Source organism: Pseudomonas sp. H1_F01 (assembly GCF_054681425.1).
Genome location: NZ_CP162823.1, coordinates 5,046,024 through 5,274,029, shown reverse-complemented (window position 1 = coordinate 5,274,029; position 228,006 = coordinate 5,046,024). Strand labels below are relative to the sequence as shown.

General features: G+C 60.9%; 211 protein-coding genes, 2 tRNA genes, 5 pseudogenes and 1 riboswitch (2 of these 219 running past the window's edge). Of the genes and pseudogenes, 129 read left to right on the top strand and 89 right to left on the bottom strand.

From position 1 onward, the window contains the following. Both AB4O09_RS23810 and olsB read right to left on the bottom strand, forming a co-directional pair. A protein-coding gene (locus AB4O09_RS23810; protein ID WP_003198676.1) for a lysophospholipid acyltransferase family protein crosses the window boundary here: on the bottom strand, nt 1–708 show its 5' portion. It extends 87 nt beyond the left edge of the window; 708 of the gene's 795 nt are visible here — the first part of the coding sequence; it begins with the start codon at nt 706–708; the stop codon falls past the left edge of the window. Then, the gene (gene olsB, locus AB4O09_RS23805) at nt 708–1,463 is read right to left on the bottom strand and encodes an L-ornithine N(alpha)-acyltransferase (RefSeq protein WP_460107565.1); all 756 of its coding nucleotides are present in this window, start codon (nt 1,461–1,463) and stop codon (nt 708–710) included. Before olsB ends, AB4O09_RS23810 begins: the two co-directional genes overlap by 1 nt. Nucleotides 1,464–1,606: 143 nt before the next feature. Here olsB and AB4O09_RS23800 point away from each other — a divergent pair, with 143 nt between their 5' ends. The 5 genes from AB4O09_RS23800 (at nt 1,607) to AB4O09_RS23780 (ending at nt 5,962) form a co-directional block, all read left to right on the top strand. Next, nucleotides 1,607–2,479: an acyl-CoA dehydrogenase family protein gene (locus AB4O09_RS23800; protein WP_100264217.1), complete on the top strand. Its 873-nt coding sequence runs from the start codon at nt 1,607–1,609 to the stop codon at nt 2,477–2,479. A 183-nt stretch (nt 2,480–2,662) separates the two neighbouring features. Next, nucleotides 2,663–3,757 carry a serine hydrolase domain-containing protein gene (locus AB4O09_RS23795; protein ID WP_460107563.1) on the top strand — a complete coding sequence of 365 codons (1,095 nt, stop codon included), beginning with the start codon at nt 2,663–2,665 and terminating at the stop codon, nt 3,755–3,757. Next, a complete protein-coding gene (locus AB4O09_RS23790; RefSeq protein ID WP_003198684.1) occupies nt 3,754–4,065 on the top strand; it encodes a hypothetical protein in 312 nt (103 codons plus the stop codon). The genes AB4O09_RS23795 and AB4O09_RS23790 overlap by 4 nt, the downstream gene beginning before the upstream one ends. Before the next feature lie 147 nt (nt 4,066–4,212). Next, on the top strand, nt 4,213–4,803 hold the full coding sequence (locus AB4O09_RS23785) for a YceI family protein (RefSeq protein WP_003198685.1): 591 nt from the start codon (nt 4,213–4,215) through the stop codon (nt 4,801–4,803). Between the two features lies 1 nt (nt 4,804). Then, nucleotides 4,805–5,962, top strand: coding sequence for a phospholipase D-like domain-containing protein (locus tag AB4O09_RS23780; protein WP_003198687.1), 1,158 nt, complete (start codon nt 4,805–4,807; stop codon nt 5,960–5,962). A gap of 132 nt (nt 5,963–6,094) precedes the next feature. On the opposite strand, the gene bglX is transcribed toward AB4O09_RS23780, so the two are convergent. Then, a complete protein-coding gene (bglX, locus tag AB4O09_RS23775) occupies nt 6,095–8,386 on the bottom strand; it encodes a beta-glucosidase BglX (protein ID WP_053161993.1) in 2,292 nt (763 codons plus the stop codon). 251 nt (nt 8,387–8,637) lie between these two features. Here bglX and AB4O09_RS23770 point away from each other — a divergent pair, with 251 nt between their 5' ends. From AB4O09_RS23770 to AB4O09_RS23745, 6 genes are all read left to right on the top strand, one after another. Continuing rightward, nucleotides 8,638–9,246, top strand: a complete 609-nt coding sequence (locus AB4O09_RS23770; RefSeq protein WP_003198691.1) for a LemA family protein — start codon at nt 8,638–8,640, stop codon at nt 9,244–9,246. Nucleotides 9,247–9,382: 136 nt separating this feature from the next. Beyond that, nucleotides 9,383–10,132 (top strand): TPM domain-containing protein, encoded by a 750-nt coding sequence (locus tag AB4O09_RS23765; protein WP_003198694.1) that lies wholly within the window; start codon nt 9,383–9,385, stop codon nt 10,130–10,132. Between the two features lie 27 nt (nt 10,133–10,159). Then, nucleotides 10,160–10,777, top strand: a complete 618-nt coding sequence (locus AB4O09_RS23760; protein ID WP_003198695.1) for a TPM domain-containing protein — start codon at nt 10,160–10,162, stop codon at nt 10,775–10,777. 213 nt (nt 10,778–10,990) lie between these two features. Continuing rightward, nucleotides 10,991–12,208 (top strand): class I SAM-dependent methyltransferase, encoded by a 1,218-nt coding sequence (locus AB4O09_RS23755; RefSeq protein WP_028236967.1) that lies wholly within the window; start codon nt 10,991–10,993, stop codon nt 12,206–12,208. A 235-nt stretch (nt 12,209–12,443) separates the two neighbouring features. Then, complete coding sequence (locus AB4O09_RS23750) at nt 12,444–13,025, top strand: DJ-1/PfpI family protein (protein ID WP_003198700.1); 582 nt, start codon at nt 12,444–12,446, stop codon at nt 13,023–13,025. 81 nt (nt 13,026–13,106) lie between these two features. Beyond that, nucleotides 13,107–13,451 carry a YegP family protein gene (locus tag AB4O09_RS23745; RefSeq protein ID WP_053161995.1) on the top strand — a complete coding sequence of 115 codons (345 nt, stop codon included), beginning with the start codon at nt 13,107–13,109 and terminating at the stop codon, nt 13,449–13,451. A gap of 159 nt (nt 13,452–13,610) precedes the next feature. Here AB4O09_RS23745 and AB4O09_RS23740 read toward each other — a convergent pair whose 3' ends face one another. Next, nucleotides 13,611–14,630 carry a DUF4917 family protein gene (locus AB4O09_RS23740; protein WP_053161997.1) on the bottom strand — a complete coding sequence of 340 codons (1,020 nt, stop codon included), beginning with the start codon at nt 14,628–14,630 and terminating at the stop codon, nt 13,611–13,613. 140 nt (nt 14,631–14,770) lie between these two features. On the opposite strand from AB4O09_RS23740, the gene yiaY reads away from it, so the two are divergent. After that, nucleotides 14,771–15,919 (top strand): L-threonine dehydrogenase, encoded by a 1,149-nt coding sequence (gene yiaY / locus AB4O09_RS23735; protein ID WP_003198706.1) that lies wholly within the window; start codon nt 14,771–14,773, stop codon nt 15,917–15,919. Here the strand turns inward: yiaY and AB4O09_RS23730 are convergent. Further along, the gene (locus tag AB4O09_RS23730; RefSeq protein ID WP_003198708.1) at nt 15,916–17,079 is read right to left on the bottom strand and encodes an MFS transporter; all 1,164 of its coding nucleotides are present in this window, start codon (nt 17,077–17,079) and stop codon (nt 15,916–15,918) included. The two genes, yiaY and AB4O09_RS23730, sit on opposite strands and share 4 nt — an antisense overlap. A gap of 13 nt (nt 17,080–17,092) precedes the next feature. Beyond that, the gene (locus AB4O09_RS23725) at nt 17,093–18,328 is read right to left on the bottom strand and encodes an aminotransferase class I/II-fold pyridoxal phosphate-dependent enzyme (protein ID WP_003198711.1); all 1,236 of its coding nucleotides are present in this window, start codon (nt 18,326–18,328) and stop codon (nt 17,093–17,095) included. 257 nt (nt 18,329–18,585) lie between these two features. Between AB4O09_RS23725 and fos the strand changes: the two genes are divergently transcribed. From fos to AB4O09_RS23710, 3 genes are all read left to right on the top strand, one after another. Next, a complete protein-coding gene (gene fos, locus AB4O09_RS23720) occupies nt 18,586–18,999 on the top strand; it encodes a fosfomycin resistance glutathione transferase (protein WP_003198713.1) in 414 nt (137 codons plus the stop codon). A 180-nt stretch (nt 19,000–19,179) separates the two neighbouring features. After that, nucleotides 19,180–20,529, top strand: a complete 1,350-nt coding sequence (locus tag AB4O09_RS23715; protein WP_003198716.1) for a sensor domain-containing protein — start codon at nt 19,180–19,182, stop codon at nt 20,527–20,529. Between the two features lie 314 nt (nt 20,530–20,843). After that, nucleotides 20,844–21,347 carry a DUF4142 domain-containing protein gene (locus AB4O09_RS23710; protein ID WP_027911683.1) on the top strand — a complete coding sequence of 168 codons (504 nt, stop codon included), beginning with the start codon at nt 20,844–20,846 and terminating at the stop codon, nt 21,345–21,347. Nucleotides 21,348–21,436: 89 nt separating this feature from the next. On the opposite strand, the gene AB4O09_RS23705 is transcribed toward AB4O09_RS23710, so the two are convergent. Next, complete coding sequence (locus AB4O09_RS23705) at nt 21,437–21,841, bottom strand: low affinity iron permease family protein (protein ID WP_013692463.1); 405 nt, start codon at nt 21,839–21,841, stop codon at nt 21,437–21,439. 176 nt (nt 21,842–22,017) lie between these two features. On the opposite strand from AB4O09_RS23705, the gene AB4O09_RS23700 reads away from it, so the two are divergent. Continuing rightward, nucleotides 22,018–22,164 carry a hypothetical protein gene (locus AB4O09_RS23700; RefSeq protein WP_003198724.1) on the top strand — a complete coding sequence of 49 codons (147 nt, stop codon included), beginning with the start codon at nt 22,018–22,020 and terminating at the stop codon, nt 22,162–22,164. A 151-nt stretch (nt 22,165–22,315) separates the two neighbouring features. Here the strand turns inward: AB4O09_RS23700 and AB4O09_RS23695 are convergent, their stop codons facing one another. The 3 genes and pseudogenes from AB4O09_RS23695 to AB4O09_RS23685 all read right to left on the bottom strand — a co-directional run bounded on the left by AB4O09_RS23695 (nt 22,316) and on the right by AB4O09_RS23685 (nt 23,854). Next, a complete protein-coding gene (locus AB4O09_RS23695) occupies nt 22,316–22,726 on the bottom strand; it encodes a type II toxin-antitoxin system HicB family antitoxin (protein WP_027911682.1) in 411 nt (136 codons plus the stop codon). A gap of 40 nt (nt 22,727–22,766) precedes the next feature. Next, a pseudogene (locus AB4O09_RS23690) lies at nt 22,767–22,943 on the bottom strand (type II toxin-antitoxin system HicA family toxin); the annotation flags it as partial. A gap of 281 nt (nt 22,944–23,224) precedes the next feature. Beyond that, nucleotides 23,225–23,854 carry a LysE family translocator gene (locus AB4O09_RS23685; protein WP_003198730.1) on the bottom strand — a complete coding sequence of 210 codons (630 nt, stop codon included), beginning with the start codon at nt 23,852–23,854 and terminating at the stop codon, nt 23,225–23,227. A 144-nt stretch (nt 23,855–23,998) separates the two neighbouring features. Here AB4O09_RS23685 and AB4O09_RS23680 point away from each other — a divergent pair, with 144 nt between their 5' ends. Further along, nucleotides 23,999–24,478 carry an Lrp/AsnC family transcriptional regulator gene (locus tag AB4O09_RS23680; RefSeq protein ID WP_003198732.1) on the top strand — a complete coding sequence of 160 codons (480 nt, stop codon included), beginning with the start codon at nt 23,999–24,001 and terminating at the stop codon, nt 24,476–24,478. Between the two features lie 16 nt (nt 24,479–24,494). Here the strand turns inward: AB4O09_RS23680 and AB4O09_RS23675 are convergent, their stop codons facing one another. From AB4O09_RS23675 to AB4O09_RS23595, 17 genes and pseudogenes are all read right to left on the bottom strand, one after another. Further along, nucleotides 24,495–24,662, bottom strand: coding sequence for a ribbon-helix-helix domain-containing protein (locus AB4O09_RS23675; protein ID WP_114731082.1), 168 nt, complete (start codon nt 24,660–24,662; stop codon nt 24,495–24,497). Between the two features lie 115 nt (nt 24,663–24,777). Further along, on the bottom strand, nt 24,778–25,077 hold the full coding sequence (locus AB4O09_RS23670; protein WP_028236970.1) for a DUF3077 domain-containing protein: 300 nt from the start codon (nt 25,075–25,077) through the stop codon (nt 24,778–24,780). Nucleotides 25,078–25,651: 574 nt separating this feature from the next. After that, the gene (locus tag AB4O09_RS23665) at nt 25,652–25,819 is read right to left on the bottom strand and encodes a hypothetical protein (RefSeq protein ID WP_003198738.1); all 168 of its coding nucleotides are present in this window, start codon (nt 25,817–25,819) and stop codon (nt 25,652–25,654) included. Continuing rightward, a pseudogene (locus AB4O09_RS23660) lies at nt 25,807–26,539 on the bottom strand (zeta toxin family protein). Before AB4O09_RS23660 ends, AB4O09_RS23665 begins: the two are co-directional and overlap by 13 nt. Nucleotides 26,540–26,854: 315 nt before the next feature. Next, nucleotides 26,855–27,415: a hypothetical protein gene (locus AB4O09_RS23655; RefSeq protein ID WP_038859642.1), complete on the bottom strand. Its 561-nt coding sequence runs from the start codon at nt 27,413–27,415 to the stop codon at nt 26,855–26,857. A 127-nt stretch (nt 27,416–27,542) separates the two neighbouring features. Further along, nucleotides 27,543–27,616 (bottom strand) — tRNA-Gly (locus AB4O09_RS23650). 162 nt (nt 27,617–27,778) lie between these two features. Next, the gene (locus AB4O09_RS23645; protein WP_003198742.1) at nt 27,779–28,663 is read right to left on the bottom strand and encodes an alpha/beta fold hydrolase; all 885 of its coding nucleotides are present in this window, start codon (nt 28,661–28,663) and stop codon (nt 27,779–27,781) included. Nucleotides 28,664–28,974: 311 nt separating this feature from the next. Next, the gene (locus tag AB4O09_RS23640) at nt 28,975–29,667 is read right to left on the bottom strand and encodes a pseudouridine synthase (protein ID WP_003198744.1); all 693 of its coding nucleotides are present in this window, start codon (nt 29,665–29,667) and stop codon (nt 28,975–28,977) included. 35 nt (nt 29,668–29,702) lie between these two features. Next, a complete protein-coding gene (locus AB4O09_RS23635; RefSeq protein WP_028236973.1) occupies nt 29,703–29,921 on the bottom strand; it encodes a cysteine-rich CWC family protein in 219 nt (72 codons plus the stop codon). After that, nucleotides 29,914–30,531 (bottom strand): annotated as a pseudogene (locus tag AB4O09_RS23630) (GGDEF domain-containing protein); the annotation flags it as partial. The gene AB4O09_RS23635 and the pseudogene AB4O09_RS23630, both read right to left, overlap by 8 nt. Nucleotides 30,532–30,782: 251 nt before the next feature. Next, a complete protein-coding gene (gene atzF, locus AB4O09_RS23625; protein WP_003198749.1) occupies nt 30,783–32,561 on the bottom strand; it encodes an allophanate hydrolase in 1,779 nt (592 codons plus the stop codon). A gap of 22 nt (nt 32,562–32,583) precedes the next feature. Continuing rightward, nucleotides 32,584–36,225, bottom strand: coding sequence for an urea carboxylase (gene uca / locus AB4O09_RS23620; protein ID WP_123423083.1), 3,642 nt, complete (start codon nt 36,223–36,225; stop codon nt 32,584–32,586). A 283-nt stretch (nt 36,226–36,508) separates the two neighbouring features. Then, nucleotides 36,509–37,150 carry an urea amidolyase associated protein UAAP2 gene (locus AB4O09_RS23615; protein WP_003198754.1) on the bottom strand — a complete coding sequence of 214 codons (642 nt, stop codon included), beginning with the start codon at nt 37,148–37,150 and terminating at the stop codon, nt 36,509–36,511. Between the two features lie 11 nt (nt 37,151–37,161). Then, entirely contained in the window at nt 37,162–37,887 is a 726-nt protein-coding gene (locus AB4O09_RS23610) for an urea amidolyase associated protein UAAP1 (RefSeq protein ID WP_003198756.1), read from the bottom strand. 14 nt (nt 37,888–37,901) lie between these two features. Next, nucleotides 37,902–38,690: an ABC transporter ATP-binding protein gene (locus AB4O09_RS23605; RefSeq protein WP_003198758.1), complete on the bottom strand. Its 789-nt coding sequence runs from the start codon at nt 38,688–38,690 to the stop codon at nt 37,902–37,904. Then, a complete protein-coding gene (locus tag AB4O09_RS23600; RefSeq protein ID WP_003198760.1) occupies nt 38,687–39,502 on the bottom strand; it encodes an ABC transporter permease in 816 nt (271 codons plus the stop codon). Before AB4O09_RS23600 ends, AB4O09_RS23605 begins: the two co-directional genes overlap by 4 nt. Nucleotides 39,503–39,517: 15 nt before the next feature. Then, on the bottom strand, nt 39,518–40,585 hold the full coding sequence (locus AB4O09_RS23595) for a putative urea ABC transporter substrate-binding protein (RefSeq protein WP_003198763.1): 1,068 nt from the start codon (nt 40,583–40,585) through the stop codon (nt 39,518–39,520). Between the two features lie 60 nt (nt 40,586–40,645). Continuing rightward, nucleotides 40,646–40,747: riboswitch (guanidine-I (ykkC/yxkD leader) on the bottom strand. Between the two features lie 304 nt (nt 40,748–41,051). Here AB4O09_RS23595 and AB4O09_RS23590 point away from each other — a divergent pair. Continuing rightward, entirely contained in the window at nt 41,052–41,462 is a 411-nt protein-coding gene (locus AB4O09_RS23590; RefSeq protein WP_003198764.1) for a hypothetical protein, read from the top strand. A 227-nt stretch (nt 41,463–41,689) separates the two neighbouring features. Here AB4O09_RS23590 and AB4O09_RS23585 read toward each other — a convergent pair whose 3' ends face one another. Continuing rightward, complete coding sequence (locus AB4O09_RS23585; RefSeq protein WP_003198766.1) at nt 41,690–42,802, bottom strand: enoyl-CoA hydratase/isomerase family protein; 1,113 nt, start codon at nt 42,800–42,802, stop codon at nt 41,690–41,692. Nucleotides 42,803–42,933: 131 nt separating this feature from the next. Here AB4O09_RS23585 and ung point away from each other — a divergent pair, with 131 nt between their 5' ends. Continuing rightward, nucleotides 42,934–43,626, top strand: a complete 693-nt coding sequence (ung, locus tag AB4O09_RS23580; RefSeq protein WP_027911675.1) for a uracil-DNA glycosylase — start codon at nt 42,934–42,936, stop codon at nt 43,624–43,626. Nucleotides 43,627–43,733: 107 nt separating this feature from the next. Here ung and AB4O09_RS23575 read toward each other — a convergent pair whose 3' ends face one another. Genes AB4O09_RS23575 through AB4O09_RS23560 form a run of 4 tightly spaced genes read right to left on the bottom strand, consistent with a single transcriptional unit; the run spans nt 43,734 to nt 47,792 of the window. Next, nucleotides 43,734–44,774 (bottom strand): AbrB family transcriptional regulator, encoded by a 1,041-nt coding sequence (locus AB4O09_RS23575; protein ID WP_027911674.1) that lies wholly within the window; start codon nt 44,772–44,774, stop codon nt 43,734–43,736. Further along, a complete protein-coding gene (locus tag AB4O09_RS23570) occupies nt 44,767–46,281 on the bottom strand; it encodes a tripartite tricarboxylate transporter permease (RefSeq protein WP_003198773.1) in 1,515 nt (504 codons plus the stop codon). Before AB4O09_RS23570 ends, AB4O09_RS23575 begins: the two co-directional genes overlap by 8 nt. Before the next feature lies 1 nt (nt 46,282). After that, nucleotides 46,283–46,744, bottom strand: coding sequence for a tripartite tricarboxylate transporter TctB family protein (locus tag AB4O09_RS23565; protein WP_003198775.1), 462 nt, complete (start codon nt 46,742–46,744; stop codon nt 46,283–46,285). Between the two features lie 55 nt (nt 46,745–46,799). Then, nucleotides 46,800–47,792 (bottom strand): Bug family tripartite tricarboxylate transporter substrate binding protein, encoded by a 993-nt coding sequence (locus AB4O09_RS23560; RefSeq protein WP_003198777.1) that lies wholly within the window; start codon nt 47,790–47,792, stop codon nt 46,800–46,802. A 427-nt stretch (nt 47,793–48,219) separates the two neighbouring features. On the opposite strand from AB4O09_RS23560, the gene AB4O09_RS23555 reads away from it, so the two are divergent. Together AB4O09_RS23555 and AB4O09_RS23550 are read left to right on the top strand one after the other, a co-directional pair. After that, a complete protein-coding gene (locus tag AB4O09_RS23555) occupies nt 48,220–48,891 on the top strand; it encodes a response regulator (protein WP_003198779.1) in 672 nt (223 codons plus the stop codon). Continuing rightward, a complete protein-coding gene (locus tag AB4O09_RS23550) occupies nt 48,884–50,275 on the top strand; it encodes a sensor histidine kinase (protein WP_013692481.1) in 1,392 nt (463 codons plus the stop codon). Before AB4O09_RS23555 ends, AB4O09_RS23550 begins: the two co-directional genes overlap by 8 nt. 153 nt (nt 50,276–50,428) lie before the next feature. Here AB4O09_RS23550 and AB4O09_RS23545 read toward each other — a convergent pair whose 3' ends face one another. Continuing rightward, complete coding sequence (locus AB4O09_RS23545; protein WP_460107560.1) at nt 50,429–51,250, bottom strand: HDOD domain-containing protein; 822 nt, start codon at nt 51,248–51,250, stop codon at nt 50,429–50,431. A gap of 35 nt (nt 51,251–51,285) precedes the next feature. Next, nucleotides 51,286–52,227, bottom strand: a complete 942-nt coding sequence (gene ygfZ / locus AB4O09_RS23540) for a CAF17-like 4Fe-4S cluster assembly/insertion protein YgfZ (protein ID WP_003198787.1) — start codon at nt 52,225–52,227, stop codon at nt 51,286–51,288. A 149-nt stretch (nt 52,228–52,376) separates the two neighbouring features. On the opposite strand from ygfZ, the gene AB4O09_RS23535 reads away from it, so the two are divergent. Both AB4O09_RS23535 and AB4O09_RS23530 read left to right on the top strand, forming a co-directional pair. Continuing rightward, a complete protein-coding gene (locus tag AB4O09_RS23535) occupies nt 52,377–52,631 on the top strand; it encodes an FAD assembly factor SdhE (protein WP_003184348.1) in 255 nt (84 codons plus the stop codon). Beyond that, nucleotides 52,615–53,067, top strand: a complete 453-nt coding sequence (locus AB4O09_RS23530) for a protein YgfX (protein WP_003198789.1) — start codon at nt 52,615–52,617, stop codon at nt 53,065–53,067. The genes AB4O09_RS23535 and AB4O09_RS23530 overlap by 17 nt, the downstream gene beginning before the upstream one ends. On the opposite strand, the gene nadB is transcribed toward AB4O09_RS23530, so the two are convergent. Further along, nucleotides 53,036–54,652, bottom strand: coding sequence for an L-aspartate oxidase (gene nadB / locus AB4O09_RS23525; RefSeq protein WP_003198791.1), 1,617 nt, complete (start codon nt 54,650–54,652; stop codon nt 53,036–53,038). The two genes, AB4O09_RS23530 and nadB, sit on opposite strands and share 32 nt — an antisense overlap. A gap of 559 nt (nt 54,653–55,211) precedes the next feature. On the opposite strand from nadB, the gene rpoE reads away from it, so the two are divergent. The 4 genes from rpoE (at nt 55,212) to AB4O09_RS23505 (ending at nt 59,038) form a co-directional block, all read left to right on the top strand. Continuing rightward, complete coding sequence (gene rpoE / locus AB4O09_RS23520; RefSeq protein WP_003172477.1) at nt 55,212–55,793, top strand: RNA polymerase sigma factor RpoE; 582 nt, start codon at nt 55,212–55,214, stop codon at nt 55,791–55,793. A 31-nt stretch (nt 55,794–55,824) separates the two neighbouring features. Next, nucleotides 55,825–56,412: a sigma-E factor negative regulatory protein gene (locus AB4O09_RS23515; protein WP_003198793.1), complete on the top strand. Its 588-nt coding sequence runs from the start codon at nt 55,825–55,827 to the stop codon at nt 56,410–56,412. A gap of 13 nt (nt 56,413–56,425) precedes the next feature. Then, nucleotides 56,426–57,373: a MucB/RseB C-terminal domain-containing protein gene (locus tag AB4O09_RS23510; protein ID WP_013692483.1), complete on the top strand. Its 948-nt coding sequence runs from the start codon at nt 56,426–56,428 to the stop codon at nt 57,371–57,373. Between the two features lie 234 nt (nt 57,374–57,607). Beyond that, nucleotides 57,608–59,038, top strand: coding sequence for a DegQ family serine endoprotease (locus tag AB4O09_RS23505; RefSeq protein WP_003198797.1), 1,431 nt, complete (start codon nt 57,608–57,610; stop codon nt 59,036–59,038). Nucleotides 59,039–59,097: 59 nt separating this feature from the next. Here the strand turns inward: AB4O09_RS23505 and AB4O09_RS23500 are convergent, their stop codons facing one another. Continuing rightward, nucleotides 59,098–60,531: a M48 family metalloprotease gene (locus AB4O09_RS23500; RefSeq protein WP_003198799.1), complete on the bottom strand. Its 1,434-nt coding sequence runs from the start codon at nt 60,529–60,531 to the stop codon at nt 59,098–59,100. Between the two features lie 98 nt (nt 60,532–60,629). Here AB4O09_RS23500 and AB4O09_RS23495 point away from each other — a divergent pair, with 98 nt between their 5' ends. Both AB4O09_RS23495 and AB4O09_RS23490 read left to right on the top strand, forming a co-directional pair. Next, nucleotides 60,630–60,869 carry a sulfurtransferase TusA family protein gene (locus AB4O09_RS23495; protein WP_003198801.1) on the top strand — a complete coding sequence of 80 codons (240 nt, stop codon included), beginning with the start codon at nt 60,630–60,632 and terminating at the stop codon, nt 60,867–60,869. A 29-nt stretch (nt 60,870–60,898) separates the two neighbouring features. Next, nucleotides 60,899–61,969, top strand: coding sequence for an AI-2E family transporter (locus AB4O09_RS23490; protein WP_014337033.1), 1,071 nt, complete (start codon nt 60,899–60,901; stop codon nt 61,967–61,969). A 143-nt stretch (nt 61,970–62,112) separates the two neighbouring features. Here the strand turns inward: AB4O09_RS23490 and AB4O09_RS23485 are convergent, their stop codons facing one another. Together AB4O09_RS23485 and AB4O09_RS23480 are read right to left on the bottom strand one after the other, a co-directional pair. Next, nucleotides 62,113–62,586, bottom strand: coding sequence for a peroxiredoxin (locus AB4O09_RS23485; protein WP_039010804.1), 474 nt, complete (start codon nt 62,584–62,586; stop codon nt 62,113–62,115). Between the two features lie 10 nt (nt 62,587–62,596). Beyond that, nucleotides 62,597–63,157 carry a glycine cleavage system transcriptional repressor gene (locus AB4O09_RS23480; protein ID WP_003184325.1) on the bottom strand — a complete coding sequence of 187 codons (561 nt, stop codon included), beginning with the start codon at nt 63,155–63,157 and terminating at the stop codon, nt 62,597–62,599. A 315-nt stretch (nt 63,158–63,472) separates the two neighbouring features. On the opposite strand from AB4O09_RS23480, the gene dapA reads away from it, so the two are divergent. From dapA to AB4O09_RS23455, 5 genes are all read left to right on the top strand, one after another. Then, on the top strand, nt 63,473–64,351 hold the full coding sequence (gene dapA / locus AB4O09_RS23475; RefSeq protein ID WP_003198806.1) for a 4-hydroxy-tetrahydrodipicolinate synthase: 879 nt from the start codon (nt 63,473–63,475) through the stop codon (nt 64,349–64,351). A gap of 17 nt (nt 64,352–64,368) precedes the next feature. Further along, complete coding sequence (gene bamC / locus AB4O09_RS23470; RefSeq protein ID WP_003198809.1) at nt 64,369–65,484, top strand: outer membrane protein assembly factor BamC; 1,116 nt, start codon at nt 64,369–64,371, stop codon at nt 65,482–65,484. A 4-nt stretch (nt 65,485–65,488) separates the two neighbouring features. Continuing rightward, nucleotides 65,489–66,247, top strand: coding sequence for an MBL fold metallo-hydrolase (locus AB4O09_RS23465; protein ID WP_460107557.1), 759 nt, complete (start codon nt 65,489–65,491; stop codon nt 66,245–66,247). A gap of 27 nt (nt 66,248–66,274) precedes the next feature. After that, a complete protein-coding gene (purC, locus tag AB4O09_RS23460) occupies nt 66,275–66,988 on the top strand; it encodes a phosphoribosylaminoimidazolesuccinocarboxamide synthase (RefSeq protein WP_003198813.1) in 714 nt (237 codons plus the stop codon). 83 nt (nt 66,989–67,071) lie between these two features. After that, nucleotides 67,072–67,161: transfer RNA gene (locus AB4O09_RS23455), tRNA-Ser, on the top strand. Nucleotides 67,162–67,368: 207 nt separating this feature from the next. On the opposite strand, the gene AB4O09_RS23450 is transcribed toward AB4O09_RS23455, so the two are convergent. Beyond that, complete coding sequence (locus AB4O09_RS23450; protein WP_050516665.1) at nt 67,369–67,566, bottom strand: hypothetical protein; 198 nt, start codon at nt 67,564–67,566, stop codon at nt 67,369–67,371. A gap of 1,009 nt (nt 67,567–68,575) precedes the next feature. Between AB4O09_RS23450 and AB4O09_RS23445 the strand changes: the two genes are divergently transcribed. Beyond that, on the top strand, nt 68,576–68,908 hold the full coding sequence (locus tag AB4O09_RS23445) for a hypothetical protein (RefSeq protein ID WP_028236980.1): 333 nt from the start codon (nt 68,576–68,578) through the stop codon (nt 68,906–68,908). Nucleotides 68,909–69,172: 264 nt separating this feature from the next. On the opposite strand, the gene AB4O09_RS23440 is transcribed toward AB4O09_RS23445, so the two are convergent. From AB4O09_RS23440 to AB4O09_RS23430, 3 genes are all read right to left on the bottom strand, one after another. After that, a complete protein-coding gene (locus AB4O09_RS23440) occupies nt 69,173–69,412 on the bottom strand; it encodes a hypothetical protein (protein WP_003198817.1) in 240 nt (79 codons plus the stop codon). 156 nt (nt 69,413–69,568) lie between these two features. Next, nucleotides 69,569–70,339 (bottom strand): hypothetical protein, encoded by a 771-nt coding sequence (locus AB4O09_RS23435; RefSeq protein WP_003198819.1) that lies wholly within the window; start codon nt 70,337–70,339, stop codon nt 69,569–69,571. A gap of 861 nt (nt 70,340–71,200) precedes the next feature. Next, entirely contained in the window at nt 71,201–71,467 is a 267-nt protein-coding gene (locus AB4O09_RS23430) for a hypothetical protein (protein ID WP_047227960.1), read from the bottom strand. A 343-nt stretch (nt 71,468–71,810) separates the two neighbouring features. Between AB4O09_RS23430 and AB4O09_RS23425 the strand changes: the two are divergent. The 3 genes and pseudogenes from AB4O09_RS23425 to AB4O09_RS23415 all read left to right on the top strand — a co-directional run. After that, nucleotides 71,811–72,587 (top strand): annotated as a pseudogene (locus AB4O09_RS23425) (MCP four helix bundle domain-containing protein); the annotation flags it as partial. Between the two features lie 69 nt (nt 72,588–72,656). Beyond that, nucleotides 72,657–73,445: a methyl-accepting chemotaxis protein gene (locus tag AB4O09_RS23420; RefSeq protein ID WP_373557672.1), complete on the top strand. Its 789-nt coding sequence runs from the start codon at nt 72,657–72,659 to the stop codon at nt 73,443–73,445. 13 nt (nt 73,446–73,458) lie between these two features. Next, the gene (locus AB4O09_RS23415; RefSeq protein ID WP_415239266.1) at nt 73,459–74,205 is read left to right on the top strand and encodes a phytanoyl-CoA dioxygenase family protein; all 747 of its coding nucleotides are present in this window, start codon (nt 73,459–73,461) and stop codon (nt 74,203–74,205) included. A gap of 11 nt (nt 74,206–74,216) precedes the next feature. Here the strand turns inward: AB4O09_RS23415 and AB4O09_RS23410 are convergent, their stop codons facing one another. The 3 genes from AB4O09_RS23410 to AB4O09_RS23400 form a co-directional block, all read right to left on the bottom strand. Next, the gene (locus tag AB4O09_RS23410) at nt 74,217–74,585 is read right to left on the bottom strand and encodes a cupin domain-containing protein (protein ID WP_003198826.1); all 369 of its coding nucleotides are present in this window, start codon (nt 74,583–74,585) and stop codon (nt 74,217–74,219) included. 102 nt (nt 74,586–74,687) lie between these two features. Next, nucleotides 74,688–75,494 (bottom strand): AraC family transcriptional regulator, encoded by an 807-nt coding sequence (locus AB4O09_RS23405; RefSeq protein WP_003198828.1) that lies wholly within the window; start codon nt 75,492–75,494, stop codon nt 74,688–74,690. A gap of 176 nt (nt 75,495–75,670) precedes the next feature. Continuing rightward, nucleotides 75,671–75,862: a YegP family protein gene (locus AB4O09_RS23400; protein WP_003198830.1), complete on the bottom strand. Its 192-nt coding sequence runs from the start codon at nt 75,860–75,862 to the stop codon at nt 75,671–75,673. A gap of 301 nt (nt 75,863–76,163) precedes the next feature. Between AB4O09_RS23400 and AB4O09_RS23395 the strand changes: the two genes are divergently transcribed. From AB4O09_RS23395 to AB4O09_RS23370, 6 genes are all read left to right on the top strand, one after another. Then, nucleotides 76,164–77,132: a glycosyltransferase family 2 protein gene (locus AB4O09_RS23395; protein ID WP_013692486.1), complete on the top strand. Its 969-nt coding sequence runs from the start codon at nt 76,164–76,166 to the stop codon at nt 77,130–77,132. Between the two features lie 2 nt (nt 77,133–77,134). Next, nucleotides 77,135–77,845, top strand: coding sequence for a class I SAM-dependent methyltransferase (locus AB4O09_RS23390; RefSeq protein ID WP_003198834.1), 711 nt, complete (start codon nt 77,135–77,137; stop codon nt 77,843–77,845). A gap of 44 nt (nt 77,846–77,889) precedes the next feature. Then, the gene (locus AB4O09_RS23385; protein WP_043042647.1) at nt 77,890–78,225 is read left to right on the top strand and encodes a GtrA family protein; all 336 of its coding nucleotides are present in this window, start codon (nt 77,890–77,892) and stop codon (nt 78,223–78,225) included. Further along, nucleotides 78,222–80,306, top strand: coding sequence for a DUF6311 domain-containing protein (locus tag AB4O09_RS23380; protein ID WP_460107554.1), 2,085 nt, complete (start codon nt 78,222–78,224; stop codon nt 80,304–80,306). The genes AB4O09_RS23385 and AB4O09_RS23380 overlap by 4 nt, the downstream gene beginning before the upstream one ends. A gap of 146 nt (nt 80,307–80,452) precedes the next feature. Further along, entirely contained in the window at nt 80,453–81,376 is a 924-nt protein-coding gene (locus AB4O09_RS23375) for a LysR family transcriptional regulator (RefSeq protein ID WP_003198839.1), read from the top strand. A gap of 102 nt (nt 81,377–81,478) precedes the next feature. After that, nucleotides 81,479–81,844: a 5-carboxymethyl-2-hydroxymuconate Delta-isomerase gene (locus tag AB4O09_RS23370; protein ID WP_027911667.1), complete on the top strand. Its 366-nt coding sequence runs from the start codon at nt 81,479–81,481 to the stop codon at nt 81,842–81,844. Between the two features lie 3 nt (nt 81,845–81,847). Here the strand turns inward: AB4O09_RS23370 and AB4O09_RS23365 are convergent, their stop codons facing one another. Continuing rightward, the gene (locus AB4O09_RS23365) at nt 81,848–82,780 is read right to left on the bottom strand and encodes a LysR family transcriptional regulator (RefSeq protein WP_003198843.1); all 933 of its coding nucleotides are present in this window, start codon (nt 82,778–82,780) and stop codon (nt 81,848–81,850) included. Between the two features lie 535 nt (nt 82,781–83,315). Here AB4O09_RS23365 and AB4O09_RS23360 point away from each other — a divergent pair. The 6 genes from AB4O09_RS23360 to AB4O09_RS23335 all read left to right on the top strand — a co-directional run bounded on the left by AB4O09_RS23360 (nt 83,316) and on the right by AB4O09_RS23335 (nt 89,812). Then, entirely contained in the window at nt 83,316–84,683 is a 1,368-nt protein-coding gene (locus tag AB4O09_RS23360) for a glutamine synthetase family protein (RefSeq protein ID WP_161796643.1), read from the top strand. Nucleotides 84,684–84,848: 165 nt separating this feature from the next. Then, nucleotides 84,849–86,498, top strand: a complete 1,650-nt coding sequence (locus tag AB4O09_RS23355; protein ID WP_003198847.1) for a phosphoethanolamine transferase — start codon at nt 84,849–84,851, stop codon at nt 86,496–86,498. A gap of 68 nt (nt 86,499–86,566) precedes the next feature. Continuing rightward, complete coding sequence (locus AB4O09_RS23350; RefSeq protein ID WP_003198849.1) at nt 86,567–87,208, top strand: class I SAM-dependent methyltransferase; 642 nt, start codon at nt 86,567–86,569, stop codon at nt 87,206–87,208. Between the two features lie 121 nt (nt 87,209–87,329). Continuing rightward, entirely contained in the window at nt 87,330–88,463 is a 1,134-nt protein-coding gene (gene rnd / locus AB4O09_RS23345) for a ribonuclease D (protein WP_003198851.1), read from the top strand. Continuing rightward, entirely contained in the window at nt 88,460–88,753 is a 294-nt protein-coding gene (locus AB4O09_RS23340) for a YcgL domain-containing protein (protein ID WP_003198853.1), read from the top strand. The genes rnd and AB4O09_RS23340 overlap by 4 nt, the downstream gene beginning before the upstream one ends. Before the next feature lie 126 nt (nt 88,754–88,879). Then, the gene (locus AB4O09_RS23335) at nt 88,880–89,812 is read left to right on the top strand and encodes a D-2-hydroxyacid dehydrogenase (protein ID WP_003198855.1); all 933 of its coding nucleotides are present in this window, start codon (nt 88,880–88,882) and stop codon (nt 89,810–89,812) included. 137 nt (nt 89,813–89,949) lie between these two features. Here AB4O09_RS23335 and AB4O09_RS23330 read toward each other — a convergent pair whose 3' ends face one another. Next, nucleotides 89,950–90,543, bottom strand: a complete 594-nt coding sequence (locus AB4O09_RS23330) for a nitroreductase family protein (protein WP_003198856.1) — start codon at nt 90,541–90,543, stop codon at nt 89,950–89,952. A gap of 160 nt (nt 90,544–90,703) precedes the next feature. Here AB4O09_RS23330 and AB4O09_RS23325 point away from each other — a divergent pair, with 160 nt between their 5' ends. Together AB4O09_RS23325 and AB4O09_RS23320 are read left to right on the top strand one after the other, a co-directional pair. Next, nucleotides 90,704–91,153 (top strand): YcgN family cysteine cluster protein, encoded by a 450-nt coding sequence (locus tag AB4O09_RS23325; protein WP_003198858.1) that lies wholly within the window; start codon nt 90,704–90,706, stop codon nt 91,151–91,153. A 31-nt stretch (nt 91,154–91,184) separates the two neighbouring features. Further along, nucleotides 91,185–92,414 carry a hypothetical protein gene (locus AB4O09_RS23320; protein ID WP_003198859.1) on the top strand — a complete coding sequence of 410 codons (1,230 nt, stop codon included), beginning with the start codon at nt 91,185–91,187 and terminating at the stop codon, nt 92,412–92,414. A 124-nt stretch (nt 92,415–92,538) separates the two neighbouring features. On the opposite strand, the gene AB4O09_RS23315 is transcribed toward AB4O09_RS23320, so the two are convergent. Beyond that, a complete protein-coding gene (locus AB4O09_RS23315) occupies nt 92,539–92,916 on the bottom strand; it encodes a YgaP family membrane protein (RefSeq protein ID WP_003198860.1) in 378 nt (125 codons plus the stop codon). A gap of 77 nt (nt 92,917–92,993) precedes the next feature. Further along, nucleotides 92,994–93,464, bottom strand: a complete 471-nt coding sequence (locus AB4O09_RS23310; protein WP_003198862.1) for an RNA methyltransferase — start codon at nt 93,462–93,464, stop codon at nt 92,994–92,996. A gap of 185 nt (nt 93,465–93,649) precedes the next feature. Here AB4O09_RS23310 and AB4O09_RS23305 point away from each other — a divergent pair, with 185 nt between their 5' ends. Continuing rightward, nucleotides 93,650–93,982: a DUF2790 domain-containing protein gene (locus AB4O09_RS23305; RefSeq protein ID WP_003198864.1), complete on the top strand. Its 333-nt coding sequence runs from the start codon at nt 93,650–93,652 to the stop codon at nt 93,980–93,982. Between the two features lie 72 nt (nt 93,983–94,054). On the opposite strand, the gene AB4O09_RS23300 is transcribed toward AB4O09_RS23305, so the two are convergent. The 4 genes from AB4O09_RS23300 to AB4O09_RS23285 all read right to left on the bottom strand — a co-directional run bounded on the left by AB4O09_RS23300 (nt 94,055) and on the right by AB4O09_RS23285 (nt 97,872). Beyond that, entirely contained in the window at nt 94,055–96,214 is a 2,160-nt protein-coding gene (locus AB4O09_RS23300) for a copper-transporting P-type ATPase (protein ID WP_080684691.1), read from the bottom strand. 2 nt (nt 96,215–96,216) lie between these two features. After that, the gene (locus tag AB4O09_RS23295) at nt 96,217–96,471 is read right to left on the bottom strand and encodes a DUF2933 domain-containing protein (protein WP_028236984.1); all 255 of its coding nucleotides are present in this window, start codon (nt 96,469–96,471) and stop codon (nt 96,217–96,219) included. 291 nt (nt 96,472–96,762) lie between these two features. Continuing rightward, nucleotides 96,763–97,137, bottom strand: coding sequence for a YajD family HNH nuclease (locus AB4O09_RS23290; protein ID WP_003184246.1), 375 nt, complete (start codon nt 97,135–97,137; stop codon nt 96,763–96,765). 48 nt (nt 97,138–97,185) lie between these two features. Continuing rightward, nucleotides 97,186–97,872: a spermidine synthase gene (locus AB4O09_RS23285; RefSeq protein ID WP_003184244.1), complete on the bottom strand. Its 687-nt coding sequence runs from the start codon at nt 97,870–97,872 to the stop codon at nt 97,186–97,188. Between the two features lie 72 nt (nt 97,873–97,944). Between AB4O09_RS23285 and AB4O09_RS23280 the strand changes: the two genes are divergently transcribed. Continuing rightward, nucleotides 97,945–98,232 carry a hypothetical protein gene (locus tag AB4O09_RS23280; protein WP_003198868.1) on the top strand — a complete coding sequence of 96 codons (288 nt, stop codon included), beginning with the start codon at nt 97,945–97,947 and terminating at the stop codon, nt 98,230–98,232. A gap of 181 nt (nt 98,233–98,413) precedes the next feature. Here the strand turns inward: AB4O09_RS23280 and AB4O09_RS23275 are convergent, their stop codons facing one another. Further along, nucleotides 98,414–98,887, bottom strand: a complete 474-nt coding sequence (locus tag AB4O09_RS23275; protein ID WP_003198869.1) for a cyclic nucleotide-binding domain-containing protein — start codon at nt 98,885–98,887, stop codon at nt 98,414–98,416. A gap of 246 nt (nt 98,888–99,133) precedes the next feature. Next, nucleotides 99,134–101,188: a S9 family peptidase gene (locus AB4O09_RS23270; RefSeq protein ID WP_460107552.1), complete on the bottom strand. Its 2,055-nt coding sequence runs from the start codon at nt 101,186–101,188 to the stop codon at nt 99,134–99,136. A 1,187-nt stretch (nt 101,189–102,375) separates the two neighbouring features. Between AB4O09_RS23270 and ltrA the strand changes: the two genes are divergently transcribed. The 8 genes from ltrA (at nt 102,376) to AB4O09_RS23230 (ending at nt 109,991) form a co-directional block, all read left to right on the top strand. Beyond that, a complete protein-coding gene (gene ltrA, locus AB4O09_RS23265) occupies nt 102,376–104,073 on the top strand; it encodes a group II intron reverse transcriptase/maturase (RefSeq protein WP_028236985.1) in 1,698 nt (565 codons plus the stop codon). Between the two features lie 95 nt (nt 104,074–104,168). Further along, on the top strand, nt 104,169–104,666 hold the full coding sequence (locus AB4O09_RS23260) for a hypothetical protein (protein WP_003198873.1): 498 nt from the start codon (nt 104,169–104,171) through the stop codon (nt 104,664–104,666). 32 nt (nt 104,667–104,698) lie between these two features. Further along, a complete protein-coding gene (locus AB4O09_RS23255) occupies nt 104,699–105,475 on the top strand; it encodes a class II glutamine amidotransferase (protein ID WP_003198875.1) in 777 nt (258 codons plus the stop codon). A 12-nt stretch (nt 105,476–105,487) separates the two neighbouring features. Next, a complete protein-coding gene (locus AB4O09_RS23250) occupies nt 105,488–106,030 on the top strand; it encodes a DUF2937 family protein (protein WP_003198877.1) in 543 nt (180 codons plus the stop codon). Between the two features lie 229 nt (nt 106,031–106,259). Beyond that, a complete protein-coding gene (locus AB4O09_RS23245; protein WP_003198880.1) occupies nt 106,260–107,546 on the top strand; it encodes an MFS transporter in 1,287 nt (428 codons plus the stop codon). A 74-nt stretch (nt 107,547–107,620) separates the two neighbouring features. Beyond that, the gene (locus tag AB4O09_RS23240; protein ID WP_028236987.1) at nt 107,621–108,373 is read left to right on the top strand and encodes a 5-oxoprolinase subunit PxpA; all 753 of its coding nucleotides are present in this window, start codon (nt 107,621–107,623) and stop codon (nt 108,371–108,373) included. Next, entirely contained in the window at nt 108,370–109,074 is a 705-nt protein-coding gene (pxpB, locus tag AB4O09_RS23235; protein ID WP_003198883.1) for a 5-oxoprolinase subunit PxpB, read from the top strand. Before AB4O09_RS23240 ends, pxpB begins: the two co-directional genes overlap by 4 nt. Next, nucleotides 109,071–109,991: a 5-oxoprolinase subunit C family protein gene (locus AB4O09_RS23230; protein WP_053162039.1), complete on the top strand. Its 921-nt coding sequence runs from the start codon at nt 109,071–109,073 to the stop codon at nt 109,989–109,991. Before pxpB ends, AB4O09_RS23230 begins: the two co-directional genes overlap by 4 nt. A 102-nt stretch (nt 109,992–110,093) precedes the next feature. On the opposite strand, the gene AB4O09_RS23225 is transcribed toward AB4O09_RS23230, so the two are convergent. Next, nucleotides 110,094–111,272 carry a vWA domain-containing protein gene (locus tag AB4O09_RS23225; protein WP_003198888.1) on the bottom strand — a complete coding sequence of 393 codons (1,179 nt, stop codon included), beginning with the start codon at nt 111,270–111,272 and terminating at the stop codon, nt 110,094–110,096. 34 nt (nt 111,273–111,306) lie between these two features. Beyond that, nucleotides 111,307–112,152: an AAA family ATPase gene (locus tag AB4O09_RS23220; protein WP_003184225.1), complete on the bottom strand. Its 846-nt coding sequence runs from the start codon at nt 112,150–112,152 to the stop codon at nt 111,307–111,309. Nucleotides 112,153–112,480: 328 nt separating this feature from the next. Here AB4O09_RS23220 and AB4O09_RS23215 point away from each other — a divergent pair. Both AB4O09_RS23215 and AB4O09_RS23210 read left to right on the top strand, forming a co-directional pair. Then, nucleotides 112,481–112,594, top strand: a pseudogene (locus tag AB4O09_RS23215) (DUF4160 domain-containing protein); the annotation flags it as partial. Then, the gene (locus AB4O09_RS23210; protein WP_003198890.1) at nt 112,582–113,082 is read left to right on the top strand and encodes a DUF2442 domain-containing protein; all 501 of its coding nucleotides are present in this window, start codon (nt 112,582–112,584) and stop codon (nt 113,080–113,082) included. The pseudogene AB4O09_RS23215 and the gene AB4O09_RS23210, both read left to right, overlap by 13 nt. Here the strand turns inward: AB4O09_RS23210 and AB4O09_RS23205 are convergent. After that, nucleotides 113,079–114,155 carry a DUF748 domain-containing protein gene (locus AB4O09_RS23205; protein ID WP_003198892.1) on the bottom strand — a complete coding sequence of 359 codons (1,077 nt, stop codon included), beginning with the start codon at nt 114,153–114,155 and terminating at the stop codon, nt 113,079–113,081. The two genes, AB4O09_RS23210 and AB4O09_RS23205, sit on opposite strands and share 4 nt — an antisense overlap. A gap of 147 nt (nt 114,156–114,302) precedes the next feature. On the opposite strand from AB4O09_RS23205, the gene cysK reads away from it, so the two are divergent. From cysK to AB4O09_RS23190, 3 genes are all read left to right on the top strand, one after another. Beyond that, complete coding sequence (gene cysK / locus AB4O09_RS23200; protein ID WP_003198893.1) at nt 114,303–115,277, top strand: cysteine synthase A; 975 nt, start codon at nt 114,303–114,305, stop codon at nt 115,275–115,277. 225 nt (nt 115,278–115,502) lie between these two features. After that, nucleotides 115,503–116,441, top strand: coding sequence for an aspartyl/asparaginyl beta-hydroxylase domain-containing protein (locus AB4O09_RS23195; RefSeq protein WP_003198894.1), 939 nt, complete (start codon nt 115,503–115,505; stop codon nt 116,439–116,441). A gap of 341 nt (nt 116,442–116,782) precedes the next feature. Beyond that, on the top strand, nt 116,783–117,646 hold the full coding sequence (locus AB4O09_RS23190) for a DMT family transporter (RefSeq protein WP_013692498.1): 864 nt from the start codon (nt 116,783–116,785) through the stop codon (nt 117,644–117,646). A gap of 121 nt (nt 117,647–117,767) precedes the next feature. Here AB4O09_RS23190 and AB4O09_RS23185 read toward each other — a convergent pair whose 3' ends face one another. Then, a complete protein-coding gene (locus AB4O09_RS23185; RefSeq protein WP_003198898.1) occupies nt 117,768–118,676 on the bottom strand; it encodes a DMT family transporter in 909 nt (302 codons plus the stop codon). A 130-nt stretch (nt 118,677–118,806) separates the two neighbouring features. Between AB4O09_RS23185 and aceK the strand changes: the two genes are divergently transcribed. From aceK to AB4O09_RS23150, 7 genes are all read left to right on the top strand, one after another. Further along, nucleotides 118,807–120,528 (top strand): bifunctional isocitrate dehydrogenase kinase/phosphatase, encoded by a 1,722-nt coding sequence (gene aceK / locus AB4O09_RS23180; protein WP_003198900.1) that lies wholly within the window; start codon nt 118,807–118,809, stop codon nt 120,526–120,528. Between the two features lie 233 nt (nt 120,529–120,761). Then, nucleotides 120,762–124,673 (top strand): ATP-dependent RNA helicase HrpA, encoded by a 3,912-nt coding sequence (hrpA, locus tag AB4O09_RS23175; protein WP_460107550.1) that lies wholly within the window; start codon nt 120,762–120,764, stop codon nt 124,671–124,673. Nucleotides 124,674–125,011: 338 nt separating this feature from the next. Continuing rightward, entirely contained in the window at nt 125,012–126,133 is a 1,122-nt protein-coding gene (locus tag AB4O09_RS23170) for a beta-ketoacyl-ACP synthase III (protein WP_003198905.1), read from the top strand. A gap of 210 nt (nt 126,134–126,343) precedes the next feature. Further along, nucleotides 126,344–126,955 carry an RNA polymerase sigma factor gene (locus AB4O09_RS23165; protein WP_003198907.1) on the top strand — a complete coding sequence of 204 codons (612 nt, stop codon included), beginning with the start codon at nt 126,344–126,346 and terminating at the stop codon, nt 126,953–126,955. Then, nucleotides 126,949–127,185 (top strand): anti-sigma factor family protein, encoded by a 237-nt coding sequence (locus AB4O09_RS23160; RefSeq protein WP_003198910.1) that lies wholly within the window; start codon nt 126,949–126,951, stop codon nt 127,183–127,185. Before AB4O09_RS23165 ends, AB4O09_RS23160 begins: the two co-directional genes overlap by 7 nt. A gap of 227 nt (nt 127,186–127,412) precedes the next feature. Then, nucleotides 127,413–128,723 (top strand): OprO/OprP family phosphate-selective porin, encoded by a 1,311-nt coding sequence (locus AB4O09_RS23155; RefSeq protein WP_003198912.1) that lies wholly within the window; start codon nt 127,413–127,415, stop codon nt 128,721–128,723. A 142-nt stretch (nt 128,724–128,865) separates the two neighbouring features. Next, a complete protein-coding gene (locus AB4O09_RS23150; RefSeq protein WP_460107547.1) occupies nt 128,866–129,990 on the top strand; it encodes a GNAT family N-acetyltransferase in 1,125 nt (374 codons plus the stop codon). A 16-nt stretch (nt 129,991–130,006) separates the two neighbouring features. On the opposite strand, the gene aqpZ is transcribed toward AB4O09_RS23150, so the two are convergent. The 5 genes from aqpZ to AB4O09_RS23125 all read right to left on the bottom strand — a co-directional run bounded on the left by aqpZ (nt 130,007) and on the right by AB4O09_RS23125 (nt 135,278). Then, complete coding sequence (aqpZ, locus tag AB4O09_RS23145) at nt 130,007–130,696, bottom strand: aquaporin Z (RefSeq protein WP_053162063.1); 690 nt, start codon at nt 130,694–130,696, stop codon at nt 130,007–130,009. A 356-nt stretch (nt 130,697–131,052) separates the two neighbouring features. After that, the gene (locus tag AB4O09_RS23140) at nt 131,053–132,885 is read right to left on the bottom strand and encodes an ABC transporter ATP-binding protein (protein ID WP_003198918.1); all 1,833 of its coding nucleotides are present in this window, start codon (nt 132,883–132,885) and stop codon (nt 131,053–131,055) included. Nucleotides 132,886–132,968: 83 nt separating this feature from the next. Continuing rightward, nucleotides 132,969–133,532, bottom strand: a complete 564-nt coding sequence (locus tag AB4O09_RS23135; RefSeq protein WP_460107544.1) for a peptidylprolyl isomerase — start codon at nt 133,530–133,532, stop codon at nt 132,969–132,971. Between the two features lie 4 nt (nt 133,533–133,536). Further along, nucleotides 133,537–134,340: an alpha/beta fold hydrolase gene (locus AB4O09_RS23130; RefSeq protein ID WP_003198922.1), complete on the bottom strand. Its 804-nt coding sequence runs from the start codon at nt 134,338–134,340 to the stop codon at nt 133,537–133,539. A 14-nt stretch (nt 134,341–134,354) separates the two neighbouring features. Further along, nucleotides 134,355–135,278, bottom strand: a complete 924-nt coding sequence (locus AB4O09_RS23125) for a LysR family transcriptional regulator (RefSeq protein WP_003198924.1) — start codon at nt 135,276–135,278, stop codon at nt 134,355–134,357. A gap of 50 nt (nt 135,279–135,328) precedes the next feature. Here AB4O09_RS23125 and AB4O09_RS23120 point away from each other — a divergent pair, with 50 nt between their 5' ends. The 4 genes from AB4O09_RS23120 to AB4O09_RS23105 all read left to right on the top strand — a co-directional run bounded on the left by AB4O09_RS23120 (nt 135,329) and on the right by AB4O09_RS23105 (nt 139,570). Then, nucleotides 135,329–135,643, top strand: coding sequence for a hypothetical protein (locus AB4O09_RS23120; protein ID WP_003198925.1), 315 nt, complete (start codon nt 135,329–135,331; stop codon nt 135,641–135,643). Between the two features lie 150 nt (nt 135,644–135,793). Next, complete coding sequence (locus AB4O09_RS23115; RefSeq protein ID WP_003198927.1) at nt 135,794–136,393, top strand: FMN-dependent NADH-azoreductase; 600 nt, start codon at nt 135,794–135,796, stop codon at nt 136,391–136,393. Nucleotides 136,394–136,692: 299 nt separating this feature from the next. After that, nucleotides 136,693–138,561: an ATP-binding protein gene (locus AB4O09_RS23110; RefSeq protein ID WP_013692503.1), complete on the top strand. Its 1,869-nt coding sequence runs from the start codon at nt 136,693–136,695 to the stop codon at nt 138,559–138,561. Nucleotides 138,562–138,703: 142 nt separating this feature from the next. Next, the gene (locus AB4O09_RS23105) at nt 138,704–139,570 is read left to right on the top strand and encodes a carboxylate/amino acid/amine transporter (protein ID WP_027911660.1); all 867 of its coding nucleotides are present in this window, start codon (nt 138,704–138,706) and stop codon (nt 139,568–139,570) included. A 111-nt stretch (nt 139,571–139,681) separates the two neighbouring features. Here the strand turns inward: AB4O09_RS23105 and AB4O09_RS23100 are convergent, their stop codons facing one another. Beyond that, nucleotides 139,682–140,980, bottom strand: a complete 1,299-nt coding sequence (locus AB4O09_RS23100; RefSeq protein WP_415239257.1) for a mechanosensitive ion channel family protein — start codon at nt 140,978–140,980, stop codon at nt 139,682–139,684. A gap of 193 nt (nt 140,981–141,173) precedes the next feature. Here AB4O09_RS23100 and AB4O09_RS23095 point away from each other — a divergent pair, with 193 nt between their 5' ends. Beyond that, a complete protein-coding gene (locus AB4O09_RS23095; RefSeq protein WP_003198936.1) occupies nt 141,174–142,520 on the top strand; it encodes a DEAD/DEAH box helicase in 1,347 nt (448 codons plus the stop codon). A gap of 229 nt (nt 142,521–142,749) precedes the next feature. Here AB4O09_RS23095 and AB4O09_RS23090 read toward each other — a convergent pair whose 3' ends face one another. Further along, nucleotides 142,750–143,025, bottom strand: coding sequence for a hypothetical protein (locus AB4O09_RS23090; RefSeq protein WP_038856041.1), 276 nt, complete (start codon nt 143,023–143,025; stop codon nt 142,750–142,752). A gap of 443 nt (nt 143,026–143,468) precedes the next feature. Here AB4O09_RS23090 and AB4O09_RS23085 point away from each other — a divergent pair, with 443 nt between their 5' ends. Next, complete coding sequence (locus AB4O09_RS23085; protein ID WP_027911620.1) at nt 143,469–143,756, top strand: HigA family addiction module antitoxin; 288 nt, start codon at nt 143,469–143,471, stop codon at nt 143,754–143,756. A gap of 286 nt (nt 143,757–144,042) precedes the next feature. Here the strand turns inward: AB4O09_RS23085 and AB4O09_RS23080 are convergent, their stop codons facing one another. Further along, the gene (locus AB4O09_RS23080) at nt 144,043–144,774 is read right to left on the bottom strand and encodes a DUF899 domain-containing protein (protein WP_460094624.1); all 732 of its coding nucleotides are present in this window, start codon (nt 144,772–144,774) and stop codon (nt 144,043–144,045) included. A 184-nt stretch (nt 144,775–144,958) separates the two neighbouring features. Between AB4O09_RS23080 and AB4O09_RS23075 the strand changes: the two genes are divergently transcribed. Further along, the gene (locus AB4O09_RS23075; protein WP_013692510.1) at nt 144,959–145,351 is read left to right on the top strand and encodes a hypothetical protein; all 393 of its coding nucleotides are present in this window, start codon (nt 144,959–144,961) and stop codon (nt 145,349–145,351) included. Between the two features lie 156 nt (nt 145,352–145,507). On the opposite strand, the gene AB4O09_RS23070 is transcribed toward AB4O09_RS23075, so the two are convergent. From AB4O09_RS23070 to AB4O09_RS23060, 3 genes are all read right to left on the bottom strand, one after another. After that, complete coding sequence (locus AB4O09_RS23070) at nt 145,508–146,374, bottom strand: DUF6279 family lipoprotein (RefSeq protein ID WP_013692511.1); 867 nt, start codon at nt 146,372–146,374, stop codon at nt 145,508–145,510. An 81-nt stretch (nt 146,375–146,455) separates the two neighbouring features. Further along, nucleotides 146,456–147,172 carry a TorF family putative porin gene (locus tag AB4O09_RS23065; protein ID WP_003198961.1) on the bottom strand — a complete coding sequence of 239 codons (717 nt, stop codon included), beginning with the start codon at nt 147,170–147,172 and terminating at the stop codon, nt 146,456–146,458. Nucleotides 147,173–147,367: 195 nt separating this feature from the next. After that, nucleotides 147,368–147,556 (bottom strand): hypothetical protein, encoded by a 189-nt coding sequence (locus AB4O09_RS23060; protein WP_018607615.1) that lies wholly within the window; start codon nt 147,554–147,556, stop codon nt 147,368–147,370. A gap of 339 nt (nt 147,557–147,895) precedes the next feature. On the opposite strand from AB4O09_RS23060, the gene AB4O09_RS23055 reads away from it, so the two are divergent. Both AB4O09_RS23055 and AB4O09_RS23050 read left to right on the top strand, forming a co-directional pair. Further along, nucleotides 147,896–148,732, top strand: coding sequence for a CvfB family protein (locus AB4O09_RS23055; protein WP_013692512.1), 837 nt, complete (start codon nt 147,896–147,898; stop codon nt 148,730–148,732). Between the two features lie 397 nt (nt 148,733–149,129). After that, complete coding sequence (locus tag AB4O09_RS23050; protein WP_013692513.1) at nt 149,130–150,584, top strand: NCS1 family nucleobase:cation symporter-1; 1,455 nt, start codon at nt 149,130–149,132, stop codon at nt 150,582–150,584. On the opposite strand, the gene AB4O09_RS23045 is transcribed toward AB4O09_RS23050, so the two are convergent. Next, on the bottom strand, nt 150,585–151,757 hold the full coding sequence (locus tag AB4O09_RS23045; protein ID WP_460094621.1) for an MFS transporter: 1,173 nt from the start codon (nt 151,755–151,757) through the stop codon (nt 150,585–150,587). A 103-nt stretch (nt 151,758–151,860) separates the two neighbouring features. Between AB4O09_RS23045 and ptrR the strand changes: the two genes are divergently transcribed. Both ptrR and AB4O09_RS23035 read left to right on the top strand, forming a co-directional pair. Further along, complete coding sequence (gene ptrR, locus AB4O09_RS23040; protein ID WP_003198970.1) at nt 151,861–152,754, top strand: putrescine utilization regulator PtrR; 894 nt, start codon at nt 151,861–151,863, stop codon at nt 152,752–152,754. A gap of 139 nt (nt 152,755–152,893) precedes the next feature. Further along, entirely contained in the window at nt 152,894–153,022 is a 129-nt protein-coding gene (locus tag AB4O09_RS23035; protein WP_003198971.1) for a PA1414 family protein, read from the top strand. 207 nt (nt 153,023–153,229) lie between these two features. On the opposite strand, the gene AB4O09_RS23030 is transcribed toward AB4O09_RS23035, so the two are convergent. From AB4O09_RS23030 to speB, 4 genes are all read right to left on the bottom strand, one after another. Next, a complete protein-coding gene (locus AB4O09_RS23030; RefSeq protein ID WP_027911617.1) occupies nt 153,230–154,618 on the bottom strand; it encodes a sodium:solute symporter family protein in 1,389 nt (462 codons plus the stop codon). A gap of 186 nt (nt 154,619–154,804) precedes the next feature. Then, nucleotides 154,805–156,319, bottom strand: a complete 1,515-nt coding sequence (locus AB4O09_RS23025) for a purine-cytosine permease family protein (RefSeq protein WP_460108442.1) — start codon at nt 156,317–156,319, stop codon at nt 154,805–154,807. Between the two features lie 49 nt (nt 156,320–156,368). After that, complete coding sequence (locus tag AB4O09_RS23020; protein ID WP_043042754.1) at nt 156,369–156,776, bottom strand: YybH family protein; 408 nt, start codon at nt 156,774–156,776, stop codon at nt 156,369–156,371. Nucleotides 156,777–156,785: 9 nt separating this feature from the next. Beyond that, the gene (gene speB, locus AB4O09_RS23015) at nt 156,786–157,736 is read right to left on the bottom strand and encodes an agmatinase (protein WP_003198979.1); all 951 of its coding nucleotides are present in this window, start codon (nt 157,734–157,736) and stop codon (nt 156,786–156,788) included. A 298-nt stretch (nt 157,737–158,034) separates the two neighbouring features. On the opposite strand from speB, the gene AB4O09_RS23010 reads away from it, so the two are divergent. Together AB4O09_RS23010 and AB4O09_RS23005 are read left to right on the top strand one after the other, a co-directional pair. Next, complete coding sequence (locus AB4O09_RS23010; protein WP_003184133.1) at nt 158,035–158,928, top strand: LysR family transcriptional regulator; 894 nt, start codon at nt 158,035–158,037, stop codon at nt 158,926–158,928. 2 nt (nt 158,929–158,930) lie between these two features. After that, the gene (locus AB4O09_RS23005) at nt 158,931–159,527 is read left to right on the top strand and encodes a tRNA-uridine aminocarboxypropyltransferase (RefSeq protein ID WP_003198983.1); all 597 of its coding nucleotides are present in this window, start codon (nt 158,931–158,933) and stop codon (nt 159,525–159,527) included. A gap of 149 nt (nt 159,528–159,676) precedes the next feature. On the opposite strand, the gene AB4O09_RS23000 is transcribed toward AB4O09_RS23005, so the two are convergent. The 3 genes from AB4O09_RS23000 to AB4O09_RS22990 form a co-directional block, all read right to left on the bottom strand. Then, on the bottom strand, nt 159,677–161,041 hold the full coding sequence (locus tag AB4O09_RS23000) for an HlyD family type I secretion periplasmic adaptor subunit (protein WP_003198985.1): 1,365 nt from the start codon (nt 161,039–161,041) through the stop codon (nt 159,677–159,679). 218 nt (nt 161,042–161,259) lie between these two features. Beyond that, nucleotides 161,260–163,419 carry a type I secretion system permease/ATPase gene (locus AB4O09_RS22995; protein WP_028237341.1) on the bottom strand — a complete coding sequence of 720 codons (2,160 nt, stop codon included), beginning with the start codon at nt 163,417–163,419 and terminating at the stop codon, nt 161,260–161,262. A 30-nt stretch (nt 163,420–163,449) separates the two neighbouring features. Then, nucleotides 163,450–164,808: a TolC family outer membrane protein gene (locus tag AB4O09_RS22990; protein ID WP_003198989.1), complete on the bottom strand. Its 1,359-nt coding sequence runs from the start codon at nt 164,806–164,808 to the stop codon at nt 163,450–163,452. A gap of 455 nt (nt 164,809–165,263) precedes the next feature. On the opposite strand from AB4O09_RS22990, the gene AB4O09_RS22985 reads away from it, so the two are divergent. Further along, a complete protein-coding gene (locus AB4O09_RS22985) occupies nt 165,264–174,569 on the top strand; it encodes a retention module-containing protein (protein ID WP_460107539.1) in 9,306 nt (3,101 codons plus the stop codon). Nucleotides 174,570–174,636: 67 nt separating this feature from the next. Here AB4O09_RS22985 and AB4O09_RS22980 read toward each other — a convergent pair whose 3' ends face one another. Continuing rightward, the gene (locus AB4O09_RS22980; RefSeq protein WP_003198995.1) at nt 174,637–175,032 is read right to left on the bottom strand and encodes a YbaN family protein; all 396 of its coding nucleotides are present in this window, start codon (nt 175,030–175,032) and stop codon (nt 174,637–174,639) included. Between the two features lie 8 nt (nt 175,033–175,040). Further along, a complete protein-coding gene (locus AB4O09_RS22975) occupies nt 175,041–175,628 on the bottom strand; it encodes a UPF0149 family protein (protein ID WP_003198997.1) in 588 nt (195 codons plus the stop codon). Between the two features lie 432 nt (nt 175,629–176,060). On the opposite strand from AB4O09_RS22975, the gene recQ reads away from it, so the two are divergent. The 3 genes from recQ to AB4O09_RS22960 all read left to right on the top strand — a co-directional run bounded on the left by recQ (nt 176,061) and on the right by AB4O09_RS22960 (nt 180,818). Next, complete coding sequence (gene recQ / locus AB4O09_RS22970) at nt 176,061–178,187, top strand: DNA helicase RecQ (RefSeq protein ID WP_013692519.1); 2,127 nt, start codon at nt 176,061–176,063, stop codon at nt 178,185–178,187. A gap of 118 nt (nt 178,188–178,305) precedes the next feature. Then, a complete protein-coding gene (locus AB4O09_RS22965) occupies nt 178,306–178,740 on the top strand; it encodes a MarR family transcriptional regulator (protein WP_003199001.1) in 435 nt (144 codons plus the stop codon). Nucleotides 178,741–178,853: 113 nt separating this feature from the next. Continuing rightward, a complete protein-coding gene (locus tag AB4O09_RS22960) occupies nt 178,854–180,818 on the top strand; it encodes a FimV/HubP family polar landmark protein (RefSeq protein WP_028237333.1) in 1,965 nt (654 codons plus the stop codon). A 172-nt stretch (nt 180,819–180,990) separates the two neighbouring features. Here AB4O09_RS22960 and AB4O09_RS22955 read toward each other — a convergent pair whose 3' ends face one another. Continuing rightward, nucleotides 180,991–183,192, bottom strand: a complete 2,202-nt coding sequence (locus AB4O09_RS22955) for a patatin-like phospholipase family protein (RefSeq protein WP_028237334.1) — start codon at nt 183,190–183,192, stop codon at nt 180,991–180,993. A 71-nt stretch (nt 183,193–183,263) separates the two neighbouring features. Between AB4O09_RS22955 and AB4O09_RS22950 the strand changes: the two genes are divergently transcribed. Next, nucleotides 183,264–183,551: an Rdx family protein gene (locus tag AB4O09_RS22950; protein ID WP_003199006.1), complete on the top strand. Its 288-nt coding sequence runs from the start codon at nt 183,264–183,266 to the stop codon at nt 183,549–183,551. Here the strand turns inward: AB4O09_RS22950 and AB4O09_RS22945 are convergent. Together AB4O09_RS22945 and AB4O09_RS22940 are read right to left on the bottom strand one after the other, a co-directional pair. Then, nucleotides 183,545–184,435 (bottom strand): DMT family transporter, encoded by an 891-nt coding sequence (locus AB4O09_RS22945; protein ID WP_028237335.1) that lies wholly within the window; start codon nt 184,433–184,435, stop codon nt 183,545–183,547. The two genes, AB4O09_RS22950 and AB4O09_RS22945, sit on opposite strands and share 7 nt — an antisense overlap. Nucleotides 184,436–184,643: 208 nt before the next feature. After that, a complete protein-coding gene (locus AB4O09_RS22940; RefSeq protein WP_028237336.1) occupies nt 184,644–185,393 on the bottom strand; it encodes a helix-turn-helix transcriptional regulator in 750 nt (249 codons plus the stop codon). Nucleotides 185,394–185,528: 135 nt separating this feature from the next. Here AB4O09_RS22940 and AB4O09_RS22935 point away from each other — a divergent pair, with 135 nt between their 5' ends. Continuing rightward, nucleotides 185,529–186,347 (top strand): UDP-2,3-diacylglucosamine diphosphatase, encoded by an 819-nt coding sequence (locus AB4O09_RS22935; RefSeq protein ID WP_003199013.1) that lies wholly within the window; start codon nt 185,529–185,531, stop codon nt 186,345–186,347. 460 nt (nt 186,348–186,807) lie between these two features. On the opposite strand, the gene AB4O09_RS22930 is transcribed toward AB4O09_RS22935, so the two are convergent. Both AB4O09_RS22930 and AB4O09_RS22925 read right to left on the bottom strand, forming a co-directional pair. Then, the gene (locus AB4O09_RS22930) at nt 186,808–187,398 is read right to left on the bottom strand and encodes an HD domain-containing protein (protein ID WP_027912760.1); all 591 of its coding nucleotides are present in this window, start codon (nt 187,396–187,398) and stop codon (nt 186,808–186,810) included. Between the two features lie 14 nt (nt 187,399–187,412). Then, entirely contained in the window at nt 187,413–187,724 is a 312-nt protein-coding gene (locus AB4O09_RS22925) for an Mpo1-like protein (protein ID WP_027912759.1), read from the bottom strand. A gap of 160 nt (nt 187,725–187,884) precedes the next feature. Between AB4O09_RS22925 and AB4O09_RS22920 the strand changes: the two genes are divergently transcribed. Then, the gene (locus AB4O09_RS22920; protein WP_003199018.1) at nt 187,885–188,946 is read left to right on the top strand and encodes an AraC family transcriptional regulator; all 1,062 of its coding nucleotides are present in this window, start codon (nt 187,885–187,887) and stop codon (nt 188,944–188,946) included. Here AB4O09_RS22920 and AB4O09_RS22915 read toward each other — a convergent pair. Beyond that, nucleotides 188,903–190,357 carry a TrkH family potassium uptake protein gene (locus tag AB4O09_RS22915; protein WP_003199020.1) on the bottom strand — a complete coding sequence of 485 codons (1,455 nt, stop codon included), beginning with the start codon at nt 190,355–190,357 and terminating at the stop codon, nt 188,903–188,905. The genes AB4O09_RS22920 and AB4O09_RS22915 overlap by 44 nt on opposite strands. A 162-nt stretch (nt 190,358–190,519) precedes the next feature. Between AB4O09_RS22915 and AB4O09_RS22910 the strand changes: the two genes are divergently transcribed. Beyond that, complete coding sequence (locus tag AB4O09_RS22910) at nt 190,520–191,083, top strand: NAD(P)H nitroreductase (protein WP_038858985.1); 564 nt, start codon at nt 190,520–190,522, stop codon at nt 191,081–191,083. Nucleotides 191,084–191,236: 153 nt separating this feature from the next. Here the strand turns inward: AB4O09_RS22910 and AB4O09_RS22905 are convergent, their stop codons facing one another. The 3 genes from AB4O09_RS22905 to phhA all read right to left on the bottom strand — a co-directional run bounded on the left by AB4O09_RS22905 (nt 191,237) and on the right by phhA (nt 193,670). Then, nucleotides 191,237–192,430, bottom strand: coding sequence for an amino acid aminotransferase (locus AB4O09_RS22905; protein WP_053162103.1), 1,194 nt, complete (start codon nt 192,428–192,430; stop codon nt 191,237–191,239). Next, nucleotides 192,430–192,786, bottom strand: coding sequence for a 4a-hydroxytetrahydrobiopterin dehydratase (locus AB4O09_RS22900; RefSeq protein ID WP_013692526.1), 357 nt, complete (start codon nt 192,784–192,786; stop codon nt 192,430–192,432). The genes AB4O09_RS22905 and AB4O09_RS22900 overlap by 1 nt, the downstream gene beginning before the upstream one ends. Before the next feature lie 98 nt (nt 192,787–192,884). Then, complete coding sequence (gene phhA, locus AB4O09_RS22895) at nt 192,885–193,670, bottom strand: phenylalanine 4-monooxygenase (protein ID WP_013692527.1); 786 nt, start codon at nt 193,668–193,670, stop codon at nt 192,885–192,887. Between the two features lie 290 nt (nt 193,671–193,960). On the opposite strand from phhA, the gene AB4O09_RS22890 reads away from it, so the two are divergent. The 34 genes from AB4O09_RS22890 to fliR all read left to right on the top strand — a co-directional run. Next, a complete protein-coding gene (locus tag AB4O09_RS22890) occupies nt 193,961–195,523 on the top strand; it encodes a sigma-54-dependent phenylalanine hydroxylase transcriptional regulator PhhR (RefSeq protein ID WP_038859607.1) in 1,563 nt (520 codons plus the stop codon). Between the two features lie 319 nt (nt 195,524–195,842). Next, nucleotides 195,843–196,580, top strand: coding sequence for a flagellar basal body rod protein FlgF (locus AB4O09_RS22885; RefSeq protein ID WP_003199043.1), 738 nt, complete (start codon nt 195,843–195,845; stop codon nt 196,578–196,580). 49 nt (nt 196,581–196,629) lie between these two features. Next, nucleotides 196,630–197,415, top strand: coding sequence for a flagellar basal-body rod protein FlgG (gene flgG, locus AB4O09_RS22880; protein WP_003199045.1), 786 nt, complete (start codon nt 196,630–196,632; stop codon nt 197,413–197,415). 72 nt (nt 197,416–197,487) lie between these two features. Next, a complete protein-coding gene (gene flgH / locus AB4O09_RS22875; RefSeq protein ID WP_003199049.1) occupies nt 197,488–198,183 on the top strand; it encodes a flagellar basal body L-ring protein FlgH in 696 nt (231 codons plus the stop codon). Nucleotides 198,184–198,228: 45 nt separating this feature from the next. After that, nucleotides 198,229–199,299, top strand: coding sequence for a flagellar basal body P-ring protein FlgI (locus AB4O09_RS22870; RefSeq protein WP_161796644.1), 1,071 nt, complete (start codon nt 198,229–198,231; stop codon nt 199,297–199,299). 10 nt (nt 199,300–199,309) lie between these two features. Next, entirely contained in the window at nt 199,310–200,614 is a 1,305-nt protein-coding gene (flgJ, locus tag AB4O09_RS22865) for a flagellar assembly peptidoglycan hydrolase FlgJ (RefSeq protein ID WP_003199053.1), read from the top strand. A gap of 10 nt (nt 200,615–200,624) precedes the next feature. After that, nucleotides 200,625–202,640, top strand: coding sequence for a flagellar hook-associated protein FlgK (flgK, locus tag AB4O09_RS22860; RefSeq protein WP_038857880.1), 2,016 nt, complete (start codon nt 200,625–200,627; stop codon nt 202,638–202,640). Between the two features lie 13 nt (nt 202,641–202,653). Next, nucleotides 202,654–204,240: a flagellar hook-associated protein 3 gene (locus AB4O09_RS22855; protein WP_038857882.1), complete on the top strand. Its 1,587-nt coding sequence runs from the start codon at nt 202,654–202,656 to the stop codon at nt 204,238–204,240. A 301-nt stretch (nt 204,241–204,541) separates the two neighbouring features. Then, a complete protein-coding gene (locus AB4O09_RS22850) occupies nt 204,542–205,471 on the top strand; it encodes a ketoacyl-ACP synthase III (protein WP_038857883.1) in 930 nt (309 codons plus the stop codon). Between the two features lie 251 nt (nt 205,472–205,722). Continuing rightward, the gene (locus AB4O09_RS22845) at nt 205,723–207,168 is read left to right on the top strand and encodes a flagellin N-terminal helical domain-containing protein (protein WP_053162106.1); all 1,446 of its coding nucleotides are present in this window, start codon (nt 205,723–205,725) and stop codon (nt 207,166–207,168) included. Between the two features lie 74 nt (nt 207,169–207,242). After that, nucleotides 207,243–207,593 carry a flagellar protein FlaG gene (locus tag AB4O09_RS22840; RefSeq protein WP_038858647.1) on the top strand — a complete coding sequence of 117 codons (351 nt, stop codon included), beginning with the start codon at nt 207,243–207,245 and terminating at the stop codon, nt 207,591–207,593. A gap of 80 nt (nt 207,594–207,673) precedes the next feature. Continuing rightward, nucleotides 207,674–209,059 carry a flagellar filament capping protein FliD gene (fliD, locus tag AB4O09_RS22835; RefSeq protein ID WP_038858645.1) on the top strand — a complete coding sequence of 462 codons (1,386 nt, stop codon included), beginning with the start codon at nt 207,674–207,676 and terminating at the stop codon, nt 209,057–209,059. Nucleotides 209,060–209,211: 152 nt separating this feature from the next. Then, complete coding sequence (gene fliS / locus AB4O09_RS22830) at nt 209,212–209,616, top strand: flagellar export chaperone FliS (RefSeq protein ID WP_038858644.1); 405 nt, start codon at nt 209,212–209,214, stop codon at nt 209,614–209,616. A gap of 24 nt (nt 209,617–209,640) precedes the next feature. After that, entirely contained in the window at nt 209,641–209,937 is a 297-nt protein-coding gene (locus AB4O09_RS22825) for a hypothetical protein (RefSeq protein WP_038858642.1), read from the top strand. 168 nt (nt 209,938–210,105) lie between these two features. Next, a complete protein-coding gene (locus AB4O09_RS22820; RefSeq protein ID WP_003199076.1) occupies nt 210,106–211,581 on the top strand; it encodes a sigma-54 dependent transcriptional regulator in 1,476 nt (491 codons plus the stop codon). A 110-nt stretch (nt 211,582–211,691) separates the two neighbouring features. Further along, the gene (locus tag AB4O09_RS22815; RefSeq protein ID WP_003199078.1) at nt 211,692–212,900 is read left to right on the top strand and encodes a sensor histidine kinase; all 1,209 of its coding nucleotides are present in this window, start codon (nt 211,692–211,694) and stop codon (nt 212,898–212,900) included. A 5-nt stretch (nt 212,901–212,905) separates the two neighbouring features. After that, nucleotides 212,906–214,300, top strand: coding sequence for a sigma-54-dependent response regulator transcription factor FleR (fleR, locus tag AB4O09_RS22810; RefSeq protein ID WP_028236946.1), 1,395 nt, complete (start codon nt 212,906–212,908; stop codon nt 214,298–214,300). Nucleotides 214,301–214,523: 223 nt separating this feature from the next. Further along, the gene (gene fliE / locus AB4O09_RS22805; protein ID WP_003199082.1) at nt 214,524–214,850 is read left to right on the top strand and encodes a flagellar hook-basal body complex protein FliE; all 327 of its coding nucleotides are present in this window, start codon (nt 214,524–214,526) and stop codon (nt 214,848–214,850) included. Between the two features lie 15 nt (nt 214,851–214,865). Further along, on the top strand, nt 214,866–216,650 hold the full coding sequence (gene fliF, locus AB4O09_RS22800) for a flagellar basal-body MS-ring/collar protein FliF (RefSeq protein ID WP_003199084.1): 1,785 nt from the start codon (nt 214,866–214,868) through the stop codon (nt 216,648–216,650). Continuing rightward, nucleotides 216,643–217,662, top strand: coding sequence for a flagellar motor switch protein FliG (gene fliG, locus AB4O09_RS22795; protein ID WP_003199086.1), 1,020 nt, complete (start codon nt 216,643–216,645; stop codon nt 217,660–217,662). The genes fliF and fliG overlap by 8 nt, the downstream gene beginning before the upstream one ends. Nucleotides 217,663–217,669: 7 nt before the next feature. Continuing rightward, the gene (fliH, locus tag AB4O09_RS22790) at nt 217,670–218,515 is read left to right on the top strand and encodes a flagellar assembly protein FliH (RefSeq protein ID WP_003199088.1); all 846 of its coding nucleotides are present in this window, start codon (nt 217,670–217,672) and stop codon (nt 218,513–218,515) included. Further along, nucleotides 218,505–219,863 (top strand): flagellar protein export ATPase FliI, encoded by a 1,359-nt coding sequence (gene fliI / locus AB4O09_RS22785; protein WP_003199089.1) that lies wholly within the window; start codon nt 218,505–218,507, stop codon nt 219,861–219,863. Before fliH ends, fliI begins: the two co-directional genes overlap by 11 nt. Before the next feature lie 6 nt (nt 219,864–219,869). Then, entirely contained in the window at nt 219,870–220,319 is a 450-nt protein-coding gene (gene fliJ / locus AB4O09_RS22780; RefSeq protein ID WP_003199091.1) for a flagellar export protein FliJ, read from the top strand. A gap of 102 nt (nt 220,320–220,421) precedes the next feature. After that, nucleotides 220,422–220,727: an STAS domain-containing protein gene (locus tag AB4O09_RS22775; protein ID WP_003199093.1), complete on the top strand. Its 306-nt coding sequence runs from the start codon at nt 220,422–220,424 to the stop codon at nt 220,725–220,727. Between the two features lie 5 nt (nt 220,728–220,732). Then, nucleotides 220,733–222,439, top strand: coding sequence for an ATP-binding SpoIIE family protein phosphatase (locus AB4O09_RS22770; protein WP_038857535.1), 1,707 nt, complete (start codon nt 220,733–220,735; stop codon nt 222,437–222,439). Nucleotides 222,440–222,470: 31 nt separating this feature from the next. Next, complete coding sequence (locus AB4O09_RS22765; protein WP_003199096.1) at nt 222,471–222,815, top strand: Hpt domain-containing protein; 345 nt, start codon at nt 222,471–222,473, stop codon at nt 222,813–222,815. An 88-nt stretch (nt 222,816–222,903) separates the two neighbouring features. Further along, nucleotides 222,904–224,277, top strand: coding sequence for a flagellar hook-length control protein FliK (locus AB4O09_RS22760; RefSeq protein WP_038857534.1), 1,374 nt, complete (start codon nt 222,904–222,906; stop codon nt 224,275–224,277). 229 nt (nt 224,278–224,506) lie between these two features. Continuing rightward, complete coding sequence (gene fliL / locus AB4O09_RS22755) at nt 224,507–225,010, top strand: flagellar basal body-associated protein FliL (protein WP_038858955.1); 504 nt, start codon at nt 224,507–224,509, stop codon at nt 225,008–225,010. Between the two features lie 9 nt (nt 225,011–225,019). Next, nucleotides 225,020–225,988: a flagellar motor switch protein FliM gene (fliM, locus tag AB4O09_RS22750; RefSeq protein ID WP_003199105.1), complete on the top strand. Its 969-nt coding sequence runs from the start codon at nt 225,020–225,022 to the stop codon at nt 225,986–225,988. A 71-nt stretch (nt 225,989–226,059) separates the two neighbouring features. Then, complete coding sequence (fliN, locus tag AB4O09_RS22745; RefSeq protein WP_003199107.1) at nt 226,060–226,518, top strand: flagellar motor switch protein FliN; 459 nt, start codon at nt 226,060–226,062, stop codon at nt 226,516–226,518. Continuing rightward, entirely contained in the window at nt 226,519–226,956 is a 438-nt protein-coding gene (gene fliO, locus AB4O09_RS22740; RefSeq protein WP_038858956.1) for a flagellar biosynthetic protein FliO, read from the top strand. Further along, nucleotides 226,956–227,705 carry a flagellar type III secretion system pore protein FliP gene (gene fliP / locus AB4O09_RS22735; RefSeq protein ID WP_003199111.1) on the top strand — a complete coding sequence of 250 codons (750 nt, stop codon included), beginning with the start codon at nt 226,956–226,958 and terminating at the stop codon, nt 227,703–227,705. Before fliO ends, fliP begins: the two co-directional genes overlap by 1 nt. Before the next feature lie 23 nt (nt 227,706–227,728). After that, on the top strand, nt 227,729–227,998 hold the full coding sequence (gene fliQ, locus AB4O09_RS22730; protein ID WP_038858957.1) for a flagellar biosynthesis protein FliQ: 270 nt from the start codon (nt 227,729–227,731) through the stop codon (nt 227,996–227,998). 4 nt (nt 227,999–228,002) lie between these two features. After that, on the top strand, nt 228,003–228,006 hold the 5' end (the start) of the coding sequence (gene fliR / locus AB4O09_RS22725) for a flagellar biosynthetic protein FliR (protein ID WP_038858958.1). Its footprint extends 779 nt past the window's final position; 4 of the gene's 783 nt are visible here — the first part of the coding sequence; the start codon lies at nt 228,003–228,005; its stop codon lies off the right edge, out of view.

The following is a 228,006-nucleotide window of genomic DNA, read 5'->3' as shown; positions in this document are numbered from 1 at the left end:
CTGGAATGCCAGTGCCGCGCGTTCCTGGCCGTGGCAGGCAATCGGTTCCAGCAGATGGATTTCCACCTCACCCCGATCATTGGCAAACAAGCGCATCAGGTGCGACAGCAAATCATCATCGCCAATGAACGGCGCCAGCGAATCCGGCTCGCCGTTGCGCAGGTAACGGATCGCCACCGGCTGCAACGCGACATCGGCATCGATGGCCGCCGACAACAAGCGGCCGTGGAAGGTGCGCAGGGTGCGGCCATCGGTGGTGGTGCCTTCCGGGAACATCAACAGCGGATGGGCTTGTTCCAGGTGGCGGCTCATTTGCTTGCGAATCAATTGGCTGTCACCCGAACCGCGCCGGATAAACAGGCTGCCGGCCTTGGCTGCCAGCCATCCGGCGACCGGCCAGGTGCGCACTTCGGCCTTGGACAGGAACGACAGCGGCGTGAGCATCCCCAGCAACGGGATGTCGGTCCAGGAAACATGGTTGCTGACCCACAGCATCGGCCGTTGCGGCAGTTGACCGTGGACGGTGACTGAAAAGGGCAGGGCACGGCTCAGCCGTGCCATGAAGAACCGTGACCAGCGCTGGCGACGGACCATCGAGTTGGCGATTCCTGCACGTTCGAACAGGCCGAACACGCTGGCCATGCTCAGGCCCAGCGCCACCACCAGCAATACTCGCGCGATTCGCGCGTACACCCGCAGCCGGCTCATCAGACCGCCGCCTTGAAGTGGCGGGCGTAGCGCGGGCAGAGCTCGTCGCGCTTGAGCAGGATGAACACGTCGGCCACCTGGAAATCCTCGTCCCAGCACGGTTCGCCGCAAATCTTCGCGCCCAGGCGCATGTAGGCCTTGAGCAGCGGTGGCATCTCGGCGATGACGTTGGACGGCAAGTCCAGGGTCGGCAAGGGTTTTTTCGGCACGGCTTGCAGGTGTTCGGTGCACAGGTAGCGTTCGCGCAGGCGCTGCATGATCGCCTGGGCCTGGATACCGCCGTCCTGCATCGGAATGCTCGCGCAGCCCATCAGGTAGCTGTAGCCGCCTTCGTTCAGGACTTCGGCCAGTTCGCCCCAGAGCACCGCGATGGTGCCGCCGTTGCGGTAGGCCGGGTCGACGCAGGTACGACCGATTTCCAGGATTGGGCCCTTGAGATGGACCAGGCCGTGGAGGCTGAATTCTTCTTCGCTGTAGAACCGGCCCAGGCTGCTGGCGGCCTGGTGGTCGAGCAGGCGAGTGGTCGCCACGAGGCGGCCGGTGTTCAGGTCGCGTACGCCGATGTGGGCGCAGTGAACATCATAGTCATCCATGTCCAGACCCATTTCCGCGCCCTTGAGCTTGGCGTTGAATTCGCCGCTGAAGACGTTGAAACGCAGGGCCTGTGCTTCTTGCAAGGCTTGGGCGCCGATCAGGCGTTCGGCTTGCAGGCGGCGTTCATTGCCGGTGTCGCTGATGCGGGCGATCTGGGTCATAGCGAATCTCCGTGCGGGCTGTTCAGTTGCAGCCTGTCGACTTTCTTTATGCAGCCATGTTGTGCAAAGTCAGGCTATGTAGCCCCGGTGTCATCCCCATGAAGCTTTGGTGATGCTTATATGACAGCCCTCGAGGAGCCCCCATGCCCTGGCACACCCTGATTGAACGCGGCGAACGCCTGCCCGCCCATCCGGACCTGGCCGAAGGATATTCAGCGTTGTTGCAACGCTTGGGGCCGGTGACGCCGTTCGAACTGGCCGTAACCGGGGCGCGGTTGATGGCGACACCGGGGCTGGCCTTCCTGGTGGGGTATCAGGCGGCGCTGCGGGTGCTTTGGCCCAGCGCGCCCCAGAGCCTCGGCGCCTTGTGTGCCACCGAACAGCGCAGCCTGCGCCCGGCGGACATGCAAACCCGCCTCGACGACTTGCGCCTGAGCGGACGCAAGGATTTCGTCACCGCCGGCGATGCCGCCGAGTGGCTGCTGATTGCCGCTCGCTGCGAAGCACCCGGTGAAACGCCACGGCTTAACCTGGCAGTGGCCTATGCGGGTGAGCCCGGCGTAACCCTGGAAAAACTGCCCGCCATTGCCCTGATGCCGGACATCAGCCATGGCCGCGTCCTGCTCGACGGCGCGCTGTGCGAGTTGCTGGCAGGCGACGGTTGGGATGCCTACGTCAAACCGTTCCGCACCCTGGAAGACCTTTATGTGCTCAGTGCGATGACTGCCTGGTTGTATGGCGTCGGGCAGGAATCTGCCTGGCCCCAGGCGTTGCAATTGCGCCTGCTGGCGTTGCTCGCCGGTTGCGCGGAGGTGAGTCGGCATAACCCGTCCAGTGCGGTCGGGCATGTGCTGCTGGGCGGGTTGTTCGCCCAGTTCCAGGGGCTCGACGGCGAACTCAACGCTGCCCTGGCCGCCGGGCCTGCGACGTGGCGCGAGATGTGGACGCGGGATAAAGGCGTGATGGAGATTGGGGCGGGGGCGCGGGCCAAGCGCTTGGCCAAGGCGTTGGGTTAGTCCTTCAAGCGACTGACCCCTGTGGGAGCGAGCTTGCTCGCGATAGCGGAGTGTCAGCTAAGCATATGGCGACTGACAAACAGCTATCGCGAGCAAGCTCGCTCCCACAGGGGGTCACACAAGCCTCGAAACTGTCATCAAGTCTGAATAGGCTCTGAAGGTTCAATCCTGCGAGCCCCAAGCATGTCCAAAGGCTGGTTCCTGATCCCGCTGCTGTTGCTCAACCTGAGCGCCCACGCCGAAGACTGGCCCGGCGAGCAATGGCCAATTGGCTCGACCCCGAGCGGGCCAGCCATCGAAACCCTGGAGCAATACGCCTTCCCACCCCGGGACGATGCGAGCCGCGAGGGCATCCGCACCGACGCGCTGCTGGTGATCCAGGACGGTCGGCTGGTCTACGAACGCTACGCCGGGCCGACCAGCGCCCAGACCCCGCACCTGACCTGGTCCATCAGCAAAAGCCTGCTGGCGACGGTGTTTGGCGTGGCCTACGGTGAAAAACTGTTTGGCCTGCAAGACCCGGCCGCCAAGTACTACCCGCCACTGAGCCGGCACCCGGGCCTGACCCTGGCCGATCTTTTCCACTGGGCCTCAGGCCTGGACTGGCAGGAAGACTACGAATACGCGCCGCTCAACTCTTCAGTGGTGGCGATGCTTTATACCCGTGGGCGTCATGACATGGCGGCGTTCACTGCGCAGCATGAAAGCGCCAGTCCGCCGGGGCAGGCGTTCCGTTATTCCAGCGGTGACAGCAACTTGCTGGCGGTGGCCTTGAAAACCATCGTCGGCCCGGTGCGCTACCCCGACTACCCCTGGACGGCCTTGTTCGAGCCCCTCGGCATCCGCCACGCCACTTGGGAAACCGACGCCAGCGGCACGTTCGTGGGATCGTCCTATGCCTACCTCACCGCACGGGACCTGGCGCGTGTCGGGTTGTTGATGCAGCGGGACGGCCGCTGGGGCGAACGGCAACTGGTACCCATGGCGTGGGTCGCGTTCAATCGCCAGCCTTTTGCCCACTTCCAGGCCGGCCAGGACGAAGCCGTGCCCGGCGGGCATTGGTGGCTCAACCGCGCCGCCGATCCGGCAATCCACCCCTGGCCCGATGCGCCGCCGGATACCTTTGCCGCGCTGGGCCATTGGGGCCAGGCGCTGTATGTCATCCCCAGCGCCAAACTGGTGATTGTGCGCTACGGCGACGACCGCGACGGCAGCTATCGCCATAACGAACTGCTCAAGCGCGCCATGGCGGCGTTCGCCGGGACGGTGCAACCATGAAGCGCAAAGTGTTGCTCACCCTGTTGTCGGTGCTGCTCATCGCCCTGTTCAGTTGGGTCTGGCTGGAGCGGGTGGCATTGCGGGCCTTCCCCGACATCATCAGTGCCTACACCGCCAAGGAATACTGCTCGTGCCGCTACGTGATGGAGCAATCGGCGGACTACTGCCGTGGCTATGTGAAGCAGTCGGTGCCCATCAGCGACTTTCTCGAGACCGCTGAAGCGAAACGCATCACCGTCAGCGGGTTGGGGCGTAGCAACAGCGCGCGGTGGATGGGGGAGCGGCAGGGGTGTCGGTTGGAGCCCTGAACCAACCTTTGGCAAGCCCTGCTCCCATAGATAAACCCCTTCACCCCAGGTTCTCTGTATTCCTGGGCAGTTGTTGAAACAGACAGTTTGCAAGCGCCCTCGGCCCGGTTAAGGTTCGCCACAGGTTTATGTGCCCTGCGAGTGTGTATGTTCAAGCGGTTTTTCCCTCACGCTGCCGCCAGCTTGCTGCTGGCCTGCGCCGCGTTGCCAGCCCAGGCCGACTGGTACCTGGACGGCGAGTCGTCGCGGCTGTCGTTTATCAGCAGCAAAAACGGCAATGTTTCCGAGGTCCAGCGTTTCCTGGTGCTGCACGGTCAAGTCCAGCCCGAGGGCTTGGCGCGCCTGGAAGTGGAGCTGGAATCCATCAACAGCGGCATTCCTCTGCGCGATGAGCGCATGCGGGCCGAGCTGTTCGAGATCAAACAATTTGCCGAAGCCACCGTCACCGCCAAGATCGACCTGGCGCCGATCCAGGACCTGGCCAGCGGCGCGCAGTTGGAATTGCGCCTGCCGCTGACGGTGAACCTGCACGGCAAGCAGCACGAATACAACGTCGAACTGCTGGCGACGCGCCTGGACGAACGCCGCTTCCAAGTGGTGACCCTGGAACCGGTGGTGCTCAACGCGGCGGATTTCGATCTGGCGCCGGGGCTGGAAAAGCTGCGAAACCTGGCCGGGTTGTCGGCCATCAGCCTCTCGGTGCCGGTGAATGCGGTGCTGATTTTTACGGCGCGCTGACATGAGCGGCGCGGTTTTTCCCTGGCGAGAAGGCAATCGCTTCGAGCTGTTGATCGATGGCCCGCAGTTCTTCCCGCGCATGCTGGTGGAAATCGCCCGTGCCCAGGAACAGGTCGAGCTGGAACTCTATCTGGTGGAGGCGGGTACTTGCGCCGAGGCGATGGTCCAGGCGCTGGTGCAGGCCGCCGAGCGTGGCGTTCGCGTGCGGTGCCTGTTCGATGACTACGGCAGCCTGGCGTTTACCCTGGCCCTGCGCAAGCGTCTGACCGAGGCTGGGGTGGAGTTGCGTTTCTACAATCGCCTGAGCTGGCGCCGCTGGGTGCGCAACCTTTACCGGGATCACCGCAAGCTGTTGTTGGTGGACCAACGCTTGGCGGTGGTTGGCGGCACCGGGGTGACCGATGAATTCTGGAACCCCCTCGACGACCGCAGTGAGTGGCACGAGGTGATGGTGGAAATAGTCGGCCCGCTGGTGCTCGACTGGCAGTTGCTGTTCGACCGCCAGTGGCTCGCCAACCGCCATCGGCGAGCCTGGAAACCGGCGTCCAACTTCGGCTTGCCGCGTCTGCCGCGCGTACCACCGGTGGGTGAGGGCATGGGCCGGGTGGCGTATGCCGACGCCCGCCAGCATCGCGACATCCTGCAATCGCTGTCGCGGGCATTGAACAGCGGCCAGAAACGCATCTGGATGGCGACGCCGTATTTTTTGCCGACCTGGAACGTGCGCCGTTCCTTGCGCAAGGCCGCCGCCCGCGGCATCGACGTGCGCCTGCTGCTGACCGGCCCGCGCACCGATCACCCGTCCGTGCGCTACGCCGGGCACCGTTACTACCCGCGATTGCTCAAGGCTGGCGTGAAAATCTTCGAATACCAGCCGTGTTTCCTGCACCTGAAGATGGTGCTGGTGGACGACTGGGTCAGTATCGGCTCCTGCAATTTCGATCACTGGAACCTGCGCTTCAACCTGGAAGCCAACCTCGAAGCCCTGGATTCCAGGCTCAGCAGTGCAGTGGCGGCCAGTTTCGAGCGGGACTTCACCCAGAGCCTGCAAGTCAGCCTCGACGCCTGGCAGCGCCGGCCATTGTGGAAGCGCTTCAAGCAGCGGGTGTGGGGGTTGGTGGATCGGGTGGTGGTGAACTTGCTGGATCGACGCGGCTAGCCCGAACACCCAGATACAACTGTGGGAGCGAGCTTGCTCGCGATGGCGGTCTGATATTCAACATCTGAGTTGAATGTTAAGCCGCTATCGCGAGCAAGCTCGCTCCCACATGGTTCTTGTGTTGCCTGGGGATCAGAGCAACTCAAAACTCTGCTGCTTCACGTCCTGGGAATCCAGGCCGATCTGCACGTTGAACTTGCCCGGTTCCGCCGCGTACTTGAGTTGGGCATTGAAGAACTTCAGGTCGTCCTCGGCGATGGTGAAGTGGATGACTTTCTTCTCGCCGGCCTTGAGCATCACCTTGCGGAAGTTCTTCAGTTCCTTCACCGGGCGAATGATCGAGCCGGTCACATCCTGGATGTACAGCTGCACCACGGTTTCGCCGTCACGCTTGCCGGTGTTTTCCAATGTCACGCTGGCATCGAGCTTGCCGGTCTTGTTCAGCGTGGTCGACGACAGGGCCATGTCCGACAGGCTGAACTCGGTGTAGCTCAAGCCGTAACCGAACGGATAGAGCGGGCCGGTGGTGTCATCGAAATACTGCGAGGTGTAGTTGCCCGGCTTGCCCGGCGTGAATGGCCGGCCGATGCTCAGGTGGTTGTAGTAGGTCGGAATCTGCCCCACCGAGCGTGGGAAGGTGATCGGCAGTTTGCCCGATGGGTTGTAGTCGCCGAACAGCACGTCGGCGATGGCGTTGCCGCCTTCGGTGCCGCTGAACCAGGTTTCCAGGATCGCATCGGCCTGCTGCTTCTCGTCCAGCAACGCCAGCGGACGGCCATTCATCAGCACCAGCACCAGAGGCTTGCCGGTAGCCTTCAAGGCCTTGATCAGCTCGCGTTGGCTGGCCGGGATGTTCAGGTCGGTACGGCTCGACGATTCATGAGACATGCCACGGGACTCGCCTACGGCGGCCACCACCACATCGGCATCCTTGGCGGCTTTTACCGCTTCGTCGATCAGCACCTGGGCCGGACGCGGGTCGTCTACCACTTCCGGGGCATCGAAGTTGAGGAAGTTCAGGTAGTCGAGCACCTTCTTGTCGCCGGTGATGTTGGCGCCACGGGCGTAGATCAGCTTCGAGTCAGCGCCCAGGGCGCGGGTCATGCCGTCGAACAGGGTGACCGACTGCGCCGGCCGCCCGGCCGCAGCCCAACTGCCCATCATGTCGATCGGTGCCTTGGCCAACGGGCCGACCAGGGCGATTTTCGCCGTCTTCTTCAGGGGCAGGGTCTGGTTGCGGTTTTCCAGCAGGACCAGGCTGCGGCGCGCCACGTCACGGGCGTCGGAGCGGTGCAGGCGGCTTTCGGCGTAGGTGTCGGCCGGGTCGTCCTCGGCCTTGCCGATGCGCAGGTACGGGTCCTTGAACAGGCCCATGTCGTATTTGGCCGCGAGCACTTCGCGCACGGCGTTGTCGATGTCGCTCTGCTCGATTTCACCGGCCTTGAGCAAGCCTGGCAGTTCCTTGCCATAGAGCGAGTCGTTCATGCTCATGTCGATGCCGGCCTTGATCGCCAGTTTCGCCGCTTCGCGACCGTCCTTGGCGACGCCGTGCTTGATCAGTTCGAAGATGGCGCCGTGGTCACTGACCGCCAGGCCCTTGAAGCCCCATTCCTTGCGCAGCAGGTCGTTCATCAGCCAGGTGTTGGCCGTGGCCGGCACGCCGTTGATGGAGTTCAGCGCGACCATCACCCCACCGGCACCCGCGTCGATGGCGGCGCGGTAGGGGGGCAGGTAGTCCTGGTACATTTTCAGCGGACTCATGTCCACGGTGTTGTAGTCCCGGCCGCCTTCCACCGCGCCGTACAGGGCGAAGTGCTTGACGCTGGCCATGATGCTGTCGGCCGCGTTGGCGCCGTTGCCCTGGAACGCCTTGACCATCACCCCGGCGATGCGCGACACCAGGTAGGTGTCCTCGCCGAAACCTTCGGAGGTGCGGCCCCAGCGCGGGTCGCGGGAAATATCGACCATCGGCGCGAAGGTGATGTCCAGGCTGTCGGCGGCCGCTTCCTTGGCCGCGATGCGGCCGGAGTGGTAGATCGCGTCCATGTCCCAGCTCGAGGCCAGGGCCAGGGGAATCGGGAAAATCGTGCGGTGGCCGTGGATCACGTCATAGGCGAAGAACATCGGGATCTTCAACCGGCTGCGCATGGCCGCGTCCTGCATCGGACGGTTTTCATCGCGGGTGATGGAGTTGAACGTGCCACCGATGTTGCCGGCGGTGATTTCCTTGCGAATCATCTCCCGGGGCATTTCCGGGCCGATGCTGATCAGGCGCAATTGGCCGATCTTCTCTTCGAGGGTCATCTGCTTCATCAGGTTGCTGATGAAGGCGTCCTTGTTCTCTATGGGGGCTGGCAGGTTGTCGGCAAATACGGGGTGACTGGCCAGACTGACAAACAGGCCCAGCAAACACAGCTTCTTCATGAATAATTTTCTCGCAAGCCTAAAGGGCGGTGATCAGGACACGCCGGTCAGCCAAAATGTGAGGAGCGGCTATTGTTGTTCAGTTAAATGCAGCACACTTTCGAACCCATTGGGCTGAACTTAGTTTCGCACTGCGCATCTTTTAGCCCATCGACCCGTTTCAATCCAGTGCGGCGGCAGATTATGCCCCAGGCGCCGGTGAGATAGGTGGCCGTGTTTTTCCAATGTCATGCAACGGAGAGCTCCACCCGATGAATCCACGACTGAACCACCTTCGCAGCTTGCCGATGCTGGCCCTGATGCTGCTCACTACGTTGCTGGCCGGTTGCGGCATCAATAACATCCCGACCCTGGACGAACAGGCCAAGGCCGCCTGGGGCCAGGTGCAGAACCAGTACCAGCGCCGCGCCGACCTGATTCCCAACCTGGTGGAAACCGTCAAGGGCTACGCCCAGCACGAGCAGGAAACCCTGACCGCAGTGATTGAAGCGCGGGCCAAGGCGACGTCGATCCAGGTCGACGCCAGCACCCTGGACAACCCGGAAAAACTCAAGCAGTTCCAGCAGGCCCAGGACCAGCTGACCGGCGCGTTGAGCCGGCTGATGGTGGTGTCCGAGCGTTACCCGGACCTCAAGGCCAACCAGAACTTCCTGGCGTTGCAATCGCAGCTTGAAGGCACCGAGAACCGCATCGCCGTGGCCCGCCGCGACTTCATCCTGGCTGTGCAGAAGTACAACACCGAGATCCGCACGTTCCCGGGGCGCCTGTGGCACAGCGTGATGTACAGCGACCTGCCGATCCGCGAAACCTTCGAGGCCACCAGCCCCAATGCCGAAAAAGCCCCTGAAGTGAAGTTCTGAAAAAACTGTGGGAGCGAGCCTGTGGGAACAAAGCTTGCTCGCGATGAACGATAACGCGGTCATTGGAAAGACCGAGGTGCCTTCATCGCGAGCAAGCTCAGCTCCCACACCAGCTCGCTCCCACACAGGAGTTCCAATGCGCGTGTTGAAATTTGGCCTGGTGCTGTTGCTCTGGGTGTTTGCCATCACGGCCCAGGCCGAGCTGAAGTTTCCGGCATTGACCGGGCGGGTGGTGGACGCCGCCCAGATGCTCGAACCGTCGGTGCGCGCACAACTGGAAGCGCAGCTAAAGGCCCATGAACAGGCCACCGGCGAACAGGTGGTGGTGGTCACGCTGGCGGACCTGCAAGGCAGCAGCATCGAAGACTTCGGCTATCAATTGGGGCGCCATTGGGGCATCGGGCAGAAGGATAAAAACAACGGCGCGCTGCTGATCATCGCCCGGGATGACCGTAAACTGCGCATCGAGGTGGGCTACGGCCTGGAGGATCGCCTGACCGACGCGCAGAGTTCGGTGATCATCAACCAGGTGATCACCCCGGCCTTCAAGACCGGCAACTTCAACAAAGGCATCAGCGATGGTGTCGCGGCGATGCTGGTGGTGCTGGGCGGCAGCCCGTTGGACGAGCCGGCGCCGGCATACAGTACGGACGGGCAGCAAGAGCCGAGTGATTTCGTCGAGCGCCATCCCGGGCTGTTCGTCTTCCTGGTGATACTGTTTATTTTGACGATATTGGTCTGCCAGATGCTCGGTATCTTGCCGACCGGAGGCGGTGGCTCCAGCCGTTCGGGCGGTTCCGGTGGAGGCTTCGGCGGCGGAGGCGGCGGGGGCTTCAGCGGTGGCGGTGGCAGTTTCGGGGGCGGCGGTTCGTCGGGCGGCTGGTGACAATAATAATGAGCAGGCACTTTTAACATGGCATTACTGACTGAACACGAACAACGCAAGGTCGCCGAGGCCATCGCCCGGGTCGAGCGGCATACCGACGCCGAGCTGGTCACGGTGCTGGCCGCCCGCGCCGACGACTACGCCTATATCCCGCTGCTGTGGGCCAGCCTGCTGGCCCTGGTGGTGCCCGGCGTGGTCCATTACCTCTCCGGCTGGCTGACGATGCACAGCCTGTTGCTGGTGCAGTGGGTCAGTTTCATTGTGCTGTGCCTGGTGTTTCGCATCCCCAGGATCACCACGCACCTGATCCCCCGTTCCGTGCGTCACTGGCGGGCCTCCAACCTGGCGCGCCGGCAATTCCTCGAACAGAACCTGCACCACACGGTGGGCAGCACGGGGATGCTGATCTTTGTCTGCGAGGCTGAGCGGTACGTGGAAATCCTGGTGGACGAAGGCATTTCCAAGCGCCTGGACAACAAATGCTGGGATGCCATCGTCGCAGCGTTCACCCAGCAGGTTCGCCAGGGACAGACCCTGCAGGGTTTCGTGACCTGCATCGAAGCTTGCGGCGAATTGCTCAAGGAGCACGTGCCGGTGACCCAGGAACGCAATGAACTGCCGAATCGGCTGGTGGTGCTGGGCTGAAAATTTCCTGCCAGCACAAGCCTGTGGGAGCAAAGCTTGCTCGCGATGAACGATAGCTCGGTTTAGCCTGCTGGATCGCGGTGTATTTATCGCGGGCAAGCCTTGCTCCCACCGAGGCTACTGCTCGCCACACGAACTTTTCCGTGCCCTCGCTGCCCATCCCCCCTAAAATACCGCCATTCCCGATTCGCCCCGCCCCGAGGCCGCTTGTCCATGTCTGCCACCGCAACGCCCGTCCGTCCCGCGCCGGATCACCACGCCCAGTTCATCGAGCTGTTGCGCACCAGCCTTGAACAAAACGCTTTCATCAAACTGGTGCTGGCCAAGTACGTGGGTGAAGAAGCGGACCTCCAGCGGCTGATCATCAAGCAGCTGACGGTCAAGGACCAGCCGTGCCTGTCCTTCGTCTACCGCTACAAGACCCGCGACATCACCAAGAATTTCCCGCTGGCCGAAGGGGTGCAAACCATTGCTGCGCTGTTGCCGGCATCGTTCAAGAACGCGCATTTGCTGGCGGTCACCGACGAGGCCCAGCTGGAGTACAGCAAGAAGGGCAAGAGTTCGCTGTTCAAGAGCAAGCCCCAGCAACTGCGGGAAGTGCCATCTGCCGAGCACAACCGTGAGAAAAATCGCTTCCTCGACCTGAGCCGGCCATTTCTGGCCGACCTGGGCGTGACCAACCACAAGCACGAGCTGATTCCGGCGATGTCGCGCAAGTGGAAGCAGATCAACAAGTTCATCGAGGTCTTCAGCCATGCGCTGACGTCTTCGCCGCTGGCCCTGGACAAACCGGTGCGGGTTTCGGATTTCGGTTCGGGCAAAGGCTACCTGACGTTCGCCATCCACGATTACCTGCGTAACACCTTGCAGGCTGAAGGCGTGGTGACCGGAGTCGAGCTGCGCGAAGACATGGTCAAGCTGTGCAACGAAGCCGCTGCGCGCCTGGAACACCCGGGCCTGAGCTTCCAGCACGGTGACGTGCGCAGTGTGGCGCCGAGCGCGGTGGATGTGATGATCGCCTTGCACGCCTGCGACATCGCTACCGACTACGCGATCCACATGGGCATTCGCTCGGGCGCCTCGATCATCATGTGCTCGCCGTGCTGCCACAAGCAGATCCGCTTGCAGATCCAGAGCCCGGCCTTGCTCAAGCCGATGCTGCAATACGGCCTGCACCTGGGCCAGCAGGCGGAAATGGTCACCGACAGCTTGCGAGCGCTGTTCCTGGAAGCTTGCGGCTACGAGACCAAGGTCTTCGAGTTCATCTCCCTGGACCACACCAACAAAAACAAGATGATCCTGGCCGTCAAACGCGCCGAACCTGCGGACCCCACCGAGCTGCTGGCCAAGATCCAGGAACTCAAGACCTTCTACCACGTTACCGAGCATTGCCTCGAAACGCTGCTGCGGGCGGATGGTTACCTCGCCTGAAGCAGCTATACCGAACCCTGTGGGAGCAAAGCTTGCTCGCGATGAGGACGACACGGTTTAACTGCTAGAACCGCGCCATCGTTCATCGCGAGCAAGCTTTGCTCCCACAGGACTCGCTCCCACAAGGGGCTGAGGTGCAGCCCGTCAGGTAATGAGCGGTTATCGCTCGCCTGCCAACACTCCGGACTACCTTTAATGCGTTAACCACCCACGCATTCCCAAAGGAGCCCTTCCCATGCCCGCCAAGAAAATCCTCATGCTGGTCGGCGATTACGTCGAAGATTATGAAGTCATGGTGCCGTTCCAGGCCCTGCAGATGGTCGGCCATACCGTGCACGCCGTGTGCCCGGACAAAACCGCCGGACAGACGGTGCGCACGGCGATCCACGATTTCGAAGGCGACCAGACCTACAGTGAAAAACCGGGGCACTTGTTTGCCCTCAACCATGACTTCGCCAACGTCCAGGCCGCCGACTACGACGCGCTGCTGGTGCCGGGTGGGCGAGCGCCGGAGTACCTGCGCTTGAATGAAACCGTCCTGCAACTGGTGCGCGATTTCGATCTGGCGGGCAAGCCGATTGCCGCGGTGTGCCACGGTGCGCAATTGCTGGCGGCGGCAGGCATCCTCGAAGGGCGCGAATGCAGCGCCTACCCGGCGTGTGCCCCGGAAGTCCGACTGGCTGGCGGGACCTATATCGACATTCCCGTGACCCAGGGCCATGTCCAGGGCAACCTCGCAACCGCACCGGCCTGGCCTGCGCACCCGAGCTGGCTGGCGGGTTTCCTGACGCTGCTGGGCACGGCCATTACCTTGTAATGACGCTGCACAGCGGACTGGCGGGGCAAGCGCGGCGGGTCTTTACTCTCGGGGCATGTCTTCATTGCCAGGAGAAAAATCATGTCCGGATGGTACGAAATCAGCAAAAGCAGCAGTGGCCAGTTTCGGTTTGTGCTCAAGGCGGCCAACGCCGAGACAATCTTGACCAGTGAGCTGTACACCACCCGCAGCGGTGTCGACGGTGGCATTGCTTCGGTGCAGAAAAACAGTCCGTTGACCGACCGCTATGAACTCAAGAACACCAAGGATGGCCATCCGTACTTCAACCTCAAGGCTGCCAACCATGAAGTGATTGGCAGCAGTGAAGCTTATTCATCGGACGCCGCCCGGGACAAGGGCATCGCCAGCGTAAAGGCCAACGGACCGACGACTGTCATCAAGGACAAGACCGTGGCTGCGCTCTGACGGGACGGCAACAAGGGCGCCTAGCCTGTGGCGGGGGAATTATGTGTGGGGGCAAAGCTTGCTCGCGATGCAGGCGCTGCGGTTGTGCAGGCTAACCGAGTCATCGTTCATCGCGAGCAAGCTTTGCTCCCACACATGGATCCCCTCTCCACACGTGTTTTAAACCTCCACCGGCACCGACAGTTTCGGATCGCCCAGCGGATGGCTCTTGGCATCGAAGAAGCGCAATTGCACTTCCAGTCCCTGGAACACCTTGGCGTAATGCCGCTTCTGATGCTGGATGAACGCCTGGCTACGGGGATAGATTGAAATCGCCACGGTTTTCGGTGCGGCCAGGCGCAAGGCTTGCACAATGTGGTTGTCCTGCTCGCCCAGGGCATGGCCGAACAGGCACAGGTTGTCGCCGTGCTGCAGCAACTGGTCGTAGCAGAACGACAGGTAATCGCTGCTGCGGATGGTCTTGAGCTTGTCCTGGCTTGGGCCTTCATTGACGAACAACGGTACGTCGTCGAGGGTCTTGATCGTGTTGTTGATGGCGAAACTGCCCAGCAGGGTGCCTTCGCTGGACGTGAGCTTGCGCGCCGTGCCGTCCTGGTTGCGCACCATGTGCAGGCCGCCGTGCAGGTACAGCAGGCGCGGTTTGTCCGTGGTCGCCCGGCTCAGGTCGAAACTGTGGTCTTCGCCGAAGAACAGGTCGCTGATGCTCTCGGGTGCCTGCTGGATCGCCCAGTAGTTGAGCAGGTCGTAGTTGCTGGTGAACACCGTGCGGTAGCGGCTCAGCTCCTGGTTGAGCGTCGCCAGGGTCGACGGTTGCACCAGGCGCCATGGGATGTGCACCGCATGCACGGTGTTGATCAGCGCTTCCTTGATCGCGTAATAGCGGTTACGCGGGGCGGCGGAGCTGACGGCCAGGGCCTTGTTGACCCGACTGGTGGTTTTCAGCGCAGCGAGCACCTGTTCGAAGCTGCGCGTCTGCATCGCATCGAACACGCTCAGTTCCGACGGGCTCAGGGGTTTCTCCTCGACGGTGCGGGCATTTTCGAACAGCGAGTCATAGCCGAAATCATCCCACACTGCGCGGCTGGCCCCATTGCCCACCAACAGGCCGCTGAAGGCGGTGTCGGCGCGCAAGGCCTCCCAGTCTTCGAGCCGGGTGTCGTATTCCTGGAAATCGGTCATCGCAAGGATCATCTCAAAACGTGGCAAAGGCAGGGCGCGACTTTATCACGACCCAGTCTTGAGCCAGATCAAGATGCGTCATGACTACTCGGTCATTCTGTAGGCCCTGCCGATCCGGCCTCAACCAGGAGCGTGACCCCATGAGCAGCACTTTTTTCATTCCCGCCGTGAACATCATGGGGCTCGGCTGCCTCGATGAAGCGATGACCGCTATTCGCAACTACGGCTTTCGCAAAGCTTTGATCGTCACCGACGCGGGGCTGGCCAAGGCCGGCGTCGCCACCAAGGTGGCCGAGTTGTTGGCGATACAGGACATCGACTCGGTGATTTTCGACGGCGCCAAGCCCAACCCAAGCATCGCCAATGTCGAGCTCGGGCTGGGGCTGCTGAAGGAGAGCCAGTGTGATTTCGTCGTGTCGCTGGGTGGCGGTTCGCCCCACGATTGCGCCAAGGGCATCGCCCTGTGCGCCACCAACGGCGGGCAGATTCGTGATTATGAAGGCGTCGACCGTTCGAGCAAGCCGCAGTTGCCGCTGATCGCCATCAACACCACGGCGGGCACCGCCAGCGAAATGACCCGTTTTTGCATCATCACCGACGAGACACGCCACGTGAAAATGGCGATTGTCGATCGCAACGTCACCCCATTGATGTCGGTGAACGACCCGGCGCTGATGGTGGCGATGCCCAAGGGCCTGACAGCCGCCACCGGCATGGATGCACTGACCCACGCGATCGAGGCTTATGTCTCCACTGCGGCCAACCCCATCACCGATGCCTGCGCCCTGAAGGCCATCACCCTGATCAGCAACAACCTGCGCCTGGCCGTGCGTGACGGCAATGACCTGGTCGCGCGGGAGAACATGGCCTACGCGCAGTTTCTCGCGGGGATGGCGTTCAACAATGCATCGTTGGGTTTCGTGCACGCGATGGCGCATCAGCTGGGTGGCTTCTACGACCTGCCTCATGGTGTCTGCAACGCAGTGCTGTTGCCTCATGTGCAAAGCTTCAACGCTTCGGTGTGCGCCGTTCGCCTGACCGACGTGGCCCATGCCATGGGCGCCGATACGCGCGGCTTCAGCCCGGAAGAGGGCGCCCGCGACGCCATTGCGGCGATCCGTAAACTGGCCCTTGACGTGGATATTCCGGCCGGTTTGCGTGATTTGGGCGTACGCCTCAATGACGTACCGGTGCTGGCCGCCAACGCCTTGAAAGACGCCTGCGGCCTGACCAACCCACGGGCGGCGGACCAGCGGCAGATCGAAGAGATTTTCCGCAGCGCGTTCTAAGCGACCCGGGGCGGCACAAACTTCACACAGAGCATCGCCGCCGCCCCCAACAGTGCGCACAACGCCGCCAGCGGCCAGGCCTGTTGGCTCAACAACAGGCTGGCCATGGCACCGATCACCGAGGCCATCAGTTGGTGCAGGAATCCGCTCAACGCCATGGCATACGCGCCGGCCACCGGTGAGCCTTCGTTGGCCAGGGACAGGCTGATGGGGTAGATCAACGACTGGCCAAACACCGCGAAGCAATACGGCAGCCAGAAGAGCAGCGCGATGCTGCTCAGGGTGAGGCTGCCTGCCAGCATGGTCATGCTCCCGCCCAGCACCAGGGCGATGCCCCAACCCATCATTCGCCGTTGACCGGTACGCAGTACAAAAGCGTTCACCACCAGCGCCCCAAGCAAGTACGCGGCACTGACCGGCCAGCCCAGCAGGCCGTATTCAATGGGCGACCAGTGGAAGCTCTCCTGCAGGATCAATGGCGCGGCGGTATTGAAGGCGACGATCACGCCGTAACCCAGCCCACCCGCCAAGGCCGGCAGCAGGAACGCGCGTCGACGCAGGATCTGCCCGTAGATGCTCCACGCCGATTGCCCGTTGCCGGCTTGCACCAGCACCGGGAACCTGGCCCGGGACACCGCCGCTGCCATCGCCAGGCTGACGGCGCCCAAGCCCTGGAAAATCGCCTCCCAGCCGAAAGCGGCCTGGATCAGCGAGCCCAGATACTGGCCGATACCGAGGGCAATCACAAAGGCGATCGATATCCAGGACAGCGCCTTGGCCAACAGATCGCCGCTGAAACTGTCCCGAATCAAGACCCGCGCCATCACCGAGATACCGCTGGCGCCGATGCCCTGGATCAACCTGAGCGTCAGGAACGCCTCCACGGTTGTGCCCAGCGGCAGGGCCAGGTTGCCCAAACCGTACAACCCCAAGGCCGCCAGCAAGACCGGCTTGCGCCCCAACCGCTGGCCCAGGCTGCCCCACAGCAACATCGGCAGCGCCATGCCGATCAGGTACACCGACAAGCCCCAGGAAACCCGGGACGCATCGGCGCCCAGGTCCCGGGCGATATCGGGCAGGGCCGGCAAGTAGATGCTCATGCCCAGTTGGGCCAGGAAAACGGTGGTGCAGGTGACGATCAGGGTTGTACGGTTCTTCATCGAGCGTCCTGTCTCAAGGGCGGATGTCACGCCCGTGGGTCAGCAGCAGTTCGGTGATCTTTTCGCAAAACGAGCGAATCACGTTCGGCTCCATATCGGCGCGCAGGGTAATGCGAATGGCGGCCTTGCCTTGCGGCACCACGGGGAAAAAGACCGCTGAAGTGAAGTACCCCAGTTCGGCCAGTTCGACGGCCAGGCTGTTGGCCAGGGCCGCTTCACCGCAGGGCACCATGCGGATTGCCATGGGATTGCCGCGCTGTTCAGTGCGCACGAGGCTGTCGAAGAAGCGGATATTAGCTTGCAAACGCTCCTGCAGGGCGCTGAATTCTCGACTGCGGTGCAGGCGGATCGACGCCATGCCGGCGCCGATGGCCGCTGCGTTCAGGCTCTGGGACCAATTGCTCGGGCCACCGTAACGCTGCACCAGCGCCTTGTGCCGTTCACTGCCAAACATGACCAGCCCGCCACTGGCGCCGAATGACTTGGCCAATGAAGCAACGATCAGGGTGCGTTCATCCACGGCAGGGACGCGCGAACGGACCAGGCCTGCGCCGGACTCCCCGACCGCAGACAGCGCGTGGGAGTCGTCCAGATAGAGAAACAGGCCATAGCGCTGCTTGAGATACATCAGGCTGTCCAGGTCCGCCAATCCGCCCATGCTATAGGCGCTGTCGGCCACGTACGCCACGCAGCGCTGGCGTTTGCACAGGTCTTCGATGAAATCCATGTCGTTGTGCGGGCAGGTGACGACCTGGGTTTCATCGGCGCAGGCGGCCTTGCTGTGGTTCATCGAGTAATGGGCGTGTTTGTCGAACACCATGACCGGCGAACACTGGTTGGTGAACGCGCCGCTGGCCAGCAGCGGCAAGATACCGGCGCTTGCCGCACTGCACGACAGGGCACTGAGGCAACTGGCGCCAAACAGCTCCGACAATTGGGTTTCGTACTGGTCCAGGATCGCCAGCTTGCAGCGATTCCTTGAGTTGGCGACCCGCAGGGTTCCGGTTTCCCACAGGGCAGTCATGGCGCCGTCCAGCAACGCGGGGTGATAGTCCAGGCCCAGGTAGGACGTGGTACAGAAGTGATGGAAGGTGCGACCGTATTGGTCGACCAGCACATTGGGTGTCTTGACCTCGACATTCAGCCCTGAGATTTTTCCGGCTTCGGTGCCCTGCCAGTTCTGGTCTGCGAGGGAAATCACCTTGCGGTAGTGAGTGAAGTGATGGGGCGCTTGAGCAGTCTGGTTCATGGTGCGATTACATTCCTTGATGAGTGGTGCTGTCCGTGGGGTGTTTCGATAGCGGTGTGTTTCCAGACTTTACAGATTGTTGTGCAGGGCTTTGAATCGGCTGTTTCCGGCGTGCTTGAGTGTCACTGGAGAGTTCTGCGTAGGACTTTGCCTAGGGCCTTGGACGGGGAATCCGTCGGCGATGTCGGAGCTTGGAAGTACCCTGGGTTCGCCCCAAGCCCGCTGGGTTATCACTCTTTTCTGAAGGTTGCTTGCTGATGCTCTCAGGCCTCAATCATCTGACCCTTGCCGTCACCGACCTGGATCGCAGTGTGGTTTTTTATGGCGAGCTATTGCAGCTGCGTCTCGAAGCCAAGTGGGACCATGGGGCCTATTTGTCGCTGCCGGGTTTGTGGTTGTGCCTGGCTTTCGACCCGTTGCGCAGGCCTGAGCCGGTGGCGGACTACACCCATTACGCTTTCAGCATCGATGCCGAGAGTTTCCCAGTGCTGGTGGCGCGGCTGAACGCGGCCCAGGTGTCATCGTGGCGCGACAATCGCAGCGAGGGTGATTCGTTCTACTTTCTCGACCCGGACGGGCACAAGCTCGAAGTCCATGTGGGCGACCTGGCGTCCCGGTTGAAGGCCTGCCGGCAGGCACCGTATGCCGGTATGGCGTTTTTTACGGAGTGAAGGGGCTGCGTTGAAGCGAGTGGCTGCATCTCCCGGGCGTTTCGCTCCCTACAGTCGATCCCCTGCGCTATCCTCATCGGTATTGGTGGGGCGCGTCGGTCTCGCTCGTTGTATCGGCGTCACGAACTGACGATCACCCGCTTCGCTCACCGTTGCATTATCCGGATGACCTCCAGCCCCATGGACACTCGAAGTTCCGCGCCGCTGGCCAGCTACATCGACCTTCTGCTGGACGCCGTGTGTGCCGTCGACGGCCAAGGGCGTTTCGTGTTTGTCAGTGCTGCCTGCGAACAGATTTTTGGCTACACCCCGCAGGAGCTGATCGGCCAGCCGATGATCGACCTGGTGCACCCCGCCGACCGTCAGCGGACCCTTGAGGCGGCGCGGGAGATCATGGACGGCGAGCCCAAGCTCAATTTCGAGAACCGTTACCTGCGCAAGGACGGTCGGGTGGTGCACATCCTGTGGTCGGCGCGCTGGTCGCCGGTGGACCAACTGCGCATTGCCGTGGCCCGGGACATCACCGAACGCAAGCAGGCCGAGTCCCGGCAGGCGGCGTTGTATGCGATTTCCGAGGCGGCCCATGCCGCGGCAGACCTGCTGGCGCTGTTCAAGCGCATACACCTGATTATTGGCGAGTGGCTGCCGGCGCTGAATTTTTCGGTGGCGCTGTATGACGAACAATGTTCGCAACTTAACTTCCCCTATCACGTCGACGACCGGGAAGGGCAGCCGGAATTGCCGGGCACGGTCACCGGGCGTTTGTGCGCCGAAGTGATTCGCAGCGGCCAGCCAATCCTGCTGACGCCTGGTTGCAACGACTTGCCGCCGGGGTTCGACGACCTTGTAGCGCGGCCAGATGCGCCGTGTTGGCTGGGCGTGCCGCTGAACTCGCAGAGCGGCACGATTGGCGCGCTGATCGTCAAGAGTGCGCCGCACAACGAGCGCTACACCGAGCAGGACAAGGAACTGCTGCAATACGTCTGCGCACAGATCACCGTCGCCATCGAGCGCAAGCAATTGCACGCCCGGTTGCAGCACATGGCTCAGTACGATCAATTGACCCAGGTGCCCAACCGCGAATTGCTCCGGGAGCGGTTCAAGTGCGCACTGGCAAGCGCGCGCGCGGCGTCCGGGCGCATGGCCTTGCTGTACATCGACCTGGACCGTTTCAAGCAGATCAACGACACCTATGGCCACGGGGTTGGCGACATGCTGTTACAAGCGGTGGCCAATCGTCTCAAGGGCTGTATCCGCGACACCGACACCGTGGCACGTATTGGCGGGGACGAGTTCGTGGTGCTGCTGCACAGCATCCAGGCCTTGGAGGATGCCCAACGCGTGCAGGAAAAAATCCGCCATGCACTGGCCCAGCCGCTGCGTCTGGACGGGCACTGCCTGAGCATCGAACCGAGCATCGGCGTGGCCTGTTTCCCCGACCATGGCACTGAAGATGTTGCCCTGTTCCGCCACGCCGACGAGGCGATGTATGCGGCCAAACGCCAGAATCACAGGGTGTTCGGTATCTGATAGCGTGCCACCGTTCGTCGTGGCACAAGCACCTTTCTCAAACCTTCAGCCCATATCCAATTCGAATACAAGAAGGGCTCTGCGTGCCCTGCATTCGAGAATAGGGAGGGTTGGATCATTCCCGGCCCAAGCGGTATTTATCTGGCAAACATTGCTCATGATCGAACGAAGGTGTCCGAAGCGGGTCGCAGAAGTGGGAGAACCACCATCACGACCGTCGAAAGCCGAGTCGGACATCTCGCTGAGTATTCATGGCTGGTTCTGATTCAACGGTGGATAACCCACCAGAACTTTCATCAGAGGAGGGCGCGACCATGAGCCGTATGGCCAGCTTTTTTCGCACCACCAGTGTTGTCGTGTTGATGGGCCTGGGCGCCAACAGTGCCTGGGCCCAATCGCCTGCCGAATTCATCAACGATGCTTCAGCCAAAGGCATGGCCGACATCGAGACAAGTCGCATGGCCCACGGGAAAGCCGAATCCAGGGAGGTCAAGGACTACACCATCATGGTGATCAACGACCGCACCACGGCCAATCAACACCTGGCGAAGATCGCCAAGAAGCTCGACTTGCCTGTCGCCCCCCGGGAAGAGGTGGCGGACAAGGCCAAGGCCCTGATGCCGCAGGTCAAGGAAGGCGAGTCGTTCGAGGCTGCGTATGCCGCCACCCAGGTCAAGGCCACCGAGGAGGCCATCGCGCAGATCCAGCAAGAGGCCCAGACCACCGAAGTGCCGGAGATCAAGGCCTTCGCCGATGAAACCCTGCCTAAACTGCAGACCCATCTCGAAATGGCCAGGGCCCTGCAAGCCAGCCGCTGATCCGCTGCGTTTTTTGTATTCAGGGCCGGGACGTTCGCGTCCCGGCTGATTTTTGCCCGCCAAAAGGAGAACCTTCCAGCGCGTCTGCGTCAGCACTGGTTCAGGTCTACTTTGTTCTTTTCTTCCAGCCCTTCAAGACTCTTGGCTTCGCCGTGACCCATGGCCTGGTAATGCTTTCTCAGCGCCTCCAGTTGCTTGAGGTCCAGCGACTCAAGGCCGAGCATTGCATTCTGTGCCTCCTTGGTCGCTCGCAATAACTCATCGACCTTGAGGTGCAATATGTCGGTATCGCGGTTCTGCGTGTTTTGAATCAGGAACACCATCAGGAAGGTAATGATCGTCGTTGATGTATTGATGATCAGTTGCCATGTGTCATTGAAGTCGAAAAGCGGTCCGCTGAGGGCCCAGAGCGCCAACAACACGATGGCCCCCAGAAACGTCTTGGGGCTCCCCGCCCAAAGGGCCAGTTTTTGCGCGATTTTTGCGAAGGTCATTGCTGTGTTCCTTATGGATGCACCTGTCTGGTGTGACAGCAACGAAACGGTGAAAATTCTGCTTACATTTTCAGGCGCCGCTGTTCGGCAGGGTTTTTCGTGCAGCCTGAAAATCATCGCAACCAATTGCCGTGTTGGCGGGTCACTCCTTAAGGCCCTCAGCTTCGGAGTCCACCATGAACCTCGCACGCACTGTTTGCCTTGCCTGCTGTTTGTTTGCCCTGCAAGGCTGCTTCGACAACTCGGGTAACGAGACCAAGGACAACACCGATGGCACCAAGTCCTCGGTGCAGATGCAAGAGTCTGGAGCGGAAAAGAAATAGGCAGCCCGCAACCCCTCGAATGGGCTGTCGCAAAACCCTGTGGGAGCGAGCCTGCTCGCGATGGCGTCGGGTCAGCAACATCAAGGGTGTTGACGTACCGCTATCGCGAGCAGGCTCGCTCCCACAGGCTCTTTTCTCCAGCATTGATTGCTCACCGCCCTTGCTGCAACACCTTGAGCGCTGCCGAAGCCAGGAAGCCGGAACGGCTCTTCTCTTCAGGATGGTGCAACACGTATTCATCAATACGATTGAGCAGATAGCCGGGCAACGTGATGTTGAGTTTCTGCGCCTTGCCCAGGTACTTGGTCACATCGACGTCCACCAGCGCCCAGGTGCAGCCGGCATATGCCGGATTGGCGGCGTGCAAGGTGACGGTGTTGGCCGAAGGAATCGGCGAGCCGTCCTCAGCCAGAACCTCGAAATGCCCCTCGATGGCCTCACGCGCCATCGCCATGGCCTCGTCCAGGTCATCGCCTGCGGAAAAGCATCCGGGAATATCCGGTACTTCAACACCCCAGGCGTGCTTGTCATCGCCCATGGAAATCGCAATCGGGTAAAGCATATTCATCGTCCTCCGGGAACGTCGCGCAACGGGTCGGCTGAAGCAGCGCCTGTTGCAAAATACTGATGGCCGTTTTCTTGAGCAGGTCCTTCTTCGGATGAGGAACCGTGACCAATCCCGGCTTGGTCGGGTGCTTGAAGTGATGGTGGCTGCCCCGAACCCGCACCAGATACCAACCGTCTGCAATGATTTGGCTTATCAAGAATCGGCTATTCACAACACCTCCGTGTGGTGTGCTTGGTGGGTACTATACCTACTGAAAATGAATGATCAACACTATAACCACCGAAGGTGGCCTCGGCAGGTAAGCGCAGTCATCGCAACGAAGTCTAGAAGCGGCGTCGCACAAGGGCGGCAGAGGGGCAGGGTGGGTTTATTTCGGGATGTGAGACAGGGGGCAAATGCTTGGGTGGCGAGGGAGCTTGCTCCCGCTGGGGTGCGAAGCAGCCCTGGATTTACAGATCAAATAGCAGGAGCCACTTCGCGAAACTACGGTCGCTATGACTGCTGCACAAACGTCAGCCGTACCGCAAAACCAATCAGAAGACTGCCAAACAGCCACTGCTGTACGCGCTGGGCCGAAGGCGAACGCTGAAGCCAGCGACCGAGTGCGACACCCACCAACGCATAGGCGCTATCGAACAGCAGGCCGACGCCGACCAGTACCACGCCCAGGGTCGCGAATTGCCCTAGCACTGGTCCGCCTTGTGGATCGATGAACTGCGGCAACAGCACCGAGCAAAACAGCAAGGCCTTTGGATTGAGCAGATTGGTCAGCAGCCCACGCCGAATCGCCTGGTGCCAACGCCGCTTTCCGGCCTCGACAGCGGCGTTTTCAAAATTCGGCAACAAGGTGGTCCGCAGGCATTGAAAACCGATCCATAACAAGTAGGCCGCCCCGGCCAGACGCACGACATCGAACGTCCACGGCGCGGTCTTGAACAAGGCCGAAAGCCCCAACGCCGCCAATGCAACATGACACCCACGAGCAACCCCCAGGCCCACCGCCGTCGCCAGCGCCGCGCCCCTGCCCTGACGGGCACCGGTTTGCAGCAGCAGAATCATGTCCGGCCCGGGCAACAGATACGCCACCGTCAACGCCATCAAAAACAACCCGAGCTCTGCCATGCCACACCCCTTCATCAACGATTCGCAAGTGCCCAGTCTATGGCTGAGAGGCAGGGCAGGTGGTTGCGAAGTCAGCTTCTAAAGCTTCGCGAATTGGCATAACCTGCTACGTATCTGCATCATCCAATCGGAAAATGCCAACTTATGAAACTGGACGCCTTCGACCGTAAAATCCTCGTCGCGCTGCAACGAGACGGCCGCCTGAGCAACGTGCAACTGGCCGAAGAAATCGGCCTGTCCCCGTCGCCCTGCTTGCGCCGCGTGCGGATGCTTGAAGAAGCCGGTGTCATTCGCGGTTATCAAGCCGTCCTGGACCGCGACGAAGTGGGCCTCGGGCTGACGATCTTCGTCGGCGTCAAGGTCGAACGGCACAACGACGAGCGAGCCGAAGCATTTCGCCAGGCAGTGACGGCATTGCCCGAAGTGATCTCGGCGTTCCTGGTATCGGGCGAGTCGGATTTTCTACTGCAAGTCGTGGTGCCGGACCTGCGGGCTTATGACCGTTTTGTCACGGGGCATTTGTTGAAATTGCCCGGCATCAGCGATATCCGGAGTAACTTTGCGATTAATACGGTGAAGACGCCGGGGGCGTTGCCGTTGGGGCATTTGCCTGGGGCTGAATAGTTTTTACGATGGGGATTTATCCACGTCCTAATAACATTCGCTGTTTGAATGCGTCGGGATTGAATGGGCGAGGGGGGCCGCTGGACTCACCGTCTTCAAGGGCCGAGCGGATATCCTTCAGTTCGGCATTACGTTCCTGAGCGCGCTGATTGGAAACGGTTATAGTTTTTCGAACGCTTCCCATGCTTGAGCCTCTAGGGACGTCGGTATTGCTAAGCCCCGCTGCGAAAGAAGCAGGGCTTAGCGCTGCCTATCGGATGGGGTTCCCTATGTCCCCATGCTCAGGACTTACTGTCGATCTACTGCGCCTCGGATTGTTTCTTGGACTCAGCCGCCGGCCTAGGCGTAATGACCTTCACAACGTCATCAATCACCGCCTTGCTCATCTCCAACAAAAAGTGCGCAGCCCAGGCGTATCGGTCGGTGCTCTTTTCAAACGCCGCGTCTTCGGCAAGCCGGTGAGCGAGATGCAAAAGATCTGACGCTCGTTCCAATGCCTCTTGGATGGGGACACCGCCGTTGACACGGAACAGTGCTCGATCAGCGGAATAGTTGAAGGGGGTGTAGCCGATGGTTTTTAGCTCAGTGTTTTCGTTCATGGCCTGCCCCCCGTCGATCGAGAAACAGTAGGTTCGAGGCCTGAGCTTTGGCTGGTTTGAATGTGATTTGATTTGCTGCGAGGTACGCATTGTCTAGCTCCCGTGAAGCGCGGTTGCTTGACTCACGGGTTTCCAAGCCCGATCGCCTGATTTGCAGCGACGTCTGGGAGAGTAGCCATCGAAGGACAAGGGCAACAAGGCGAAAACTCGCCGAAAAGCCAATTAAGCGCACCCCCTACGCAGTTTTCGGATTTTGCCTACAAATCTCCCGGGGACATGCGATACGTGGCGAGGGAGCTTGCTCCCGCTGGGTTGCGCAGCAGCCCCTCTTGTGAGCGCTTCGCACTCAAGCGGGAGCAAGCTCCCTCGCCACGGGACTCATTTATTCTCAGTACTATTGTCTATCTTTCCTTCAACGGTCCCGTTGTTGAGGTTGTGCAATGTCTCGTTGGCCGTAGTCAGCTTTCCAAAGCTTGCCGACGAGCCCGTAGGCGCCAGAGCGTGAAAAGCAGGTTAACGACAGAATGAAAAAGCCCGGCGTTAGGCCGGGCAGTTTTGGAATCCAGTAACGTGATCAGGCTTGTTTTGCACGTGCAGCCAACATCACTTCATTCTGTTTTTTGGTAGCTTCGGTCAGCACTTCACTGTAGACGCGTTTTTTTTCTTCCGATTTCGCATTACGAATGAAGTCTGCGAATGGGCTCGTGGACTCCTTTGTGGATCCGAGTTTCATGGTAAACATGGAGTTGCTCCGTCATTTATCCCAAGCATGGCCATCAGCTCGTGTCGCGTATGCTTCTCGGGGATATGGTAGTCGATCTTGTCAACGCCAGCCTTGTAAAGGCGCCCAGAATTATCAATGTGCTTCACAAGCAGATCGACATGTAGATTCTTGCCAAACTCTAGCTTAAGTGTTTACCACGTCACGTGCTGCAAAGTATTGGTCGACGAAATGCTCAGGTCGAATCCTCCGTCCTTCGGCTTCCTCACGGGCCGTTACAAAGGCCCAAGCAAGCCTAGGATCTTGATAGACGTAGAGTATTTGTACAAATCTCCCCTTGTCGAGGCACCGCTGCACATTTTTCCTCGCAATCTCTATATTTGAAAGAGTCCCATCCAGCAGAAAAGACTGCTTTCGATCTAGGGCGAGGTCAATCAGCTTCTCAACAAGAATTGAAACGGCACCTTGGAAAAGCCAGGCATTGCCACCCTGATACGCTTCAAATTCGTTTCTGAGCTCGTCTGGATCAATTCGTAGGATGGGCGTATCACAGAAAAGGTTCAGCAGCGCTAAAGATGCTTCTGTTTTACCCGCGCCCGGCGACCCCGCCATGAAAACCGAAACAGGTTCTTTTTCGGGGGGATACTTGGTCTGATCCGTGAGCCGCTTGCCAATAGCCTTCTTGTTTGATCGGGAAAACCTGATCGCGTCATCCCAGATGGCCTGCTCTTCTCCCGTCATTCCAAGCCTTTTGTCTTCTTGCACTGAATGCGGACCCTCTTCGTGTGACTGGTGATTTGCCGTTTGTGCTCCGGGCTTTACCGTACCGCATGCGACAGCTGGGAGGGGGAATTACGACGTAATCCGCCGTGCTTACCTTGTCCAAGTGTTTCTAACCTAGAGGTGGCAAGGCCCCATTGGCCGGTGCGCTTCGCATAGCTAGTAGGTGATGAATCGAGATGTGCGTCACATGACATGACGCAGAGATCCGCCTCAGTCAATGGCTTCACTTTGAGCGTCTCTTGGTGACAACAGATCTGTATTGCGATGAAGAATTTAAAAAGCGCCTGCTGCGCAACGCCTCGCAATAGCCTTCAGCATGCGTCGACGGATAAGCCCGCTGACCGGACGAATCAAATACCAATACGACGTAAAACTTCGCAAGGCATCATCGTCGAGGCAATGCACCCGCGTTTGCGTGGTGACCCTCGTCAGGCCCGGTCGCAGCAACTGGCAGCTGAAACTGATGACCAGTTTCACATTCCCCGGTTCATTGAATAGCTCGAACGCTTCGGCATCCGCGACAACGACTTGGCCGTAGTCGGCTTTCCACAGCTTGCCGGCGAGCCCGTAGGCGACTTCTATGTCGCCGTTGCGCTGAAGCAACGTGAAATTATCCATGCCGAATGAAACGCGTTGATCAGCGCCCGCATGCCGAGATCGACCCAGCAGGCGCATGGGGAGTTCGCGAAGCTTGATTGCATACCGAAAAAAACGGTCGTCTTCGGGGCGGTGGGCGAGGATTGCCGCCATGGCATGGGAAGGGTCTGCGGGGATGTCCACGGTATGCAATTCACTGAACTGATACGTAGGCAGATATGAGTCAATCAGGTGCATCCTTGCTCTCCTTCATAGGTACTCGGGCGCAAATCCCACAAAATTCCAGACCAAAAAAAACCGGCCACCAAGAGCCGGTTTTTTTATCCTTCGCCAAAAAACATACAGCGCAGGACCAGAATTCGATTGGAGCGGGTGAAGGGAATCGAACCCTCGTTATCAGCTTGGGAAGCTGGAGTAATGCCATTATACGACACCCGCTCAGAGCGGCTGACTTTGTACCAGATGTGGGCACGGATTTGAAGTTTTTCTTCACACAGCGTGCGGTCAGTCGTCTATGCGAGCCTCAAACCAGAGCGGTCGTTGGCGGGCAAGCCCCGTTGCTGAAGGCGCAGGACGGGGTTTGCTCGCCAGGACTCGGTTTCAGATAGCCAGTGCATGGTAGCCCTGCACGTAGCTATAGCGCGGTCGGCTCTCGTGGTGTTCCGGTGTGAGGAAACCCAGCAAGGCGTTACGGCTGTCGCGACAGGCGGCTTTGTGTTCCATGTCCAGGAAGTGCCCGGTGGCTTGCAGTGTGCTGAAGCTGCTGTGCTGCACGTGATCGGCAAAGAGCCTGGCGTCGTCGGCCGCGGTGTATTCGTCCCATTCGCCGTTCAGGAACAACACCGGTACGTTGATTTTTTTCGCTGCGTTGACGTAGCACAAGCGGTCGCTGTGGAGCACATCGCTGATGTGGAAGTGCATCTGCCCGTACTCATGTTCGGCCAGGCTGCTGACATGACGATAGTTGAAGCGCTTGAACAGCGGCGGCAAATGCTTGCCGATGGTGCTGTTGACCAAGTGCCCGACACGGTCGCCGTCCAGGCTGCCGAGGTAATCCACACCGCGTTCCAGGTAGTCGCGCATCGGCGCATTGAGCACCGGCGAGAACGAACTGATCACGGCTTTTTCGATGCGCCGTGGCCGCTGCGCCAAGGCGGTCAGCGTGGCGGCGCCGCCCCAGGAAAACGACAGCACGTGTTCGGCGGCGAAGTGGTCGATCAGTTCCAGGAGAATCTGGCCCTCGATCTCTTTCGTCAGCATTTGCTCATGTCGGTTGTGAGCTTTTGACTTGCCCGCGTAGGGTTGGTCGTACAGCACAACATTGAATTGCGGGTAGAGGTTTTTGGCGGTCTGTGCAAACGACGCGGTAGTGGCCATTGAGCCGTTGACCAGAATGATGGTCTTTTGTGCGGCGTCTGCGCGATAGAACTCCGTGTAAACCCGATACTGACCCTGTATATCCAGCACAGCGATTTCTGGCCTCATGTCATAAGACTCCTGGCAAGCGGGTATGCGCGCAATGAGATTGCACGGGCAATGTGACAGGTAGGCATTCGCCTGGAAGATAAGGCCCATGTCGATCCAAAAAAAACGGTCGACGGGTGTTGTTATAGGCGGGCAGTTCGCCGGCGGGACAAGGCGGAACCTGAGGGTTCCAGCCGGCAAAAGGTTTCTTGGAAGTATGTTGTGACTCATCGGTCACATTTCGGCCGACGGTTTGATTCAAGCAGGGGGGCGACCGTTGCGCAAGTACCTATCGGAAAATTGTTCGACACTTCTGCCCAGCGGTAGCGGGTTCAGATGAGATGGACTTCTTCAGGGCTCAAGGCGCGGTACTGGCCCGGCTCGAGATGGGCGTCCAACGTCAACGGGCCCATGCGCTCGCGGTGCAGGCGCAGCACCTTGTTGTTGAAGTGGCCGAACATGCGCTTGACCTGGTGATAGCGCCCTTCAACGATGCTCAAGCGCGCCGATCTGGGCCCCAGCAGCGTCAGCTCTGCAGGTTGGGTGGTGAGGTCTTCGAAGGCAAAGTACAGGCCCCGGGCGAAGGTATCGGCGTATTCGGCCGTGATGATTTGCTCGGTTTCGACGTAGTAGACCTTGGGCAGTTTGGTCTGCGGTTGGGTCAGGCGCCGCGACCAGCTGCCGTCATTGGTGATCAGCATCAGCCCTGTGGTGTTGAAGTCCAGGCGCCCGGCGATGTGCAGGTCGTTCTTGTCCGGTTCGTCCAGCCAGTCGAGCACCGTGGGGTGTTGCGGATCGCGGGTCGCGCTGACACAGCCGGGTGGCTTGTGCAGCATGAAGTAGCGCGCCGGCCGGCCTGCTTGCAGCACGTCGTCGTCGACTTCTACACGGCTGAATTCACGGACTTGTGCATGGGGATCGCTGACGGTTTGGCCATCGATCCGCACCCTGCGTTCCACCAGTAGCAGGCGCACTTGTTGGCGATTGAATCGCGGCAGATTACTGAGGAAACGGTCGACGCGCATGGACAGTTCAGGCAAGGCAACGGAGGGCGGGCATCTTACGCGATCGGCTGGGGCTTGGCGCGCAACTGGGCTTCGACCTGGGCGCAGCGTGGGCACAGGCAGGACTGATCACGCAGCTCGGTTGGCAATGCCTCAAGCACGGCCGGGTCGATGCTCACGCGGTAACACCAGCAGGCGCGATCGGCGGTTCGTGGGTCGGCCAGGGTGCAGTTGTTGGTACCGCCGCAGGCCGGGCAAAGGTCGGGTTTATTCATAACTGGAGTGAGGCATTTCCACGCAGGTTCGGTTGCACCCGGTCTGTCGGGCGCGTTGCAGCGCATGATCGGTCCGCGACAGCAGGCTGTGCAAGGTGTCTTCGTCCTGCAAGGTGGTGAGGCCGAGGCTGACGGTGACCAGCAATTGTTTTCCACTGCAGAAATAGCGCTGCTTTTCGATGTGCTGACGAATTTTCTCTGCGATTTTCAGACTGGTCTGTCCATCGGTGTCCTTGAGCAGGACGGCAAAGGCTTCAGTGCTCCAGCGACACACGATGTCCGAATGCCGCAGGCTTTGCGTCAGGTCGCGCGCGAACCCGGTCAGCAGTTGTTCGGTGGCGATATGACCATGGGTGCTGTCCAGCCGCTTGAACTCGTCCAGTTCCACCAGCAGCGCAGTCAAGGGTTTGGGCTCGCGCTGGGCTTCATGCAGGGCTTGCACCGCCAGCAGGTCGAAGCCACGGCGATTCGGCAATTCGGTCAGGCTGTCGAGGGTGGCCTGGGCGTCGATGCGTTGTTGGTAGCTGTTGATCAACCGATAAAGGATTGCCAGGACCGCCAGCGTCACGAGTATGCCGATCAGCAAGTTCAGATACAGCGTCTTGAGGATGTTATCGCGTACCGAGGCATGGGCTGCGTAATAGCCCAGCAACGCAATGATCAGGAAACCAGTACCCAGCAGCGCCACCACGGCCAGGAGCGGCTTGCGCTGGGAATACAACGGCGAACGGAACGACATGGCGATTCCCTTGGCACAGACCCAATGAAGTCAGTTTAGTGGCCTTGTGGGAAAAGACATTCGGATTTGCAGGTTTGTAGGACCATGGTGAGGGAACAGGCTCCCTCACCACAGATTCGGCTTTATTCCAGGCTACGCAAATAAGCCCGCCATCCCCCCAGATGACTGATGTCCCGTGCGCCTTCCAGGCCGTACGACTCGCAGATGAATCCGCTTTCCCAGCGACCATCGGCCAGTTGCACCTTGCCCAGCCCCAACGGTGCGGGGATGCCGGTCAGGAATGAACCCAGTTCGCTGCTCGGCAGCTCCCAGAGCTCCACCTCGATTGCCACGCCGCCCTCGCTGACCCGAAGCATGCCGGGGCGCAGGGGAGGGCCGCCGGCCAAGGCGTAGAGGCGATAATCCGCTGAGCTTTGGGTGGCCTCGATCAGACGCGCACCGCGTTGCTTGAGCTGCCCGTTCAGCGCCAACCCGTCCAGATGTGCGCCACACACCACCAGCCGTGCCAGGTCGTGGCGCGCCGGGTTGGCGGGCGCTGGCAAAGTCGTGTCCTGTTGACGCTGCAGGGCATCGGCCACGCTCAAGAGGTATTGATCGGTGAAGGCTCGACCGAACAGCGTCACGCCCCAGGGCAAGCCGTTGGCCATGAACGCACTGGGAACGGCGACGGCGGCGTAGTCCAGCAGGTTCATGAAATTGGTGTAATACCCCAGCTCCGAGTTGCGCAGCACTGGTTCGGAGGCCAGTTCGGCGAGGGTCACCGGTCGGCCGATGGTCGGGGTGATTACGCAATCGAGCGCGTCCATGGCCCGGTCGCATTGGGCTTTGAGCGCTTGCAAACGGTAGCGGGCGCGGAAGGTTTGTACGCCATCTACCGTAGGCGCTTTCGCCAGGACGGCGCGGATGACCGGCAGTACAGCCTCCGGCTCACGCTCCATCAAGGGGCCGGCAACGCTGTAGCGTTCGGCCACCCAAGGGCCTTCATAAAGCAGCCGCGCTGCTTCCAGGAACGGCGACAAATCCAGTTCCACGGCTTCGCCGCCCAGGCGTTCGAGTCGCTCGATGGCTTCCAGAAACAGTTGCGGACCTTCCTGGCAGCCGAAAAATGCCAGGTCCTGCTGGCGCGGCACACCGAAGCGAAAGCGCCGGGGCACGCCGAACGCGGCGCCGTCGTTCCACTGCGGGTTGTGGCGGCTGTAGTCGTCACGAGGGTCTGGACGGGCCGTCAGCGCCAAGAGCTGGCTGGCTTCCTTTGCTGTCGCCGTGAAGGTCGTGACGCAGTCCAGCGTGCGACAGGCCGGGACCACACCCGCCGTGGAGATCAACCCCAGGGTGGCTTTCAATCCCACCAGGTTGTTCAAGGCTGCGGGCACTCGACCGGAGCCGGCGGTGTCGGTGCCCAAGGCAAAACTCGCCACGCCCAGGGCCACGGCCAGCGACGAGCCGGCGCTCGAACCGCCTGCGGGATAGTCGGGCAGCACGCTGTTGCGGCAGGCGCCGTAGGGCGAGCGAGTGCCATTGAGCCCGGTGGCGAATTGGTCGAGGTTGGTCTTGCCCAGGGGGATCGCGCCCAGTGCCAGCAACTGCTCGACAATGGTCGCCGAGCGTGGCGGTACGTAGGCAAATGCCGGGCAGGCGGCGGTGGTCGGAATGCCGGCCAGGTCGATGTTGTCCTTGATGGCAAACGGCACGCCGTACAGCGGCAGGCTCTCCAGGTCGCGGCTTTCCAATGCGGTCAGGTAGGGTTCCAGTTCTTCGGCCGTCAGCAGGTGAATGAACAGGTGATAGTCCGGGTTCAGCGCCGCGGCTTTTTCCCGCAGGCCCAACAGCAATTGGCGTGGCGTCAGTGTGCCGCTGCGGTAGGTGTTGCGCAGGTCGTCCAAGCGAAGAGAGAGGTTCATGGTGTTAATCCTTTGATTGAGTTCAGTCACGGTCCAGCACCACGACGCGCTGTCCGGCGCGCACTGCCGAACCTGGCTGGACGCGCACCTCGCGCACCACGCCGGCCGAGGGTGCAAGCAGCGGGATTTCCATTTTCATCGACTCGAGAATAACCAGCACATCACCGGCGGCGACCCGTGCGCCAACGTCTACCTGCACCTGCCAGAGGTTGCCGGCGATGTGGCTGTCGACACTCAGTTGACCGTCAGTCAGCGGCGAATCTTCGCTCGGTGCGATGGCCGGTTCTTCACTGTCGAAGTGCGCCTGGCCACTGGCGATCCAACGCTCGCGCTCGGCGTCGAAGGCGCCTTGTTGCCGTTGGCGGAACGCGGCGATGCCGTCGGCTTCCTGCACCAGGAAACGCTGGTAGTCAGCGAGGTTGAGCTGGCTGTGCTCGATCTCCAGATCGAAGCGGCCCAGGGGGAAGTCCCGACGGATGCGCAGCAGTTCATCGGCGCTGACCGGATAGAAGCGGATCTGGTCGAAGAACCGCAGCAGCCAGGGCTTGCCGTCGAAGGCGGCGACGTCCCGATAACGGTTCCACATCTGCAACGTGCGCCCGACGAACTGATAGCCGCCAGGACCTTCCATGCCGTACACGCACATATAGGCGCCGCCGATGCCCACCGAGTTTTCCGCGGTCCAGGTGCGGGCCGGGTTGTATTTGGTGGTCACCAGTCGATGGCGCGGGTCGAGCGGCGTGGCGACCGGCGCGCCGAGGTAGACGTCCCCCAGGCCCATCACCAGGTAACTGGCGTCGAACACCGTGCGTTGCACTTCATCGAGGTTGGGCAGGTCGTTGATGCGCCGGATGAACTCCAGGTTGCTCGGGCACCAGGGCGCGTCCTTGCGCACCGTGGTCATGTATTTTTCGATGGCGAGCTGGCAGGCCGGATCGTCCCAGGATAATGGTAGGTGGACGATGCGCGACGGCACTTGCAGGTCCTGCGCGGCGCACACGGCATCCCACTCACCGGCGACGATATTCAGCAGATCGGCCAGGGGCATTTGCTCGGGTTGGTAATGCACTTGCAGCGAGCGAATGCCCGGCGTCAGGTCGATCACGCCGGGCAGGTATTTGTGTTCCAACGCCTGCATCAAGGCATGGGCGCGAAAGCGCAGCACCAGGTCCAATTCGGGGGCGCCGATTTCCAGCAGCAGGTGGGTGTCGCCGGCCAGGCGCGCGACCAGGCGGGTATCGTCCTGACCGATATCCAACACCACGGGCGACACCATCCCCTGTGGGAGCGAGCTTGCTCGCGATAGCGGCGGGACATCCAGAATCGATGTGACTGACAGATCGCTATCGCGAGCAGGCTCGCTCCCACAGTGATCCCATTTCAAGGCCAGAGATCGGGCGGTGGAGATATCCACCGGCACAAACCGCACCTTGTCCCCCGCCTTGAGCTGCCCCAACTGCCAGAGGTCCGCTTCGATCACCGTCACCGGGCAGACGAAACCGCCCAGGCTCGGGCCGTCGGGGCCGAGGATGACGGGCATGTCGCCGGTGAAGTCCACGGCGCCGATGGCGTAGGGGTTGTCATGGATATTGGAAGGGTGCAGCCCAGCCTCGCCGCCGTCGGCGCGGACCCATTCGGGTTTCGGCCCGATCAGGCGGACGCCGGTGCGGCTGGAGTTGAAGTGCACTTCCCAGGCCGTGTCGAAGAACGTCTGGATGTAGCGCTCGGTGAAGTATTCGGGCGCGCCGTGCGGGCCGTAGATCACGCGGATCTGCCGCACGCTTGGCAGTTCCAGGATCGGCGCGCTCGTTGGCGGCAGCATCGCGTGCTCATCCAGCGGTGCCAGGTGCAACACGTCACCGGTACACAACGCCCGTCCGCCATGGCCGCCGAACTGGCCGAGGGTGAAGGTGCTTTTACTGCCCAGGTAATCCGGCACTTGCACGCCGCCTTGCAGGCACAGGTAGCTGCGCGCCCCGGCCCCAGAGATGTTGCCGATGGCGAGGGTGGCGCCGGCAGCAATCGACAACGGAGTGTTCATCGGCACCGGTTCACCGTCGAGCGTGAGGGCAATCACCGCACCGGTCACCGCCACCCGCGCGGCGCAGTTGAAGCGCAGCAGCGGCCCGTTCATGGTGATTTCCAAGGCCGCCGCGCCTTCTGCGTTGCCCAAGAGGCGATTGCCCAGGCGCAACGAACGGCTGTCCATCGGTCCCGACGGCGGCACCCCCACCGCCCAATAACCGAGGCGGCCGGGATAGTCCTGGACGCTGGTCTGGGTGCCGGGGCTGAGCACTTCAACGGTGTTGGCGCGATAGACCAACGCTTCCAGGCAGCGGGTCCAGGGCTGGCCGCTGGCAAACGGTGTGTCGAGGAGAATCTGTTGCAGGTAGTGGCGGTTGTTCTCGACGCCGTACAGCAGGCTTTCGTCCAGCGCTTGATGCAAGCCCAGGCGTGCCTGCTCGCGGGTTGGCGCCCAGCGGATGACCTTGGCGATCATCGGGTCGAAGTAGGGCGGGATCTGGCAACCGGCCTCGACCCAGGTGTCGATGCGCAGTGCCTTGCCGTCGGCCTGGGGAAATCTCACCGCAGTCAGCAGCCCCGGGCTTGGCTGGAAATCCCGGCCTGGGTCCTCGGCATACAAGCGCGCCTGGATCGCGTGGCCCTCGGCTTTCAAACCTTGGCCCAGTTCGCTCAGTGGCGGCAAATCACCGGCCGCCAGTTGCACCATCCAGCGCACCAGGTCCACGCCCCACACCTGCTCGGTGACGCCGTGCTCCACTTGCAGGCGGGTGTTCACTTCCAGGAAATAGAAGCGCCCCGCGTCGCTGTCGAACACGAACTCCACGGTGCCGGCGCTGCGGTAGTTCACGGCCTGGGCCAGTTGGATCGCCGCTGCGCAGAGTTCATCGGCCATGCCCTCGGGCAGGTTCGGCGCCGGGGTCTCTTCGAGGACTTTCTGGTTGCGCCGTTGCACCGAGCAGTCGCGCACGCCCAAGGCGATCACCTGGCCCAGGCCATCGCCGAATACCTGCACTTCCAGATGCCGCGCACGTTCGATGTACTTCTCGATGAACACTCCGGCGTCGCTGAAGTTGTTCTGGCCCAGGCGCTTCACGGTTTCGAAGGATTCGCTCAGGTCGGCGGCGCTGCGGCACACACGCATGCCGATGCCGCCACCGCCCGCGGTACTTTTGAGCATCACCGGATAGCCGAGCTGAGTGCCCGCCAATAGCGCGGCATCGAGGCTGTCGAGCAGTTCGGTGCCTTCGAGCAGTGGCACACCATGTCGGCGCGCCAGGTCGCGGGCGGTGTGCTTGAGGCCGAACACGCGCAGTTGTTCTGGCGTCGGACCGATGAAGGCGATGCCAGCGGCCTCGCACGCTTGCGCGAAGGCGGCGTTTTCCGAGAGAAAGCCGTAGCCGGGATGGATCGCGGTCGCGCCGCTGCTTTTAGCAATCGCCAAAAGCTTGTCCACCGCCAGGTAAGTACCGGCCGCCGCGCCTTCGCCCAGGCAGTGGGCTTCATCGGCCTGCAAGATATGCAAGCTGGCGGCGTCGGCCTGGGAATACACCGCGACGCCTTCGACCTTCAGCTCACGCAAGGTCCGCAAGATGCGGCAGGCGATGGCGCCACGGTTGGCGATCAGGATTTTTTCGAACATGGCATTGCCCCCTCAGGCATGCGTACTGCCTGAACTGGGATGCGGGCCGTCCCGCAGTTTTCGATGGCCAACGGGGTCGTCCCCGTGAGCGAAACCAAAGCCCAGATTCCCCGTGTGGGAGCGAGCTTGCTCGCGATAGCGGCGGTACATCCAACCTTGATGTAACTGACAGACCGCTATCGCGAGCAAGCTCGCTCCCACAGGAGATCAGGGCGTTATTTGATGCACTGCCCCGACCGGCTCTGGCACAACACAAACAACCAGCGGCGCAGGCGGATGAGTTTCAGTTCCATATCAAGAGCTCCGCTGGCGTAGGGTTGTAGGCGTTGCACGGGTTGTTCAGTTGCGGGCAGTTGGAGATCAACACGATCACGTCCATCTCGGCCCGCAGGTCGACGTATTTGCCTGGCGCCGAGATCCCATCTTCGAAGGTCAGGCCGCCATCGGCGGTGACCGGCACGTTCATGAAGAAGTTGATGTTCGGTCCGATGTCGCCCTTGCCCAGCCGACCGTCGTGGGCGCAGGCCCTCAGGTAGTTGTCGCGGCAGCTGTGCATGTAGCGTTTTTCCAGGGCGTAGCGCACGGTGTTGCTTTCCTGGGCGCAGGCCCCGCCGAGGGTGTCGTGGCGTCCGCAAGTGTCTTCGACGATGGTCAGCATCGGGTGGCCGAGGTTGGAATACAGCACGCTGCCGGTGCTCAGGTAGACGCTGTTCTGCCGGCGCAGGGTGCGCTGCACGTCGTAGCGTTCCTTGGGGTTGGCCAGGCTGTAGAACAACGTGTCGACCGCCTGGTTGCCTTCCAGGTCGAGGATGCGCAGGGTCTGGCCGGCCTTGACCTCTGTCAGCCACGGTTCCCCGGCGGGAATCGTGGCGCGGTAGACGGCGGTATCGGGTTGCTTGTGTGCGGTGGCGATGGTGAGTGACATGGCTACGATCCTCAGGCGAACAGGCGGTCGGTGTTGATGAAGCCGCGCTGGTTTTCCGGGCGCGAATGGCGGCAGTGCTCGGCGACGCTGGCGTCGGCATTCATCCAACTGAGCTTGAGCGGTTGCGGGGCGTATTGCGGGTTCGGGTCCATCGGATGTTGCAGCGCGGTCAGCACCACCAGGGTGTCCATCGGCGCGTACAGCTCGATGTAGTCGCCGGCCTGGGAGTTGCCTTCAACGAAGTGAAAGCCGCCAGCCTCATCGACATCGACCCGGCTGAACAGGTTGAGGGTCATCAGCAGGTCGGACAGGCCCAGACCCCATTTACCCAGCTCCACCAGCAGGTTGTCGGTGCCGTTGCGAAAGAAGCCGTTGCGCAGTTCCTGGTAGCGGCCCTGACCGTATTTTTCAGCGACTTCCTCAGCGCAGAGCACGCCGCCGAGGCTGTCGCTCCAGCCGCAGGTATCGGCGGTGATGGCCGCCAGCACCCGGCCCATGTCGGAGTAGAGGCAATGGCCGGCGGTAAGCTTGGCGGTGTGTTGGCATTTGAGGCTGTCGGGCAGGTTCAGGCGTTCGGTTTTTTCGTTGGCGTTGAGCAGCGTCAGACTCACGTTGGCCCCGCCGCGCAGGTCGGTCAGGCGCAGCAGTTGGCCGCGCTTGAGTACGAAGGAACGGTGGCCGCCGCCGGGCAGCAGTTCTTCGGCGAAGGGTGTAAACAATTGGGTCGAGTCGGTCATGGGGAGAGCTCCTTTCAAGCGATACGCAACGTGCCGGCCAGTTCGGCGGGCAGGGCGTCGACGGCGGCACGGGCGGTGCGGCGGTCGCTGTTCAATGGAATGTCGTAGGTAATGCGTGCGCCATAGGCGCCGGGGGCGTGCGGGTCGCTGCGGACCTTGTCGAACACCAGCAGGCGCGTGCCGAGGCTGAAACCTTCGGACAGGTCATGGGTGACCATGAACACCGTCAGCCGGGTTTCGCGCCACAGCTCAAGCAACAGGACGTGCATGTCTTTGCGAATGCCTGGGTCGAGGGCGCCGAAGGGCTCGTCCAGCAGCAGGACACGCGGCTTCATGATCAGTGCCTGGGCAATCGCCAGCCGCTGTTGCATGCCCCCGGACAGTTGCGCCGGGTATTTATCCAGCGCATGGCCGAGGCCGACCTTGTCCAGCAGTTGCGCGGCTTCTTCGCGGGCCTGGCGCTTGGCGCTGCCGAACAGCCGTCCCAGCAGCGGCGAGCGCGGCAACTCCAGGCCCAGGGCCACGTTGTCCAGCACGCTCAGGTGCGGGAACACCGAATAGCGCTGGAACACCACGCCCCGGCTGGCATCCGGCTCGCCGGCCAAGGGTTCGCCATCCAGGAGAATCTGTCCGCGGCTGGCGCGTTCCTGGCCCAGCAACAGGCGCAGGAAGGTCGACTTGCCACAACCCGAGGCGCCCACCAACGTGCAGAACTCACCCTCAGAGACGCTCAGGTTCAAACGCTCCAGTACCACCTGGTCGGCATACTGTTGCCAGACGTTGTTCACCGTAATGAAGCTCATGCCTTCGCCCCCTCGTACCAGGGGAACGCTTGCCGGGTCAGGCGTTTGAGGCCCCAGTCCATCAGCCAGGCGAGCAGGGTGATCCACACCACGTACGGCAAGATCACGTCCATCGCCAGGTAACGACGCACCAGGAAAATCCGATAGCCCAGTCCATCGGTGGAGGCGATGGCTTCGGCGGCGATCAGAAACAACCAGGCCGAACCGAGCATCAGCCGCAGGGAAATCAACAGGCGCGGCAGCAGTTGCGGCAGCACCACCCGCAGCAGCAGGGTCCAGGTCGACGCACCGAGGGTCTGGGCCTTGATCAGCAGTTCGGGCGGAATTTCCCGGGCGCGCTGTTCCAGGTCGCGAGCCAGGCACGGTGTGATGCCAATCACGATCAGCATCACTTTCGACAGTTCGCCCAGGCCGAAGACGATGAACAGGATCGGCAGGATGGCCAGCGGCGGCACCATCGATACCACGGTGAGCAACGGTGACAGCGGTGCGCCAAACAGTGGCAGCGTACCGGCGGCTATGCCCAGGCATAACCCGGCCAGGGCGCTGATGCCCAGGCCGATGGCCAACCGACTCAGGCTCGACGCGGTGTCTTGCCAGAGCAGGTATTCGCCGCTGCGGGCGTCGGCGGTGAAGGCCAGGCGTTTCACCGCATCGGCCATCTGCACGGCGCTGGGCAGGAGCTTGTCGTTGGGGTTGTCCGTCAACCGTTCGGCCGAGCCCATGAAGTAGGCGAACAACACCAGCGCGAATGGCAGGATCACCAGCAACAAGCGGCTGGGACGATCCGGGTAGCGGTTGATCAGGCGCATGCCAGGTCCTCCGGTTTACAGCTTGGCGTCGGCGGCCAGCTGTACGTAGGTCGGGTCAAAGCGCAGCTTGAGGTTGGCCTTGTCGCCGCGGGTCACGCCATTGGCGAACGTCATGCCGACCGCGTCGGTGCTCTTGGCGCCTTCGCCCAACAAGCCGTGCTGGAACGAAAACTCGGCCACCTTGCCCATGGTGGCGGGCAGTTGCTCGCTGGTGGCGAAACTCAGGGCTTCCTTGGGGGTGGCGAACAGCTTGGTGGTGTCCAGTTGCGCCTGGAAGCCGGCCAGGTCGGTGCCCGAGGCTTTCGCCATGTGTTCCAGCGCCGTCTTGCTCGCGGCGTTTTTTGCGTTCATCAGCGCCACTACTTCAAACCAGGCGCCGGTCAACGCTTTGCCCAGGGCTGGGTTGTCCTGGAGGGTCTGGGTGTTGACCACCATCATGTCCATGATTTCGCCGGGAACCTGGCTGGAATTGAATACTTCGCTCACGCCTGGCTGGGCCTTGATGTCCGAGAGCATCGGGTTCCAGGTGGTGACGGCCTTGACCTGGTCGGTGTTGAAGGCGGCAGAGATATCAGCGTCGGAGGTGTTGACGACTTTCAGGTCTTTCTCGGCGAGGCCTACCGAATCCAGGGCACGGGCCAGCAGGTAATGGGACACCGACAGTTCCACCAGATTGACGTCCATGCCCTTGAGGTCGGCGACTTTCTTGCCTTCGCCCTTGAGGACGATGCCGTCGTTGCCGTTGGAGAAGTCGCTGACGATCAGCGCGGTGCTGTCCACGCCACCGGCGGCGGGAATGGTCAGGGCGTCCATGTTGGTCATGGTGCAGCCGTCGAACTGACCGGCGGTGTACTGGTTGATGGATTCGACGTAATCGTTGAGCTGCACGACATCGATCTTGATGCCGTATTTTTTTGCCCATTTATCGACGATGCCTTGGCTACCGGCGTATTCCCAGGGCATCCAGCCGGCGTAAATGGTCCAGCAGACGCTGAAGTGGTCTTTTTGGGCGGCGGCGGATGAGAAGCTCGCGAGGGCCGAGAGGGCGGCGAGGAGCAGGGCGGACAGACGAAGCTTGAGCATGGTAGTTCTCCAGTTGATCAAGGGCGGACAGGAGCAACGCGGCACCGCGAACGGTGGCTTGTCTCCCGGGCTTTTGTCCCGCCGTGTAACCTCAACTGGAGGTCGCCAACTCTCGGACCAGCCACTCGCCAGAAGCGAGCCGGAACCCTAGTCAGCCATTGCAAATTGTGGTGCCGCGAACCTGTGATGACTCCTGCACGGAATTTGTTAAAGCGAGAGCCGTGCCAATTCGGGCAAAAGCCCGAGCCAGAGAGGGCAGCTGTTGAGGAGGGATGATTGAGGGCGGGTTTGTGCTTGCTTGTGGTGCCGTCGCGCACCGGAAGAGGGCGACGAACGACATGTTTCTAGTTGTTGCCAGGTCGCACCAGATTCCGATTTTGCTGTCTGAATATGCGTCAGTCACACAAAGTTGGCTGCCGCCCATCAGCGTCGCTGATGTGGCCCATTCGCGGTCCAGGAGGCCGCCATGTATCGACGACTGCTGCTCATTGCGTTTCTCGGTTTGACTCTTTCGGCATGCGTGCCTTATTACGACGGAGACTCGAGCTACTACCGTTCCGATGTCTACACCTCACCGGCGCCGGTCTATTACGGTGGCGGGAGTTATTATTCGGCTCCGCGTGGCTATTACGCACCGCGGTATTACCAACCGGCGCCGCGCTATTACTCGGCACCGCGTTACTATCAACAAGGCCCACGCTACTACTCGCCACCGCGAGCGGCGTACCGGTCTTATCCGAATCGGGGTGGCTGGGACGGCCATAACCGGGGCGGCTGGAATGACGACCGAGGCGGTCGAGGCGGACGTGATCATTGGGGACGCGGCGACCGCGATCGTGGACGTGGCGATCGCGATGGACGCAACAGCCACCGCTAACCTTTGGGCAACAAAAAGCGGCGCATTGAGCGCCGCTTTTTTTGTGCCTGCAATAAACCCGATGGGATAACGCTTGTGGGAGCGAGCTTGCTCGCGATGACAGGGGATCGGACAGCTTCCCGGTGACAGGCATACCGCTATCGCGAGCAAGCTTTGCTCCCACAGATGTCACTCTCACAGAATGTCACTCTCACAGAATGTCACTCCCACAGGTGTCACCCAGGGCTTTACTCGTTGGACAAATCCGCCAACGGATGCCGCCCCTCCCACGCCTTGTGAAAGTGCGCCTCGACCGCCGCTTCGGGCACATGGTTGATGTCCGGCCAGTGCCAACGGGGCTTGTGGTCCTTGTCGATCAGCCGCGCGCGCACGCCTTCGCTGAATTCCGGATGGCGACAGCAGTTGAGGCTCAAGGTGTATTCCATCCGGAACACGCCGGCCAAGGACAAATGCCGGGCACGGGCGATCTGTTCCCAGACCAGATAAGCGGTCAAGGGCGAACCTTCGGTCATGGTCTTGGCGGCGCGGGCGATCAGCGGGTCCGAGTGGTCCACCAGCAGGCTGAGGGCTTTCCAGGCACAGCGCACATCGCTGACATCCAGCCATTCATCGATTTTCTGCCGACGTGGCAGCCATTGGGCTTCGGGCATTTGGCCGACCGCTTCCTGTTGCAGGGCCTTGAGCAGGCTGTTGAGCTGCATCTCGGTCTGTTCCTGCCAATTGAGTTGCAGCAGGCCTTCGATCAGGTCGTCCTGTTGTTCATCCAGCAAAAAGCGGTCGGCCAGGTCCAGGTCGATGGCGTCCCGGGCATTCATGTGGGCGCCGGTCAGGCCGAGAAACAGGCCGAGCTTGCCGGGCAGGCGCGACAGGAACCAACTGGCGCCGACATCCGGGTACAGGCCGATGCTGATCTCCGGCATGGCCAGGCGACTGCTTGGCGTGACGATGCGGATACTCGCCCCTTGCAACAGCCCCATGCCGCCACCCAGTACATAGCCATGCCCCCAGCACAGCAAGGGTTTGGGGTAGGTGTGCAGGTTGAAGTCCAAGCGGTATTCCGCCGCGAAGAATTGCGCAGCCAGCGGCGGCACTTCGCCGGGATGGGCACGGCAGGCCTCCACCAGGCTGCGCACTTCACCGCCGGCGCAAAATGCCTTGGCGCCATTGCCGCGCAATAACACACAAACGACCTGCGACTCCCGGGCCCAGGCATCGAGACGATCACGCAAGGCGTTGATCATCGGCAGGGACAAGGCGTTCAGGGATTTTTCGGCGTCCAGGGTGGCGATGCCGATACGGGCACCGTCGATGCCGGTGAGCTCTTCGAAGTGCAGATTCATCGTGACCTCGATCAGAAATTTGAATAATCAGTATGACCGCTACGCAGGAAAGTGCTGGTTCTGCGTCAGATCAATTGACAAGCCATGTAAGCTTTCCTAGGGTGCGCCCATTGTTTTTACCGGATGCAACCATGACTGCCGACGACCGTATCAAACTCGAACCGAGCTGGAAGCAGGCACTGCGTGCCGAGTTCGACCAGCCCTACATGGCAGAGTTGCGCGAATTCCTGCGTCGGGAATACGCGGCCGGCAAGGAGATTTATCCACCGGCCCCGCTGATTTTCAATGCCCTCAATTCCACGCCGCTGGACAAGGTCAAGGTGGTGATTCTCGGCCAGGACCCGTACCACGGCCCGGGCCAGGCCCATGGCTTGTGCTTCTCGGTACAGCCGGGTGTGCCAGCGCCGCCGTCGCTGGTGAACATCTTCAAGGAATTGAAGCGCGACCTGAACATCGACATCCCGAATCACGGTTACCTGCAAAGCTGGGCCGAACAGGGCGTGTTGCTGCTCAATACCACCATGACCGTAGAGCGCGCCACCGCCAATGCTCACGCAGGCAAGGGCTGGCAGCACTTCACCGACCGAATTATCGAAGTGGTCAGCGAACACCAGCCGAACCTGGTCTTCCTGCTGTGGGGCGCCCATGCCCAGGGCAAGCAGAAGCTGATCGACGCCACCAAGCACCTGGTGCTGACTTCGGTCCACCCGTCGCCGTTGTCGGCTTATCGTGGTTTTCTGGGGTGCGGGCATTTCAGTCGGGCCAACAAGTTCCTCGAACAACATGGCGAGGCGCCTATCGATTGGCGATTGCCGCCGGTTTGATGCGCTAATTGGACAGCCCCTTCGCGAGCAGGCTCGCTCCCACAGGGTTTCAGGACAACCCAAGTCCAATGTGGGAGCGAGCTTGCTCGCGATGGGGGCAACTCGGTCTACAAGTCCGAAGCCGGCTTGCGCATCCAATACCTGAACAACGGCTCCGCCAGAAACAGCACGAACAACAACCGCATCACCTGCAACGCCGTCACCAATGGCACCGACAGTTGCAACGTCTCGGCCGTCAGGCTCATTTCCGCGATACCTCCGGGCATCATGCCCAGGGTCAGTGAACGCAGGTCCAGCTGGGTCAGGGTGCTCAGGCCCAACGCCGCGAGAGTGGCGATCAGCATCGTCAACACCGTGCCGATCAGGGTACGCCCCATGAACGACGGCGCCCGACGAAAGAACTGCCGGTTGAAATGACAACCCAATCCGCTGCCGATCAACCACTGGCCGACCTGGCTGGCGCCGTTGGGCAGGCCGATGTGCAGGTCCCAACCGACGCTCACCGCCGCACTCACCAGCAATGGTCCGAACAACCAGGGATTGGGTTGGCGCAAGCGCTCCCAGACCCAGGCGAGCAGGGCGCCCGCCGGGAACAGCACCGCCAGCCACAGCCAGTCCACCGTCGTGGCGTGTTGCACCGGTGCGCCTTCACCCAACAGGTACTTGAAGGCCGCCGGCACGCACAGCACCACCACCAGCACTCGCAGGCTCTGGCCCGCCGCAACACGACTGAGGTCCGCGCCGTTGCGGGCGCCGAGGTTGACCATTTCGCCGGAACCGCCCGGCATGCTCGAGAAGAATGCGGTGGCGCGGTCCTCGCCGGTGCGACGCATCAGCCAGACACTCACCACGCTGGACACGCTGGTGATCAGCGCGCCGAAGAAGATCAGGCCGAAGTGGCTCAGGACCTGCTCCATCACCACCGGAGTGAAGTGCAGGCCGATACCGATGCCCACCACCCATTGGCCGCATTTACGGCCGCCGGGGATTTCCATCAGTTGCCACGGCGTAAGACAGCGCACCAGGATGATCGCCAGCAACGAGCCGACCATCCAGGGCAAAGGCCAGCCGATCAGGCTGGCCAGGTAACCGCCGGCCAGGCCGACCAGCGGTGTTCCCCACCATTGTCTGAATATCGCCTCAGACATTGGCCAGGGCGCGACGTTGTGCGGCGCGGCGACGCCAGATCCGCACCAGTGGCATGAACAGCATGATCGCCGTCAGCACCCAGCAGCCGAAGGTGATCGGGCTCGACCAGAGGATTTCCAGCGCACCGTTGGAAATCGACAGCGCGCGCCGCAGGTTCTGCTCCATCAGGCCACCGAGGATGAAGCCCAGCAGCACCGGCGACAGCGGGAAGTCCAGCTTGCGCAGGATATAGCCGAAGATACCGATACCGATCATCAGGAACAGGTCGAACGTGGTGGCATGCACCGCATAGACACCGATGCCGGTGATGATTGCGATGACCGGCACCAGCGCCCAGTTCGGCACGGCCAGGATGCGGGTGAAGATGCGGATCATCGGGATGTTGAGGATCACCAGCATGACGTTGGCGACGAACAACGACGCGATCAGGCCCCAGACGATGTCCGGTTGTTGCTGGAACAGCAGCGGGCCAGGGGTGATGTTGTACAGCGACAACGCACCGATCATCACCGCAGTGGTGCCCGAGCCGGGAACGCCGAGGGTCAGCATCGGTACCAACGCACCGCAGGCCGCGCCGCCAATGGCGGTTTCCGGGGCGGCGAGGCCGCGCTTGTCACCCTGACCGAACGTGCCACCAGCGCCGGCAATGCGTTTTTCCGTCATGTAGGCCACGGCACTGGCCAGGGTCGCACCAGCACCCGGCAGCACGCCCATGATGAAACCGAGTACGCCGCAGCGCAGGTTCACGGTGAAGACCGACGCGGCTTCCTTGAAGTTGAACATCATCCGCCCGGTAGCTTTCACTGCCTCCTGGCCGCGATGGGTTTTTTCCAGCAGCAACAGAATTTCGCTGATGGAGAACAGGCCCAGCACCAGCACGACGAACTGGATGCCGTCGGTCAGGTGGATGTTGTCACCGGTGAAGCGGTACACGCCGCTGTTGGCATCGATCCCGACACTGGACAGGAACAGGCCGATCAGCGCCGCGATGAAGGTCTTGAGCGGTCGGTCGCCGGCCATGCCGCCGAGGCAGACAATGGCAAACACCATCAGGACGAAATATTCCGCCGGCCCGAAGGCAATCGCCCATTTGGCCAGCAAGGGTGCGAACAACACCATGCCGCAGGTGGCGATGAACGCGCCGATGAACGAACTCCACGCCGACAGCGACAACGCCACGCCGGCCAGGCCTTGGCGGGCCATCGGGTAGCCGTCGAGGGTGGTCATCACGGTGGAGGCTTCACCCGGGATGTTGAGCAGGATCGAGCTGATACGTCCGCCATATTCGCAACCCAGGTACACCGCGGCCAGCAGGATCAGCGCCGATTCCGGCGGCAGCCCCAGGGCAAAGGCAATCGGGATCAGTAGCGCCACGCCGTTGATCGGGCCCAGGCCCGGCAGCAGGCCGACCACGGTGCCGATCAGGGTGCCGGTCAGTGCCGTGACGAGGTTGTAGGGGGTCAGTGCAACGCCAAAACCCTGGCCGAGATAATTCAGGGTATCCATATCAATTCTCCAGGACGTCGAGCAGGCCCAGGGGCAGCGGCACGTCCATCAGCTTGTCGAACAACAGATAAAGACCGATGGCCATCAGGCTGATGATCACCACGCTCGGCACCCAGCGACCGCCGTAAAGGCGCGCCATCGGCACGCCGATCAGGATGCTGGCAAGGATGAAGCCCAAGGGTTCGAAGGTCCCGGCGAAGACCAGCAGCAGCACCACGCAGATACCGATTTTCTGCAAGGTTTCGCGGTCCAGGTGCGGGTCTTCGTCGCTGTGCACGATGGGCGTAGGGCGAAACAGCATGTACAGCAATGCCAGCCCCATCAGCCCGAGCATCAGCAAGGGAAAGGCGCGGGGGCCGACCGGTTCGTAGGAAAAGGCGGCTTGATAGGGCCAAGCCATCAGCGCCAGGCCGATACAGACCAGTAGCAGCACCGCGGCAAAAATACGTTGGATGGTGAGCATGACTAACTCCTGGGCGGCGCCGACAGTGCCAGCGCCGCCGCGAGAACAGAGACGGTTACTGGATCAGGCCGAACTCTTTGGCCAGCACCTTGTAATCAGCCACTTGTTTCTTCACATAGGCGTCCAGTTCCGGGCCGGTCATGGCGAACGGGAACAGCTCGCGCTGGTCGCGCAACTTGGCGAACTCTTCGGAAGCCAGCAGTTTGTCGAACGCGTCTTTCCACCAGGCGTAGTCTTCATCGCTGACCTTTGGCCCGAGGTAGAAGCCACGGACCACTGGCCAGAGGATGTCGTAGCCTTGTTCGCGAGCGGTCGGGATGTCTTTCATTTCCGGCTCGTCCAGGCGTTTATCGGAGAACACCGCCAACAGACGCATGTCACCACTCTGGATGTGCGGCATGGAGTCGGAAATGTCCGTACTGCCGACCTGAATATGACCGCCGAGCAGGGCAGTGGCGATTTCACCACCGCCTTCGAGTGCCACGTAGCGCAGTTTGCGCGGGTCGATGCCGGCAGCCTTGGCGATCAGGGCGGTTTGCATCCAGTCCTGGCTGCCGACGGTGCCGCCGGAGCCGATCACCACCGAGCCTGGATCTTTCTTCAGGGCCTGTACCAGATCGTCGAGGTTCTTGTAGGGCGAATCGCTCTTCACTGCGATGGCGCCGTAGCTGGTACCAACGGCCGCTAGCCAGCGCACGGCGTTTTCATCGAAACGACCGAACTTGCCTTGCGCCAGGTTCAACAGCGAACCGCTGGACCAGGCCACCAGCGTACCGGCGTCGGCCGGACGCTGGGCGACCACTGCGTTGTAGGCCACCGCGCCGACACCGCCGGGCATGTAGGTCACCCGCATGGGTTTGGTCAGCAGTTTCTGGTTGACCAGCGCGCTTTGCGCCAGTTTGCACGTCAGGTCGAAACCGCCGCCCGGTGCCGCCGGGGCGATGCATTCGGGGCGCTTGGGCTCTTTGGATGGATCAGCGGCGAGCAACTGCCCGGCAAACATCAGGCATCCGGCGGCCAGGGCTACTTTACGCAGTGATAGGTTCATTGTTGTCTCCACAGGATTGTTGTTATGTGTGGTGAAAATGTGTCGTTGACGGATTCCGTCCAGGTCATCGCTGACGGGGTGCGCAGGTCGTTACCGGGATTGAATACAGGGCGACACCGCCCAGGGCGGTCTGGTTGAAGCGAGAAGGGCGAGCAGGCGCTGGGGCCTGGAGCTGCATGGACAGCATGGTGAATACTCCGCTTTTATTCTTCTTATTTAGGACGAAAACGCTTCGTGGCATTTTTCGATTCGCGATCGGGCGTCGCGGCGGTCAGTCGAAACTATCCGTAAAGGGACTCTAACGGCCCAACCTTTCGCTAACCTTTCAAAAGCTTTCAGCGTGTTTTTTGCCTTCACAGTGGCGGATGCGGCTGTAAACTTCGCGCCAAAGAATGGCGTCGGCCATCCCTGAATCGAGGAATAACCCATGCGTGTCCTGCTCGTAGAAGACCATCTGCAGCTCGCCGAAAGCGTTGCCCAGGCGCTCAAGAGCACCGGTTTGACCGTGGACGTGTTGCACGACGGCGTCGCGGCTGACCTGGCCTTGAGCAGCGAGGAATACGCGGTGGCGGTCCTGGATGTCGGGCTGCCGCGCATGGACGGTTTCGAGGTGTTGGCGCGTCTGCGGGCCCGTGGCAAGACCTTGCCGGTGCTGATGCTGACCGCTCGCAGCGACGTCAAGGACCGCGTCCATGGCCTGAACCTCGGCGCCGACGATTACCTGGCCAAGCCATTCGAGCTCACTGAGCTGGAGGCCCGGGTCAAGGCGCTGTTGCGCCGTAGCGTGCTGGGTGGCGAACGCCAGCAGCGCTGTGGCGGGCTGGTCTATGACCTGGACACCCGCCGCTTTACCCTCGACGATGAACTGTTGACCCTGACGTCCCGCGAGCAAGCCGTGCTGGAGGCGTTGATCGCCCGGCCGGGGCGGGTGATGAGCAAGGAGCAACTGGCGGCCCAAGTGTTCGGCCTGGACGAAGAGGCCAGCCCCGACGCCATCGAAATCTACGTCCATCGCTTGCGCAAGAAGCTCGATGGTCATGCGGTGGCGATCGTAACGTTCCGCGGCCTGGGCTACCTGCTGGAAAATCGCAATGCATAAGCCCGACAGTCTGCGCTGGCGGCTGCTTCGCAACCTCGCACTGCTGCTGGTGGTATTGATGCTCGCCAGCGGCTTAAGCGCCTACTGGAACGGTCGCGAGGCTGCCGACACCGCCTACGATCGGACCCTGCTGGCCTCGGCCCGGACCATCGCCGCGGGCCTTTCGGCGCGTGACGGCAGCCTCAGCGCGGATGTGCCCTACGTGGCCCTGGATACTTTCGCCTACGACAGCGCCGGACGCATTTATTATCAGGTCAATGACATCGACAAGAAGCTGATTTCCGGCTACGAAAACCTCCCCGGCCCGCCGCCCGGCACGCCGCGCACGGACGATTATCCAGCCCTGGCGCGCTTTTACAACGCTCGCTATCAGGGGCAGAACGTGCGGGTGGTCAGCCTGCTCAAGGCCGTGAGCGAGCCGAACATGAACGGCATGGCGGAAATTCGTGTAGCGGAGACTGAAGAGGCGCGGGTCAGCATGGCCCGTGGGCTGATGGCCGACACGCTGTTGCGCCTGGGCATGCTGGCCGTGGGCGCGCTGCTGTTGGTGTGGTTTGCGGTCAGCGCGGCGTTGCGCCCGCTGGAGCGCTTGCGCACGGCGGTGGAGGAGCGCCAGTCGGACGATCTGCGGCCGTTGCCGTTGGTGGAAGTGCAGCACGAATTATGGCCGCTGGTGCGGGCCCTCAACCATTTCACCGAGCGCCTGCGGGGGCAATTCGAGCGTCAGGCGCAGTTCATCGCCGATGCCGCCCATGAGCTGCGCACGCCCTTGGCCGCGCTCAAGGCGCGTCTTGAGCTGGGCTTGCGTGCCAGTGAACCGGCGACCTGGCGTGAAACCCTGGAAACGGCGGCCCAGGGCACTGACCGGCTAACCCATCTGGCTAATCAGCTGCTGTCCTTGGCGCGTGTGGAAAACGGTGCCCGGGCCATTGCCGAGGGCGGCGCGCAGTTGCTTGATCTCAGTCAGTTGGCCCGTGAGTTGGGCATGGCCATGGCCCCGCTGGCCCATGCCCGAGGGGTGGCGCTGGCCCTGGAAGCCGACGAACCGGTATGGCTGCGGGGCGAGCCGACCTTGTTGAACGAGTTGTTGAGCAACCTGGTGGACAACGCCCTGGCCCATACCCCGTCGGGTGGCAATGTAATCCTGCGGGTTTCTGCGCCGGCCGTGCTGGAGGTCGAGGACGATGGCCCCGGCATTCCGCTGCACGAGCGGGACCGGGTGTTCGAGCGCTTCTATCGACGCAACCAGCAAGTGGCGGGTTCGGGGCTGGGATTGGCGATCGTCGGCGAAATCTGCCGTGCGCACCTGGCGCAGATCACCTTGCACGACGGGCAGGAGCGCGGGTTGAAGGTGCGGGTGAGTTTTATCCCAGGCGCAGACTGATCCTGTGGGAGCAAGGCTTGCCCGCGATGATGGCGACACGGTCTTTATATAAAACGAGGCGCCTGTTTCGCGAGCAAGCTTTGCTCCCACAAATCCTGTTGCCACAGGTCACAGATTCAGGCTTGACTACGCGTTCGTAGGTGTCCGACCTGCTTAATAGAACATCGACCGCGATTCTTCGATATCCGCACACCGTGCCTTGTTCTCCGGGTCGATGCCCAGTTTCTTGAAGGCGGGAACCCCGAACACGTCAACCTTGCTCAGGGGATGGTCGGTGTCCTTGTAGCAATACAGCGCTGCGACCTGCACCAGGTCGACATAATCGATTTGCTTGGAGTCCCGGGTGAAATCCAGATACAGCCCCGGCAGTTTCACCAACCGCTCCGGAAACTCCCAGACGCTGAGTAGTTTGTCCCCCAGCACCGGGTGAATCGTTTCGATGACGTGGTTGAGGCTGACCGGGTCCGACAGCAACTCATTGTTGTCTTGCGCATACGTCAGGATCGGCAGCACGCCGATCTGGTGCACCAGCCCACCCAGCGCGGCCTGGTCGGGCTTGAGTTGGGTGTAACCGCGACACAGCGCATAGCTGACGCCGGCGATCTCCAGGCTCTTGCGCCAGACTTCGCGCATCTTCAGCTCCACCACTTCGGAGCGGGCGTGGAAAATCTGCTCCATGACCAGGCCGATGGCCAGGTTGCTGCTGTAGTTGACGCCCAATCGAGTGATGGCCGTGTGCAGGTCAGTGACTTCCTGGGTGGCGCGCAGGAGTGGGCTGTTGACCACCTTTATCAGGCGTGCCGAGAGAGCCGTATCGCGGCCGATCACTTTGCTCAGGTTGCTGACGCTGATTTCCGGGTCTTCGGCGGCCCGGCGAATCTGCAGGGCCACTTCCGGTAATGTTGGCAGAACCAAGTCATCGTTATCGATGGCTTGCACCAAATCCCGTTGGACCTTATCCGCCAAATCGCTCATTTCGGTTCTCTAGGGTATTGCGGCAAATGCTGCGATCAGCGCTGGATTTCGCGGTCGCGATCCAGTTCGTAAGGCAGGTCCAACAATTGAAGGCGTGGGCCTTCCAGGCTACCGAGGTGCAAATTGTCGTCTTCTGCTGCTTCGGCCTGCAATACCGCAAGCAGTTCAATATTCCCCTCGCCGCGGGCGGCAATCACCACTTCGCCGATGGAGCTGCCATGCGTGGGGGAGAACAGCGCGGTGCCAGGCTCTGGCAGTTCGCTGGCGTCCAACTGCAGGCGGTACAGGCGTCGCTTGAGCTTGCCCAGGTATTGCATGCGGGCGACGATTTCCTGGCCGGTGTAGCAGCCTTTCTTGAAACTGACGCCGCCGATGGCTTGCAGGTTGAGCATCTGTGGGATGAACAGCTCGCGGGTGGCCGGCATGACCTGGCCGATTCCGGCGCGGACCTGGCCCAACAGCCAGGGGTTCAGATCCGCTTCGGCCAGTTCTGTGCCCAGGCGGGTTCGCAGCGTTTGCGCTTGTTCGGCGGGCGCCCACAGTTCAGCGCGACCGGGAGATACGCGGATGGCGATCAAGGCTTCATGGCGAGCCACGCTGTCGGTGTCGTCCGGTAGTTCGAGGCCCAGGCCGGCCAGCGCCTTGTCGGCGTTTTCCAGGCCGAAGCGAACCCAGGCCGAGCTTTCGTCGGTGAGCTTGGATTTGGAGAACACGGCATATTTTTTCAGGTCGGCCAGTTGCGGTTCTAGCAGTTCGGCGGCCATGGCCATCAACACGCCGTCGCTCTCGAGCAGGATGCGGAAGCTCGATTGCATCCGGCCTTTCTGGGTGCAGCGGGCGCCGAGGCTGGCCCGGCTGTCACTCAGGTAGTCGAGGTTGCAGGTCAATTGGCCTTGCAGGAATTTGCCGGCATCCACGCCGCGGACCGCAAGGACGCCTTCGTGGGACAGGGTGCAGAAAAAAGCGGAATCAGCCATGGGTCATCGCAGGGTAAAAGGTCTGGTAGACATCATAAGGGGGCGCCCTTGAAATGGGTAGTTCACAAAGGATCGATGGTGCCCTGCCAAAGCTGTCTGTTCCGCTGCGGCGGGGCCTGTATACTTGCGCTCTATTTGAGGAGCGCTCCATGGTCGAAGATGTTGAACTGAATCGCCTCTACTGGCACAGCCGCCGCGGCATGCTTGAGCTGGACGTGTTGCTGGTGCCATTCGTCAAAGAGGTTTATCCCCATCTCAATGAAGTGGACCGCGCGTGTTATGTCCGCCTGCTCGAATGCGAGGATCAGGACATGTTCGGCTGGTTCATGGAGCGCAGCGAATCCGAAGACCCTGAGTTGCAGCGCATGGTCCGGATGATTCTGGACCGTGTCCAACCCAAGTAATCGCTTCGAATGCCGCTGGCAGGCCTCCGGGCAACTGCTGGCGGCCTATCTGCTGGCCCAGGTGTTCGCCCTGGGGTCGTTGTTCCTGTTGTCCGTCCCATCCTGGTTCGCGGCGCTTGGCGTCGTATTGTGCCTGGCCCATGGCGCCTGGGTGATCCCCCGACATTTATTGCTGACTCATCGCCGGGCCATTTCCCGGTTGCGTCGTAATGCCGCTGGCTGGCAACTCTGGAGTCGGGCCGACGGGTGGCGGGCTGTGCAGCTGCGCCCCGATAGCCTGGCGCTGCCGATGATCGTCGTGCTGCGCTTTCGCGTGCAGGGTGAACGGCGGGTCCGCTCGCTGTGTGTGCCGCGCGACGCGCTGGCGCCGGATATCCATCGGCGCCTGCGGGTACAGCTCAGATTCAGTCGGCGTAGGTGGGCGGCACCAGGATAGTGTCCAGTGCCTCGGGCAGCAGGTTCGGGTAGTCCAGCGTGTAATGCAGCCCCCGGCTTTCCTTGCGCTCCATGGCCGAGCGAATCATCAGTTCGGCCACCTGGGCCAGGTTGCGCAACTCGATCAGGTCGCGGCTGACTTTGTAGTTGCTGTAGAACTCGTCGATTTCATCCAGCAGCAAGCGCACCCGATGTTGTGCCCGTTGCAGGCGCTTGTTGGTGCGCACGATGCCCACGTAGTCCCACATGAATCGCCGCAGTTCGTCCCAGTTGTGCGCGATGATCACGTCTTCGTCCGAATCGGTGACCTGGCTGGCGTCCCACGAGGGCAGGGCGGCAGGGACGGCAATCTGCGGCAATTGCGCCAGGATGTCTGCCGCCGCCGAGCGGGCGTAGACGAAGCATTCCAGCAGCGAGTTGCTGGCCATGCGGTTGGCGCCGTGCAGGCCGGTGAAGCTGGTTTCGCCAATGGCGTACAGGCCAGGCACGTCGGTACGGCCCTGTTGGTCGACCATCACACCGCCGCAGGTGTAATGCGCCGCCGGCACCACCGGGATCGGCTGCTTGGTGATGTCGATGGAAAACTCCAGGCAGCGTTCGTACACCGTCGGGAAGTGACTCTTGATGAACGCTTCGGGCTTGTGGCTGATGTCCAGGTAAACGCAATCGATACCCAGGCGCTTCATTTCGTGGTCGATGGCCCGGGCGACGATGTCGCGCGGTGCCAGTTCGGCGCGCGGATCGAAGCGCTGCATGAAGCGTTCGCCGTTGGGCAGCTTCAGGTGGGCACCTTCGCCACGCAAGGCTTCGGTGATCAGGAAACTCTTGGCCAGCGGGTGATAGAGGCAGGTGGGGTGGAACTGGTTGAACTCCAGGTTCGCCACCCGGCAACCCGAACGCCAGGCCATGGCGATGCCATCGCCGCAGGCGCCGTCGGGGTTGCTGGTATACAGATAGACTTTCGCTGCGCCGCCGGACGCCAGGATGACGAAACGCGCGCCGTAGGTGTCGACTTCACCGGTGCCGCGATTGAGCACGTAGGCACCGAGGCAGCGATCACCGTCCAGGCCCAGGCGTTTTTCGGTGATCAGGTCGACCGCGACGCGCTGTTCCAGCAGTTCGATGTTCGGCCGCAGTCGCGCCTGGGCGAGCAGGGTCTTGAAGATCGCGGCACCAGTGGCGTCGGCCGCATGGATGATGCGCCGATGGCTGTGACCGCCTTCGCGCGTCAGGTGGAACTCGAAACCGCCGTCTTCGGTGCCCGATTGTTCGTCACGGGTAAACGGTACACCCTGATCGATCAGCCACTGGATGGCTTCCCTGCTGTGTTCCACGGTGAAACGCACCGCTTTTGGATTGCAAAGGCCACCGCCGGCGTTGAGGGTGTCCTCGACATGGGATTCAATGGTGTCGGTATCGTCCAGCACGGCTGCGACACCGCCCTGGGCCCAGAAGGTAGAACCGTTGGCCAGGTCGCCCTTGCTCAGTACTGCAATGCGCAAATGCGCAGGCAAAGTCAGTGCAAGGCTCAATCCGGCGGCTCCGCTGCCGATTACCAGAACATCGTGTTGAAACTGTTGGCTCATTCGAATGGTTTCCGCTCAAGGCGACCCGGGTCGGGGTTGGCGCAAGACACCGCTTCAACGGGTCAGGCAGCCACGCAGCCCACTAGTATATAGAGGGGGGGATCGGCACAATAGCCGGGCATTCATGGCAATGTGAAACCAGCGTGACAGAAAAGCGACACGCTTCGTCGGATCGCCGTTTTTGGTACAACGTCGATAAGGCCGCCGTTTCGAGGACAGAACGCTGTTTATCTCGTCACGGTTGCCTGATATTCAGTGTACAGCGCTATAAATAGTGGGAACTTTTGCCAAGCGCCTACGTTCAATAGACGGTTGTCTGCAAAAGGGAGCAGCGTCGGGTTGGTGCAAGATTTCGATTGGAGTCTCTGCCGTCAGGCCCGGTGACAGATTATTCGCGCAGCCGGGGAATCTCCTGCTGCGTTTTTCGTGCGTGCCGAGATCAGAGCGCGCCGGAAACTTGCTTGGAAGGGGGAGAACTTTTGCGAAAAGCCCGAGTCTATGTTTGCAAGCCCGGTCAATTAGTAATGCAAGCCTCCTTCGAGCTTATCGAGGAGTGTTCATGCTAACCCAGGAAGAGGATCAGCAGCTGGTCGAGCGCGTCCAACGCGGCGACAAGCGAGCTTTCGATCTGCTAGTGCTTAAATACCAGCACAAAATTCTCGGGTTGATCGTGCGTTTCGTGCACGACACCCATGAAGCGCAGGATGTCGCTCAGGAAGCCTTCATCAAGGCCTACCGCGCACTTGGAAATTTTCGCGGGGACAGCGCGTTTTATACGTGGCTTTACCGCATCGCCATCAACACGGCGAAAAACTATCTGGTTTCACGCGGCCGTCGGCCGCCGGATAGCGATGTAAGTTCTGAAGATGCCGAGTTCTATGATGGCGATCATGGCCTCAAGGATCTCGAATCACCGGAACGTGCGTTGCTGCGGGATGAGATTGAAGGCACCGTCCATCGAACCATCCAGCAACTGCCCGAAGATTTGCGTACGGCTTTAACTTTACGTGAGTTCGACGGTCTGAGTTACGAAGACATTGCGAGCGTCATGCAATGTCCTGTAGGCACCGTGCGCTCCCGGATCTTCCGCGCCCGGGAGGCCATTGATAAAGCCCTGCAACCTTTGTTGCAGGAAAACTAGAGACAGCGGCGACAGCCAAGAGAGGAACGCCATGAGTCGTGAAGCCCTGCAGGAATCGCTGTCCGCAGTGATGGATAACGAAGCGGACGAACTGGAATTGCGTCGGGTATTGAATGCCTTCGACGATGTTGAAACCCGTGAGACCTGGGCTCGTTACCAGATCGCCCGGGCCGTGATGCACAAGGACTTGTTGCTTCCACGCCTGGACATCGCTGCGGCCGTTTCCGCTGCATTGGCTGACGAAGCCGTACCGGCAAAAGCTTCTCGCGGACCATGGCGCAGCCTGGGTCGCCTGGCAGTAGCCGCTTCGGTCACCGTGGCCGTACTGGCCGGTGTGCGCCTGTACAACCAGGATGAGATTGCTGGCGTGCAGATGGCGCAGCAGTCCAACCAGCCAGGCCTGAGCGCTCCACAGGTCAAGGGTCCAGCGGTACTGGCCGGCTACAGCGAAGGCTCGGAAACCGCAGGCCCAATGGTCAATGGTGTTCTGCAAGGCCAACCTGGCTGGCATGATCAGCGTCTGCCCAACTACCTGCGTCAGCATGCTCAGCAAGCTGCCCTGAAAGGTACTGAAAGCGCGCTGCCTTACGCCCGTGCAGCCAGCATGGAAAACCGTTAATTAAGGAAAACCATTGCGCGCCATACCTCTATTCATGCTTCTGCTTGGTGGCTGGTGTGCGACTCCAGCCCATGCCGATGAGGCTCAGGATTGGTTGAACCGCCTGAGTCAAGCCGAGCAGCAGCAGAGCTTCCAGGGCACTTTCGTTTACGAGCGCAACGGTAGTTTTTCTACCCATAACATCTGGCATCGCGTCCAGGATGGCAAAGTCCGCGAGCGGTTACTCCAGCTTGACGGCTCGGCACAGGAAGTCCTGCGCATTGATGGGCATACTCAATGCGTCAGTGGCTCCTTGATCGCAGGGCTGGGCAATACGCCTGACGGCACCTCACGTACGCTCGATCCGCAAAAACTCAAGAATTGGTATGACCTGGCCGTCATTGGCAAGTCGCGCGTGGCCGGGCGTCAAGCGGTCATTGTGGCGTTGACGCCCAAGGACCAGCATCGCTATGGCTTCGAGCTGCACCTGGACAAAGAGACCGGCTTGCCGCTCAAGTCCCTGTTGCTCAACGACAAGGGCCAGTTGCTCGAACGTTTCCAGTTCACCCGCTTGAATGTCGCCGCGCCGACAGACGGTGATCTGCAAGCCAGCGCCGAATGCAAGGCTGTCGCGCAGGATCCCGCCAAGGTCGTCGCGGTGAAAGCCGCCTGGCACTCGGACTGGCTTCCGCCTGGTTTCGAACTGTCCAGCAGTGTCGTGCGCAAGGACCCGGACACCCAGGTCCAGGTCAACAGCTTGATGTACGACGATGGCCTGGCGCGCTTCTCGGTGTTCCTGGAGCCGCTGAACGGTGCCAACGCCACCGATACCCGTACTCAGCTCGGCCCGACGGCTGCCGTCTCCCGCAGGCTCACGACGCCCCAGGGCGAAATGATGGTCACGGTGGTCGGCGAGATTCCTATAGGCACGGCGGAACGGATTGCGCTTTCCATGCGCTCCGACGTCACGGCGACTCAATAACCTGCTGGCTGCATGGGTGGTTCGATTGCGCGAGAGGCTGATGATGCCAGGGCTTGATCGAAATGCCGAAACTTCCTGTCAGTATTTTCATTTGCAAAAACTCAGCTTTTTTTCTATAGGTCAGAGCCGCTCGGCCCTGGCCTTGTCTGTTTCCGGAACAAAAATACCGGCGTATCTTTTCCAGGTATGCCTTGTTCCATATCGCTTAACCATGCTCGTCGTAACGGGAGCCGTATGTCGATACCACGCTTGAAAACCTATTTTTCTATCCTTGCCACCGTGCTTGTGCTCGGCCAGGCCGTTCCTGCCGTGGCGGTCGAGTTGCCCGACTTTACGCAATTGGTCGAGCAGGCTTCGCCCGCTGTAGTGAACATCAGCACGACCCAGAAGCTGCCGGATCGCCGCGTCTCGGACCAGCAGATGCCGGACCTGGAAGGTTTGCCGCCGATGCTGCGTGAGTTCTTCGAGCGTGGCATGCCGCAACAACCCCGTTCTCCCGGTGGTGGTCGCCAGCGCGAAGCGCAATCCCTGGGATCGGGCTTCATCATTTCGCCTGATGGCTACATCCTGACCAACAACCATGTGATCGCCGATGCCGACGAAATCCTGGTACGCCTGGCCGACCGCAGCGAGCTCAAGGCCAAGCTGATCGGCACCGATCCACGTTCCGACGTGGCGCTGTTGAAAATCGAAGGCAAGGATCTGCCCGTGCTCAAGCTGGGCAAATCCCAGGACCTGAAAGCCGGCCAATGGGTCGTGGCCATCGGTTCGCCGTTCGGCTTTGACCACACCGTGACCCAGGGCATTGTCAGCGCCATCGGTCGCAGCCTGCCGAACGAAAACTACGTGCCGTTCATCCAGACCGACGTGCCGATCAACCCGGGTAACTCCGGTGGCCCGCTGTTCAACCTCGCGGGTGAAGTCGTCGGCATCAACTCCCAGATCTATACCCGTTCGGGCGGCTTCATGGGCGTGTCCTTCGCGATTCCGATCGACGTTGCCATGGACGTGTCCAACCAACTGAAAAGCGAAGGCAAGGTCAGCCGTGGCTGGTTGGGCGTGGTCATCCAGGAAGTGAACAAGGACCTGGCCGAGTCGTTCGGGCTGGAAAAACCGGCCGGTGCGCTGGTGGCGCAGATCCAGGAAGGTGGCCCGGCTGCCAAGGGCGGCCTGCAAGTGGGTGACGTGATCCTGAGCATGAATGGTCAGCCGATCGTCATGTCTGCCGACCTGCCGCACTTGGTGGGTGCTCTCAAGGCCGGTGCCAAGGCCAATCTGGAAGTGATTCGTGAAGGCAAGCGCAAGAACGTCGAATTGACCGTCGGCGCCATTCCTGAAGAAGGCAAGGAGTTGGACTCGCTGCCCAAGTCTGGCGTCGAGCGCAGCAGCAACCGTCTGGGCGTGGCGGTGGCCGAGCTGACCGAAGAGCAGAAGCGTACCCTGGAGCTCCAGGGCGGCGTGGTGATCAAGGAGGTGCAGGACGGTCCTGCTGCCCTGATCGGCCTTCAGCCGGGCGACATCATTACGCACCTGAACAACCAGGCCATCGGTTCCGCCAAGGAGTTCACCGACATCGCCAAGGCGTTGCCGAAGAATCGTTCGGTCTCGATGCGGGTCCTGCGCCAGGGACGTGCAAGCTTCATCACCTTCAAACTGGCCGAATGATCGGTTAGCCGCTGAAAAAAAACGCCTCGAAAGAGGCGTTTTTTTTGCCTGGCGAATGCTCAGCCCATCATGTCCTTGACCATGCGTTCCTGCTCCATGAGTTCCCGCTGCCGGGCGTCGATGCGTGACGACAGGGGGAAATTGGTGCCGGCGCGCCGTTTGGCGAAGTCCAGCTGCTGAATGGCCTGACGGTAGTCGCCCACCAGTGCGAAGTACTCGGCACGGGCCTGATGCAGGCCGATGATGTTGCCCGACAGCCCGCGGGTCTCGGCCACCATGTACCAGACGTCCGGATCGTCCGGGCGGGTCTTGAGCAGGTTCTCCAGGGCCTTCTCGGCATCGGCGGGGCGGTTCTGCTTGAGCAGCAAGTCGACGCGTACCTGGTTGAGCGGATAGTTGCCCGGGTATTGGCTCAGCATCCGGTCGACGCGCGATTGAGCGTCGGCCAGTTTGTTGCTGGTGATGTCCAGGTCCACCTGGGCGAGGTTATAGATGATCTCGTTGGGCGATTTGGCCAGCAACGGCTTGAGGTTCTCCCGTGCTTCATTCAACTGGCCACCCTTGATCTGCGCGATCGCCAGGCCGTAGCGCGCCACGTCGTTCTTCGGATTCTCATCCAGCTGTGCCCGGAAACGCTTGGCGCCCAGGCCCGGGGTTTCTTCATAGATCAACTGGACCCGTGCGCGGATCAGTTGATAGCGCACACTGTCCTCGATACCGCCCGGCTTGGCCTGTTCGGCGCGGTTGCGGGTGTCGGCGATCCGGGATTCGGTCACCGGGTGAGTCAGCAGGAATTCCGGGGGCTTGGCGTCGAACCGGTATTGGCGCATCAGGCGTTCGAACATGGTCGGCATGGACCGCGGGTCGTAGCCGGCCTTTTCCAGGTTCTGGATGCCGATGCGGTCGGCTTCCTGTTCGTTCTGGCGCGAGAAACGCCGTTGTTCCTGGATGGCCGCGGCCTGGGTCCCGGCGATGGCCGCGATCCCGGCGTCACCGCCACCGGCGGCGGCAATCACGATGCCGGCCAGCAGCGCGGCCATCATTGGCACTTGCATGCGCTGCTGGGCTTCGACGCCGCGGGCGAAGTGGCGTTGTGACAAGTGCGCCAGTTCGTGGGCCATGACCGAGGCGTATTCGCCTTCGGTCTGTGCATTGAGGAACAGGCCGCCGTTGACCCCGACGATTCCGCCAGGTGCGGCGAAGGCGTTGAGCTGCGGGCTGTTGATCAGGATGAACTCCAGGCGTCGGTCATTGACCTGGCTGGTTTCCACCAGTTTATAGACGCTGGATTCGACGTAGTCCTTGAGCTGTGGGTCGTTGAGCTGTGAAACCTGGCTGCGCAGCAGGGCCAGCCAGGCGCGGCCCAGTTGGTGCTCCTGTTCTGGCGAGACGATGGCAGAACTGGCGTCGCCAAGTGACGGCAGGTCGTCGGCGAAGCCCGGTGAGGCAAGCAGGCAAGCGAGCGTCAGCAGGGTGGGGCGCAGAAATGTCATGCACGAAGCCTTAGTCGACAAAGACCTTACTGTAGCCGGACACCGGGCCCGGGACCAGATATTCTAGGCCGCTCAACGATCTGCCGCGGAGTGAACCCATGACTGATGCTGTAGCCCACGATGCCGAACTGGACGCCAGCGGCCTGAACTGTCCGTTGCCGCTGCTCAAGGCCAAGCTGGAACTCAATCGCCTGGCCAGCGGCAGTGTGCTCAAGGTGATCGCCACGGATGCGGGTTCCCAGCGCGATTTCCGCACCTTCGCCCGATTGGCCGGTCATACGCTGCTGCATGAAGAAGACGATAACGGCGTCTACCGTTACTGGCTGAAAAAGGCCTGAAAACCGACAGCGTCTCTTAAGGATTTTTAATGTTCAAAGTGTTACGCGACTGGATCCAGCGCTACTTCTCCGATGAAGAGGCTGTGGTCCTGGCAGTGCTGCTATTCCTGGCCTTTACCGCCGTGCTCACCCTGGGCGGCATGCTGGCGCCGGTGCTGGCGGGGATGGTGCTGGCGTACCTGATGCAAGGTTTGGTCACGACCCTGGAACGCTTGCGGTTGCCGGGTGCGGTGGCGGTGGGCTTGGTGTTCGCCCTGTTCATGGGCTTGTTGTTGGTGTTCATAATCGTGATCGTGCCGCTGCTCTGGCACCAGTTGGTGACACTCTTCAACGAGTTGCCGGGGATGCTTGCCAAATGGCAGTCCGTGCTGTTGCTGTTGCCCGAGCGTTATCCGCACCTGGTGTCCGACGAGCAGGTGTTGCAAGCCATTGAAGTCGTGCGCGGCCAGATCGGCAAGTTCGGCCAGTGGGCGCTGACGTTTTCGCTGTCCAGCCTGCCGCTTTTGGTCAATATCATGATCTACCTGGTACTGGTGCCGATCCTGGTGTTTTTCTTCCTCAAGGACCGGGAAATGATCGGCCGTTGGGTCCGTGGCTACCTGCCTCGTGAGCGGGCGCTGATTACCCGGGTGGCCCAGGAGATGAATCGCCAGATCGCCAACTACATTCGCGGCAAAGTCATCGAGATTTTTATCTGCGGTGGCGTGACCTACATCGGCTTCGTCGCCCTGGGACTCAATTACGCCGCCTTACTGGCGCTGCTGGTGGGCATCTCAGTGGTGGTGCCTTATGTCGGCACCGTGGTGGTGACCGTGCCGGTGGCCTTGATTGCGCTGTTCCAGTGGGGCTGGAGCGATCAGTTCATCTACCTGATGGCGGTCTACGGGATCATCCAGACGCTGGACGGCAACGTGCTGGTCCCGCTGCTGTTCTCCGAGGCGGTGAACCTGCATCCGGTGGCGATCATCTGTGCGGTGTTGCTGTTTGGCGGGCTGTGGGGGTTCTGGGGGGTGTTCTTCGCGATTCCCCTTGCGACCCTGTTCAAGGCGGTGCTGGATGCGTGGCCGAGCAAGGAGCCGGTGGTGGCGCCGTTGTTGTAGCTTGAGTATGGGGTGGGGCTTATGGCCCCATCGTCGGAACGCCGCCCGGAGCAAGCTCGCTCCCACATTGGATTGAGGGTGTTAATCAAATCCCTGTGGGAGCGAGCTTGCTCGCGAAGGGGCCAGGACAGGCAGTGAAAGATTCAGGCCTTGTTGAGTGCCTGAGCCGCCGCCAGCACCGCATCCACATGCCCCGGCACCTTCACGCCACGCCATTCCTGGCGCAGCACGCCGTTCTTGTCGATCAGGAATGTGCTGCGATCAACGCCCAGGTATTCCTTGCCATAGAGCTTTTTCAGCTTGATCACGTCGAACAGCTGGCAGACGGCCTCGTCCTTGTCACTGATCAGCTCGAACGGGAATTCCTGTTTGCACTTGAAGTTCTCGTGGGACTTGAGGCTGTCCCGGGAGATGCCGAACACTTCGGTGTTGGCGGCCTGGAACTGCGCATACTGGTCCCGAAAGCCCTGGCCTTCGGTGGTGCAACCAGGGGTGCTGTCCTTGGGGTAGAAGTAGATCACCACCTGCTTGCCCTTGAGGGCTGCGAGGCTGACGGTCTGCCCGCTGGTGGCGGGTGCCTGGAAATCGGTAACCGGCTGGTCGACTGCAACGGCCATGAACGCTTCCTTACATTGGGTTTTGTGGGCGCCACGGTTCGATCAGGGCATCGAGGTTCATCGCATCGGCGAAATCCAGGAACTGATCGCGCAGCCAACTGATCTGGGTGCCGGCGGGCAGGGTCACGGTGAACGTGGCATTGAGCATGGTGCCGCCGGTCTGCGGGGCCTGGTAGGTGTCGCAGGTCAGGTTTTCCAGCTCGACGTGGTGGTCCATGAAGAACTGGCACAGCTCGTTGATGATGTCCGGACGGTAGGCCGAGCTCACGTAGGCCACGTAGGGCAGGGCCTGGGGACGGTTCTCCAACGCGGCGCTACGCACCACGTTGACGGTGAAGGCATGCTTCTTGGCGAGCACCGGCAGGCTGCCTTCCAGGCGAGCCAGGGCGTCCCAGCTGCCGGAGATCTCGAGCACGAGCGCACTGCATTCGCCATGACGGGTCAGGCGTGAGGTCACGACGGCGCAGCGATTTTCATGGCTGGCGCGGCACAGGACGTTAGTCAGCTCCATGGGGTTGGCGCCAAGGGCACTGATAACAAGGAATTGTTCGCGGACTGTGGGGGTGGACATGCAGCATTCCTAAAGCGATGAGCGGTCGGTACTTTTGCCGCTCGACACAGCGCCAGGCCCGGAAAAACGAACGGCTCAAGCCTTGTGTCCAGGGTTGCGCTGCATTCCGCGATAGCAGGAACGCACCAGGACAAACCCGGGATCGGGGCTTGCGGCGACGAAAACGGAGGCTGGAAACCGGCGTATGAGCTTGTCGGTACCGATCAAAGCCTGAAGGGTAGCGAAAACCATCGCCAAGGGGAATGGTAGTTCGCTTGTACAAGCATCTTGGCGCCAGTACCATTACCGCTCTCTTTTTCCGGCAGGAGCGGTTTCATGATTGCGGGCAGTATGGTGGCACTGGTCACACCCATGGATGCACAAGGGCATCTTGACTGGGCCAGCCTCAGCAAACTCGTGGACTTCCACCTTGAGAACGGCACCCATGCCATTGTCGCCGTCGGTACCACCGGCGAGTCGGCAACCCTCGACGTCAATGAGCACATCGAAGTCATCCGTGCCGTGGTCAAGCAGGTCAACGGTCGCATTCCCGTCATCGCCGGCACTGGCGCCAACTCGACCCGCGAGGCCGTCGAGCTGACCCGCAACGCCAAGGAAGCCGGTGCCGACGCCTGCCTGCTGGTCGTCCCGTACTACAACAGGCCGACCCAGGAAGGCTTGTACCAGCACTTCAAGCACATTGCCGAAGCCGTCGACATCCCGCAGATCCTCTATAACGTTCCCGGTCGTACCTCCTGCGACATGCTGGCCGAGACCGTGATCCGCCTGTCCACGGTGCCGAACATCATCGGTATCAAGGAAGCCACCGGCGACATGAAGCGCGCCAAGGCCATTCTCGATGGCGTGAGCAAGGACTTCATCGTGCTGTCTGGCGATGATCCGACAGCGGTCGAGCTGATCCTGATGGGCGGCAAGGGCAACATCTCCGTCACCGCCAACGTTGCCCCACGTGAAATGGCCGACCTTTGCGAGGCCGCGCTCAAGGGCGACGCCGAGACTGCACGGGCAATCAACGAAAAACTGATGCCGTTGCACAAGGACCTGTTCATCGAGGCCAACCCGATTCCGGTGAAGTGGGCCTTGGTTGAAATGGGCCTGATGCACGAAGGCATCCGCCTGCCACTGACCTGGCTGAGCACCCCCTGTCAAGAACCGCTGCGGCAGGCCATGCGCCAGTCCGGCGTCCTGGTTTAATTGAGGAAGTACAACGCATGAAGCGAATGGCCGGACTTTCCGCACTTGCCTTGATTATCTCCAGCACCAGCGGCTGCGGATGGATCTGGGGACCGGAAGGTTACTTCCGCGACCGTGGTAGCGATTACCTGCAGGCGCAACAGACTGCACCGATGCAAATGCCGCAAGACGTCAACGTTGCCAAGCGCCTGGATCCGCTGCTGCCGATCCCGCGCAACGTAGCCGACGACAGCGTCAAGGGCGAATACATCGTCCCACGTCCACAGCCGCTGTCGGCCGTGGCCGATGCCAGCGACTACACCCTGCAGAAGAGTGGCGACTCCAGCTGGGTCATGGGCCAGCATCCACCGGCCGAAGTCTGGCCTGTGGCGATCCAGTTCTTCCAGGACAACGGTTTCCGCCTGGACGAACAGCGCCCGCAAACTGGCGAGTTCACCACCACCTGGCAGCGTTCGGATGAACTGTCCGCCAGCATGGCCAAGCGCATGAGCGCCGCCGGCGTTGCTGCCGACAGCGAAACCCGCGTGCGGGTGCGTATCGAGCCGGGCGTGCAGCGCAACACCAGTGAAGTCTATGTGGTCAGCGCCGAGCGACCTGCTGGCAGCACCGCCGACGTGGCCTTCACCAACCGTTCGGTCAATACCGGCCTCGACGCTGCACTGGTGGACGACATGCTTGCCAGCATGAGTCGTACCGCGGAGCAGGGCGGTTCGGTCTCGATGCTGGCGTCCAAGGAGTTCGATGCGCCGAGCCGCGTCAGCCTGAGCGAAGACGGCAGCGGCAACCCGGTGCTCAACGTCGGCTCCGACCTGGACCGTGCCTGGTCGAGCGTTGGCCGTGCGCTGGAGCAGGGCGAGTGGCGCGTTGAAGACATCAACCGCAGCCTGGGCCTGTACTACATCAACCTCGCTGAAAAGGCCGAGAAGAAAGACGAGAAGCCTGGCTTCTTCAGTGGCCTGTTCGGCAGCAAGCCGGACAAGGAAGAAATCGAAGCCCGCGCCGAGCGTTACCAGGTTCGCCTGAGCAAGGTCGGCGACAGCGTCCAGGTCACCGTCGAGAAGAACATCAACACCGTGGCGCCGGCCGATGTGGCCCGCAAGGTGTTGAGTGTGATTCAGGACAACCTGGGCTGATCCGATGCGTTTTGCCGTTCTCGGCAGCGGTAGCCAGGGGAACGGCACGCTGGTAGCCAGCGCCGGCACGTATGTGTTGGTCGATTGTGGTTTCTCCCTGCGGGAAACCGAGAAGCGCCTGTTGCGCCTGAGTGTGCACCCGGCGCAATTGAGCGCGATACTCGTGACCCACGAACATGCCGACCACGTGCATGGCGTGGGTTTGCTGTCTCGGCGCTACAATCTGCCGGTGTACCTGAGCCGTGGGACACTGGAAGGCCTGCGCAAGCCCATCGAGCCGGCCGGGTTCGTGGCCGGTGGCGAGCAACTGCGCATCGGTTGCCTGGATATCAGCGTGGTCAGCGTGGCGCACGATGCCCGGGAACCGACGCAATATGTGTTCAGTGACGGCGAGCGGCGCTTTGGGCTGCTGACCGACCTGGGGTCGTATTGCGACAGGGTGATGGACAGTTACCGGGACCTCGATGCGTTGATGATCGAGTCCAACCACTGCCGCGACATGTTGGCGCGTGGTTACTACCCGTACTTCCTCAAGCAGCGGGTAGGCGGGGAACACGGACATTTGAACAACCACCAGGCAGCGTTCCTGGTGGCCGAGTTGGGCTGGCAAGGCCTGCAACACCTGGTCCTGGCCCATCTGAGCAGCAAGAACAACCTGCCGCAGCTGGCCCGGCAATGTTTTGTCGACACCCTCGGGTGCGACCCGGACTGGCTGCAACTGGCCGATCAAGATTCAGGGCTCGACTGGCGACATATCGCCTAGCCCACTACTTAGCAAGCGGAGCCCATCATGGAAAAACGTGAAGAACTCTACCGCGGCAAAGCCAAGTCGGTTTACAAGACCGACGACGCTGACCGCTTGATCCTGCTGTTTCGCAACGACACCTCGGCGTTCGACGGCAAGCGCATCGAACAGTTGGACCGCAAAGGCATGGTGAACAACAAGTTCAACGCCTTCATCATGCAGAAACTCGAAGCCGCCGGCGTGCCGACCCAGTTCGACAAGCTGCTGGGCGACAACGAATGCCTGGTCAAGAAGCTGGACATGATCCCGGTCGAATGCGTCGTGCGTAACTACGCCGCCGGCAGCCTGGTCAAGCGCCTGGGCGTGGAAGAGGGCTTGAAGCTCAACCCTTACACCTTCGAACTGTTCCTGAAGGACGACGCCAAGGGCGACCCGTTCATCAACGAATCCCACGTCGTGGCATTCGGTTGGGGCACCACCGAGCAACTGGCCCGCATGAAGGAATTGTCCCTCAAGGTCAACGAAGTGCTGACCAAGCTGTTCGACGACGCCGGCCTGCTGCTGGTGGACTTCAAGCTTGAATTCGGTGTGTTCAGCGACGGTTCCATCGTCCTGGGCGACGAATTCAGCCCGGACGGCTGCCGCCTCTGGGACAAGGACACCAAGAAGAAGATGGACAAGGACCGCTTCCGCCAGGGCCTCGGTGACGTCATCGAAGCCTACGAAGAAGTCGCCCAGCGTCTGGGTGTGCCGCTGTAATCGACGCAAGCATCTGATAGCACGGAAAAAATTTCGCTCGGGGGTTCGCTTCCGGCGAATGTGCTGGTATGATGCGCGCCACTGGAGAGATGCCGGAGTGGCCGAACGGGACGGATTCGAAATCCGTTGTACTGGCGACAGTACCTAGGGTTCAAATCCCTATCTCTCCGCCATTATTGTGTATGACTAAGCCCCTGAAATGGTTGAACATTTCAGGGGCTTTTTCGTTTTCGTCATCTGTCAGTCTGGCGTAAATCCTGTGGGAGCAAAGCTTGCTCGCGATTGAGGTAAGCCAGCTAACAACGATATTGGCGACTCTACCGCTATCGCGAGCAAGCTTTGCTCCCACAGACTTTATCTCTAGCTGACAAGTATTATCCCTAGGCAGGTTCCGCATCCAAGCGTCGCGCTATGACATCGAGCACGTCGCAGCCATCTCTCAAGGGAATGCAGCACAGCTGTGCAAAGTCCTGGAGGACCACTGAGTCACTCGGAATGTCCCCCCGCATGGCGAGGTTCTCTAAAAGCTGAGTGACCGCGCGAATTCTATAGCCTGCCGTGTCAAGCAAGATGTGCAAAGGCGCAGAGGTATCGACGAAGAGGGGGTGATCGTCGGCATAGAGGAAAACGGGGACAGACCACGATTTTGAGGCGGGACGATTACAACTGAACTCAGAATCGTGGTCTGTCCCCCCGTATCTCTGTTCCATTCTTGAAAGCAGGGCATCGTAATCGTCCTCCCGGATGACGGACTTCTGTTTGTCTTTTTCCTTGTCCTTTGTAACTGGGTAGCGGAAGAACGTACTTGATGAGTCCGTTGCCTCGATTTCACTGATCCATTGCCCTAGCTCGGTGGGTAAGCTCCAATCTGTGTTTGTGTGGCTAGCCAGGTACTCGGCGTGGTCTTCAAAAAGCGAGCAGAAGTGTTGATAGAGCGGTTGCAGGCCGTGGACGTTATGCATGGGCTTCCACTTCTCCCCGATAGGGATTTGAGGTTCGCCGCTTGCTGGTATGGCGCCGTACGGGATGTTGAGTTTCCTGTGAAAAATGATGATCGCTGACTTCAGGAAAAGCTCTATAGCGTGCCGGTAGAGAAAGCTCACAGGCAGATGAGCATTCAAGGTTGGGGTGCTCTCTCTGGAGTCTTCAAGAGCGTCAGCAGCGTCCCTAAACGAGTCTGCGACTGCACCAAAACCTGAGTCAAAATGCCTATCTAGCGGTAGCATCATGTAAAGCATTACTGGCCTCCTATGGAGATGGCGTATCAGCGAAAGGTCTATCACACAGTTCTTCGCTGCCCTGAAGGCTCCACTGCACATGATGAGGCGGTCTTGGGGAGCTGTACGGGATGACGGAGCTGTGTTCCTGAGAGTGTGGCAGGATCGGTGCGAGACGCACGATGTGTATTCGAAGGGGGCGAGCCCTGCCCAGAAGCTGGCGGCAATCTCCAGATTACCCGCGCTTGCCTCTAGTTCGTCAGTAGTGGCACAGTGATGCACCACTATCAAGCGGCAGTAATGCAGAGGAGTAATGGTGTTGTTTGCTGGTGTGCTACGTTAATTAAAAGATGTTCTAGGGAGAGACAATATGACTGGTTTTAAGCACTTAGCTACATTGGCATGTTTCGCTGTTGTAGCCAGCTCAACTATGGCGGCTGACTGGCAGGAGTCTTGGGACTCAGTAAAGAAACTTTCCATTGAGCAATGCCAATCCACGTTCCAAGACTATCAGCTTCAAGCAGTTTGCATGCAGAATGAGAAAAATGGCTATAAGGCATTACAAAAAGACTACGGCATGCCTCACGACTTGGCTTCAAAAGCAAAGGATAGATGTGAGCGTACATTCAGTGGACAGTTTCAATTGCAGGATGTCTGTATGAAGAACGAGAAGCAGGGATATGACAAAATGAACTCGTACTGAGGCAAGATACAAAATGCGAAATGTAATGAAGCTGTTTGTTGTTACTACATTTTTTATTGTCTCGGCTGGTGTGAGTGCGAATGTCGTCTGCGAGATAGGACGAGATAAAGCGAAAAGTGATTTGGGGAAACGGGGACAGACCACGATTATGAAGCGAGGCGATTACAAGTGAACTCAAAATCGTGGCCTGTCCTCCCGTTTCACTCCGGGCGTCCAATACACCTCAGGGTCTTGCCTAGCGTGTTCGTGGCTTTCAGCTCCGTATCATTCGCTCTGTGAGTGCTTCTCGCGGATCAGAACCTCAAGCGCGTTTTTTTGGTCGTTCAGGGCTTGGAGCGCCTGAATAGATTCGGACAGAGCGACTGGGTGCGTCATGGAAAGGATGATTGCCGTTGCTAATCCCATCTCCACACAAGCGAGTAAACCCCATTCATATCCGTGATTTCCAACTGCATACAGCCCCACATTTTCGAACTGGGTCAGTCCCGCTTCATCATCGTACATTCTTGTGTGGAGAGCGGAGAAACGGGGACAGACCACGATTATGAAGCGAGGCGATTACAAGTGAACTCAAAATCGTGGCCTGTCCTCCCGTTTCATTCCGGGCGTTCAATACACCTCAGGGTGTCGCCTAGCGTGTTCGTGGCTGTCAGCTCTGTATCATTCGCTCTGTGAGTGCTTCTCGCGGATCAGAACCTCAAGCGAGTTCTTTTGGTCGTTCAGGGCTTGAAGCGCCTGAATAGATTCGGACAGAGCGACTGGGTGCGTCATAGAAAGGATGATTGCCGTTGCTAATCCCATCTCCACACATGCGAGTAAACCCCATTCATATCCGTGATTTCCAACTGCATACAACCCCACATTTTCGAACTGGGTCAGTCCCGCTTCATCATCGTACATTCTTGTGTGGAGAGTGACAGTCTTGGCGTTGGGATGAGCACCAAAGTCGATAGAACTTTCGTATAGCTTGTACATCCAATCGCCCAATCCCGGTCCTCGTTTATTGGCTATTTTCTGAGCTGCTTTGATTGGAGCCTGAAAGGCTTTTTTGCAGGTTTTCAGGTCATCTGGTGAGTCGTTGCGGCTCATCCAGATCTTGGTAAGGGTCTGAGATTCGTCTTCGGTCATCAGAAGGGCATAGCAGGCAGTTTCCAATGCCGTTCTGAGGATAGGGTAAACACCAGCCGCGTGGCCAGTCAGACCTACTCGGAAGGCGGTCATCAGGAGGAAGCGGGAATTGATCAGTATGGAGTGAACGACCAACTCATCGGGCGCGACGGCAGGTCCACTGACATGCTGTGTGAGGTACGAATCAAGGTCATCCATCATGGTCAGGAAGGGTGAGCCGGCACTGAGAATCTCGTCCAGATTCTCAGTGCCGGCATTCAGGTAAGCGCGGAACGAGTTATCTCCATTGCTACAGAACATCATTGAACCTCGCTTCGTTTATTTTTCAGTTCAGCCTTGTATTTCAGTGCCTCGGCTTCGATATGCACAATCGTCCATCCAGCCTTGAGCCATAGCGGCTCAATGAGCCGTGAGGTGCTTATTGGTTTCAGAAAAAAGGGCAATCTCATCGTTCGGGGCAGTGACAATCTCGTCAAAACCTCCGGCGTACAGCGCGTCCATGTTCACCCGAAAGAACGTGTGGGGAAAACGGGACAGACCATGATTATGAGGCGGGGCGATTACAAGTGAATTCAAAATCGTGGTCTGTCCTCCGTTTCCTCTCGATTTTTGCCGTGGCGCTGGGAACGGGGTTGTTCTTGAAGCTGCGGCGGTTCGAGCAGGTTGGCTGAGGGGGGTAGGAATTCATCGCTAGTTGATAGGAAGCTTGCCAGTGATTACAAACTTTTCGAACACCTTCTGACCATCACGCGCAGCTTGCCGAACATCTAGAAATGTCAGCTCATTGGGAACGACTTTTTTGGGTGTCTTGTTGACTTTTTTTATTGTGGCCATCTCAGCCTTTGAGATGTGATTAATCGAGTCTGGGCAAACAGGAAGGGGAGGATTTCAGCGCCAGGGATTCATGCTCGTCTCCAGCGAAATGGGCCTCGTGAGAGATAATGCCAGTCAGTTAAGAGTGATCGAGTCTTTTGGTGAGGGGAGTTAGCGAAAAGTCGCACCGCCCCGTTGGGCTGAAGCAGCCCCAACACCAACTCAATCAACCAGGCACACAGGGTGTCTGGCTTTTAGGACTGCTTCACGCAGCCCAGCGGGGATAAATCCCCTCGCCACAGGGCTGCGTCGATTAACTGATCGGCATCACCTCGTTGAGGCCCTTCAATGCTAGGCCGGCTCTGCATCCAAGCGCCGGGCTATGACGTCGAGCACGTCGCAACCATCCCTCAAGGGAATGCAGCACAGCTGTGCAAAGTCCTGAAGGATCACTGAATCACTCGGAATGTCCCCTCGCATTGCGAGGTTCTCTAAAAGCTGGGTGACCGCGCGAATTCTATAGCCCGCCGTGTCGAGCAGGATGTGCAAAGGCGCAGAGGTATCGACGAAGAGGGGTTGATCGTCGGCATTGCTGGTAAGAGCCATGTATCTATTCATTTCAAACACCATTTGATTGAGGGTCTTCTTACCATTTGTTATCGAGTCGCCAAACCCAAGCCGCTCTTACGAGCGACGTTTGGACTATAGAGCCCTTCTGGAGAAATCATCAATCAGATGATGAGTGAGAAAATTCCCTAAATTATGTGGGCGGGAAATGTCAGAAAATTCCCCGCAGCTATTGCCTCCACCCACCTTTTTTATCCCGCTCAACCCCCTCCGCGACCTGCATAACCCCGGTGTCCGCCAGACCCAAAGCTTTGTAACAATTGGACTAATGGTCTATAGCTCAAGGCATGGCTGCCGATAGGCAAGTTAATCCCCATGAAAGGAGTGTCACCCCATGCCGCGGTTTTTTGCCGATCTGGGCTTTCGCTGGAAAATCACCCTGCCCATTGGGTTCCTGGCACTGCTGTTGGTGCTGATGGGGTGGTCGGGCATGCGTGGCATCGGTCAGGTGACGGAGTCCAGCACGCAGTTGACCAAGCGCTACCTGCCGGCCATCAGCCTGTTGCTCAACGCTGATCGTGATCTCTACCAGGCCTTTGTCGCCGAGCGCAGCCTGCTTGGGGGCAATGCGGGCAGTCATGCCGAGGCGCTGCGTGCCAGTCATCGGGACAATCTGAAGCAAGCTTATGATCGTGTGCAGAAATATGCCGCGATGCAGCCAAGTGCCGAGGCGTTGGCGCTGGTCAGTCAGTTCAATGACCGTTTCGCACAGTGGTCGCAGGTTTCGCGGCAGGTGGTCGAGCAGGCCGCGAGCAATCCCCAGGCGGCCAGTGCGCTGAGTTTTGGTGACGGTGAAAGTAAGTTCGACACCATGCGCGATGCCATCGACAAGCTCGGTGAACTGGAAGACGAAGCGTCTCTGCGCGAGGGGCAAGCGGCGATTGACCATGGCCAGGCGGTTGGGGTGCAGCAGGGCGGTATCTTGTTGGTGGGTCTGCTGGGTTGCATCCTGCTGATTGTGGCCTTGCCAATGGTCGTGCTGCGTCCGATGCGTCGGCTGCTGCACCGTGTCGAACAGATCGCCGAGGGCGGTGGGGATCTGAAGGGCCGTCTCGAGGTGCGTTCGGCTGACGAGCTGGGCCAGCTTGGCAGTGCGTTCAACCGTTTTCTCGATAAGCTGCAGCCGTTGATTGCCGAAGTGGGCCGCGTGACCGGGGAGGTGGATGCCGCCGCGCGGGCTATGGCCAATATGGCCGCGACCAATGACAAGTTGATCAGCAGCGAACACGCGGCGCTTGACCAGGTCAGTACGGCGGCGACCCAGATGAGTGCCGCAGTGCATGAGGTGGCACACAATGCCGTGAACGCGTCGGACGCCGCCCAGCAAGCCAGCAGTCAGTCTCGCGACGGCACCGCGGTTGTCAACAGCACCATCGAATCGATCCGTCAGTTGGCCCAGGAAGTGGAGAGCGCTTCGGGCACCATCGAGGCATTGGCCCTGGAAACCTCCAGCATCGGTGCCGTGCTTGAGGTCATCCGGGGCATTGCCGAACAGACCAACCTGCTCGCACTGAACGCTGCCATCGAGGCGGCCCGGGCGGGCGAGCAAGGCCGCGGTTTTGCTGTCGTGGCCGATGAAGTCAGGGCCCTGGCGGCGCGCACCCAGGATTCGACCAAGGACATTCAGGTGCGTATCGAACGGCTGCAAAGCGGTGTCGCCAAAGCCGTGCAAGCCATGCAGGTCGGCAGCAGCAAGGCCCGTGACAGTGTCGAACGTGCGGCGGGGGTCGATCAGGTGCTCAGTGGCACCAGCGGCTCGATTCTGCGGATCAACGACATGGCTGCGCAGATCGCCAACGCCTGCGAGGAGCAAAGCAGCGTCACCGAAGAGATCGCCCGCAACATCTCCGACATCCGCGACTTGTCCAACGAAGCGGCAGCGAACTCTGCCCAGAGCATGCAGGCCAGCCAACAGCTGTCCAGCCTGTCGAGAAACCTGGCAGAACTGACCGGCCGTTTCCGCACCTGAAACAGGGGGTGTCGTGTCTACTGACGAGCAGTTGCAAGCCCTGCATCAGGACGGTTTCGTCCTGATGCCCGGTGTGTTGGATGCCCGGCAGATCGCCGACCTGCGCCATGCCATCGACCAGTTGAAGCCCCAGCATTGGGACTACAGCGGCGTCATTGATCATTACAAATGCGTGTTCAATCGCAATCCGTTCTGGCTGCCGTTCCTGGATGTGGCCGGGGTGATCGAGCTGGCCGAGGCGGCCCTGGGTGATGATTGCCATGTCATTGGCCAGACAGCCTGGCGCTGCCATCCCGGTTTTACCGGGGCGCCGTTGCACCTGGATTATCTGGCGATGCAATTGCCGCCAGGGCTGTTGGCCGACCCTGCCTTTGAACTGCCGATGCAGGTTTTTACCGCGCAGTTTTACCTGGATGACATCGACGCCGACTTGAGTCCGACCCAGGTCATTGCGGGCAGTCACAAGGCCGGCCGGGCGCCGGTGAAGGGCGAAACGCAGTGGGAAGGGCGCTCTGCGCAGCCGGTGCTGTGCCGGGCGGGCGATGTGTTGATACTGCGCAGTGAGTTATGGCACGCCGGTAGCGACAACCGCACCGCCGACCGCACGCGCTACATGCTCCAGGTGCACTACGGCCGGCGGATGGTCGCGCAGAAGTTCTCACCTTATCTGCACTGGCAGTTCAACCCTGTGGTCTTGGCCGCCGCGACACCTCGTCAGCGGCGGTTATTGGGCGATCACCAGGAAGCTGAATACGATTGAGCCTGGCTCAGTCAGATCCACACATCATTGACCGCCGTTCGCTCGTTGGTTTCCTCGCCGGTATTGAGGACACCACGGGGTTCGATCAGCAGCAGTTTCACTTCGTGTGCGGCGCTGGGCTTGTGCTCGACACCTTTTTTGACCACGTACATTTCGCCCGGCCCTATGGTTACCGCACCGTCGCGAAAGTCGATACGCAACTCGCCCTCCAGCACGATGAAGGTTTCATCGGTGTCGGCGTGGGTGTGCCAGATGAATTCGCCTTCGAGCCGGACGATCTTGAATTGGTAGTCATTCATTTCGGCCACGACTTTCGGTGCCCATTGTTCGTGGAACAGTGCGTATTTCTGAGCGAAGTTGATGGGGGCGTAGCGGGTCATCGAGGCATGCTCCTCAGGTGGGTGGTGAGCCGTACCTTACTGTCGGAGCCTGGGTGCGTATTGGATGATCGTGCAGCTTTTTGCCGTGCGCAGCCTCTGCCTTCAGCGCAGCATTTTCAGCCAGCGTGCCGGTGAAATACCGAAGGCCTGGGTGTGCAGTCGGGTCATGTGGCTCTGATCGAAAAAACCACAGGCCAGGGCTGCTTCGCTCAACGGCATGCCATGCAATACCAGGCGCCGGGCTTCGTTCAAGCGGCGCTGGGTGATGTAGCGATAGGGGCTGGTGCCGTACAGTGCCCGGAAATCCCGGGACAGGCTCCATCGATCCCGGCCGCTGGCCTGCACCAGGTCGTCCAGTGTGATCGCCTGGTGGAGGGCATCGTGGATGAACAGGCGGGCACGCTCCGCTGCCGGGTAGTCGATCAGCCGCCGCCCACGTCGGCTGCCGGCCGCGATGTCGAGCGCCTGGGCCACATCGTAGATGGCGTCCTCTTCCTCCAGCGGATCGAGGGGATGATCCAGGCCGTTCAATAGTCGACGGGTCGCGATGTTGAGGCGAGGGTCGTTGGACAATCCTCCTTCGATGAAGGGCAATGGCTTGCCCCCCAGCACTTGCTGGATCACCGACGGTTCTATGTAGAGCATCCGGTAGCGAAAACCCTCGCTCGTCCCGGCTTCGCCATCGTGCACCTCGTCTGGGTGCAGGACGACGGTGCCGCCGGGCTGGCTGTGGCGTTTGCTGTGGCGATAGTTGAAGCTCTGCACGCCGGAAAGTGTGATTCCGATGGCGTAGGTGTCGTGGCGATGGGTGGTGTAGCCATGCCCGCTGAAATAGGCCTCGATGCGTTCCATTTTCCTCGAATCGGGCGCTCGTACCAGCCAGTCGCGATTATGGATTGATCGAGTCATTGCACCAGCCTCCTGCTTTTGTCCGCATACCCTACCGCAAAAAAAGCTGAACCGGTGTAGGAGCTGTCGAGTGCAACGAGGCTGCGATCTTTCCCCAGACACTTGAATCTCAAGCGAAAGATCAAGACCAAAAGATCGCAGGCTTCGCCAGCTCCTACAGAGCCCTCGTGGCGCTGTTAGATCTCCTTTACAGGCGTTTCACCCTGGACATTCTTGATCAGCCCGATGACATGAAGGCAGTCACTCTTGTTCACATAGGATTCGCCGCTGGCGATCGTTTCGTGGTTGCCGGCTCTCAAGCGCCAGCGCCACTGGCCTTTGCCGGTGCTCTGGGTGCCTCGGGTCTGTCGATAGATTTCAAAATACATCGGTTCGCTCCCTGCGATTCATTCAGTCAAGACATGCGTTGGGCATGTGGCTGCCAGCCTAGCCAAGTGGGTGGTTTTGGCTACGGGAAATTCGTTTCCATTGGTTATCAAATATTGCTGGGCATGAGCCCGGAGAGGCTGTTCGACTTTCTGTAGGAAAAAAGTCATGTTGCGAACATGTAGTCCGCTGAAGTTCCGGTTTGATCCTTGCGTTGCCCTGCCCGGTCCTGCTTAATACGTTTCGACGCCTAGGGCCGCAAGCCAATGGGACTGAAAACACTATAAGAAAAAGAGCCATCAAGTGACTGAATATCCAGGAACGGATCTGCAGGGTCATCTAGCGCTTTCGCTTGTCATTCCGGTCTACAACGAAGTCCAGTCCATCGATGTGTTCATGGCCAGGATCGACCAGGTCTTTGCCCATGAAGCGCTGGTGAGCCTGGAACTGGTGTTCGTCAACGATGGCAGCGTGGACGACACATTGGTGCTGCTGCTGGAACGGCAGAAGACCGATCCGCGCATCCGGGTCGTCGACCTGAGTCGCAACTTCGGCAAGGAGGCGGCGTTGAGTGCCGGCCTGCAAGCCGCCCGTGGCCAGGCGGTGGTGCCGATCGATGTCGATTTGCAAGACCCTCCCGAAGTGATCCTGGAAATGATTGCCCACTGGCGCAACGGTGCCGAAGTGGTGCTGGGCCATCGGATCAACCGCGACTCCGACTCCTGGGCCAAGCAGGTTTCCGCCAACGGGTTCTACCGGCTGCACAATAAAATCGCCGACCACAAGCTGCCGGAGAATGTCGGCGATTTTCGCTTGATGGATCGCTGCGTGGTCGATGCCCTGCAAACCCTGCCCGAATCGCGCCGCTTCATGAAAGGGCTGTTTGCCTGGGTAGGATTCCGCACCACCTACGTGGATTACGTCAGGCCTGAACGGGCCGCCGGTGAAAGCAAGTTCAATGGCTGGCGCCTGTGGAATTTCGCCCTTGAAGGCATCACCAGCTTCAGCACCGAACCGCTGCGTATCTGGACGTACCTGGGGCTTTGCGTCTCGCTGGTGTCCTTTGCGTTCGCCATCTTTATCGTGCTGCGAACGCTGATTTCCGGGGTGGACCTGCCGGGCTATGCCTCGCTGATGGTGGCGGTCACGTTCCTGGGCGGGTTGCAACTGATCGGTATCGGCGTGCTGGGCGAATACCTGGGCCGCACCTACATCGAATCCAAGCGCCGACCGGTTTTCCTGGTGCGGCGCATCTATGACGCCAAGGACTGACCATGGACCTCAAGGAAACCGATATCCTCGGTCCCGATATCGAGCAGCATTGGTACTACCGCTCGAAAGCACGCGCCATGCTGCACATGCTCAAGGGTTTCTCGGCCAGTACGCTACTGGACGTGGGGGCTGGGTCGGGCTTTTTTTCCCATCACCTGCTGACCCATACCGCAACGGCCCAGGCCTGGTGCGTGGACATCAGTTATCCGGCCGACTCCGACGCCAGCACCGCCGGTAAACCGGTCCGCTACCGCCGTGCCATCGACACGCTGGACGCGGACCTGGTGTTGCTGATGGACGTGCTGGAGCATGTGGACGATGACGTGGGGCTGCTCAAGGCCTACGTTGACAAAGTGCCGTCGGGCAGCCGCTTCCTGATCACCGTGCCGGCGTTCCAGTTTCTCTGGAGCGGGCATGATGATTTTCTCGAGCACAAGCGCCGCTACACCCTCAAGCAGCTGGAAAGTGTCGTGGCGCAGGCCGGTCTGCAGGTCCAGCAAGGTGCGTATTACTTCGGCCTGGTATTTCCGATTGCCGCCGGTCTGCGACTGTTGCAGCGCAAGGCGTCCGGAGCCCCGGCCAAGTCGCAGCTGGCGCGGCATCATCCGCTGGTCAATGGCGTGTTGAAGTCTCTGTGCAGCCTGGAGCGTCCGTTCATGGGCGCCAATCGTATGGCCGGCCTGACGGTGTTCTGCCTGGCGCAGAAGCCGTGATCTGGACGCACTCGCCGTTGCTGCGACGTGCCCTGCGCTTTGCCATGACAGGCCTGCTCGTCACGGCGGTGCATGTGCTGGCTGCGGTGCTGTTCGTGCACCTGATCCTGGCAAACCCGCCACTGGCCAATGGTTTCGCCTTTGTCGTGGCGACCGTGGTGTCGTACCTGGTCAACACCCTCTGGAGCTTTTCCAGCCGCTTGCATGGCCGCACCCTCGGCCGTTTCGTGGTGGTCTCGATCGGCGGGTTGGGGCTGGCGATGCTGGTGGCCTGGGTGGCCCAGCGTGTCGGCCTGGATTACCTGGCGGGCATCGCGGCCGTGGCACTGATTATCCCGGTGTTTACCTTCATCCTGCATAATTTCTGGACGTATCGATGACCGTTCGTGGTGAGCGTTATTGGGTTTGCTTGTTGCCCATACTGTTGGGCGCGCTGGCGTTCCTGCTGGTGATCGGCCCGCGGGTCCTGGATCCGACGAACATCGGCTGGTTGGGGGAGGGCGATGCGGCGACCCACTACATGGGCTGGGCGTTTTTCCGCAATTCACCCTGGACCTTTCCGTTGGGCATGAACCCTTCCTATGGTTTGGAGTTGGGCAACGGCATCATTTTTTCCGACTCCAACCCGCTGCTGGCGTTCCTGTTCAAACCCTTCAGCGCCTGGCTGCCCGAGACGTTCCAGTATTTTGGCCTGTGGTTGCTGGCCTGTTTCATCCTGCAAGCCTGGTTCGCCTGGAAATTGGTCGGCCTGTTGACGCCGTCGCTGTGGATCAGACTGTTGGGGACAGGGTTGTTTGTGTTTTCGCCGCCGATGTTTCTGCGCATGGGTGGGCATCTGTCGTTGTCCGGGCATTTCCTGATCCTGGCGGCCCTGTACCTGGCGCTGCGGCCGGACTTGCAGAAGCGGCGGCTGGCCTGGGGCGTGCTGCTGGCCGTGACGGCACTGGTGCATGCCTACCTGTTGGCCATGGTGGCGCTGATCTGGCTGGCTGACCTTGCCAGTCAGGCCATCAAGGGCCGGTTGTCCCGGCGCGATGCCTTGATCGAGCTGGGTGGCTTGTTTTTGCTGGTTGCGTTCTGCTGCTGGCAGGCGGGTTATTTCAGCGTGGGCGGCGGGACCGTGGCGGGCGGTTATGGGTTGTATCGCCTGAACGTGATGTCGCTGGTCAACCCCAGCGGCTGGTCACACACCTTGCGCGACATGCCCCAGGGCCCCGGGGACTACGAAGGTTTCAATTACCTGGGATTGGGCATCCTCATGCTGGCAATCTGCGCCGGCGTGGCGTTGCTGCAAGGCAACACCGGTTTGGCGAATGCCGTACGCCACAGGCGACTGTTGCTGTTGGCATTGATCGGGCTGACGCTGTTTTCGCTGACCAACAACCTCGGCATCGGCATGCTGAATCTGCATTACTGGCTGCCCAGGCCCCTTGAGCTGCTGGCGAACGTCTTTCGCGCGGCTGGCCGGATGTTCTGGCCGGTGTTCTACGCCATCGTATTTGCCGTGATTTTCCTGGTGATCCGCGGCAATAAACCACGGGCGGCGGTGTATCTGCTGGCCATTGCCCTGCTGGTGCAAGTCCTGGATACCCGCGCTGGATGGGCAGGCCTGCGCCAGAGCCGGATGATGCCGGCCGCCTCCAGTTGGCCCACGTCCATGACGGATCCGTTCTGGGCCAGTGCGGCCAGCCATTATTCGAAAGTCCGGACGCTGCTGCCGCAGAACCAGCCGGAAAATTGGCTGCTGACCAGCCAATACGCTCTGACGCATGGGTTGCAAACCGATGGCGTTTACCTGGGACGCATGGGCACCCGGGAGATCGAACAAGCCCAGCGACGCGCCGCGCAGATGCTTGCCAGCGGCGAGTATGCAGCGGATTCGTTGTACATCCTCGACCCTGGCACCGCGCTTCAGGCAGCGAAGACCGTCAAGCGCCAGACCGACCTGTTGACCCGTATCGATGGCCTCGTGGTGCTGGCGCCGGGTTGGAAGTCATGTGCCCAATGCCCACCGTTTGCCGATGAGACGCTGGATGTGCAGATGAAGCTCGGCGAGCGCCAGGTGTTCAGCCGAATCAACCCGATGTTGGCCGACGGCTGGGGACGCGTCGAGGAGTGGGGCACCTGGTCGGAAGGGACCGAGGCTGAGATTGTCTTGCGCATACCGCCAGAGGCGCGCGTCCTTTCGATCGAAGCGGCGGCGTTCGTGCAGCCCCAGCACGCGCGCCAGCGAGTGGACGTCTCGATCAACGGTGTGGCGGCGTTGTCGACGCAGTTCACGCGCCTGCAGGACAACACCTTTGAACTGCCCCTGACACCGGCCATTCGTGAAGCGATGGGCGTGGATGGGCCGTTGCGCGTGCATTTCCATTTACCCGATGCCATCAGTCCCAAGGCGCTGGGGTTGGGGGGGGATGAGCGCGTCATGGCGCTGGGGTTGAAATCATTGACCGTGAAGTAAGTTTTTATAGGGGCGCCTGAAACCGCTTGCAGGCGCAATGACTATTGTGGCGAGGGGATGAATCCCTCGCCACAAAAGCAGGGGCGCATAGACGCGCAGCCCCTGGCGTTTCTACACTGCATCCAATCAAGGATCGAGGGCAGTGGATGAACCGCAACGAATTGCGCAAGGCCGACATCAACCTGATGGTGGTTTTCGAAACGCTGATGCTTGAGCGTAACGTGACACGGGTGGCGGAAAAACTGTTCCTGGGCCAACCAACCATCAGCTCGGCCCTCAATCGTTTGCGCAAGATGTTCAACGACCCGTTGTTCATTCGCGTCGGCCACCGCATGGAGCCGACGGCCCGGGCTGAAGAAATCATCCGGCATCTATCTCCGGCGCTCGATTCGCTGTCTGTGGCCTTGAGCCTGACCCACGATTTCGATCCCACCAACAGCACCATGACGTTTCGCATCGGCCTGTCGGATGACGTCGAGTTCGGCCTGTTGCCGCCCCTGTTGAGCAGCCTGCGGCAAGAAGCGCCGCAAATCGTGTTCGTGGTGCAGCACGTCGATTACTGGCGCATCCCCGATTTGCTGGCATCGGGCGACATCACCGTGGGCATCAGCCAGACGCGCGGTCTGCCGGCCAACGCCAAGCGCAAATTGTTGCGACACATCCAGCCCCGGGTGTTGCGCGCCGATGCCTCGGACACGCCGCTGACCCTGGACGAGTATTGCGCGCGACCCCATGTGCTGGTGTCCCATACCGCGAACGTTGCCGGGTTTGCCGATGAATGGCTGGCCGAGATCGGACGCACGCGCCAGGTCGTGCTATCGGTGCCGCAATACAGCGCATTGCCGGCGTTGCTGGCCGGCACGGACCTGATCGCCAGCCTGCCGGACTATACCGCCGCCGCCATGGCGGCTTCGGGGCAACTGTTCAACGAACCCTTTCCTTTCAAGACCCCAACCCTGGATTTGTCCATGGTCTGGCTGAGCCATGTCGACAGTGACCCGGCCGAGCGCTGGTTGCGGTCGCGGTTGGAGGCCTTCATGGGCGAGCGTGGGGTCTTGGCGCAACCCTGACCCGGCCCGCAGCGAAACAAAACCTGCCCCAACGTTTAAAGTCGAGGTAAGGTTGTGACGGCTGAAATCCCCTTGTCATATTTTCGAATCGGAGTCGAACACATGCCTCACCTGCACATGGAGTACACCGCCAACCTGCCCGAGCTGAAGGCCGATGTCGCATTGCTGCGCCTGAACAATGCGCTGGTGGCCTCTGGCCAATTCGCCGCCGAGCTGGACATCAAGAGCCGGGCCGTGAAACTCGAGACTTTCCGGGTGGGCACGGGGCTGGGCGAGCGGGGTTTCGTCCACGTGAAGCTGGCCTTGCTGAGCGGTCGCTCGCCGGAAATCAAGAAGCAACTGGCCGATAGCCTGCTGGCCGTGATCCAGGAACTGGGGCCATGGCCGGCCGACGTTAGCGTGCAACTGTGCGTGGAAATCCTCGACATCGATCGAGGCCCGTATGCCAAGGCCATGATCGGTCAATGACGATCAAGTGTCGCGGGCGCCACAGGCCTTGATGATCTGTTCGCGCAGCCAGGCGTTGGCACTGTCCTGATCGACGGCCAGGCTCCACTGCATGTTCAGGGTGAACCCCGGCAGGCCCTGGGGCACTTCGTGATGATTGAAGATCGCCTCGTTGGCCAGCAGTTTCTGGATACGACGGGGCAGGGTCAGGATGAAGTCGGTGCCGGTGATCATCTTCAGTGCGGCACTGTAGCTGTTGGCGCGAGCGGCAATCTGGCGTTGATGCGCCTGCTGCGACAGCCAGCCGTCCACCATGTTGGTCGCTGACGACCAGGGCGTCGGAAACACGTGTCGACGCCGTACGAAAGACTGAAGGCTCAGTTGCGGCTCAAGTGGCGTCGCCCGTTTATCCACGACACAAACCAGGTCTTCCTCCAGCAACTGCCGGGATTTGAAATCGGCATGGTTGCTGTGGAAGTTCGGGCCGAAGCAGATCACCAGGTCCAGGCTGCCGTCGCGCAACTCTTCGGCGGGAATGTCGGCTTCAAGCTTGTGCACGTTCACCACCACCGGCAGATTGGCGTAATCGAAGCCTTGCAGCAGTTGCGGCAGGATCAACTGCTCGAAGTATTCCGGCGCGCAGATATTGAAGGTAATGGCCTGCCGGGTCGGATCGAAGGTGGGTGTACCGGCATGGCACAGGTTGATGCTTTGCAAAATGGCGCGCACATGGTCGTACATGCCTTCGGCCTTATAGGTAGGGCGCATGCCGGTGCGGGTGTTGATGAATAGCTCGTCTTCGAAACAGGTTCGCAGTTTCTTGAGGCAATAACTGACGGTTGACTGACTGACGCACAATGCCTCGGACACGCCGGTGACACTGCTTTGCTCGTACACGGCGCTAAACACCATGAGGTCTTGCATGTCGAGCTTTCTGAGGGAGTTACTGTTCAGCATCCGTTCTGTCTCTCGCTGTGCTCCTTGCGCGATTTTGCGCAAACCAGGCTGACGATCCTAACGGAACGATGGTGCCAAGAGAATGCCGGGCAGGCGCTTTCATGGTCGGGAACGGGACAGATAATGTAGGGAACACGACGTGTCGATCAACGACTGTTTGGTTTGCCTATGTTTAGTTCGCTGCGATCCAAGCTCCATCAAATCCAGGTTTAACCTCCCAGGGTGCCGTGGGACGCTTGCTCGATGTGTTTTTTGTGATGCGCTCATGGACGGTTGGCTCCTGGCATTCCAATACCCTTCATCTGCCGCGGTCGATCCGGTCGGCCGGTTCACGCCTGCCATGGCCCCAACTCTTAGTGCGTTGCCTTCCGAGCTAGCCTTTTGGGCGCTCTGGCATTGCCGTCACGCCCGTCCTCCAGATACTCGTATTACCTGTTGATCATTCGCAGTGTTCGCTCAATGGCGAGCACAGACTGACGGTGCCTTGTCGCCCGTCCGACATGGAAATACGAGCCTTCTCATGAGCCTTGCCAAGATTTCTTTCGCACCCGTGCAACACGCCCAGGCGTTTCTTGCGCAGAACCCCGATATCGAACTGTTCGAGCTGTTCATTCTCGACAACAACGGCGTGCCCCGGGGCAAGTTGTTGCATCGGGACGAGTTGCTGGCGGTCTTCGAAAGTGGCCGGCCACTGCCCAGTACGATTCTCGGGCTGACGGTCAATGGCGATGATGTGGAAAATTCCGGGCTGGTGTGGGACGTCGGTGACATCGATTGCCGTGCCTATCCCCTCAGCGGCAGCTTGCAGCGCATGCCGTGGCGATTGATTCCCACGGCCGCCGTGCAGGTCAGCATGCATCCCCGGGAAGGAATGCCGGCGACCATCGCCGATCCACGTTATCTGCTCAGCCAGGTGATCGAAGCCTTGCAGGCCGATGGTTATTACCCGGTGATGGCGGCGGAGCTGGAGTTTTATCTGCTGGACGCGCAACGCGACAGCCAAGGCCGGCCACAACCGGCGCGCGATGCCGACGGTGGCCGACCGCGTGCTACCCAGGTCTACGGTTTGCGCGAGCTGGAGCAGATCGAGCCGTTCCTGGCCGATCTGTACGCTGCGTGCAAGGTGCAAGGCATTCCGGCCCGGACCGCCATTTCCGAATACGCACCGGGACAAGTGGAGATCACCCTCGAGCACCGCAGCGATGCCTTGCAAGCCATGGATGAGGCGGTGCGCTACAAGCGACTGGTCAAGGGCGTGGCCCACAAGCACGGCATGCAGGCCTGCTTCATGGCCAAGCCGTTCGATCACTTGGCGGGCTCCGGCATGCACATGCATGTCAGCCTGGCGGACCGCGATGGCCACAATTTGTTTGCCAGTGAAGCCGCCGACGGCACGCCGCTGTTGCGCCAGGCAGTAGGTGGGATGCTCGACACCTTGCTCGATTCGCTGTTGATGTTTTGTCCGAACGCCAACTCCTACCGGCGCTTCCAAAGCAACAGCTACGCACCGCTGGCGGCGACCTGGGGCGTAGACAACCGCACGGTGAGCCTGAGGGTGCCGGGCGGCCCGGCGTTCTCGCGGCACATCGAGCATCGTATCTGCGGCGCCGATGCCAACCCTTACCTGGCTGCGGCGGCGATATTGGCCGGCATTCATCGCGGCCTGCGTGAACAGTGCGATCCCGGGAAGCCTGTCGAAGGCAACGGCTACGCCCAGGCGACCGAGCTGTTGCCCACCGACTGGCTCACCACCCTGCGTGCCCTTGAGGCATCGGCCTGGGCCCGGGAAGCGTTTGGCGATGAGTTTCTTGGCGTTTATCTGGCGGTCAAGCGCGCCGAATACCGTCAATTCATGGGGGAAGTCGGGGAGCAGGACTGGCGCTGGTATCTGAATCAGGCGTGAAACCGGCTGGCCAGTGGTTTCTTAAATAATTATTTAGTAGCAAGTTTTTCACGAAAAATTGATGGTGAGCTACCTAAAGTTTGTGCTGCCGTAGGAAATGAAATTTTCACATTTTCTACGGCACTTCTTTTTCAAAGAGCAACTTTCAGGAAGCCGTCAACCATCATGCTGACCATTAAAGCCGTGCGCCCCGAGTGGGTGACACTGGTCGCCAGTGCCTTTTTATTAGTGGGCTTCAACATCGTTCTCTGGCAACACTTGCTAGCGATCACCACGGCTGATGCTCGTGGCCTGCTGATGTGCCTGGCGTTTGGCCTGATGATTTTCAGCGCGTTCAACCTGGTGTTGACGCTCGTGGCTTTCCGTCCGCTGCTCAAGCCCGTGCTGATGCTGTTGTTCCTGATCAGCGCTGGCGTGGCGTATTTCATGGCCCAATACGGCGTATTGATCGACGCAGGCATGTTGCGCAACTTTGCTGAAACCAATGCCACGGAAGTTCGTGATCTGTTGTCGCTGAAGTTGTTTGTTTATATCGGGTTGTTGGGGGTGTTGCCTTGCTGGTTATTGTTCAAGACCCCGATCAACTACCGTCGTTGGCCCAAGGAATTATTAAGTAAGTTGCTGGTCGGCGTGGCGTCGGCCGCGGTGATTGGCGTGGTCGCCCTGGCCAACTACCAAGGCCTGTCTTCGTTGTTTCGCAACCACCACGAGTTGCGCTTGATGGTCGTGCCGAGCAATTACATCGGTGCTTCGTTCGGCTACTTGCGTGAGCAGGTCGCGTCGGCCAAGCAGCCGTTCATCACCCTGGGCGAGGACGCGAGCCGCAACCCCGCCTGGCAAACCCACGGCCGCAAATCCCTGACCGTGCTGGTGGTGGGCGAGAGTGCCCGGGCCGAGAACTTCGGCATCCTCGGCTATAACCGCGACACCACACCGACACTGGACAAAGAGGCCGGCCTGATCGCCTTCACCGACGTGCAGTCCTGCGGCACTGAAACCGCCGTGTCGGTGCCTTGCATGTTTTCCAACATGGGGCGCAAGAACTACGACGCCAGCGTCGCCAAGAATGAAGAGGGGTTGCTGGATGTGCTCAAGCGCGCCGGGCTGGAGGTGATCTGGCGGGACAACCAGTCTGGCTGCAAGGGCACCTGCGACCGGGTCACCGTGCAGGATGTGAGCAATCTGAAGGATCCAACCCTGTGTGCGAGCAGCGAATGTCGTGATGAAATCCTGCTCCAGGGGCTGCAGCATTTCATCGACACGCTCGACAAGGACACGGTGCTGGTGCTGCACCAGATGGGCAGCCACGGGCCGGAATACTTCAAGCGCTATCCCAAGGAGTACGAGCATTTCACCCCGGTCTGCGAAAGCAACGCGCTGGACAATTGCAGTCGCGAGAGCATCGTCAACGGCTACGACAACACGCTGGTGTACACCGACCATGTGCTCTCGACCCTGATCGATCTGCTGCGGGCCAACCAGGACAAGGTCGACACGGCCATGCTGTACCTGTCGGACCATGGCGAGTCCCTGGGCGAATACAACCTGTTTCTCCATGGCACACCCTACATGCTTGCCCCGGAGCAACAGAAACACGTGGCGATGCTTGCGTGGTTTTCCGACAGCTATCAGAAGTCTTTCTCGGTCGACACCCATTGCCTGCAACTGAGTCGGCAAAAGCCCTTGAGCCAGGACAACCTGTTTCATTCGATGATCGGGTTGCTGGAAGTCAACAGCCAGGTCTACAACCGGGACCTGGATCTGTTCGCCAACTGCCGCGGTGCGGTGATTGACGGTGTCCTGGCGCGAGAGTGATGGCCTGGACCTTTTTTTCACGCAGCGTTGTTTAACCTGTCATCCATCCAATCCCAAGAGCCGTTCGTATGTCCGGGCTACCCCCATCCACCGTCGAGCTTGAGTTCGCCAGGCAGCATGACCAGGAACATGCACAGGTCTGCTGTCGGCCGGCGCCTCGTCGGTTGCGCCTGGCGTTCTGGCGCGACGAACACATGGTGCGCAACGCCCTGAAGGTGGCGGGCGAACCCGGGTTGGTGCTGGATGTAGCCTGTGGCGCGGGGCGGTTCTGGCCGGTGCTGGCCGAGCACGCCAACCGGGTGATCCTGGCGGCGGACCCGTCGCCGGACATGCTCGAACATGCGCTCACCCACCATGGCGGCGCGTTGCTCCAACGGGTCAAGACGTTCCCGAGTTCGGCGTTCACCATCGGGCTGTCGGCCAACGCGGTGGATTGTATTTGTTGTCTGCAACTGTTTCGCCACGTCAGCGCCAGCGAGCATCGCCTGGCGCTGTTGCGCGAATTTCATCGGGTCAGTCGCGACACGGTGATCGTTTCGGTGCAAATCGAAGGACGCTTCAAGATCGGCCAGGCGCCGCAACGGAGCCTGGCCGATAAGGCCAATCTCGAAGCCGAGTTTCGCCAGGCCGGTTTTAACGTGCTCTGGTATCAGGATTTCCTGCCCGGTTTCGCGCTAACGCGTGTTTATGTATTGCGTAAGACCGGTTAAGTCCTGATGTAGGACTATTCTTGCTTTTTCGCAGGCGATTTCTCTTAGGCTGCTGCTCTATGGATGCTCGCAATCGCCGGCGGCGATATATACTGCGCGCCATTCTTCAAGGGAGAGCCGTGTGGCCATCGATATTCACTGGATTCGCGACAACGATAGCCTCGGTCAGTTTTGCGCCGAGTGGCAGCAGTTGCCATTCGTCGCCCTCGACACCGAATTCATGCGGGTCGACACTTTTTACCCGATTGCCGGTTTATTGCAGATCGGCGACGGCAAGCGCGCCTACCTGATCGACCCCTTGACCATCGACAATTGGCAACCCTTGGCCGCACTGCTGGAAAACCCGGCGGTACTCAAGGTGTTGCACGCCTGCAGCGAAGACCTTGAAGTGCTGCTGCGCCTGACCGGCAGCCTGCCTGCGCCGCTGTTCGATACTCAATTGGCCGCTGCCTACCTGAACCTGGGTTTCTCCATGGGCTATTCGCGGCTGGTGCAGGAAGTGCTGGGTATCGAGTTGCCCAAGGGCGAGACCCGTTCCGACTGGCTGCAACGGCCCCTGTCAGAGACGCAGATCAGCTACGCGGCAGAGGATGCCGTGCACCTGGCAGAAGTTTTCGTACTGCTGCGCCCGAAGCTTTCCGACGAAAAATACCGTTGGGTCCTGGAAGACGGCGCCGAACTGGTGGCCAACCTGCGTCGCGAAGTCGACCCGTACGAGGTCTACCGCGAGGCCAAGCTCGCCTGGAAACTGTCCCGCGCCCAATTGGCCGTGCTGCGCGAGCTGTGCGCCTGGCGCGAACGCGAGGCGCGGGCCCGTGACCTGCCGCGCAATCGCATCATTCGTGAGCATTCGCTGTGGCCCCTGGCCCGTACTCAGCCGGACAACCTCGGCGCGTTGGCGAAGATCGAAGACATGCACCCGCGCACCGTGCGCCAGGACGGCCAGTTTCTGCTGGACCTGATCCAGCGCGCCGCCAGCGTGCCGCCCGAGCAATGGCCGCCGGCCGTGGCCGAGCCCTTGCCCATCGAGGCCTCGGCCCTGGTCAAGCGTCTGCGGGCGCTGGGGCAGGCAGAAGCCGAGCGCCTGGAAATTGCCCCGGAGCTGATGCTGCGCAAGAAAACCCTCGAAGCGCTGATCAAGAGCGGCTTCCCCGAGGGCCCTTACCAATTGCCCGATTCGTTGCGTGGCTGGCGCCGCGAATTGATGGGCCAGGCGCTGCTCGACAGCCTGGCCACTGCCGGAGAACAGCCTTGAAACGTATCTGCTCCATCTACCGAAGCTCGAAGAAAAACGAGATGTACCTGTATGTGCTCAAGAGCGATGCCTTGGAGCGTGTACCTGAGCCGTTGATGGCCGCCTTTGGCAAGGCGATCCATGCCTTCGACCTGGTGCTTAGCCCTGAGCGGGCGCTGTCCCGGGAAGACATCAACAAAGTGCTGGAAAACCTCGACACCCAGGGCTATCACTTGCAGATGCCGCCGGCCGAAGACGAGTACATCGAGCATTTGCCCGAAGAGTTGCTGCGCCGCAACGACCCGGTCTGACGGTATTGGAGGCATCTGTCCTGGGTGCCTCCTTGAACACACTGGAATGGTTTATTGACGACGATCGCAGGGATGGAGCGACACTCTGTCGGCGATTGTCTGCACTGTTTTTGAAAGGTTTGATTCATGCGCGTTCTGATTGCCGAACACGACCACCCGGTGTACGCCCAGCTTTTGCGTCAGGCGGCACCCGATATTGAAGTCCTGACCAGCGGCGACTCCGCCGAACTGTCGCGACTGGCCACCGATTGCCCGGTCTGGCTCGGCCAGCCTGATCTGTTGGCCACCCTGTTGCGTCAGGGCCATAGACCCAGCTGGCTGCAATCGACCTGGGCAGGCATCACGCCGTTGCTGGCCGAGGGTTTGACGCGCAATTACCGCCTGACCCGTGCGGTGGGCATTTTCGGCCAGGTGATGGCCGAGTACGTGCTGACCTACATGCTCGGCCATGAGCGCGAGGTGCTGGCACGTCTGGTCAGCCAGGTCGAGCGCAAGTGGGACAACCGCCAGGGGCAAGGGCTGGCCGGGCGCAAGGTGTTGATCGTCGGGACAGGGGATATCGGCCAGCGTGTGGCGCAGTTCCTCGTGCCGTTCGGTGTGCAGCTGTATGGCGTTGCCCGCGAAGCCCGGGCGTTGGCGCCGTTCATCGAGGTCGGGGCGCTGAAGGATCTGCCACGTCTGGTGGGCGAGGCGGATTACGTGATCAATCTGCTGCCCAACACACCCGATACCCATGATGTGTACGACGCGGCGCTGTTCAAGCAATTCAAGCCGACCGGCTTGTTCATCAACGTCGGCCGTGGCGTCGCGGTGGTGGATGCGGACCTGGTGCAAGCCCTGAAGGAAGGGCACCTGGCCGGTGCGGTGATCGACGTCTGCCGCCAGGAGCCGCTGCCGCAGCGCCACCCCTTCTGGACCGCCTGGGGCCTGCTGTTGACTGGCCACAGCTCGGCACCGACCTCGCCGCCGATGATGGTGCAGTTGTTCCTGGAAAACCTGCGGGCCTACCAGGCGGGCGACGCGCTGCGCGGTGAAGTGGACTTCACCCGGGGCTACTGAAGCTAACCCCTATCAAACTGTGGGAGCGAGCTTGCTCGCGATAGCGGTGCATCAGTCGACATCAATGTTGGCTGACCTGACGCCATCGCGAGCAAGCTCGCTCCCACAGTGGTTATTTCAGTGATCACAAAACAGGGTTACAGGCTGAAATCGCCTTCTGCCACCAGTTCGCTCAACGGCCGGCGCGGGCTTGGGGTTTCGCGGGCCTGGAGGTATTCGGCCAGTGTCGATTTGTCCCCCAGCTTGCCAATCGCCACGGCGGCGTGCAGGGCGTAGCCTTCCGGGATCTTCAGTTCCTTGCGGGTCAACTCCTGGTCGAAACCGGCCATGCCGTGGGTATGCCAGCCGCTGAGGCTGGCTTGCAGCGCCAGGTGGCCCCAGGCCGCGCCCGTATCGAAGGTATGGGACTGCGCAGGGGTTTCTTCGGTGGCGCCGGGCACGGCGAAGGTGGTTTTCGAAACAATGATCACCAATGCCGAGGCGTGTTGGGCCCAGCCGCGGTTGAATTCATTGAGCAGGCCCAGGAAACGCTCCCAATTCGGCGTGTCGCGACGTGCATACAGGAAACGCCACGGCTGGGAGTTGTACGCCGACGGCGCCCAGCGTGCGGCCTCGAAGAAGCCCAGCAGGGTTTCTTCGGCAATGGTTTCGCCGGTAAAGGCGCGGGGCGACCAGCGCTCGATGAATTGAGGGTGAATCGCGTAATCGGCAATGCGGGGATTGGCACTCATGGGCTTACCTGGCTGGGGTTTGGAAACTCAATGACGCAACCTACGTCCCGCCGCCCGGCCTGACAAGCCCCGGCCTACCGACAGTCGCCAATGCTTGGCCTGAAGAGGCCCGGGCACTAGACTGTCGGCCTTTTCACCACCTGATGTTGATGCTTGAGCCATGGCCGCCAAAGTCGAACCGTTCTGGAAACGCAAAACCCTCGATCAGCTCGATCCGCAGGAGTGGGAATCGCTGTGCGATGGCTGTGGCCTGTGCTGCCTGCAAAAACTCGAAGACGAAGACGACAACAGCGTCTATTACACGCGCATCGCCTGCAAACTGCTGGACCTGAAAACCTGCCAGTGCACCGACTACCCCAACCGCCGCGACTTTGTCCCCGACTGCATCCAGCTCACGCCGGGCAAGGCCGATGAGTTCAAATGGCTGCCGCCGACCTGCGGTTATCGGCTGGTCAGCGAGGGCAAGGACTTGCCGTTGTGGCACCACCTGGTCTGCGGTGATCGCGATGCCGTGCACCACGAACGCATTTCCCAGTCCGGGCGTATGCTGGCCGAAGGCAGCGTGCCGGAAGACGATTGGGAAGATCATCTGATTTTCCGCGCCGGCTGAGCCGTCGGGTGGCGCGCCCCAGGGAGAACCCATGGCTGCAGGATTGAAACGGATGCTGGCCGCCGGGCTGCTGGCGATGTGCGGGCCGCTGTGGGCGGCGCAGAAAGTCGATCTGGATTATCACGTGCACCTGTTGCCCCAGAGCGATCAGGCCGAAGTACGCCTGACACTGGCCCGGGGAGCGGCGGTGCGCAGCCTGGATTTTGACCTCGGCGACGGCAGTCGCTACAGCGATTTCAAGGCCGACGGCCAGTGGCAACTCACCCCCGGCAAAGAGGCGCGAGGTGTCTGGCGGCCGGCAGCCGACAAGGCCAGCCTGAGCTACCGCGTGCGCATCAGCCATGCGCGCAAGAACGCCACCTTCGAAACCCGCATGACCCCGACGTGGGCGTTACTGCGCGGCGACGACCTGGTCCCGTCGGCCAAGCTCGACCAGCAGGACGGCGTCGAACTGGTAGCCCGTCTTGAAGTTGAATTGCCCAATGGCTGGAAAAGCATCGAGACGCCCTGGCCGCGCATCGGCAAGCAACGTTTTCGCATCGACAACTCCTCGCGCCTGTTCGACCGCCCCACGGGCTGGATGCTCGCCGGCAAACTGGGCAGCCGCCGCACCCGCCTGGGCGAAACGGAGGTGACGGTGGCCTCGCCCCAAGGCCAGGGCATGCGCCGGATGGATGTGCTGACGCTGCTGACATTCGTCTGGCCGCAGGTACAAGCGCTGGTGCCGCGCCATCCGGCCAAGTTGCTGATTGTCGGTGCCGGTGATCCGTTGTGGCGTGGCGCCCAGGCCGGTCACGACTCGATCTACCTGCACAGCCGTCCGCCGCTGGTCAGCGAGCGGGGCAGTAGCCCGTTGTTGCGGGAGTTGGTGCAGGCGCTGGCTCGGGTCAATGATCATGATCGCAGCGACTGGATCAGCGAGGGGCTGACCGAGTACTACGCCATCGAACTGCTGCGCCGCGCCGGTGGCCTGAGTGATGAGCGCTATCAGACCCTCAATGACCGGCTCGCCCGCGACAGCAAGGGCGTCACCACCTTGCGCGGCGAACAGATCAGCCCCGGGGCAGTGGCCAAGGCGGTGTTGCTATTGCAGGAACTGGACCGCGAGATTCGCCTGAAAACCCGTAACAAGCGTTCGCTGGATGATGTGTTGCAGGGGGCGATGCGGCTGGAGACAGTGGATACCAAGGAGTTCGTTCAGCTCAGTGAAAGTGTCCTGGATGGGAGCTCTACTGTGCTGGATACCAAGTTAATTCAGTAATACCGCTATCGCGGGCAAGCCTTGCTCCCACAGGATTGAGTCGTACCAAATATCTCATCCGGCGAAGATCCAGTGTGGGAGCAAGGCTTGCCCGCGATGAGGCCATCAGCCTCACCACAAAAAATCAGAGCCCAACCTTCGGCGAATCCAGCGAATCATTCCCCGTCACCGTAGCCGTACCAGTCGCCGCCTCGGCATTGGCCTTCAGGCGACTCAGCTCATCACCGGCCTGTTCGATGCGAGCGCGGGCGTTGCTGAGGTTCTGCCGGTTCTTTTCCAACAAGGCCTTGGCCGAGCAATGCCCGGTGATCCCCCGCGCCAGCGCCATGCCGCCGATCGCCAGTTGAGCCAGGCCGAGCACACCGCCACGGCGCAAGCCCTTGCCCATCATCAGCACACCGCCAGCCAGTGAGCCAATGCGTTCCCAGCCATGCACGTTTTGTGGCGGATGGGATTGGAAAGGGGTGGTCTCAATCGGCTCGAACGGATTGTTATCGCTCATGATCTGTCTCCAGTGTGGGAATTGGTATAAAACTGACTGCCCGAGCGATTGCCTTGTTCAATCGAATGTTGCACCGATCAGCGGAATTGCGGCCCCGAACGGGTGTTGTTGCCTTTGGCCATGCGGTCATACAGCACGACGTTGACGGTGGCGGCCAGGTTCATGCAGCCGGTGGTGGGGATGTACACCACGTCTTCGCACCAGTCGCGAATGTCCTTGTCCAGCGAACCGTCTTCCGGGCCGAAGATATACAGCGCCCGGTCCGGGTGAGTGTATTCGGGCAGTGGGCGAGCGCCCTCCACCAGTTCCACGGCCACTGGCACACAGCCCAGGGGCAGGATTTTCTTCAGGTCGTCGATACCGATCAGCGGGATGTCGTAGTGGACTTTCTTGGTGTCGGTGACGAAGTCGGCGGCACGCTCATAGCGCTTGCCGGTGTAGAACACCGACGCCACGCCGTAGCAGCCGGCGGCACGCATGACCGAACCGACGTTTTCCGGTGACTTGGGGTTGAACAGACCGATGCAGCTATAGCGTTTGTTGGCCACGGGCGGGGTGCCTTTGGGGAAAAGGCGCGATTATACGGGGAATGGGGCTGCGTGTTCAGTTTGTGAGTGGGGGCTGATGGTCGGTTACCCATTCACGAACCTGACCAATCGGTAACGTCCCCGCCAGCGTCGTGAAAGGCACCAGTCGTTATGGTTTGCCTGACAAATGACTGCCGGAGTTCCTCATGAAGACCCTTGATGCCTTGCTCGCCGTTTCGATCCTGTCTCTTTCTTCCCTTGCCTTGGCGGAAGGCGGAGGTGACCGGGTTTATGGCCAGATGATCCAGAACAATCAACTGGCCATGGCGCGATACGCCGCCGAAAACGGCAAAGCCGTCGCCGAAATCGTTCATTACGAATACGGCATGAACCTCGATGTAAAAAAAGTGGTGAGCATTACGCCGGCCAATAAAGGCTGTGGTGTCGGACCGTCGCGCATGACTTACGAAGACTCGAGCGGCAAGCTCAATACTGTGGAATATAGGCTCCTGGGTGATAACTGTCCGAATGGCGGCTGATTACCGTCTCGTTTGTTCTCCTTTGGTTTTGAGACGGTCAGGCGCCCTGGTGGCGCCTGTTTTTGGCGCGGATTATTGTGCTGGCGTGTTACGCAACCTCAAGGCATTGAACACCACCGACGCCGAACTCACGCTCATGGCGATCGCGGCAACCATGGGCGAGAGCAAGTGACCGGTCAGGGGATACAGCAGGCCGGCAGCCAACGGAATACCCATCGAGTTGTAGAGGAAGGCAAAACCGAGGTTCTGGCGCATGTTTCTAACGGTTGCCACCGAAAGGGTGCGGGCCCGCAAGATCCCCATCAAATCGCCTTTTACCAAGGTCAGTTGGGCGCTGTTCATCGCCACGTCCGTACCTGTCCCCATGGCAATGCCTACGTTCGCCCGAGCCAGGGCGGGAGCATCGTTTATTCCGTCACCCGCCATCGCGACCTGGCGGCCATCGCGCTGCAGGTCCGCCACCAGACGCTCCTTGTCCTCGGGTTTGACTTCGCCGTGGACCTCTTCAATGCCCATCTCCCTGGCCACGGCGCGTGCAGTGGTGAGGCCGTCGCCGGTGGCCATGATGATTTTTATGTCGTGAGCCTTGAGCCGGCTGACCGCTTCTCTGGAGGTCGGCTTGATCGGGTCCGAGACAGCCAGCAACCCGGCCAGTACACCGTCGACTGCTATGTAGATAATGCTGATGCCTTGCGCGCGTAGCTGCTCGGCCTGTTGTTGCAGTGGGCTGACGCTGATGCTGGCGGCGTTCATCAGGGCGGTATTGCCCAAGTGGACCTGCTTGCCATCCACCTGGCCACTGACACCGATGCCGCTGCCGGACTCAAATGAAGCCGGCTTGATCAATTCAAGATGCTCGGCTCGTGCGTGATCGACGATGGCGTGGGCCAGGGGATGCTCGCTGCCCTGGTCGAGGCTGGCGGCCAACAGCAGCACCTGGCGGTCGTCGAAGCCCTGGGTGGCTTTCACGCTGTGAAAGGCCGGGCGCCCTTCGGTCAGGGTGCCGGTCTTATCGACGATCAGCGTGTCGATCCTGCACAAGTTCTCGATGGCGCTGGCGTCCCGGAAAAGCACGCCCAGGCTGGCAGCCTTGCCGGTGGACACCATGATCGACATGGGGGTTGCGAGCCCCAGCGCACAGGGGCAGGCGATGATCAGCACGGCGACGGCATTGATCAGCCCGAAGACCCAGCCGGGTTCGGGACCTAACAGCCCCCAGCCGAAAAAGGTCAGTACGGCGATGGCAATCACGCCCATGACGAAATAGCCAGCGATCACGTCGGCCATGCGCTGCATAGGAGCTTTCGAGCGCTGGGCCCGGGCGACCATCTGGACAATTTGCGCCAGGACGGTCTCGGCGCCGACCTTCTGCGCCGTCATCACCAAGCTGCCGTGGGTGTTGATCGTGGCGCCGATCAGGCTGTCCCCGGCGCGTTTGATCACCGGAACCGGCTCGCCAGTGAGCATCGACTCGTCAACGGCACTTTCACCTTCGAGCACCGCACCGTCGACCGGGACCTTTTCACCGGGCCTGATCCGCAGGCGGTCACCCTGATGGACGTGGGTCAGGGGGATGTCCTGTTCCTGGCCGTCGGCATTGATCCGGCGCGCGGTTTTGGGGGATAGCCCCAGCAGCGACTTGATGGCGGCCGACGTCTGCGAGCGTGCCTTGAGCTCCAGCATCTGCCCCAGCAAGGTAAGAGAGATGATCACCGCGGCGGCTTCAAAGTAGACGCCGATCCGCCCCTCCTGCATGAACGTGGCGGGAAAAGCTCCGGGCCAAAACGTGGCTGCGACACTGTAGAGATAGGCCGCCGCGGTGCCCAGGCCAATCAGGGTCCACATGTTCGGGCTACGCTGGCGAACAGAGGCCACTGCCCGCACAAAGAACGGCCAGCCTGCCCACAGGACCACGGGTGTCGCCAGGAAAAACTCGACGAAATTTTGTGTTGCACCGTGAAACAGCGACAAGGCGTGCCCCGCCATGGCGAGCACGGTGACGATGACCGTCAACGGCAGGGACCACCAGAAGCGGCGGGTGAAGTCCTTGAGTTCTGGATTGTCCTCTTCTTCCAGCGCGGGCATCACCGGCTCCAGCGTCATGCCGCACTTGGGGCAGATGCCGGGGCTGGGTTGGCGTATTTCCGGGTGCATGGGACAGGTGTATTCAGTCGCCATGTCGCCGCTGGGCGCTGAAGCACTGTGGTGAACGTGCACTGGAGTGTCGGGCATGGCTAGGAACCTTCCTGATCCCTGCGGTTGACGGGTGGTTCGCCATGTCGTCCATGACCGCCATGGCCGTGTCCGTGTCCGAAGATATGCATCAAGGGACATATCAGGAGAATCAGGTACGGCCAATTCGCCGCGATGTGGCTGAAGTGTTCTCGCGCCAGATAGAAGAGGCCAATGGCCAACAACATGATCAAGACAATGCCGGTCTTGCCCCGCCAGAATGACGTTGCGCCAGTCGGGGGTTGATGAGTGTTCATGGTGTCGCTCCTTCAGGCCGGGCGAGCCACCGCCACCGATAACCCCAGCATAGGCAGGGAGGGCTTTGGCAGATTGATATTCATCAACCTTGGCTTACTTCACCTGCAAATGAGGGAAGTAGCGGGCATGCTAAAGGTGCGAAGCTGTCAGCGACCTGACGGGGGCATTGCAGATTTGTCAGCGAGGCCATGAAAGCGGCCCAGGCAGCCGCTCCACAGTCGAGTGAGGGGACTGGATCTGTGGAGCAACACTTTGCAGCGCAAGATAAACCGGTTCGCCACAACGGCCAGTTACTCGTCCTTCTTCATCAACCCGGCCAGTGCGGCGAAGGGGTTGTGGGTCGCCTTGGCGATTTTCGGGGTGCTCAGGGAGCCGTCGCCGAAATATTGCTGGTCGGTGTAGCGCGAGTGTTCGTTGTCGTGGCAGTACAGGCACAGCAGTTCCCAGTTGGAACCGTCCTGCGGGTTGTTGTCGTGGTTGTGGTCGCGGTGGTGAACGGTCAGTTCGCTCAGGCGCTTGCCGGAAAACTCACGGGCGCAGCGGCCACAGACATGGGGGTACATTTTCAGGGCTTTGTCGCGGTAGCCCATCTCCCGGTCGCGCTGGGCATCGGCGAGGATGCGGTCCAGCTTGGCGGTGTTGGACGGGGGCGTTGACGAACTCATGGGTTCACCTTTGTAGACAAGACGGATGACGGTTGGACAGAGTTTAGCTCAGCCCTTGAGCTTCTCGGCAATCCAGATGGTGTGGCGGGTGCCTTTGTTGCCATGGGCGAACACTTGCACCTCTTCGGCCTTGAAGCCGGCCTTCTTCAGCTTGTCGGAAAACTGCCGGTCAGCGCTGGCCGACCAGACCGCCAGCACGCCCTTGGGCCGCAGGGCCTTGGCGCAGGCGGCCAGGCCTCCCGCCGAATACAGCCAACTGTTGGCTTTCTGGGTCAGGCCTTCCGGGCCGTTGTCGACATCGAGCATGATCGCGTCGAAACCCTGGGGTTCGGCTTGCAGCACCTTGGCCACGTCTTCCATGCGGATCACCGTGCGCGGGTCCGACAGCGGCCGCCCGGCTTTTTCACCCAGTGGGCCACGGTTCCACTCCACCACGCCGGGCACCAGTTCGGCCACCACCACTTCGGCGGTCTTGCCCAGGTGCTTGAGGGCCGAGGCGAGGGTGAACCCCATGCCGAGGCCGCCGATCAGCACGCGCGAGCCAGGACGACCGGCGACCTTGCGGCAGGGGATCTCTGCCAGGGCGTCTTCGGAACCGTGCATGCGGGTGTTCATCAACTGCCCGCCGTCGCCGCCCTGGATCTTGATGACGAAGTCTTCGCCGTACTCGAACAGGCACAGGGCACCGCCGTTATCAGGGATGGGTGTGGTGTCGAGCAGAACGAAACGTTTCATGGAAATCTCGTAGGAGGGCAAACCGCGCGGTAACGACTAGCCTTAAAGCAGACAATAGCCACGGAGCCATTGATGAAGTGCATCATTCTAACGGCCATTGCCCTGGCGGCGCTCTCAATTAGTTGCGCCCAGGCTCAACAACCGACGATTCCGGTCAACCCGCCCAGCATCCCCGGGTCGCCTGGCACCGCCACTCCCATGCCCTATCCGCCGGTGACGCCCAACGGTGTGCCCAAGGCTGGCCCCGGAGGCGGCGGGCCGCCCTTGCTGCCACCCATCGAAATGCCCAAGCCGCCCAAGGACCAGCCGATACCGGGCATGGAGCCCAAGCCGGTGAAGGCCAAGTCGCCGGGGGGGTAGACCTGAAGCCCGTCGGTGAAACAACTGAATGGTAAAAACCTGTGAGTTCGGGCATTGAGGTGGACTCTGTGGGAGCAAAGCTTGCTCGCGATGACGTCGACATATGCAACACCGCTATCGCGAGCAAGCTTTGCTCCCACAGGCTCCCCACAGGTTCTGTGTTTCAACTGACAGAGGGAGGTCAGACCTGCTGCGACAACAACTGCCCATCAGCCATGCGCAGGCGCTTGGACAGGGAGACGGCGAGGGCGCGGATGATCTTGGCGGCGATCTTGGGGGCGTCGTTGAGCATTTTTTCCAGGGAGTCCTTGCCCAGGTTCAGCAACTGGCAATCGCTGGCGGCGATGCAACTGGCCGAGCGCCGTTCGCCGTCGAGCACGGCCATTTCGCCGAATGCCCGGCCGCTGCGCAGCGTGGCGATGGTCACGGGCTGGCCGTCGGGGCCGGTTTTCTGCACGGCCACCTGGCCGGTGTGAATGATGCACATGAAGCTGCCGGCATCGCCCTCGCGGAAAATCGCTTCACCCGCGGCGATGGCGCTGATGCTGAAATAGCCCGACGCCGCGGCGAAGTCGACAGGCAGCAACTGGTCGAACAGACCGCAGTCCATCAACCAGTCGCGGATTTCTTTGTTCAGTAAGGTCGGTTCTGACATGTTGGCACGGTCTTTTTCTTGTGTTTGTTGCAGGTTCAGTTTGGCCCGGGTGTAAGCAGACCTCTGGGACAGACTCTTGTGGGAGCAAGGCTTGCCCGCGATGGCATCAGCTTGATCTGACAGACAGAACTGAGTCGCCTGTATCGCGGGCAAGCCTTGCTCCCACAAAGTCTTGCTCCTACATTGGACTGGGGTTTATCTGGGCCCGGCGCATGGAGCTAAGACCCGGCCATCCCACAGAGTTCCTCAGGCCACCCTCAAAACCTTCAAGACAAATGCATATTCGAGCGCTACGTCACGCAATCCCTGGTAGCGCCCACTCATTCCGCCATGGCCTGCGCCCAGTTCGGTCTTGAGCAGCAGGGGGTTGTCGTCGGTTTTGGTGGCACGCAATTTTGCCACCCACTTGGCCGCTTCCCAGTACTGCACACGGCTGTCGTTGTAACCGGCGATCACCAGCAGCGCCGGGTAGGCCTGGGCGCTGACGTTTTCGTACGGGGCGTAGGCCCGGATCCGATCAAAAACGTCCGGCTCCTCCGGATTGCCCCATTCGTCGTATTCGGTGACGGTCAGCGGCAAGTCCGGGTCGAGCATGGTGTTGAGCACGTCGACGAACGGCACCTCGGCAATCGCAACCTTGAACAGCTCCGGGCGTTGATTGAGCACCGCACCGATCAGCAGGCCACCGGCGCTGCCGCCGCTGATTGCCAGTTGCTCGGCGGTGGTGAAACCGTTGCTGATCAAATGTTCGGCGCAGGCGATGAAGTCGCTGAACGTGTTGTGCTTGTGTTCCTGCTTGCCGGCGCGATACCAGGCTTCCCCCAACTCGCCGCCGCCGCGCACATGGGCGATGGCAAATGCTACGCCGCGGTCAAGCAGGCTCAGCCGCGAATGGGAAAACCACGGGTCGAGGCTTTCGCCATAGGCACCGTAGCCGTACAGGTACAACGGTACCGGCCGGCCGAGGGCTTCGCGCTTGACCACCAGGCTGATGGGCACCTGGGTACCGTCCGGCGCCGTCGCCCAAAGCCGCTGGCTGACGTAGGCATCGGCGTCGAACGGGCCCAGTACCGGGGTTTGCTTGAGCACTATCTGTGCGCCGCTGGCCAGGTCCAACTGACGGATCTGCGCCGGACGGTTCAGGGCCTCGTAGCGCAGGCGGATGCGGTCGCTGACGAACTCCAGGCTGTTCTGCACATGCAGGCTATAGGCTGCATCCGGCAGTTGCACTCGATAGGCCGGCAAGCCTTGCGGGTGAACCTCGATGATCGGCAGGCCGCCTTCGCGCAGGCTCAAGGTCATGGCTCCGGCGTTCAGGCTCAGGCCGTCGATCATCACCGTGTCGCTGTGGGGGATCAGGTTCTGCCAGTCGGCCTCGGTCGGCGCCACACCCGTGTCGGCGGCCTGGTACAGGGCGAAGTTGATCCCGTCGCGGTTGCTGCGGATCAACCAGGTCCATTGGCCATCGAGCAGGCCGTGGTCGACGTCGTATTCATGGTTTTCCACGCGGGGCGCCAGGCAGGTAAAGGGGCGCTGCGGTTGCGCGGCGTCCAGTACCCAGACTTCACTGGTGGTCTTGCTGCCCAGGGACAGGATTAACTGCTTTTCCGAGCTTGAACGGTAGCAGTGCAGGAAGAAACGCCCGTCCGGCTCATGGAACACTTCCTCGGCGGCAGTGCCGTCCAGGCGATAGCGCCAGAGTTTGTGGGGGCGGTGGGTGTCGTCCAACTCGCCGAAAAACAGCGTCAGGCTGTCATTGGCCCAGGTCATGCTGCCGTCGCAATCGGCGAAGGACAGTTCGCTGACCTTGTCGTTGGACAATTCCTTCACGAACAGCGTGTAGATCTCGTCGCCCGTGGTGTCCAGGCTGTAGGCCAGGCGCTGGTGGTCGGGGCTGATGCTGAAAGCGCCCAGGGAAAAGAAGCCGCCGCCAGCCAGCACGTTCGGGTCCAGCAGCAGTTGTTCGCGGCTTTCATCCACGCTCAGGCTGTCATCGGCCGGACGCGGGCAGCGGTAGTGGCGCGGGTATTCGTCACCGGCTGTGGTACGGGTGTAATACAGGTACGGGCCCCAGGGCGAGGGCAGCGACAGGTCGGTCTCGAGGATCCGGCCCTTGATCTCCTGGAACAGGGTTTCGCGCAGTTCGGCCTGGTCGGCGAGTTGCGCTTCCTGATAGCTGTTTTCCGCCTTGAGGTAGTCGAGCACGGCGTCGGTGTCGCGTTCCTGCAGCCAGGCGTATGGGTCAACACCGGGGTCCCTGCGGGCAATCGGGGCGTTGGAAACGTGGGCAGATAGGGACATGAAAGGCTCTCGAACGTTGTACGAAAAGGGACACATGGCCCGGACAGAATCAACCACGCGGGCCATTCGCCAGACGCCGGGGCAGCCTGACGAGCGAAAAGCCGTTACTATAAGCGTCTCTGTGCGACACGCGTAGCGTGTCTTCAAGACTTCAAGGTGTACGGTCATCTTGAAGGGTTTCCAAAACGAAACCGAAAGCTTGGGTACCCAACCCCAAGAAACAAAACCTCCCAATAAGTCCAATGCCCTCAAGGACTTACCGCTGCGGCGGGGGCAGCCAAAGGTCGACTAGCGCTCGGAAGTTCGACCACAGAACAGGCTTCACTGGTTCTGGAGCGCTCGTTAAATCATCGGTTCTTTTCAGAACCCTACCCATGCGGGAGAGAGTCCCCGCAGGGGGTTTCTCCTGCTTCTGAAACAGGAGGAAATAATTCTTTGGGCATGCTGCCAGTCAGTTCCTGCCCCCCTCGATCTGAAGACGCGAGCGAAAGCTCTGTCTGTCATTGTCCATCTAGCTTGTCCCCAAGCTAGCAGCGGACTCGTTGTGCGACCAACGATAGCCTAGGAGAACATGCGTCATCGGCAACGGTGAGGTGTGAAGCTTTTCTAACAACGTAGCCCCCAAATGGGTCTGCAATTGCCGCGAGGTGATGCAGGGATGCTCGGAGCAGTACCGGGTTGAGGCGCCAGGCTGGTTGGCATGGGCAACATATGTGAACTGCTGATAAACGTCGTAATTATAAACAAGCCGAAACTGCTAACAGGCTTGAGCCAAAAGGCACGTGATCGGATACCTCTGTAGAGGCTGGAGGTACGTCGTCATTAAGGTCACCGGCGAAAAGGCAGGTCCTAAACCAACCGTGTGACAGACAGGGAACGTGGTAAGCCCGTACGGCTGCCTTCGGGCAGGTGAACCGCAAGGGGAGCTGTTGGCTGTGCGGGTATGGGATCGCAGAGAAAGCGAACGCCGAGCTGTAATGGTTCGGATAGAGGTTGAAACATAACCTCACGGGAAACCGGGCAGACTTCTGCGTGGTCTTTCGTCGCATGAACTCTGATTGAGCCTGTCTCAATAATCTTAGAAACCTGTGGTTGAGGTTTCCTATTAATCCAGCCCTGACGGGAGCGTCCATTCCCGTCAGGGGATGCGTACGTCTTCAGCTCAGGTACGTTGAGAGGAAGGCAGCATGAAAGTACATAGCCATACGGCCGTGTCTGCGCCTTCCGGCGTTCCGCAGCAATGGCACGACATCGACTGGTGTCGTGTTCAGCGGAATGTCCGGGCGATGCAGATACGGATTGCGAAGGCTTGTCGGGAAGGTAATTGGCGCAGGGTGAAAGCCTTGCAACGGATGCTGACCCGCTCTCGTTCGGCCAGATACTTGGCCACACGGCGAGTCACTGAAAACCAGGGCAAACGCACGGCGGGAGTCGACCGCGTGCTCTGGGATACACCCGATGCCAAATGGAAAGCGGCAAACGGGTTGAAGCGCCACGGATACAAGCCACGGCCTCTAAGGCGTGTCTTCATTCCGAAGTCAAACGGGACGGAGCGCCCACTGGGCATCCCGACCATGACTGACAGGGCTATGCAGGCGTTATATCTGCTGGCCTTGGCGCCCATTGCGGAAACCACCGGCGATCCAAACAGCTACGGCTTTCGGATCGAGCGTTCCACGGCGGATGCGATGGGGCAGCTATTCGTCTGCTTATCCAAGAAGGTCTCGGCCCAATGGGTATTGGAGGCGGATATTAAAGGCTGCTTCGACCACATCAATCATGACTGGCTGATCGCCCATGTCCCCACAGACAAAGAGATCCTTCAGAAATGGTTGAAGGCTGGTGTGATTCATAAAGGCCAGCTACAGGCAACGGATGCCGGTACGCCACAGGGCGGGATTATCTCGCCTACCTTGGCAAACATGGTGCTGGATGGACTGGAGTCACAGCTCAAGCAACATTTGGGCGTAACGAAGGCCAAGAAGCTGAAAATCAATGTGGTGCGATATGCGGATGACTTTGTGATTACCGGCAGCTCCAAAGAGATGCTCGAAAACGAGATCAGACCTTGGGTTGAGCAGTTCCTCGCAGTGCGAGGACTGCAGCTGTCACTCGAGAAAACTCGCGTCGTTCACATTGACGAGGGCTTTGATTTCCTGGGTTGGAATTTCCGCAAATACGGCGGGAAGCTCCTTATCAAGCCGAGCAAGAAGAATGTGAAAGCGTTCTACCGCAAGGTAAAAGAGGTCATCAGCACCAGCAAGACGGCGAGGCAGCAGGATCTGATCCGACAGTTGAATCCGTTATTGCGTGGTTGGGCGTTGTATCACCAGCCAGTGGTTGCCAAGAAGGCGTATAGCCGGATGGACAACTCCATTTTCCATGCTCTTTGGCGTTGGGCGAAACGGCGACACCCTAATAAGTCGCTGGAGTGGGTTCGGAGGAATTATTTCCAGACACACGAAGGCAGGAATTGGGTATTCGCCACCACGGTGTTGAAGGACGATGGGACGAAAACATTAGCCTCAATGTACTCGATAGCAGGTACTCCGATTGAGAGGCATCGGAAGGTAAGCGGGGAATACAATCCCTTTGATCCTTCCATGGAAGAAATGGGCGAGAAGCTACGAATGGAACGGATGCTCAAAAAGCTGAAGTACCGGAAGCAGATTGTCAGGCTATTCCAAGGTCAGCAAGGCCTGTGCCCGCTGTGTAAACAGCCAATAACCAAAGTCAGTGGATGGCATGACCATCACATAATCCAGCGCTCCCACGGCGGTGGAGACACCTTGGATAACCGAGTACTATTGCACCCAGTTTGTCATCAACAGCTTCACAGCCGTGGATTGACAGTGAACAAGCCGGCTCCGCGAGGGGCTTTCTAAAGACTTGAGCCGTATGCGTTGAAAGGCGCACGTACGGTTCTTAGGGGGAGGCAAGCCAGAAATGGCTTGTCTCTACCCGACTTGCCTGCCTTGCCATGGACACCATGACCGAGAATGACTATCTGATCGCCTGGGGCCTCTACGCCTTTGCCGCCCTGGGCTGCCTGCTGGTGTGGATGCGCATGACCCGCTGGATGTGGCGCTGGTTGCGCGAACCGCTGCGGTTGCTGATGGCGGTGCTGCTGTTTTGCCCGACCATCGTTGATCCGGTGAAGGACAGGGTCGCCCCGGCCTTGGCCATTGTTGCCCTGGACGTGCTGTTCAAAGTCGGCAACAACGTCTGGCGGGCGGCCTCCGATCTGCTCATGTACGGCATGATCGCCTTCGGCCTCTACTTCATTTTGGTGCTGATCCGCTTCCCTATCGAGCGGGCCGCCAACGCTCGCAAGGAACGGGCCGCCGCCGCAAAAGCCGCCGCCGCGGCCGATGAGCCGGAGGACGAGCCACCGTTTGGCGTGGCCGGTGATGACCGTTACGGTCGCCCGCCCGTGCCGAGCAACCCCCAGCGTTCGCGTATCGAACCGCGCCTGTAACCGGGCCTGCCCCTTGAAGCGAGAGTTCGAGCATGTGTGAGTTATTGGGCATGAGCGCCAATGTGCCGACCGACATCGTGTTCAGCTTCACCGGGCTGATGCAGCGCGGCGGCAAGACCGGGCCGCACCGGGACGGCTGGGGCATCGCCTTCTATGAGGGCCGTGGCCTGCGCCTGTTCCAGGACCCGGCCGCCAGCAGCGAATCGGAAGTGGCGAACCTGGTGCAGCGCTATCCGATCAAGAGCGAAGTGGTGATCGGACATATTCGCCAGGCCAACGTCGGCAAGGTCTGCCTGTCCAACACGCACCCGTTCGTGCGTGAGTTGTGGGGCCGCAACTGGTGTTTTGCCCACAACGGCCAGCTCGCCGATTTCCAGCCGGGCGTGAGCTTCTACCGCCCGGTGGGCGATACCGACAGCGAAGCGGCTTTCTGCGATCTGCTCAACCGCGTGCGCCAGGCCTTCCCCGAACCGGTGGAGGTGGAACAATTGCTCCCGTCGCTGATCGAGGCCTGCGCCGAATACCGTAGCAAAGGCGTGTTCAACTGCTTGCTCAGCGATGGCGACTGGCTGTTCTGCTATTGCTCGACCAAACTGGCCCAGATCACCCGTCGCGCGCCGTTCGGCCCGGCGCGGCTCAAGGATGTGGATGTGATTGTCGATTTCCAGGCTGAAACCACGCCCAACGACGTGGTCACGGTGATCGCCACCGAACCGTTGACCGAAAACGAAACCTGGACCCGCTACGAACCTGGTCAATGGAGCCTGTGGCGACGCGGTGAATGCGTCAGCCACGGCCGGACCGAATAAGGACGTCACGTTATGTTGCTCAGTTATCTACGGCTGGTGTTGTTCGCGGTGGGCCTGTTGGTTGGGGTCCAGGTGCCGGGCTTCATCAATGATTACGCCAAGCGGGTCGAGGCGCACCTGATCGAGGCGCAGACCGGCCTGCAAGGGTTCCAGGGCACCGCCAACCAGTTCTTCAAGGGCGACATGCAAGCCCTGGTGGCCCATTACCGCGCCAGCGAAGACCCGATCTTTCGCAGCGACGCCGACAGCCTGAACACCTTGCTCGTGCGCCAGCAGGCCCTGGACAAGCAATTCCAGGCGATGCAAGGCCCGTGGTACATCCGCATGCTGCAAGTGGCACTGGCCGCCGATCCGGACATCCGCAAGGAAACCTGGAATGGCTACAGCTACCAGATCCTGTTGACCCCCGAGGCCATGATCTGGGGCATCAGCGGTGCGTTGTTGCTGTCGTTCGGCCTGGAATGCCTGTTCCGCCTGATCGACTGGGTGGTGCTGGGCGGCAAGCGCCTGCGCCAGGGCCGGCCGATTGAAGAGCGCGACCTGCGCGGGCTGTAGCGCCGCAGCGAGCCTCTGTGGCGAGGGGATAAATCCCCTCGCCACAACTGTGTTCATTCAGTTCCGGCAATGTCGTTTCTTTATCTCTGTTCCCCCAATCAAGTTTTTCTTATGACCCAGCCAAGGTTTTATTCGTTGGACGGGATCGGCCGCGCGCTCAAGAATCGACGCATCGGTCTCCACGTCAGCGTCGTCGAGACTTACAACAATAAAACTGCGGAGAACCACCATGAGTGCACCCGACACGCTCGGCGTCCCCCAACCCCAGGCCCGTTCCGGCCCATTTGACTGGTATCGCAACATCAACCAGCAGGAACGTCGCACCTTCTGGAGCTGCAAGATCGGCTACGCCCTGGACGGCATGGACACGCAGATGCTCAGTTTCGTGGTGCCGACCCTGATCGCGATGTGGGGTATCACCACTGGCCAGGCAGGCCTGATCCACACCAGTACCTTGATCGCTTCGGCCATTGGCGGCTGGGTGGCGGGCATTCTCTCGGACCGCATCGGTCGGGTGCGCACCCTGCAACTGACGGTGCTGTGGTTCGCCTTCTTCACCTTCCTGTGCGGCTTTGCCCAGAATTACGAACAACTGTTGATCTCCCGCACACTGATGGGCTTTGGCTTCGGCGGCGAATGGACTGCTGGCGCGGTGTTGATGGGCGAGGTGATCCGCGCCAAGGACCGCGGCAAGGCGGTGGGCATGGTGCAGTCGGGGTGGGCCCTGGGCTGGGGCATGACAGCGATCCTGTATGCGCTGCTGTTCTCGGTATTACCGCCGGAAGACGCCTGGCGCGCCTTGTTTATCCTGGGTATTGTCCCGGCGATATTCGTGATATTCGTCCGGCGCCTGGTCAAGGACCCGGAAGTCTATAGCCAGGCCAAGGCCCGGCAAACGCCGAGCAATCCGGCGAAGTTCTACGAGATCTTCGCCCCCGGCATCCTCTTCACCACCTTTCGTGCCTCGTTGCTGACCACCGGTGCCTTGGGCGGTTACTACGCCATCACCTCCTGGTTGCCAACGTTCCTCAAGAATGAGCGTGGCTTGAGCGTGTTGAGCACCGGTGGCTACCTGGCGATGGTGATCGTCGGTTCCTACGTCGGTTACGTCGTCAGCGCGTACCTGTCGGACATCCTGGGTCGGAAAAAGAACTTCGTCCTGTATGCCGTCGGCTCTTTCACCATCGTGCTGCTGTATACCCAACTGCACGTGAGCAATAACGTGATGCTCTGGCTGGGCTTTCCCCTGGGGTTCTTCGCTTCGGGTATGTTCAGCGGCATGGGCTCGTTCCTCACCGAGCTGTTCCCTACGCGCATCCGTGGTTCGGGGCAGGGTTTCTGCTACAACATTGGCCGGGCGGTGGCAGCATTGTTCCCGCTGTTGATTGGCCTGCTGAGCCAGAAAGTGCCGCTGAGCGTGGGTATCGGAGCGTTCGCCGCAGTGTCCTATGGCGTGGTGATCCTCGCGGCGTTGAGCCTGCCGGAAACCCAAGGCAAGCAGTTGGAAGCCGAGTAACTGATAACTTGTGGGGCCTGGGCTTCATGGCTTGGCCCCATGATCAAAAGAAAGAACCTACAGGAGCGTTCACCGTGAGCCGCCTGCTATTGAACTGCGACATTGGCGAAAGCTTCGGCAGCTGGACCATGGGTCTGGACGCCGAGGTGATGCCCTTCATCGATTGCGCCAACATCGCCTGCGGCTTTCATGCCGGCGACCCGAGCATCATGCGCAAGACCGTCAGCCTGGCCCTGAGCCACGGCGTACGAATCGGCGCGCACCCGGCTTATCAGGACCTGGCTGGCTTCGGCCGGCGTTCCATGGCCTACGGTGCCCAGGAATTGCAGGACTTGCTGCACTACCAGATCGGCGCCCTCGACGGCATCTGCCGGGCGCAAGGCGGGCGGGTCAGCTACGTCAAGCCCCACGGCGCGATGTACAACGACATGATGGCCAATCCGGCGCAACTGCGCGCGGTGATCCAGGCCGTCGCGGCCTATGATCGGCAACTGCCGCTGATGCTCATGGCGACCCGGGACAACAGCGCCGCCCAGGCCCTGGGCGACGAGTACGGCCTGACCTTGTGGTTCGAAGCCTTTGCCGACCGCGCCTATGACAGTGCCGGTCGCCTGGTTTCGCGGCAAGCGCCGGGTGCGGTGCACCACGATCCCGAGGTGATTATCGGGCAGGCCCTGACCATCGCCCGCGGCGATGCGTTGACCGCCAGTGACGGCAGCGCCTTGAACCTTATGGCCAACACCTTGTGCGTACACGGCGACAACGCCAGCTCCGTGGCGGCCGTGCAACGCATCCGCGAAGCCCTGGACCGGCAGAGTGCGCCATGAGACCACGCTTGGAAGTGGTGGCAGTGGACTGCTTGATGGTGCGCCTGTTCGATGAGATCGCCGAGGCCAACATGCCCTGGATGCTCGCCGCCAGCGAGCGTTTGCGAGCGGTGTTTGCCGAGCATCTGATTGACCTGGTGCCGTCCTATACCACGTTGATGGTGCACTACGATTTGCTCGCCCTGAACCCGGTGCAGGCTCGTGAATTGATCGACGAGGCGTTGAATAACCTTTCACCGGATGCCCGGTCCGCCGGCCAATGCCACGTGCTGCCGGTGTGGTACGACCTCCGTGTCGGGCCGGAGCTGGAGCTGCTGGCGAGCCGCAGCGGGTTGACGGTCGCCCAGGTGATCCGCCGCCACAGCGAACGCGAGTACCAGGTGTTTGCCCTGGGCTTCGCTCCCGGCTTTGCCTTCATGGGGCTGGTGGACGAGGAACTGGCCGCACCGCGCCTCGACACGCCGCGCAAGCGCGTGGCAGCGGGCAGCGTTGGTATCGCCGAGCGCCAGACCGCGGCGTACCCGGTGGTATCGCCCGGTGGCTGGAACCTGATCGGTCGCACCCCGACCAAACTGTTTGATCGCGAGCGCGATGGCTACAGCCTGATGCAGCCGGGAGACACGGTGCGTTTTGCTCCCGTGGACCATGCCGAATTCATCGCGCTGGGTGGCGACGATACACCGTTGGAGGCCCAGGCATGAGCCGGTTGTTGATCGAGGCCAGCACCCCGCTGTGCCTGTTGCAGGACGCCGGCCGTTTCGGCGTGAGGCATCTGGGCGTGACCCAGGGTGGCGCGGCGGACTGGTTGTCGATGGCCTGGGCCAACTGGATGCTCGGCAATGCCCTGGGGGCCGCGGTGGTGGAGATTACCCTCGGCGGTTTCACCGTGATGGCCGAAGAGGATTGCGTGCTGGCGCTGGCCGGGGCGGACCTGGGCGCACGGATAGACGGCCAGGGGGTGGCGTCGTGGCGCTTCTTCAGCTTGCGCAAAGGTCAGGTGCTGGCGCTCACCCAGCCCGTGCTCGGTGCCCGGGCCTACCTGGCAGCTCCGGGCGGTTTCAATGCGCCTGCGGTGCTGGGCAGTCGGGCGACGGTGGTGCGTGAGGAACTCGGTGGCCTGGATGGGCGAGGGCGGGCGCTGAGTCGCGGCGAGCACCTGAGCTATTCAGGCGCGGTGACGCCTCGGCCCATGCCGCACACACGGATTCCGGACTTCCAGCAAGCGCAGCCGCTGGACTTGATCCTGGGAGCACAGAACGGTGCGTTCAGCGGGCAGAGTCTGTTCGACGCGTTCAACACCCCATGGACGCTGGACAGTCGCGCCGACCGCATGGGCATGCGCTTGCTGGGCACGGCGTTGGAGTATCAGGGGTCGGCGATGATTTCCGAGGGCATCCCGCTCGGTGCCGTGCAGGTGCCGCCGGATGGCCAGCCGATTGTGCTGCTCAACGACCGGCAAACCATTGGTGGTTATCCACGCCTGGGCGCCTTGACCCCGTTGGCCCTGGCCCGGCTGGCGCAATGCCTGCCGGGGGCGCAGGTGCGGTTGCGGCCGGTGGTGCAGGAGGTGGCGCATCGGCATCAGGTTGAGTGCCTGCACGTTTTTCTCGACTGCTAAAAGCATCGCGAGCAGGCTCGCTCCCACACTGGATCTTCGTCATACACAAGATCCCTGTGGGAGCGAGCTTGCTCGCGATGAGGCCCTAAAGGGCACCAAAGATCACTTGGAAAGAAACCGCATCCCTTCCTCCAACCCCCGCAAGGTCAGCGGGTACATCCGGTCCTCGACCAACTCGCGCACGATGTTGGTCGAGGCGGTATAGCCCCAGGTGTCCTTGGGGTACGGATTGATCCAGATGAGCTTCTTGTACTTCTCCATGAAGCGCTGCATCCACACATAACCGGCTTCTTCGTTCCAGTGTTCGACGCTACCGCCGGCCTGGGTGATTTCATAAGGCGCCATGGCGGCATCGCCGATGAAGATCACTTTGTAGTCGGCGCCGTACTTGTGCAGCAAGTCCTGGGTCGAGGTGCGCTCCGAGGTGCGGCGCAGGTTGTTCTTCCACACCGATTCGTAGACGAAGTTGTGGAAGTAGAAATACTCCAGGTGCTTGAACTCGGTCTTGCAGGCCGAGAACAGTTCTTCGCAGATCTTCACGTGGGCATCCATCGAGCCACCGATGTCGAACAGCAGCAACAACTTGACGGTGTTGCGTCGTTCCGGGCGCATCTGGATGTTCAGAAGACCGGCATCGCGGGCGGTGTGGTCGATGGTGCCGTCGATGTCCAGCTCTTCGGCCGCACCCTGGCGAGCGAACTTGCGCAGGCGGCGCAGGGCGATCTTGATGTTGCGGGTGCCCAATTCCACCTGGTCGTCGAGGTTCTTGTACTCGCGCTGGTCCCAGACCTTCACGGCCTTGCCCTGGCGCTTGCCGGCGTCGCCGACCCGGATACCTTCGGGGTTGAAGCCGCCGGAGCCGAACGGGCTGGTCCCGCCGGTGCCGATCCACTTGTTGCCGCCGGCATGGCGTTCCTTCTGCTCTTCCAGGCGCTTCTTGAACTCTTCGATCAGCTTGTCCAAGCCACCGAGGGACTGGATCTGTGCCCGCTCTTCGTCGGTCAGCGAACGCTCGAATTCCTTGCGCAACCAGTCTTCGGGAATCAGCGCCTGGAGGTGATCGTCGAGTTTCTCCAGGCCGTTGAAGTAGGCGGCGAACGCCCGGTCGAACTTGTCGAAATGCCGTTCGTCCTTCACCAGGATCGCCCGGGACAGGTAATAGAACTCGTCCATGTCGGCGAAGATCACCCGCTGTTTCAGCGCGTTGATCAGGTCCAGCAGTTCGCGCACCGACACGGGCACCTTGGCGGCGCGCATCTCATTGAACAGGTTAAGCAGCATGGCAATCGCCCTCGCTCTTGTTAGACGAAGAGGATCAGCGAGTGCCGCGACGGCTCATGAACGCCAGGCGCTCGAGCAATTGCACGTCCTGTTCGTTCTTGACCAGGGCGCCGGCCAGCGGTGGGATGGCCTTGGTCGGATCACGTTCGCGCAGCACCGCTTCGCCGATGTTGTCGGCCATCAGCAGCTTGAGCCAGTCCACCAGTTCGGAGGTGGAAGGCTTTTTCTTCAGGCCCGGCACCTTGCGCACGTCGAAGAACACGTCCAGCGCTTCGCTGACCAGGTCCTTCTTGATGTCCGGGTAATGCACGTCGACGATTTTCTGCAGGGTGACGCGGTCGGGGAAGGCGATGTAGTGGAAGAAGCAGCGGCGCAGAAACGCGTCCGGCAGTTCCTTTTCGTTGTTGGAGGTAATGATGATGATCGGCCGTTGCTTGGCCTTGATGGTTTCGTCGGTCTCGTAGACGTAGAACTCCATCTTGTCGAGTTCCTGCAGCAGGTCGTTGGGGAACTCGATGTCGGCCTTGTCGATTTCGTCGATCAGCAGGATCACCCGCTCCTCGGACTCGAACGCTTCCCAGAGCTTGCCCTTCTTCAGGTAGTTGCGCACGTCGTGGACCTTGTCCACGCCCAGCTGCGAGTCCCGCAGACGGCTGACCGCGTCGTACTCGTAGAGGCCCTGGTGGGCCTTGGTGGTGGACTTGATGTGCCAGGTAATCAGGCGCGCGCCAAAGGACTCGGCCAGTTGTTCGGCCAGCATGGTCTTGCCGGTGCCCGGTTCGCCCTTGACCAGCAATGGTCGCTCCAGGGTGATGGCGGCGTTCACGGCCAGTTTCAGGTCATCGGTGGCCACGTAGGCGCTGGTGCCTTCGAACTTCATCTGCAATTCCTCGAACGGTGTCGCCGGCCTGGCGAGGCGGGGCGCGCTAAATAAATATCGTGCCCGACTATAACGCGGCGCCCCGCCGACTGTGAACGCAGACGCTGTATTCAGTCTCTGAATGGGGCGTCACATGTTGACTCGGTTTCGGCGCCTTGCCAGTATTGCGTATCGCCAATTTGGCGATACGCTTCCGGGTTCATGTTTTTACTTACGGTCAGCCGCTCTTGTGGCGAGGGAGCTTGCTCCCGCTCGAGTGCGCAGCGCTCGCAGACTTTTGGGGCCGCTTCAGCCCAGCGGGAGCAAGCTCCCTCGCCACAGGGGTACCACATTCGAAGTGATGACGGGCCGGGCGCTGTCATTGATCATCAAGGAAGCGCTGGACTGGGTCAGCGCCCATCAAGCGCAACTGCTGGAGGATTGGCAACGATGCTACCCATGAAACGGCCGCGGCTGTCGGCTGTGCAGGTCTTATTACCGTTCAGTCTCGAATTGACGTTCATTGATGGGCAGCGGCTGACACTGGACATGAGCGCCGATGTGCAACGTTATCCGGGCTTGCAGCCTTTGCTTGAAGAGGGCGCGTTTGGAGGCGCGAGTCTGGGGGACGATGGCTGGAGCGTGGAATGGCCCGAACCGGATATCCAGATCGGTGCCGATACCCTTTATCTGGATGCACTGGCGCAGAACGCCGTGGATGAAAATACCCGCATTTTCATCAATTGGCGCGCCCGCACCGGCTTGTCTTTGAACAAGGCCGCCGAAGCGCTTGGGGTCAGCGCTCGCAGCATCACTCGCTACAGCAGCGGTCGCGAGGCTGTGCCGCGTTCGCTGGCCTTGGCATGCCTGGGCTGGGACTCATTGCAGCATGGAGCGGGAATAGCGGCAGCAGAAGCGCCCGGCCGCTACACCGTCACGCGCAAGCCCTAGTCGGTCGACGGCGGCGGTTGTTCATAACGGGCATTGAAGGCCTCGACGAAACCATTGCGCAGGATCTGCAGGAAGGCTTCGAAGGCGCTGATGTCCTGCTGGTGAACATTGCCGCTGAGTTCCACCCGGGTGGCGAACTGGTTCTTGCGCTGGTTCTTGAGGGCCGTTTCGCCCGTGCCGACCAAGGCTTCCCAGACCGAGCGGAAGATGTTCTTGTTCTGGTTTTCCACGTCCTGCTGCCAGTCGAACACATCGACATCGCGCAGCAGTGGCTTGATGTAGCCGCTGAGCTTGCCGTTGTCGGCTTGCGCCTCGATCACCAGGTCGCCGTGGCCGGCATTGAAATCGAACTTGCCATAAGCCCCGGCGAAGTCGTTCAGGCGCTTGAGTTCGATGTTCCTGGCACGCAGGCGGAAATCGAACTCCTCGAAGTTGCTCAAGGGGTCGAAGGTGGCCTGCATTTCCAATGGCGCGTGTTCGGCCACCAGGGCCTTGCCCTCGAAACGGGCGTCGCGCTTGCCTTTGGTGTCGACCACGTTGGTCAGGTTGTAGAAGCTGGCGTTGACCTCGGTGGCCCGCAGGTTGACCGGCGGCTTGGAGTTGAAATTGCGAAAGGTGACCTTGCCATCCCGGATGCGCACTTCGTTGAGGGTAATGGGCAGCAATTTGCTCAATTGTTCGCGCCAGTTGGTGCCCTGGCCGGTCTGGGAGTTCTGGCGGTTGGCGCCGCCGTCGACAAAGTTCACTTCGGCGCGGGCGAATTCAACCTCGGCGACCACCGCATGGTCGTACCACAGCGAGTGCCAGCTCACAGACAGGTCCACCCGCGGTGCGCTGACGAACGGCACCGGGACCTTGCCGTCGACCTTGACGATTTCCAGGCCATTGATCCGGTAGGCACCGCGCCACAGGGCCAGGTCCACGTCGGTGATCCGGCCGCGATAATCGCCCATGTCGGCCAGTTTGTCGTTCAGGTAGTCGCGTACCAGATAAGGCAAGGTGAAATGCAGGGCCACCAGCACCGCGGCGATGGCGGCGAAAACCCACAATGGCCAACGGTATCGACGCTTCATGTCAGTCAGTCTCCAGCGTTTGTTGAGGGAGCGCCTTCTAATGCCATTGACTGCTGCAACAACGGGAACGTTCGGTGCAACTGGACGCCCATGGGCAACAGGCATACCTTTAAAGGCTTACATTCCCGCTGCATCAAGGACCCAGCCATGAGCCGTATATTCGCTGACAACGCCCATTCCATCGGTAATACGCCGCTGGTGCAGATCAACCGCATTGCCCCGCGCGGTGTGACCATCCTGGCCAAGATCGAGGGGCGTAACCCAGGGTATTCGGTCAAGTGCCGGATCGGCGCGAACATGATCTGGGACGCTGAAAGCTCGGGCAAACTCAAGCCGGGCATGACCATCGTCGAACCAACTTCTGGCAACACCGGGATCGGCCTGGCGTTCGTCGCCGCCGCCCGTGGCTACAAGCTGATGCTGACCATGCCCGCCTCCATGAGCATTGAGCGACGCAAGGTGCTCAAGGCCCTGGGAGCGGAACTGGTGCTCACCGAGCCGGCGAAGGGCATGAAAGGGGCCATCGACAAAGCCACCGAGATCATGGCCAGCGATCCAGCCAAATACTTCATGCCGCAGCAGTTCGATAACCCGGCGAACCCGGCGATCCACGAAAAAACCACCGGCCCGGAAATCTGGAACGACACCGACGGCGCGGTGGACGTGCTGGTGGCCGGCGTGGGCACCGGCGGCACCATCACCGGCGTTTCGCGGTACATCAAGAACACCTGTGGCAAACCGATCCTGTCGGTGGCAGTCGAACCCGAGGTTTCGCCGGTAATTACCCAGGCGATGGCGGGCCAGGAGATCAAGCCCAGCCCCCACAAGATCCAGGGGATCGGCGCCGGGTTCGTGCCGAAGAACCTTGACCTGTCGATCGTTGACCTGGTCGAGCGGGTCTCTGACGACGAGTCCAAGGCCATGGCCCTGCGCTTGATGCAGGAGGAGGGCATCCTCTGCGGGATCTCTTGTGGCGCGGCGATGGCCGTGGCCGTGCGCCTGGCGGAAAAACCGGAGATGCAGGGCAAGACCATCGTCGTGATCCTGCCGGATTCGGGCGAGCGGTACTTGTCGAGCATGTTGTTCAGTGATCTGTTTACCGAGCAGGAGATCCAGCAGTAACTGTCTGCAGGATGTGGCAGGCGGTTAAATCGCATTTGGAAAGGGTGTTGACGGGCGTCAGCCACAGTTCAGGTCACGCATGGTAAGAAGGAAATTATTGCGTGATCCTCAACAGTGAATGTTGCGCCAGACGGTTTCCTGGCCAGGCCATGATCTATAACATGGCCGGCCGCTGCGCTGGGCTGGTGGTGTTGCGTAAGGTGTTTTTGGACAAGGAGTTATAAAATGACCGTTTCGTTCGTCGCCAAGGCCTCGGTGTTGCTGCTGTTTTTGGGCAGTACGCTGTATGTGCATTTGCGTGGCAAGGCGCGTTTGCCGGTGTTGCGTCAGTTCGTCAACCACTCGGCGCTGTTCGCCCCCTATAACACCTTGATGTACCTGTTCTCCGGCGTGCCCTCGAGACCTTACCTGGACCGCAGCAAGTTTCCCGAACTGGATGTGCTCAAGGACAACTGGCAAGTCATCCGCGATGAGGCCATGCACCTGTTCGACGAGGGCTACATTCGCGCTGCCGAGAAGAACAACGACGCGGGTTTCGGCTCGTTCTTCAAGAAGGGCTGGAAACGTTTTTACCTCAAGTGGTACGACAAACCGCTGCCGTCGGCCGAGCTGCTGTGCCCCAGGACGGTCGCGCTGGTCAGCCAGATCCCCAATGTCCGGGGCGCCATGTTTGCCCTGCTGCCGGGTGACAGCCATCTGAATCCCCACCGAGACCCTTTCGCCGGTTCGTTGCGTTATCACCTGGGGCTGTCCACTCCCAATTCCGACGACTGCCGGATCTTCGTCGATGGTCAGATCTACGCCTGGCGCGACGGCGAAGACGTCATGTTCGATGAAACCTATGTGCACTGGGTCAAGAACGAAACCCCGCAGACCCGCGTGATTCTGTTCTGTGATGTCGAGCGACCCTTGAAAAGCCGGTTGATGACCCGTCTCAACCGCACCATCAGCGCGTTCCTCGGCCGCGCCACCGCGCCACAGAACCTGGATGATGAACACGTCGGTGGCATCAACCGGGCCTATGCCTGGAGCAAATCGTTCAGCGACGGCATCAGTGGCCGGGTCAAGCAATTCAAACGCAAGCATCCCAAGGCCTACCGGGTGATGCGGCCCGTGTTGGCAGTGGTGGTGCTGACGGCGCTTGGCTATTGGTTGTTCGGTTAAATATTGCGTTGTCCATCGGGCGCTGGTTATAGTCAGCGCTCTTCGGGTTTTCGAACCCGCTCCTTCAAGAGATCGGCTCATGCCTGCATCCCCTGTCATCGCGGTCGTGGTTCCAGCGTTCAACGCTGGCGTCGTGCCGTGTGGGAGCCAGCAGCCTGCGCAGATCGGTCAATACCCTCCACCTGTCCGTAGCTCATCGGTGTACGCCGTCGTATCACCGCCGGGTGTTGGCATTCAGGGCTGATCGGCAACGGTTGCCTATCCCCTGTGCCCGCCTGAAAAAAACTACTGGACTTCAGCCTCGGCTGAGTTGGCTTTTTGCCTGACTACAGGTGGTATCCATGTTTTCCCTTTCCAAAAACGCCTTGTTGGCGGCGGCTTCCACGAGCCTGTTCGTTTTGCTGTGGAGCAGTGGGGCGATCTTTTCCAAGCTGGGCCTGGCCCACGCTTCTCCCTTCGCCTTTTTGCTGATCCGTTTTGCCATTGCGCTGTCGGCGCTGGTGCTGTTGATTCCGTTGCTCAAGTTCAAGCTGCCCAAGACCGGCAAGCCGATGCTGTACGCGGCGACCACCGGGTTGGTGCTGCTGGGCGCCTATCAGATTTTTTATCTGCTGGCGCTGCAAATGAGTGTCACGCCGGGGGTCATGGCAACCCTGATGGGCGTGCAACCGATCCTGACCGTGGTGCTCATGGAACGGCAGCGTTCCTGGTCGCGGATGTTCGGCTTGATGCTGGGGTTGGTCGGGTTGATCATGGTGGTGTACCAGGGCATCGGCCTGGCCGGCATGTCCCTGGCCGGGATGATCTGCGGGTTGCTGGCACTGGTGAGCATGACGGCCGGTTCGATCATGCAGAAGCGCATCACCGACAACCCCTTGGGCACGCTGCCGGTGCAGTACCTGGCCGGGCTGGTGCTGTGCGCGGTGTTCGTGCCGTTCCAACCGTTTCACTTCGAGTACAGCACGGGGTTTTTCGTGCCGGTGTTGTGGATGGGGCTGGTGGTGTCGGTGCTGGCGACATTGCTGCTGTACCGACTGATCGCCCGCGGCAACCTGGTGAATGTCACCAGCCTGTTCTACCTGGTGCCGGCGGTGACGGCGATCATGGATTACCTGGTGTTTGGCAACCGGCTGGCGTTGTTGAGCTTGCTGGGGATGGTGCTGATCATCGTGGGGTTGGTGTTTGTGTTTCGTAAAAGTCGCTGAGCTTTGGCTGCTCGTTGACTGAGCAACCGCCATCGCGGGTAAGCCTTGCTCCCACAGGTTATGTGTAGTCCTTGTGGGAGCAAGGCTTGCCCGCGATGGCATCTTGCGCCGCGCCGATGAATTACCGGGCAGACACCTCAGCCGGTTTCACCACCCCAGGCTTGAGCACCAACCACAACGCCGCCGCAATCAACACCCCGCCATACAGATGCGCCATCCCCAACGGCTCATCCAGCAACAACGCCCCCCACAGCACGCCGAACGGCGGAATCAGGAAGGTCACGGTCATGGATTTGACCGGGCCGATGGAACTGAGCAGGCGGAAATAAAGGATGTACGCCAGCGCAGTACACACCAGACCCAGCCCCAGCAGCGACAACCAGACGCTCCAGCCACCCCAGCTGGCCGGTGGTTGGCTGATGACGCTGTAGCCAAACAGCGGCAGCAAGAACACCGTGGCGCCGAACATGCTGCCCAGGGCCGAGAGACGACTGTCCAAGCCACCTTGCTGATCGAGCCAGCGCCGGGTGAGGAAACCGGCAAAGCCGTAGCAGGTCGTGGCCAGCAGGCAGGCAAGGGCGCCCATCAGCAGTTGCAGGTCGAACGCTACCGGGCCGGCGCGGGTCAGGATGCCGACGCCGAACAGGCCCAGGCAGACACCGCTGACCTTGGCTGGGGTGAGTTTTTCGCTGAAGAACAAGCCGCCGATCAACACCCCCATCAACGGCGTGGTGGCGTTGAAGATCGCCGAGTAACCGGCCGGCAGCACCTGGGCCGCCAACGAATAGAACGTGGCCGGAATGCCCGAGTTGATCAGGCCCAGCCCCATCACGACTTTGAGCTTGCCGCGAAAATTCCAGTCGACGCGCATCAGGGCCAGGATCACCAACAGCCCGACGAAGGCGATGGACACGCGAAAAAAAGCAGTGGGGATTGTGCCAATGACGGGGGCGATAATGCGCATGAACAGGAAACTGGCGCCCCATATAGCGGCCAGTGACAGTAAACGCAGGATATCGACGAGGTTCACGAGTCATTCCTTCCTTGATTGGGCGGCAAGTGTCGCCGCCCTGAATAGCGATGGCAATGGTTGCGTTGCCGCGTGATTGGCCTCTAAGCTCAGTCGCCAATAACAAGCATGACCCGCCGAGGTTTACCCTATGCCGCAGCCATGGCCCGCCATCGAAATCGCCCGTTCGATCCTCGACGGCTTCGACGATTATCGTGAGCATTTCCGGCAGATCACCGACGGCGCCCGCGCCCGGTTCGAGCAGGCGCTGTGGCTGGAGGCGCAAGCGGCTTCGGCGGCGCGCATCAACTTGTATGAAGAAAAAGTCTTCGAAACCGTTGCCAGGCTGCACAAGGCCTTCGATGACGAAACCCTGATGGACGTGAGCTGCTGGCCGCTGGTCAAGAGCGCCTACATCAGCCTGATCGACCTGCGCTTCGACGATGAGCTGTCGGAAACCTGGTACAACTCGATCTTCTGCGGGTTGTTCAGCCACGACCTGATCAGCGACGGCACCATGTTCATCCATACCACCCGGCCCAGCCTGCGCCGGGCCCGTGCCGCCCAGACCCGCACCTACAAACCCCAGGGGCAGTTGGATCGGATGCTGGCGAGCGTGTTCGCCGATTACCGTTTCAGCGAGGACTACGCCGACTTGCCGGGTGACCTGCGGCGCCTCGAAGCGCAGTTGCGCGAGAACCTGCCGGACTGGGTCTGCAAGGACCCTGAGCTGACGGTTGAGTTGTTTTCTTCAGTGCTCTATCGCAACAAGGGCGCCTACCTGGTGGGTCGGATCTACACCCGTGAGGACCAATGGCCGTTGGTGATTCCGCTGTTGCACCGCGAGGGCCGGGGTATCCAGATCGATGCGCTGATTACCGACGAGGCGCAGGTGTCGATCATCTTCTCGTTCACCCGCTCATACTTCATGGTGGACGTGCCGGTGCCGGCGGAATTCATCGGCTTTCTCAAGCGCATCCTGCCGGGCAAGCACATCGCCGAGTTGTACACCTCCATCGGTTTCTACAAGCATGGCAAGTCCGAGTTCTACCGAGCGTTGATCAACCACCTGGCGAACACCGACGACCAATTCATCATGGCCCCGGGTGTGCGCGGCATGGTCATGAGCGTGTTCACCCTGCCGGGCTTCAACACGGTGTTCAAGATCATCAAGGACCGTTTCTCGCCGTCGAAAAACGTCGACCGGGCCACTGTGATCGAGAAGTACCGCCTGGTGAAAAGCGTCGACCGGGTCGGGCGCATGGCCGATACCCAGGAATTCGCCGATTTTCGTTTTCCCCTGAGCAAGTTCGAGCCGGCGTGCCTGGAGGAACTGCTGGAAGTGGCGCCGTCCACGGTGTCGGTGGAAGGCGACACGGTGCTGATTCGTCACTGCTGGACCGAACGACGCATGACGCCGCTGAACCTGTACCTGGAAAACGCCAACCAGGACCAGGTGCGCGAGGCGCTGGAAGACTATGGCCTGGCCATCAAGCAACTGGCGGCGGCCAATATCTTCCCCGGCGACATGCTGCTCAAGAACTTCGGCGTGACCCGCCACGGCCGCGTGGTGTTCTACGACTACGATGAAATCTGCTTCCTGACCGAAGCCAACTTCCGCCACATCCCCCAACCCCGCACACCGGAAGACGAAATGGCCTCCGAGCCCTGGTATTCCATCGGCCCGCTGGACGTCTTCCCCGAAGAGTTCCCGCCGTTCCTGTTCGCCGACGCCGGGCAGCGCAAGCTGTTCGACCAGTTGCACGGCGAGTTGTACAACGCCGACTATTGGAAAGGCCTGCAAGAGGCGATCCGGGCGGGGAAGGTGATCGATGTGTTCCCGTATCGGCGCAAGGACCTGGACAACGAATAACCCTTTGGGACGCTCCGCGTCCCAAAGGGCCGAACGCAGAGCGTCCGTTGAGGCATTCCCACGCGGAGCGTGGGAACGAGCCAAAACCTGTGGGAGCAAAGCTTGCTCGCGATACAGGCGCCTCGGTCCCCCGGGAGACCGCGTCATCTTCATCGCGGGCAAGCCTTGCTCCCACATGTACGCAAATCTGCGACAATCGCCCCCTGCTCAAACCGACGACCCTTGCGTACCTGATGACTGACCAAGCCCCCGCTATCGACAAGCTGCTGAAAAACCTCGACCACGCCATGCTCGCCGACCGTCACCGGTTGCGGCGCCAGTTGCTCGAGCTGCGCAAGAAGCCCGACGAGGCCAAGCTGGCCCAGTGGGTGACGCGCATGCAGGCGTCGTGCGATCAGGTGTTGGCGCGCAAGGCGAGCCTGCCGCTGATTCGCTACGACGATAATTTGCCGATTGCCGCCAAGCGCGACGAAATCAAGGACGCGCTGCTCAAGCACCAGGTGCTGATCATTGCCGGCGAAACCGGCTCGGGCAAAACCACGCAGTTGCCGAAGATCTGCCTGGAAATCGGTCGTGGCCAGCATGGCTTGATCGGCCACACCCAGCCGCGGCGGATCGCCGCGCGCAGTGTGGCGAGCCGGGTGGCCGAGGAACTGGCCACGCCGTTGGGCGCGCTGGTGGGTTATCAGGTGCGGTTCGAGGACCAGAGCGACGCCAACACCCTGATCAAGCTGATGACCGACGGCATCCTGCTGGCCGAGACCCAGAACGACCGCTACCTCGAGCGCTACGACACGATCATCGTCGACGAAGCCCACGAACGCAGCCTGAACATCGACTTCCTGCTCGGCTACCTCAAGACCCTGCTGCCGCGCCGTCCGGACCTGAAAGTCATCATCACCTCGGCGACCATCGACCTGGAGCGCTTCTCCAAGCATTTCGATGACGCGCCGATTGTGGAAGTCTCGGGCCGCACCTTCCCGGTGGAAACCTGGTATCGCCCGCTGACCCTGGAGCAAGACGAGGAAGGCAACCGGGTCGAAGACGACTTGACCGTCGACCAGGCAATCCTCGCCACCCTCGACGAAATCGCCGCCTACGAGCGCAGCGAGCGGCGCAGCCCTGGGGACGTGCTGGTGTTCCTGCCGGGCGAGCGGGAAATTCGCGACGCGGCGGAGATGCTGCGCAAGGCCCAGCTCAAGCACACCGAGATTCTGCCGCTGTATGCACGCCTGTCGCCGGCTGAACAGCAGCGGATCTTTCAGTCCCATCCGGGCCGTCGCGTGGTGCTGGCGACCAACGTCGCCGAAACCTCGCTGACCGTGCCGGGCATCCGCTACGTGATCGACAGCGGCACCGCGCGCATCAGCCGCTACAGCTATCGGGCCAAGGTCCAGCGCTTGCCCATCGAAGCCATTTCCCAGGCCAGCGCCAACCAGCGCAAGGGCCGCTGCGGGCGGGTCGAGCCGGGGATCTGCGTGCGGTTGTACAGCGAAGAAGATTTTCTTGGACGGCCGGAATTCACCGACCCGGAAATCCTGCGCACCAACTTGGCGGCGGTGATCCTGCAGATGCTGCACCTGCGTCTCGGCGAGATCACCGATTTCCCGTTCATCGAGCCGCCGGATGGCAAGGCCATCAGTGACGGTTTCAACCTGCTGCAAGAATTGTCGGCGGTGGACCGCAACAGCCAGTTGACCCCGCTCGGTCGCCAGTTGGCGCGCCTGCCGGTGGACCCGCGCATGGGCCGCATGCTGTTGGAAGCGGCGAAGCTGGGCAGTTTGCAGGAAGTGCTGATCGTCGCCAGCGCCATGTCGATCCAGGACCCGCGCGAGCGTCCGCCGGAGCGCCAACAGGCGGCGGACCAGGCCCACGCCCAGTGGAAGGACGCGGATTCGGACTTCGCCGGGCTGGTCAACCTGTGGCGCGGTTTCGAAGAGCAGCGCCAGGCCCTGACCGCCAGCCCGCTGCGCAACTGGTGCCGCAAGAACTTCCTCAATTACCTGCGCCTGCGCGAGTGGCGTGATTCCCATCGGCAGTTGAGCCTGATCTGCCGCGACATGCAGCTGAGCCTCAACAAAGAACCGGCCGACTTCCCGAAATTGCACAAGGCGGTGCTCTCGGGCCTGTTGAGCCAGATCGGCCAGAAAACCGAAGATGGCGACTACCTCGGTGCTCGCCAGCGGCGGTTCTGGGTCCACCCCTCGTCGGGCCTGGGCAAGAAGCGTCCGCAATGGCTGATGACCGCCGAGTTGGTGGAAACCACCAAGCTGTATGCGCGCATGGTCGCCAAGATCGAACCGGACTGGATCGAACCGCTGGCCGGGCACCTGATCAAGAAAAACCACTTCGAACCCCATTGGGAGAAGAAGCGCGGGCAGGTGGTGGCCTATGAGCAAATCACTCTGTTCGGGCTCATCGTCGTTGGTCGTCGACCGGTGCACTATGGGCCGGTGGACCCGGTGGTCTCCCGTGAACTGTTCATCCGCGAGGCGTTGGTGCGCGGCGAGATCCAGTCCAGGGCCAAGTGCCTGAGTGCCAATACCAAACTGCTGGAACAACTCGACGAGCTGGAAGCCAAGGCCCGTCGCCGCGACATCCTGGCGGACGAGGAAACCCTGTTTGCCTTCTACGACGCGCGCTTGCCGGCCGAGATCCATCAGACCGCGACGTTCGACAGCTGGTACCGGATCAACAGCCAGAAAGACCCGCAACTGCTGATCATGCGCGAAGAAGACGTGCTGGCCCGCGAAGCCAGTGAAGTCACCGCCGCGCATTACCCGGACACCTTGCGCGTCGGCGACCTGACCTTGCCGCTGAGTTATCACTTCGAGCCCAACCATCCCCGCGATGGCGTGACCCTGCGAGTGCCGGCGCCACTGCTGCCGATGCTGCCGCCGGAACGCCTGGAATGGCTGGTGCCGGGGGTGATCGAAGCCAAGTGCATCGCCCTGGTGCGCAACCTGCCCAAGGCCTTGCGCAAGAACTTCGTGCCGGTGCCGGATTTCGTCAAGGCGGCGCTGCAGCGCATCACCTTCGCCGAGGGCTCTTTGCCGCAGTCCCTGGGCCGTGAGCTGCTGCGCATGACCGGGGCGCGGGTCAGTGACGAAGCCTGGACCGAAGCGGCCCAGCAGGTGGAAAGCCACCTGCGCATGAACCTGGAAATCGTCGACGGCCAAGGCAAGTTCCTCGGCGAGGGTCGTGACCTGGCCGAGCTGACGGCGCGTTTTGCCGAAGCCAGCCAGGCCGCCCTGGCCGTACCGCAAACGGCGAAAAGCCAGGCACCGGTGGAGGCGAAGGTCTTCGCCCCGGTGGCCGAGAAAACCCAACAGAAGATCGCCGGGCTGTCGATGACGGTCTACCCGGCGCTGGTGGAAGAGGGCGGCGTGGTCAAGGAAGGGCGTTTCCCAACCCCGGCCGAAGCCGAGTTCCAGCATCGCCGCGCCTTGCAGCGCTTGTTGATGCAGCAAGTGGCCGAGTCGGCCAAGTTCCTGCGCGGCAAGCTGCCCGGGCTGACGGAGCTGGGCCTGCTGTACCGCGACCTGGGCCGCATCGACAGCCTGGTGGAAGACATCCTGCTCGCCAGCCTCGACAGTTGTGTGCTTGAAGGCGAAGCGAGTCTGCCCCGTGACGGCGCCGCGCTGGCCACCCTGGCCGAGCGCAAGCGCGGCGGCTGGACCGAGCACGCCGAACGCCTGGCGAAGCTGACCCTGGACATCCTCAAGCTCTGGCATGGCCTGCAAAAACGCTTCAAGGGCAAGATCGACCTGGCCCAGGCCGTGGCGCTGAACGACATCAAGCAGCAACTCAGCCACCTGGTGTACCCGGGCTTCGTCCGCGAAACCCCACATCAATGGCTCAAGGAACTGCCGCGCTACCTCAAGGCCATCGAGCAACGCTTCGAGAAGCTCGGTAGCCAGGTGCAGAAGGACAGGGTCTGGAGCGGCGAGCTGTCGAACCTCTGGGCCCAATACCAGGCCCGCGCCAGCAAACACGCCCAGGAAGGCAAGCGCGATCCGCAACTGGAGCTGTACCGCTGGTGGCTGGAGGAATACCGGGTGTCGCTGTTCGCCCAGCAACTGGGGACCAAGGTGCCGATCTCGGACAAGCGCCTGGGCAAGCAGTGGGGGCAGGTGGAGGGTTGATGGCAAAACCCGTCAACTCCTGTGAAACCCCTGTGGGAGCGAGCTTGCTCGCGATAGCGGTGTATCAGTCAACATCAATGCTGGCTGAACCAGCGCTATCGCGAGCAAGCTCGCTCCCACAGGGTATGGTGTTGTAGTGAAGGGAGAATGGGCCAAACGCCAGCGTTTATGGCAAACTTCGCGGCTATAAATGCCGGTCCCGTGGTTTTGAGCTTCAATGCCCCGGGCGGATCGGAATAAAGCGATGCCAGGGCTGCTTCCCCGGATGGGAAAAGTCCCTTTGTGTATTGGTACGTCGGTGCCAATGCTTTCTGCCTGAACAGATCAGAGACACGACCATGCATAACGTCGTCATCAGCGGCACCGGCCTGTACACCCCGGCCAACAGCATCTCCAACGAAGAGCTGGTGCAATCTTTCAATACCTATGTCGCGCAATTCAACGCCGACAACGCCGACGCCATCGCGCGCGGTGAAGTCGAGGCCTTGACCGAATCCAACGCGGCGTTCATCGAAAAGGCCTCCGGCATCAAGAGCCGCTTTGTCATGGACAAGGACGGCATTCTCGATCCACAACGCATGACCCCACGCTTGCCCGAGCGCTCCAACGACGAGTGGTCGGTGCTGTGCGAAATGGCCATCGGTGCCGCGAAGCAGGCCCTGGAGCGCGCCGGGCGCACCGTCGCCGACATCGACGGGGTGATCGTCGCCTGTTCCAACCTGCAGCGCCCGTATCCGGCCATCGCCATCGAGGTCCAGGAAGCCCTGGGTATCGAAGGTTTCGGTTTCGACATGAACGTGGCCTGTTCCTCGGCCACTTTCGGCATCCAGGCAGCGGCCAACAGCGTGCAACTGGGCCAGGCCCGGGCGATCCTGATGGTCAACCCGGAAGTGTGCACCGGTCACCTGAACTTCCGCGATCGCGACAGCCACTTCATCTTCGGCGACGCGGCCACCGCCGTGATCATCGAGCGGGCGGACCTGGCGACTTCGCCGTACCAGTTCGACGTGGTCAGCACCAAGCTGCTGACCAAGTTCTCCAACAACATCCGCAACAACTTCGGCTTCCTCAACCGCGCCGCGCAAGAGGGCGCCGGTAGCCGCGACAAGTTGTTCGTCCAGGAAGGCCGCAAGGTGTTCCGCGACGTCTGCCCGATGGTGGCCGAGCTGATCGGCGCCCACCTGGAAGAAAACCAGCTGAACGTAGGCGAGGTGAAGCGCTTCTGGCTGCACCAGGCCAACCTGAGCATGAACCACTTGATCGTGCGCAAACTGCTGGGACGCGAAGCCACCGAAGAGGAAGCACCGGTGATCCTCGACCGCTACGCCAACACCAGTTCGGCCGGTTCGGTGATTGCGTTCCACAAATACCAGGATGACCTGCCCAGCGGCTCGGTCGCCGTGCTCAGTTCGTTCGGCGCCGGTTATTCGATTGGCAGCGTGATTTTGCGCAAGCGTTGATCCACTTTAGCGGCCAGAGGATTTATTCCTGCTGGCCTATGGCCTATGGCCTATGGCTTGTGGAACCTGTGGGAGCAAAGCTTGCTCGCGATGCAGGCGCCTCGGTTTCCCGGAAGACCGCGTCACCTTCATCGCGGGCAAGCCTTGCTCCCACAAGCCTTGCTCCCACAAGCTGCAACAACCGCGATCCATCCAGCAATAGGGCGTTGAATGACGGTCACCGATGACAGCCTCCTGCTCCAACGTCTCCTGGCCGGTGAGCAGCAGGCCTACAGGGAACTGGTCAGCGCCTACCAGAGCCCGATGCGCGCCGTGGCCTATGCCATTGTCGGCAGTCGCCATGTCGACGAAGTGGTGCAGGACGCGTGGCTGTCGGTGGTGCGCAATCTCAGTGGGTTCCAGGGGCGTTCCAGCCTCAAGACCTGGCTGTTGACCATCACCGCCAACGCCGCCAAAGGGCGCTACAAGCAGAACCGCCGGGAGGTGTTGCTCGACGATCTGCCGTCACCCCATGGCACCCTCGGCGATGATCGTTTCGCCGCCGATGGTCATTGGCTGCTGGCGCCGTTCGCCTGGCACCAGGACACGCCTGAGGCGCTGCTCACGATGGAGGAATTACGCGATTGCCTGGAGCACACATTGCTCAGCCTGTCGGAACTGCAAGGCAGCGTGCTGAACCTGCGGGAACGCCAGGGGCTGGAGCTGGAAGAAATCTGTAATCTTCTGGATATTTCGCTCTCCAATGTGCGAGTGCTGTTGCATCGCGCCCGGCTGAAAGTCTTCGCGACCGTTGAACATTTCGAGGAAACCGGCGAATGCTGACCTGCAAGGAACAAGTGGCGCGCTCCAGCGATTATCTCGACGGCCAGTTAAGTTTTCGTGAACGCCTGATGGTGCGTCATCACCTGATGTTCTGCCCCAACTGCCGGCGTTTTATCCGCCAGATGCGCCTGATGCAGGCGACCCTCAGGAAACTGCCGCAACCGCCGATCCCCGACCTGGATCACCTCGCCGAGAAACTCGCCGCCGAGCGCCGCAGAAACATCCGCTAAACCGCGATACACACCAACCCCCTGTGGGAGCGAGCAAGCTCGCTCCCACAGGTTCTCCATGGCTGGATTTGTTATTCCCATTCGAAGTAAAAAGTTCCGCTGTCATAAAATCTTTATGTGATAGCAACTCGCCTGACACAACCCGTCGCCAAGATCCCCTCCCAACACCAGCGGGCCCAGTTCCGCGTGTTTTCTAACGCATAGACTACCAACAGGGGAATTCTTCGATGATCCGCAAGCACTTCGCAGGTGTTGCCGCCAGCGCACTGGCAATGGCAGTAACCGCCCAGGCTTTCGCCGGCACCGTCACTACCGATGGCGCCGATATCGTAGTCAAAACCAAGGGCGGCCTTGAGGTCGCTACCACTGACAAAGAGTTCAGCTTCAAGCTCGGTGGTCGTCTGCAGGCTGACTACAGCCAGTTCGATGGTATCTACACCGACAACGGTAAATCGGCCGACGCCGCTTACATCCGTCGCGCCTTCCTGGAACTGTCCGGCGTGCTGTACACGGATTGGGCCTACACCATCAACTACGACATGTCCCACAACAGTGGCGACTCCGATAACGGCTACTTCGACGAAGCGTCCCTGGCCTATAACGGCTTCAAGCCGGTCTCGATCAAGGTCGGTCGTTTTGACCCCGATTTCGGCCTGGAAAAAGCCACCAGCTCCAAGTGGGTGACTGCACCTGAGCGTAACGCCGCCTACGACCTGATCGACTGGGCCAACAGCCATCAGAACGGCCTGGGCATCCAAGCTTCCAGCACCTTCGCCGATTCGTTCTATGCCTCGGCTGGCGTGTTCAGCAAGGACACCGACGACACCGACGGCGACAGCGTCAAGCAAGTCAACGGTCGCTTTGTATTCGCACCGATGCACGAAGCCGGCAACGTGCTGCACTTCGGTTTGAACGTGGCCTCGCGTGACGTTTCGGACACCGCGTTCGACGCACGTTACCGCTCCCGCCTGGGCATGCGTGGCGTTGAAACCCTGGGTGGCAACGACGCCGGCCCTAACGGCAACCGTCCGGTCCTGGGCGGCGCCAACAACTCGCCGGCCGGTTCGTACGACACTGACACCGCCTTCGGCCTGGAAGCCGCTTTCGCCATGGGTCCTGCGTCGATCCAGGGTGAGTACATCTCCCGCAAGACCAAGGCTGACAGCGCCGCCTTCGAAGACATCAAAGGCCACGGCTTCTACGTCCAGGGTGCCTACACCCTCACCGGTGAATCCCGCGGCTATAAAGTCGGCAAGTTTGACGCGATCAAGCCTCAGAACAAATCCATCGGCGCCTGGGAAGTGTTCTACCGCTTCGACAGCATGACCGTCGAAGACGACAACATCACCACTGCCTCGGCGACTCGTGAAGTAGGCGATGCCGAAGCCAAGGTGCACAACCTGGGCGTGAACTGGTACGCCAACGAAGCGGTGAAAATCTCCGCTGCCTACATCAAGGCCAAGACCGACAAAGTCACCAACGCCAATGGCGACGACGATGGCGACGGTTTTGTGATGCGTGCCCAGTACGTGTTCTAAATCGCGTTGACTTGATACACCGCTCTGACTTCATCCGTTAAAGCGCTCCTTTGAACCCCGCCTCTGGCGGGGTTTTTTTATGTGCGCCCGGTCAGGATCGGCGATACTCGCTCCATCCGTCGTCTGGCTATCGAGGAATCGCATGCCGCTTCACGTCTTGGACAGCCTGTCCGCCATCGCGCCGCCCGAGTGGGACGCGCTGGTGCCCGCCAATCAACCGTTCCTGCGCCACGCCTTCCTGAGCACCCTGGAAGACAGTGCCAGCCTGGGCCCGCAATCCGGTTGGCAAGCCGAGCATTTGCTGCACATTGAAGACGGTCATCTGCTGGCGGCCTTGCCCAGTTACCGCAAGTGGCATTCCTACGGCGAATACGTGTTCGACCACGCCTGGGCCGACGCTTGCGCCCGCGCCGGCATCGACTATTACCCCAAGCTGTTGACGGCGGTGCCGTTCAGTCCGGTCAGTGGCCCTCGGCTGTTGGCGGCGCGAGTGGAGGACGGCCTGGAGCTGCTGGGCAGCATACCCGGATACCTGGAAATCGAAGGGCTCTCCAGTGCCCACATCAACTTCACCGATGCCTTCACCGACGTGGCGCTTGCCGGGCAAGAAGGCTGGCTGCAGCGGATCGGCTGCCAGTATCACTGGCAGAATCGCGGTTATCGCGACTTCCAGGATTTTCTCGATGCGCTCAGTTCCCGCAAGCGCAAGCAGATGCGCAAGGAGCGTGAGCAAGTGGCGGGGCAGGGCATCGCGTTCGAATGGCTCGAAGGTCATCAGTTGGACGAGGCGCAGTGGGATTTTGTCTACGCCTGTTACGCCAACACCTACGCGATACGACGGCAGGCGCCTTACTTGACCCGAGCGTTTTTCAGCCTGCTGGCCGAACGCATGCCCGAGGCCATTCGCGTGGTGCTGGCCAAGCAAGGTTCGCGGCCGGTGGCGATGGCGTTCAGCCTGGTGGGTGGCGACAGTTTCTACGGACGTTATTGGGGCTGTCTGGCGGAGTTCGATCGCCTGCACTTCGAGACCTGTTTCTATCAAGGCATGGACTACGCGATTGCCCATGGCTTGCAGCGTTTTGACGCCGGCGCCCAGGGTGAGCACAAATTGATTCGCGGGTTCGAGCCGGTGATTACCCGCTCATGGCATTACCTGCGCCACCCTGGTTTGAAAGCGGCGGTCGAAGATTTTCTCGCCCGGGAACAGGAGGGTGTGCTGGCGTATGCCGAAGAGGCGAAAACAGCACTGCCTTATCGGCAGTGCTGATTTTCGCGGGTGTGACTCAGCGGTTTTCCTGGCCCAGCCAGCGGTACGAGACACCGCCGATGACGGCACCCAGCAGCGGCGCTACCCAGAACAGCCACAGTTGCTCGATGGCCCAGCCACCGACAATCAGCGCCGGACCGGTACTGCGGGCCGGGTTGACGGACGTGTTGGTGACCGGAATCGAGATCAGGTGAATGAGCGTCAGGGCCAGGCCGATGGCAATCGGTGCCAACCCGACAGGCGCACGTTTATCGGTGGCGCCGAGGATGATCAGGATGAACATCGCCGTCATGACCAGCTCGGTGACAAAACCGGTTGCCATCGAATACCCACCCGGCGAATGCTCGCCATAACCGTTCGCTGCCAGGCCGGACGCGGCCAGGTCAAAGCCTTCCTTGCCGCTGGCGATGAAGTAGATCAACGCGGCGGCCAGTACACCCCCTATGACTTGGGCAACGATGTAGGCAGGCAACTCCCTGGCCGGAAACCGCCCGCCCACGTACAAGCCCACCGACACCGCCGGGTTCAGGTGGCAACCCGAGATATGCCCGATGGCGAATGCCATGGTCAACACCGTCAGGCCGAACGCCAGGGCAACCCCCAGCACGCCAATCCCGGAGGCGGCCAATACCGCGCTGCCGCAGCCGCCCAATACCAGCCAGAACGTACCCAACAACTCAGTCGTTGAACGTTTGAGTAAAGACATAAGCTTCCTTGATAAAACAGTCGTGATAATCGGTTATGCATCCAGCAGTATTACGACAGGTTCATCTCCAGAACCTGGGCTGAGTACAGCAGAGTGCTGCAACAAATCCAGCGACAAAAAAACCGCCAGCGTCATGGACGGTGGCGGTTTTGGCCGTGGTCGAGGGGGAGTATGTCGTTGCGGTGCGGGCTAAATGGATCCTGGACAGAATTTTTCAGAATGGCGCTCGGACACTGGGCTGTGGGAGCAAAGCTTGCTCGCGATACAGGCGCCTCGGGCCATCCGGGAGACCGCGTTATCTTCATCGCGGGCAAGTCTTGCTCCCACACGACCCCACACCACCTGTCTGTAGAAGCTCAGTCGATCCCCACAAACCCCCCGGTCTGATGCTGCCACAATCGGGCATACAACCCGCCATGGGCCAGCAGTTCGGCATGGCTGCCGGTTTCGGCGATGCGGCCATTCTCCAGCACCACCAATCGGTCCATCCGGGCGATGGTGGAGAGGCGGTGGGCGATGGCGATCACGGTCTTGCCTTGCATCAAGGTCTCGAGGCTTTCCTGGATCGCCGCCTCGACTTCCGAGTCCAGCGCTGACGTCGCTTCGTCCATGATCAGGATCGGCGCGTCCTTGAGCAGTACCCGCGCGATAGCGATGCGCTGGCGCTGGCCGCCGGACAGTTTCACGCCGCGCTCACCCACATGGGCATCGAAGCCGGTGCGGCCTTCGGCGTCCGACAGCAGTGGGATGAACTCATCGGCCCGGGCCTTGCGCACGGCTTCCCAGAGTTGCGCATCGGTGGCGTCGGGCTTGCCGTAGAGCAGGTTCTCGCGAATCGAACGATGCAGCAGCGACGTGTCCTGGGTGATCATGCCGATGCGTTCGCGCAGGCTTTCCTGGCCGACTTCGGCGATGTCCTGGCCATCGATGAGAATGCGCCCGCCTTGCACGTCATAGAGGCGCAGCAGCAGGTTGACCAAGGTGGATTTACCCGCGCCGGACGGGCCGATCAGGCCGATTTTCTCGCCGGGCTTGATGGTCAGGTTGAGGTCGCCGATCACGCCACTTTTCTTGCCATAGTGGAAATCCACGTGCTCGAAACGCACCTCGCCCCGGGCCACGGCCAGAGGCTTGGCCTGATCGCGGTCGGTGACACTGACCGGCTGGGCGATGGTCTGCAAACCATCCTGGACCATGCCGATGTTTTCGAAGATGCCGGTGACGACCCACATGATCCAGCCGGACATGTTGACGATGCGTATCACCAGCCCGGTGGCCAACGCGATGGCGCCGACGCTGATCAGCGACTGGGTCCAGAGCCACAATGCCAGCGCGGTGGTGCCGACGATCAGCAGCCCGTTCATGCTGGTGATGACCAGGTCCATGCTGGTCACCACCCGGCCAGCCAACTGGGCTTTTTCGGTCTGCTCCTGGATGGCTTCGCGGGCGTATTGCTGTTCGAAATTGGTATGGGCGAACAGCTTCAGGGTGGTGATGTTGGTGTAGCCATCGACGATCCGCCCCATCAGTTTGGAGCGGGCATCGGACGACACCACCGAGCGCTCCTTGACCCGTGGCACGAAATAGCAGAGTGCGCCGATGTAGGCGGCAATCCACATCAGCAGCGGGATCATCAGGCGCCAGTCGGCTTCGGCGAACAGCACCAGGGAACTGACGGCGTAGATCAGCACGTGCCACAGGGCATCCACGGCCTGAACCGCCGAGTCACGCAGGGAGTTGCCGGTCTGCATGATGCGCTGGGCGATGCGCCCGGCGAAGTCGTTCTGGAAGAAATTCAGGCTCTGCTTGAGCACGTAGCTGTGGTTCTGCCAGCGAATCAGGCTGGTCATGCTGGGGCTCAGGGTCTGGTGCACGAGCAGGTCATGCAGGGCCACGAAGATCGGCCGGAAGATCAGCGCCACCACGGCCATCCAGGCCAGCTCCAGGCCATGGACCTTGAAGAAGTCCACATTGGGCGTGCCCTGGGTCAGGTCGATGATGCGGCTCAGGTAGCTGAACAGCGCCACTTCGATCAACGCGCCGATCAGGCCCACCACCAGCAGTACGGCGAAGCTGGGCCAGACCTGTTTCAGGTAATAGGTGTAGAAGGGCAGGACGCGATTCGGTGGGGCCGAGGTCGGGGCGTCGCGGAAGATATCGATCAGTGTTTCGAAACGGCGATAAACCATCAGTCAATGCCCTGGCAAGGGCTCTCCTTTTTGCTATGGGCGGCGCGGGATCACCGCGCCACCCAGGCTTGCCGTGTGCCTCTTCAGTCGACGCGCTTGGCCGACTTGATGAGCACAGGGTCGATCGGCACGTTTTGCATGCCTTGTTTGGTGGTGGTCTGGGAGTTGACGATGATGTCCACTACGTCCATGCCCTTGACCACTTTGGCGAACACCGCGTAACCGGTGTCACGGCCCGGGTCGAGGAACGCGTTGTCGGCCACGTTGATGAAGAACTGGCTGGTGGCCGAGTCCGGGTTGGAGGTGCGCGCCATCGACAAGGTGCCGCGAACGTTGTGCAGGCCATTGCTGGCTTCGTTCTTGATCGGTGCCTTGGTGTCTTTTTGCTGCATCTGTTGGGTAAAGCCGCCGCCCTGGGCCATGAAGCCCGGGATCACGCGGTGAAAAATCGTGTTGTTGTAGAAGCCGCTGTCTACGTACTCAAGGAAGTTCTTGGTACTGATGGGGGCCTTGACCGGGTCCAGTTCGATTTCGATCTGGCCGTTGGTGGTGTCCAGCAATACATGCGGTGCCTTGGCGGGTGTCGCAGCCATCAGGTTGGCGGCAAACAGTACGGTGCCGGCGGCAAGGGCGATTTTTTTCAGCATGGGGTCAGTGATCCTGAGTGGTGGAATCGGTTGCGGTCAAAAAGTCGAGCAGGGTTTGGTTGAAGCGTTCGGGTTGATCCAGCGGGGTAGCGTGCCGTGAATCGGCGATGACCACCAGCCGTGCGTCGGGCAGCAGTTTTACATAGGCTTCTTTCAGCGCCACCGGGGTGTAGTCGTGGTCGGCGCAGATGACGAGGGTTGGACAGGCAACCTGCGAAAGTCGTTCCTGAACGCCCCAGCCTACGATCGCATCGAAGCTGGCGAGATAAGCATGTTTGTCGTTCTTTGCCCAGCGCCGGGCCATTTCCAGGCGTAACTCGGTTTGTTCGGGCTTGGGGAACAACTTGGCGCCGAGGGCCTTGCCGATGGTTTCCAGGCTGAGCAGGCGCATCAGGCTCCAGCGCTTGAACCATTGCCAGCAATCGTCGGGCGTGCGGACTTTGACTTCGGGCGCGCTGTTGACGATGCACAGGCTCTTGAGCCGTCCGGGGTCATCCACTGCCAGTTGAAAACAGATCATGCCGCCCATGGACCAGCCCACCAGATGCACCGGGCCCAGGCCCAGGTGTTCGATCAGGGCGCTCAGGTCGGCGCTGAAACCTTCGATGCTGTAGCGCCCGCGCGGCTTGTCGGAGCGACCGTGGCCGCGCACATCCACCACGATCAGGTGATAGTGGGTGGACAGCACCGGGATCTGTTTTTCCCAATCCTGGGTACTGGAACCCAGCCCGTGGACCAATACCAAGGGCGTGCCGTGGCCGTATTCCTCGTAGTGCAGGTTGCAACCTTCGTGCTCGAAATAGGCCATCGGTGAACTCCTTGTCAGGCTTGTTCAGGGGCTGCGAACGGCGCATCCAGTGGCGCGGTGTCGAAGGTGCGCAGCAATTCGATCAGGATCTGCGTGGCCGGGCCCAGGGGTTTTTCCTTGTTCGAATACAGATAGAAGCTCGGGTTGCGGCTGCCGCCCTGATCCAAGGGTAGCTGTTTAAGCGTGCCTTCCTTGAGTTCCCGCTCAATCATGTGCCGGGGCAGCCAGGCGAAGCCCAGGCCGCTGCCTACGAAGGTCGCGGCGGTGGCCAGGCTGCCGACGGTCCAGCGCTGCTCGGCGCCGAGCCAACCCACGTCGCGAGGTTGCTGGCGTCCGGAGTCGCGGATCACCACTTGCAACTGGCTCTCCAGATCCTGGAACGTCAGCTCGCGGTTGAGGCGATGCAGGGCGTGTTCGGGATGGGCCACCGCGACGAATTCAACGTCGCTCAATTCTGCCCCCAGATAGCCAGGAATGCTGAAGCTGCTGATGGCCAGGTCGGCCACGCCTTCGAGCAGCACTTCTTCGACACCCGACAACACTTCTTCGCGCAGCCGCACCCGGCAGCCACGGCTTTGTGGCATGAACGCCGTCAAGGCGCGAACGAGGCGGGCGTTGGGGTAGGCCGCGTCGACCACCAGGCGCACTTCCGCTTCCCAGCCTTGCTCCATGTGGTGGGCCAGGTCTTCCAGTTGGCTGGCCTGTTTCACCAGTTGCCGGGAACGGCGCAGCAGTACGCCGCCGGCCTCGGTCAGCACGGCCTTGCGACCATCGATGCGCAGCAACGGTACGCCGAGCTGATCCTGCATGCGGGCCACGGTGTAGCTCACTGACGACTGGGAGCGATGCAGCACTTCAGCGGCCTGGGCGAAGCCACCGTGGTCGACCACGGCCTGCAAGGTGCGCCATTGATCAAGGGTCACGCGGGGCGCTTTCATATCGAGCTCCTCTTGTCCTAAGCTGGCAGTCCCTTGGTGGAGACTGCCGAATGAAGAAAATCTGTTGTGTGGTGCTGGCCTTGCTGCCACTGACTGCGTTTGCCTACCCGATCGATGTGGAAAAACACCTCAACGGCCTGAGCATCGACTACAACGCCTATGACACCGATGCCGATATCGGTTCCATCCAGGTCAACAACTACGGCAGCACCGACGCGGCTTGTACCGTGGTCTTCAGCAATGGCCCTGAAGCACCTCGCACCCGCAAGATCGAAGTCGCCGCCGGCAAGTTCAAGAACGCCACGGCCAAGTTCAACCGCAACATCATCAAGCTGCGCATCAAGCTGACCTGTCAGCCGAAATAGCCCGGCAGTGGGGCAGGCAATATTGCTTGCTCCGCTTATAAACGAATTTATCGATGCTTTACAGCAGTTATTTGCGCTTTTTCATCGATATGCTCGCGTTTAATCTTCACTCCATCGACTGACAACATTCTCAGATGGAGCCTACAAGCCATGTCCCGCGTTCTGATCATCGAAAGCAGTGCCCGCCAGCAAGACTCGGTGTCCCGTCAACTGACCCAAACCTTTATCAGCCAGTGGAAAGCGGCGCACCCGGCCGACGAAATCAGCGTTCGCGACCTGGCCATCAATCCGGTGCCGCATCTGGATGCCAATCTGCTGGGGGGCTGGATGAAGCCGGCCGAGCAGCGCAGCGACGTTGAAAACGCCTCGCTGGAACGCTCCAACCAACTGACCGATGAACTGCTGGCCGCCGACGTACTGGTGATGGCTGCGCCGATGTACAACTTCGCCATCCCCAGCACCCTGAAAGCCTGGCTCGACCACGTGCTGCGTGCCGGCGTGACGTTCAAATACACCCCCACCGGCCCTCAAGGCCTGCTGGCCGACAAGCGCGCTTTCGTGCTCACCGCCCGTGGTGGCATTCACGCTGGCGGCAGCTCTGACCATCAAGAACCCTACCTGCGCCAGGTGATGGGCTTCATCGGGATCCACGACGTGACCTTCATCCATGCAGAGGGCATGAACCTGGGCGGCGACTTCCAGGAGAAGGGCCTGAATCAGGCCAACGCCAAACTGGCGCAGGTCGCCTGATCCGTTAATCCTCGGATAATCGCCAGGTGGTCTAGTGACTTGGCGCTTCCCTTCAAACCGTTTTGCGCATCGAACCTCCCTTTGCACTTATTGCTCCTGAGTGCATCAGCCCGATTGAACGCGTTAGCGAGATCGGGCTTTTTTTTGGGGAAATGGAAACAACGATCCTTTAAGATGAGCGGCCCTTAAAGCCTTGAGGGGTGGAAGATGTGCAGGCCCAGGCTTCTCCCGGATTTGGCAAGTCTCTCGATGCCTGCTGTGGTAATTTATGCGCGCAATTACAGTAGGGAGACTGTGATATGTTCAAAGTCAGACGGAAAACATGGGCTTTATTCCTGGCCTATCTCATAGGGGCAAGTGGTTATATCTACTACCTCTATGTCGAGACGCAAAGCGTCCTCACTGACAACATCAATAATAAATTGCTGCATGCCGCGCTGGGCGCTTCAGCCATCCTCGGCGACCGTTACCATGACAACCTGGTCGATAAACAATCCAAATCGCAAGCGCAGGACTGGGATACCATCCAGCGGCTTTCCGGCTTCAACGAGTCCATGGGGACTGCTTTTGTCTATAGCGTGATCAAGCGAGATGCAAAGGCCTACCTGATCAGTTCCAGTGCATCGAAAAAAGAAATTCAAGAGAAGAATTTCGTGCGTTTTTTCGACCCTTATCCCGATGCCAGCCAGGCTTTACTCGATAGTTTTAAGCGCACCGAGCCAACCTGGATCGACTACTCGGATCATTGGGGTGATTTTCGCGCGGTCTTTGTCCCGTTAAAATCACAAGACGGTACGGTGTATGTTGTCGGGGCGGAAATTACCTTGGCGGACTACTACCAACAACTTAATCATGACTCCCTTTACCACATCATCCTGGCCATCCTGGTATTTCTCGCTCTCCTCCTTTTGCGCATGCGCACTCATCTCCAGCAATTGCGGGTCAATGAGCAGGTATTGAATCAGGCGAAAAATGCCGCCGAAGACGCTGATCGTTCAAAAACCAGCTTTCTGGCAACCATGAGTCATGAAATTCGCACCCCGATGTACGGTGTCATTGGTGCGACCGAATTACTGGCCCGGTCTGCCCTGGATCCCGAGCAACGCCGTCTTCTTACAACGATTCATTCCAGTGGACGGACCCTGCTGTCTCTTATCGATAACATTCTCGACCTTGCCAAGATCGAAGCAGGCAAACTTGAATTGAAACCTCGTGTTTTCGAAGTGAGAGCACTGGTTTCATCCTGTATGGAACTAATCCGGCAAAATATCCAGGACAAACCCATCGTGCTGGAGGCGCAGTTTTCCCCGGACGTACCGCCTTTGGTCAAAACCGATATGGATTGCCTTCGCCAGATATTGATCAACTTGCTGGGCAATGCGGGCAAATTTACCGAAGCCGGAAAAATATCGCTCCTGGTCACCACCAGCGGCTACGGCTCCCAAGCATGGCTCGACTTCTCTATACGCGATACCGGCATCGGTATCCCCACGGAACGGCAAGACAATCTGTTCAAGCCCTTTGCCCAGTTCAAAGGGCCGGCCAGTCAACGCTTCACTGGGAGTGGGTTGGGTCTTTCCATCTGTAAGAACCTGCTTGAGGCGCAGCAGGGGACTTTATCGTTCACCAGCGAGCCTGGTGTCGGCTCGACATTCTCCTTCTCTCTCCCCCTGGCGCTTTTTTCAGTCTCGGAAATACCCATCAAGGATGATCATGCGGCGGTTGGCTTCGACTCGTCTTTTGCCGAGGATTATCCGCTCGATATCCTTCTGGTGGAGAACCATCCGGTGAGCCAGAAAGTGGCCATGGCGATGCTACAAGAGTTGGGTTATGCACCCGACCTTGCGTCAGATGGCCTGGAAGCGGTCAATCGTTGCATGGCTTCGATGCCAGCGATCATTCTGATGGATATCAACATGCCCGTGATGGATGGGATGGAGGCCGTGCGTAGAATCCGCGGATTGCCCCAGGGCGATACTTGCTACATCGTCGCGTTCACCGCGAGTGTTTTCTCCAGCGAGATAGAGCGTTTCAGGACCGCTGGTGCCGATGACATCTTGACCAAACCGGCAAACTTCCAGGCGCTGACCCGAGTGCTCCAGCGTGCCGCCAGCCATCGGCACCAGCCTCAGGCCACTTCTTGGGTCGTGGATGAAATTCCAAGTTAGTGGGGAATCTGTGGGAGCGAGCTTGCTGGCGATGGCGGTGGGTCAGAAATACAGAGGCTGACTGACACTCCGCCATCGCCAGCAAGCTCGCTCCCACCGTTCAAAACCGCTATCTTCGCCGCCATTCGAAACGAGGGGCGGTATGGGCTATCTACTTTTTGTGACATTGATCCAGGCGTTTTCCTTCAGCCTGATCGGCGAGTACCTGGCCGGGCATGTGGACAGTTATTTCGCGGTGCTGGTGCGGGTGCTGCTGGCCGGGGTGGTGTTCATTCCGCTGACGCGCTGGCGCCAGGTGGAGCCGGCGTTCATGCGCGGCATGTTGTTGATCGGCGCCTTGCAGTTTGGCGTGACCTACGTCTGCCTGTACCTGAGCTTTCGAGTGCTGACGGTGCCCGAGGTGCTGCTTTTCACCATCCTGACGCCCCTGCACGTGACCTTGATCGAAGACGCGCTGAACCGTCGCTTCAATCCCTGGGCGCTGATCGCGGCGCTGGTGGCCGTGGCCGGTGCGGCGGTGATTCGCTACGACCGGATCAACCCGGATTTCTTCATGGGCTTCTTGCTGCTGCAACTGGCCAACTTCACTTATGCGGCTGGGCAGGTGCTCTACAAACACCTGGTGGCCCGCCACCCGAGCGACCTGCCGCATTACCGTCGCTTTGGTTATTTCTATCTCGGTGCACTGATGGTCGCGTTGCCGGCTTTCCTGTTGTTCGGCAAGGCCAACTTCTGGCCTGAAGCGCCGCTGCAATGGGGTGTGCTGGTGTTCCTCGGCCTGGTCTCCACCGCGTTGGGGCTGTACTGGTGGAACAAGGGCGCGTGTCTGGTCAATGGCGGTACGCTGGCGGTGATGAACAACCTGCATGTGCCGGTGGGGCTACTGGTGAACCTGCTGATCTGGAACCAGCACGAGGCACTGGGGCGGTTGCTGCTGGGTGGGTCGGTGATATTGGCGGCGGTGTGGATCAGCCGGTTGGGGGTACGCCAACCTCAGCCTTCGCCCTGAACACTGTGGGAGCGAGCTTGCTCACGATAGTGGAGTATCAGTCAGCATCTATGTTTCTGACACACCGCTATCGCGAGCAAGCTCGCTCCCACAGGGGAATGGGGGTTGGCTTTAGACCACCTGCTTCTGCGGCTCCGGCAGGTGGCTCGCCCCCAGCACCGCCGGCAGCAACCCCGAACGCAGGTCCGTGCCGCTCGGCTGCTGGTACAGGTTCAACCCGAACTCCGGCATCACCGCCAGCAGGTAATCGAAAATATCCCCCTGGATACGTTCGTAGTCGGTCCACGCTGTGGTGCGGGTGAAGCAGTAGATTTCCAGCGGGATGCCCTGGGCGGTGGTCTGCAACTGCCGGACCATGCAGGTCATGTTCGGCTGGATCTCTGCGTGGCTTTTCAAATACGCCAATGCATAAGCGCGGAAGGTGCCCAGGTTGGTCATCCGCCGACGGTTGGCCGACATCGCCGCGACGTTGCCCTGGGCCTCGTTCCAGGCCTTGAGTTCGGCCTGCTTGCGGCCGATGTAGTCGGTCAGCAGGCGCACCTGGGTCAGGCGCTGTTCTTCCTCGTCGTGCAGGAATCGCACGCCGCTGGCGTCGATGAACAGGCTGCGCTTGATCCGCCGCCCGCCGGACTGCTGCATGCCGCGCCAGTTCTTGAACGACTCGGACATCAGGCGCCATGTGGGGATCGAGACGATGGTCTTGTCGAAGTTCTGCACCTTGACCGTGTGCAGTGTGATGTCCACCACATCACCGTCGGCGCCGACCTGGGGCATCTCGATCCAGTCGCCGACCCGCAGCATGTCGTTGCTGGTCAATTGCACGCTGGCGACGAACGACAGCAGGGTGTCCTTGTAGACCAACAGGATTACCGCCGACATCGCACCCAGACCCGACAACAGCAACAGCGGCGAGCGGTCGATCAGGGTGGCAACGATGATGATCGCGCCAAACACATACAGCACCATCTTCGTCAGTTGCACGTAGCCTTTGATCGAGCGGGTACGTGCATGCTCGGTGCGGGCGTAGACATCCAGCATGGCGCTGAGCAGGGCACTGAGGCTCAACACCATGAACAGGATGGTGAAAGCCAGGGCGACATTGCCCAGGAAAATCATGCTGGTCTTGCTCAGCTCCGGCACCAGGTGCAGGCCGAACTGGATGATCAGCGACGGCGTCATCTGCGCCAGGCGATGAAAGACCTTGTTCTGGCGCAGGTCATTGACCCAGTTCAAGGCCGGTTGGCGCCCCAGCAACTTGGCAGCGTGCAGGATCAGGTAGCGCGCCACACGGCCAAGCACCAGGGCGATGACCAGTAGCAACATCAGGGCTAGGCTGGAATGCAGGAGCGGGTGCTGGTCAAGGGCACCCCAGAGGTCTTGGAGGTTGACCCAGAGTTGTTTGATGTCCATGGACGAAACGGTTCTTCTATAAAGACGCGACGGTGCGATTAGAGCATTTAAGCCCGGTCAAGTGACCGTTGATGCAATAACGGCTGATAAAAATGCACTGATTTACCGCCGTTTGTATAAAGAAACTCGGCCTTCGCGCTCGAAACCGTTACCCTATGCAGCTGTTTTTTTGCATTTCTTCGAGGTAGCACCCGTGTTTTCCCAATTCGCCCTGCACGAACGCCTGCTCAAAGCCGTGGCCGAGCTTAAATTTGTCGAGCCAACGCCGGTGCAGGCAGCGGCTATTCCGCTCGCGCTCCAGGGGCGTGACCTGCGGGTGACGGCGCAAACCGGCAGCGGCAAGACCGCCGCGTTCGTGCTGCCGATCCTCAACCGCCTGATCGGCCCAGCCAAGGTCCGCGTCAGCATCAAGACCCTGATCCTGCTGCCAACCCGTGAACTGGCCCAGCAGACCTTGAAGGAAGTGGAGCGCTTCTCGCAGTTCACCTTCATCAAGTCCGGCCTGATCACCGGCGGCGAAGACTTCAAGGTCCAGGCCGCCATGTTGCGCAAGGTGCCGGACATTCTGATCGGCACCCCAGGGCGGATGATCGAGCAGTTGAACGCTGGCAACCTCGACCTGAAGGAAGTCGAAGTGCTGGTGCTGGACGAAGCCGACCGCATGCTGGACATGGGCTTTGCCGAGGACGTGCAGCGTCTGGTGGACGAATGCACAAACCGTCAGCAGACCATGCTGTTCTCCGCCACCACTGGCGGCTCGGGCCTGCGCGAGATGATCGCCAAGGTGCTGAACAACCCTGAGCACTTGCAGCTCAACGCGGTCAGCCAGCTGAACTCCACCACCCGCCAGCAGATCATCACCGCTGACCACAACCAGCACAAAGAGCAGATCGTCAACTGGTTGCTGGCCAACGAGACCTACGAAAAGGCCATCGTGTTCACCAACACCCGGGCCATGGCCGACCGCATCTACGGCCGCCTGGTGGCCCAGGAATACAAGGCGTTCGTACTGCACGGCGAGAAAGACCAGAAGGACCGCAAGCTGGCCATCGACCGTCTCAAGCAGGGCGGCGTGAAAATCCTCGTCGCCACCGACGTCGCCGCTCGCGGCCTGGACGTGGAAGGCCTGGACATGGTCATCAACTTCGACATGCCCCGCAGCGGTGATGAGTACGTGCATCGCATCGGTCGTACCGGTCGTGCCGGCAACGACGGCCTGGCGATCTCGCTGATCTGCCACGGCGACTGGAACCTGATGTCGAGCATCGAGCGCTACCTCAAGCAGAGCTTCGAGCGCCGCACCATCAAGGAAGTCAAAGGCACCTACGGCGGACCGAAGAAGGTCAAGGCCTCGGGCAAGGCCGTTGGCGTGAAGAAGAAAAAGGTCGACGCCAAGGGCGACAAGAAGAAGGCCGGCGCGAAGGCCCCGACCAAACGCAAGACCGCCAACCGCCCGAAGACCGACGCCCCGTCGTTGGTCAGCAAGGACGGCATGGCCCCACTCAAGCGCCGCAAGCCAGAGGCGCCGGCGGCTGAGTGAGTCGGCGTTAGCGTTTTATAAAAAACCGGACCTTGAGTCCGGTTTTTTATGGGTGAAACTAAACCTGAAGTTCGGCCAGAACCTGTGGCGAGGGGGATTTGTGGGAGCAAAGCTTGCTCGCGACACAGGCGCCTCGATTTCTGAAAGACCGCATCGCCTTCATCGCGGGCAAGCCTTGCTCCCACAAATAACCTCGCCACAAAAGCGGGTTGGGCTCGGCTGTGGCTAATCATCCCGCTTTCTTCTCCGCGTTCTTCAGCTCTTCCAGGCGCTTATCAATCAGCTGGCACTTATCCGGCACATCCTTGCTGGCAGTCTCCAGGTCCATGGCCTGCAGCTCGTCGTTCATTTCCTTGGCCTTGGCCGGGTTCTGTTCGGTGAGTTTGGTCACTTCATTTGCCAGTTGTTCGCGCTTGGCAGTCGCTTCCTCAGGCGTACAAGTGGCCCAGGCGGGCAGGGCGCAGGTGAGGGTGGCGGCGAGGGTGAGTTTCAAGAGGGTTTTCATGGCAGGGCCTCAGAATCCTTGTTGGGCAGGTAATGGGTTGAGGCTGGGGTTGGGGGGAAAGTTCATTAGCCGTCGATTTGTCTGCTGCTTGGCAGATGTTCCATCGCCTGTCCGTTTCGTAGAAAGTTTCAACCTCCGAGCGGGATCCTTCGTACTTCTATACGGGATGCGTCTGATTTCAGAAGGAGGGTTTCGACAGTAGTCTTTGGTCAGAGGTACGCCGCGTCGAACCATCGGCCTGATCAGTGCGTGGTTGGTTACACCGAACGGCGAGGCGATGAGATCTGTATGTCTGCGCCCGAATAGCCACTAAGCAGGAGGCATACGTTATGTCGGAAACATCGAAAACCGATTGGGAGCGTTTGGCCAAGTTGGACGACTCGGACATCGATACCAGCGATATACCCCCGCTAGGTGAGGATTTCTTCCGCCGCGCCGTGCTGATGAACATGCACAATCCTCCCCATCCCGGGGAGTTCATTACCGAGATTTATCTGGAGCCGAACGGCATCAGCGGTCGTGGGCTGGCGGAAAAGCTCGGTGTAGCCCCCTCGACACTGAGCCGTGTCTTGAAGGGCACTAGCCGCGTTTCGCCTGAAATGGCGTTGCGGTTGTCTGTAGCACTTGGCCGCTCGCCGGAGAGTTGGCTAGCCATGCAGGATGCTTACGATCTGTGGGTGGCTCGTCAGCATGTTGATTTGTTGCAGGTAAGAAAGCTCGCTTTCGCCTGAATCATCCCTCGAATGTCGCCGGGCATGGAGATTGAGACAGGCCAATCGAGATTGGCTGTCTTTTTAATTGTGGCCTGGTCCAGTTCTTGTTTGGAGTTAGTCGAACAACTCCTTTTGTGGCGAGGGGATTTATCCCCGCTGGGCTGCGTAGCAGCCCTAAAGCAGCGAACTCAATCTTCCTGGCACACCGAGTTGCTTGGCTTGGGGCTGCTGCGCAGCCCAGCGGGGATAAATCCCCTCGCCACCGGGTTCGCGCTCGACTGGGCGGGTTGGCGCGGTTGGCGCATCAACTGTGGCAGCAGCCGTGGGGCTTGGCCTCTTCGTATTTATCGTGATGCCGCACCCAGTCCATGATTTCGTCTTCGTTGCGGCCCTTGGGCGTCAGGTCGAGGTAGTTGTAGGTGCCGACCAGGATGTCGAGGCCGCGGGCGTAGGTGGAGTAGGTGTGGAAGATGTCGCCGGCTTCGTTGCGATAGAAGACGCTCAGGCCGGGGAGTTCGCCTTCGGTGGTGTCGGTTGTTTCGTAGTTGTAGGTGGCTTTTCCGCTGGCGGTGTCTTCGGTTTTGAAGCTGACGCCGAAGTCGTAGTTGAAGTCGCAGTCTTGCGATGAGACCCAGTCAAACTTCCAGCCCATGCGGCGTTTGAAGGGGTGGAATACGGCGAAAGGGGCGCGGGAGACGGCGACCAAGGCGACGTCGTGGTGGGCCAGGTGTTGGTTGGCGCCGTCGATGTGGTCGGACAGGAACGAGCAGCCCTGGCAACCTTCTGTCCAGCCAGGGCCGAACATGAAATGGTAGATGATCAGTTGGCTGCGGCCGCCGAACAGGTCGGCCAGGCTCAGTTCGCCGTCGGGGCCTTGGAAGCGGTAGGGTTTTTCGATTTTGACCCAGGGCAGGGCGCGGCGTTCGGCGCTGAGTTTGTCCCGTTCGCGGGTGAAGGTTTTTTCGTGGGCCAGGTGTTGGCGGCGGGCGGCGAGCCATTCTTCCCGCGAGACGACTGGATGATTCTCTACGTTCATGGTGATTTCTCCTGTGGTCAGAGCCGCTAAATCGGCTTCAACAGTTGGTCGTTTGACCTCGGAGCAATTCGACAGGCCGTTGGTCGGTTCAAGGTTGGGACCGACTGGAAACCCGGCTGAACGGCGGCGCGGCGCCTCGGTCACAACCTAGGTAGGCATCTCACTCTTTGGAGGATGGACCAGGATGACGACTTATAACTGGGACTTGATCGAACGGTTGTTGCACGAAGTGCAGAACGGCGCCGGTCACAACTTTGCTCCTCGGGTTTATGCGGAGGAGTACGCGGCGGCGAAAGCGGCAGAAGGCGAGCCGATCGAGAACCTCGATCATCTGAAGGCTGTCGCTGGGGAGTATGAAAAGTTGCTGCTTGAACGTGGCTACATTGAGCCGCGGCCGGAGGAAGAGGGCGGCAACGGCGAGAATTTTGTGCTGACGCCGCGTGGCTCGCGGTTGTTGAGCCTGATCGACAGCAGCATCCCGGGTAATGATCATCCGCGCCAGGTGCTGGATGAGCAGGAAGATGCGCTGGATGAGTTTACGTTTGATGATTTGGCTTCCAAGGCGCAGATTGCCTGACAGGCCTGTACTGAATCCCGTGGGAGCTGGGTTTGTGTGGGAGCAAGGCTTGCCCGCGATGCAGGCAACATGGTCTATCAGATGGACCGAGGTGATGCTATCGCGGGCAAGCCTTGCTCCCACACAAGCTCGCTCTCACATGGGATCTCAGTGGTTTTAGGAGCGTGCTGCTTTCAGGCACTTCAAATCAGTGAAATCCTTCTTCACACCGTCGATTTTCTTCAGCAGCCGTTCGCGCTGGGGCGGGGTGCTTTCGGCCATCAGGTCCACCAGCAGGCTGCGGGCCTGGGCTTCGGTTTTGCTGAAGGCCTCGCGGTAGGCGGGGGTCCAGAGGCTTTCGCGGTTGACCAGCAATTGTTCGATGCGCTTGGGGAAGTCGGGGCTGTGGCGTTGGGCCACGGCTTCGCTGAACTGGTTTTGCCAGTGGGCGCGGTTGGCGATCCATTGCTGGTTCTGGTCCCCCAGGGCGGTGGACCAGGCCATCACCCGTTGGCGCTGGGCGTCGGTGAGCGGGCCGAGCCAGTCGTCCAGGCGTTTGACCATGCGGTCGCTGCGTTCCTGGATCTGTTCCTGCAACGTCGGCTTGAGGTACTGCTGCTGGCGTTTGCGCTGGTCCTTGACGAAGGCGGCGTCCATGTCATCGACTTGGTCGTCGTTCAGGCCTTGCAGCAGTTCGATGGCCGAGGGGGTGATTTCCCGGGCGGTTTCGGCGATGGCGGCCTCGGCTTCCCGGGTGCGTTGTTGCAAGGCTTCGTCGGTTACCTGGTCGGTTTGTACCATGGTCTTGAGGCGATCCAGCCAGTCGAGGTAACCGGGCAATTGGGTGGTGCAATGCCAGGTCAGATGGTCCTTGAGGCGTTCGTTGAACCAGTCTTTTTGCGCGCCTCTGATGTCCAGGTAATCGTTGAGGGTCCAGGGAATGATCAGGTCGAGGTTGCGGTAGGCCAGGCCTATGCGGCTGCAGGCGGTGAGCGTCAGCAACAGGGTGATGAACATGGCAGAGCGGGTCAACCAGCGCGGCATGAGCGAGTCCTTGCGAAGGCGGAGGTGCTTTGTTTGAGCATCGCAGACGCGCGGCAGTTCAGCCGATTAAATGCGTAACGCTTAGTAAAAAGGGTGGGCCATCTTGAGGGTCAGCAGGCTGTCGCATTCGCTGTTGTGGCCGGAGTATGCCGAGCAACTGCTGCCGCTGAGGCTTGAGTCGCTGTAGATCAGGTCCAGGTCGAGGCCCTTCCACGGGCGGGAAATTTTCAATGACCAGTCGCTGAAACTGCCGACATAACCGTTCTCGACCGAGACCGGTGTGTTGAGCTGGTGGGTGGTGTATTTGGCGCTGATGCCAATTCCGAACGGTATGTTGCCGCCCAGGTCGGCAAACAGCGTGCTGTTCTGTTTATCCGGGTCGTTGCTCAGGGCCGCGCCGAAACGGCTGCCAAGCACGGTCAGGCCGCCGTAGAACTCCTGGCTGTCGAGGGTATCGACGGTGGGGTAGCTGTAGTGGATCAGGCCGACTTCGTAGCCCAGGGTCTGGTCGAAGGGTTGTTTAAAGCCCATGTAGGAATCGACTTCAAGGTCGGCGGACGGTGTCAGGCCGGCGCTGGGTGACCACTGGCCGACGTACCAGCCGCTGTCGTGGCTCAGGTCCAGGCCACCATGGAACGAGCCGGTGCTCGACGGCGTGACCAGGCCCTGGGCCATGCTGCGGCTGGGCGTGGTGCCAAGCTTGAGGTCGAAGTCGCCGAGCTCGCGCTGGAATACCTGCCCCTGGGCGAGGGAACATGGCAACAGGCTGATCATCAGCAGAACAATAGGGCCACGCATGCTTCACTCCATGAAAAGCGGGAAGCAGGATCGGTTATTAAGCTGAAACGCTTGAGCTAGAGAGGTGAAAGCATACCGGCGAATGCTCGGCTGCGAAGGCCGTTCGTCGATTCATGGGAAATGGGTGGGGCGGGGGAGGGTTCCAGTCCAAGCGCTTCGAAGCTCAAAGCGCTTTGGGACCAGGTGACGCGCAGGTTACTTCTTGCCCAGGCTGATCTGCTTGGACGGGCCGAATGTCTGGCCGCTGACGCCTTTGGCAATTTGCTGGATCTCGCCGCCGGACTTGAGGAACGCAGCGATCTGGTCGTTGATCGACTCGCTGGTTTCAACGGCTGGAGCTGGCTTTGCTTTGCTGTTGGATGCTTTTACGCGCATGACGGCCATTAACCTGTAGATAATTAATTGGGCCAGGCATCGTACAGGAAATACTTGACAATTGCTTGGCAAATATCCTTCTGAATTATCACTATCGTGACGGGAATAATGAGCGATTATCCGGCAATTATTGCCCTAAGCCTCTGTTTTAAATAACAACCGTGGACGAAATACGGCGTTGATGGCGAGCTGTACGCACCGTGGTTCGCCTGACGAATGGCCGTGTCTGGGGCGAAAGCCCAGGAAAATCAACGGTTGTGCAGGACCTTGCCGGCAAACCTTGCCTGTGACCACGAATCGCGCCGCAAAACCGGGTAGAATGCCGCCCACGCAATGAGGGTATTGGAAATGGCTTTAGTCGGGCGCTACAACAGTTTGCAAGTGGTTAAACACACTAACTTCGGTTTATATCTGGACGGCGGTGCGGACGGCGAAATCCTGCTGCCCAACCGTTATATCCCCAAGGATATTCCCAGCGAAGATGAAGACTGGCTCAATGTTTTTATTTATCTGGACAGCGACGACAAACTGATCGCCACCACGGAAAAACCCAAAGTTCAGGTCGGTGAATTTGCCAGCCTGAAAGTGGCTGAAGTCAACAGCATCGGCGTGTTCCTGGACTGGGGCCTGCCCAAGGATCTGCTGCTGCCGTACTCCGAAGAAAAGCGCCAGATGACCGCTGGCGAGTACTGCGTGGTACACGTCTACCTCGACAAGCACACTCGCCGCATCACCGCCACGGCGCGCCTGGATCGTTACCTGGACAAGACGCCGGCCAACTACACGCCGGGCCAGGAAGTGGATCTGCTGGTCGCCGAAGCCACCGACATGGGGTTCAAGGCGATCATCAATAACAAGCACTGGGGCCTGATCCACAAGAACGAAATCTTCAAGTTCATGCGCGCCGGCAAACAGGAAAAAGGCTTCATCAAGGAAATCCGCCCGGACGGCAAGATCAGCCTGAGCCTGCAGCCCGTGGGCCAGGAAGCCGCCACCAGCCTGAACGCCAAGATCCTCGCCAAGTTGCGTGAAAACAACGGCACCCTGCCGGTCAGCGACAAGAGCGACCCGGTGCTGATCAGCAGCCTGTTTGGCGTGAGCAAGGGCAACTTCAAGAAGGCCATTGGTGCGCTGTACAAGAATGGGCAGATTGTCATTCATGCCGATCGCATCGAGCTGAGCTGATCTTCAGTCGAGCCACTCATCTGTGGCAAGTAAGGGTTTTATGTGGCCAGCGAGGCCAGTTGTGGGAGCAAGGCTTGCCCGCGATGAAGGCGATGCGGTCTTTCTGAAACCGAGGCGCCTGTTTCGCGAGCAAGCTTTGCTCCCACATAGCGGTTCGCTGCGACTTTCCTCTGTATACAAAACCCTGCACCTTTAGCATGCGCCCGCGCCCTGTTCGTGGGCACATGCCTGCTCTTGCTCGGCTTTAACCGCCGCTACACACCCCGGTTTGTCTCACATTTCGCCGCTATGGCACGCATTCTGCGTAGCAACGCGTATACAAACCATGCCGGCTCCCGTGCGCAGTATGGTGAGCAGGTCGATGCGGGGGCACGGCGGTACTCAAAGGAGCCCCGCAATGTCCGAGCAATTGCCCAACGGCTACAGCCCCCGCCTCTATAACGAGGACCTGGGCCCGCTGCCGCAGAAATGGAATTGGTACAACATCTTCGCCTTCTGGATGAGCGATGTGCACAGTGTGGGCGGCTATGTGTTTGCCGCCAGTCTGTTTGCGTTGGGGTTGGCGAGCTGGCAGGTGTTGATTGCCTTGCTCGGCGGGATCTGCATCGTGCAGTTGATCGCCAACTTGGTCGCCAGGCCGAGCCAGCAGGCGGCGGTGCCGTATCCGGTGATCTGTCGGCTGGCGTTCGGGGTGTTCGGGGCGAATATTCCGGCGGTCATTCGCGGCTTGATCGCCGTGGCCTGGTACGGCATTCAGACGTACCTGGCTTCCAGTGCTCTGATCATTGTGGTGCTACGGTTTTTTCCTTCGATGGAAGCCTACGCGACGCCGCATTTTGCCGGTTTGTCCTACCTGGGCTGGTTCGGTTTCCTCAGCTTGTGGTTTGTCCAGGCGCTGGTGTTCTGGACCGGTATGGAATCGATCCGTCGTTTCATCGACTGGGCCGGACCGGTGGTCTATGCCGTGATGTTCCTGTTGGCCGGTTGGATCGTGTGGAAGGCCGGTTGGAGCAATATCAGCTTCACCCTGGCGGAAAAGTCCCTGTCTGGTTGGCAGGCGTTTGGCCAGGTGATCGTGGCGACGGCGTTGGTGGTGTCGTACTTTTCCGGTCCGACCCTGAACTTCGGCGATTTCAGCCGTTACTGCCGGAGCATGTCTGACGTACGCCGGGGCAATTTCTGGGGGCTGCCGGTGAATTTCCTGGCGTTCTCCCTGGTCACCGTGGTGATTGTTTCCGGGACCTTGCCGGTGTTCGGCGAAATGCTTCATGACCCGATCGCCACTGTGGCGCGCATCGACAACAGTGTGGCCGTCTTACTGGGCGCCTTTGCCTTTGTGACCGCCACCATCGGCATCAACATTGTCGCCAACTTCGTCTCCCCGGCGTTCGACTTCGCCAACGTCGCGCCCAGCAAGATCAGTTGGCGCGCTGGCGGCATGATCGCGGCGGTGGCCTCGATTTTCATCACGCCGTGGAACCTGTTCAATAACCCTGAAGTGATCCACTACACCCTTGACGTGCTGGCGGCGTTCATCGGTCCGCTGTTCGGGATCTTGCTGGTGGATTACTACCTGATCAAAAAGCAGCAGATCGACGTGGATGCGTTGTTCAATGACGGGCCGAGCGGGCGTTATTACTACAGTGGCGGCATCAACTGGACCGCGGTGAAGGCGTTGATTCCGGCCACGTTGATGGGCGTGGCGATCACCTTCACGCCGCTGCTGCAACCGATGGCCAACTTTGCCTGGTTTACCGGTTGCTTCCTTGGTGGGGTGTTGTATTTCGCTCTGGCGCGCCGCGAGCCGGCCGCGCAGCTGAACAAATCGCTCAGCCCGGCCGGCCAGGCCTGATCAACGCAGGGCAGTCTGGGCGCAAGGCCTCGCCGCGCCCTGGCTGGCGGGCCGCAGCAACAGGCCGCCGGCCAGCAGCAGACCGCTGCCGGCGATGATCAGCGCCGGTTGCAGGCCGCCGCTGAAATGGCTGCTCAGCGCCGCCAGCAGCGGCCCGCTGAGTTGGCCCACGGCAAAACAGGCGGTCAACAGGCCAGCGTTGCGCTGGGTGGCGTGGGGCGCCAGTTCCCGGGAGCGCAGCATCACCAGTTGCATGCAGGCCAGGAACGGCGCGCCACACAGGATCACGCCCAACGCCAGGCCCGGGCCGCTGCCCAGCAGGCAGGCAAATACCCCAGCGGCTTGCAGCCAGAGCGTACCGATCAGCCAGCGACCGGTGGTGTTCGGGTTGGGGCGACGCAGGCTGACCAGCAACACACCGGTGGCGGCGGCCAGGCCGAAGCAGGGCCAGAACAGGTCCGCCAGCCATTGCCCGTGGAACTGCGCCGAGGCCATTTGCGACAGGAACGTCGCCGGAATGATGTAGCCCACGCCATACAGGGCGTACACCACACCCAGTCGAGCGATGCCACGGTTCGGCGAGGAGGGAACCGGCGCGGCAACGGTCGCGGTCGCGGCGGGTTGCGGCAGGATCGGCAAAATCACCAATAGCATCGCCAGCGCCACGCCGGCGTACACCAGCCACAGAGTCGCGGAGGTCTGGCCCAGCAGGTTTGAGCCCAGAGCCAATAAGCCTGTCAGAAAAATCCCCAATCCAGGTCCGGCAAATACCAGGGCGCCGAGCCGTGGCCGTCCCGCCGCCGCTGCCAAGGGCTGGCTCAGGGCGGTGATCATCACCAGCACCCAGGCACTCGCCACGCCGGTGCCAAAGCGCAATGCCAGGTGTGGCCAGAAACCCCAGGCCCAGAACGAGGCCAAGGTCAGCAATACACACAGCCACAGGCCGCCGAGCAACCGTCGCCGCACCTGTTCCGGACGGCGGGCGAACATGGCGTCCAGCGCACCGAGGAAATAACCCAGGTAGTTGGCGGCGGCAATCAGACCGGAGGCGGTCAAGTCGAGCTGACCTTCGCCGATCAAATGAGGTAACTGGGGCGTAAGGGCGAAGCGGCCAATGCCCATGGCCATCATCAGCGCGATGAAACTGCCGAGCAGGCGAATAAGAGGTGACATGGTCGTTCTCCAGCGTCGAGGCGAATGACCGTCAGGCTAGGACCGATTGACTTTCATTAAAAATGAATAATAGTGAGTAACTTGTTCTTTTTTGGAGAAGGTTGTGGAGTTCAGCCAATTACGGATTTTCCAGGCCGTGGCCGAGGAAGGTTCCATCACCCGGGCCGCCGAGCGTCTGCACCGGGTGCCGTCGAATCTTTCGACCCGGCTCAAGCAGCTTGAAGAGCAACTGGGCGTGGACCTTTTCCTGCGTGAGCGTCAGCGTTTGCAGTTGTCACCGGCAGGAAAAGTCCTCTTGGACTATGCGGCCAAGCTGTTCGCCTTGCACGACGAAGCCCATGCGGCGGTGCAGGGCGGGCAACCGGCCGGGGACTTCCTGCTGGGCACGATGTACAGCACGGCGGCGACGCATCTGCCGGACTTGCTGGCGACTTATCACCGGGCGTATCCGGCGGTGAACCTGCAAGTGCAGTCCGGGCCGAGTGGCGAATTGCTCGAGGGCTTGCTCACCAATCGGCTCGACGCGGCGTTGGTGGACGGCCCGCTGGAGTTGGCGGGGCTCGATGGCGTGCCGTTGTGCGACGAGCGGTTGGTGCTGATTACCGAGGCCGATCATGCGCCGGTACGCAGCGCGCTGGATGTGCAGGGCCGCGCTGTGTTCACGTTCCGGCGTGGTTGCTCCTACCGGATGCGCTTGGAGGCCTGGTTTGCCCATGACCACGCGACCATGGGCCGGGCGATGGAAATCGAGTCTTACCAAGGGATGCTGGCGTGTGTGATCGCCGGGTCCGGGGTGGCGTTGATGTCGGAGTCGATGCTCGCCAGCCTGCCGGGCCGCGAGCGGGTGGCGGTGCACCCGTTGGTCGAGCCGTTTGCCAGCGCCACGACCTGGCTGATGTGGCGCAAAGGCATGGTCGGGGCCAACCTCAACGCTTGGATTGAATTGCAACAACAGGCCTGGCCGCGAGCGTCCATGACGACGGCGCAATCGGCTTGAACTCCGGGAGGTGGATTTGGATCAATTCAGTAACAGATCATTGCAAACTGAGACGAGCATTGCGTAGAACATCGGACTATTATCAGTGCGAAGGGGCCACAGTAATTTGCCGCTCGTACCACCCTGAGGGGGCACCACGATGAAAGAGAAAATCCAGAATTGGCTTCACGACCTGGGTGTCGCGCTTGGCCTGATTGAGCCACCGATGCAACCGGTACCGATCCGCACCGATGACGAGCAACGCCGCCGCCAACCGCGCCGCCGGTAAACCCACCAGGATTTGGAGAGATCGCAGTTGCGGACCATTTCAGTCGAGATGGCCCGCAACTGCGATCTTTTTTATGCCTGAAGACAACCAATGTGGGAGCGAGCTTGCTCGCGATAGCGGTGGACCGGCATGCATTCATGTTGAATGTACCGCCGTCATCGCGAGCAAGCTCGCTCCCACAGGGATCTCATTGCCCAGGGTTGTCGGTCAAACCACCTTGGCCACCACGCTCGGCCGTGGCGACAACAAGCTCACCAGCACAAAACTCACCAGCGCCACGCTCAGGCTGTAGTAGATCGGCGTGTTGGCGTCCAGGCCGTCCTTGAGCATGAAGAACAGCGCGGTCAGGAAGCCCAGCGACATGCTGCTGATCGCGCCGGCGGTGGTGGCGCGTTTCCAGTAGATGGCACCGATCAGCGGGATCAGCATGCCGCCCACCAACAGGTTGTAGGCCAGGGTCAGGGCGCTGATGACGTCACTGACCACCAGGGCGATCACCAAGACCACCGCCCCCATCAGCAGGGTCGCGATGCGGTTTTCGTGGACGTCGCCGCTGCCGCTTTCACGGCCCTGGCGCAGACGGGGCAGCAAGTCCTGGACGACGGTGGTGGACGCGGCGAGCAGGCCTGCCGCAGCGGTGGACATCAAGGCTGCCAGGGCCGCGGCGATCACCAATCCACGAATGCCGTTGGGCAGGCTGGTCTGGACGATGCTGGCGAAGGCGTTGTTGACGTTTTCCAGGTCCGGCAGCAACACCTTGGCCGCCATGCCGATCAACGCACCGGCCAGGCCGTACAGCACGCAGTACAGGCCGGCGGCGGTGCCAGCCACTTTGGCCACGCCTTCGCTGCGAGCGGTGAACACCCGCTGCCAGATGTCCTGGCCGATGAAGATGCCGAAGAAGTAGATCAGGAAGTAGGTGAGGATGGTGTCCCAGCCAATCGCGGTGAAGTCGAAGTAGCTGGCTGGCAATGCCGCCACCATCGCGTCCCAGCCGCCGGCATCGACGATGGACATCGGCATCAGCAGGAACACCAGGCCAACGGTCATGATCAGAAATTGCACGATGTCGGTGAGGGTCAGCGACCACATGCCGCCGATGGTGGAATACAGCACCACCACTCCACCGCCCACCAGGATCGACACCCAGAACGGCAAGCCGAACAGCACCTGCATCACGGTGCCGATGGCGATGGTCGAGGTGGCGCCGATCATCAGCGCATAAACCAGCATGATCAACGCACTGGCCTGGCGCGCGGCCGGGTTGTAGCGGCGCTCCAGCACCTGGGTCACGGTGTAGATCTTGAGCTTGAGCAACGGCTTGGCGAGGAACAGGCTCAGGCCGACGATGCCCAGGCCGATGGCGCCGCACAGCCAGAATCCGGAAATGCCGTAGACGTAGCCCAGGCGCACGGTGCCAATGGTGGACGCACCGCCCAGCACGGTGGCGGCCATGGTGCCCAGGTAAAAGCCCGGGCCGAGATTGCGCCCGGCGACCAGGTAGTCGTCACGGGTTTTGGCGCGGCGCATGCCGTACCAGCCGAGGGCGATCATGCCAGTGGCGTAGAGAAGAACGACGATTAAGTCCAAAGCCATGGTGGCGTGTCTCCGATTGTCTTTTTTGTAGTGAAGTCGGGGCGAAACAGTGCACTGATCGTTCCCACGCTCTGCGTGGAAATGCCGCCCGGGATGCTCCGCGTCCCTGCATGACGCAGAGCGTCACTGGCTGCATTCCTACGCAGTGCGTGGGAACGAGCAACACAGGGATTTCGTTTGCTCGGATCAGGCGGTTTGCCTGAGGGCGGGTTTATCGATAGGCACCGAAGCGTCCTTGCTCCGCGGATCCCCTGGCCCATACACCGCCGCCGGCTCTGGAAACAGGCTCAGCAGTACCAGGTACACCACCGAGGCCAGGCCCAGGGTCACCGGCAGGCTGATGTCGATCCCGCCAGCCAGTTCCCCCAGCGGCCCGACGAACTGCCCCGGCAGGTTGACGAAGCACAACCCAACCAGCGCGCTGGGGATCCATGCCCCCAGGCCGCGCCAGTTCCAGCCGTGGCTGAACCAGTAGCGTCCGCCGGTTTCGCCGCGGGTGAACACTTGCAGGTCATCCGGGCAGTAGAAGCCGCGGCGCACCAGCAGGCCGATGATCATGATCACCATCCACGGCGTGGTGCAGGTGATGATCAGCACGGCGAAGGTCGAGACGCTCTGCACCAGGTTCGCCGCGAAGCGGCCGATGAAGATGAACGCAATCGACAGCACGCCGATCAGCAGCGTCGCCTTGACCCGCGACAGCACCCGTGGAAACACGCTGGACATGTCCAGGCCGGTGCCATACAGCGATGTGGTGCCGGTGGACATGCCGCCGATCACCGCGATCAGGCACACCGGCAGGAAGAACCAGCTCGGCGAAACCGCCAGCAAGCCGCCCACGTAGTTGTTGGCCGCGATGTAGTCCGGTGCCTTGATCGCCACGATGGTGGCGGTGGCGAGGCCGAACAGGAACGGGATCAACGTCGCCAGCTGCGCAGCGATCACGGCCAGCATGATGCGGCGCTTGGGCGTGTTGCGAGGGATGTAGCGCGACCAGTCACCCAGGAACGCACCGAAGGAAATCGGGTTGCTCATGGCTACCAGCGCCGCGCCGATGAACGCCACCCAGAAGCCCGGCTGGCCGAGGCTGACGGTGCCGGCGAACTGGCTGTCGAAGGTCGGTGCGAAAGCCAGGATGCCCAGCAAAAACAGCAGGCTGGCGGCCCATACGGCGATGCGATTGACCCACAGCATGAAGCGGAAGCCGTAGATGCACACCGTCAAGACCAGCAGGGCGAACAGGCCGTAGGCCAGGCCCAGGCTCAGGTCGGTCTCTGGCACGCCGATCAGCCGCTTGGCGCCGCCGATCAACGCGTCCCCCGAACTCCACACCGACAGCGAGAAGAACGCGATGGCGGTCAGCAACGAGAGGAACGAGCCGACGATTCGCCCGTGCACGCCGAAGTGCGCACCGGAAGACACCGCGTTGTTGGTACCGTTGAGCGGGCCGAACAGGCCCATGGGCGCAAGGATGATCGAACCCACCAGGACGCCCAGCACAATGGCCCAGACCCCGGCCTGGAATGACAGGCCGAACAGCACTGGGAAACTGCCGAGCACGGCGGTGGCGAAGGTGTTGGCGCCGCCGAAGATCAGGCGAAACAGGTCGCTTGGGCCGGCGGTTCGTTCGTGGTCCGGGATCTGTTCGACCCCGAAGGTTTCAATTTGCGTAAGGCTGTTGTCGTTATTGTTATGCATGATCTGCTCCGATCATAAAGGCGCGCCCGTCGTGTGCGGGCGTCACCTGTTGCTAAGGGATTGGCAGCCCTTCCGGCATTGCGGACAAATGTTCGTGGCAGGCCAGCCATAGGCCTTGTTGTTCTTGGCGAAACACAATGGTTTCGCGCTCCTGGCTAAAGTGAAGCTCCCCTTGCATGCGCAACTCGGTGGCCACGTCATGGATGAAAATCGCCACGTCCCCTTGCAGGCTGACGAAGGCGTTGCTCGAGGTGCAATTGAGCACCTCGAAGCCATCCTCGGACCGCCAGCGATCCCACAACGCCTGGTAGGCATCGCGCGATAGCAGGGGCTGTTCGAGGGTGTAGAACACGAAACTCGCATCGGTGGTGAACGCGCCGAAGTAGGCGTCGCGGTCATTGCGGGCGAAGGCCGACACCAAATTTGCGGCGGCCTGGAGCACCTGGTCCTGTTCGCTCATGGGCGCACCTCAGCGATGAACCACGCCAGGCAGTACGCAGAGCATCTCGTACAGCAGGTTGGCGCCCAGCAGCGAGGTGTTGCCGGTGGTGTCGTACGGCGGCGAGACTTCTACCAGATCGCAACCGACCAGGTCGAGGCCCTGGCAGCCACGGACGATTTCGATCGCCTGGATGGTGGTCAGGCCGCCGATTTCCGGGGTGCCGGTACCAGGGGCCCAGGCCGGGTCGATGCCGTCGATATCAAAGCTCAGGTACACCGGGCCGCCGCCGACTTTTTCACGCACTTCGGCCATCAGCGGGGCGAGGGATTTGTGCCAGCACTCTTCGGCCTGGACCACGCGGAAACCCTGGTTGCGGCTCCAGTTGAAATCATCGGCGGTGTAACCCTGGGCCCGCAGGCCGATCTGCACCACGCGGTCGCAATCGAGCAGGCCTTCTTCCACGGCGCGGCGGAAGGTGGTGCCGTGGGCGATCTTCTCGCCGAACATGTGGTCGTTCACATCGGCGTGGGCGTCGATGTGCACCAGGCCGACCTTGCCGTGTTTCTTGTGGATGGCCCGCAGGATTGGCAGGGTGATGGTGTGGTCGCCACCCAGGGTCAGGGGGATGACGTTGTGTTCGAGGATCTTGTGGTACGACTCCTCGATGATCCGCACCGCGTCCAGCAGGTTGAAGGTGTTGATCGGCACGTCGCCGATGTCGGCCACCGACAGCGAGTCGAACGGCGCGGCGCCAGTGGCCATGTTGTAGGGGCGGATCATCACCGATTCGGCGCGGATCTCCCGCGGCCCGAAACGGGTGCCGGCGCGCAGGGAGGTGCCGATGTCCAGCGGCACGCCAACGAACGCAGCGTCCAGGCCGGCAGCGGTTTGCAAATGGGGGAGTCGCATCATGGTGGCGATGCCGCCGAAGCGCGGCATTTCGTTGCCGCCCAGTGGTTGGTGAAGAATCTTGTCCACGGGTAGGGCCTCATCGTTGTTTTATTTATCAGGGGCCGATTCTGCGAAAAGCCTGGGATGGGAAGAATCGCTGGGGGCAAATACTTAGTTCAGATTTTTCTAAACTAATGCGGGGTGGGGCGATAGACTCGCGATTGATCTGTTGAAGCAACACTGTGGGAGCAAGGCTTGCCCGCGATGAAGTTCATGCGGTTTCCTCTAGAACCGAGGCGCCTGTATCGCGAGCAAGCTTTGCTCCCGCAGATAAATCCCCTCGCCACAAAGTTTGCAGTGACCCGTCTGTATGGAGACACCCCCAATGGCCAACGCTCTACCCGACCTGAAACTGCTGCGCATTTTCGTCAGCGTGGTCCGGCACCAGGGTTTCGCCAACGCTCAACACGAGCTCAACCTGTCCACGTCGGCCATCAGCACCTACATGAGCCAGCTTGAGTCGGCCCTGGGCCTGGTGTTGTGTCATCGCGGCCGGGGCGGGTTCAGCCTGACCAGCAAGGGCGAGTTGTTCCATCAGGAAACCTTGCGCCTGTTGGGCGAGCTCGAAGGGTTCGAGCAGTACGCCGCCGCGCTCAAGGGGGAGCTGCGCGGCACCTTGAACCTGGGGGTGATCGACTCCACCGTCAGCGATAAGGCCTTGCCATTCGCCGAAGCCATCGGTGCCTACAGCCAGGAGCATCCGGCGGTGCATTTGCACCTGTCGGTCATGAGCCCTTACGAGTTGCAACTCGGTGTACAGGACAACCGCCTGGACCTGGCCATCGGTGCGTTTTCCACGCGCATGAGCGGGCTGGTCTACATGCCGCTGTACCGTGAGCAGCACTGGTTGTATTGCAGCAACCGTCACCCGTTGTTCAACGAGCGGCGCATCCCCGAGCAGGTCATCACCCAGCAGCGCATGGTCGGGCGCGGTTACTGGAGCCAGGCCGAACTGGCTCGCCATGGCTTCAAGCACAGCGCGGCGACGGTGGAGAGCATGGAGGCGCAGTTGATCCTGGTGTTGTCCGGGGCCTACGTCGGTTACCTGCCTGAACACTACGCCCAGGCTTGGGTCGACAAGGGCGACTTGCGCGTGCTGCTGCCGGCGACCTTCGGCTATCAGGCGCCGTTTTCGATGATCGTGCGCCGTGGCCGCAGCCGCGAGCCGCTGATCCAGACCTTCCGCGATTTGCTCAAAGCTCAACTGAATCAGGCCTGATCATGTCCAGAACTCAATGCCCGCGCTGTCAACGACCGCAAAGCCACTGTCTGTGCCCGTTGATCCCCAGCCTCGACAGCCGCACCCGCGTCTTGCTGTTGCAGCATCCCAGCGAAGTGAACCATGCCTTGAACACCGCCCGCTTGGCGGCGTTGGGGCTTAACAACGCTGAACTGATCGTGGGCGAGGTGTTCGAGGATTTGCCCAGGTTGCTCAATCAGCCGGGTTATCAGGCGCAGTTGTTGTTTCCGGCTGACGATGCGCGACCGCTGCAAGCCTATGCGCCCTGCGATGAGCCGTTGCTGCTGGTCGTGCCCGACGGCACCTGGCGCAAGGCGCGCAAGCTGCTGCACCTCAACCCGCTGCTGGCGGCGTTGCCGAGGGTGACGTTGGCCGAGGGCGGGGTGTCTCGTTATCGTTTGCGCAAGGCACCGGGGCCGGGAGCGTTGTCGACGGTGGAAGCGATTGTCCAGGCGTTGCAGGTGCTTGAGGCGCCGGCGAGCTTCGAGGGATTGCTGAGGCCGTTCGAGGCGTTGATCGAGGGGCAGATTGCGGCGATGGGGGAGGAGGTTTTTCGGCGTAACCATGCTGGGAAATAATGGTTGTCCTCGCTGACGCCATCGCGAGCAAGCTCGCTCCCACAGTTGATCTTCAGTGCACACAAGATTTGTGGTCGCCACAGATCCAATGTGGGAGCGAGCTTGCTCGCGATGGCTGCCTCATGACCAGAGAAGAGCCCAGCTGGAACCTACCGCTCGCGCATTGCCTCGGTCCGCGCCTTCAACACCGGTTTTAGCAAGTAATCCAGGACACTTTTCTCCCCGGTAATGATGTCCACCGTCGCCACCATCCCCGGAATGATCAGCAACGGTTTGGTATCCCCGCCCAAGTGGTTTTTGTCGGTGCGCACCTGGATCAGGTAGAAGCTGTTGCCCTTGTCGTCGGTAATGGTGTCGGCGCCGATCAGTTCGAGTTTGGCGCTCAGCCCGCCATAGATCGTGTAGTCGTAGGCGCTGAATTTGACCATGGCTTTCTGGCCCGGGTGCAGGAACGCCACGTCCTGAGGGCGGACCTTGGCTTCGATCAGCAGGTTGTCTTCCAGGGGCACGATTTCCACCATGTCGTTACCTGGCTGCACCACACCGCCGATGGTGTTGACCTTCAGTTGCTTGATCACCCCATGCACCGGCGAGACTACGGTGGTGCGGGTCACGCGGTCGTCGATGGCGATGCTCGAGGCGGTGATTTTCGACAGTTCGGTGCGCTTCTCGTTGAGGTCCTTGGCTGCCTCGGAGCGAAAGGTCTGCTCCGATTCGTCGATCTTGCTTTTGATCTCGTTGATCGCCGATTCCGCCCGGGGAATGGCCAGGGTGGTGGCGTTGAGCGAACCGCGGATTTCCACCGCGCTGCGTTTGAGCCGCAGGATCTCCACCGGTGATACCGCCCCGGTGCGCACCAGCGGGGCGGACATATTCATTTCTTCTTGCAGCAAGGCCAGGGCGGAGCTGAACTGGCCTTGCTTGGAGCGAAACTCTGCCAGTTCCTGAGTCTTCTGCCGCAGCTGTTCGGTCAGGGTGCGTTGTTCGCTGGCCAGGCGCCGTTGCCGTTGTTCGTACAGTGAACGCTCGTCCTCGGCCACTTGCGGGGCCTTGGCGATCACCTCGGTTGAAAGCTTGAACGGCCGGCCCTCGGCCTCGGCCGACAGGCGCTCGACCTGGGCGGTCAAGGCATAGCGGTCGGCCTCGCTCTCGCCCTTGTTCGACAGGAAACGCGTGTCGTCCAGGCGCAGCAGGGTGTCGCCCTTGTTCACCATCTGGCCTTCACGGACGAAAATCTCAGTGACGATGCCGCCCTCCAGGTTCTGGATCACCTGGATCTTGCTCGACGGAATCGCCTTGCCTTCGCCGGTGGTGACTTCCTGCAACACCGCGAACTTCGCCCACACCAGCCCAGTGATGATCAACCCGGCGGCCAGCCACACGGTAACGCGCGAGCGGCGGGGCGAATCCTGCAGCGTGGCGCCAGCGGTTTCCGGCATGAACTCGCTTTCGGCGCTTTTGCTGAAACTGCCGAAGTAGCTTCGGGCGGCTGAATCCGGTGTTTGAGCAGACATGGGGCGGTACCCGTCAGTGAGAGAAAATAAAGCCAAACACATACCTGTGGCTTGAGAGGGTTATCTGTGGGAGCAAGGCTTTTGTGGGAGCAAGGCTTGCCCGCGATACAGGCGCCTCGGTTCCAGTGAGACCGCATCGGCTTCATCGCGGGCAAGCCTTGCTCCCACACAAACCTGTTCCCACACAAACCTTGCTCCCACAGGTTGCGGTGTTGTTTCTATACCGCCGCGGAGCCCACCCGGCCCTTGCGCAGCGCATCGATCACCGCCTCTTTCGGGCCATCGGCCACGATCCGGCCGTTATCCAGCACCACCAGGCGGTCCACCAGGCTCAGCATCGAGGTGCGGTGGGTGACCAGCAGCACGGTCTTGCCCTGTACATGGGTATGCAGCTTTTGCCGCAAGACGTCTTCGCTGCTGTTGTCCATGGCGCTGGTGGGTTCGTCCAGCAGCAGGATCGGCGGGTCGAGCAGCAAGGCCCGGGCCAGTAGCACGGCCTGGCGTTGGCCGCCGGAGAGCAGTTGCCCGCGCTCGCCCACCGGGCGGTCGAAACCTTGGGGATGTTGGCGCGCCAGTTCGGTGACACCGGTCAGTTCCGCCACTTCCAGCATGCGCGCGTCGCTGATGTAGCGGGCGCCCAAGGTGAGATTGTCCCGCAGGCTACCGGCCAGCAGCGGCAGGTCATGGGCGACGTAGCCGATCTGTTGGCGCAGGTCGGCGACGTCCAGTTGCCGCAGGTCCAGGCCGTCGAGCAGCAACTGGCCTTCCTCCGGCGCGTAGAAACCCATCACCAGGCGCGCCAGGGTGCTCTTGCCCGAGCCACTGCGGCCGATGATCCCGACCCGTTCGCCGGGCTTGAGGCTGAAGCTGATATTGGCCAGCGCCGGAGTGCTCTGGCCGTTGTAGTGGAAGGTCACGCCACTGACGTCCAGCGCGCCCTGCAACTGGGTGCGATCCAACGGCCGTTGTTTGGCATCGCGTTCCTGGGGCAGCGCCATCAAGGCATCGGTGCTGCGCATGGTGAGCTGGGCTTGCTGGTAACGGGTGATCAGCCCGGCGATCTGCCCCAGCGGCGCCAGTACTCGGCTGCCGAGCATGTAGGTCGCCACCAGCGCGCCGACGCTGAGGTTGCCGGCGATGATGCTGTAGACCCCGGCGACGATGGTCGCCATGCCCGCCAGTTGTTGCAGGAACAACGTGCCGTTGGTCGCCAGTGCCGACAGATTGCGCGCATGGCTGTCCAGGCGGGTGAGGGCGCCGTGGGTGCTTTCCCACTGATGCTGGCGCTCGCTCTCGGCGCTGCAGGCCTTGAGGGTTTCCAGGCCGCCGAGGGTTTCGATCAGCAGTGCCTGGCGCTGGGCGCCCAGGGCCAGGCTTTTTTCCACGGTGTCGCGCAGGCGCGCCTGGATGATCATTGCGAAGACAATGGTGATTGGAAACGCCACCACCGGAATCACCACCAGCCAGCCACCCAGCAGGCCGATCACCACCAGCATCAGCAGGGCGAAGGGCAGGTCGATCAGGCTGGTGAGGGTCACTGCCGTGAGGAATTCGCGCAGGCCCTGGAAGTCGTGGATGCTCTGGGCGAAGCCGCCGATGGTCACTGGCTTGGCCTTCATCGCCATGCCGGTGATGCGCTCGAACAGGGTGGCGGAGAGAATCACGTCGGTTTTCTTGCCGGCGGTGTCCAGCAGATGGGCGCGCACTACTCGTAACACCAGTTCGAAGCCGGTGCCGATCAACAACCCCACGGCCAGCACCCACAAGGTCGACGTGGCCTGGTTCGGCACCACGCGGTCGTAGGTCTGCATGACGAACAGCGGCACCATCAGGCCCAGCAGGTTAATCAGGAAACTCGCCAGGATCGCGTCGCTGTACAGCCAGCGCGACAGTTTCAAGGTGTCGCGAAACCACGCCTCGACCCGCGGCACCAGGGGCGCGCGCAGGTCTTCGAGTTCATGGCGCGGCCGGGCGAACAAGGCCTGGCCACTGTAGTCGAGGTTCAGTTCCTCGCGGCTGACCCACTGCTCGCCGCCGTCGGCTTCGCTGGGCAGGATCAGCGCCTTGCCATCCTCGCCCCAGCGCCTGAGTACCGCACAGCGGCCCCCCGCCAGGATCAGCATCACTGGCAGGTTCAGGGGCGAGATATCCGCCAGCTCACGACGCAACAGTCGCGCCTGCAAGCTTGCCCGGGCCGCTGCGCGTGGCAGCAGGTCCAGGCTCAAGCGTTGGTGCGCCATAGGAAGCCCGGCGCTGAGGCTGGCGCGGCTGACCGTCGCACCATGGAGTTTGCAGAGGATCAACAGACCGTCCAGCAAGGGATCATCGAAATTCAGGCGCGGATCGGCGCCAAGGGTTGCGGGTTCCATGCTGGTCACATTGTTCGCTCCCATTTTTTTTGGAGGGGGCTACTTCAGTTCCGGCAGCCGAGCCTGGTTCTTGACTTCGGTCTGCGCGACCGCATCGGCCGGTAGCACGATCCGTTGTTTGTGCAGCAGCAGGCCCATGTTCGCCAGTACCCGGTACATCGAGTACTCCTCGGTGTAGCGCACCTCGGTGTAGCGACGGTTGGCGTTGTACAGCTCGTTTTCGCTGTCGAGCACGTCGAGCAAGGTCCGCTGGCCGAGACCGAACTGATCCTGGTAGGCGGCGCGCACGCGGGAAGTGGTTTCGGCGTATTCGCGGGCGGTGGGGGTCTGTTTACGGGCGTTGAGCATCGCGTTCCAGGCCAGGCGCGTGTCTTCGTTGAGCTGGCGCAGGGCATTGTTGCGGATATCCATGGCCTGGTTGATCTGGTGAGCATTGGACGCCAGCCGCGCCTTGTCGCTGCCACCGCGGAACAGGTTGTAGTTCATCACCACGCCGACCCGCCAGTTGTTGTCGTGGCCTTCTTCACCACCGATGTTGTTATTGGCGCCCACCGCCGCCTCGGCGTCGAAGCGCGGGTAGAACGGCGACTTCGCCACTTCGTACTGGCTCTCGGCGGACTGTATGTCGGCCTGGGCCGATTTCAGGTACGGGTTGTTATCCACCATGCTTTGCTGGGCTTCGCGCAGGTCGGCAGGCAGTTCGCCTTTGGTCGAGGGCGGCGTTTCCAGTTCATCGGGCATGCGCCCGACCACGCTGTAGAAGTTCGTCTCGGCGTCGGCCAGGTCGACCTGGGCGGTGTCGTAGTTGTTTTCCGCCAGGGCCCGACGGGCGTTGGACTGGTCGGAGTCGGCCGTACTGCCCACCCCGCGCTGGGTGCGCAGGCCGATCTGGTCGTTGACCCGCAGGTGCGCTTGCAGGTTGTTCTTGGCCAGGGTCACCAGTTCGCGACGCTTGAGCACTTCCAGGTAGACCTCGATGGTGCGCAGCGCCAGATCCTGGGCGGTGCCCTGGGCGTAATAGGCCCGGGAGTTGACCACGCCCTGGGTGCGTTCCACTTCATTGGCGGTGTTGAACCCGTCGAAGATCATCTGTCGCAGGCGCAGCTCCGATTGGGTGTAGGTCAGGATATTGGTGTGGTGATTGCCCAAGGCCCGGGTGTTGGTGTTGTCGCTATAGCCACGACCGTAACCGGCATTCAAATCCACCGACGGGAAAAAGCCCCCTCGGGCGACCTTGACGTCTTCATTGGCCGACAGACGGCTGTCCACCCGTTGTGCCAGCTCAGGGTGAGTGGCAATGGTGCTCTGGATCGCTTCGGTCAAGGACATGGCCTGCGCCTGAGAGGAGCAGGCCATGGCCAGCAAAACCGCGCTGCAGAGGGGGGTTAGAACGCGCATGGGGTGCATCTCCTGAGGTCCGTAGTGCTTCGCTTGTCGCCAAAATATTGACGTGTTTAAGATCAAAACCGTTTCAACCTTGTAACAACACAGCTAAGAACATCCTGAGCAAAACCTAAGAAGAATTTCTCATAAGACTTATGCCGAAAAAAACTTATGTACTTGAAAAAAACCGGCACATTGTTCAAAGCGAAAGCCTTTGAATCTGCGGGTTCTGACGGCTTTTAGGCGTCAATAAAAGTTCCATGCAGATTTTTAAGCAATGTGAAGAAATGTCGAAAGGGCGATCTGTGAGGTGGTTTTTGGTGACGGTTTTTTGTCGTTTTGGCGAATTGCTAGCACCTTCTTCTTTCACGAAAGCTGGCAGATTTTCCAGCTTTTTGGATCGCCAAACCTGAGGACGGATTCTTCACTCAGACAGGTGCCGATTGCGGTCGGCAACGGAGGAAATGCACATGGCAGCGCTCATCGGTATCGTCAGCAAAGTGGTCGGGCAAGTTTTCGCAGAAGCGGCCGGTGGCCTGCGGCGGCCTCTGGTCGAAGGCGATCGGCTTTATGCCGGCGAACACCTGGTCACCGGTGCCGAAGGGGCCGTGGCGGTTCATCTGCAGAACGGCCAGTCATTGACCCTGGGTCGCGGAAGCGACCTGACCCTGACCCCGCAGTTGCTCGCCAACCATGCGCCTCATGTCGATACGCCTGACGCGGCGACACCGAGTAATGCGCAACTGACCGATGTGCAAAAGCTGCAGCAAGCCATCGCTGCCGGTGCCGACCCGACCCAGACCGGTGAAGCCACGGCCGCCGGCCCCGAGGGTGGCAACCCGGGGGGCGTGGGCGGCGGGCACAGTTTTGTGCTGCTGGAAGAAGTCGGTGGGGAGGTCGATCCGCAGATCGGTTTTCCGACGGCCGGGTTCAATGGGATTCCCGAGTTTCCACAGCTGCGCCTGGCCGGTGATCCGGATAACACGGGCGACAATGCAACCGTGCCGCCGGTGACACCGGATAACCCGGTGACCCTCGACGGGGTCGATGTCGAGGGCGGCGAACTGACCATCAACGAAGCCAATCTGGCCGATGGTTCGGCCAGCAATCCGGGGGCGCTGGTGCAAAATGGCACTTTCACGGTTTCCGCGCCTGACGGGCTGACCAGCCTGAGCATCGGCGGCATCAACGTGATCACCGGCGGTGTGCCCGCGGGCTTCCCCCAAACCATCACTTCGGCGCTGGGCAACACGTTGACCATCACCGGCTATGACCCGGCCACGGGGGTGGTCAGCTACAGCTACACCCTGACGGACAATGAAACCCATCCTGCCGGTGGTGGTGCCAACAGCATCACCGAGCAGTTCCCGGTGGTGGCCGTCGACACCGATGGTGACACGGCCACTGGCACCCTGGACGTCAACATTACCGATGACGTGCCCCAGGCGATCGACGACAGCCACGCCAACACGGCGTCGGAAACCCTGGTTAGCCTCACCGGCAACGTATTGCCCAACGACCATCAGGGCGCCGACCGGATTCCCACCGGTCCCGATAGCGGGCCGATCATTGGCGGCACGTTCACCGGCACCTACGGCACCCTGGTGCTCAACCCCAACGGCACGTACACCTACACCCTGAACACCAGCGACCCGCAATTCGTCGCGTTGCATGGCGGGGGCAGTGGCACCGAGACGTTCACCTACACGCTGACCGATGCCGACGGCGATACCAGCACCGCGAATTTGGTGCTGCAGGTGCACAACAACGACGATCCAGTGGTGTTGGTGGGCCTGAATGCTGAGGGTGGCGAGCTGTCATTGCAGGAGAAAAACCTCAGCGACGGCAGCAGTCCGGATGCACCGGCGCTGACCCAGAGCGGCACGTTCACCGTGACTGCGTTGGACGGTGTGCAAACCTTGAGTGTTGGCGGCATCAATGTGGTGACGGGTGGCGTGGCAGCCGGTTTCCCACAGTCGATTACCACCGCGCTGGGCAACACCCTGACTATCACCGGTTTCAACGCTGCGACTGGGGTGGTCAGCTACAGCTACACCTTGCTGGATAACGAAGCCCATCCAAACGCCAACGGCGCCAACAGCGTTAGCGAACAGTTCGCAGTGGTCGCCACCGACGATAACGGCACCACCGCCAACGGCAACCTGGACGTGAACATCGTCGACGACTTGCCTAAAGCCGTGGATGACAGCAACGCCAGTACAGCCTCGGAAACCAATCTGACCCTGACCGGCAGCGTGCTGACCAACGATACTCAAGGTGCGGACCATGTGGCGTCCGGCCCAATCACCCCCGGCACTTTCACCGGTACTTACGGCACCCTGGTGCTCAATGCCGACGGTTCCTACACCTACACCCTCAACACCGCCGATGCCGACTTCAAGGGCCTGCACGGTGGTGGCGATGGCAGCGAAACCTTCACCTACACCCTGACCGATGCCGACGGCGACACCAGCACTGCAAACCTGGTGCTGCAAGTACACAACAACGATGATCCAGTGATCATCACCGGCCTCGACACCGACGGCGGTGAGCTGACGGTCCAGGAGAAAAACCTCAGCGACGGCAGCAGCCCGGATGCACCGGCGCTGACTCAAAGCGGCACGTTCACCGTGACTGCGTTGGACGGTGTGCAAACCTTGAGTGTTGGCGGCATCAATGTGGTGACGGGTGGCGTGGCAGCCGGTTTCCCACAATCGATTACCACCGCACTCGGCAATACGCTGACCATCACTGGCTACAACGCCGCCACGGGCGTGGTCAGCTACAGCTACACCTTGCTGGACAATGAAACCCATCCAAACGCCAACGGCGCCAACAGCGTTAGCGAACAATTTGCTGTAGTCGCCACTGACGACAACGGCACCACCGCGAACGGTAATCTGGACGTGAACATCGTCGATGACTTGCCTAAATCCGTGGACGACAGCAACGCCAGCACGGCTTCGGAAACCCACCTGACCCTGACCGGCAGCGTGCTGACCAACGATACTCAAGGTGCGGACCATGTGGCCTCCGGCCCAATCACCCCCGGCACTTTCACCGGTACTTACGGCACCCTGGTGCTCAATGCCGACGGCTCCTACACCTACACCCTCAACACCGCCGATGCCGACTTCAAGGGCCTGCACGGTGGTGGCGATGGCAGCGAAACCTTCACCTACACCCTGACCGATGCCGACGGTGATACCAGCACCGCGAACCTGGTGCTGCAAGTACACAACAACGATGACCCAGTGATCATCACCGGCCTCGACACCGACGGCGGTGAGCTGACGGTCCAGGAGAAAAACCTCAGCGATGGCAGCAGCCCGGATGCACCGGCGCTGACTCAAAGCGGCACGTTCACCGTGACTGCGTTGGACGGTGTGCAAACCTTGAGTGTTGGCGGCATCAATGTGGTGACGGGTGGCGTGGCAGCCGGTTTCCCACAGTCGATTACCACCGCGCTGGGCAACACCCTGACTATCACCGGTTTCAACGCTGCGACTGGGGTGGTCAGCTACAGCTACACCTTGCTGGATAACGAAGCCCATCCAAACGCCAACGGCGCCAACAGCGTTAGCGAACAGTTCGCAGTGGTCGCCACCGACGATAACGGCACCACCGCCAACGGCAACCTGGACGTGAACATCGTCGACGACTTGCCTAAAGCCGTGGATGACAGCAACGCCAGTACAGCCTCGGAAACCCATCTGACCCTGACCGGCAGCGTGCTGACCAACGACACCCAAGGTGCGGACCATGTGGCCTCCGGCCCAATCACCCCCGGCACTTTCACCGGTACTTACGGCACCCTGGTGCTCAATGCCGACGGTTCCTACACCTACACCCTCAACACCGCCGATGCCGACTTCAAGGGCCTGCACGGTGGTGGCGATGGCAGCGAAACCTTCACCTACACCCTGACCGATGCCGACGGCGATACCAGCACCGCGAATTTGGTGCTGCAGGTGCACAACAACGACGATCCAGTGGTGTTGGTGGGCCTGAATGCTGAGGGTGGCGAGCTGTCATTGCAGGAGAAAAACCTCAGCGACGGCAGCAGCCCGGATGCACCGGCGCTGACTCAAAGCGGCACGTTCACCGTGACTGCGTTGGACGGTGTGCAAACCTTGAGTGTTGGCGGCATCAATGTGGTGACGGGTGGCGTGGCAGCCGGTTTCCCACAATCGATTACCACCGCACTCGGCAATACGCTGACCATCACTGGCTACAACGCCGCCACGGGCGTGGTCAGCTACAGCTACACCTTGCTGGACAATGAAACCCATCCAAACGCCAACGGCGCCAACAGCGTTAGCGAACAATTTGCTGTAGTCGCCACTGACGACAACGGCACCACCGCGAACGGTAATCTGGACGTGAACATCGTCGATGACTTGCCTAAATCCGTGGACGACAGCAACGCCAGCACGGCTTCGGAAACCCACCTGACCCTGACCGGCAGCGTGCTGACCAACGATACTCAAGGTGCGGACCATGTGGCCTCCGGCCCAATCACCCCCGGCACTTTCACCGGTACTTACGGCACCCTGGTGCTCAATGCCGACGGCTCCTACACCTACACCCTCAACACCGCCGATGCCGACTTCAAGGGCCTGCACGGTGGTGGCGATGGCAGCGAAACCTTCACCTACACCCTGACCGATGCCGACGGTGATACCAGCACCGCGAACCTGGTGCTGCAAGTACACAACAACGATGACCCAGTGATCATCACCGGCCTCGACACCGACGGCGGTGAGCTGACGGTCCAGGAGAAAAACCTCAGCGATGGCAGCAGCCCGGATGCACCGGCGCTGACTCAAAGCGGCACGTTCACCGTGACTGCGTTGGACGGTGTGCAAACCTTGAGTGTTGGCGGCATCAATGTGGTGACGGGTGGCGTGGCAGCCGGTTTCCCACAGTCGATTACCACCGCACTCGGCAATACGTTGACCATCACTGGCTACAACGCCACCACGGGCGTGGTCAGCTACAGCTACTCCTTGCTGGACAACGAAGCCCATCCAAACGCCAACGGCGCCAATAGCCTCAGCGAACAGTTCGCAGTGGTTGTCACCGACGACAACGGCACCACCGCCAACGGCAACCTGGACGTGAATATCGTTGATGACCTGCCGACCGCTCATGCCGACTCTGCCTCGGTGGATGAAGGTGGGACGGTCAGTGGCAACGTCCTGAACAACGATGAAGGTGGTGCCGACGGACCGGCTGCGAGTGGTGCCGTGATCGGTGTGCGTGCAGGCAACGACACCTCGACTCCGGCGATTGGCGGCTTGAACACCCAGATCAACGGCACCTACGGCTACCTGACCCTGGACGCCAATGGCAACGCCGTCTACCACAGCAACCCGAACACCGTCAGCGCCCCGGGTGCGACCGATGTCTTCACCTACACCGTGCGTGATGCCGACGGTGATGAAAGCACCACCACCATCACCATTGATGTCCACGATATCTGCCTCGTCGCCACCCCCGACCACGAAATCAGCGTCTACGAAAAAGCCCTTGACCTGAACCAGGACGGCCAGGACCTGGCCCCCGGCACTGTCACCGGCAGCGCCCCGAGCGCCACCAGCGAAACCGCCAGTGGCAGCCTTGTCGGCTCGATCAGCGGTGCCGTTGGCGCAGTGACCTTCGCGCTGGTGGGCAACGCCAACGGTGCCTACGGTCAACTGTCGCTTCAGCCCGACGGCTCCTACACCTACACCCTGACCTCGCCAGCCACGACGACGCCTCACGCCAACGATGGCCCGAATGTGTTGAGCGAAAGCTTCACCTACCAGGCCACGGACTCGTTGGGCAACACCGTCACCAGCACCATCGTCATCGACATCGTCGACGACGTGCCAAGCGCCCATGCCGATTTCACCTCGGTGGTGGAGGGCGGCACGGTCAACGGTAACGTGCTGGACAACGACGTACTTGGCGCGGATGGCGGCATGGTGATCGGCGTGCGCGCCGGCAACGACACCTCGAACCCTGCCGTCGGCGGCCTGAACACCCAGATCAACGGCACCTACGGCTACCTGACCCTGGACGCCAATGGCAACGCCGTCTACCACAGCAACCCGAACACCGTCAGCGCCCCGGGTGCGACCGATGTCTTCACCTACACCGTGCGTGATGCCGACGGTGATGAAAGCACCACCACCATCACCATTGATGTCCACGATATCTGCCTCGTTGCCACGTCGGACCACGAAGTCAGCGTCTACGAAAAAGCCCTCGACCTGACCCAGGATGGCCAGGACCTGGCCCCCGGCACCGTCATCGGCAGTGACCCGAGCGCCACTGGTGAAACCGCCAACGGTAGCCTTGTCGGCTCGATCAGCGGTGCCGTTGGCGCAGTGACCTTCGCGCTGGTGGGCAACGCCAACGGTGCCTACGGTCAACTGTCGCTTCAGCCCGATGGTTCGTACACCTACACCCTGACCTCGCCAGCCACGACGACGCCCCACGCCAACGATGGCCCGAATGTGCTGAGCGAAAGCTTCACCTACCAGGCCACGGACTCGTTGGGCAACACCGTCACCAGCACCATCGTCATCGACATCGTCGACGACGTGCCAAGCGCCCATGCCGATTTCACCTCGGTGGTGGAGGGCGGCACGGTCAACGGTAACGTGCTGGACAACGACGTACTTGGCGCGGATGGCGGCATGGTGATCGGCGTACGCGCCGGCAACGACACTTCAACCTCTGCTGTCGGTGGTCTCAACAACCAGATCAACGGCACCTACGGCTACCTGACCCTGGACGCTAACGGCAACGCCGTCTACCACAGCAACCCCGATGCTGTCGGTGCAGCAGGCGCGACCGATGTCTTCACCTACACCGTGCGTGATGCCGATGGTGATGAGAGCACCACCACCCTCACCATTGACGTGCACAACAGCTGCCTCATCGCAGAAACCGACCACGACGTTACTGTCTATGAAAAAGCCCTCGACCTGAACCAGGATGGCCAGGACCTTGCCCCTGGCAGCGTCACCGGCAGCGACCCGAGCGCCACCAGCGAAACTGCCAGTGGCACCTTGGTCGGTTCAGTCAGCGGTGCCACTGGCGCCGTCTCCTTCACCCTGGTGGGCAACGCCACCGGCGCCTACGGCCAGTTGTTGCTCCACCCGGACGGTTCCTACACCTACACCCTGACCTCACCAGCCAACACCACGCCCCATGCCAATGATGGCCCGAACGTGCTGAGCGAAAGCTTCACCTATCAGGCCACGGACTCCCTGGGCAACAGCACCACCGGCAGTCTGGTGGTCAGCATCGTCGATGATGTACCGAAGGCCGTTGCGTCCGAGCGTTCGGTCACCGCGGTGGAGATCGATTCGAACCTGCTGATCGTGCTCGACGTGTCCGGCAGCATGGCCGATGACTCCGGTGTGCCGGGGCTTTCGCGGCTGGATTTGGCGAAACAGGCGATCAGCGCCTTGCTCGATAAATACGATGACCTGGGGGATGTGAAAGTCCAGCTCGTGACGTTCAGCAGCAGTGCCACCGACCAGACTTCGGTGTGGGTCGACGTGGCGACCGCCAAGTCGCTTCTCTCCAGCCTGTCAGCGGACGGCGGGACCAACTACGACGCGGCAGTGGCGACGGCCAAGACCGCGTTCGTCACGTCCGGGCAACTGACCGGCGCGCAGAACATCGGCTACTTCTTCTCGGACGGCAAGCCCAATTCTGGCCTGGAAACCGGCACGGCAGACGAGGCGGCGTGGAAAGCCTTCCTCGATGCCAATGGCATCAAGAACTACGCCATTGGCCTGGGCGACGGTGTCAGTAACGACTACCTCGACCCGCTGGCCTACGACGGCAGCGCTCATACCAACACCAACGCCGTGGTGGTCACCGATCTGAACCAGCTCAATTCGGTGCTCTCCGGCACGGTGCAAGGCGCGCCGGTTACCGGCAACCTGCTGGGCGAAGGCGGTTCGTTCGGCGCCGATGGCGGGTTTGTCAAAAGCCTGGTGGTCGATGGCACCACGTACAGCTACGACCCGGCGGCCAACGGTGGCCACGGTGCACTGAGCGCCAGTGGCGGGGTCAACCACGGCAGCTTCAATACAACCACCAACACACTGAGCATCGCCACCGCCCATGACGGTACCCTGGTGGTCAACCTTGATACCGGTGCGTTCAGCTACACCTCCCAGACCGCCACCAGCACATTGATCACCGAAAACATCGGCTACACCATCAGTGACAACGATGGCGACCTGGCCAGCTCCAGCCTGGTGGTCAAAGTCGTGCCCAACAGCCCACCCGTGGCGATGGACGACAACATCATCACCAACGTGCTGTCAGGCAACATCGTGGTACCGGGCGAATTGCTGCTGGGCAACGACAGCGACGTCAACGGCGATCCGCTCACCGCATCACCCACCAGTTTCAATACCGGTTGGACCGCCAAAGGTGGGGATTTCACTGGCAGCACCGGCACGGTCAGTTTCACCGGTAACAACGTGCAGTCGATCAACCTCAATCGCAGCGCCTTCGTCGCCAATGCCGCGACCATGACGGCGGTGCTGGTGGTCAGTGGCGCGCTGGGTGCGGTTTCCAACAATAATGCCAACGATGAGGACCGCCTCAACATCAGCCTCAAGCAGGGTGAAACCCTGACGCTGGACCATAACCTGGCGGGTGGGCATATCACCCTTGAGTATTCTCTCAACGGTGGGCCGTTCATTGCGATCAGCGACGGCGCCTCGTTCACTGCGGCGGCGGATGGCAACTACCAGATCCACGTCACCAACATCCCCAATCCCGGCGGCGGTAATTCCAACGCTGCGGAAAACTATCAACTGACCATGACCGTCAACTACGCCGGCGCCCAGGACAGCACCCCGGATTACCACGGCAGCTACACCGCCAGCGACAACCATGGCGGTAGCGACAGTGCTGCGGTGGACATCAGCTACCAGGCGGGCCATACCCTGACGGGCACCACCGGGGACGATGTGCTGTTGGCTGGTAACGGCGACAACATCCTCAATGCGGGCGACGGCAACGACATCCTCAGCGCAGGCTCGGGCAACAACACCCTGCACGGCGGGGCAGGCAATGACCTGCTCTACAGCGGCGCGGGCAACGACCTGCTCGATGGCGGTACGGGCAACGACACTGCGAGCTATGCCCACGCGAGCGCCGGGGTCACGGTGAACCTGGGACTGTTGGCGGCGCAGAACACCGTGGGCGCTGGCACCGATACCCTGACAGGCATCGAAAACCTGGTCGGTTCGAACTTCAACGATACCCTCACCGGTGACGGCGCCAGCAACCGCATCAACGGTGGATTGGGCCATGACGTGCTCAACGGCGGTGGCGGCGATGACCTGCTGATCGGCGGCCTGGGCAACAACACGCTCACTGGCGGCAGCGGTGCCGATACCTTCCAATGGCAGGCAGGCAACAGCGGCCACGACGTGATCACGGACTTCTCGCCCGGCGTCGACAAACTCGATCTGTCCCAGCTGTTGCAAGGGGAGAACGGCAGCACCGCGTCACTGGACGATTACCTGCACTTCACCATCAGCGGCAGCGGAGGGTCGGTCATCACCAGCATCGACGTCAGTGCCATTGCCGGTGCCACGCCGAACCAGACCATCGATCTGGCGGGCGTCAACCTCGCCAGTCATTACGGCGTCACGCCCGGCGTAGACGGGATGATCGCGGGCGGGGCGGATACGGCGACCATCATCAACGGAATGCTCAACGATCATTCTTTGAAGGTGGACACGGTGTGAGGTGAGCTGAAACGACAAAACCCGTCATGTCCAGTCTGGACATGACGGGTTTTGCTTTTGTGGCGGCTCAGGGTTTGCGCAATGTCTTCTGCTTGAGGATATAAACCGTTACCAGCACCGCACTGGTGAGCATGAACCCCCGGGCCCACGGCAGGGGCACCAGGTAGCAGGAAAAGAGGATGCTCGCCCACATCAGCCCGATGGCATAGACCTTACCCTTGAGCGGGATGCCGTTGCCGCTGAGGTAGTCGCGGATCCACGGGCCGAGGCGGGGATGTTCTACCAGCCATTGGTAGAAGCGCGGCGAGCTGCGGGCGAAACAGGCCGCCGCCAGGAGCAGGAAAGGGGTGGTGGGCAGTACGGGAACGAAGATGCCGATGACCCCCAGCGCTACGCTCAGCCAGCCAATGGCCAACAGAACGTAACGCAGGATCAGCGGGCGATTGCCGACTGGCGAGGGCACCCGGTCACTCAGTGGTGGCGAGGCTTGAGGATCGCCGGTTTCTCGTCCGGTGCGTTGCACAGCAGGTACAGGGCCGTGAGGGCTTCGGGGATCTGGACAATCATGTCGTCCATCAGGTTGGCGTCGGCGGCGATGTCGGAAAATTCCGGTTGCTCATCGAACAGGCCGGAACCGACCATGATCGGCAGCAGCATTTCGCTGACTTCCTCTTCGGCGGTTTCGAACCAGGCGGCTTCGCGCAGGAACACGCCTTCCATGAAGCCGATGCACCAGCCACGCAACTCCGAATCATCCGGATCATCGCCCAGGTCCAGGTCGCACGGCAGTTCGAATTCTTCGTCGGAAGCCAGTTGGCGGGCGATGTGGGCCTTGAGGCCGACCAGTGTGGCTTCGATTTCGGCACGCTGGGCTTCGTCGCTGTAATGCGGCTCTTCGGCGAACAGGGCGTCGATCCACTCACGGTCCGGCACCGTTTCTGCGCAGATGGACAGGGCGGTCAGATAGCCGTGAGCGGCCACGTAGTCCAGCGCCTCTTCGTGCAGCTCATCGGCGTCGAGGAAGACTTGCAGGCGGGTCAGTTGCTCAGCGAAGGACATTACGGGCTACCTTGGGGAATAAACAATGCGGGAATTCTAGGCCTTCTTGAGCGCCCAGGCCAGCCGCGTGGCGTATTTGCCCCTCCCTAGGAGGTGAAATAGGGGCATGGAGAAAAAAACAGGGATGGACGCGGTTCCTGTGGCGAGGGGATTTATCCCCGTTGTGGGAGCAAAGCTTGCTCGCGAAGCAAGCGCCTCGATTTCTGAAGGCGAGACCGTGTCGCTTCCATCGCGGGCAAGCCTTGCTCCCACAGTCCCAAGCACCTCCTGTCAGCAGCCCCCTTTGCAACGAAGGCCTCGGGTATACTGCCGCGTTTTGTGATGCCCTGCGGCGTCCCGCCGGTTCGAAACGCACACTTACGATTTGCCGGTGCAGCGTTTGTGATTCTGAACCAGCCTTGCAGGGATGTTTCGGTGATTTTTGGAGTTTCTATGCTCGAACAGGCTCAACGCGTCCTCAAGGACATCTTCGGCTACGACAGTTTCCGTGGCCGCCAGGGTGCCATTATTGAGCGCGTGGCCAGCGGTGGCGATGCCCTGGTGCTCATGCCCACCGGCGGCGGCAAATCCTTGTGCTTCCAGGTCCCGGCGCTGTTGCGCAACGGCCTGGCCGTGGTGGTCTCGCCGCTGATCGCATTGATGGACGACCAGGTTGCGACCCTCGAAGAGCTGGGGGTTGCCGCTGCTTCGCTGAACTCCACCCTCAGCGCCGAGCAACAGCGGGACCTGGCGACACGCATCAAGCGCGGCGAAGTGAAGATGTTGTACCTGGCCCCGGAACGCCTGGTGCAGCCGCGCATGCTGGCGTTCCTGCAGAGCCTGGAAATTGCCCTGTTCGCCATCGACGAAGCCCACTGCGTATCCCAATGGGGGCACGATTTCCGACGCGAATACCTGCAACTGGGGCAACTGGCGGAACTGTTCCCCGACGTACCGCGCATCGCCCTGACCGCCACCGCCGACAAGCGCACCCGCGAGGAAATCGTCGAGCGCCTGCACTTGCAGAACGCCGAGCGCTTCCTGTCCAGTTTCGACCGTCCGAATATTTTCTACCGCATCGTACCCAAGGAGCAGCCGCGCAAGCAGTTGCTGGCGTTCCTCGCCGAGCGCCGCAGCGATGCCGGCATTGTCTATTGCCTGTCGCGCAAGAAGGTCGATGAAGTGGCGGCGTTCCTGTGTGAGCAGGGGTTCCCGGCGCTGCCGTATCACGCCGGCCTGCCCAACGACCTGCGGGCCTATCACCAGAAGCGCTTCCTCAACGAGGAAGGCCTGATCATGGTGGCCACCATTGCGTTCGGCATGGGTATCGACAAACCCAACGTGCGCTTTGTCGCGCACCTGGATCTGCCCAAGTCCCTTGAGGCGTATTACCAGGAAACCGGACGTGCCGGCCGTGATGGCTTGCCGGCCGACGCCTGGATGGCCTACGGCCTGCAAGACGTGGTGATGCTCAAGCAGATGCTGCAGAACTCCGAAGGCGACGAGCGCCATAAGCGTCTGGAACAGCACAAGCTCGACGCGATGCTCTCGCTGTGCGAGGAAACCCGCTGCCGCCGCCAGACCTTGCTGGCCTATTTTGACGAAGACATGCCCCAGCCTTGCGGGCATTGCGACAACTGCGTCGATGGCGTGGAAACCTGGGACGCCACCGAACCGGCCCGCCAGGCCTTGTCGGCGATTTTCCGTACCGGCCAGCGCTACGGTGTCGGGCATCTGGTGGACGTGTTGCTGGGCAAGGACAACGAAAAGGTCCGCAGCTTTGGCCACCAGCACCTGTCGGTGTTCGGCGTGGGCAAGGCGCGCACCGAGGGTGAGTGGCGTTCATTATTCCGACAACTGGTGGCCCGCGGTCTGGCCGACATCGACCTGGAAGGCTACGGCGGTCTGCGCCTGAGTGCGACTTGCCGGCCGTTGCTCAAAGGTGAGGTCACCCTCGAACTGCGTCGTGACCTCAAGCCGGCAACGGCGGTCAAGAGCAGCAAGAGCCAGGCCAGCCAACTGGTACGTGGCGAAGAGCGCGATCAATGGGAAGCCTTGCGGGCCTTGCGGCGCAAGCTGGCCGAGGAGCACGGCGTCCCGCCGTACGTCATCTTCCCCGACTCGACGCTGCTGGAAATGCTCCGCAGTCAGCCCACCTCCCTGGCGGAAATGGCCCAGGTCAGTGGTGTGGGCGCGCGCAAGCTGGAGCGGTATGGCGAGGCCTTCCTCCAGGTCCTGGGTGGCGAGGCCGAAGCACCGAAAGCGGTGGCCGATGTACGTCACGAACTCATTACGCTGGCCCGGGCCGGCATGACACCGTTGCAGATCGCCGGGCAACTGCAGTGCTCGGAAAAGAACGTCTACACGATGCTGGCCGAAGCCATTGGCAAACAGCAGTTGTCCCTGGAACAGGCGCTGGATCTGCCCGAAGAGCTGATGGGGGAGGTGCAGGATGCCTTCCTGGATGGCGAAGGCGAGTTACCACCAGTGTCTGAAGTTGCCGCGCTGTTTGTCGGACGGGTTCCCGAAGGCGTGCTGTATTGCGTCAGGGCTGCGTTGCAGTCTGAATTTGAAGTCTGATCAGTGAGTTGCGTGCCTTTAACGATTCAGTACAAGGTGAACCTTGCTTGAATCCAAAGCTCATGCTTAGCTGACTAATAATTAGTTTTTCTCTATTTCAGATCTGATGAGTTTTTTTATGCCGTTAACCGATCAACACCGTTTTGGCATGCAGTTGGCGCAAATGTCTCGAGGCTGGCGTGCCGAACTGGATCGCCGCCTGGCCGGGCTGGGCCTGTCCCAGGCACGTTGGCTGGTGCTGTTGCACCTGGCCCGTTTCGAACAGGCGCCGACCCAGCGTGAACTGGCCCAGAGCGTCGCCGTCGAAGGCCCGACACTGGCCCGGTTGCTCGACAGCCTGGAAACCCAGGGGCTGGTGCAGCGCCAGGCCGTGGCCGAGGACCGCCGGGCCAAGAAAATCGTGCTCTGCGCACCGGCCCTGCCGTTGATCGAACAAATCGAAACCATTGCCACGCAACTGCGTCGTGAGCTGTTCGAAGGTGTCGACGAAGCGGACATGCGCGTGTGCATGCGGGTCCACGGTACGATCCTGGCCAACCTGGAAAAATCCTGAGGCATATCCCTGGCGCCAGACTTTTGAGATTCGGCGATTAGCGAACTATAACCAGTACTAAGTGATCGTATTGGATGCGTTTGCGCTCAGTCTGGTAGTCGAAAGGGATACCCATGCTTGAAAGTTTGCAGTCCACGTTGCGCAGTTGGGTCAACGTGTCGGTCGTCGTGGGTGCCCTGGGGTATTCGGCCTTGGCGTCGGCGCTGGGGCTGGGGGACATCACGCTCCATTCCGCCCTGAACCAGCCGTTGCGCGCCGATATCGCCCTGGTCGATGTGGCCGGGATCAGCGAGGGCGATCTGTCGGCCAGCCTGGCGAGCCCGGACGATTTCAGTCGTGCGGGTGTGGAACGGGCGTTCTTTCTCAATAACCTGCGCTTCACGCCGGTCTTGCGCGGGGAGCGCAGCTTCATTCGGGTGACTTCCAGCAAACCGGTGGAGGAACCCTTCCTCAATTTCCTGGTGCAGCTCAATCAGCCCAACGGGCGCCTGCTGCGCGAATACACCGTATTGATCGACCCGCCGGGCACACCGGGTATCGTGCCGGTCCGTGAAGAACCTTCCGAGGCCCCGCGGTCCGTCAAGCCGCCCCCGGCGGTACAGGGCAAGCGTTACACCGTCGTGCCGGGAGACAACCCCTGGATCATCGCCAAGCGCCTGCATGACGCCGGTAGCAACGCGTCGGTCAATGAGTTGATGCAAGGAATCCAGGCCTTGAACCCCGGCAGTGACCGGCTTTCCATCGGCCAGCGCTTGTTGCTGCCCGACTCGGCCGTGCTGCCGACGTCGGCTGCAGCCCCTGCCGGCCAGGCCTCCGACGCGCCCGATGAGCAAATGGCCGCCAGCGTGCTGCAAAACCAGCAGCAACAGAAGACGATCGATGAACTGCAGGCCCGGCTCCAGGCCCAGGACGAGGAAATCGCTGGCCAGCGCAAGCAGATCAGCCAATTGCAGGCCCGGCTGGCCGAGGTTGCGCCAGCCCCTGTTGCATCGACACCACCGCAACCGGCGCTTCCTGCAGCGGAACCGGCGCCGGACGCGCAACCCGCTACAGAACCGGTAGCAGAGCCAGAGGGCGTCAATTGGACATGGGTGGCGGGGCTGGTGGGCCTGTTGGGGGTGTTGGCGCTGTTACTGTTCGTTCGGCGTCGGCAGCAGCAGGCCGAGTTGGAACCGATGACCGGGCGTCCCGAGCCGATGCTGGAGGAGGACGACGAAACCTTTGCATCAATCCCCGATACGGAGCCGTCCGAGACTGCGGCATCGTTCAACAACGGGGATACGCCCCTGGGCGATGTGCTGGAGGGCGTCGGGATCTACTTGACCTACGGTCGGTTCACCGAGGCCGCAGGGCTGTTGCGCGCCGCGTTGCTGGCGGAGCCGGAACGCACCGACCTGGGCCTCAAGTTGCTGGAGGTACTGGGCAAGCAGGGCGATGTCATCGGTTTCCAGGCCCAGGAACATCATCTACTGGCACAGGGTATCGATGCCCGGACGTTGGAGGAGATCCGCGGGCGCTACCCCAAGGTTGCCATGATCGCCGCGCCGACAGTGGCATCGGTACAACCCCAGGTACCGGTTCTTGCACCTGCTCCGGCACCTGCTCCGGCACCGGCACCTGAACGTGAGCCAGTGCCCGGTGACGAGTTCGAGTTGGACCTGGATGCACTGTCCATGGAAACCAGCTGGGACCTCGCCGATGCCCAGGACAACACTGCGGATAAAGAAGCTGTTTCACCTTATGCCGCCGAGAGCTTTTCGCTTTCAGGTTTTGACGAACCGGAGCTGCAATGGGAAGCGCCATTGGAAACCGAGTCGCTGGACGATGCTTTCCTCGATAGCTTTGCCGACGAAGAACAGTCGCTGGAACTCGAGCCGCTGGCCCTTGAACCTGTTTCCCTGGACACCCTTTCCCTCGATCCTCAGGTCCCGGAACACTCGGTCAAGCTGGAACAGGCACAGAATTGCATCGACGATGGAGACCTGAAAACCGCTGTCTCCCTGCTTGAAGAGCTGCTCGAAGAGGGCGACGAACCCCTCAAGCAGACCGCCCGGGTGCTGCTGGCAGGGATTCGCTAAGGTTGCAGCACGGTCAACATCACCGACACTGACCCACCGCTATCGCGAGCAAGCTCGCTCCCACAGGGATTTGTGGTGAACGGCCATTGCGTGTACACCCGGACCCCATGTGGGAGCGAGCTTGCTCGCGATAGCGGCCTGTCAGGCTGTCAAATCCTGTCCAGGTAGCCACTCAAAACGTCTGCCCCAGGTTCAGATACACCGCCTGTTCATCATCGTCGTTAAAGCCATAGCTGAAATTCAGTGGCCCCAGCGGTGTATCGAAACCGAGGAAAATGCTGGCGGCGTTGATGTAGCCGCTGTCGAATTCGTTGTCGTTGTTCCAGGCCCGGCCGCGTTCCAATGAGCCGCCGATGTACAGCGGGAAGTCCAGTGGCAGGTAGGCCCGCGGTGTGAGGCGGCGGTAATACACGGCGCGCATCAGGCTGATGTTCTGCCCGGATACCCCGTCTTCGCGAAAGCCTGACAGTTGCCGCGCGCCACCGAGCACAAAGCTGGACGTCACGACTTCAGCAGTGTCCAGTGTTCGTCCGTAGCGCCCCCCCAGGATGAAGGTATCCGGGCCGCTGCTCAGGGCCTTGTCCAGCTTGAACTCCCATTGGCGGTAACGCTGGTCGGAACCCAGCCCCGGTTCGTATTGGCGCCAGCTCAGGCCGATGTCTTCCCCCTCGTGGGGGAAATACACGTTGTCGAAGGAATCGAAGGAGTACTTCAGCTCATAGAAACCTTCATTGAAGTTTTCGCTGGGCTGGTCATGGTCGCCAATGCGCACATCCGCCTTGCCCCAGGCCTGGCCGACACCGAAGCGGATTTCGCCGTTGTTGCCGATCTGGCGGCCCACGTTCAGCCCGAAGCCATAGCGCTCGACGCGATACTGGGCCACCGGATCGTTGTCCAGGATGGACTCCACGTTGCGGGATTCGAATTGCCCGTAGGGGGCGATGAAGTAGCGCGAGCCGACATCCAATGGCTGGTAGAACTCGCTGTACAACTCCTGCTTGTCGCCGATCTGCGCCCGGGTCAGCCATTCGGCACCGAGGCGATTGATGCCGTTGACCCGATAGCTGGCTCCCAGGTTGAAAGCGCTGTCGCCGCGCATGTCGTCCGACAGGCTCAGCCCCAGCCGCAGGTAGTCGGTGCCGGTGCGTCTTCCCCGAGCGCTGATCACCAGCGTGTGATCCGGGCCCTTGCGGACCACGCGGTATTGCACCTGCTCGAAGTAATCCAGGCCGTACAGCGTGCCCATGTCGGTCTGCAGGCGGCCCAGGTCCAGCGGCTCACCGATCTTCTGGCGAACGTAATAGCGGATCACGTCATCGCCGACTTTCGAGTCGTTCTCCACTCGAATGGCGGTGATGACCGGCGTGCGCTCGCTGGGGGTGCGCGCGGCCATGAGCTCGGCGTTGGGCGCCTCGGACGGGCGTAGAGGAGCCAGGCGCGCCTCGAGTATCCGCGTGGCACGGTAACCGGCGTCGATCATGTCCTGGGCCCGGCCGAAATCGGTGGAGCCGAAGCTCGCCAGCGCCGGTTGGATCAGCACGTCGTCTTTTTTCAGCGTTGCCAGTTGCTCTTCAGAGTTGCGCCGGGTCATCAGGGTGGTCGATTGGTTCAGCACGTCGACCACCGTGACCAGTTGCTTGCGGTTGCGTAGGGGCGTGCCGATGTCGACCACGATGGCCACGTCCACGCCCATTTCCCGAGCCACGTCCAGCGGGATGTTGTCGGACATGCCGCCGTCCACCAGCAGCCGGCCGTCCAGTTCCACCGGGGCGAATACCGCCGGGATCGACATGCTGGCGCGAATGACCTTGGGCAGGTGGCCTTTGCGGAACACGACTTTTTCGCCCGTGGCGATGTCCGTGGCGACTGCGCGAAACGGGATCGGCAGTTTGTCGAAATCTCGGGTGTCGCTGGCGTGGGCCAGCAGGCTTTCGAGCAGCAGGGCCAGGTTCTGGCCCTGGATGACCCCCAAGGGCAGGCCGAGGCTGCCGTCGTCACGAAAGCTCAGTTTCTGTTTGACCAGGAAGTCCCGGTCATCCTGCTTGCGCCGGAATGGTACGTCCTTGCGCGGTGGCGCATCGGACAGAGCCTGTTGCCAGTCGATGCCCAGGGCGAGTTTTTCCAGTTCGTCGATCTTGTAGCCCGAGGCATACAGCCCGCCGATCACCGCGCCCATGCTGGTGCCGGCGATGGCATCGATCTTGATGCCTTGCTCTTCCAGGGCCTTGAGCACGCCGATGTGGGCCAGCCCCCGTGCGGCGCCGCCGGACAGCACCAGGCCGATTTTCGGGCGTGGCGCGTCGACGGCGGGCTCGTTGGTATGGCCGAGCAGGGGCAACAGCAACAGAAGCAGGAGGGGCAGGAGGCGGCGCATCGTCAATCTCGGGGCGGGCGATCAAAGGCGGGTATTATAGCGACGCCTTCGAACCCAGGAGTCCACCCGCAATGACCGAACACAAACCGGAAGTCGTCATCACCTATTGCACCCAGTGCCAATGGCTGCTGCGCGCCGCCTGGCTGGCCCAGGAGCTGCTCAGCACCTTTGGCGATGACCTGGGCAAGGTGTCGCTGGTGCCGGGTACCGGCGGTGTGTTCCACATCAGTTGCGACGGCACGCAGATCTGGGAGCGCAAGGCCGATGGTGGTTTTCCCGAAGCCAAGGTCCTCAAGCAGCGGGTCCGCGACCGGATCGATCCGGAGCGGGACCTGGGCCACAACGATCGGGTTCAGTGAGACGCGGCTTGGGCGCCAACCCCCGGTTGCTTTGAACCGCTCAGTTGGCTTGAGATCACGATGGCCGTGATGATCACCACGCCGCCCAGCAGCATGCGCAGGGTCGGGCTCTCATCGAACAGCCACCAGGCCATGGCGATGCCGTAGACCGGCTCCATGGCGAACACCACCGCTGCCGTGCGGGCCTTGATCACCGCCAGGCTGGCGACGAACAGGCTGTGGGCCAGGCCGGTGCAGAACACGCCGAGCAAGCCGATCCACAACCAGTCGATGGGGCGAACGTCACTCAATTGTGGCGCGGCCATCGGCAGCAGGCACAACCCGACCACCACGTTCTGGCACAGCGCGGCCTGCACCGGCGGGACGTGCGCCGAACCGGCGCGGTTGGTCAATGACAGCAGGGAGAAGAGCAACCCCGAGAACACGGCCCACAGCAGGCCAGTGGTGGCGCCGCTGGCCAAGTCGAAGTTCGGCGTGACCAACACCAGGCCGACGCTCACCAACACCACCAACCAGATTTCATTGGCGCGAATCCGCTCGCGGAAGATCAGCCCTTCAAGCAGCACCGTGAAGGCCGGGAAGCTGGTGAACCCCAGCGTGGCGACCGCCACGCCGGCAACCTTCACTGCGATGAAGAAACTCACCCAATGCCCGGCCAGCAACAGCCCCCCAAGGAGCAATCGCCAGCCATCCTGGGCCCGCAGTTGCTGCCAGCGGCTGTTGCTGGCGAACCGGGCGAACATCGCCAGGGCGAGCACGGCGAAGACGGCGCGACCAAACACAATGACCGTTGGCGAGGCTGCGGCGAGTTTGCCGAATACACCGGTCAGGCCAAACATGAGTGCGCCGATGTGCAGGGCGCCGAGGGCGGTACGGGGTGTCATTTCAATCCTTTCAACAGACAGTGGGGCAACTGGCGAGTGTCTTCTGTGGGAGCGAGCTTGCTCGCGAAAGCGGTGGTTCAGGCAATGCAGATATTGACTGACAGATAGCAATGGCGAGCAAGCTCGCTCCCACAGGATCGTCCCCTAGTATTTAAGCGTGGGTGAGGCGGCAGTGTCTGTCGCGATCCTAGCGATTTTTAGCGCGAATCTATCGCTGACGCCGCAGCTTGCCCGGCGAGGCGCCGAATTCCCGCAGTACCGCCGCGGCGAAGGCACTTTGGGAGCTGTAGCCGACCCGGTGGGCGATCTCACCGATGGGCAACTGCGAATCACGCAACAACGCTACAGCCTTGTGCAAGCGGCGGCTGCGGATGTAATCCATCGGGGTTTGCCCGCATTCGGCGACGAAACGTGCGTGCAAACGGGCGCTGGAGAGGCCGGCGACTCGCGCCAGGTCCGCCACTTGCAGCGGATAGGCGGTGTTCTGGTCGATGTGGGCGTTGAGTGCGGCGTAGGGCAGGCGCCGGCCGCCGAGGGTTTGCTGGCGAGCGTTATTGAGACTCGCCAGCAGCAGCACCGCGCCTTGCTGGGCGATCACCGGATCGTCCACCGGGCTCCTCGCCAACCAGCTGACCAACTGGCTTTGTCCCGCATCCAGGGGCAGGCGCGCGGTATCGTCGAGCAAACGGCGGCTGGCGTCGGCGTGATCCCCCAGGCACTGCCCGACCCAGTCATCGCTGGGCACATCCAACACCAGGCAACGGCTGCCGTGGGGGCTGCCGCAGGCGTGATGCGCGCCGGCCGGTATCACCACGAAGCTTTGTTGCACCACCTGGCTGCCATGCCCTTCGACCTCGAAATCCAGTGCGCCAGACAGCCCGAACACCAATTGGGCATGGTCATGGCTGTGGACGATCAAGTCGTGGCTGTAGTGGCGTAGCGTGAGGATCGGTCTCATCGCGGTCTCCCGTGTCAGGCCGCCAGCATACACCGAGGGCGTACCGCCCGGCGCTGTCATGCAATGGACTTGTGTTTGTCATAGGCCATTAACCGCTGGCGTGCACAGTGGCAAAAACGATCAGAGGGTTGCCCAATGACCAGCGCCGAGCTCGCCAGACCCAGCCGCAAACAGCGTGTTCGCACCCTGTGGATTTCCGATGTGCACCTGGGCACCCGGGATTGCCAGGCCGAGCACCTGTCGCAGTTTCTCAAGGGCTACCACGCCGACAAGATCTACCTGGTGGGGGACATCATCGACGGCTGGAAACTGCGCGGTGGGATGTATTGGCCCCAGGCCCACACCAACGTCATTCGCCGCTTGCTGACCATGAGCAAGCGCGGCACCGAAGTGATCTACGTCACCGGCAATCATGACGAATTCCTGCGGCGCTATTCGAAGCTGATCCTGGGCAATATCCAGTTGGTGGACGAAGCGGTGCACGTCACTGCCGATGGTCGGCACCTGTTGGTGATCCATGGCGACCAGTTCGACGTCATTACCCGGTACCACCGTTGGCTGGCGTTCCTCGGGGATTCGGCCTACGAGTTCACCCTCACGCTGAACCGCTGGCTCAACCATTGGCGGGCCCGTTACGGCTACGGCTACTGGTCGTTGTCGGCGTACCTCAAGCACAAGGTCAAGACCGCCGTCAGCTTCATCAGCGATTTCGAAGAAGCCATCGCCCACGAGTGTGTGAAGCGCGAACTGCATGGCGTGGTCTGCGGGCATATCCACCATGCCGAGATGCGCATGGTGGGTGAGGTGGAATACCTCAATTGTGGCGATTGGGTCGAATCCTGCACGGCGCTGATCGAGCACTGGGACGGGTCGATCGAGTTGTATCGGTTGGCGGAGGCCCAGGCACGGGAGGCACTGGCCAAGACTGAGTTGAAAGTGACTGAGCCGGTGTAGGCCTTCATGACGCCATCGCGGGCAAGCCTTGCTCCCACAAGTACTCACCGCCTATGAGAGCAGGCAACACCTGTGGGAGCAAGGCTGTTCCCACAAGTACTCACCGCCTATGAGAGCAGGCAACACCTGTGGGAGCAAGGCTGTTCCCACAAGTACTCACCGCCTATGAGAGCAGGCAACACCTGTGGGAGCAAGGCTGTTCCCACAAGTACTCACCGCCTATGAGAGCAGGCAACACCTGTGGGAGCAAGGCTGTTCCCACAAGTACTCACCGCCCATGAGAGCAGGCAACACCTGTGGGAGCAAGGCTGTTCCCACAAGTACTCACCGCCTATGAGAGCAGGCAACACCTGTGGGAGCAAGGCTGTTCCCACAAGTACTCACCGCCCATGAGAGCAGGCAACACCTGTGGGAGCAAGGCTTGCCCGCGATGGACCGCGCAGCGGTCCCCAGCAATCTGTCAGCCAGAAGGCTGCTCCGTCATCGCCGCCTTGTAGATCGACTGCTTCGGCGCAGCAAACAGCCTTTCCAGCATCGGCTCGAAGAAACTCAACGGCAGCGTGTCGTACTCGGGATCGAACGCCGCTGCGTCATATTTCGCACAAAAGTCGACTGTCGCCTGATACTGCGGATGTTCGAAAAACTGCTCGCGTAGGTGCCGGTCCATGCCCAGGTGATGGAAGAAGTAATAGCCCTGGAAAATCCCGTGCTTCTCCACCATCCACAGGTTTTCCGCGCTGACGAAGGGCTTGAGGATCGCCGCCGCGATGTCCGGGTGGTTATACGAACCCAGGGTGTCGCCGATGTCGTGGAGCAGGGCGCAGACCACGTATTCCTCGTCCCGCCCGTCACGGTAGGCACGGGTGGCGGTTTGCAGGGAATGGGTCAGGCGATCCACCGGGAACCCGCCGAAATCGCCGTCCAGCAGCTTCAAGTGGGCCAGGATCCGGCCCGGCAATTGCCGGGCGTAGGCGCTGAAGTCGGCGGCGATGATCGCCCAGTCCTCCTGAGTGCCGTCCCGCATGTGGGTAAAACGTGCATGAGTGTTCATAGGCAATCCTTTGGCTAGAACGCCACCTTGCCCAGCAGCATGTCGCGGTACATGACGAAATCGCCGAGCAGGCTGTAGAAAGGATGCTGGAAGGTGGCGGGACGGTTTTTTTCGAAGAAGAAGTGCCCGACCCAGGCAAAGCCGTAGCCGGCCACGGGCAGGGCGAGCCACAGCCACCCGCTCCCCACTACGAGGGCCATGACGAACACCAGGATGACCAGGGAGGTGCCGATGAAATGCAATCGTCGGCAGGTGCTGTTGCTGTGCTCGCCGAGGTAATACGGGTAGAACTCGGCGAAGGTATTGAATCGTTTGGCGTTTTCCAAGACTGCAGGCTCTTTGGTTATTGTTCTGGCAACCGATAAATCCAGCGGCTTACTTTGAGTCTAGAGCGATCACTTGCAACAGCCAGTGACAATGGGCGCCACTTTAGTATCCTTCGCAAATCCAGCCGTACCCTGCGGCTCGTCATGCAAGTAAAACGTCATGAACGAACGAACGACTTCTTCAAGCTGGGCGATGGGGATTGTCAAGGCGTTGGAAATCGACGGCCTGGATTGTCGGGTGCTGTTCAAGCAACTGGGGCTGGACTTTGATGCGCTGGAGGATCCGGATGCACGCTTCCCCCAGGACTCGATGACGCGGCTCTGGCAGCGGGCGGTGGAATTGTCCGGTAACCCGGCCATTGGCTTGAACATGGGTAAAGTGGTGCGCCCGGCCTCGTTTCATGTGGCGGGCTACGCCTTGATGTCCAGTCGCACGCTGGCGGAGGGTTTCCAGCGACTGGTGCGATACCAGCGAATCATTGCCGAAAGCGCCGACTTGAGTTTTCGTCGGTTGGAAGAGGGCTATGGGCTGATCCTGACGGTGCATGGCGACCATTTACCCCCCACTCGGCAAAGTGCCGAGGCGTCCCTGGCCTGTGCGTTGGCCCTGTGCAACTGGCTGACCGGGCGTACCTTGCACCCGGTAAAAGTGCTGTTCCAAGGCACCGAACCCCTGGACCTGGCGCCTTATCAGCGAGCCTTCTGCGCACCGCTGGTGTTCGGCGCGTCTTATGACGCGCTGATTTTTGAGCGGGCCGACATGGAGGCGCCTCTGCCGACGGCCAACGAAGCCATGGCGCAGTTGCATGACCGGTTTGCCGGTGAATACCTCGCGCGTTTTTCGGAAAGCCGTGTGACCCATAAGGCACGACAAGTGTTGTGCCGACTGTTGCCCCAGGGCGAGCCCAAGCGTGACGTGGTGGCGCAGACGCTGCACCTGTCGCAGCGCACCTTGCAGCGGCGCTTGCAGGAAGAGGGCACCAGTTTCCAGAGTTTGCTTGAGGACACCCGTCGTGAACTGGCCGAGCAGTACCTGGCGCAGTCGGGCATGACGCTGCTGGAGATCGCCTATCTGCTGGGGTTTGCCGACCCAAGCAATTTTTTCCGGGCCTTCCGCCGCTGGTTCGACACCACGCCTGGCGAATACCGGGCACGGTTGGCGAGCCAGCCTGAAGCGGTCAGTGACGCCAGAACGCCGGGATACACAGCACGAACACCGTGATGATCTCCAGTCGGCCCAGCAGCATGCCTCCTGACAGAATCCACTTGGCCGCGTCCGGCAGCGGTGCGAAGTTGCCGGCCGGCCCGATGGTTTCCCCCAGCCCCGGGCCGACGCCGGACACGGTACTGGCCGCACCGGTCAGCGCCGTCATCCATTCCACGCCCAGCAGCGACAGCAGCAGGGCGATCACGCAGATGGTGATGGCGAAGAAGAACGAGAACGTAAGGATCGAGCGGACGATTTCTTCGTCGAGGCGATGACCGTTGTATTTCTGCTTGATCACCGCGCGGGGGTGGATCAGTTGATTAAGGTTGGCCCGCAGCAGGATGTAGGCGACCTGGAAGCGGAAGATCTTGATCCCGCCGGCCGTCGAGCCTGAACAACCGCCGACGAACCCCAGGTAGAAAAACAGCATCAGCGAAAAATTGCCCCACAGGCTGTAGTCGCCGAGGGCGAAACCGGTGGTGGTGACGATGGACGTCACGTTCAGCGCCACGTGCCGCAGCGCCTCCAGCCAATGCAGGTCGGTGGTCGCCCAATACCAGGTGCCGAGCACCAGCCAGGTCACCAGCAACACCCCGATAAGCCCCTGGACCTGCTGGTCCTTGATCAGTGCCCGGCGATTGCCCCGCAACATCGAGACATAGAGGGCAAACGGCAGGCTGCCGAGGATCATGATGACAATGATGACCCAGTGCACGGCCGGCTGGGTCCATTTGGCCAGGGACAGGTCCGAGGTGGAAAAACCGCCGGTGGAGATCGCCGACATCGCATGGTTAATGGCATCGAACAGGCTCATCCCGGCCCACCAGAGCGCCAGGGTGCCGAGAATGGTGATGCCCACGTAGGACGCCACGATCAGCCGCGCCACCATGTGGGAACGGGGCATGACTTTTTCCGAGCGGTCCGACGATTCGGTCTGGAACAGCCGCATGCCACCGATGCGCAGCAAGGGCAGGATCGCCACCGCCATGCCGATGAAGCCGATACCGCCGAGCCAGTGCAGCAGCGAGCGCCACATCAGGATGCCCGGGGACATGGTATCCAGGCCGCTCAGGACGGTGGCGCCGGTGGCGGTGATGCCCGACATGCTTTCGAAAAACGAGTCGGTGTAGCTGATCTTCTGGGTCAGCAGGAACGGCAGCGCGGCAAAGATACACACCACCAGCCAACTGCTGACGGTCAGCAAGTACATGTCGCGCGGGCGCAGGTGGATGTGTTCCGGGCGCCCGGGAAGCACCAGGGCCAGGCCGGCGAGGAAGGTAATCATGCTCGACCAGAGGAACGACGGCAGGTCGCGGGTGCGCTCGAAGACCATCAGGGTGGCCATGGGAACGACCATGAAGATCGCCAGGGTGATCAGGAAGATGCCGATGATGAAACCAATGATCCGCAGGGTCGGCAACGCCATGAAGTCCGCTCAGGCTGAAAAAGGAAGGGCGCCATTCTACCCGCGACAAGCGCCCTGTAAACCGGCACCCGGCGCCGAGTGGGCACCTGGCCGCGGAATTTGCGCTAACGAACTCGCCGCACAGCTACTAGAATAGCCGGACATTTTTTCAGGAGGTGGCCGATGCAGGCTCTCGACGCTTTGCTCAACCGTGTTTCCGTCCCGCGCCTGGTGGAGCCGGCCCCCACGCCGGAACAGCGCGAACTCATGTTCGCCGCGGCCATGCGGGCGCCGGATCACGGCCAGCTGCGGCCATGGCGTTTTCTGACAGTCGAAGGGCAGGCGCGGCATCGCATGGGCGAACTGCTGGCCGAAGCAGCGCGGTTCAATGACCCGCTGGTACCGGAAACCGTCGTGGAAAAGGCCCTCAACGGCCCATTGCGCGCGCCCCTGGTCGTGGTGGTGATCGCCCGTCTGCAGGACCATTTCAAAATCCCCAAATCCGAGCAACTGCTGGCAGCCGGCTGCGCAGCCCATGGCATCTTGTTGGCGGCGTATGCCCAAGGGGTTGGCGGCGTGTGGCGCACCGGTGAACTGGCGTACTCGCCGCATGTGGCCAGGGGGCTTGGCCTTGAGGATGGGGAGGAGGTGATCGGTTTCCTCTACCTGGGCACGCCGCAGAAAGAAGCGCGTACGGCGCCGAAGGTGGAAACCGCAGAATTTGTCAGCGAGTGGACAGGCGCGTAGGAGCTGTCGAGCGAAGCGAGGCTGCGATCTTTTTCCTGCCACTTGAATCTCAAGCGAAAGATCAAAAGATCGCAGCCTCGCTTCGCTCGACAGCTCCTACAGGCCGAGTGGGAGCAAGCTCCCTCGCCACAAAATCAACGTCCGACTGTGGCGTTATTTACACGCATCAGCAATCGCCTCGGCCAGCAGGTCCAGGCGCGTGGCGTCGATGCCGGCCACGTTGGCCCGGCCGGTGCCGACCATGTAGACACTGTGGCGCTCGCGCAGGTGCTTGACCTGTTCCGGCGTCAGGCCGGTGTAGGAAAACATCCCGCGTTGCACGCCGATATGGGCGAAGCGCTCGCGCAAGCCATGGGGTTCGAGGGCCTCCAGCAAGCCGCTGCGCAATTGCGCGATGCGCAGGCGCATGGCCTGGACTTCATCGGCCCACAGGCTCTTGAGTTCCGGGTTGCCGAGGATGGTCGCCACCACGGCCGCACCATGATCCGGCGGTGTCGACCACAGGTTGCGGGCGATGTTTGCCAGTTGGCTGCGGATGTCCACCAGCTTCTCGGCATCCCGGGCGCAGACGATCAACGCACCCGTACGATCGCGGTAGAGGCCGAAGTTCTTCGAGCAGGAACTGGTGACCAGCACTTCCGGCAGGGCCTGGGCAAACAGTCGGACCGCCCAGGCGTCCTGTTCCAATCCATCACCGAAGCCCTGGTAGGCGAAGTCGATCAGTGGCAGCAGGTCGCGGTTGCGCACCACGTCCAACACCTGACGCCATTGTTCATGGGACAGGTCGAACCCGGTGGGGTTGTGGCAACAGGCGTGCAGCAGCACGACATCACCTTTGGGCGCCTGGTTCAGGGCCGCCAGCATTGCTTCGAAATCCAGGCGGTTATCAGCGCCCACGTAAGGGTAGTGACTGACCTTGACCCCGGCCGCGGCGAAGATGGTCTCGTGGATCGGCCAGGTCGGGTTACTCAGCCATACGCCACGGCCCGGCAGGCATTGGGCGATGAAGTCGGCACTCAGGCGCAGCGCACCGGTACCGCCCGGTGTCTGGGTGGCGCCGGCACGTTTTGCGCTGATCAGCGGTGAGTCGGCGCCCAGCACCAGCTCGTTGATCAACTGGCCGAACGCGGCGTCGCCGTGACCGCCGATGTAGGTCTTGGTGGTCTGGCGATCCACCAGCCGTTGTTCAGCCAGCTTCACTGACTGAAGAATCGGCGTCAGGCCCTGGGCGTCCTTGTAGACACCCACGCCCAAGTCGAACTTGCTTGGGTTGCTGTCCGCCCCGTAGGCCTCCATCAGGCCTAGGATCGGGTCGCCGGGCACCCGGCCGATGGCATCGAAATGCATTACTTGCGGCCCTCTGCGGTCTTGGCCACGTCATCGGTGCGGGCGGCCATGATGAAGTCGTTGCGGTGCAGGCCCTTGATGGAGTGGCTCCACCAGGTCACGGTGACTTTGCCCCATTCGGTGAGCAGGCCAGGGTGGTGGCCTTCGGCCTCGGAAATTTCACCGACAGCGTTGGTGAACGCCAGGGCGTGCTTGAAGTTCTTGAACAGGAAAACTTTTTCCAGTTGCATCACGCTGTCGCGCACTTCGATGTTCCAGTCGGGGATCTGCTTGATCAGCACCGGCAGTTCTTCGTCGCTGACTTGTGGGGCATCGGCGCGGCAGGCTTCGCAATGGGCTTGGTTCAGAGTGTTCATGGTGTGTTCCCGGATCGAATATTTGAAAACGTCGATGCACCCACGCTAAAGCAAAGCCGCGTTGTGCAACAGACTCAATTGAGATTAAAAGACGCGGTTCACGCAGCCTTTGGTGGGAATTTCGGGGCGTGCAAGCCCAGTTCCCGACCGCGCTTGACCATGCCCATGATGTCTTCGTGGGCCAGGTCGAACAGGCGCTTGAGCTCGGGCAGCACGAAATAAACCGGTTGCAGGATGTCGATGCGATAGGGCGTGCGCATGGCTTCCAATGGATCGAAGGCCTGATGCTCAGGCTCGTCGGACAGGCAGTACACGGTTTCCTTGGGCGAGGACAGGATGCCGCCACCGTAGATGCGCCGGCCCTGCGGGGTTTCCACCAGGCCGAACTCGATGGTCATCCAGTACAGGCGCGCCAGGTAGACGCGTTCTTCCTTGGAAGCCTGTAGGCCGAGTTTGCCGTAGGTGTGGGTGAATTCGGCGAACCAGGGGTTGGTCAGCAATGGGCAGTGGCCGAAGATCTCGTGGAAAATGTCCGGCTCTTGCAGGTAATCCAGCTCCTCGCGGGTACGAATGAAGGTCGCCACCGGAAACTGCTTGCTGGCGAGCAATTCGAAGAAAGTCTGGAAGGGGATCAAGGCCGGTACCCGGGCGACTTGCCAGCCCGTGGTCGCGCCCAGCACCTGGTTGATTTCGCCCAGTTGCGGGATACGGTCGTGGGGCAGGCCAAGCTTGTCGATGCCGTCCAGGTATTCCTGGCACGCACGGCCTTCGATGACTTTCAGCTGGCGGGTGATCAGCGTATTCCACACCGCATGTTCTTCGGCGGTGTAGTGGATAAAACCTTGCGCATCGGGCTCGCGGGCCACGTACTGCGTCTGCTTCATGCTGCTCTCCTGCTGATTTCCCTCAGGGGGAAGACGTGTTGTTGTTATGTCCAGCGATGTATTAGAGATAACTCGAAGCAGGGGCTTGCGCAGCAGGCTGGCGAAAATGGATTGGGTGAGGGAATCGTCAATCCGTAAACTTTTCGTTACGAAATGGCGGCGGCTACGAGGTTGCTGGGATTTTCTGTTGGGAAACGGCCTACAACTGTCACATAATCTTGACGGTTATTTACGCTGCCGGGCAGAAAAACCTTGTGGCAGGGACCTTTTCATACACATCGGGCCTTTTCATGCGCATCAAAGTCCATTGCCAGAATCGCATCGGTATCCTGCGGGACATCCTCAACCTGTTGGTGGAGTACGGCATCAACGTCGCCCGGGGGGAGGTCGGTGGCGAGCATGGCAACGCGATCTACCTGCACTGCCCAAACCTGATCAACATCCAGTTCCAGGCGCTGCGTCCGAAATTCGAAGGCATTGCCGGGGTATTTGGCGTCAAGCGTGTAGGGCTGATGCCCAGTGAGCGTAGGCACATGGAGCTCAACGCCTTGCTCGGCGCCTTGGAATTCCCGGTGCTGTCTATCGACATGGGCGGCTCCATCGTAGCGGCCAACCGGGCAGCGGCGCAGTTGCTCGGGGTGCGAGTGGACGAGGTGCCGGGGATTCCCTTGTCCCGCTATGCCGAGGATTTCGACTTGCCGGAACTGGTGCGGGCCAACCAGTCGCGCATCAACGGCCTGCGGGTCAAGGTCAAGGGCGATGTCTTCCTGGCCGACATCGCGCCGCTGCAATCGGAGCACGACGACAGCGAAGCCATGGCCGGTGCGGTGCTGACACTGCACCGGGCCGACCGGGTTGGCGAACGTATCTATAACGTGCGCAAACAGGAACTGCGTGGCTTCGACAGTATTTTCCAGAGCTCGAAGGTCATGGCGGCGGTGGTCCGTGAGGCTCGGCGCATGGCCCCGTTGGACGCGCCGCTATTGATAGAAGGTGAAACCGGCACTGGCAAGGAGCTGCTGGCTCGCGCCTGTCACCTGGCGAGTCCGCGCGGGCAATCGCCATTGATGGCGCTCAACTGTGCCGGGCTGCCGGAGTCCATGGCCGAGACCGAGCTCTTCGGCTACGGGCCGGGGGCCTTCGAAGGTGCCCGGGCCGAAGGCAAGCTCGGCCTTCTGGAGCTGACCGCCGGGGGGACGCTGTTCCTCGACGGGGTCGGAGAGATGAGCCCGCGCCTGCAAGTGAAATTGCTGCGCTTCCTACAGGACGGTTGCTTCCGGCGTGTTGGCAGCGATGAGGAGGTGTACCTGGACGTCAGGGTGATCTGCGCCACCCAGGTCGATTTGTCCGAACTCTGCGCCCGGGGCGAATTCCGTCAGGATCTGTATCACCGCTTGAACGTGCTTTCCCTGCACATCCCGCCGCTGCGCGAATGCCTCGATGGCCTGGCGCCGCTGGTGGAGCATTTCCTCGACCAGGCCAGCCGCCAGATCGGCTGCGCCCTGCCCAAGCTGGCCCCGGCGGCGATGGACCGTCTCAGTCATTACCACTGGCCGGGCAATGTCCGGCAACTGGAAAACGTGCTGTTCCAGGCCGTTTCCCTGTGCGATGGCGGGACGGTGAAGGCCGAGCATATCCGCCTGCCGGACTACGGCGTGCATCAGCCCCTTGGCGATTTTTCCCTTGAGGGTGGGCTGGATGAGATCGTCGGACGCTTTGAGAAAGCGGTGCTGGAGCGCTTGTACTCCGAACACCCGAGCAGCCGGCAACTGGGCAAGCGGCTGGGGGTTTCCCATACGACCATTGCCAATAAGTTGCGTGAGTATGAAGTGGGCAAAGAATCCGGCGCGTGAAGATAGGCGTTTCGTGGCGAGGGAGCTTGCTCCCGCTCGATTGCGCAGCAATCGCCAAAAGTGTGGGGCCGCTACGCAGCCCAGCGGGAGCAAGCTCCCTCGCCACGGGTCTATTTGATCAGGATAGGCGGACACTTGCCGTAAGCGGCACGACACCGCCGGTTTTTCGTCTTCGATACATTCCCATAATCCCTTCCAGTCCCCCCAAGCCCTTTGTTTACCGGGTCCATCAGCGCCAGAAAAAAGTTGGTCTGCAAATTGCTTAAGGCTGTGCAACACAGCAGTGGGCGGCAAACGTCCGGCATGCAGAGGAACGACAGTGGACAAGTACCTTTATGTGGCAATGACCGGCGCCAGCCAGAACGCACTGGCGCAGCGGGCCCATGCCAACAACCTGGCGAACATCTCCACCAACGGTTTTCAGAAAGACCTGGAACAGGCTCGCTCGATGCCGGTGTTCGGCGACAGCTTTCCGGCGCGGGCGTTTGCCATGTCCGAACGGCCTGCTACTGATTTCACTCCGGGTGCGCTGGTGGAAACCGGTCGTGACCTCGATGTCGCGGTGAGCGGGCCGGGCTGGATGGCCGTGCAGAACCCCGACGGCGGTGAAAGCTACGTGCGCACCGGCAGCCTCAATGTCGACGCCCTGGGCGTGCTGCGCGCCGGCAACGGCATGCCGGTGATGGGCAACGGCGGTCCGATCGCCGTGCCGCCAGAGCAGAAAATCGAAATCGGCCAGGACGGCACCATCAGCATCCGCGCCATGGGCGAAGGCCCGCGGGTGATGGCTGAAGTGGACCGCATCAAGCTGGTCAACCCGGACCTCAAGAACATGACCAAGGGCCTGGACGGTTCGATCCGTACCAAGGACGGCCAGCCGGCGCCCATCGATGCCAACGTGCAGTTGGTGTCGGGTTTCCAGGAAGCGAGCAACGTCAATGCCGTGGATGAAATGACCTCGGTGCTGGCCCTGGCCAAGCAGTTCGAGCTTCACGTCAAAATGATGAACACCGCCAAAGAAGGCGACGAGGCCATGGCTCGGGTCTTGCAGATCTAACCATTAACTAAAGCGTCGCGCCGAAAAACAGGCGTACGAGGAGAATCGAATGCTTCCGGCTCTATGGGTTGCCAAAACAGGTCTGTCCGCCCAGGACACCAACCTGACGACCATTTCCAACAACCTGGCGAACGTTTCGACCACGGGTTTCAAACGTGATCGTGCCGAGTTCCAGGACCTGCTGTATCAGGTAAAACGCCAGCCTGGCGCCCAGTCGACCCAGGACAGCGAACTGCCGTCGGGCCTGCAAGTGGGTACCGGTGTGCGCATTGTCGGCACCCAGAAAAACTTCACCGCCGGCAGCCTGCAAACCACCGAGCAGCCGCTGGACATGGCCATCGACGGTCGCGGTTTCTTCCAGATCCTGCAGCCGGACGGCACCACGTCCTACACCCGTGACGGTACGTTCCACCTCGATTCCAACGGCCAGATCGTCAATGCCAGCGGTTTCGCCCTGGAGCCGGCCATCATCATCCCGAACGATGCCCAGACGTTCACCGTGGGCCGTGACGGCACCGTGTCCATCACGGTGGCGGGCAACCCGGCCTCCCAAGTGATCGGCAACCTGCAGACCGCCGACTTCATCAACCCGGCCGGCCTGCAAGCGGTAGGCAATAACCTGTTCCTGGAAACCGCCGCCAGTGGCGCGCCGCAAGTTGGCACTCCCGGCCTGAACGGTTTTGGTACCACGCTGCAGAACACCCTGGAAACGTCCAACGTGAGCACGGTCGAGGAGATGGTCAACATGATCACCACCCAGCGCGCCTACGAGATGAACTCCAAAGTGATCTCCACCGCCGACCAGATGCTCTCGTTCGTTACGCAGAATCTGTAATCACGTCGCAACGTCCGTCATTACGTAGACAGGGCGGCCCCAGGGGCGCCTGCAACACCAAGAGGTAGGGTCATGAAACGCTTCGTATCTGTTCTGGCACTGAGTGGGATCACCGCACTCGCGGGCTGTGTCGCGCCGACACCCAGGCCCAATGACCCGTATTACGCCCCGGTGTTGCCGCGCACGCCGTTGCCGGCTGCCGCCAACAATGGCTCGATCTACCAGGCTGGCTTCGAGCAGAACCTGTACAGCGACCGCAAGGCCTTCCGGGTCGGTGACATCATCACCATCACCCTGAATGAGCGGACCCAGGCCAGCAAGAACGCCAACTCGCAAATGGACAAGACCAGCAATACCAGCGTCGGCCTGACGTCGTTGTTCGGTTCCAGCCTGACCACCAACAACCCGATCGGGGGCAATGACCTGAGCCTCAACGCCGGGTACAACTCTGACCGTGCCACCAAGGGCGACAGCAAGTCCGGCCAGAGCAACAGCCTGACCGGCTCGATTACCGTGACCGTCGCCGATGTGTTGCCCAACGGCATCATCGTCGTGCGCGGCGAGAAGTGGCTGACCCTTAACACGGGTGACGAACTGGTGCGCATCGCCGGCATGGTTCGCGCCGATGACATCGCCACCGACAACACGGTTTCGTCGACTCGGGTGGCCGATGCACGCATCACCTACTCGGGCACCGGTGCCTTTGCCGATGCGAGCCAGCCAGGCTGGTTCGACCGTTTCTTCCTCAGCCCGAAGTTCCCTTTCTAGGTGGCCCAGTTGAATCTTAAGCAGCTGTTGATCGGTGCCCTGGTAATGTCGGCAGCCTTTACCGCTCAAGCCGAACGCCTGAAGGACATCGCCAGCATTTCCGGCGTGCGTTCCAACCAGTTGATCGGCTACGGCCTGGTCGTGGGCCTGAACGGCACCGGTGACCAGACCACCCAGACCCCGTTCACCTTGCAGACCTTCAACAACATGTTGTCGCAGTTCGGCATCAAGGTGCCGGCCGGCTCCGGCAACGTCCAGTTGAAAAACGTCGCGGCGGTGTCGATCAGTGCCGATCTGCCGGCGTTCGCCAAGCCTGGCCAGCAGGTGGATATCACCGTCTCGTCCATCGGTAACTCCAAGAGCCTGCGCGGTGGCACCTTGCTGCTGACGCCGCTCAAGGGTATCGACGGCAACGTCTACGCCATCGCCCAGGGCAACCTGGTGGTGGGCGGTTTCGATGCCGAAGGGCGCGACGGTTCGAAGATCACCGTCAACGTTCCGTCGGCCGGTCGCATCCCTGGCGGTGCGTCGGTGGAACGTGCAGTGCCGAGCGGTTTCAACCAGGGCAACAGCCTGACGCTGAACCTCAACCGTTCCGACTTCACCACCGCCAAGCGTATCGTCGACAAGATCAATGACATGCTCGGCCCAGGCGTGGCCCAGGCCCTCGACGGCGGCTCGATCCGCGTCACCGCGCCACTGGATCCGAGCCAGCGGGTCGATTACCTGTCGATCCTGGAAAACCTCGAGGTCGACCCGGGCCAGGCGGTGGCGAAAGTCATCATCAACTCGCGCACCGGCACTATCGTGATCGGCCAGAACGTCAAGGTGTCTCCGGCCGCCGTGACCCACGGCAGCCTGACCGTGACCATCACCGAAGACCCGATCGTCAGCCAGCCTGGTCCGTTGTCCAACGGCCAGACAGCCGTGGTCCCCCGTTCGCGGGTCAATGCCGAGCAAGAAGCCAAGCCGATGTTCAAGTTCGGCCCGGGCACTACCCTGGATGAAATCGTCCGGGCGGTGAACCAGGTCGGCGCGGCGCCAGGCGACTTGATGGCGATTCTCGAAGCCTTGAAACAGGCCGGCGCGTTGCAAGCCGACCTGATCGTGATTTGAGGACCGGTCCATGGACATGCGCAAGGGCACTTTGATCAGCGGGGATTCGGGCTCCTACTCGGACTTGAACCGACTGAACCAACTCAAGGTTGGCGACAAGAACAGCGACGGCAACCTGCGTAAAGTGGCTCAGGAATTCGAGTCGCTGTTCCTTGGCGAAATGCTCAAGTCCATGCGTTCGGCCACCGATGCGCTGGGCAAGGACAATCCGATGAACACGCCGGAAGCCAAGCAGTACCAGGAAATGTACGACCAGCAGTTGGCCGTCTCCATGTCCCGCGAAGGCGGTGGTATCGGCCTGGCCGATGTGCTGCTGCGCCAGATGTCCAAGAACAAACCGCTGGCGCCAGGCGAGGCGGCAAGCTTGTCGGCCGCCAAGCAGCAAGAGGCGCTGGACAAGGTCGCCAAGGCAGCGGTGCCAACGCCAGTGGCCGCCGGCACGCTGCCCGACGGTCCTCTTTCACGCTCCAACGGCCAGCGTCCGCTGTGGGCTTCCCGGGCGGTGAACGTGCCGCAAGGGGCGGGCGAGGGTACTCATCGCAATGACATGGAGCTGATCAACCAGCGCCGCCTGGCCTTGCCGCCGAAACTGGCTGACCGCCTGCTTGCCGGGCTGGTGCCTTCGGCCGCGGCCAACGCCGATGTGCCTGCACAGAACGTCCTGACGGATCGCGCCATCGCCGCCGTCAAGCCGGCGACTGGCGAATTGGCCAATGGCGACTGGTTGGCCGCACTCAAGGCCGCCGAGCCGAAAGGCGACATGCAGGTCTATGGCCGCGCCGTGGCCCAGCCACCGCTGGCACCGGCACGCAAGGCCTTCCGCGATGCCGACGAATTCGTCAACGCCATGTTGCCAATGGCCAAGGAAGCGGCCGACCGCATCGGTGTCGACCCGCGTTACCTGGTGGCCCAGGCCGCTCTGGAAACCGGTTGGGGCAAATCGGTCATGCGCCAGCCCGATGGCAGCAGCAGTCACAACCTGTTCGGTATCAAGGCCAGCGCCAATTGGAAGGGCGATTCGGCCCGGGCGATCACCAGCGAATTCCGCAATGGCGCGATGGTCAAGGAGACGGCCGAGTTCCGTTCCTACGCCTCGTACCGCGACAGTTTCCACGACTTGGTCAACCTGCTGCAAAGCAACAGTCGCTATCAAGATGTGCTGAAGTCTGCCGATAACCCGGAACAGTTTGTACGCGAGTTGCAAAAGGCCGGTTACGCCACCGATCCGCACTACGCCAGCAAGATTTCGAACATAGCCCGGCAGATGACGAGTTACCAAAACTACGCTTCTGCAGGCGCCACCACGACTTTATAAGGTCTGAACCATGAGTTTGCTCAATATCGGGATGTCGGGTCTGTCTGCAAGCCAGTCCTCGTTGATGACCACCGGTAACAACATCGCCAACGTCGATACCGCTGGTTATTCGCGTCAGCAGACCGTGCAGACCACCAAGGCGTCCAACCAATACGGCAATGTGTTCATTGGCACTGGCACGACCCTGGCCGATGTGCGCCGGGTGTACAGCAGCTATCTCGATGCGCAGTTGCGAACCTCCACATCGCTCGACAATGACGCGCAGATCTACCTGGGGCAAGCTTCACAGGTGGACAAGCTGCTTTCCGACAGCGGCACCGGCGTGACCAAGACACTGCAGTCTTTCTTTGCGTCTTTGCAGACGCTGGCGGGCAATTCCAACGACACCGCTGCGCGCCAGGCGTTGTTGACCAATGCCCAGGGATTGAGCAACCGCTTTAATGCTATCTCCCAGCAGTTGACTCAGCAGGGCACCTATATCAACGACCAGTTGGGCTCTATGGCAGAGCAGGTCAATAAGCTGGCGGCCACTGTTGCGTCCTACAACCAGAAAATCAGCGAGGCCACCGGGTCTGGTGCCAGTGGCATGCCCAATGATTTGCTGGACCAACGCAATGAGGCCGTGCGCCAACTGTCTGCGCTGGTTGGCACGCAGGTGACCGAAACCGACGGGCGGATGGATATCTACCTGGGCAGCGGCCAACCGCTGGTCATCGGTAATACAGCCAATACCTTGCAGGTAGTGGCTGACCAAAACGACCCGACCCGTTCCGCGATCATCATGAAACGTGGCAGCTCGACGCTCGATATCACGTCCGTGACGAGCGGCGGCCAGATTGGCGGCCTTTTGCGCTATCGCAATGAGGTGCTGACACCAGCGGTCAACAGCCTGGGGCGCATCGCCATGGTAGTCACCGATCAGGTCAACCGGCAATTGGGCCAGGGCCTGGACCAGAACGGTAACTTTGGCGCGGCATTGTTCAATGACATCAACAGTGCCGCGGCCATCAGCCAGCGCAGCATTGCCAATGGCAACAACAACCCTGCATCCGGCAACCTGAACGTCACCATCAAGGACACCAGCAAACTGGCGGCCAGTGATTACCAAGTCACTTTCACCAGTGCAACGGGCTATAGCGTGCGTCGCTTGTCGGATAACACCGACATGGGTGCGTTCACCCTGGGCGCGACGCCTGCACCGGTCATCGACGGCTTCAGCCTGAGCCTCAATGCCGGTCCGGTAAACACGGGTGACAGTTTCAAGATTACTCCGACTCGCAGTTCTGCCGCAGACATGACAGTCGTCATGACCGATGCCAAGACCTTGGCCACTGCCGCTCCGCTGACGTCCACCAAGGCTTCGGGCAACGACGGCACTGGGGCCATCGGCCAGCCGGCTCTGAGCACTGTTCTGGACGTGTATGATCCGGTCCAGCGCCTGGAGGTGCAGACAGCGGTCAAGAATTCAATGCCGATTCGCCTGCTCATGACCAGTGCGACTGCCTATGAAGCCTTCGATGCCAAGGGCAACAGCATCGGCACCGGCAACATCGTACCTGGTCAGAACAATGACCTGAGCATTGCGGTGCCGTACATCGACGGCGGCGGTACCGCCAAGACGTTCAGCGTAGCGATGACTCTGAGCGGCAGTCCCGCTGCGAATGACAGCTTCAATATCGCCATGACCACGGCCAGCAGCACTGACAACCGCAACGCTCAGGCGTTGCTCGGCCTGCAAACCAAGGCCACGGTTGGCGCCAATGCCACTAGTCCCGGCGTGAACTTCACCGATGCCTACGGCGCTCTTGTTTCATCGGTCGGTTCCCAGGCCAAGCAAGGCCAGCTCGATGCCACGGCTACCGGTACCATCCTGACTCAGGCGCGCAATTCCCGCGACTCGATGTCGGGTGTCGATCTCGATGAGGAGACCGGCAACCTGGTCAAGTACCAGCAGTATTACTCGGCCTCTTCGCAGATCATCAAGGCTGCGCAGGACACCTTCAACACTTTGATTAATGCCCTTTAAGGAGCCGTGAAACATGCGTATTTCTACTGCTCAGTACTATGCGACGACGGCTGCCAACTATCAGCGTAACTTCAACAACGTGGTTAAGACTGCTGAACAGGCCAGCAGCGGCGTGAAACTCGAAACTGCAGCGGATGACCCGGTTGGTGCCGCCCGCCTGCTGCAGCTCGATCAGCAAAAAGCCATGTTGGGACAATACACCACCAATATCAGCGCTTTGAATACGGCCCAGGCGCAGGAAGAGGCGGTGCTGGACAGCATCAACAACGTGTTGCAGAAAGTCAGCGAGCTGACGGTACGTGCCGGTGGCGGTTCATTGAACGATGACGACCGCAAGTCCATTGCTGCCGAGCTCGGTGCATCCGAGGATCAATTGCTGAGCCTGATGAACAGCAAGGATGCTAATGGCAAGTTCATTTTTTCCGGTGCCAGCAACAATACCGAGCCCTTTGTGCGCAACAGCGACGGTACTTACAGCTACCAGGGTGACCAGACTCAACTGCAATTGAAGATCGGTGACTCGATGTCCCTGGGGCTCAACGATACCGGTTGGGATGTATTCCAACAGGCGATCAATGCCAGTCGCAGCTCGACCACAATGACCGCGCCGGCAGTTGATGATGGGCGCGTGGCCCTGTCGGAAGGCCTGGTGACTTCCGCTCCGAGTTTCGATGCGAGTTTCCGGGGCGGCCAGCCCTACACCTTGTCGTTCAGCAGCAGTACCCAGTTTGTAATCACCGATGCCTTGGGCAATGACGTGACCGCAGAGGCGAGCCAGGGCGGAGTATTCGACCCGAAGAAGGAGGGTGGCTCCGACATCAGTTTCCGTGGCGCGGTGTTCAAGCTCGATATTACTTTCCAGGCGGGCGACGATCCCGGCAACACCGCCAGTGCGGACGCAGTGATCGCCGGTCACAGTTTCCAGCTGGCGGCCAAGCCCGACAGCTTCGTCGCTAACCGCGCCCCGGGTAACGGGTCGACGGCAGTGATCGGCCAGGCCTCGGTAACCAACGCAACGGATTACAAGAGTTTTTTCCCTGAAGGCGGGGCTGTGCTGAAGTTCACCAGCCCGACAACGTTCGACCTGTATGCCCGTCCACTGACCAATACCAGTACTCCGGTCAGCTCCGGAACCGTGGCTGCCGGCGTGGCGACTGCGGCAGGTGTCAGCTTCACCTTGGGGGGCGGCGCGCCCGTTGCCGGTGACCAGTTCGATATATCGGTCAATACCCATCAGACCCAGAACGTGCTGGATACCATCAGCCAATTGCGTCAGGCGCTGAATACGCCGACCCAGGGTAATGCGGCCGCACAGCGCCTACTGGAAGACACCATCGCGTCGTCCATCGCCAACCTGAGCAATGCCAAGAACCAGGTCGATCTGGCACGTGGCGCCATTGGTGCCCGGGGTAATGTGATGGACATGCAGAGCGATCAGAACCAGAGCACCAGCCTGATCAACGATTCGACCCAGAACGGAATCAAGAACACCGATCCGGCAGAAGTGCTGACCCGCCTGACCTTGCAGCAGACGATGCTGCAGGCGGCACAGCTGGCTTTCTCGAAGATTTCTCAGTTGGGCCTGTTCAATAAGCTTTGAGTAGGTCTTGACCGCTCGCGGCCAGCCCCTGTCACAGGGGGCTGGCTTTTTTTTGAGGGGTTTTTAGGGTGTCGCAGGGCGGAGCGAGGCGTTATCGTGGCCACAAAATCAAATAAAGCATCGATCCCTGAGTGACCCGTCAGTCAAAACGCGCATCTTCACTGTATCCTGTCTGCGGGCGGTGAAGGTGGTGGGGCCGTTTGAGTCCTGACGTTGCCTCCTCTGGGGGCCCATTCCTGACTGTAGACGCCCTCGATTCAGCGAGCGGCGGTGTTCAGCTGTTTATTATTGGGAAGCCATAATGATTGGCATAAAAAATATAGCGAGTTACGTGCCGGCGGCCGGGGTTGACAACTACGCCCAGGGTGCAAAGTTCGACAAGGACGAAACCTTCATCCTTGGCAAGATTGGCTCGGCGTTTTTGCCGCGCAAGGGTGCAGAGCAGGAAACCTCCGATCTGTGCGTTGAAGCCGTCAATGCACTGTTTGCCGCCAGTCCTGAGCTCAAGCGTGAATCCATCGACTGCTTGATCGTTGTCACCCAGAACGGCGATGAAGAAGGCTTGCCGCACACGGCAGCTATCGTTCAGGACAAACTGGGTTTGCCGACCCATGTCGCCGCTTTTGATATTTCCCTGGGCTGTTCCGGCTATGTGTACGGCATCTATGCCCTCAAGGGCTTTATGGAAGCGACAGGGTTGAAAAATGGCCTGCTGGTGACCGCCGACCCGTACTCCAAGATCGTCGATCCGGAAGACCGCAACACCACCATGCTGTTCGGCGATGCTGCCACTGCGACCTGGATGGGCGAAAACGCTATCTGGCAGTTGGGCAAGTCGAAGTTTGGTACTGATGGTTCCGGCGCGCCGCACCTTAAAGTCAGCGACGGTGTGTTCTTCATGAACGGTCGCCAGGTCTTCAACTTTGCCTTGCTGAAAGTCCCGGCGCATTTGCATGAGTTGCTGGATGAGTCGAATCTGCAGGCTGGCGATATCGATGCCTTCTGCATTCACCAGGGCAGCGCAGCCATTGTCGACGCCGTGGCGCGCCGCTTCGATGAGAGTGGTTCGGCAACGTTCGTCAAGGACATGCTCGAGACCGGGAACACGGTGTCCTCGAGTATCCCGCTGTTGTTGCAGAACCATGTGTTCGATTCAAAATGGACGCGCGTGGCCATCAGCGGCTTTGGTGTCGGTTTATCCTGGGGCTCGGCGATTCTTTATCGCGGCTGACCCTTACCGCCTGGCATCGGCATGGCAAACGCCCGGTAACGCAAGTTACCGGGCGTTTTGCGTTTTTCTGGCGCCAAAGAATAGCTCTAAATCCTTGAAAATAAAGGGCTGGCAAGCTGCCACTAAAAATTTCCAAAAAAACCCTCAAGCAAAGCACCTTGACGACGATAACTAGTATGTAGGTTCTCTAGGCCACACCCGACGGATGTCAGGGCCGGAAGCCGCAGTATCCATCCAACGAGGATTTCGTCATGGCTTTAACAGTAAACACCAACATTGCATCGCTGACCGTTCAGAACAACCTGAACAAGGCTTCCACCGCTCAGCAAACTTCGATGCAGCGTCTGTCTTCCGGTCTGCGTATCAACAGCGCTAAAGACGATGCCGCTGGCCTGCAAATTTCCAACCGTCTGACCAGTCAGATCAACGGCCTGGGCACTGCCATCAAGAACGCCGGTGACGGTATCTCCATCGCACAAACCGCTGAAGGTGCGATGCAAGAATCCACCAACATCCTGCAGAAAATGCGTACCCTGGCCCTGGCTTCCGCTAACGGCTCGCCAAGCGCCGATGACCGTAAGTCGAACAACTCCGAATACGCCGCTCTGACTGCCGAGCTGAGCCGTATCGCTACCACCACTACTTTCGGTGGTCGCAAGATCCTCGACGGTTCGTTCGGTACTACCGCTTTCCAAGTCGGTGCCAACGCCAACGAAACCATCAACATGACCTTGGGCGACGTGTCGGCCAACAACATTGGTTCGCAGCAACTGAAAAGCGTGGCCATCGCGCCTAGCGCTACCGGTGTTGTCGGCGGTGCGATCGCTATTACCGGTGGTGGCCAGACCGCCAACATCAACGTGGCTGCCGGTCAATCGGCCAAGGCTACCGCAGCTCAACTGAACGGCGCTATCGGCGGCCTGGCGGCTACCGCCAGCACTGAAGTCAAGTTCGGTGTGAACACTGCTGCCATCACTGGTGCTGTTCCAGGTACTGCGAACTTCACTATCCAAGTGGGTTCGGGTGCTGCGGTCAACATGGTCGGTGTAACCGACACCGCTGGCCTGGCTGACCAACTGAAGTCCAACGCCGCCAAACTGGGCATCAGCGTTAACTTCAACGCCACCACCAACAACCTGGAAATCAAATCCGACACCGGCGAGAACATCACTCTGAACGCAGGTGACGCCAGTGCAATCGCCGGTATCACTGTTGCTGCCAAAGATGGTGCTGGTACCTACGGTGCCGCTGTCGCGGCCGCTGCAACCGCCATCCAGGTGACCGGTGCTGTTTCTCTGAACTCCACCAACAGCTACTCGATGAACGGTGCTGGTGCAACTGGTTTGTTCGTAGCCGCCGGTACTACCGTCAGCTCGGCCAAGACCGTCGTCAGCAACACTGACGTGACCACAGCAGCCAACGCACAAAACGCGGTTGACGTGATCACCCAGGCCATTGCCAACATCGACTCCCAGCGTGCTGACCTCGGTGCTGTACAAAACCGTTTCGACAGCACCGTGGCTAACCTGCGCAGCATCTCGGACAACTCCACCGCTGCCCGTGGCGTGGTCCAGGACGTAGACTTCGCGTCGGAAACCGCTCAGCTGACCAAGCAACAAACCCTGCAACAGGCTTCGACTGCGATCCTGTCCCAGGCTAACCAACTGCCATCCGCTGTACTGAAGCTGCTTCAGTAATCCTAGCGCTTGGTGATTGACGGAAGGGCGCGTTTACGTGCCCTTTTGTCTTTTCCGTGATGAGGTGATCTAGCATGGACATGAGTGTCAAGTTGAATCTGTCTTATCCGGCCGTTGCTCCTCAGGGTGTAACGCCGATGGTGGTTGCAAAGCCGGACCAGCCCAAGACTGAAGTCGTTGCGCCATCGAACGCCGAACCCAAGCGCGAGGACTTGGAAAAAGCCGTGACCGATATTCAGGAGTTCGTCCAGGCTGCGCAGCGCAAATTGGATTTCTCCATTGATGATTCCTCTGGGCGGATCGTGGTTAAAGTCATCGCCACCGAAACGGGTGACGTGATTCGCCAGATCCCTTCGGAAACCGCGCTGAAATTGGCGCAAAGTCTGTCGGACGCCAGCAACTTGTTGTTCAACGACAGGGTCTGAGCTGGCACGAATATTGTTGTTGTCGTTGATTAGGCGCTCTCAGTCAAAAAAACGGCAGCCACTGGATAAGGAGAAAGATGATGGCGGGTACAACGGTTAGTGGTATTGGTTCGAATATCGATACTCAAGCGATCGTGGCTTCCCTGGTCGCCGCCGAAAAGGCGCCGAAGCAGACGCAGATCAACAACCAGACGCTGAAAGCGACCACCTCGCTGTCGTCGATCGGTAAAATCCAGGCGGCGCTGGATGCGTTCCGTGGCGCATTGGACAACATGAAGACCGCTTCCAGCTTTAGCGGGTTGACCGGTTCATCGTCTGACGAGAAGGTCGCTACCGTGACCACAGGTAATGGTGCGGCAGCCGGTAGTTTTGCGCTGGTAGTCGACAAGTTGGCGACGGCGTCGAAGATTTCCACCAAGGTCTTTGCCAGTGGCGCCTCTTCAGTGGTCAATGCTGGTGCTGCGCCGACTACGCTGAACATCAAGCAGGGCTCCAACACATTCGCCGTCAGCGTTCCCGCTGGCGCGACCCTGCAACAGGTCCGTGATTCGATCAACTCCCAGTACACCAACCAGGGCTTGAGTGCCAACATCGTGACCGATGCCAGTGGTTCGCGCATGGTGCTGACCTCGACAACCACCGGTGTCGGTTCGGACCTTACCCTGACAGGGGATTCTGGCTTGGAAACCGGGACGTCGATCCTGGCGACGCCGCAGAACGCTCAATATAAGCTTGATGGGTTGGTAATGGAGTCCAAGACCAACACGATCGCTGATGCGGTAAGTGGCGTAACCCTCAAGTTGACAGGCGTTTCCGTGGTGCCTTCCGGCGGTACGGCCACACCGACCACCATTGCGGTTGCTGCCAGCGGTTCGACCCTGAAGTCTTCGGTCAAGGGTTTTGTCGATACCTACAACGCCTTGATCAAGGCTGCTAACGCCGAGACGCAAGTCACCACCAGCGCCGATGGTACTGTGACGTCCGGTGCGCTGACGGGCGATGCCTCATTGCGTTCGATGCTGTCGGCGGTGCGTACCGAACTCAATGCCATGTCGGGCACCGGCCAGTTGAAAGCGCTCTCGCAATTCGGCGTCCAGACCGACCAGAAGACCGGTTTGCTGTCGATCAATGACAAGCTGTTCGATGCTGCCGCGGTGACCAACGCGGCTGACATCAACGGGATCTTCACTGGCGATACTGGGCTGCTGGCACGCATGAAGTCCGCCACTGACAGCTTCGCCTTGAGCAAGACCGGTGTTTTTGCTGCGCGTTCGGCGAGTCTCAGTGAGAGCCTGACGGCTCTGAAGAAGCAGCAGGAAACCCTGGATTCGCGGATGGCCAGCCTGCAGACGAGTCTATCCGCCAAGTACACTGCCATGGACTCCTTGGTTGCTCGGTTGAGGGCGCAGGGTGACAGTGTCATGGCCACGTTGAACGCGCTGAACAAAGCATCGTCAGACAAGTGATTTAAAACAAATGCAAAAAACCCAGGCCGACTGTATCAACAGTGCCTGGGTTTTTTCATGAATGGCGGACCCGCGTTAAAGTTATGCGGCGCTCAGTCGACATAAAGGCTAGAGCAATCCTTTTTCAGTGTTATCTGTTACGAGGTAGAAACATGAACCCCATGAGAGCCCTTCGTCAGTATCAGAAGGTCAATTCCCATGCCCAGATTTCTGAAGCCAGTCCTCATCGCCTGGTGCAGATGTTGATGGAGGGCGGACTGGATCGCATGGCTCAGGCCAAGGGCGCCTTGGAGCGGGGCGATGTCGCGCTCAAGGGGTTGCTGTTGGGTAAGGCCGTCGACATCATCATCGGCCTGCGGGACGGCTTGAATCCAGAAAAAACCGAAGATCCGGCGTCCCTCCAGCAACTCGACAACTTGTACGCTTACATGATGACGCGCCTGATGGAAGCCAACCGCAATAACGACGTCGCGATCATAGATGAAGTCTCGGGTTTGCTCGATACCCTGAAAAGTGGTTGGGATGCAATTGCCGATCATGCGACTGCCAATCAATAGACCAGTAGGTCTGAGGATGCCGTAATGAGCCAAGCTCTGCAGCGAATCGAACAAACCCGTGATGCCCTGGTCGATGCCCTGGCCGAGCGTAACTGGGAGGCGATCAGTCAATTGGACATGACGTGCCGTTCCTGCATGGAAGACGTCCTGAGCGAGTCCCAAGTGGATGAGGCGGCGTTGCGGATCAATCTTGAGGAGTTGCTAGGGGTGTATCGGCAATTGCTGGAGGCGGCGACAGGAGAGCGTCAGGCGATCGTCGACGAGATGCAACAGATCCATCAAGCACAGAACGCGGCAAAGGTTTACCATCTGTTCGGTTAATGCTCACTTAATCCGAGCCGTTGCGCCATAAATTTGACTGTGCGCGGTTTTTTGACTTAACTAGTAGCTGTTTACAGATTTAAGGCGTCTACAGGCATGACAAGTCTGCAAGCGTCTAGCTTGCCCCCTAATTTCGGGCATTGGGTTGACTAGGGAAGTTGCTATTGCATGTGGCGTGAAACCAAAATTCTCCTGATCGATGACGATAGCGTCCGCCGCCGCGACTTGGCGGTGATCCTGAATTTTCTCGGCGAAGAAAATTTACCCTGCGGAAGCCATGACTGGCAGCAGGCTGTCGGCTCATTGTCGTCCAGTCGTGAAGTCATCTGTGTCCTTATCGGGACCGTAAATGCTCCTGCAACGCTTTTGGGCTTGCTAAAGACACTCTCAACCTGGGATGAGTTCCTTCCGGTTTTGTTAATGGGCGAAAATTCTTCTCTTGACTTGCCTGAAGACCAGCGCCGCCGGGTTCTTTCCACGCTCGAAATGCCGCCCAGCTACAGCAAGCTGCTTGATTCGCTGCATCGCGCGCAGGTTTATCGCGAGATGTACGACCAGGCCCGTGAGCGCGGCAGGCATCGTGAACCCAACCTGTTCCGCAGTCTTGTCGGCACCAGCCGGGCGATCCAGCACGTGCGCCAGATGATGCAGCAGGTCGCCGATACCGACGCCAGCGTGCTGATCCTGGGCGAATCGGGCACCGGCAAGGAAGTGGTTGCGCGCAACCTGCATTACCACTCCAAGCGCCGCGAAGCGCCGTTCGTGCCAGTCAACTGTGGCGCGATCCCGGCCGAGTTGCTGGAGAGCGAGCTGTTTGGTCATGAGAAGGGCGCCTTTACCGGCGCGATCACCAGCCGCGCCGGGCGTTTCGAACTGGCCAACGGCGGTACGCTGTTTCTCGACGAAATCGGCGACATGCCGCTGCCGATGCAGGTCAAGCTGTTGCGGGTCCTGCAGGAGCGCACCTTCGAACGCGTGGGCAGCAACAAGACCCAGAGCGTCGATGTGCGAATCATTGCCGCTACGCACAAGAACCTCGAGAGCATGATCGAGGTTGGCAGTTTCCGCGAAGACCTCTACTACCGCCTCAACGTTTTCCCGATCGAAATGGCGCCACTGCGCGAGCGCGTCGAAGACATTCCGTTGTTGATGAACGAACTGATCTCGCGCATGGAGCACGAAAAGCGCGGTTCGATTCGTTTCAACTCGGCGGCGATCATGTCCCTGTGCCGCCATGGCTGGCCGGGCAACGTCCGTGAGCTGGCCAATCTGGTGGAGCGCATGGCGATCATGCACCCGTACGGGGTGATCGGCGTGAACGAACTGCCGAAGAAATTCCGCTACGTCGACGACGAAGACGAGCAAATGGTCGACAGCCTGCGCAGCGATCTGGAGGAGCGGGTGGCAATCAACGGCCACACACCGGATTTCACCGCCAATGCCTTGTTGCCGCCCGAAGGCCTGGATCTCAAGGATTACCTGGGAGGCCTGGAGCAAGGGCTGATCCAGCAGGCGCTGGATGATGCCAACGGTATCGTGGCCCGCGCGGCAGAACGCCTGCGCATCCGTCGCACCACCCTGGTGGAGAAGATGCGCAAGTACGGCATGAGCCGTCGCGAAGGAGATGAACAGGCGGATGATTGACGCCTGTTTTCCAACCGCCTGATTTTCAGGCGGTTTTTTTTCGGCACGGGTATTGCTATAGCCCTCGCAACGTTCCGTTTAACTGACGGTCAGCCAAGCGAGAGAGCACGATGACCCTAGCCGCCCAGATGTCTCCTGTCCCCGAGCCGGAACACATGCCGTCCGCCGAGCAGGCAAGCCGGCTTGGACTTGAGCAGGCATTTTCGCTGTTCAACCAGATGTCCAGCCAACTGACTGATTCCTACAGCCTGCTCGAAGCCCGGGTCACCGAGCTCAAGGGTGAGCTGGCCGTGGTCAGCGCCCAGCGCATGCAGGAGCTGGCGGAAAAGGAACGCCTGGCTAATCGTCTGCAAAATCTCCTCGATCTGTTGCCCGGTGGCGTTATCGTCATCGACGCCCACGGCCGTGTACGCGAAGCCAACCCCGCGGCCTGCGAGTTGCTCGGCCTGCCGTTGGAAGGCGAGCTGTGGCGGCATGTCATCGCCCGCTGCTTTGCGCCCCGTGAAGACGATGGTCATGAGGTCTCCCTCAAGGACGGTCGGCGCCTGTCCATCTCGACGCGCTCGCTGGATGCCGAGCCGGGGCAGTTGGTGCTGCTCAATGACTTGACTGAAACCCGTCACTTGCAAGACCAGCTGGCTCGCCATGAGCGCCTCTCTTCCCTGGGGCGGATGGTGGCGTCGCTGGCCCATCAGATTCGTACGCCGCTTTCTGCCGCGCTGCTCTATGCCAGTCATCTGACTGAACAGCAATTGCCGATGGAAACCCAGCAACGGTTCGCCGGACGCTTGAAAGAACGCCTGCACGAACTGGAGCACCAGGTGCGCGACATGCTGGTATTCGCTCGCGGCGAGCTGCCGTTGACCGACCGTGTCACCCCCAAGGCCTTGCTGCAATCACTGCAGGCCGCGGCGTTGACCCATGTACAGGAGCTGCCGATCCGTTGGCAGTGCGACAGCCACGTCGGCGAAGTGTTATGTAACCGCGACACGTTGGTGGGCGCGGTGCTGAACCTCATCGAAAACGCGATCCAGGCCAGCGGCGGCGACGTCCGGCTGAAAGTGCACTTATATACACGCGACCACACCTTGCGCCTGTGTGTCAGCGACAACGGCAGTGGTATCGCGCCGGCCGTGCTGGCGCGCTTGGGCGAGCCATTTTTCACCACCAAGACCACTGGCACCGGCCTGGGCCTGACCGTGGTCAAGGCTGTGGCGCGTGCCCACCAGGGAGAATTGCAACTGCGCTCGCGGTTGGGTCGTGGCACCTGTGCGACGGTGTGCTTGCCGCTGTTTTCCAATGCGCCAGTGGTGGAGTGAAAGCAATGGCGATCAAGGTGTTACTGGTTGAGGATGACCGGGCCCTGCGCGAGGCGCTGGCCGATACACTGGTGCTGGCCGGGCACGACTATGCCGCTGTCGGTTCGGCGGAAGAAGCGCTGCTGGCGGTGGGGCGCGAAGCATTCAGCCTGGTGGTCAGTGACGTCAATATGCCGGGCATGGACGGCCATCAATTACTCGGCCTGTTGCGCGCCCGTCAGCCGCAACTGCCGGTCTTGCTGATGACCGCTCACGGCGCCGTCGAGCGAGCGGTGGATGCCATGCGCCAGGGCGCCGCGGATTACCTGGTCAAGCCGTTCGAGCCAAAAGCGCTGCTGGACCTGGTCGCGCGTCATGCCTTGGGCAGCCTCGCGGTCGAGGGCGAAGGCCCGGTGGCCTTTGAACCAGCCAGTGCGCAACTGCTGGAATTGGCCGCGCGGGTGGCACGCAGCGACTCAACCGTGTTGATTTCCGGCGAGTCCGGTACGGGCAAGGAAGTGCTGGCGCGCTATATCCATCAACAGTCCCGACGCGCCAGCGAACCGTTCATTGCCATCAATTGCGCGGCGATTCCCGACAACATGCTCGAAGCGACACTGTTCGGTCACGAAAAGGGCTCGTTCACGGGGGCCATCGCGGCTCAGGCCGGTAAATTCGAACAAGCCGACGGCGGCACGATCCTGCTCGATGAAATTTCCGAAATGCCGATGGGCTTGCAGGCCAAGTTGCTGCGGGTATTGCAGGAGCGGGAAGTGGAACGGGTCGGTGCGCGCAAGCCCATCAGCCTGGATATCCGCGTGGTGGCGACCACCAACCGCGACCTGGCCGGCGAAGTGGCGGCGGGGCGGTTTCGTGAGGATCTCTATTACCGCCTGTCGGTATTCCCGCTGGCCTGGCGTCCGTTGCGCGAGCGCACCGCCGATATCCTGCCTCTGGCTGAGCGTCTGCTGAACAAACACGTCAATAAAATGAAGCATGCGGCGGCGCGGCTATCAGCGCAGGCTCAGGCCTGCCTGATTGCCTACCCATGGCCGGGAAATGTCCGAGAGCTCGATAACGCCATCCAGCGGGCCTTGATCCTGCAGCAGGGCGGCTTGATCCAACCGGAGGATTTCTGCCTGGCCGGCCCGGTGGCCTGCGCGCCATTGCCTGCTCTGTCGCCAGTACCAGCAGCGGCCTTTGCGCCTGCGGTGGAAGTGGAGGGCGAGTCGGCCGGCGCCTTGGGAGACGACCTGCGTCGTCGCGAATTCCAGATGATCATCGACACCCTGCGCGCCGAACGCGGTCGTCGCAAGGAGGCGGCCGAACGCCTGGGGATCAGCCCGCGTACCCTGCGCTACAAACTGGCGCAAATGCGCGACGCCGGCATGGATGTCGAGGCTTATCTGTTCGCCAGTTGAATAAGCGCCAAAAATCCCTGTGGGAGCGAGCTTGCTCGCGATAGCGGTGGGTCAGTCAAGTTGAGGTCGGATGTGATGGGTTATCGCGAGCAAGCTCGCTCCCACAATGGAGTTGTGCGCGCATTTGTTTTTTGCGGCCATGGAGCTGGCACCCTTGTTGCTAATACCTGAATACCCGCTGAGCAAGTGTCAAAAAAATGCGGGCCGCCAGAGAGAGTAGACCATGAGCCAAGGTATTGAATTTAATCGGTTGATGTTGGACATGCGGGCCATGCAAATGGACGCCATGGCCCAGCCTAAATCGGTCGCGGTCCCCCAGGTGGGTGGCAGCAGCTTTTCCGACATGCTCGGTCAGGCCGTCAATAAAGTGAACGATACCCAGCAGGCATCGAACCAGTTGGCCAGTGCTTTCGAGATTGGCAAAAGTGGCGTCGACCTGACGGACGTAATGATCTCCTCGCAGAAAGCCAGTGTCTCGTTTCAGGCGTTGACCCAGGTTCGTAACAAACTGGTTCAAGCCTACCAAGACATCATGCAGATGCCGGTTTAAGGAAATTATTGAGTCATGGCAGAAGCAGCCGTTGATAACGTTCCGGCCAAGGCCACTCCGGTAGACGGCAAACCGCCGCTATTCGGTCTGTCCTTCCTGGAAAATCTCTCCGAGATGACCATGCTGCGTCAGGTGGGCCTGTTGGTCGGCCTGGCTGCCAGCGTGGCGATTGGTTTTGCCGTGGTGCTGTGGTCCCAGCAGCCGGACTACCGGCCGCTGTATGGCAGCCTGGCGGGCATGGACGCCAAGCAAGTCATGGAAACCCTGGCTTCCGCCGACATTCCTTACACCGTCGAACCCAACTCCGGCGCGTTGCTGGTCAAGGCCGATGACGTTGCCCGTGCGCGCCTCAAACTCGCTGCGGCTGGCGTGACGCCTACCGATGGCAACATCGGTTTCGAGATCCTCGACAAGGACCAGGGCCTGGGCACCAGCCAATTCATGGAAGCGACCCGTTATCGTCGCGGCCTGGAGGGTGAGCTGGCGCGGACCATTTCCAGCCTGAACAACGTCAAGGGCGCCCGTGTGCACCTGGCGATCCCGAAAAGCTCGGTGTTCGTGCGCGATGAGCGCAAGCCCAGCGCTTCGGTATTGGTCGAGCTGTATTCGGGCCGCTCCCTGGAGCCAGGCCAAGTGCTTGCCATCATCAACCTGGTGGCAACCAGCGTACCTGAGCTGAGCAAATCGCAGATCACTGTGGTCGACCAGAAAGGCAACCTGCTGTCCGATCAGGCGGAAAACTCCGAACTGACCATGGCCGGCAAGCAATTCGATTACAGCCGCCGCATGGAAGGCATGCTGACCCAGCGGGTGCACAACATCCTGCAACCGATCCTGGGTAACGATCGCTACAAAGCCGAAGTGTCGGCTGATGTCGACTTCAGCGCCGTCGAGTCCACTTCCGAGCAGTTCAACCCGGATCAACCGGCGTTGCGCAGCGAACAGTCGGTGAATGAGCAGCGTACTGCCAGCAATGGCCCGCAAGGCGTACCGGGTGCCCTGAGCAACCAGCCGCCGTCGCCGGCCAGCGCGCCGCAAACCACCGGTGGCGCCACGGCGGCCGCCGGCATGGTGCAGCCAGGCCAACCGCTGATCGATGCCAATGGCCAGCAGATCATGGACCCGGCCACCGGCCAGCCGATGCTGGCGCCGTATCCGGCCGACAAGCGTCAGCAGTCGACCAAGAACTTCGAACTCGACCGCTCCATCAGCCACACCAAGCAGCAGCAGGGCCGTTTGACCCGCTTGTCGGTCGCCGTGGTGGTGGACGATCAGGTCAAGGTCAATGCGGCCAACGGCGAAACCAGTCGTGCACCATGGAGTGCCGACGAATTGGCGCGCTTTACTCGCCTGGTGCAGGACGCCGTCGGTTTCGACGCCAGCCGCGGCGACAGCGTCAGCGTGATCAACGTACCGTTCTCCCTGGAACGCGGTGAAGTGGTCGCCGATATTCCGTTTTATTCGCAACCCTGGTTCTGGGATGTGGTCAAGCAAGTACTGGGTGTGCTGTTTATCCTGGTGCTGGTGTTTGGCGTGCTGCGTCCGGTGCTCAACAACATCACCGGTGGCGGCAAGAGCAAGCAGTTGGCAGGTTTTGGTGATGTCGAGCTGGGAGGCATGGGCGGCCTGGATGGCGAATTGGCCAACGATCGCGTCAGCCTCGGCGGGCCGCAGAGCATTCTGCTGCCAAGCCCGAGTGAAGGCTATGACGCTCAGTTGAACGCCATCAAGAGTCTGGTGGCAGAAGATCCGGGTCGTGTGGCCCAGGTCGTGAAAGAGTGGATTAACGCAGATGAGTGATAATCGAGCCGCTGTTGCCAAATTGTCCCGGGTCGACAAAGCCGCGATCCTGCTGCTGTCCCTGGGTTCGACCGACGCTGCCCAGGTGCTGCGCCACATGGGGCCCAAGGAGGTCCAGCGTGTGGGCGTGGCCATGGCACAAATGGGCAACGTGCACCGTGAACAGGTCGAGCAGGTGATGAGTGAGTTCGTCGACATCGTCGGCGATCAGACCAGCCTGGGCGTCGGTTCCGACGACTATGTGCGCAAGATGCTCACCCAGGCACTGGGCGAGGACAAGGCCAACGGCCTGATCGACCGGATCCTGTTGGGCGGCAACACCAGCGGCCTGGACAGCCTCAAGTGGATGGAGCCGCGGGCGGTTGCCGACGTGATCCGTTACGAGCACCCGCAGATCCAGGCGATCGTGGTGGCTTACCTCGATCCGGACCAGGCCGGTGAAGTGTTGGGCAACTTCGACCACAAGGTGCGCCTGGACATCATCCTGCGGGTGTCTTCGCTCAACACCGTGCAGCCGGCGGCCCTGAAAGAATTGAACCAGATTCTCGAGAAGCAGTTCTCGGGCAACTCCAATGCCTCGCGCACCACCCTGGGTGGCATCAAGCGCGCGGCGGACATCATGAACTTCCTCGACAGTTCGATCGAAGGTCAGTTGATGGACTCGATCCGCGAGTTCGACGAAGACCTGTCCGGTCAGATCGAAGACCTCATGTTCGTGTTCAACAACCTGTCCGATGTCGACGATCGTGGCATCCAGGCGCTGTTGCGCGAAGTGTCGTCCGACGTGCTGGTACTGGCCCTCAAGGGGTCGGACGAAGGCGTCAAGGAAAAGATCTTCAAGAACATGTCCAAACGGGCGGCCGAACTGTTGCGCGACGATCTCGAGGCCAAGGGCCCGGTACGCGTCAGCGACGTGGAAACCGCACAGAAGGAAATCCTCACCATCGCCCGCCGCATGGCCGAAGCCGGGGAGATCGTTCTCGGTGGCAAGGGCGGCGAAGAGATGATCTAAGGTCGTTATGTCTGCCAAGAGTGATGAAGCACCCAGCGACCTGATCCGCGCCCGTGACGTCGGTGGTTTCGACGTCTGGTCGCTGCCCAGCTTCGACCCCCATGTTCCCGAGCCTGAGCCGGAACCGGTGGAAGAGCTGCCGGAACCGGAGGAAGTGCCGCTGGAGGAAGTCCAGCCACTGACCCTCGAGGAAGTCGAGAGCATTCGCCAGGAAGCCTACAACGAAGGCTTTGCCGTGGGTGAAAAGGAAGGCTTCCACAGCACCTCGCTCAAGGTCCGCCAGGAAGCCGATGTGGCGCTGACGGCCAAGCTCCGTGCCTTGGAATCGCTGATGCTCAACCTGTTCGACCCTATCGCCGAGCAGGACAGCCAGATCGAGAAATCCCTGGTGGGGCTGGTGCAGCACATCGCCCGGCAAGTGATCCAGCGCGAACTGGCCATCGATTCGACCCAGATCGAACATGTCATGCGCGAAGCGCTCAAGTTGTTGCCATTGGGCGTGGGCAACGTGCGGCTGTACATCAATCCCCAGGACTTCGAGCTGGTCAAGGCGCTGCGCGAACGCCATGAAGAAACCTGGCGTATCGTCGAGGACGCTTCGCTGCTGCCCGGCGGCTGCCGTGTGGAAACCGAACACAGCCGCATCGACGCCACCGTTGAAACGCGCATCAGTCAGATCATGGCCAAATTGTTCGACCAGTTGCACGAACAGGCCCTGCATCCGGCCGCTCCCGATCTGAGCCTGGAGTTGCCGGACGAACCCCTGATCAGCGCTGATGCCGCGCCGGCCGATGCTGGCTTGGATGTACCTGAATTGGACGCTTCTGCACTGGACAACCGCGATGCGCCTTGAGCGAACCAGTTTCGGCAAGCGCCTGGGCAGCTACGCCGAGGCCAGCGAGCTGGCCGGTCAACCGATCCTGGAAGGCCGCCTGCTGCGCATGGTCGGCCTGACCCTCGAAGCCGAAGGTCTTCGTGCCGCCATGGGCAGCCGTTGCATGGTGATCAACGACGACAGCTATCACCCGGTGCAGGTCGAAGCTGAAGTCATGGGCTTCTCCGGCAGCAAGGTCTTCTTGATGCCGGTGGGCAGCGTTGCTGGCATCGCCCCGGGTGCGCGCGTGGTGCCCCTGGCCGACAATGGCCGCCTGCCCATGGGCATGAGCATGCTCGGGCGCGTGCTGGACGGGGCCGGGCGGGCCCTGGACGGCAAGGGCGGCATGAAGGCTGAAGACTGGGTGCCGATGGACGGCCCGACGATCAATCCCCTCAAGCGTGACCCCATCAGCGTACCGCTGGACGTGGGCATCCGCTGCATCAACGGTTTATTGACGGTCGGACGCGGCCAGCGTCTGGGCCTGTTCGCCGGTACCGGGGTGGGCAAAAGTGTGCTGCTGGGCATGATGACCCGCTTCACCGAAGCCGACATCATCGTGGTGGGGCTGATCGGCGAGCGGGGTCGCGAGGTGAAGGAATTCATCGAGCACATTCTTGGCGAGGAAGGGCTCAAGCGTTCGGTGGTGGTGGCTTCGCCGGCGGACGATGCGCCATTGATGCGCCTGCGGGCAGCCATGTACTGCACGCGCATTGCCGAGTACTTTCGCGACAAGGGCAAGAACGTCCTGCTGTTGATGGATTCGCTGACCCGTTTCGCCCAGGCCCAGAGGGAAATCGCCCTGGCCATCGGCGAGCCGCCGGCCACCAAGGGTTATCCGCCTTCGGTATTCGCCAAGCTGCCGAAACTGGTGGAGCGCGCCGGCAATGCGGAAAAGGGCGGCGGTTCGATCACCGCGTTCTATACCGTGCTGTCCGAAGGCGACGACCAGCAGGATCCCATCGCCGACTCGGCCCGGGGCGTACTCGACGGGCACATCGTGCTGTCCAGGCGCCTGGCCGAAGAAGGGCATTACCCGGCCATCGACATCGAGGCGTCCATCAGCCGGGTCATGCCGTCGGTGATCAGCGCCGAACACATGAAGCGCGCCCAGCAGTTCAAGCAGTACTGGTCGCGCTACCAGCAAAGCCGCGACCTGATCAGCGTCGGCGCCTATGTCCCCGGTGGTGACCGTGAGACCGACACCGCCATCAGTCTTTACCCGGCCATGGCCGTTTACCTGCGCCAGAGCCTGAACGACAACATCGGTATGGGCGCCAGCGAAGCGCATTTGCAGACTATTTTCGCCCCGGTCTCAGGCACGTAACCGGCCATGGCCACGAGTCGTGCGGCACGCCTGGCGCCAGTGGTGGACATGGCGGAAAAGGCCGAGAAGACTGCCGTCCAGCGACTGGCGTATTTTCAGGGCCAGGTCAAAGTCGCCGAAAGCAAACTGGCAGACCTCGAAAACTTTCGACTCGAGTACCAGGAGCAGTGGATCGCCCGGGGCGCCCACGGGGTTTCCGGGCAGTGGTTATTGGGTTACCAAGGATTCCTTGCGCAGTTGGGTACCGCTATCGACCAGCAGCGCCAGAGCCTGGTCTGGCACCAGAACAACCTGGAGAAGGCCCGCCAGAGCTGGCAAGAGGCGTTTGCCCGGGTCGAAGGGCTGCGCAAACTGGTGCAGCGCTATATTGATGAGGCACGGCAACTGGAAGACAAGCGCGAACAGAAACTCCTCGATGAGTTGTCCCAGCGCCTGCCACGCCAGAATCCCTATTGATGCGAAACCGCGATTTTGTCGGCTGAATGAGGCAAAACCTTGCTCAGACCTTTACCAGATGCTACACCTTGTACACGTATGTCCATGACAAGGAAGCCGATCATGTCAGTTGTTACCGAAGTATCCCCCGATGGGCATAAGCTGACGATCTCGATCAAAGGTCGATTCGATTTCGGGCGGCATCAGGAATTTCGTGAGTCCTATGAACGGCTCAACAAAAAACCTGACTCCATCGTGGTGGATTTGAAAGACGCCACTTATCTCGACAGTTCCGCCTTGGGCATGCTCCTGCTGTTGCGTGATCATGCCGGTGGCGATGCGTCGGATATCCGCGTTGTCAACAGCAGCAATGACGTCAAGAAAATCCTCGCGATCTCCAATTTCGACAAGCTGTTCGACATCAGTTGATCGCCATGCAATCGTCGTCGGAGTCGCTGACGGTCCTGATTGCCGAAGACAGTGCCGCTGACCGACTGCTGTTGTCGACCATCGTCCGCCGCCAGGGGCATCATGTGCTCACTGCGGCCGATGGCGCCGAAGCGGTCGACGTCTATCTGGAGCAGCGTCCGCACCTGGTGTTGATGGACGCGATGATGCCGGTGATGGACGGCTTTGAAGCCGCGCAGAAGATCAAGCAGTTGGCCGGGGACCAGTTGGTCCCGATCATTTTCCTCACCTCGTTGACTGAGGGCGAAGCCCTGGCCCGTTGCGTGGAAGCGGGCGGCGACGATTTCCTGGCCAAACCCTACAACCAAGTGATCCTGGCGGCCAAGATCAAGGCCATGGATCGCTTGCGTCGGTTGCAGGCCACGGTGGTGGAGCAGCGCGACCAGATTGCCCGGCACCATGACTACTTGCTCAACGAGCAACGGGTCGCCAAGGCCGTGTTCGACAAGATCGCCCACTCCGGCTGCCTGAGCGCGCCGAACATCCGTTACTTGCAATCGCCTTATGCCTTGTTCAACGGTGATCTGCTGTTGGCAGCGTTCAATCCGGCCGGCGACATGCACGTCCTGCTGGGGGATTTCACCGGCCACGGTTTGCCCGCGGCGGTCGGCGCGATGCCGCTGGCGGAAGTGTTCTACGGGATGACCGCCAAGGGCTACGGCCTGGCGCAGATCCTGCGTGAGATGAATGCCAAGCTCAAGCGCATCCTGCCCGTCGACATGTTCTGTTGCGCGACGTTGTTATGCCTGAGCTTCCAGCGTTGCACGGTAGAGATCTGGAACGGCGGCATGCCCGATGGATACCTGCATGACAGCCTCAGTGGCGTGCGTACGCCATTGCCGGCGCGGCACCTGCCGTTGGGCGTGCTCACACCTCAATTATTCGATGACCGCACCGAAGTGCATACCATGTCGCTGGGTGACCGGGTGTTCCTGTTGTCCGACGGTGTGATCGATACCACCGACGAAGACGAGCAACTGTTTGGCGTGGAACGGCTGCAACAGGTGTTCGCCGCCAACCGTGAACCCGACCTGCTGTTTGAAGACATCCAGCAGGCCTTGCGGGATTTTCGCGGTGAGTCGCGGGATGACTTCAGCATGGTCGAGTTGCGATTGGTCGCACCGACGCAACTCAATCCGCCGCCACCGGTCTATTCCGATAGCGGTCAGTCCAGCCCGCTGGATTGGTCGGTGAGCTTCGAGTTCCGGGCGCAGACGCTAAAACGCTTCAACCCGATGCCCTACTTGCTGCAATTGCTGCTTGAGGTCCATGGGCTCAGGGTGCAGAGTGGCGCCCTTTACAGCGTCATGTCGGAGCTGTATTCCAATGCCCTGGATCATGGGGTGCTGGGGCTCGACTCCAGTCTCAAGCGTGACGCGGCGGGTTTTGCCCGCTATTACAGGGAGCGCAATACGCGCCTGGATGAACTGAGCGACGGCTACGTGCGGGTGCACTTGCATGTCTCGCCAAACGGTGAGGGTGGGTGCCTGGCCATAGAGGTCGAGGACAGTGGCGAAGGCTTTGATGTCGCCAGGGTGCTGGCGCGTCCTGTGGACACTGATCGGTTGTCGGGGCGCGGCGTGAGCCTGGTACGCCAGTTGAGCCACCAAGCCAGTTGGTCAGACGATGGTCGTAGTGCGCGCGTGGAGTTTTTCTGGGAGGCTCCGGCATAATCGGCGCCATTCTTGATCAGGGAGCGAACAAGTGAACGAGATTCATCTGGACCGCGACGTGCTCAGCACGCTGAAGGAAGTCATGGAGGAGGGGTATCTGGAGTTGCTGGATACGTTTCTCAATGACTCGGAGGCTCGCCTGCGCGTGCTGCATGAGGCGCGGGACGCTGAAAAACTGAGCGCCACGGCCCACAGCTTCAAGGGTAGCAGCAGCAACATGGGCGCTATCCGCCTGGCCGAGCTGTGTGGCGAACTGGAGCAGCGTGCCAAACAGCCCTCATTGGGTGGTATCGAGAAACTGGTCAACGAAATCGACAGTGAATTCGCTCATGTTCGCAAGCTTTGCCGAGAAGAGCGCGAAGGCTTTCACTGCTGAGATTTGACGGTCGGGCAGACGTTGGCCCGTGCATTGCATTACCTAGTCTCGACTGTACCTATGATTCCAGTGCAGCGGAGACCTTTATATGCCCGTTACCCCCAATACACTGCTTCAGGCCTCTGTCCAGGCCAAGCCCCAGGTCGCCGTCAATTCACCGGCAGCGGCCCCGGATCTCGGGGATAGAGCCTCCAGCTTCGCTCAAGTCTTCGCCAAGCAGGCGCCTGCCAAGGCAGCGGCGGCCCCTGAGCCACCGGTGAAATCGGCGCGCGACAACGCCTCCAGCAACACCGTCAAAAAAGACACCGGCAACCAAACCTCTGCCGCCTCGGAACCGACGGTTGCCGATAGCGGCAAACCCTTGCCCGCCGACAAACCGGCCAGCGCTGACGACAAGGCCGCCCGCGACGACAACGCTGACTCGGCTGAAACGCCAGTGGCGGATGCTGCACCCGTCGATCCGAGCCTTGATCCAGGATTGCTGCCCGACATGACGGTGCCGGTGGCGACAATCGCACCGGAACCTGCGCCTGTGGTCACGACCGAGGTTCAGGTCACCACGGCCGTCGCGGCACCGGTTGCCCCGCTGGTCACGCCGGCCCAGGCTACGGTGGCCCCGGAGGTCGATCCAGCCTTTGACCCTGAAGCCGACCCGCTCGATGCGTTGCCAGCGTTGCGTTTGGCGATGGAGCAGGGCGGTCATGTTTCCGCCGCTAGCCAGGCGCAATCCAAGACTACTGCCCCGGCGTCGCTCGACGGTGAACCGACTTCGGCGCAGACCTTCGCCGCGGGCATGGCGAGCATGCTCACCGTGCAGGCCGATCAGAACAGTACCGAGTCCGGCAGTCAGGGCGGCGACAAGGCATTCGGCGGCTTGATCAGCGAGGGCCTCAAGGACCTCGGCGCCGCGTCCAGTGACACACGCGTGGACGATTTCGCCAACCGCCTGGCCGCACTGACCCAGGCTGCTACACCCAAGACCGCCAACGCGGTGCCGGTCAATCAACCTATCGCGATGAATCAGAGCGGTTGGACCGAGGAGGTGGTCAACCGGGTGATGTACCTGTCCAGCGTCAATCTCAAGGCGGCCGACATCCAGCTGCAACCCGCCGAACTCGGGCGCCTGGATATCCGGGTGAACATGGTTCCGGACCAGCAGACCCAGGTCACGTTCATGAGCGCCCACCCCGGCGTTCGCGAAGCCCTCGAAGGTCAGTTGCATCGCCTGCGGGACAGTTTTGCCCAGCAGGGCATGGGCCAGGTCGACGTCAGCGTGTCCGATCAATCCCGTGGCTCGCAGAACCAGGGGCAGCAGGCCCAGCAACAAGCCCAGGCCGGGCGCACGACGTCGTCCGGTGGGCGAGTGGACTCGGTGGATGAGCATCTGCCGGCCAGCGTTGCTGAAGTGGCGGCCAGTACCACCAGCGTCATCGGCAGCAGCGCGGTCGACTACTACGCCTGACGCCTCAACACCCTCTGTGGGGGCGAGCTTGCTCGCGATAGCGGACTGTCAGTCACCCTTGTAGTGACAGATCCACTGCTATCGCGAGCAAGCTCGCTCCCACATTGCTTTTTGGGCGATCAAAGATTGCACCCGGCCCGCCATCTTCTCTCTTGCCACTTCTGGCATAACACTTGCTCCAGCCTTGCCGTGCAACAGTGAAAACCCCGATTAGTGACGGATTATTGGCATGGCGAAGAGTGAAGCAGCAGCTGTAAAAGACCCTGCAACCAAAGGCAAACTCAAGCTGATCATCATGATCGTGGTGGGTTTGCTTTTGGCGATCGGTGTGTCTGTGGGCGCGACCTGGTATTTCATGCACAGCGCTCAAAGCAAGTCGTCAGTCGCGGTCGAAGCTGCGCCAGTGGGCAAGCAGCCGGCGATTTTCGAACCGATGGCGCCAGCCTTCGTGGCCAACTACACCCAGAACGGTCGTCAACGCTACATGCAGGTGAGCATTACCCTGCTGGGTCGCAACCAGGCTGATCTGGAGGCGCTGCGGGTGCATATGCCACTGATCCGCAATAACCTGGTGATGCTGTTTTCCGGACAGAATTTCGACACCCTGGCCACTCCGGTCGGCCAGGAAATGTTGCGTCAGAAAGCCACGGCCAGCGTGCAGGAAGTCGCTCAGAAAGAGCTTGGCAAAGTGGTGATCGAACAGTTGCTCTTCACTAACTTCGTATTGCAGTAGGAACACGACATGGCCGTGCAGGACCTGCTGTCCCAGGACGAAATCGATGCGCTGTTGCATGGTGTCGACGACGGTCTGGTACAGACCGAAAACGCTGCTGAACCGGGCAGCGTCAAAAGCTACGACCTGACCAGCCAGGATCGCATCGTTCGCGGACGCATGCCGACCCTGGAAATGATCAACGAACGTTTCGCCCGTTACACCCGCATCAGCATGTTCAACATGCTGCGCCGCTCGGCCGACGTGGCCGTCGGTGGCGTGCAGGTGATGAAGTTCGGTGAGTACGTGCACTCGCTGTACGTACCCACCAGCCTCAACCTGGTGAAGATCAAGCCGTTGCGCGGCACCGCGTTGTTCATCCTGGACGCCAAATTGGTGTTCAAGCTGGTGGACAACTTCTTCGGTGGTGACGGCCGTCACGCCAAGATCGAAGGTCGGGAATTCACCCCGACCGAGCTGCGGGTGGTGCGCATGGTGCTGGAGCAGGCCTTCGTCGACTTGAAGGAAGCCTGGCAGGCGATCATGGAAGTGAACTTCGAGTACATCAACTCGGAAGTGAACCCGGCCATGGCCAACATCGTCGGTCCGAGCGAAGCCATCGTGGTCTCGACCTTCCACATCGAGCTCGATGGCGGTGGCGGCGACCTGCACGTGACCATGCCGTACTCGATGATCGAACCGGTGCGTGAAATGCTCGACGCCGGTTTCCAGTCGGACCTCGACGACCAGGACGAACGCTGGATCAACGCTTTGCGCCAGGACGTGCTGGATGTCGACGTGCCGATCGGCGCTACAGTCGCTCGGCGCCAACTGCGTCTGCGGGACATCCTGCACATGCAGCCGGGGGACATCATTCCCGTCGAGATGCCGGAAGACATGGTCATGCGCGCCAATGGCGTGCCGGCCTTCAAGGTCAAGATGGGCTCTCACAAAGGCAACCTGGCGTTGCAGGTGATCGAGCCGATCGAACGCCGCTGAGCGGTGTCGAACGCCTTAAGTTTGTAACGGATTTTGCTTCTAACTGAATTTTTGCCCGCCGAGGACACATGATGGCTGACGATATGAATACCCAGGATGACCAGGCGCTGGCCGACGAATGGGCTGCGGCCCTGGAAGAAACCGGCGATGCCGGGCAAGCCGACATCGACGCCTTGCTGGCGGCCGACACTGGCGCCCATGCATCCAGCCGCCTGCAGATGGAAGAATTTGGCAGTGTGCCGAAGAGTCATGAGCCGGTAACTCTCGATGGCCCGAACCTGGATGTGATTCTCGATATCCCGGTGTCGATTTCCATGGAAGTGGGCAGCACCGACATCAACATCCGCAACCTGCTGCAGCTCAACCAAGGCTCGGTGATCGAACTGGACCGCCTGGCTGGCGAGCCGCTCGATGTACTGGTCAACGGCACCTTGATCGCCCATGGCGAAGTGGTGGTGGTCAACGAGAAGTTCGGCATTCGCCTGACGGACGTGATCAGCCCGAGCGAACGCATCAAGAAGTTGCGCTAAGTGAAAGGTTTCTTCGCAGCAGCCGCGATGCTGCCATTGAGTGTGCTGGCGGCCGAACCGGTTGCCACGGCCGCCGCTGCGCCGGCAGCAGGCAGTGGTGTCGCAGGGCAATTGGCGCAATTGGTGCTCGGCTTGCTGCTGGTGCTGGGCTTGATCTTCTTTCTCGCCTGGCTGTTGCGGCGTGTGCAGCAGGCGGGGCCGGCTGGCAAGGGGCAGGTCATCGACATCGTCGGTACCCGCGCGCTCGGGCCACGCGACCGGCTGGTGCTGGTGCAGGTCGGCAACGAGCAGATCCTGCTGGGCCTGAGCCCGGGCACCATCACCGCCTTGCACGTCCTCAAGGAGCCGGTGCAGGTGCCCTCCGCCGAGCAGGCCAGCCCCGAATTTGCCCAGCGCCTCATGGAACTGTTGGGTAAAGACCAGAAGGATAGAAAGTAATGCCGTTGCGCATTCTGTTGGCATTGGCCCTGATGCTGGCCGCACCGTTGGCGTTCGCCGCCGACCCGTTGTCGATCCCGGCGATCACCCTCGGAACCAACGCCGAAGGGGCCCAGGAGTACTCGGTCAGCCTGCAGATCCTGCTGATCATGACCGCGCTGAGTTTCATACCGGCGTTCGTCATGCTGATGACCAGCTTCACCCGGATCATCATTGTCTTTTCGATCCTGCGCCAGGCCCTGGGCCTGCAACAGACGCCCTCGAACCAGATCCTCACCGGCATGGCGCTGTTCCTGACCATGTTCATCATGGCACCGGTGTTCGACCGGGTGAACCAGGATGCGTTGCAACCTTACCTGGCAGAAAAAATCACCGCCCAGGATGCCGTGGCCAAGGCTGAAGTGCCGATCAAGGATTTCATGCTGGCCCAGACTCGCAGCAGCGACCTGGAGCTGTTCATGCGCCTGTCCAAGCGCACCGATATCCCCAGTGCCGATCAGGCGCCGCTGACCATCCTGGTGCCGGCGTTCGTGACGTCCGAGCTCAAGACCGCTTTCCAGATTGGCTTCATGATTTTCATCCCTTTCCTGATCATTGACCTGGTGGTCGCCAGTATCCTGATGGCCATGGGCATGATGATGCTCTCTCCGTTGATCATTTCCCTGCCGTTCAAGATCATGCTGTTTGTGCTGGTGGATGGCTGGGCGCTGATTATCGGTACCCTGGCGGGCAGTTTCGGCGGTGTTTAGGCCTTTTGTGCGGGTAGGATGATATGACGCCTGAAGTAGCGGTAGACCTGTTCCGTGAAGCGCTCTGGCTGACGACCATGATGGTTGCCATCCTGGTGATCCCCAGCCTGCTGGTGGGGTTGCTGGTGGCGATGTTCCAGGCCGCGACCCAGATCAACGAGCAGACCTTGAGCTTCCTGCCGCGCCTGCTGGTGATGCTGGTGACGTTGATCGTTGCCGGCCCCTGGATGGTACAAACCTTCATGGAATACATCCTGCAGTTGTACGGCAGTATTCCGCAGTTGATCGGCTGACCTCATGT

Bases quoted from the DNA above. Each gene is read 5' to 3' on its own strand.
- AB4O09_RS23780 (WP_003198687.1), top strand. From the start codon at position 4,805: ATGAGCGGCGCGGTTTTTCCCTGGCGAGAAGGCAATCGCTTCGAGCTG.
- AB4O09_RS23245 (WP_003198880.1), top strand. From the start codon at position 106,260: ATGAGTGCACCCGACACGCTCGGCGTCCCCCAACCCCAGGCCCGTTCC.
- AB4O09_RS23190 (WP_013692498.1), top strand. From the start codon at position 116,783: ATGTTTTCCCTTTCCAAAAACGCCTTGTTGGCGGCGGCTTCCACGAGC.
- AB4O09_RS23000 (WP_003198985.1), bottom strand. From the start codon at position 161,041: ATGTCTGCTCAAACACCGGATTCAGCCGCCCGAAGCTACTTCGGCAGT.
- AB4O09_RS23575 (WP_027911674.1), bottom strand. From the start codon at position 44,774: ATGTCTGAGGCGATATTCAGACAATGGTGGGGAACACCGCTGGTCGGC.
- AB4O09_RS23595 (WP_003198763.1), bottom strand. From the start codon at position 40,585: ATGCTCAAGCTTCGTCTGTCCGCCCTGCTCCTCGCCGCCCTCTCGGCC.
- AB4O09_RS23350 (WP_003198849.1), top strand. From the start codon at position 86,567: ATGTCCGGGCTACCCCCATCCACCGTCGAGCTTGAGTTCGCCAGGCAG.
- AB4O09_RS22850 (WP_038857883.1), top strand. From the start codon at position 204,542: ATGATTGGCATAAAAAATATAGCGAGTTACGTGCCGGCGGCCGGGGTT.
- dapA (WP_003198806.1), top strand. From the start codon at position 63,473: ATGATTGCGGGCAGTATGGTGGCACTGGTCACACCCATGGATGCACAA.
- purC (WP_003198813.1), top strand. From the start codon at position 66,275: ATGGAAAAACGTGAAGAACTCTACCGCGGCAAAGCCAAGTCGGTTTAC.
- AB4O09_RS23090 (WP_038856041.1), bottom strand. From the start codon at position 143,025: ATGAAAACCCTCTTGAAACTCACCCTCGCCGCCACCCTCACCTGCGCC.
- AB4O09_RS23295 (WP_028236984.1), bottom strand. From the start codon at position 96,471: ATGAACACTCATCAACCCCCGACTGGCGCAACGTCATTCTGGCGGGGC.
- fliI (WP_003199089.1), top strand. From the start codon at position 218,505: ATGCGCCTTGAGCGAACCAGTTTCGGCAAGCGCCTGGGCAGCTACGCC.
- AB4O09_RS23615 (WP_003198754.1), bottom strand. From the start codon at position 37,150: ATGTCACTCACCATCGCCACCGCACACAAGCAACCCGATACCGCCGTC.
- AB4O09_RS23305 (WP_003198864.1), top strand. From the start codon at position 93,650: ATGAAGACCCTTGATGCCTTGCTCGCCGTTTCGATCCTGTCTCTTTCT.
- AB4O09_RS23715 (WP_003198716.1), top strand. From the start codon at position 19,180: ATGGACACTCGAAGTTCCGCGCCGCTGGCCAGCTACATCGACCTTCTG.
- AB4O09_RS23760 (WP_003198695.1), top strand. From the start codon at position 10,160: ATGGCATTACTGACTGAACACGAACAACGCAAGGTCGCCGAGGCCATC.
- nadB (WP_003198791.1), bottom strand. From the start codon at position 54,652: ATGAGCCAACAGTTTCAACACGATGTTCTGGTAATCGGCAGCGGAGCC.
- AB4O09_RS23125 (WP_003198924.1), bottom strand. From the start codon at position 135,278: ATGAAAGCGCCCCGCGTGACCCTTGATCAATGGCGCACCTTGCAGGCC.
- fos (WP_003198713.1), top strand. From the start codon at position 18,586: ATGCTCTCAGGCCTCAATCATCTGACCCTTGCCGTCACCGACCTGGAT.
- fliS (WP_038858644.1), top strand. From the start codon at position 209,212: ATGAACCCCATGAGAGCCCTTCGTCAGTATCAGAAGGTCAATTCCCAT.
- fliF (WP_003199084.1), top strand. From the start codon at position 214,866: ATGGCAGAAGCAGCCGTTGATAACGTTCCGGCCAAGGCCACTCCGGTA.
- AB4O09_RS22940 (WP_028237336.1), bottom strand. From the start codon at position 185,393: ATGAGACCGATCCTCACGCTACGCCACTACAGCCACGACTTGATCGTC.
- bglX (WP_053161993.1), bottom strand. From the start codon at position 8,386: ATGAAGAAGCTGTGTTTGCTGGGCCTGTTTGTCAGTCTGGCCAGTCAC.
- AB4O09_RS22920 (WP_003199018.1), top strand. From the start codon at position 187,885: ATGAACGAACGAACGACTTCTTCAAGCTGGGCGATGGGGATTGTCAAG.
- pxpB (WP_003198883.1), top strand. From the start codon at position 108,370: ATGAGACCACGCTTGGAAGTGGTGGCAGTGGACTGCTTGATGGTGCGC.
- bamC (WP_003198809.1), top strand. From the start codon at position 64,369: ATGAAGCGAATGGCCGGACTTTCCGCACTTGCCTTGATTATCTCCAGC.
- AB4O09_RS23225 (WP_003198888.1), bottom strand. From the start codon at position 111,272: ATGCTGCTTAACCTGTTCAATGAGATGCGCGCCGCCAAGGTGCCCGTG.
- AB4O09_RS23400 (WP_003198830.1), bottom strand. From the start codon at position 75,862: ATGTATTTTGAAATCTATCGACAGACCCGAGGCACCCAGAGCACCGGC.
- AB4O09_RS23765 (WP_003198694.1), top strand. From the start codon at position 9,383: ATGCGCGTGTTGAAATTTGGCCTGGTGCTGTTGCTCTGGGTGTTTGCC.
- AB4O09_RS23490 (WP_014337033.1), top strand. From the start codon at position 60,899: ATGTTCAAAGTGTTACGCGACTGGATCCAGCGCTACTTCTCCGATGAA.
- AB4O09_RS23390 (WP_003198834.1), top strand. From the start codon at position 77,135: ATGGACCTCAAGGAAACCGATATCCTCGGTCCCGATATCGAGCAGCAT.
- olsB (WP_460107565.1), bottom strand. From the start codon at position 1,463: ATGACCCAGATCGCCCGCATCAGCGACACCGGCAATGAACGCCGCCTG.
- atzF (WP_003198749.1), bottom strand. From the start codon at position 32,561: ATGAACCTCTCTCTTCGCTTGGACGACCTGCGCAACACCTACCGCAGC.
- AB4O09_RS23420 (WP_373557672.1), top strand. From the start codon at position 72,657: ATGGCCAATATGGCCGCGACCAATGACAAGTTGATCAGCAGCGAACAC.
- AB4O09_RS23480 (WP_003184325.1), bottom strand. From the start codon at position 63,157: ATGTCCACCCCCACAGTCCGCGAACAATTCCTTGTTATCAGTGCCCTT.
- AB4O09_RS23020 (WP_043042754.1), bottom strand. From the start codon at position 156,776: ATGAGCGAACAGGACCAGGTGCTCCAGGCCGCCGCAAATTTGGTGTCG.
- recQ (WP_013692519.1), top strand. From the start codon at position 176,061: ATGCTCGAACAGGCTCAACGCGTCCTCAAGGACATCTTCGGCTACGAC.
- AB4O09_RS22840 (WP_038858647.1), top strand. From the start codon at position 207,243: ATGGACATGAGTGTCAAGTTGAATCTGTCTTATCCGGCCGTTGCTCCT.
- rpoE (WP_003172477.1), top strand. From the start codon at position 55,212: ATGCTAACCCAGGAAGAGGATCAGCAGCTGGTCGAGCGCGTCCAACGC.
- AB4O09_RS23750 (WP_003198700.1), top strand. From the start codon at position 12,444: ATGCCCGCCAAGAAAATCCTCATGCTGGTCGGCGATTACGTCGAAGAT.
- AB4O09_RS23275 (WP_003198869.1), bottom strand. From the start codon at position 98,887: ATGTCAGAACCGACCTTACTGAACAAAGAAATCCGCGACTGGTTGATG.
- AB4O09_RS23770 (WP_003198691.1), top strand. From the start codon at position 8,638: ATGAATCCACGACTGAACCACCTTCGCAGCTTGCCGATGCTGGCCCTG.
- AB4O09_RS23665 (WP_003198738.1), bottom strand. From the start codon at position 25,819: ATGTTTACCATGAAACTCGGATCCACAAAGGAGTCCACGAGCCCATTC.
- AB4O09_RS23150 (WP_460107547.1), top strand. From the start codon at position 128,866: ATGCCGCTTCACGTCTTGGACAGCCTGTCCGCCATCGCGCCGCCCGAG.
- AB4O09_RS23005 (WP_003198983.1), top strand. From the start codon at position 158,931: ATGTCCAGAACTCAATGCCCGCGCTGTCAACGACCGCAAAGCCACTGT.
- AB4O09_RS22945 (WP_028237335.1), bottom strand. From the start codon at position 184,435: ATGACACCCCGTACCGCCCTCGGCGCCCTGCACATCGGCGCACTCATG.
- AB4O09_RS23250 (WP_003198877.1), top strand. From the start codon at position 105,488: ATGTTGCTCAGTTATCTACGGCTGGTGTTGTTCGCGGTGGGCCTGTTG.
- cysK (WP_003198893.1), top strand. From the start codon at position 114,303: ATGAGCCGTATATTCGCTGACAACGCCCATTCCATCGGTAATACGCCG.
- AB4O09_RS23050 (WP_013692513.1), top strand. From the start codon at position 149,130: ATGTCCGAGCAATTGCCCAACGGCTACAGCCCCCGCCTCTATAACGAG.
- AB4O09_RS23700 (WP_003198724.1), top strand. From the start codon at position 22,018: ATGAACCTCGCACGCACTGTTTGCCTTGCCTGCTGTTTGTTTGCCCTG.
- AB4O09_RS23515 (WP_003198793.1), top strand. From the start codon at position 55,825: ATGAGTCGTGAAGCCCTGCAGGAATCGCTGTCCGCAGTGATGGATAAC.
- AB4O09_RS23260 (WP_003198873.1), top strand. From the start codon at position 104,169: ATGGACACCATGACCGAGAATGACTATCTGATCGCCTGGGGCCTCTAC.
- AB4O09_RS23160 (WP_003198910.1), top strand. From the start codon at position 126,949: ATGCTGACCTGCAAGGAACAAGTGGCGCGCTCCAGCGATTATCTCGAC.
- AB4O09_RS22910 (WP_038858985.1), top strand. From the start codon at position 190,520: ATGCAGGCTCTCGACGCTTTGCTCAACCGTGTTTCCGTCCCGCGCCTG.
- AB4O09_RS23045 (WP_460094621.1), bottom strand. From the start codon at position 151,757: ATGTCACCTCTTATTCGCCTGCTCGGCAGTTTCATCGCGCTGATGATG.
- AB4O09_RS22955 (WP_028237334.1), bottom strand. From the start codon at position 183,192: ATGCGCCGCCTCCTGCCCCTCCTGCTTCTGTTGCTGTTGCCCCTGCTC.
- AB4O09_RS22820 (WP_003199076.1), top strand. From the start codon at position 210,106: ATGTGGCGTGAAACCAAAATTCTCCTGATCGATGACGATAGCGTCCGC.
- AB4O09_RS23100 (WP_415239257.1), bottom strand. From the start codon at position 140,980: ATGGACATCAAACAACTCTGGGTCAACCTCCAAGACCTCTGGGGTGCC.
- AB4O09_RS23325 (WP_003198858.1), top strand. From the start codon at position 90,704: ATGGCCGCCAAAGTCGAACCGTTCTGGAAACGCAAAACCCTCGATCAG.
- hrpA (WP_460107550.1), top strand. From the start codon at position 120,762: ATGACTGACCAAGCCCCCGCTATCGACAAGCTGCTGAAAAACCTCGAC.
- AB4O09_RS23010 (WP_003184133.1), top strand. From the start codon at position 158,035: ATGGCCAACGCTCTACCCGACCTGAAACTGCTGCGCATTTTCGTCAGC.
- AB4O09_RS23410 (WP_003198826.1), bottom strand. From the start codon at position 74,585: ATGACCCGCTACGCCCCCATCAACTTCGCTCAGAAATACGCACTGTTC.
- fleR (WP_028236946.1), top strand. From the start codon at position 212,906: ATGGCGATCAAGGTGTTACTGGTTGAGGATGACCGGGCCCTGCGCGAG.
- AB4O09_RS23195 (WP_003198894.1), top strand. From the start codon at position 115,503: ATGACCGTTTCGTTCGTCGCCAAGGCCTCGGTGTTGCTGCTGTTTTTG.
- AB4O09_RS23060 (WP_018607615.1), bottom strand. From the start codon at position 147,556: ATGGCCGTCATGCGCGTAAAAGCATCCAACAGCAAAGCAAAGCCAGCT.
- AB4O09_RS22935 (WP_003199013.1), top strand. From the start codon at position 185,529: ATGACCAGCGCCGAGCTCGCCAGACCCAGCCGCAAACAGCGTGTTCGC.
- AB4O09_RS23135 (WP_460107544.1), bottom strand. From the start codon at position 133,532: ATGCTGAAAAAAATCGCCCTTGCCGCCGGCACCGTACTGTTTGCCGCC.
- AB4O09_RS23370 (WP_027911667.1), top strand. From the start codon at position 81,479: ATGCCTCACCTGCACATGGAGTACACCGCCAACCTGCCCGAGCTGAAG.
- AB4O09_RS23680 (WP_003198732.1), top strand. From the start codon at position 23,999: ATGAAACTGGACGCCTTCGACCGTAAAATCCTCGTCGCGCTGCAACGA.
- aceK (WP_003198900.1), top strand. From the start codon at position 118,807: ATGCCGCAGCCATGGCCCGCCATCGAAATCGCCCGTTCGATCCTCGAC.
- AB4O09_RS22870 (WP_161796644.1), top strand. From the start codon at position 198,229: ATGTCGGCAGCCTTTACCGCTCAAGCCGAACGCCTGAAGGACATCGCC.
- AB4O09_RS22965 (WP_003199001.1), top strand. From the start codon at position 178,306: ATGCCGTTAACCGATCAACACCGTTTTGGCATGCAGTTGGCGCAAATG.
- AB4O09_RS23035 (WP_003198971.1), top strand. From the start codon at position 152,894: ATGAAAGAGAAAATCCAGAATTGGCTTCACGACCTGGGTGTCGCGCTT.
- AB4O09_RS23755 (WP_028236967.1), top strand. From the start codon at position 10,991: ATGTCTGCCACCGCAACGCCCGTCCGTCCCGCGCCGGATCACCACGCC.
- AB4O09_RS22775 (WP_003199093.1), top strand. From the start codon at position 220,422: ATGTCAGTTGTTACCGAAGTATCCCCCGATGGGCATAAGCTGACGATC.
- AB4O09_RS22845 (WP_053162106.1), top strand. From the start codon at position 205,723: ATGGCTTTAACAGTAAACACCAACATTGCATCGCTGACCGTTCAGAAC.
- AB4O09_RS23465 (WP_460107557.1), top strand. From the start codon at position 65,489: ATGCGTTTTGCCGTTCTCGGCAGCGGTAGCCAGGGGAACGGCACGCTG.
- AB4O09_RS22985 (WP_460107539.1), top strand. From the start codon at position 165,264: ATGGCAGCGCTCATCGGTATCGTCAGCAAAGTGGTCGGGCAAGTTTTC.
- AB4O09_RS23550 (WP_013692481.1), top strand. From the start codon at position 48,884: ATGCATAAGCCCGACAGTCTGCGCTGGCGGCTGCTTCGCAACCTCGCA.
- AB4O09_RS23130 (WP_003198922.1), bottom strand. From the start codon at position 134,340: ATGGCCTATTTCGAGCACGAAGGTTGCAACCTGCACTACGAGGAATAC.
- AB4O09_RS23155 (WP_003198912.1), top strand. From the start codon at position 127,413: ATGATCCGCAAGCACTTCGCAGGTGTTGCCGCCAGCGCACTGGCAATG.
- AB4O09_RS23220 (WP_003184225.1), bottom strand. From the start codon at position 112,152: ATGAAGTTCGAAGGCACCAGCGCCTACGTGGCCACCGATGACCTGAAA.
- AB4O09_RS23075 (WP_013692510.1), top strand. From the start codon at position 144,959: ATGACGACTTATAACTGGGACTTGATCGAACGGTTGTTGCACGAAGTG.
- AB4O09_RS23110 (WP_013692503.1), top strand. From the start codon at position 136,693: ATGTTCAAAGTCAGACGGAAAACATGGGCTTTATTCCTGGCCTATCTC.
- AB4O09_RS23485 (WP_039010804.1), bottom strand. From the start codon at position 62,586: ATGGCCGTTGCAGTCGACCAGCCGGTTACCGATTTCCAGGCACCCGCC.
- AB4O09_RS23330 (WP_003198856.1), bottom strand. From the start codon at position 90,543: ATGAGTGCCAATCCCCGCATTGCCGATTACGCGATTCACCCTCAATTC.
- AB4O09_RS22770 (WP_038857535.1), top strand. From the start codon at position 220,733: ATGCAATCGTCGTCGGAGTCGCTGACGGTCCTGATTGCCGAAGACAGT.
- AB4O09_RS23590 (WP_003198764.1), top strand. From the start codon at position 41,052: ATGTATCGACGACTGCTGCTCATTGCGTTTCTCGGTTTGACTCTTTCG.
- AB4O09_RS22890 (WP_038859607.1), top strand. From the start codon at position 193,961: ATGCGCATCAAAGTCCATTGCCAGAATCGCATCGGTATCCTGCGGGAC.
- AB4O09_RS23440 (WP_003198817.1), bottom strand. From the start codon at position 69,412: ATGTACGATGATGAAGCGGGACTGACCCAGTTCGAAAATGTGGGGCTG.
- AB4O09_RS23705 (WP_013692463.1), bottom strand. From the start codon at position 21,841: ATGACCTTCGCAAAAATCGCGCAAAAACTGGCCCTTTGGGCGGGGAGC.
- AB4O09_RS23640 (WP_003198744.1), bottom strand. From the start codon at position 29,667: ATGCGCGTCGACCGTTTCCTCAGTAATCTGCCGCGATTCAATCGCCAA.
- phhA (WP_013692527.1), bottom strand. From the start codon at position 193,670: ATGAAGCAGACGCAGTACGTGGCCCGCGAGCCCGATGCGCAAGGTTTT.
- fliH (WP_003199088.1), top strand. From the start codon at position 217,670: ATGTCTGCCAAGAGTGATGAAGCACCCAGCGACCTGATCCGCGCCCGT.
- AB4O09_RS22855 (WP_038857882.1), top strand. From the start codon at position 202,654: ATGCGTATTTCTACTGCTCAGTACTATGCGACGACGGCTGCCAACTAT.
- AB4O09_RS23445 (WP_028236980.1), top strand. From the start codon at position 68,576: ATGACTGGTTTTAAGCACTTAGCTACATTGGCATGTTTCGCTGTTGTA.
- AB4O09_RS23280 (WP_003198868.1), top strand. From the start codon at position 97,945: ATGAAGTGCATCATTCTAACGGCCATTGCCCTGGCGGCGCTCTCAATT.
- AB4O09_RS23745 (WP_053161995.1), top strand. From the start codon at position 13,107: ATGTCCGGATGGTACGAAATCAGCAAAAGCAGCAGTGGCCAGTTTCGG.
- AB4O09_RS23115 (WP_003198927.1), top strand. From the start codon at position 135,794: ATGTCCCGCGTTCTGATCATCGAAAGCAGTGCCCGCCAGCAAGACTCG.
- fliJ (WP_003199091.1), top strand. From the start codon at position 219,870: ATGGCCACGAGTCGTGCGGCACGCCTGGCGCCAGTGGTGGACATGGCG.
- AB4O09_RS23355 (WP_003198847.1), top strand. From the start codon at position 84,849: ATGCTGACCATTAAAGCCGTGCGCCCCGAGTGGGTGACACTGGTCGCC.
- fliL (WP_038858955.1), top strand. From the start codon at position 224,507: ATGGCGAAGAGTGAAGCAGCAGCTGTAAAAGACCCTGCAACCAAAGGC.
- AB4O09_RS23710 (WP_027911683.1), top strand. From the start codon at position 20,844: ATGAGCCGTATGGCCAGCTTTTTTCGCACCACCAGTGTTGTCGTGTTG.
- flgG (WP_003199045.1), top strand. From the start codon at position 196,630: ATGCTTCCGGCTCTATGGGTTGCCAAAACAGGTCTGTCCGCCCAGGAC.
- AB4O09_RS23270 (WP_460107552.1), bottom strand. From the start codon at position 101,188: ATGTCCCTATCTGCCCACGTTTCCAACGCCCCGATTGCCCGCAGGGAC.
- AB4O09_RS23315 (WP_003198860.1), bottom strand. From the start codon at position 92,916: ATGAGCGATAACAATCCGTTCGAGCCGATTGAGACCACCCCTTTCCAA.
- AB4O09_RS23790 (WP_003198684.1), top strand. From the start codon at position 3,754: ATGAAGCGCAAAGTGTTGCTCACCCTGTTGTCGGTGCTGCTCATCGCC.
- flgK (WP_038857880.1), top strand. From the start codon at position 200,625: ATGAGTTTGCTCAATATCGGGATGTCGGGTCTGTCTGCAAGCCAGTCC.
- AB4O09_RS22990 (WP_003198989.1), bottom strand. From the start codon at position 164,808: ATGCGCGTTCTAACCCCCCTCTGCAGCGCGGTTTTGCTGGCCATGGCC.
- AB4O09_RS23545 (WP_460107560.1), bottom strand. From the start codon at position 51,250: ATGAGCGATTTGGCGGATAAGGTCCAACGGGATTTGGTGCAAGCCATC.
- fliG (WP_003199086.1), top strand. From the start codon at position 216,643: ATGAGTGATAATCGAGCCGCTGTTGCCAAATTGTCCCGGGTCGACAAA.
- AB4O09_RS23285 (WP_003184244.1), bottom strand. From the start codon at position 97,872: ATGAAACGTTTCGTTCTGCTCGACACCACACCCATCCCTGATAACGGC.
- flgH (WP_003199049.1), top strand. From the start codon at position 197,488: ATGAAACGCTTCGTATCTGTTCTGGCACTGAGTGGGATCACCGCACTC.
- aqpZ (WP_053162063.1), bottom strand. From the start codon at position 130,696: ATGTCTTTACTCAAACGTTCAACGACTGAGTTGTTGGGTACGTTCTGG.
- AB4O09_RS22815 (WP_003199078.1), top strand. From the start codon at position 211,692: ATGACCCTAGCCGCCCAGATGTCTCCTGTCCCCGAGCCGGAACACATG.
- AB4O09_RS22905 (WP_053162103.1), bottom strand. From the start codon at position 192,430: ATGCATTTCGATGCCATCGGCCGGGTGCCCGGCGACCCGATCCTAGGC.
- AB4O09_RS23500 (WP_003198799.1), bottom strand. From the start codon at position 60,531: ATGACATTTCTGCGCCCCACCCTGCTGACGCTCGCTTGCCTGCTTGCC.
- ltrA (WP_028236985.1), top strand. From the start codon at position 102,376: ATGAAAGTACATAGCCATACGGCCGTGTCTGCGCCTTCCGGCGTTCCG.
- AB4O09_RS23165 (WP_003198907.1), top strand. From the start codon at position 126,344: ATGACGGTCACCGATGACAGCCTCCTGCTCCAACGTCTCCTGGCCGGT.
- AB4O09_RS23290 (WP_003184246.1), bottom strand. From the start codon at position 97,137: ATGAGTTCGTCAACGCCCCCGTCCAACACCGCCAAGCTGGACCGCATC.
- AB4O09_RS23030 (WP_027911617.1), bottom strand. From the start codon at position 154,618: ATGGCTTTGGACTTAATCGTCGTTCTTCTCTACGCCACTGGCATGATC.
- AB4O09_RS23730 (WP_003198708.1), bottom strand. From the start codon at position 17,079: ATGAAGAACCGTACAACCCTGATCGTCACCTGCACCACCGTTTTCCTG.
- AB4O09_RS23585 (WP_003198766.1), bottom strand. From the start codon at position 42,802: ATGAATCTGCACTTCGAAGAGCTCACCGGCATCGACGGTGCCCGTATC.
- fliE (WP_003199082.1), top strand. From the start codon at position 214,524: ATGAGCCAAGGTATTGAATTTAATCGGTTGATGTTGGACATGCGGGCC.
- AB4O09_RS23655 (WP_038859642.1), bottom strand. From the start codon at position 27,415: ATGCACCTGATTGACTCATATCTGCCTACGTATCAGTTCAGTGAATTG.
- AB4O09_RS23430 (WP_047227960.1), bottom strand. From the start codon at position 71,467: ATGAATAGATACATGGCTCTTACCAGCAATGCCGACGATCAACCCCTC.
- fliM (WP_003199105.1), top strand. From the start codon at position 225,020: ATGGCCGTGCAGGACCTGCTGTCCCAGGACGAAATCGATGCGCTGTTG.
- AB4O09_RS23255 (WP_003198875.1), top strand. From the start codon at position 104,699: ATGTGTGAGTTATTGGGCATGAGCGCCAATGTGCCGACCGACATCGTG.
- AB4O09_RS23320 (WP_003198859.1), top strand. From the start codon at position 91,185: ATGGCTGCAGGATTGAAACGGATGCTGGCCGCCGGGCTGCTGGCGATG.
- AB4O09_RS22900 (WP_013692526.1), bottom strand. From the start codon at position 192,786: ATGAACACTCTGAACCAAGCCCATTGCGAAGCCTGCCGCGCCGATGCC.
- AB4O09_RS23635 (WP_028236973.1), bottom strand. From the start codon at position 29,921: ATGAATAAACCCGACCTTTGCCCGGCCTGCGGCGGTACCAACAACTGC.
- AB4O09_RS23105 (WP_027911660.1), top strand. From the start codon at position 138,704: ATGGGCTATCTACTTTTTGTGACATTGATCCAGGCGTTTTCCTTCAGC.
- yiaY (WP_003198706.1), top strand. From the start codon at position 14,771: ATGAGCAGCACTTTTTTCATTCCCGCCGTGAACATCATGGGGCTCGGC.
- AB4O09_RS23140 (WP_003198918.1), bottom strand. From the start codon at position 132,885: ATGGTTTATCGCCGTTTCGAAACACTGATCGATATCTTCCGCGACGCC.
- AB4O09_RS23335 (WP_003198855.1), top strand. From the start codon at position 88,880: ATGCGCGTTCTGATTGCCGAACACGACCACCCGGTGTACGCCCAGCTT.
- AB4O09_RS23300 (WP_080684691.1), bottom strand. From the start codon at position 96,214: ATGCCCGACACTCCAGTGCACGTTCACCACAGTGCTTCAGCGCCCAGC.
- AB4O09_RS23055 (WP_013692512.1), top strand. From the start codon at position 147,896: ATGGCTTTAGTCGGGCGCTACAACAGTTTGCAAGTGGTTAAACACACT.
- AB4O09_RS23560 (WP_003198777.1), bottom strand. From the start codon at position 47,792: ATGAACCTATCACTGCGTAAAGTAGCCCTGGCCGCCGGATGCCTGATG.
- AB4O09_RS23495 (WP_003198801.1), top strand. From the start codon at position 60,630: ATGACTGATGCTGTAGCCCACGATGCCGAACTGGACGCCAGCGGCCTG.
- AB4O09_RS22760 (WP_038857534.1), top strand. From the start codon at position 222,904: ATGCCCGTTACCCCCAATACACTGCTTCAGGCCTCTGTCCAGGCCAAG.
- AB4O09_RS23065 (WP_003198961.1), bottom strand. From the start codon at position 147,172: ATGCGTGGCCCTATTGTTCTGCTGATGATCAGCCTGTTGCCATGTTCC.
- AB4O09_RS23205 (WP_003198892.1), bottom strand. From the start codon at position 114,155: ATGAAGCGTCGATACCGTTGGCCATTGTGGGTTTTCGCCGCCATCGCC.
- AB4O09_RS23365 (WP_003198843.1), bottom strand. From the start codon at position 82,780: ATGCTGAACAGTAACTCCCTCAGAAAGCTCGACATGCAAGACCTCATG.
- AB4O09_RS23610 (WP_003198756.1), bottom strand. From the start codon at position 37,887: ATGACCGACTCGACCCAATTGTTTACACCCTTCGCCGAAGAACTGCTG.
- AB4O09_RS23685 (WP_003198730.1), bottom strand. From the start codon at position 23,854: ATGGCAGAGCTCGGGTTGTTTTTGATGGCGTTGACGGTGGCGTATCTG.
- AB4O09_RS23675 (WP_114731082.1), bottom strand. From the start codon at position 24,662: ATGGGAAGCGTTCGAAAAACTATAACCGTTTCCAATCAGCGCGCTCAG.
- AB4O09_RS23600 (WP_003198760.1), bottom strand. From the start codon at position 39,502: ATGCGCCTGATCAACCGCTACCCGGATCGTCCCAGCCGCTTGTTGCTG.
- ung (WP_027911675.1), top strand. From the start codon at position 42,934: ATGACTGCCGACGACCGTATCAAACTCGAACCGAGCTGGAAGCAGGCA.
- AB4O09_RS23725 (WP_003198711.1), bottom strand. From the start codon at position 18,328: ATGAACCAGACTGCTCAAGCGCCCCATCACTTCACTCACTACCGCAAG.
- AB4O09_RS23375 (WP_003198839.1), top strand. From the start codon at position 80,453: ATGAACCGCAACGAATTGCGCAAGGCCGACATCAACCTGATGGTGGTT.
- AB4O09_RS23385 (WP_043042647.1), top strand. From the start codon at position 77,890: ATGACAGGCCTGCTCGTCACGGCGGTGCATGTGCTGGCTGCGGTGCTG.
- AB4O09_RS23605 (WP_003198758.1), bottom strand. From the start codon at position 38,690: ATGAGCTTCATTACGGTGAACAACGTCTGGCAACAGTATGCCGACCAG.
- AB4O09_RS23645 (WP_003198742.1), bottom strand. From the start codon at position 28,663: ATGAGGCCAGAAATCGCTGTGCTGGATATACAGGGTCAGTATCGGGTT.
- AB4O09_RS22975 (WP_003198997.1), bottom strand. From the start codon at position 175,628: ATGTCCTTCGCTGAGCAACTGACCCGCCTGCAAGTCTTCCTCGACGCC.
- flgJ (WP_003199053.1), top strand. From the start codon at position 199,310: ATGGACATGCGCAAGGGCACTTTGATCAGCGGGGATTCGGGCTCCTAC.
- fliN (WP_003199107.1), top strand. From the start codon at position 226,060: ATGGCTGACGATATGAATACCCAGGATGACCAGGCGCTGGCCGACGAA.
- fliD (WP_038858645.1), top strand. From the start codon at position 207,674: ATGGCGGGTACAACGGTTAGTGGTATTGGTTCGAATATCGATACTCAA.
- AB4O09_RS23230 (WP_053162039.1), top strand. From the start codon at position 109,071: ATGAGCCGGTTGTTGATCGAGGCCAGCACCCCGCTGTGCCTGTTGCAG.
- AB4O09_RS23380 (WP_460107554.1), top strand. From the start codon at position 78,222: ATGACCGTTCGTGGTGAGCGTTATTGGGTTTGCTTGTTGCCCATACTG.
- AB4O09_RS23570 (WP_003198773.1), bottom strand. From the start codon at position 46,281: ATGGATACCCTGAATTATCTCGGCCAGGGTTTTGGCGTTGCACTGACC.
- AB4O09_RS22915 (WP_003199020.1), bottom strand. From the start codon at position 190,357: ATGGCGTTGCCGACCCTGCGGATCATTGGTTTCATCATCGGCATCTTC.
- AB4O09_RS23405 (WP_003198828.1), bottom strand. From the start codon at position 75,494: ATGACTCGATCAATCCATAATCGCGACTGGCTGGTACGAGCGCCCGAT.
- AB4O09_RS23120 (WP_003198925.1), top strand. From the start codon at position 135,329: ATGAAGAAAATCTGTTGTGTGGTGCTGGCCTTGCTGCCACTGACTGCG.
- AB4O09_RS23080 (WP_460094624.1), bottom strand. From the start codon at position 144,774: ATGAACGTAGAGAATCATCCAGTCGTCTCGCGGGAAGAATGGCTCGCC.
- AB4O09_RS23505 (WP_003198797.1), top strand. From the start codon at position 57,608: ATGTCGATACCACGCTTGAAAACCTATTTTTCTATCCTTGCCACCGTG.
- fliP (WP_003199111.1), top strand. From the start codon at position 226,956: ATGCCGTTGCGCATTCTGTTGGCATTGGCCCTGATGCTGGCCGCACCG.
- AB4O09_RS23670 (WP_028236970.1), bottom strand. From the start codon at position 25,077: ATGAACGAAAACACTGAGCTAAAAACCATCGGCTACACCCCCTTCAAC.
- AB4O09_RS23555 (WP_003198779.1), top strand. From the start codon at position 48,220: ATGCGTGTCCTGCTCGTAGAAGACCATCTGCAGCTCGCCGAAAGCGTT.
- ygfZ (WP_003198787.1), bottom strand. From the start codon at position 52,227: ATGGCTGATTCCGCTTTTTTCTGCACCCTGTCCCACGAAGGCGTCCTT.
- AB4O09_RS23800 (WP_100264217.1), top strand. From the start codon at position 1,607: ATGCCCTGGCACACCCTGATTGAACGCGGCGAACGCCTGCCCGCCCAT.
- AB4O09_RS22960 (WP_028237333.1), top strand. From the start codon at position 178,854: ATGCTTGAAAGTTTGCAGTCCACGTTGCGCAGTTGGGTCAACGTGTCG.
- AB4O09_RS23785 (WP_003198685.1), top strand. From the start codon at position 4,213: ATGTTCAAGCGGTTTTTCCCTCACGCTGCCGCCAGCTTGCTGCTGGCC.
- AB4O09_RS22950 (WP_003199006.1), top strand. From the start codon at position 183,264: ATGACCGAACACAAACCGGAAGTCGTCATCACCTATTGCACCCAGTGC.
- AB4O09_RS22930 (WP_027912760.1), bottom strand. From the start codon at position 187,398: ATGAACACTCATGCACGTTTTACCCACATGCGGGACGGCACTCAGGAG.
- fliQ (WP_038858957.1), top strand. From the start codon at position 227,729: ATGACGCCTGAAGTAGCGGTAGACCTGTTCCGTGAAGCGCTCTGGCTG.
- AB4O09_RS23535 (WP_003184348.1), top strand. From the start codon at position 52,377: ATGGTCGAAGATGTTGAACTGAATCGCCTCTACTGGCACAGCCGCCGC.
- AB4O09_RS23170 (WP_003198905.1), top strand. From the start codon at position 125,012: ATGCATAACGTCGTCATCAGCGGCACCGGCCTGTACACCCCGGCCAAC.
- AB4O09_RS23085 (WP_027911620.1), top strand. From the start codon at position 143,469: ATGAACATGCACAATCCTCCCCATCCCGGGGAGTTCATTACCGAGATT.
- AB4O09_RS23740 (WP_053161997.1), bottom strand. From the start codon at position 14,630: ATGACCGATTTCCAGGAATACGACACCCGGCTCGAAGACTGGGAGGCC.
- uca (WP_123423083.1), bottom strand. From the start codon at position 36,225: ATGTTCGAAAAAATCCTGATCGCCAACCGTGGCGCCATCGCCTGCCGC.
- AB4O09_RS23435 (WP_003198819.1), bottom strand. From the start codon at position 70,339: ATGATGTTCTGTAGCAATGGAGATAACTCGTTCCGCGCTTACCTGAAT.
- AB4O09_RS23070 (WP_013692511.1), bottom strand. From the start codon at position 146,374: ATGCCGCGCTGGTTGACCCGCTCTGCCATGTTCATCACCCTGTTGCTG.
- AB4O09_RS22825 (WP_038858642.1), top strand. From the start codon at position 209,641: ATGAGCCAAGCTCTGCAGCGAATCGAACAAACCCGTGATGCCCTGGTC.
- AB4O09_RS23210 (WP_003198890.1), top strand. From the start codon at position 112,582: ATGCTACCCATGAAACGGCCGCGGCTGTCGGCTGTGCAGGTCTTATTA.
- AB4O09_RS23565 (WP_003198775.1), bottom strand. From the start codon at position 46,744: ATGCTCACCATCCAACGTATTTTTGCCGCGGTGCTGCTACTGGTCTGT.
- AB4O09_RS23795 (WP_460107563.1), top strand. From the start codon at position 2,663: ATGTCCAAAGGCTGGTTCCTGATCCCGCTGCTGTTGCTCAACCTGAGC.
- AB4O09_RS23695 (WP_027911682.1), bottom strand. From the start codon at position 22,726: ATGCTTTACCCGATTGCGATTTCCATGGGCGATGACAAGCACGCCTGG.